The organism is Arachidicoccus rhizosphaerae, from assembly GCF_900107765.1.
Lineage (GTDB): Bacteria > Bacteroidota > Bacteroidia > Chitinophagales > Chitinophagaceae > Arachidicoccus > Arachidicoccus rhizosphaerae.
On the sequence record NZ_FNQY01000005.1, the window covers coordinates 1 to 230,686 of the forward strand.

Sequence of the window (230,686 nt, forward strand, 5' to 3'; positions counted from 1 at the left end):
ACAGTAATTCAGAGTAGAATTTCTTTTTACTGTTGACGGAGCTTCCAGAGAATGACAAAAAATATTTTTCGCACTAATTTAATTATAGTTTCTTTGTAGGGTAGGATTTGTGTTGGCAGCGCAGCAAGCTAAAATCCTGTATTAAAATAAAATACTATATAATGAGCACAGTATCGCCCAGGCGATACCTCAATATTCTCCATAACTTTTTACTTTTATCAACTTCGAGTTGACAGCCCGTTCCTGAGACGGGCTTTTTTTTGCGTTAAGAACTAATACAAATATACAATATATATTAATTATAAACAACTAATATTTAATAAAATAAAAAATATTTTCCGCGATTTAGCCCTTTTTTTGCTTAGGAGAATTTTCAGGATTTCTGTTCTACGGATCTGGTATACCAGCTCGACAAAATACACTCCCATTTTGTTGGTTCACCCAAGCAATTGTTTGGTGATGTAAAAGATAGTCGCATAGAAGGGTGCTGTACTTATAGCCTCCCAAATTTATTGATGCAGTGCGTCTACATGTTTCAGATACACGGTGGTAGTCGTAATAAAATGAATGGTCTGGCATGCTATGGTAAGTATTTTAAAGAGAATTTTGAGCTTCAGTTCCCTGGTTTGACCTGGGCTCATTTTGACACCGTAAACAACGCCATTGGTTCTGTTAGCACCGATGACCTTTCCAATGCTCGCAAGCTCCTTATTAAGCAATTGATCAGGAAGAAAGTGTGTAGGGCCAAGGATGGGTATCACCACATTATCTTTGATGGAACTGGTGTGTGCAGTTATAAGAATGCACCCGTGGACAACGCTTATTATAGAACAAAAAACGACACCACTACTTATTATGCTTATGTGTTGGAGGCCAAACTCCTTACAAACGACAATATGGTATTATCTGTAGCCAGTGAAATGCTCAACAACGATAACAATGAAGAATTTGACAAACAGGACTGTGAGGGCAAAGCCTTTAAGCGGCTGGCGGCCCGCATACATGAGGATTTTCCGCGTCTTCCAATTTGCATTCATTTAGACGGGCTGTATGCCAATGGCCCTGTAATGGACATCTGCGAGCAATATGGCTGGAAGTATATAATTACACGGAAGGATGGTAATTTAAAAAAACTTGATGAGCAGATAATAGACAAGAGTTCTAAGGAAAAGAAGGTTTTTAGCTACCCGGTAGTCGTCAACCCGAAAGGTAAAAATGTTATCTATGGCGACGCTAGTTTTTGCTGGGTAGATGGGCTCACCCATCAGGATCATCAATTTAATTATATGGAAGGCTTAATACCTGTTTATGATCCAAAGCAGGAAGCCACGGAGTTCACTAAGTTTGCCTATATAACAAACCTTGAAATCAAGGACTCTGCTGTAGATAATGATAAGCTGGAAAAAGCTGTCATTGCGAGGGTAGAATGCGGAAGAGTACGCTGGAAAATAGAGAACGAGGGGTTTAATATCCAGAAGAATAATGGCTTTAACATGGAGCATAAGTTTGTCCGAAATAGCATCATTAACCTGCATAAATACTATATCCTGCTTCAGATAGCTCACATTATTACACAGCTGGCTATAAAATCAAAAGTGGTATCTGCATTTTTAGCAAAAGACGGAAGAGCAACGGTTCAGCTGTTGTGGACAATGCTAATGTCCGTAATAACTGTGACGCTTCTGGATGCCGAAAAACTATATGCGGGACGTGCTAAGTGTCAAATCCGGCTGGAATGAGTTTGGGGCAGGAGGATAAGCCGTTAAACCTTACTGAAAAACAATTTATTAACCCCTAACACAAAAACAAAACCAAGCCAATCTGCACCAAAAATTAAGACTCAGCCTACTGAGGTGGCCAAACTATGCCTGATATCGAAAATCCTGTCTTAAACCGGAAAAAGTAAATAATTCACTCTGAATTACTGAAAAATAAGAACCCTTCTGCAAATTCACGAATTCCTTACTATCTTTGCGCCCTATGAGTCAGAATCTTTCAGAACAAGAAATAATCCGGAGAGACAAACTAAAAGCACTGGAAGCGGCAGGCATCCAGGCTTATCCAGCTCCGTTATACCCCGTAACGCATTATTCCGAGGACATCAAGTCCGGTTTTACCGAAGAAAATAAAGACGACTTTGCAGATGTCACCCTGGCAGGAAGAGTCATGAGCATCAATGATAAAGGCAAAGTATTCTTTATAAAAATCCAGGACAGCAAGGGAATCATTCAGTTATATGTCAAAAGAGATGAAATCTGCCCTGAGGAAGATAAAACATTCTGGACCCTTGTCATAAAAGGACTCGACCTGGGTGATTTTCTGGGTGTTAAGGGCTTTGTTTTTATTACAAAGACTGGGGAAACCTCCATTCACGCAAAAGAAATCACTTTACTGGCAAAATCCTTAAAACCCTTGCCAGTAGTTAAAAGAGATGAATCAGGTCATGTTTTTGACGCCGTATCCGACCCAGAGTTCAGATACCGTCAGCGTTATGCGGACCTGGTGATCAACCCGGACGTAAAAGATACTTTTATTAAAAGGACCAAAATCATCAATACCATCCGTGAATACCTAAACGCACAAGGCGCATTAGAGGTCGACACACCGGTATTGCAAGCCATTCCTGGCGGAGCGGCTGCAAGGCCTTTTATCACGCATCACAATGCCCTGGATGTCCCCTTCTATCTGCGTATAGCGAACGAGTTATATCTGAAAAGACTGATTGTAGGAGGTTTTGACTGGGTATATGAGTTTAGCAGAAATTTCAGAAATGAGGGAATGGACCGGACACACAATCCGGAGTTCACAGTATTGGAATGGTATACTGCCTATAAAGACTATATCTGGATGATGGAAATCACTGAACAGCTAATGGAAAAACTCGCCATTGCAGTTCATGGCACCACTGAAGTTCCGTTAGGAGATAAAATAATCAGCTTTAAAGCACCCTTTAAAAGAATTTCCATATTTGATGCCATTAAAGAAAATACCGGCATCGACATCAGTAATATGGATGAAGCGGGTCTAAGAGAAGTATGTAAGGAATTAAAAATCGAAGTAGCTCCAAATATCGGTAAAGGAAAGTTGATTGATGAGATATTTGGTGAAACATCTGAACATACCTACACACAACCGACCTTTATTATCGATTACCCTGTTGAAATGTCGCCACTTACCAAAAAGCATCGTAGCAAGGCAGGTCTGGTGGAAAGATTTGAACTAATGATCAACGGTAAAGAAGTGGCCAATGCTTATAGCGAACTTAACGACCCGGTAGATCAAAGAGAGAGATTTGAAGAGCAGTCTAAACTCATGGAAAGAGGCGATGACGAAGCCATGTTTATAGATCAGGACTTTTTAAGAGCACTGGAATACGGCATGCCGCCAACCAGCGGTATCGGTATCGGTATTGACAGACTGGTTATGATGCTGACCAATCAGGTAAGCATACAGGATGTGCTCCTATTTCCCCAGATGCGTCCGGAAAAACAGGATTAATCAAGGAAAGGAGACACCACCTTAATTTCAAGCCAATTTCATTATTTTCTTAATACTAGAGGCCCCACACGTGTGGGGCCTCTAGTATTAAGAAAATAACATGCAGCTATTGGCAGGCCTTCAACATATGTCCATCTAAAATTATAATTGACTATAGAAAATTAAAAAGACCCATCCCTATTGATTGGTTATAATCAATACGGACGGGTCAAGAATTCAGATATTTTCATTCTATGGATTGTTTACTCCAATCCATTTATAATGTATCCAGAATCACTACATATTTATCCATTAGCCGTCTGATTGCGGCCTTCCTGTCCTTTGGTTCAGCTTTGGTTTGCGCATTTTCCAAATCATCTAATGATTCATAAAGACGCTTGCCATCCACCTTTCCTTTTAACTGAACAAAATCTGCTTTGTCAAGGATCTCATCCCAGTTACCACGTACATCAGCCCAAAAATCAGCCTTATAGCCGCTCCAGAAGGTCTTTGCTGCATCACATTCACCATCTGGGAGTCTTACATAATCATTATAGCCTTTTTCCTCAGCAAGAGTACTATCAGAAGTATTATCTTTTCTGATAATTTTCTTATTGTCCTGTTCATGGATATACCCCTGATCAGAAACCACAAGACGGTTTGTCCTGTTCATTACATTATAGTCCTTTCTGGTTGTATATTCTCTTCTGGGTAAAGGAGCATCCGTTGTATTCAGCCAAAAGGTCTGATCGTTCAAATTAACCCATTTCCCGGCACCCATATAACGAGGTGCGTCAGTCACTTCCCAAACAGATTGCGTCCAGGTATCCTTAACATCTTTGGGAGAGACTTTTACTTTTTTCCAGGTTTGATCTTTTACATACTCCCAGCGAACATTTTTTTCAAAATCCCAGTCTTCACGCCAATGCTTGATAATTGTTCCGCCTGGTACAACAAGAATATGCTGAATCACCACTTTTTTGGGTGTTTTTATTATTGGCAATTCATATTCCGTAACCGGGCGATTATCCCTTGGATGTGATTTGAATGTATTGTTCGTGTCGTTGGTAAAAGTCTCGGCATAGTTAAAGGTTACCGCAAAGCAGCCACATAACTTATCGATAGAAGATTTATCCAGTGCAGACTGAGCATGACCAAGGCTAATCCCCATTGGCACTGCCATTAACAGCGGCAGAATTTTTTTAGAAATTCCCATAATTAAAAATTTATAGATTGATGATTATTGCTTTATTTATTTAAAATTGTACTTCTTATTCAGCTGCTTTTACAAGCGCATATTCAATGTTCGGATAACCTCTGGTTCCGCCATCCTGACTGATAAAGTTGTTGAATCTCAGTTTATAGTAATTGCCGATCGGATCTTTGATAATAAAGAATCTATCTGTATATACTCCAATGGCAGTCCCGGTAGTTGCACGCCAATTTGAACCAATGGCATCTCTTTCTCCACTAAAGCTCAGACCAGTCAGATCCTTGGCAGCGAAGGCGTCATACTTAACATCTGCCGTCTTGACTTCAGCAGCCTGCACACCGTCATAATTATTAATAAACACAAGATCAGAGAATGGATAATAAATGGAACTACTACCGGTGCTGGTATAATAAGAACCTACACCCCATTGAAAATCCCACTTTTTACCGGCCGGCATCACATCCACTAAACTACCATTATCCAGGCTGACATAAGAGAAAGTATGTGAATCATCTTTGGTAATATCAACAGTCTTAAATGTTGCGTCCGCGATTTTTGCATATTGCAACTGGTAACCGCCATCTTTTTGGATAATTCTGATTTTCATCCAGTCTCTGTTTCCGTCAGAATGTGCAGCAGCTTCGCCTCTATTGAGAATATATACTTTATTGGCTGAAGCGTCAGAAGAAATGGCACCAATCACGGTTTTTGATAAATCACCGCTAAAATCATCCACTTTTGCCAAATCACCTGATGTATAAGTACTGGTTAATACGATGCCGGCAGTATCCGCTGCAGTAACCTGGGTTAAATCCGTCTTATTGATCGCCACGGCCATTGCTTCAGGCAGCGTATTATTTAGGATTACTCTAAAGTCATCCCCGCTATAAAAACCCAGATCCCATTTGATGCGGTTAACTGCAGTTTGCTTATTGGCGCTTAAATCTACAAATACCACATTTTCAGCTGCGCTGCCACCTTCACCACCATTGATCTTCATACTGCTTCCCTCTGAAACAATTGCAGAAAATACAACATTCAGGGAATCTGTCATCCCAACAACAACCGAACTACTGACGGAACCGATAACGAAACTCAAAAATTCATCCCCGTCAAGAGTGACTCCTGCTGCCTTGGTAACCTTAAATACGGCTTCCTGTGCACCTTGTTCATAAGGAACTTGCAAAACACCGTTGGAAGCAACCGGATCGGTTTCATATTGAGTGCCGTATGTCACACCATTCTCACCCAATTGAACTTCAATAGTACCTGCTGCATCTGCCGCTCTGGAAAAATTCAGGTGTACTTCCAGCGAAGATTCATCTGCACTGAAACCCACTTTACTTGATTCAAACTGAACCTGGTTGGCTGCCACAGGAGGATCATCCTTTTTGCAGGCAGTTAATGAAAAAGCAACGACACTCACTAACAGCATTATTTGTTTAAATGCTTTAAATTGAAAACGAAAACTCTGCATTTCTATTGATTTAAATAATTAAAATTGTTATTACATATTTTATATAAACCGCATTTACGGCCAGCGCCAATTAATTCCGATAAAATAACTTCTTCCGTAGCTCAGCGGCAGCGGACCTCCGGTACTATGTGCCACTTCCCCGCCCATACTGGTATTATTCAAATTGGTAACATTGAATATATTCTTAACACCGGCACTTAACTTCAATGCTTTAATAACCGGAACACTGGCACTAAAATCCAGCCAGTTAAAAGAGCCTGTTTTTGCTAAAAAGGGGCGCTGCTCCCCATCTATCTCATCTATTTCATATTGAGACAGCGCTCCTGTGAATTTATATTGCAGCCCTAGCTCGAGCTGAGATTTAGTAAACACATAACTAAGATCTGCGCTCAGCTCAGGGGACCAGACAAATTCAGGTAAATTTGAACTGGCATAAGTCTGATCAGCGTAATAGGTATTATATTTAGCCACATAAGCAAATCCTAAACCTGCGTGAAATCCTCCGGACTGCAGCTGGGCATTGAGAGAGGTACCTAATGTCTTATATTTCGCCAGATTTATATAAGAATAGACATTCGTTCCCAAACTGGGATCTAAGGCCATTTCTATCCTGTTTCTATAATCATTATAGAAGAAATTCCAATCCGCACTTGCCTGTAAACCGGAAGCCGGTAAATGCAGCCAGCTAACAGAAGCGCTATAGGCATGCGCATATTCTGCCTTTAAATTTTCATTTCCTTTGATGGAATGGTTGGCATCAAAGAACCAAAAATATAATTCTCTAAGCGCAGGGGCTCTGAAACCGCGTGCATAAGACAGTCTTAACGCGAGGTCATGCCCTAAATTAATTTTTGCGTTTAAGGCCGGAATGACCGGCGGAGCATCATAGATGGAATTTTTGCTAAAGCGAAGACCTGGCCGGACTGCTAACCAGCTGAAAGGCTTATAATCTCCTGACACAAACAAAGAATAATTATCAATGGTCGGTTCGCCTTCAATTCTTGGTCCGCTCCCTTTCTCATGGGTTAGTTCAAGGCCAATTAAGCCTTCCAGCTTTTCATTGAATTTGTGATGGCCTGTGAGTCTTATAAACCCGCTGTTAAAATCCGATTTTTCCTGTAAATCGGGATCCGGAATTAAATTCCTTACTCCAGTTTCAGTATTATAAGTCGTGGTTCTTGTTCTACGGCTATAAAGTTGATAAGAGCCATCCATATTAAAGCGCCAGCTTTTCTCGGGCGTCCAGTTAAGATTCATCTGATGCGTGGATCTGTCCGTCAGATACTCTTTATCAGTAGCCTGCAGGGTATTCGGATTTTCGGCTCCAAGCGACCAGATATCTTCCTGGAGATATTGAAATCTATACCATCCGCTCCATTTCTTATCCTGAAAACCAACCCTGGCTCCTGCCAGCCACTGCTCTTTAGGTAACCAATCCTTGGTTCTGGAACCTTTGTTTTCCTCAGCAGTCCAGCCACCAAAATTATTTCTGGTCAAAGAAGCATCTGCAAATATCTTTCCTTTACGCCAGTTTAATCCAAGATTTCCATTATGTACACCATCCTTATCGAATGGCTGATATTCATTCCCAGCCGTCTGTTCCAGTAAATTGATCTCTGCGCCAAAATGGCCTAATTTCGGCTCTTTTACTTGACTGATGGTAAGGCTTGTTGATTTTGTAATTATATTGATTACACCGGCCAGCGCGTCAGCGCCGTACATGACAGATAACGGTCCCTCTACGATTTCAATCCGTTCAATGCTATGTAAATCTATCTGACTCAAACTGTTTCTGGTAGCTCCTCTATCTAATAATGGAACACCGTCCAGCAATATTTTTATATTCTCCCCGGCCATACCTAGCAACGAAATATCTGTTTCACCCAGGGTCTGATCCGTCGACATCCGTACGCCGGTCATTGTTCTGAGAACATCCAGCAAATCGGTACCATGCCTTCTTTCAATCGCCTTCTTATCAATCACACGAATTCTGTAAAGTGATTTTTGCAAACCTCCCGGCTCAAACATACCTATCACTACAACTTGTTGTAATTCTGATACTTTACTGCTGTCTGTCCCTTTTTCCACATGAAATGTATCCGACTTTCCAATACCTTGGCCTTTAGCAGCAGCAACTGCTGACAATCCATATAAAAAGCCAACTGCAAAAATCCACTTTCCAATTCTCCCCCAGCTCATATAATGTTATTTCGGCTGCAAAGGTCCACTACAGAAGGGGTGTTTATTTATCGAAACGGGAAAATAAGTATCGTAATCAGGAAATTTTCATATAAAATCAATACAAAAGGATTTTTTTGGCGCTTAAACAGAGCATAAAAAAAGACTTTTTGCTGCAGTTTAATTGCACTTCAGCAAAAAGTCTTTTTACATTATTTGATAAAACAGAATTCTTTACTCCAGCTCTTTTCTGATTTCCTCCAGTCGCTTTTGCAACTGTTTTACCTTATTCGGATATTTAGCGGCCAGATTTTCTAACTCAGCTTTATCTTCTGAGATATGGTATAACTGGGGTTTTTCACTATTTCCGGATTCAATATTTACATTACTTAAAACGGCTGGTCCACTATGAGGTTCAATATATTTCCAGCCATCACTAACGATACCTAAAGTCATATTGGCAGCCTGCTCCACCACCTCTGATCTGCCTTTGTCGGTTTTCCCCAGTAAAGTTTCCAGGTTATTTTTGCTATCTGTAAATTCTGAAGCAGGGAGTTTTTCACCCAGCAGAGAAGCAAAGCTGGCCATCAGGTCCATCTGGCTAAACAAAGCATCCGTCTTTACCGCTTTAACTTGCCCCTTCCAGTAAACAATAAAAGGAACACGGGTCCCGCCTTCCAATGCACTATATTTTCCACCCCTGAAAGGACCAGTCGGTTTATAATTTTCAGCATGGGCAGTTTGCTCAGCCTGATCCAGATAACCATCATTTAACACGGGCCCGTTATCGCTGGAAAAAATAATTATTGTATTGTCCAGAATACCTCTTTGTTTTAAAGCCGCTAAAATCACACCTACGCTATGATCCATTTCCAAAATAACATCCCCTCTATACCCTAACTTGCTTTTCCCCTTAAAAACAGTTGCCGGCATTCTGGGAACATGGATATTTTGAATGGCATAATAAAGAAAGAAGGGTTTTCCGTCTTTTAAACTTCGATCAATAAAATCAATTGATTTTGTATTGAAAGTACCTCCCAATTCTTCATCTGTCCATGTCGCCCGCTTGCCTCCTGACATAAAACCAATACGTCCGATACCATTGGTTATATGACCATCATGTCCCTGACGGGGATCACTATGAATTTTGAGCATTTCCGGGTGTTGCTTCCCCGTCAACTCTTCAGGAAATTGTTTTTGATAATCCACCTTAATAGGATCTGCGCTGTCAAGGCCTACAACTTTTTGATTCTCCATAAAAACCGTAGGCGTTCTGTCTGCCGTAGCTGGGAAAATGAAAGAATAGTCAAATCCGACTTCTCTGGGGCCAGGATTAACTTCCTGATTCCAGTCGATCGGAAAATGATCACCCAGGCCCAGATGCCATTTACCCACCACCCCAGTCATATAACCGGCTCTTTGAAAAACTTTTGGCAAGGTCGTAATATCAGTCGGAATAATCAGATTGGCATTCCCGGGTAAAATGTTTGTTCCTTTTTTACGCCAGGCATACCGGCCTGAAAGAATAGAAAACCTGGAGGGTGTACAGGTAGAAGCAGTACAATGCGCATCCGTAAATTGTCTGCCGTTTTGTGCCAGCCAGTCAATATTAGGCGTTGCAATCGCCCTAGCCCCATAACTGCTCAGGTCTCCATACCCTAAATCATCCGTATAAAGAATCAATACGTTGGGTCGTTGCTGCGCAAAACCTTTCAGGGCGAATATCGAAAAAAATGATGCCAACAAAATTGTAGAAAATCTCATATATGAATTGTACTTAATGACTAAGAGAACAATATCCCTTGATTCAAATGTACAAAAAACTGGCAATTCCATGCCTCTTCCCGGCTTATTTCCATTCCTTATCTCAACTTGTATATAAATGCAATATGGCTATACAATTAAATGTACAGCCATATCTTCTTTTTATAAAGTTACTGATTGTAAACTATCTGCCTCTGGTGGCTCTTCTGGAACTGCTGGAAGAAGAATTACTTCTTTGTTGTACTCTTTCTACTCTTTGTTCCGTACGCTGTGCTCTTTGGGCCTGTTGTTGTTGCGCTCTTTGGGTAGCTCGTTGCGCTCTTTGCTGTGCAGCTGCACGCTGCTGAGTGGCTCTTTGCTCTTGAGCACGCTGCTGTGTTGCTCTTTGTTGCTCTGCGCGTTGCTGTTGCTCTGCACGTTGCTGTTGCTGGGCACGCTGCTGCTGTTGTGCCCTCTGCTGTTGTTCAGCTCTTTGTTGCGTAGCCCTTTGTTCAGCAGCGCGTTGCTGAGTGGCTCTTTGTTGCTGCTGACTTCTCTGCTGAGCAGCTCTTTGTTGTTGAACACGCTGCTGAGTGCTGGTTGAAGGCTGCGTCCTTGTCGGCGTTGACCTTTGGGTGTTTGTATTACTGCGCACCGGTGCAGTGGACCTGGTAGCGCCATTTGTTCTGTTTGTATTCGATCTGGATGGCGTGGTACCTCTTTGCGTATTCGTACGGTTATTGCCCTGATTGACACCTGGACTTGTCGTTCTAGAGCCTTCTCTGACAGCCGGCCGGTAAACATGCAGCTCATTATTTCTTAACCCTGCACTTCTGGAGTTATTGGTACTCACCACTCTGGTTGTTCTGACGGCTCTTCCCGTGCTTCTGGATACATCCCTTGCCTGTGGTCCCATTGCATAACGGTCATGTCCGGAACCTCTGTAATTAGAAATAATATTGGAGCGTCTGATAATAGTATTATACCTGCTTCTGGGTATATAATAATTATGAATATTATGATACCCTAAATATCTTCTGGGCATAAAAGTCCAGAAATTAATAGGAATCGATCCAACAGAAAAGCTCAATCCTATACTGGTACCCGGAGCTAACGGTGCCCAGCCATACATATCTGATGTTGAGCTCCAGCCCACCCAGGCTGGTCCCCACTGATAACCAGGAACCCAATACCAGCCATACATATTATTATACCCCCAACGACCATAATGGAATGGCGCCCATCCCCAGTTATAGTTAGACACCCAGGTCCAGCCATAATTAGTATAAGTCCAATACCCGTTAGTAGAATAAGGTTGAAAGCCTTGAACATTAGCAATCCACACACGACCGTAATTCGGATCAGAAACCCAGCGGCCGTAAGGAGCTAATTGTGTATAAAAATCGTTAAAGCTAATTTGTGCGTTGCTGCCATCATTGCTATATTGATCATAGTTGTCGTCATTATAATCATAGCTGTTATCATAACTATTATCATTGCCATTGTTATAGTTATTATCATAGCCATTATCATAATTACCATAATCCTCCTGCGCATAAGCGGTTGTATTGCAACCAAATGCAAATATTCCCGCTGTAAAGAGAATTAATAGTGATGGAAAATACTTTTTCATAATATGATTTTAGGTAATTACTAATAATTGTTATGCAAGTACAATACCAACTTGCATAACTATGACACCGAAATATAACCAATGTTTAATAAAACCTGCAATTTTAACTACCAGGCATTAGCTTTTCATTAATTTCCTGGCTCTTTCCAAATCATCCGGAGTATCAATTTCTACTCCCATTTTTGAAACTTGTACCATTCTGAGGGGTACTCCGTTTTCCAAATATCTTAAACATTCAATTTTCTCCGCAAGTTCCAGAGCAGTCATTTCCCATTTGGTAAATTGAATCAAAGCCTCTTTTCTAAAAGCATATACGCCTTTATGTTCATAGCAGGTGATGGCTATATCAGTATTGCGTGGATAAGGAATTCTGGATCTGCTAAAGAGTAAAGAGTTGTTTTTCTTATCCACTACGACTTTAACGCAATTAGGATTATTCATCTGGTCTTCTTCCTCAAACGGCTGCATTAAAGAGGCTACCTGCACCTGCGGATCTTCAAATGCAGCTACAAGTCTTGCCAGTACTTCCTGATTGATAAAAGGAGTGTCACCCTGGACATTCAGGATTATATCCACTTCCATGTCTTTCGCTATTTCAGCTATCCGGTCACTTCCACTTTCATAATGACTTGCCGTCATTTTAGCTAATCCGCCATGAGAAGTTATCTCATTAAAAATAATATCACTGTCGGTGGCCACCATTACCTGATCAAAGAGTCCGGTTGCCAGGGTTCTTTCATAGGTATGCCTGATGACTGTTTTACCGGCCAGGTCCTGCATCAATTTGCCAGGAAACCGGGAGGCCTTATAGCGAGCGGGGATTAATGCAACTACTTTCATATTGATAGATTAAAGTATTATAGGAAATAAAATTTACTATTTAGATACTGTCAAAGTTTTTATTTTTTCATTATCCTGGATATTGCGCATCTGCCTTAAAATCCAGCCGGCTTTAAAATTTACAAACTTACTTCTAGGCTTTACTGTATATTTTTTCGGATTAGGTAAACAGGCAATTATGGAAGCAGCCTCATTTCTGTTTAGATGGGCTGCATCCTTCTGATAATAACTTTCCGCCGCAGCCTGGATGCCGTAGATTCCTTTACCCATTTCAATGACATTTAAATAGACTTCCAGTATCCGCTTTTTACCCCAAATCCATTCAATTAGTTTGGTATACACAAATTCCGGCGCCTTCCTCAGATACTTTGTCACTCCTGATCCTTGCCACAAAAATACATTTTTAGCAGTCTGCTGACTTATCGTACTGGCAGCGGAACCCCTGGAACGCTTTCCTTTTTCACTTTCCAGACTTTGTTTGAGTGCGGGCCAGTCAAAACCGCCATGTATTGCAAATAACTGATCTTCACCTGCGATGGCAGCAAGTTTTGCATTTCCGCTAATTTTATCATATGAGACATAATCCCTTTTAAGTCCATTGCCACTTACCAGACTTCCGAGTTGTGTCAAAGTAATAGGCGGCATAACCCATTTACACACGACAAGGTATATAATGGACAGGGCAAACAGTTTTAATCCTGTCTTTAAAATCCAGATGCAGACACGTTTAATTTTTCTCACTGGGCAAAGATAATGGCAAATTCCTAAGGCTGCGCCAACGGAATAAAAACAAACATTTATCGGGGCAAAAGTCACCTGCTTTAGCGGAGCAATCTTTTTTATTTCGCTATTTGGAAGGACATAAGTGGCATATTTTTAAAACGGGCGAATAATTCAACCTCTGGCTCCAACCCTTTTAATAATGTTTTGATTTCAGCTGACTTAAGAGTTGTAAAAGGCAGAATTTTGATTTTAAGCCCCGGCACAGGTGCGCTTTTAACCTTACCCGCACTTTTGGCAGCGGTCGTCTTTTCCACTTGCCAGCTGGCCAGTATTTTACCATTTCTTACTACAGCGGGCCTGAACATCCCATTAACGGTTATAATCTGGCGATTAAATTCAGGTGCCAGCATGGCTGACCTGTCTTTATAACTGATCAGATACTCATCAAAGGCAGCCAGTAAATGCAAATTATCCCCCTTCCCGGATGAATTTCCCGGCTTCGAACCTCCACTTTTCGACTTGCCGGCTGACTGTACATCGGACCAATAATATAAATCTGTATTTTTAATGGAACTGTTCTCTGTTTTTTTATTCACTTCCTGCTTTTCCCAATGTACCAACTGATCCCCCAGTTCAACTAATGCCTTTTTAATTTCAGTTATATTGAGTCCCGACCACCAGGCAAAATCTGCTACACTGGCTGGCCCACGAGTGGAAAAATACCGGCTGGCCAACTCTCTGACACCCGCCGCTCCCTGCAGCTCTTTTTTTAAACGCAGGGCCTTTTCCATATTTTTCCCTAACATATTTTCGACCAAGCCATAACTATGCTTTTCATTTTTCACAGCACCACTGCAGATAATCCCTTCCAACTCTGCGTGCATTATATAATGATTGCTGCGATACTCATCCATTGAAAAGCCCCTTTGTTCCAAATGGCTGACCAGTTCCGCCTTTGACAAGTACGGTTCGTCGGATAAGATCCTGTATATGGCTTCATCTGCTTTTGCATATTCCTGTTGTAAAATACCCAGATGTTTATCTCTGCTGAACAGCGCTTTTTTTATAGCAGGTGCCGTTAAATGTAAGATCCAAAGCAAATCTTCACCAGCTAATAACTGCCAGGTTGGTCTGAGGGCATGGGTTCTCACAATATGGCCTTTCTCAAATGCTTTTTGTATTACGGCACCGGTCAGAAATTTTGCCTCAGCACAGTGGCCTAGTCTGTGACAGATTGCCCACTGTACCATATCAAAATGCTGTGCCTGTAATGCACCCATCCTCTGAACAAGGTGAGCTACATCCAGTACCTCATGCACGCTTAAGTGCTGTGCATCTATTCGGGCATCCAATAAATGCTGCTGCCCCTCAGGCAATTTTACTTTGGAGGTTGAAGCCATAGAATTGCAAGTGCTTTTTCAAGATTATTTTCCCGGATACTTTTTTGTGCAAATAAGTGCAGTTCCCTGATACACTCATTCTCACTTAAACCTGATTTAAAGATAGCATTAATTTCGGGTAAACTTAAAAGTTCTGCCAACTGTTTTTCTGTGGGCACCTTTTCCATATTTCCTATTCTGCCCAATTCATTTCCAGTCAATATGTGGGAAAACCGGACATGCTCAGGCAGACTGTCTACGCCAATCCCCATGGTTCTGAGCGGCTTTTCCACTTCAAACAGGTTTTCTGCCGTAACACGGCAATACCAATTGGCGCCAAGCCTTGCCACTAAATCCATTTTAGCCTGATCAATCTGTCCGGCTTCATTTAGCACCTCTTCCCTGACATGAATTTTAATAATCTCTGCAAAAACCAGATTTCCTGCCCCGGGTCCGGTTCCAAGCGGTTTTATTTCCTGAATAAGGCATTCAAGCTGCATAGGTGACTCCAATACTCTGGGAGGGCTAACCAGGTCAGAAGGCTCCATGGTAAAACCTGCCTTCTGAAATTCATTCACGCCTCTTGGATACTCTGTACTGGCAAGAGAGGTCTGCTGAACCATTGAATAGCTGACAATATTGATCACAGCCTCCCCCACTTCCATCACATTTTCCAGACTGTGTTTGATGGTATTATCCCGGACTCTTCTTGCCGGAGAGAAAATACAAACCGGGGGATTAGTGGAAAATAAATTAAAGAAACTAAAGGGACTGAGATTAATCTCTCCCGCTTTGCTGATGGTAGATACAAAACAAATCGGCCGGGGAGCAATTCCATGCTGTAGCCATGACTGCAGTTCAGTAGTGGATAACCGGGCCGGATCCAGACTTCTTATCATTATTAAAAGCGTTTTTCAGCGAATATTGATTATCAAAGAGAGTGACTACATTTTCTTTAAGGCAATTAAAGAAAAATCTCCGCCTTCACTATCGGCTTCCATTACGTTATGCAGTTTACCAAGACCGGTAATTTCCAGTTCCACCTGATCTTTGGGTTGCAGCCACTGAACCGGATAATCACTGTTTTGTAATAACCCTGTTCCGTTGAGTTCCAAAAAACACCCTGTTCCAACCGTCCCTGAACCGATGACATCTCCGGGTAATATGTCCGCTCCATACGCACATCTTTCGATAATTTCAGCAAAGGTCCAGTCCATATCCTTGACATTACCTTCTGAGACCTGGATGCCGTTGACCTTACAAGTCATGGCAAGATCATAGGTCTTTCCGGTATGTCCTTTCCTAGTCGGGGTTAAATAGCTTTCTAATTCATCGGGAGTGACCAGCCAGGGACCGATTGCCGTCGCAAAATCCTTTCCCTTTGCAGGTCCTAAATTCAGCTTCATTTCCTCCATTTGTAAAGTACGGGCGCTCAGGTCATTCATTATGGTAAAACCAGCTATATAATCATCTGCTTCACTGGCAGTAATATTTCGTCCCTTTTTCCCGATGACTGCGGCTATTTCCAGTTCAAAATCAAGTTTCAGAAAATGATCAGGCATTAATCTTACCGCTCCCGGTCCGACAATCGCATTATGATTGGTAAAATAAAAAATCGGATACTGATCAAATTCGGCGATCATGTCAACTTTTCGGTTTCTTCTGGCCGTGACTACATGTTGTCTGAATGCATAACCATCCCTGCAAGAGGTGGGATGCGGGACAGGGGCCATTAATTCATAAAAAACTTCTTCTTTAAAAGATTGTCCTTCCTCCAGTTTTTTTTGTACCTCTTTGGCCCTGTTCATTAAAGGCGCCTCCCCCATTAAAAATGCCGCCATATTATCCGGGATTTGTTTATCGCAGCTATTTAAATTATAAATATGGCCTTTATAATAAATCCCTAAGTGCTCATTGCCTTCTGTTTTATAGGAGACTAATTTCATATGTATCTTTTTATACGTTTAACAGTTGATAATTAATTGAAGCAACTCCTTGTTGCCGACCGTGTACAAAGCGAAGCTAGTAAAAATTACCACAAAAACTAACAAATGTTATAAAAGTTCTTTAAATTCGCTCCCCGAATGCAGCCTGTTTATAAATATGCTGTAACTTAGAGATATGAACAGACATGTATCGGTTATTCTGTCCATTTTTTTAGATGCAATTAGACATACAACATATCATCAAGGCGTTTAGCTCTCTGGAGTTCAGAGCCCTCTTCCAGCATCAGCTGGTTGCAAAACTGGTTTTTGCTCAATACTAATCTAATAGTTGGTCATCCCCTTTCGGTCATTTTTCCTGATTTCCCACAAAATATTTGAACGTTAAATACAGGCATTCACTCAAATGCCAGGTGTTACAACAAATAAGAATTTATCAGCCGTAAAACAGGTACTGATTCATTCAGCTTATTTGAACGTCTGGAAATCAAAAAGTAAAGCAAGGCATTGACCTGTAGAGCTTCGGCATCTATCTTATTCACTTTTACAAGTCCATTAAATTATTAACCATGCCTTATTACCACCAAGCAGGCAAGATTCCGCCAAAAAGACATACCCAGTTCCGCAAACCGGATGGGAGCCTATTTGCGGAAGAGCTCGTTTCAACAGAAGGGTTTTCCAGTGTATATTCCCTGGTTTACCATACCCATCCGCCAACCTTAGTCAAAAAACTGGGAGAAGCCTATGACATTAGTCCTAAAATTGCCAGGGCCCGTCATTTAAAACATACCAGTCTGAAAGGGTTTAATATAAAACCTGAAAAAGACTATATGGACAGCAGAAAGCCGGTTCTGGTCAATGAAGATTTACAGATTATACTGGCAGCTCCTGAAAATTCCATGGAAGACTATTTTTTCAAAAACAGCCAGGCAGATGAACTCATCTTTGTACATCGCGGTACGGGTAAACTTAAAACAGGTTACGGAGATATTTCCTTCGGATACGGCGATTACCTCGTCATACCCAGGGGGACCATTTATCAGATGCATTTTGACACGGCGGATAACCGGCTGTTCATCATAGAAAGCTTCAGCCCCCTTCATATACCGGGCAAATATCTGAACAAAGCAGGGCAATTAATGGAACATGCCCCTTATTGTGAAAGAGATATCCGCATCCCTGAAAATCTGACGACTAATGACCAAACCGGTGACTTTAAAATCCTCATTAAAAAACAAGGTTTGATCTATCCTTATATTTACGGCACACATCCCTTTGATTATATCGGATGGGACGGTTGCCATTATCCCTGGGCCTTTTCCATTCATGACTTTGAGCCTATTACCGGAAGATTACATCAGCCACCACCTGTTCATCAAACCTTTGAAGGCCACAACTTTGTCGTCTGCTCCTTTGTGCCGAGAAAATATGACTATCATCCATTATCCATTCCGGCACCCTACAACCATTCTAACGTAGACAGCGACGAGGTACTCTATTATGTTGACGGAGACTTTATGAGTCGCAAGAGCGTTGAAAAAGGACAAATCACGCTGCATCCGGGGGGTATTCCACATGGACCTCACCCAGGTACCGTGGAAAAATCCATTGGCAAAGAAAGTACCGAAGAACTAGCCGTCATGATTGACCCGTTTCGTCCCTTGCAACTAACCGAATATGCGATTGATATTGAGGACCCGGACTATTATAAAAGCTGGCAGTCCGAATAATCAAATTATAGAAGCTTCTAAAAAATACTGATCACATCTAACTATTAATTATAAAATGACTAGTACAGACACAAAAACAACGAAACCTGAGGCCAAGACCTTTCAGGAGAAAATCGCCCAGGCAGACAACTTTTTGCCCATCAACGGCACTGATTATATTGAGTTTTATGTGGGCAACGCCAAACAGACAGCCCATTATTATCAGACCGCTTTTGGTTTTCAACCCGTGGCTTATAGCGGGCCCGAAACAGGGGTTCGGGAGTATGCTTCTTATGTTTTACAGCAAGGAAAAATCAGGCTGGTGCTGACCACGGCCTTACATTCTGATTCGGAAATAGCTGAGCATGTCAAAAAACATGGTGACGGAGTCAAAATCCTTGCACTGTGGGTAGATGATGCCAGGTCCGCATTTGAACAGACGATAAAACGAGGCGCAAAACCATATTTACCTCCCGAGAAATTAACGGACAAAGAGGGAGAAGTCTGGCGCTCCGGTATTTATACTTATGGCGAAACCGTCCATATGTTTATTGAGCGGAAAAACTATCAGGGTGCCTTTCTGCCCGGATATGTCAAATGGTCGCCGGCTTACAGACCGGAGCCAGTAGGCCTTCTCTATGTAGACCACTGCGTAGGTAATGTCGGCTGGAACCGGATGCTGCCTACCGTAAAATGGTATGAGGATGTCATGGGTTTTGTCAATATCCTTTCTTTTGACGACAAGCAGATCAATACAGAATATTCTGCCCTGATGAGCAAGGTGATGAGTAACGGGAACGGCTATGCTAAATTTCCGATCAACGAGCCTGCAGAAGGACCCAGGAAATCTCAGATCGAAGAATACCTCGAATTTTATGAAGGGGAAGGCGTACAACATATAGCAGTAGCTACACATGATATCGTATCCACCGTCCGTGCCCTGCAGGCCAGGGGCGTGGAGTTTCTACAGGCACCTCCGGCCGCCTATTATGAGGACCTGACTGCAAGAGTGGGTGAAATCCAGGAAGACATCGCTCCTTTACAGCAACTTGGCATACTGGTCGATAGCGATGAAGAAGGTTATCTGCTGCAAATTTTCACCAAACCTGTTGAGGATCGTCCGACTTTGTTTTTTGAAATTATTCAGCGCAGAGGAGCACAGAGTTTTGGTGCAGGTAATTTCAAGGCACTATTTGAGGCCATAGAAAAAGAGCAGGCCAAAAGAGGGAATCTCTAAAAAAACAACCTTAATTGAAAATCCCCAGCTAAAATCAACCAGAAGTTGAATTAGCCGGGGATTTTATCTTCACCTTAAAACCATGCTTATTTTATGTTTGCTGCCGCAGTTTAACTGTTATTCGCGCAAATCCACTTTTATCTTTTTGCGTTTGGCAAGTTTGGCGATCAGCACAAACCATACTGGCACAATAAATATCGCCAGTGAGGTGGCGGCCACCATTCCTCCCATTACGGTCCAGCCTATCGTCTGTCTGGAAACAGATGCCGCACCGGTGGCAAAGGCCAAAGGCATTACCCCGAGTATAAAAGCCAGCGATGTCATCAGAATCGGTCTTAAACGAATCTGCACCGCGTGCAGGGTCGCCTCTACAATATCTCTTCCTTGCTGAACCCCCTCATTCGCAAATTCTACAATCAGGATCGCGTTTTTGGCCGCGAGTCCGATCAGGGTGATCATACCAATCTGAGCATAAATATTATTAGTCAGATTCGGTAAAAAATGCAGGGTCAACATAGAGCCGAATAAACCTACCGGTACGGCAAAGAGTACGGCAAACGGAACGCTCCAGCTTTCATAGAGTGCCGCCAGGAACAGGAATACGAATATAATGGAAGCTGAGAATACAAGAGCCGTACTTTGTCCGGCTTTGATTTCCTCTCTTGACATACCCGAGAATTCGTATCCATAACCTTCAGGCAGTACTTTATCCGCAACTTCTTTCAGTGCATCAATCGCCTGACCACTACTGTAACCTGGTTTTGGTGCCCCTGAAATCTCAATTGAACGATAGATATTGAAGTGGGAGATAACCGCAGGTTGTTCAATTGTCTGTACAGAATCAATTAAAGAACCTAAAGGAATCATATTACCTACTGCATTTCTTACATAATAATCATTCAAGCTGGACGGTGTCGCTCTGAATGAACTGTCAGCCTGGGCCACGACCCTGAAGTTACGGCCATAAAGGTTGAAGTCATTAATATAACTACTACCCAGAAGCGTTGACATCGTGCTATATACATCCGACACCTGAACACCCAATTTTCTGGCTTTATCTCTGTTCACATTGATCTGATAAGCCGGCGTCTTCGTATTAAAGAAGGTATAAGCCATGGCGATTTCCGGACGTTGGAACAGGGCGCCGATGAACTGTTGGGCCACTTTCTCAAATTGCTGGATATTATCTGTGCTACCACGTTGTTGCAGCTCAAATGTGAAACCGGCAGTTGCACCCAGACCTGGGATTGCAGGGGGGCCGATGGCCATTACGCTTGCTTCTTTAAACCCGGCACATTTTTGCTGAATTTCAGCCAACACACCATTTAAGCGATCTCTTTCACTGGTACGTTCATCCCAGGGTTTCAGCCCCACAAACAAGGTACCGGAGTTAGATTTGAAAGAGAAGTTGGCAATATTTAACCCTGCAAGTCCACCGACAACATCAACAGCCGGTACACTCTGAACAGAGTCCATGATCTGTTTAATCATCTCAATACTTCTGGTAGTTGAAGTACCTTCCGGCATCTGATAGGTTACGTATAAACGACCTTCATCTTCCTGTGGAATAAACCCGGTAGGCTTCGTCTTGAACAGGAAAATAAGTGCTACTACCAGAACCACCAATAATCCAATAACCAAAGGTGTTTTCCGAATCCAATTACCGACTGCTCTGGTATAGGCAAGGCTTAGCTTTTCAAACCAGCGGTTAAACGCGGCAAAGAATTTATTAATACCTCTTGGGTTTTCAGATTTTTCCTTGTGCGGACGCAACAGCATTGAACAAAGAGCAGGTGTCAGAGACAGCGCCACAAAGGCAGAGATAATCACTGAAACCGCAATGGTGATCGCGAATTGCTGGTACAGCTGACCGGAGATACCCGGGACAAAGCTAACGGGCACGAATACCGCAGCCAGAATAAGGGCTATCGCCACAACTGGTCCGGAGATATCGTTCATGGCTTTTTTCGTGGCTTCCTTCGGTGATATTTTCTCACTATCTATATAGTGCTGTACCGCTTCCACGACCACAATGGCATCATCCACCACAATCCCGATGGCCAGTACAAAAGCGAAAAGGGTCAGCGTATTAATTGTAAATCCAAGCGGTATAAAGAATATAAAAGTACCAATGAGGGAAACCGGAATCGCCAGCAAAGGAATAATCGTTGCCCTGATGTTTTGCAGGAATAAGAATACCACCAGTACCACCAGAATCAATGCTTCAACAAAGGTGTGCAACACTTCATTAATAGACACTTTTACCACGGTAGCAGTTTCATTAGGTACTGCAAAATCCACATCCTTAGGGAAGGATTTTTTCATGGTTGCCAGTGTCTTCATGATTCCATCATAGGTTTCCAGCACATTCGCGCCGGGGGCCTGATAGATCAGCATAAATGCTGCTTTATGACCATTTACAAACGGGTTCTTACTGTAATCAAAGTGCCCGAGTTCCACATTGGCCACTTCACCCAGTCTTACCAGTGAACCGGTGCTGGGATCCGCTCTCACAATGATATCCTTGAACTGTTCTACCGTATTCAGACGGCTGTTTGTCAGTACAGAATATTCAAATGCCTGATCCTGTGGCTGTGGATTACCGCCTATGGTACCGGCTGCAACCTGCAGATTCTGTCCGCTGATCGCTGCAGTTACATCATCTGGCGTCAGATTCAGTGCAGCCAGTTTATTCGGGTTTAACCAAATACGCATACTAAAGTCATCCCCTACTGCAAACACATCCCCTACCCCGGGTACACGTAAAATCGCATCCTTCAGGTAAATATTGGCATAGTTACCTAAAAACTCCGAATTATGCGACCCTTGTGGTGAATATAGCGCAAGTACCATCATCATATCCGGATTACGCTTTTTGGTCGTAAGTCCGATACGCTTAACGGCATCCGGCAGGGTTGGTTCGGCCACACTCACACGGTTTTGAACGTCAAGAGTGGCAATATCAATATCGGTTCCAATTTCAAAGTTTACTGTTATACTGGCCTGTCCGCTACTGGTACTGTTACTGGTCATATAAGTCATCCCAGGCGTACCATTTACCTGCGTTTCAATGGCCGTTGTGGTCGTCTGCTCAATCGTTTCCGCATCGGCACCGGTAAAGGTTCCGGATATTGACACCGTAGGCGGTGTAATACTTGGATATTGCGCAACAGGTAAGACAAATATCGAAATCAGCCCCACCAGCACGATCACAATGGATATTACAATCGCTGTGACCGGCCTTTTTATAAAAGTATCTGCTATCATTACTAATTTTTTTCTGCTCTAATTAAAATTTGGCTGTTGTATTAAAAGACTAGATACCGGCTATTTTGCTGCAGCCTGACCACCGGCAGCTCCGGCAGCTTTAGGTGCACCAACCTGCACTTTGGCCCCTTCAGACAGTTTTTGTTGCCCTTCTGTAACAATTACCTGACCAGCTGTCAGACCATCGGTAACAATGATATTGTCTCCTATTGGCTGACCCAGCTGAATCTTATTTTGTGTAACGGTACCACTGTCCGTTAAACGGTACACGTAATATTCCCCTAACTGTTCAACAATTGCTTTATGTGGAATCAGTAAAGAAGCTGAACCATTATCGGTTTTGACTTTCACGGCAGTAGTCATCCCGGCTTTCAGCATCCCTTTATCATTATTAAAAGATAAACGAACCTTGACAGTACCTGTCTGTGGATCCACTGCCCTGTCAATCAAATCAATGGTACCATATCCTGGATAGCTGTCTGCTCCGAAGGCTAAAGAAAAAATCTGATTTTTAACAGCAGTTCCCTGATTTTTCATTTTTTCAAAACTGTAAATCTGGTCTTGTGGCACATTAAAGTCTACCGCCATTGGGTTATCCGTGGATATCTGGTTTAAAACCGTATTACCGGCAACCACAGAAGTTCCCACCCGTACGCCGGAGATACCTATGGTCCCGCTAAAGGGAGCATAAATCGTCGTAAATTTAGCATTGGCGCCTACTGCATTCAGGTTGGCTTTAGCGGCCGCCACTTGTTTTTCTGCAGTCGCCAGTGCAGCGTCCGCATAATCGACCTGCTGTTTGGCGATGGCGTCCTGCTCATCTAACTGATGATATCTGGCTGCATCTTTCTGGGCTTTCACCAGTGCGGCTTTCTGAACTTCCAGTTCCGCTTTGGCATTCTGGACATTTGCATTATAAATTTGGGCATCAATGGTATATAATTTCTGTCCCTGAGAGACATGCTGACCGTCTTTAAAATAGATTCCGGTAACATAACCGCTTACCTGTGACAATATGGTCACTTCTTTTAATGCAGTAACGGTACCTGGATATTGTACATAATAAACAGCGGCTCCCGTCTGAACGGTATCCACACCAACGGCTACTGCAGGGGCTGCACCCTGGCCAGCCATAGCGGCTTGTTTATTGGAAGATTTACAGGAAACCGCCAGTGTCAGTATGGCTGTACCGGCAATGATGGAGAGTTTTGTAAAAGACATCTTATGATGGGTTTAATAGTTTTAGAATGGAAATTAATATTTGATCTGACCTAATGCCTGCTCAACATCGAGCTTATCACTTAATAACTGGTATAATGCATTAGAATAATTTACCTGCGCACTACGTAAATCCGTTTCTGCCGTGATAACATCCAGATAGATTTTCACACCTGCTTTATATTGTAATGTAATGGTGTTATATACTTCTTTGGCCAGGTCCACGTTTTCCTTTAATGCCAGATAGGTACTTAAATCGCTTTTATATACAGCCATCGCTGAAGTCAGTTGCGTATTGGCCGAGTTCAGAAAATTCTCCTTATTGAGTTTCACTAAATCAATCTGCAGATTTGCCTGCCGGATATTTTCTTTTCTTTTGCCTCCCTGAAAGATAGGCACCCCTAACTGTAGCCCGAAATATGAATTGGGATAATTGGTATTATACAATTTACCAAAATCCTGATTCATATAACTCAGGTTGTAATTAGCAAAAGCAGAAAGCGTAGGAATAAAGCTCCATTTTTCGTACTTCAGGTTAGCGAATTGTAACTGCTGCTGCGTTTCCAGTTGTTGATACTCTATACGGTTTTTAAAATCTACCGTTTGCGTCGTATCAATCATCGCTAAATTTTCAAGTTCAGCACTGTCGGTATGTAAGCTTAATTGCTGATCGGCCGGATAGCCCATTAATTCCTTTAAGTTAGCATATTTGGCTTTTAAAAGTTCTGAAGAACTTTTGCGTTGAGCAACTGCATTATTTAAAGAAATAGTTGCTCTTTTATAGTCGATATTATCAACAATGCCTCCTTTATACTGATTGGTAGCATCTCTGAGACTGGTTTTCAGACGAATAATATCTTCATCCAGCACCTGGATCTGCTTTTCCGTTAATAATACATCATAAAAGGCCTTGCTTACATTCACGGCTACATCAATTTTAGTAGCTTCAATGTCCTGTTCAGCGCTTTTTTTCACAATGCCCTTTGTTGAGGAAGCTAATAGGGCATCTCTGTTAAAGATATTCTGGGTCAGACCAAACTGAACACCGGAATTGTTTCTCACCCCGGATTTGGTGGCTGAACCATTGAAAAGCGCAGTGGGCAATTGGAAATAATGCTGATACGAGGCATCCATGGAGATCTGAGGGTACCAATCCGCTAATTTACCCCTAATCTGGCTATTTGTAATCTCCTGATTAACATAGGACTGTTTGAGCAGTGGGTAATGTTCCATTGCATATTGAACACAACTTTCCACAGTAGCGCTATCAAGTGTGGCGGGCTGCTGTGCCTTTAGTTGCGTACTGAGCCCTGCCAGCAAACCTAAAAAACAAATGTATTTTCTCATTTATAAAAATTTCTGTTGCAAACACTGTTTATTACCTATCTGTAAAAACCGGAAAACGGATGAAATCCTTAAAATGCAAACCTACCTACATCGACTTACTCAAAATTAAGTTATTTGCACTGGTTTTTACCTCATAAATCCCCTTTGTTTAATGCTTTATCCCAATAAACGTTTAAACAACGTTTTTAGGAAAGGCAAAAGTAGTTTATCCCTCGAAAAAAATCAAACAACTGTTTAATTTTTGAATTACAAAAGCAGATTTTAACATATAATAGGCAAGTTTCAGGCTCCTAAGAAATGAATTTAAACACTTGCATATCAGTATTTTATATTTTTCTTAAATCCCTCTGGCTTCGGTAAATATTTCGGTAAACGGCGAAAGGAAAATGGCCAAAATTCAGAATTCCGCCTTCCGAAAATGACATTTCAGGCAACTTTCAGACAGAATTTCTCGAATTTGCCGAGTAGTATAAACGATAAAGGTCTGCTCTAGGTTAAGCAGACCTTTATCTCAATAATATATTATTTTTCAAGTATTTATAAAATACTTATTTCCGCTGTTAATTATAATCTCGGATCCCGCTGATAATGGATGTTAAATTCTTTGGGCGGCGTCTTTCCCAGCAGATTTTTTACAAAATAATCCCAGCGACGACGCATCATATACGTACTATATTCTCCGTATCCATGCCGGCTGTTAGGGAAAACAATCAGGTCAAAGTCTTTGCCCGCTTTTTCAAGCGCTTCCACCACCAGCAGGGTATTGGAAGGCGGCACATTATCATCTGCCAGACCATGTACCAATAGAAGCTTTCCTTTTAATTGTCCTGCATATAATTCATTGGCCTGGGCGGCATAATCTGAATGTTGTACCAGTCCATTATAGCGTTCTCCCCAATCGGCCTCATAGTTTCTGTTATCGTGGTTGCCAGATTCTGCAATCCCCACCTTAAAGAAATCCGGATACTTAAACATGGCAGCTGCAGTGGCAAATCCTCCGCCGGAGTGGCCCCAGATACCGACTTTATTGGTATCAATATATGGACGTTCTGCCGCAAGCTGCCGGATGGCAGCTATCTGGTCCGGCAATGTATTGGTTGCCATATGACCGTAGCTCATATCATGGAACTGCTTGGTTCTGTTCGGATTGCTGGATCCCTCCAGCTGCAATACTATAAACCCGAGTTCTGCCAGGGATTGATTATCATTTCTGGAAGCGGTAAATGACCAGCCTCCTACACTTCCTCCCTGCGGACCGGGATAGATATAATCAATAATAGGATATTTTTTATTGGGATCCAGATGTGTTGGCAGATACAAAAGACCATACAAATCGGTTTTACCGTCGGCAGCCTTTACTGTTATCGGAGTAATGGGTTTCCAGCCTACCGCTTTTAAGCGTTCCACTCCGGCAGTTTCTAATTTAACTGTCTTTTTCCCGTCCAGAGACCTGAGTAAAGTTACAGGAGGTATATTGGGCTGGGAATAGGCATCTACATAATATTTTTCATCAGGGCTAAAGTAAATAGAATGATTGCCCACTTCCGGCGTTAAAATCTTAAAATCCTTGCCATCCATACCTACCGTACAAAGCTGGGCAAAATATGGATTCTCTTTTTGAAGGCCGACGGCCATAAAATACAGCTTCCGGTTTTTCCTGTCTACCTTTTTCAGATCGGTTACAATGTAGTTACCCGCTGTAATGGTATTTTTCAGCGCACCTGTTTTGGCATCATACAAATACAAATGTCCATAGTTATCTCTTTCGGAAAACCAGATAATTTCACCTGTTCCGCTTAAGTATCGCCAGTTAATCGCATCCCAGCCGGACTCAAACTGGGTAGGGACCGTTTCCTGGAAAATTTCCCGTACCGCTCCCGTGGAGGCATCTGCCATTCTGACCTTTTCGATTTTATGATCTCTGGAAGTGGAGACAAAGGCCAATTTGCTGCCATCTTCACTCCACTCAATATCATTCATCCTGCCATCGTTGCTGATATTATCACTTAAAGTGGATCTTCTGGGGTCGGCCGGAACATCCAGCATCACCACCTTGGGTTGATCTACATACACGACACATCGGTGAATTTTAAAAATAGCCGTATCTCCTGGCAGTTCATACTTCCATGCTTCCAGTTTCGGTGCTCCGACATTTGTGGAAACCAGGTACATATCATGGACATTTCTCTGGTCTTGTTTATAAGTTGCTACTTTTTTAGAATCCGGCGACCAGGTAACGACTGCTCTGTCACTATGGACCCAGCCGGCATTGTCCGTACTATACCCAAAATCTTTGATACCATCTGTGGTCAGCTGCGTTTCTTTACCATCCACCAGGCTTCTGACCCATAGATTATAATCCCTGATAAAAACCTCTTTGGCTTTATCAGGAGAGATAACCCCAGGTTCTTTTTGCAGAGGGCCATGCCTGCGATCTGTTTTTATTCCATCCGCCTGGACACCAGCTGAGAGTGCTTTTTTATTGATATCGTAATTCCACATCTGCCCTTTATAAGCAAATTCGATTGATTTCAGATCATCCGAGAATTGTATGGTCTTAAGCGGCAGCCTGTCCGCATTCATATTATCTCCCGTCTTAGCAGTTAACTGGCTGGCCAGATTCCCGGCATCAAAAGCCGGGCTTCGGCTGCCTTTTTGCGCATCCACGATCACAAATTCGCTTCCTTTATCTGTTAAAATACGGTACCAGAACTGATGGGTTCCTCTTATCCAATTGGGCCGGACATCCGACCGGTCCACATATTGATTAAGATTATATCCCAGAAACTGTTCTGCCCTCTGGTAATCTTCTACAGTCAATACCTGGTTTTCAGCACCGGCTGTTTGTTCATTTACCTGAGCATGCACAACAGAGCCATTGATTGCTACGCCGCTTAAAATCAGCATAGCCAGTATCGGTTTTAGCATATGATAATTGTTATTACTTGATTTAGTGCCGCTAAGTTAGTTAAAAAACATAGCCTTCCAAGTCAAAAACTACTACTCGTTATTATGCATTCGTTTGCGTTAAAATTTCAAATGGACGAACATGGAATGGACCGGTACAAAACCTGTTCATTTAATACATTGAAAATCAAAACTAATAATCACCAGTTTTTTCAGCAATCTGCAATCTGTTCCCTGTCCAAGAAATGCATGTTCAAACTTGGGATTTTCTTGCATAATTTATGACTGCATCTATCCTATCTGACTCCTTATTTCCTTACATTTGAGTTATAGATCTTGCAGCCATTGATTGTCTTGTGGGAGTAGATGTTTAATTAATTTCAATTGTCTGAATTTAAACAATACTAAACAGTCAGGATTGGCCCCGAGACCGAGCGTAAATAATAAATATGAATAAAAAAATAATATTGGGATTGCCTGCGATATTCGGTTTGGGACATTTAATAAAAGAGAATTTACAGTATCTGGGGTTTGAAGTGATCGATATCAGTTTTGATTATCGTCATTTTAAATATAAGAATATATTTGATAGACTTACCAACCTTTTTTACAAAACTATTTTAAAAGATAAATCCTATAAGGATAAGCTTCGTTTTGCAGCTTATCAGCAAACAATAAAGGAAAATTTAGACGCCGTTACAGGCAGGGTTGATTATGCATTTATTATCAGGCCGGATACTTATGCGGAAGAAATCTTACAATTAATCAAAGGCAAAACGGACAAACTTATCGGTTACCAATGGGACGGCATACAACGGTTTCCCTGGATTGAGAATTTCATTCCTCTCTTTGACCGTTTTTTTGTTTTTGATCCTGAGGATACGCAATTTGCGAATTTACAACTGCCTTATCTAGGTAATTTCTACTTTACACTGCCCAGATTGATTCAAAACCCTGCACCTAGCCAAAACCTAGCTTATTTTGTGGGCACCTACAGCAAGGAACGCATTGAAATCCTGTCCCAACTGCATTCCCTTTTAAGTAAAACAAGGTTACAGATCAGCATGCATATGTATTCAAGAAAAAAAAGAACGCTCCCTGCCGATCAGCAATTCATTGATTTAACGACCCGTACCCTTAGCTATGAACAGAATATAGAAACCGTTAAAAATGCCTTCTTATTAATCGACATCACAGTGGACTGCCATAAGGGATTATCTCTTCGTTTTTTTGAAGCGCTCTGCTTTGACAAAAAACTAATCACGAACAACCCTGATGTACAATATTATGAATTCTACCATCCGGATAATATTTTTATTTATGGAAAAGATGAATTAAGCCAGTTCGAATCATTTATTCGTAAGCCTTATCACACCATTGACCATAACATTAAACAAAAGTACAGTTTTGACAACTGGATCCGTTACGCCCTGGATATACATCCGCATATACCTATCGCCCTGCCCCTAATGACAAATGATTAAGGCTGGTCTTGGGTTAATTTGCTGAATACCGGCACATAACCTTGCAACCAGCTCTGTAATGCTGCGGCTTCATCAATCAACCCTTTGTTTTTTATAAATGGTTCCAGATTTAGCACCTTGCTCTGAAGTTTCTTTTTAAACAACTGCTGATAAGGTAAATACTGTAAAGCGTCCAAGCCCCACTTATCCTTCATTGAATCAAATATTTCCTTGCTGTGATGCATTAGAGACGCCTGATCCACCACCATAAACTGCCCTTCAGGGAGGGTCTGGATTAATTTTTTAACCTGCTGATTATATAGCAGCCAGGTCTTCAAAAAATGTTCGGCCCATTTTTTTTGTAACAGGTTCATCCGTCTTTTCTGTTTGAACCGGACCCAGATCCATTTATGGATACCCTTTTTTGCCGCATATTTATTTTCTGTCCGTTTATAAATTCTGGAAATTAAGGAACCGGCAACGGTCATATAATCTCTGATAACAATCAGATACACGGCTCCCGGTAATATTTTCTGATATTCATCTAAAAACAGACAGGTCCTGGGTTCTTTCCACCCCCATAATGCCTGACCGGCATTCTTATGTTTTATAATTTCCAGGATCTGCGCTCTCTCCTTTTCACTAAAGGATTTTGGCATGGAGGTTACCAGGCCATTAAAATGGAGTCCGCCACGGGTGAGTACCTGCTTATGAAAATCCAAAAAGTCCTCATCTTCATAATGACCTTCCTTATTGCCTACGCTTGCGCCCAGCAACCGCGTACCTACATGTAATCCACATTTATGAAGCCATTGGGCCAATAAAGAAGTCCCGGACCGGTGCATGCCGGTAATCACTATTGCCTGGCTTTGATTATTGCCCATTCAATTCTTTTTGTTGTAAGATAAATTCCAATAATTCCTCAGAGGATTCCTTGATGCTGTTTAAATCAGTATGTAAATGCAGATCCGGATTCAGCGGCTTTTCAAACGTGTCACCTACTCCCGTCAGATTAGGTAATTTATCAGGATCTCCGTCCGGCAAAAAAGCTCTTTTATACAATCCTTTTGTATCTCTATGCATTAAAACCTGCAAGGGACAATCCACAAATACGGTTTTAATCCGTCCCGGATATAGTTTTTTTAGTCCCTGACGTACCTCTCTGTAGGGATGAATCGCACTGATAATTGCAACCATTCCCTTTTTTGAACATTCAGCAGCTACTTTGGTAAGGCGACGAAGATTTTCAAAACGATCCTCTTTTGAAAATCCTAAGTCTTTGCAAAGTGTTTTTCGGTATTTATCTCCGTCAATTACTTCTACCGCTATCCCTTTTTTTTCTGCCAAACGCTTAACCGCCAGGGCAAGTGTCGTTTTTCCTGCCCCGGATAATCCGCAAAATTGAATAATCATATAGTTCCCATTTGTTCTTCACTAATATAAATGTATAACAGGTTTAAAACAAATTATATTCCAAAAATATTCAATATTAGTTTTTTATCCCATGACCAGAAGTTTGTCAAGCCAACAGCGCTTCCCAAAAATCATAATTAATATACTGAGGCTCTGTTAATTGTCCTGTCCGGACAAAGCATTTTTGCAGCACTGATAAAGCAATAAGATCTTCTGTTTTTCTGTTTTTAAATTGCTCAATATACTGATGAGCATGCTGGATAATGGCCTCTGCCTCCGTAGGATGATCGATATAATATTGTAAACGCTCCTCTAAATCAGAAAAGTCGCTTTTAATCTCACTATAATGGTAATCAGCTATCAGCCTGCCTTCCATAAACCAGGTTTCATAAGTCGGTCTGGGCATAACGGCTATAGAATTCGTTGACATAGTCCATTTTAGGTTGGTGGCTACGTCATTGCCTTCTATGGCCAGAATAAATTTATATTGTAAGTGTTCATATAAAGAGATTTTGGGTTTTATCCATAACGGCGGGATATCCGCATTTTTTGAAATGGTCCCTGCATCACAGAGTGGAGATCCGAAATACATGCGCATAAAATCATAACGATGCGGCTTACCGGCAATAGCCAATCTAAAAATAGCTTTGTTCATTTTATCTTTAAAAGGAATAGCATCTTTTAAAAATACAAAATGTCGTATTTTATCCAGATTCAGGATGACTGACTGTTGATTGTCTCCTGTAACCGGCCTGCTTTTGACAATGGAAGCTATGACGGGCACCTTCGTTACATCCCCTTGCAGATACCGCCATTTTAATGCTCCTGAGAACCATCTGGTATATTCATAAGTATCAAAAAAGTAGACGGATTTTAAGGCACGCTTAAATCTATGCTCCTTTAACGGCTTTAGTTCCGGCGGCAACCCATCCTCGTTCACAAAAGAAAGTTTATTGTAATAATTCACTCTTTGTAAAATATAATCCGCTTCCGGATGATCTTCCAAAGTAGCCAGCTTTTTTTGCAACTTCTTTTGATGGAAGCTCCCCCCGATATTATAGCGTATGATCCCCTTCAGATAATAAACCAGTCTGCTTGGTTTATTATGCAGGATCCTGTTTAAAAAGTTCATCTCTTTCATTTTGCTTTCTCCAAGTCCATTCGAAAATCGGGGTGCTGAACCTCTCCCGTTGATCCCGCAAAATTAATTTCGACCTGAATAGCAAAATATCCGTTATACGCAATTAACAAAGCAACACAATAGCTTTTTAAATATCTAAACACTCTCCAACCATTGTTTTAAAGGATCTGATTCGCTATCAGGATATAAATCAACCATATCTGTTATTTTTAGCATTTTTCGAAACTTTTAGAATAAGCCCTTATTTAGCAGTAAATTAGCTGATTTTAATATTTTTTTACGCCTTAAACGCCCCCTTCCAATAATTACCCTTTGATATCAAAAAAAACCGTAATTTTACCGTCCTGCTCAAAAAAGCGGGTGAAGGAGATGGCTTTTGCAATCTCCGCTAGTTTGTGGCCAGGTTTTCCATAAAAAAGACAGATCGGGCCATTATTATCTAAAAGCAAGCGCATGATGGATTATAAATTTTTAATTTATACCTCATACAGTTACGGCATCCCCATTGGCCGTCCACTGGAACTTGAAATCCTTAAAAGAGGATATCAGGTGCGCTGGTTTAGCTATATCCCGGAAACCAAATCACATCTGCCAAAAGGCAGCCAGCTTCTAGAAAGCATTCAGGAAGTCGTCAGTTATGACCCGGATATTATTTTATCCATTACCGATTATGTACCTGATTTTCTTTCCGGATTAAAAGTCCAGGTTTTTCATGGGTTTAACCCGGCCAAAAGATCAGAAGATGATCATTTTAATATCCGTGGTTTTTACGACCTCTACTGCACGCAAGGCCCTTCCACCACGCTCAGATTTCAAGAAAAACAAAAAGAAGATCCTCATTTTGAGGTCGTTGAAACCGGCTGGCCTAAAATGGATCCTTTATTTGAGAAAGCAGAAGAAAAGTCGGGTTCTTTGCCCGTCATTTTAATTACGTCCACTTTTAGTCACCGCCTAAGCCTTGCTTTAAGAGAGGATGTACTGGAAGAAGTAAAAAGGTTGTCAGAGACCGGCAAATATCAGTTTATCACAGTACTGCATCCCAAGCTGCCCCAGCAGACCGTTGCAAAATGGCAATCGCTGATGGGGCCTTACTTTACTTATTATGACACCACAGACCTGATTCCATTATTCAAACGAGCAGACATCATGCTCTCTGACACAACCTCCGCCATTCAGGAGTTTATGCTGGCAGATAAGCCCATCGTAACATTCAGACACAGAAGGCCGAACGATTGTGTCCTGAATGTGGAAGAGGTACAGGAGCTGGAAGCCGCACTGGACCTTGCGATCCAGCGTCCCCAGAAGCAGTTGGCCGCCATCCGTAAAGAAGCGGATCTTAATCACCCTTACAGAGACGGGCAAAGCAGCGCGCGTGTAATAGATGCCTGTATCGCCTCCCTGCATAAGGACAAATCCCACCTAAAGAAAAAATCACTCAATATTATCCGAAAATATAAAATCAGGAAATTATTACAGTACTATCCTTTAAAAACTTATCGCAGACCAGCCTATAGACCCAAACAATAGAAATAAGAAATAAGTATTTGATGGAAATAAGCGAGGGATGACAGTGGTCTGTTCTGTATATTTTTTCATTAAAAAATCCGCCTTTTATGGAACTGTCCGTTATAATCAGCAGCAGCAACCAAGACGTCAACTGTTTAAATAGGACTTTAACCGGATATGCTAATCAAAAATTCAGCGATTTTGAACTGATTTTGGCTGGCCTGCCCCCCAATCAAGCGGTCAAAGATTTATTAAAGTCATTCAACCGAGTTTTCCACTCCATTAAAATCCTGGAACCGGCAACAAATATGGCAGCCGTCCTAAATGAGGCTATTCAGCAAAGTGAAGCAGATTACCTGGTATTTACCAAATCCAACTGTATTCCCAGAAATGACTTTCTGGAAATCCACCATCAGCGTAAGGAAGAGACATTTTTTTTATCGGGCGGCCATTTCAGATTACCCCCCTCCATTTACCAAGACCTGCAGCTGGACCATATCAACCAGCAGACCTGTTTTGAGCTCAGATGGCTGAAGCGGCAGGGACTGAAGTTTTCCCTAAAAAATCAGCAATTGTCCAAAAACAAGATCAAGTCTAATATTATCAATGCGTTGCTGCCGGGCAAAGCCGTCTGGAATCCGCATAACGTATCTTGCTGGAAGAAGGACCTGTTGGACATTAACGGCTTTGATGAACAAATCACAATGCAGGCCGATCAGGTAAAGGATCTTTCACAGCGGCTGCAAAACAATGACATTAAGGGCATCAAAGTGCACTTTAACGCCATATGCCTGCATTTGAATCAACAGGATATTCAAAAGCCGGCCGGCCTGAACTCTGCCCAGCCCGCTTTAAAAACAATTCGGACCGGCAAACCCGCCTGGACCAATTATGGCATTTATAAAGGACAACCCGTGAGAGTTCCTTACACGGAGCTGGATCAGGGCTAGGCTTTACAACTGCCGGTTTCTGCCTTTGGCGTTTTTAAGCACAGAGCGCATGGAAGGCATTAGCATTTGTTTTAAATGAATTTTCAGAATTTTGCCCATGGTCCTTGCTTTTACGAACCGAAAATTATGATAATAATTGGCCAGTTCGTATTTGAGTTGTTCAATTTTCTCATCCGAAGAAAGTTCATCCGGCAGCATGGCATCCATTAGTTCACGAACCCTGTACCGTTCAGTGGCAATTCTGTAGGCTGTTCTGGAACGTTCCTCCGCCTGGTATTGTTTTATGGATTCACTGTCCAGGTGTTTTACCACCTCCTTTACAATGGGATAGTTTTCCTTGGCAAATTGGGGCAGGTAGAGCCTTAACCTTCCTTCATAACATTGTTGATCAAAATCAATGGCCCGGATATTATATTGGGTCCCTTCAATATCAGGCGTTATATCTACGACAAAATTATAAGAACGCATATCTCCAAGCAGCCGTATAAAGCAGGACTCATTGAATTTCACAAAGGTCTTCAAAAGCCGGACCTTATTAGTATCCGGGCTTTCCAGATAGTCCCTTATAAATATATCACCCGGTATTCCGGCAATATGCTCCTCAATCAGGGTCTGCCCATAGGTAAAAAAAGTCACCCTGGAAGTGGCCAGCAAATGTTCCCATTCTAATCCATAGATCCGGTTCGCATCCGCTTTTTTTATATAAAAATGGTCATAATTGCCATTATTGACATTAATAATCCGGATCCTGAACGGCTGACTATTACCAAAGCTGCAAAAATCAATTCTTTCGACATTCAGGTTTTCTGCAAAGCTGTAATCCCCCTCAGTCTTCAAAATGGCATAGCATTTTAAAAGCCCGTCTTTTAAAAACTCCCATTCCCGCATATCATAACTGACCTGCTCCCAGGCCGTTTCCTGACCATCTTTATCTATCAGCGGCCGGGCATAAGTAAAATGAATCAAATCCTGATACTCAATGGGCAGGATAATCTCCCTGCCATAGTTTTTCAGATAAACGCGCAGCTTTTCACTGACAGGAAAAATTGGTTTTTTTCTGGAAGGAGGGGCTGCTTTCTGGGGTACTATACGCATACATTGTCTAAAATAAAGTCTGTCCCAATGCAAATATTGTTTCGCATTGAATGGTCTAAAATTACGATTTAATTACGGAAAGCAGTGACCTGCTTACTCCGCTTCATGAATAATGCCATATGAACTATACTTATATACCTTACCTATCATTAATAGCCGGCCAGGCTGTCATCACCCCTGATATCAGCGGCAGCCTGCATGCCTATTTTACCGGGACTGGCCTTACCACCGGCTTTCTGGTCAAATAAAATGATTTCTGTTCTGCCGATGCCGTTTACGGTTTTTAACGCATAGCCCATCTGCACCAGACTATCGGTTACGGCTACAGGCAAACCATCTTCCAGCATGATCTGATCAGGCAGCCACTGATGATGAAACTTTGGTGCCTCCGTAGCCTGTCCGGGTGTTTTACCATAATCAATGATATCCACGATTGTCTGGAAAACTGAGGTAGGGATAGTAGTGCCCCCTGGAGTTCCGACTACCATATAGGGCTGCCCTTTTTTCAGCACCAGCGTCGGACACATGGAGCTCAGCATTCTTTTACCGGGTTCTATCTGATTGGCAACACCGCCCACGGCACCGAACATATTAGGTACACCGGGTTTAGCGCTAAAGTCATCCATCTCATCATTGAGCAGAAACCCAGCTCCTTTCACCACTACCCTGCTGCCAAAATTGCCATTCAGTGTCGTGGTAATCGAAACCAGGTTCCCCTGATTATCGGCCACTGCAATATGCGTCGTCTCATTATGCTCATATACATTGCCCGCATTCACTGCGGAAGACGGAGTGGCTTTTTGCGGATTAAAATCCTTCATTCTGGCGGCTAAATAATGTTGATTCATCAGTTCTTTTTCCGGCACCTGGAAATAATCCGGATCCCCCATATATTTTGCACGGTCCGCATAGGCCCTGCGTTCCGCCTCCACCATGATGTGAATGGCTTTAGCAGATAAAAATCCCATGGTGTCAATATTAAATGGAGCGATCATGCCCATCATCTGAGCCAACAGAAGGCCACCGCTACTGGGTGGCGGGAAACTTATAATCTGATAACCGTGATAATCAAATGAGACAGGGGTTCTGGGTGTTGCCTGATAACCGTCTAAATCCTTTAAACCAATAATGCCACCACTGGCAGTAACGGTCTCAACCAAACTTTGCGCTGTTTCCCCCTGATAAAAACCAGAAGCGCCCTGATCGCGGATTTTTTTCAAAGTCGCTGCCAGCTCCGGCTGGATGAGCAGATCTCCCTGTTGCCAGTCCGTCTTTTTTACAAAAGCAACCGGATAGTCATTATACCGTTCAAAATCTTTTTTAAACCGGTTGAGCAACGCCGCCTCCGCAGCAGTGATCTTAAACCCCTTGGCGGCGAGTTCTATGGCAGGATTTATCAATTTCTCAAAGGGTAATCTGGCATATTTATACATGCCGAAAATACCCGCTACAGCTCCCGGCACCCCAACAGACAAGACTCCGTCCTGGGATTTATGTAAATCAGCCGCTCCGTTACTATCTAAATACATATCCCTGAAAGCTTTCAAGGGTGCTCTTTCTCTGAAATCCAGCGCCTGGATCTGCCCTTTGGCATTTCTGGCCACCATAAATCCGCCACCGCCAATATTACCAGCCTGAGGATATACGACCGCCAGCGCCAGCTGGGTGGCGATGGCTGCATCATAAGCATTTCCTCCCTGTTTTAATATATCCGCACCTATCTGAGCGCCGTAGGCAGAAGCACATACGACCACACCGTTTTCAAAATGGCCGTTTTTTACCGGACCAGGCTGCCCTGCAACATAAGAGCTAATAAAAATTATACTAATCCATACAAGGATGACATTCACGCAATGATGTATTTTCTTGGGCATTAACATGGTCGTATTTATTTAGCTGAAGGGGCACTTAAAAAGTAAAATTAACCAATCCTTTGCAGTTGGCCGTTAATTTTTCCGCTTCCTTTATTAAGCCAGGCGCAAATAAATATTCCGGCAGATTTGCTACCATAATTTTAAAATATTTTTCAAAGGAATTACATTCAAATGCTTTAACTTTCGGCTAGGAATTAGAAATAGAATTATCTATACAGCAAAAATTAGAATCTATGATAGTCGATGAAAAAGAAGCAAAAGAAGGATTTGTAAAATCAGAGGTACATAATCATATATCTACCATTTTATTTTATCACCCCAAGGGCAATGCCCTTCCCTCCAAACTATTAAAAAAGCTAAAAGAAGAAATAGACCATGCCTCTCATGATGACAATGTAAAAGTAGTATTACTCAGATCCGTACAACATGACGTATTCTGTTCAGGTGCATATTTTAATGAATTACTGGAGATTAAGGATCAAAAAGCAGCGCAGACCTTTTTTATGGGATTTGCGGAAGTCATAAAATCCATGCGCAAGTGTGCCAAACTTATTGTAGCAAGAGTACACGGCAAGGTAGTGGGCGGCGGCCTGGGTCTGGTAGCGGCGGCAGATTATGCCATTGCCCTGGAAGGAGCCGATGTCAGACTCAGCGAACTTTCCATTGGCATTGGCCCTTATGTCATTGCGCCGGCTATGGTTCGCAAAATGGGCCTGTCTTCCTTCAGTCAGCTAGCCATTGATGCACATCTATGGCGCAACTCTGACTGGGCGCGCAGAAAAGGATTGTATGCAGAGCTACATCCTAATAAGGCCTCCATGGAAGAATCCATAGAAAGACTCACGACCTCTCTAGCTAAAAATTCTCATGCGGCCAATACGAACCTGAAAAGGATGTTCTGGGAAGATACCGAAGACTGGGACAACCTGATGCAGGACCGTGCCGCCAAAACCGCAGAACTCTTACTGCAGGATCAGGCGCAGCAATTCCTGGCCCAGTTCAATAAAAGCGTAGTATTTTAAGTTTCTGATTAAACAATATAAAAACAAAACCCCGTACAGCAATAAATGTGACGGGGTTTTTTGTTTTCTATTGTTGGTTATTCGCCTCAGGCAAATAGGTTGATTGCTCCGGCTGTCACGAATCTGAAAAAGTCCATGGACCAGGTTAATCGGCCAGTACTGTAATCAGACTTTTGATAATGGCGCCTAATTTTACGGCTTCAAAAATTTTAATCTCCGGTGTGCCTTCAGCCACCAGTTTAGATTCATGCGCATTGACGCAAAGTTCACAACCGTTCACCGCAGAAACGACCAGGCTAACCAGTTCAAAAGCCTCCTTTCCAATGACCGGATTCATCATAATAGACATTTTGATGCCTGCAGGCTGGTTGTTGTAAACGTCTTTACCCGCAAAATGCCTGAAACGGTAGAAAATATTGTTGACATTCATTAAAGAAGTCAAAGCAACAATTTCTGCCAGTTCTTCCTTGGAAGCACCTGCCTCAGCAGCCGCCGCTTTAAAGGCTTTTTTCAACGGAATGAATTTTTCATTAACGGCAACACTATATGCAATCAGATAGGCCTCTTTCTGGGATAAATTCTGTGCATTTTTAAGCGCATTGCTTACGTTGATTTTCAAATCCTTAATATAACGTGCATTCGTATCCAATAACAGTTCAGCTTCTGCTGAAGGGGTATATTCTTCTACCTGTAAAAAATTCAGCAGGTTGTTATATGTTTCGTTTTCAATTGCAATAACTGACATAAATAATCTTTTTATTAGTTGTTAATCACCCGGCCAATCCCGGGTATGCTGCATGTTTTAAAAAAAGGCAGGCGCATAACGCAGCCCGCCCTTCTTTTTTTCTTAGTTGTTACTATTTCAAAACGCTGCAGGAAATTAGTTCAATTCAGCATTTAACTGAGCGGTCAAAGTTTCTTCACCTTTGTTCCAGTTACATGGACAAAGTTCATCTGTCTGTAAACCATCCAGTACACGGATCACTTCCTGTACATTACGGCCTACGTTCAGATCATTAATGCTGACCCAACGAATGACACCTTCCTGATCAATGATAAAAGTCGCGCGGTAGGCTACTTTTTCATTTTCTTCCAAGATGCCCAGTTCTTCCGCCAGGGATTTAGACGTATCAGCCAGCATCGGGAATTTTAAATCTCTTAAATCCTTGTGATCTTTTCTCCAGGCTACGTGTACAAACTCGGAATCAGTGGAAGCACCGATTAAAGTGGCATCACGATCAGTAAACTCGTCATAGTTTCTATTAAATTCAGCGATTTCTGTAGGGCATACAAAAGTGAAATCTTTAGGCCACCAGAATAGCACTGTCCATTTACCTTTCAGGTCCTCGTTACTTAAATCAATAAATTCTTTGCCTTTTTCGGTGGAAACGGCTGCTTTTTTACTAAACTGAGGAAACTGACTTCCGATGGATAAAATTCTATTGCTCATTTTTAATCCTTTTTATTTATATGATTGATAATTAATTATTACGATGCAAAACTAACAAAATTCTTCATAGCTAAAAATTGTTATTAGCTATACTGATATAGATAAAATCTATTAGAAATATCGATTTCGCACCACTATTGCCCTTCAGGTAGCTGTACCGTCAATAATCCCTTAAACTTTCTTACTTTTAGAGCCAAAATTTCTAACTAATGATGCGTATCAAATATTTTATGATCGCCTGCATGGTCTCCGCCTGGAGTCTGTTTCAGGTACAGGCCCAGCCTTATGTAAATAAATACAAATGGTCAAAGGATGGTGACCAGTATTATACAATTGATCAGGGACAGATTGTACAGGTACACCTGCCGGATCAGACGACGACCACCATTTTGTCCAAGGCGGATCTGACCACTCAAAGCATGAATCAACAGGTAAACCCGGAAGATTTCACCATCAGTGAAGACGGCAATAAAATCCTGATTTATACGAATACAGAAAAAGTATGGCGTTATCATACCAAGGGTGATTACTGGGTATATGACAGAGCGACTAAAGCACTCACCCAACTGGGCAAAGGACTACCGGCCAGTTCCCTGATGTTTGCAAAGTTCTCTCCCGACGCCCAGAAAGTGGCTTACAGCAGCGCCCATAATATGTACGTTGAAGAGCTGGCCACCCACAAAATCAAGCAATTGACCAAAGACGGTACGGATAGAATCATCAATGGAACATTCGACTGGGTCTATGAAGAAGAATTTGGCGCCCGGGATGGATTCAGATGGTCTGCAGATAGTAAAAAGATAGCCTTCTGGCATGTGGACGCCAGAAGTATCAAAAATTTCCTGATGATCAACAATACGGATTCCATCTATCCTTATACCATCCCGGTAGAATATCCCGTCGTAGGGCAGGACCCTTCTGCAGTAAAAATCGGTGTTGTCAATATCGATAATGACAAGATCAGCTGGATGCAGATTCCAGGAGATGCCAGGCAGCATTATCTTCCCCGGATGGAATGGGCGGGCAATAATCAGATTATCGCCCAACAGCTGGACCGAAAACAACAAGTCAGTACCTTATACCTGGCGGACGCCTCCAGTGGCACCGCACACAGCATTTACAAAGAATCCAGTGACACCTGGGTCGATATTAAAAGTCGCTGGCATGGGGACAACCCGATTGGCTGGGATTTTATTGAACAGGGTAAAGCCTTTTTATGGGTTACGGAAAAAGACGGCTGGCGTCATATTTACCGTGTAGATTTACAGGGTCATGAAAAGCTGATTACCAAGGGTGACTATGACATCCTGGATTTACTGGCTGTTAATGAAAAAGAGGGCTATGTTTATTTTATGGCTTCTCCTGAAAACGCAACGCAGGATTACCTTTACAGAACCAAACTCGATGGCAGCGGTACGGCAGAACGTGTCTCAGCTGAAAATGAGCAGGGAACACATGCTTATAATATTTCCCCGAACGGCAAATATGCTGAGCATACTTTTTCAAATGCCAACCGTTTTCCGATCAGAGACTGGGTCGAGCTCCCTTCCAATAAAATCATAGGACAGGCGCCCATAGCCAGAACCCTGCCTCCCGGATTCCCGCAGGTAAAATATATCCAGATTAAAACGGATGAAGGGGTAGTCATGGACGCCTCTGTTACCCTTCCGGAAAACTTTGATTCAACTAAAAAATATCCGGTTGTATTTTATGTGTATACAGAACCAGCCAGCTGTACCGTAAAGGACAGCTGGGGCAATGGTCGTAATTTTCTCTATCAGGGCGATATGCAAAAGGATGGCTATATCTATGTCAGTATAGACAGTCGGGGGACGCCAGCCCCCAAAGGAACTGCCTGGAGACACAGTATTTATAAGAAAGTCGGCATCTTAAATATCCATGATCAGTACGAGGCCGCCAAAAAGGTCATTGAATGGCCATATATTGATAAAGACAGAGTGGCCGTATGGGGCTGGAGCGGAGGCGGTTCCACCACCTTAAATCTGATGTTCCAGCATCCGGATGTATATAAAACAGGTATTGCCGTAGCAGCGGTCGCTAATTTCCTGACTTATGACAATGTCTACCAGGAACGTTATATGGGACTGCCGACAGATGCTGATAATACCTACAAAATTGCTTCTCCGATCAGCCATGCTGCCGGCCTTGAGGGCAACCTCCTGGTTATCCATGGTTCAGGCGATGACAATGTGCACTATCAGAATGCAGAAATGCTCATCAATGAATTAATAAAGCACAATAAGATTTTCAGCTTTATGGAGTTCCCCAACCGCACTCATGCCATTTCTGAAGGAGAAGGAACTTCCCGCTTTCTGGGCAATCTGTATACACATTATTTACAGGAGCACTGCCCCCCGGGAGGTAAATAGCAATAAGCAAGGCAATACATAAAGTGCCTGATGCAAAATGGCGATCTATTTTAATTAAATTAAAGTAGATCGCCATTTTACTTGTATATCAAAAAATCACCTAAGGCACATTAATATACTTATGCACCTGTACGCAAAGGCTCCATGTAGACAAAGGATGTGTTTTTACATAGTCAATCATCAAAGGCAACATCTGTTTTTCCTTTGACCACTCCGGTTGCAGATATAATTTGCAATCCGGACTCACCTGGGCTGCATGCTGCTCTGCCCATAAAAAATCAGATTTATTAAAGACCACCACTTTAAGTTCCTGCGCCCGGGAAATCACCTCTGGCAGCGGCGCCTTAAATTTCTTAGGAGAAACGCATACCCAGTCGATCTCTCCAGAGAGCGGATAAGCACCGGAGGTCTCAATATGGACCCTAAAGCCAGCTGCATGTAGGGCCTTCGTTAAAGGACCTAGCTCATACATCAGCGGCTCGCCTCCTGTAACCACAACAATACAACCCCTGATCATATCAGTGCCAGCTGCATCACCCAAGGCCTCCATAGATTCTGCTCCTGACGCAATTTCTGCGGCCTTAATATCTGAAAGAATCTCCTGGATAGCATCCTGGACTATTTGTTCAACTGTTTTAACCGGATGAAGTTCGGCGTCCCAGCTTTCTTTTACATCGCACCAGACGCAGCCAACATCGCAGCCTCCAAGCCTGATAAAATAAGCGGCGCGCCCCTGATAGTTGCCCTCACCCTGTAAAGTATAAAAAGCCTCCATGACCGGCAAAGACTTGCCGGCATCGATCTGTATCTGTAGTTCAGCGCGCTCCATAGCGACCTCTGACATGCGGTCTTTTGTATCCATAATTAATCCTTACTCCCTTAGGCCTGTTGGCGCTTTTCGTAAGCGACCAGTGTGTTTTGCAAGAGCCCTGCTATGGTCATCAGGCCTACTCCACCCGGAACCGGTGTGATAAAGGAAGCCTTAGGTGCTACTGCATCAAAATCAACATCTCCTTTAATCCTGAAACCTTTTTTGGCAGTAGCATCCTCCACCCTTGTGATGCCGACATCAATGATAATGGCACCTTCCTTAACCATCTCAGCTTTTACAAAGCCGGGACGTCCCAGCGCTGCAACAACAATATCTGCCTGAAGACAAATTTCTTCCAGATTAGGTGTATGTGAATGGCAAAGGGTGACCGTGCAGTTACCATAGGGATTATTGGTACTCAGCAAAATACTCATCGGGCGTCCGACAATATTACTTCTGCCTATCACCACTGCATGTTTTCCCTTTGTAGAAATATTATAATGCTCCAGCATTAGCATGATTCCATAAGGGGTCGCCGGGATAAATGTCGGCATACCCAGGGTAAGATTACCGGCGCTCACCGGATGAAACCCGTCCACATCCTTGGCAGGATCAATGGCCGCGATGACCTTTTTTTCATCAATATGCTTTGGCAGGGGTAGCTGTACCAGGATGCCATCCACGCTAACATCATTATTGAGTTTTTGGATCTCACTGAGCAGGTCTGCCTCTGTAATATCTACTTCTCGTCTGATTTCCGTAGACTGATAACCGATTTCCGCACAGGTTTTTACCTTGCTGGCCACATAGGTTTCTGAGGCGCCGTTATTGCCCACCAGGATTACAGCCAGGTGGGGTGGGCGTGCACCGGATGCTATAATTTTATCAACTTTGGCCTTCAGTTGTTCTTTAACCGCCCTGGAGGCGATTTTTCCATCTAATAATTGCATGGCGCAAAGATAATTTTAAAGATTGAAATTCCCTGATTTGACCTTATATTATCTAAATTTATAACATCTTCAACATTTTGCGGGGTATTACTGGAACTTATTTTTGATCAGGACAAAAAGCATTGACCAATTTTTTTAAAAGTGCAATTCATTTTAAATCAATTCATAATAAATTTGTGCCTGCACTATTTTCAAAAATAATTTGTCAGTATTAAAAACAGTATTAATTTTGCTAACGGTGTTAACCTAATAAATCATGGGTATTTCTGAAAGAAAGGCAAGACAAAAGGAGAATGTCCGCTCACAAATCCTGGAAATGGCCTGGCAAATTGTCAAGGACGAGGGCTGGCAGGCATTATCCATACGCAAGATTGCGGATGGGATAGAATACAGTGTACCTGTCATCTATGATCATTTCGCCAATAAAGAAGCCATCTTATTTGAACTCTCCCTGCACGGGTTCGATTTGCTACAGCAGGAGCTGGACAAAAACATGAACATTGAACCTGCCGAAGCGCGTTTAAGAGCTCATGTTGAAAGTTACTGGCATTTTGCCTTTCGCAATAAGGAATACTATCAATTAATGTATGGACTCGGGATGCCTTGCTGTGGTGCCGGCAAGATGAACGCCCAGGTCAATATATTCAGGGACCGGATCCTGGAGGATATTGAAAAGGTCATGCAACAGCGTGGCTCTGATATGAGTCAGCTATGTTTTAAGTCGTATGCATTATGGTCAATTATCCATGGTTTGATTTCCATTATGCAAATGCGCGTCTCTGATATTGACAACACATTAAACAAGCAGGTGCTGACTGATTCAGTAGAAGCCTTTATCAATAATCTATAATCCGGCTCTTTTTTTTACCACTAGCCTAACACCGTTATATTTTATAACACTGTTTAATTCTGAAAATTCCAGAAAATCTTAACGATCATGAACACAAATTCGATTTCTAAAAACAACAATTGGTATCTGGTATTGATTACGGCGCTATCCGTTATAGCAGCACTTGTCCTTGCCAGATGCACCGAACCGACCCAGGCAGCGGTAGGCAGCCAGCCTGCCCCTTCACTGCCGGTGATCCAGGTTCAAAAGGAACCGGTGACTACCTACAGGGATTATACCGCCACTGTAGAAGGTGCCAAGGATATTGAAATCCGCCCGCAGGTCAAAGGCATTCTCAGCCATATTTATGCAGACGAGGGGACCTATGTACAAAAAGGTCAGGTACTTTTTCAGATTGATCCGCGCCCCTATCGCCAGGCATATGAGCAGGCGACTGCACAGCTGGCTTCTGCTAAAGCCTCCAGTCAGGTAGCCCGCATCAATATGGAACGCTTAAAACCGCTCGTTCAAAGAGGTGTTGTCTCTGATGTAGAGCTGCAGACGGCGAGTGCCACTTTTCAACAGGCAGAAGCGGCTGTAGCCGGTGCCAAGGCAGCGCAGCAGTCAGCGGCCATTAACCTGGACTATACCACCATTCATGCACCTGTGGCCGGTTACATCAGCTCTATTCCATACAAAACCGGAAGTCTGGTTACGGATAACGATCCTCAGGCCCTTACCGTACTATCAGAAACCAGGCAGATGCATGTCTATTTTTCCATGAGTGAAAAGGATTTTATGGCCTTTAAAGCGGCCTACCCGGGAGGCAGTATCGAGGAAAAACTTACCAAAGTCCCCCCGGTAGAACTTATCCTGGCCGATGGCAGCGCCTATGAACAAAAAGGCAAGGTCGAACTGGTGGAAGGCGCTTTTGATAAACAAGCCGGTGCCATTAGTTTCAGGGCTTCCTTCCCGAATGAACATGGGTTACTGCGTTCGGGCAATACAGGTAAAATCCGTTTATCTGACCAGCCCATCAGTGGTATTTTAATCCCACAGGGAGCCACCTTTGAGATTCAGGACAAAATCTTTGCCTTTAAACTCATTGACAGTAATAAAGTAAAAACCGTTCCGATTCAGATTGCTGTAAAGAAAGGCAATTACTATGTTTTAAGTGACGGGTTGCAACCGGGCGACAAAATAGTCCTCCAGGGGCTGGACAGATTGAAAAATGATATGCAGATCGCACCAGAAGCTGTATCCATTGACAGTCTGATTAAAGCCAATCCGTATTAATCACTGATAAACCGGCCACCCCATTAAAAATCAATCATTACGGCCCCATTACACACAATCATCTTTCATTAAAAAACCTTCTGAAGTATTATCGTTTCTAAAAGAATATAAGCAACTATATAATCATTAATACGGGCTTTGAAATCAGAAAGCCGGTTGTTCAGAAACACAGATTTTCTGAGTACAGGGATACTTATTGTCCAATTAAAACGGACAAGTATCAAAGAACCGGTAAAGTCTGTTTCTGCCAGTATGGTGAAGGTTACTTTTTCCTGCTAAAACATTATCCATGTTAAAAAAATTCATTGAAAGACCGGTATTATCGACTGTCATATCCATACTACTGGTTCTGGTGGGTCTTATCGCCCTTTTCACACTTCCCATTACGCAGTTCCCGGATATCGCACCGCCAACGGTTCAGGTGACAGCCAGCTATCCGGGCGCTAATGCGGAGGTCGTAGCAAGGTCTGTTGCGACACCTATTGAAGAAGCCGTCAACGGCGTGGAGAACATGACCTATATGACATCTAACTCTTCCAATGACGGTACCATGACCCTGAATGTTTACTTTAAACAGGGCACTGATCCGGATATTGCCGCCGTTAATGTGCAAAACCGTGTATCCAAGGCCAGCAGCCAGGTACCTCAGGAAGTCATCCAGGCCGGCATATCCACTCAGAAACAACAAAACAGTATTATCATGTTCCTGGCGATGGCCAGCAAGGATAGCAGTTATGATGAAGCCTTCCTTCAGAACTACATAAAAATAAATCTGATTCCCCAACTGCAGCGTATTCCAGGGGTGGCCCAGGCGCAGCCTTTCGGATCCAGAGATTATTCCATGCGCATCTGGCTTAAGCCGGACCGCCTGAATGCCTATGGACTATCTCCTGACGATGTTACAAGAGCGATTCAGAATCAGAGCAAGGAAGCCGCTCCGGGCAGACTGGGGCAGAGTTCCGCCCAGGTATTTGAATATGTCTTAAAATACCGGGGCAAGCTGACCGATGTATCAGATTATGAAAACATCGTGGTCAAGACCGGAAGCGACGGGGCACTGATTCGGTTAAAGGATGTTGCACGCGTGGAATTAGGATCCTTTACCTATTCATCCAACAGCGCCTTGAATGGCCACCCGACTTCAGGTATTGCCATTTATCAGACTGCCGGCTCTAACGCCAACGATATCCTCACAGAAATCGAGCGTCAGACCAGGCAGTTCTCCAAAGATTTGCCGGAAGGCATCTCTATTACCACCATGTATAATTCGAAGGAGTTTCTGGACAGTTCCATTCACCAGGTGGTGGAAACGCTGATTGAAGCTTTTATCCTTGTTTTTATCGTTGTCTTTGTTTTCCTGCAGGACTTAAGATCCACACTGATCCCGGCTATTGCAGTACCGGTGGCTATTATCGGCACCTTTTTCTTTATGAAGCTCTTTGGCTTCAGTATAAACCTGTTGACGCTCTTCGCCCTGGTACTGGCCATTGGTATTGTAGTAGATGATGCCATTGTGGTGGTGGAAGCTGTCCATGCCAAGATGGAGACCACCAGTCTTACTGCCAGAAACGCGACCCTGGCCTCCATGCGGGAAATCTCAGGGGCGATTATCTCCATTACCCTGGTGATGGCAGCGGTATTTATACCGGTAGGCTTCATGGAAGGGCCGGCCGGAGTCTTTTACAGGCAGTTCGCCTTTACACTGGCCATTGCGATTCTGATCTCTGCCTTAAACGCCCTGACACTCAGTCCCGCCCTGAGCGCCCTTATTCTGAAAGGTCACGCCGATAAACATCCGGAAGCTATTAATGAAAACGGGGAGGTCGTCCCTGTTGAACAGGGAAGCGCTGCTAAAAGAAAGGGGCTGTCCGGCAGGTTCTTCAGTGCCTTTAATGCGGGATTTGCGGCCCTCACTGAGCGGTACCTGGCTGCCATCAGGCTACTGATTAAAAGAAAATGGCTGGCCATTGGTTTTCTGGTTGCCATTACCGGTGCCACCTGGTGGATGGCGCAGAAGACGCCTTCCGGATTTATTCCGACCGAGGACCAGGGATTTTTACTCTATGCGGTCAATACCCCCCCGGGCAGCTCCCTTTCCACCACCCACAAGGCCATGGAACAAATTGACAGCATCGTGATGCATGAACCTTTCACGGCGAATCATTATACCGTAGAAGGGCTGAACTTTATCTCCAATGCCAACGCCGCACCTTACGGCGCCGGTTTTATTCGGATGAAAAAGGCGGAGGACAGAGGTCCGTTAAAGAGCTTTGACCAGATTGCCGCCATGATGACCCAGAAAGTAGCCAGTGAAGTCAAAGGCGCCAGCGCCTTTTTCTTCACCTTCCCTACTATCCAGGGATTTGGTAATGTCAGCGGTTTTGAATTTATGTTACAGGACAGAGGGTATGGCAGCCTTGGACACCTGGACAGTGTGGCCCACGAATTTATAGGACAGCTGATGCAAAGAAAAGAAATCGCCTATGCCTTTACCACTTATTCTGCCGGAAATCCGCAGTATGAACTGGAAATTGATGACGATAAAGCGTTGCAACTGGGAGTGTCCGTCGGCGATTTACTGAACACCTTGCAGGTTTATTATGGCAGCAGCTTTGTGGATGATTTTAACCGCTTTGGTAAATATTACCGGGTGATTGCACAGGCAGATATTCCGTATAGAACGGATGAGGCTTCCCTGGACGGCATTTTTGTCAAGAGCAATACAGGTAAAATGATTCCGGCCAATCTCCTGGTGCATTTACAAAGGACCTACGGCCCGGAAACCGTTACCCGTAATAATCTATTTAATGCGGTGACCATTAACGGTGTGCCTACACCTGGCTATAGTACGGGAGATGCGATCAATGCCATCAAAGAAACCGCGGTCAGATCATTACCTAATAACTTCCATTATGAATGGACTGGAATGACAAGAGAAGAGATTAACTCAGGCTCTCAGATCGTACTCATTTTTATTATGAGCCTGGTATTTGTGTACTTCCTGCTCTCTGCACAGTACGAAAGTTATATCCTGCCGCTGGCGATTATTCTGACGATTCCTCTGGGCGTATTTGGCGTTATGGCCTTTATTAATCTGTTTGGCATTGATAATAATATTTATGTCCAGGTCTGTCTGATTATGCTTATCGGCTTACTGGCTAAAAATGCGATTCTTATCGTGGAGTATGCGGTTCAGAGAAGAAAAGGAGGAATGCCACTGGTAAAATCAGCCTTACAGGCTGCCAGGCTGCGGTTAAGACCCATCCTTATGACTTCCTTTGCCTTTATTGCAGGGCTGCTGCCGCTGATGCGGGCCACCGGCGCCTCTGCACTGGGTAACCGCTCCATCGGAACGGGTGCTGTAGGCGGTATGTTGTCCGGCGTTCTTTTAGGCATTTTTATTATTCCGGTTCTTTATGTCATTTTCCAGTATTTACAGGAAAAAGTCTCCGGAAGCAATAAACATAAACGCATGAAGGAACCTACCTCCAACGGTCCGCTCCTGGGGCATACCATTGAAACGGCACCCACTCAATATAATTAATATTTATGTTATTAAAGTTTCTATCCATGCAAGATAAACAACCATTTTCTTTACAAAGTTTTATACTTATAAGGCGAAGATCGCCTTATAAGTATATCAGAACGCTGTTAATAATAAGTCTGCTTGTTTTTTGGGCCGCTTGTAAAACTCCGGCCCCGGTTCAATCAGCCAGGCTAAACAATGCAGCTCCCCTGCCGGCAACTTATCATTCAACAGATCAGTCGGCCGCAGCAGCCGGTGAAAACCCGGCCGGTACCACAGCTACAGCCACCATACCCTGGGAAACATTTTTCAAGGATAGCAGCCTAAAAAAACTCATCCGACAGGGCCTGGACTATAATTACGATTTAAGCCTGGCCATTAACCGGATCAGTATCGCGGAAGAGTGTTTAAAACAGGCAAAAAATCTCCAGTTACCCACACTGGGTATCTCTGCCACAGGCAGTACTACCCGGTTTTCCGATAACGGACTGACCGGTCAGAGCATGACGGGTGCGGCTACCCATCATTATGAGGATTATACCCTGCAAGGACAGTTGAGCTGGGAGGCAGACATCTGGGGTAAAATTAAAAACCAGCAAAAATATGAGCTGCAGCAGTTACTAAGCACCAGAGAAGCTGCACAGGCAGTGAGAACCCGCCTGATTGCGGACATTGCTACGGGCTATTATAACCTGCTTATTTTAGAAAAACAGTATCAGGTAGCTTCTTCCAGTCTGATACTGGCTGACAGCACACTGCAGCTGACGGAGCTGCTTAAATTTGCCGGGAAAGCAAATCAGCTCTCTGTTCAGCAGACCTCTGCCCAAAGACAGACAGTCGCTTTACTATTACCGGACCTGGAAGATCAGATATCCAATCAGCAAAATGCACTGCTTGCTTTGACCGGGGCCATGCCAGGCACTATCGGCGATCACAGCGACCTGGATGAGGTAAGCTTACCCGGCAATATCGTAGCCGGGCCGCCCGCTGATTTACTAAGCAACCGGCCCGATGTATTACAGGCGGAATGGCAGTTAAAAATGGCCATCAGTAAAATAGCGGTAGCTAAGGCAAACTTATATCCTTCGCTGCGTATCACGGCCACAGGCGGCGTTGAGTCCCTGAAAGCGAGTAATTGGTTTAACCTGCCCGCTTCTTTATTCGGGATAGTCGCTGGCAGCATCGCCCAGCCCATATTTCAGCAAGGGGCGCTAAAAAAGGACTATCACATAGCGCAACTGGAAAAAGAAAATGCGGTCATCGCTTTTAGATCCACACTCCTGCAGGCGGTAGGGGAAGTCAGCAACGCCCTGACACATTACCAGAAATTACGCACTCAGGCAGAGATGGCGCTTAAACAGGTGGATACACTACAGTCAGGTGAACAAAATGCGGCCTTACTATACAAAAGTGGTCTGGCCAATTATCTGGAAGTCATCAGTGCACAAAACAATACGCTTCAGGCATCCTTAAACCTGGCCGCCATCCATGGTCACCAACTGATGGCTGCCGTGGAGATTTACCGAAGCCTGGGTGGTGGCAGGCAATTACAGGAAAAATAAAACAGGCCGTATAAGGTGCTTTGCTTTTCAGGATCGATTCTCTTTAAGTTGCTTTTAGTTGTTTTAGTTGGAGTTTAATAGTTGTGGTGCCGTTATTGGACGGCACCCTATTAACCCCAGACAGCCTGATCAGCAAATAACCATACCATTTAAACTTTATCACAAAAATTAATACACATGGAAAAAATATTTACGCCATTTAATAAAAATGGCCTCCAGTTAAAAAACCATATTATAATGGCTCCTATGACCAGGGCCCGGGCCATAAATAATATCCCCAATGAACTGATGGCCACTTATTATGGCCAAAGATCTGAAGCGGGTCTTATTGTTACAGAAGCTACAGCCATCAGTGCGGATGCATTGGGTTATACCAGAATCCCCGCCATATACACAGATGCTCAGATTGAAGGCTGGAAGTTAATCACTGACCGGGTACACCAAAACGGATCCAAAATCTTTTTACAGATTGTCCATTCGGGAAGAATCGGTCACACCGATAATTTACCCGTGGGGGCGCGGCTGGTAGGCGTTTCAGACATACAAGCCGCAGGACAGGTCTATACCGACACCCTGGCACTGCAGGATTTCTCTAAGCCTGAAGCACTGACCACCACGGAAATCCAACAGGTGGCTGGCGACTTTGTAAACGCCGCCAGAAATGCGATTCAGGCAGGCTTTGACGGCATTGAGCTTCATGCAGCCAATGGCTATTTAATGGAACAGTTTTTACATCCGCTCATCAATAACCGGACAGACCACTATGGCGGCAGTATAGAGAACCGGAGCCGGTTTATTGTGGAAGTTGCCACCCGCATCAGCGCCGCCATCGGCAAATCCAGGGTAGGGATAAGATTTTCCCCTTATTCCACGTTGAATGATCTTGCTGAATATTCGAAGCAGGAGGTCCATGCAACTTATATCCATCTGGCTGAAAAATTAAATGACATTGGTCTGGGTTATATCCATCTGGCCCTGAACCCGGCAGCAGATCCCGCTACCTATCAGGCCATCCGTGAAATCTATAAAGGCAATATCATTTATTGTAATGGCCTGAACCTGCAATCAGCAGAACAAATTTTACAAGAGCAAAAGGCAGATCTGGTAGGCTTCGGTCGTCATTTTATCGCAAATCCTGATTTAGTGTCCAGATGGCAAAAAAATATACATTTACAGCAGGCAGCGGTGGATTCATATTTCAGTCCGGACTCCAAGGGGTATATAGACTACCCCCTTTTAAACTAGTTTTTTATAATTGTGTTACCCGTTTTTAAGTTCAATCACAAAAAAGAGGTATCTGTTCTGTCTGTCAGAATAGATACCTCTCATTGTTTATTTCTACACTAAAAACTTTTTACGCAGATAAAGCAGGCTTGTGCTTCAAAAAGTGCAGCGGCTTACTTTAATTACGGGTGAATTCATAGTAGACATAGGCGGTCTGCCCATCTACTTCGACCGGACTTACAAGGGTAAAGCCCTGTGCAGTTACATCAGTAATATCCAGTAAATATCCCTGAGTGACTGTTTTGGCCTTCTGGCCATCGATAATTTTCAACTGGAATTTCTTCTGACCGCCCTGATCTGTTCTTACGGACCAGATAATATTTCTTTTACCGGCATAACAGTCCCCATTATCCTGGATGGTGTAAGTGCCATATCCGTTATGAGGAAGCACCCATTGACTGCCAATAAAACAGTTCGGCGTTACGTCATCAAATACAGTTGTTTCGAGTTTGACTTTAGTGAGTATAGTAGCGGAGGTATTACCGGCGTCATTAAATGTTTCCTTATGAGTGGAAGAGGCTGTATTTACACCTTCTACCCGCACATCAGATACCGTATAACTGCCATTCATATTCACCTTATCAATGGTATGAGAGGTGGTGGAACAGGAGGTAATAAACAGTAAGGCAAATACCGCCAAAAGAATTCCAAAATGTTTTTTCATGCTTTTAGTTTTAATATAATTGGATAAAGTTTATTTAAATTCAATAGATTATAAAATCCCTCCCTGGTTTAAATCTTAAAATATGCTTTTTTTATAATGCAATTGAAGTGCCAAAAATGCGATTATTAAAATTCAGGGACCTTAACTCCCTCACTACCAACTAGCCCTGGCGGAAGGGCTTATCTCCAAACCCGTAAATTGCCCGGCCAGATATTTATAGTAACCCGTCATGGCTATCATGCCTGCATTATCGACACAATATTGAAAATCAGGGCGATATGTTTCAACTCCTAACTGTTCTCCTAACTGCACAAGAGCAGCTCTAAGCCCTTTATTGGCACTCACCCCCCCTGCAATGCAGACGTGACGAATACCCGTTTGCTGAATGGCCTTTTTGAGTTTTTTAATTAATACATCAATAATGGTATGTTGAATGGAGGCGGCTAAATCAGGTAAATTCTTTTGAACAAAATCGGGGTCTTCACTCATTTGCTTTTGCAAAAAATACAGAACAGAGGTCTTCACACCGCTGAAACTAAAATCAAGGCCAGGGACCTGAGGTTTTGCAAAACTAAAAGCCAGCGGATTACCTTCACTGGCATATTTATCAATTAACGGGCCTCCGGGATAAGGCAGTCCCAGAATTTTGGCCGTTTTATCAAAGGCCTCCCCTGCCGCATCATCAATGGTTTCTCCGAGAACTTCCATTTGTAGCGGGCTGGTCGCTTTAACGATTTGCGTGTGGCCACCGCTGACCGTCAGACATAAAAACGGAAATTCAGGTTTATGCACTCCGATCAGATTGGCCAGCACATGCGCCTGCATGTGATGTACTGCTATTAAGGGTTTATTTAAGGCAAGAGCCGTTGATTTGGCAAACTGGGTGCCTACCAACAGGCTGCCGATGAGTCCGGGTGCCTGGGTAAAAGCCACTGCGTCAATCTGATTTAAGGTAATTCCGGATTCCTTGATTGCCGTATCTACAACAGGCACTATATTCTGGATATGGGCCCGGCTGGCCAGCTCTGGTACGACGCCGCCATATTTTTCATGGACCTTCTGGGTTGCAATAACATTAGACAGGATTTGGCCATCCTGACAGATGGAAGCACTGGTTTCATCACAGGAACTTTCAATTCCCAGTATGGTAATGGGTGTAGACATATAAAATAAACTCCTTGGAAGGACAAAATTAGCCCAATCACCCGTGGATAACTAAAATAATTCTGAAACTTGAAAATCTTATCAAAGCATTTAGTTACTGCGGATTGCCACCACCGGATTTAATCGCGCGGCTATGGTGGCAGGTATGATCCCGGATAAAACCCCAAGACCGATACAGATGGAGAACGCCAGCAAGATGATACTGCCGGCAATAACAATTGGAAAGGGCAAAATCGAACTTAAAATTATGGACAATACCCAGACCAGAAACAGACCCAGAAGCCCTCCAATGATGCATAAAAAGGCACTTTCTATTAAGAATTCCGTTAGTATGGTTCTGCTTTTAGCACCGATAGCCTTTTTAAGTCCAATCTGACTGCGGCGCTCCCGGACCGTTACAAACATAATGTTGGCAATACCAAAGCCGCCGACCAAAAGAGATAGCCCGGCTATTATCCACCCGCCAATATTTAGGGACATGAAGACCTTATCGATTTGTTCCCGGAATAAGTTAATATCATTTAATGCAAAATTATCGTCCTGTTTGGGGCTTAATCTTCTGACCTGGCGCATCAGTCCTCTAAGTTCATCGATTAAGGCCGAGTTGGGTACACCTTCTTTACCTTTTACAAAGATTTCTGGTCTTAAATGGTCAGCGTTATAAATACTGGCAAAATAATTATAAGGTACAATAATACTCTGATCAAACTGGAAAATATTGATCATCTGCCCCTGTTTTTTTATTACGCCTATTACATTGACCTTCTTGCCATCAACGCTGATTTTTTTACCAATGGCTAAACTGGGCATTTTAAACAACTGAGTGGCAACTTCCTGACCGATAACTGCAACAGCCATCCCTCTTTTAAATTCACTGGGAGTAATATAACGGCCATATTCCACTTCCACGGTCTGAACTGTATTAAATTCTTCCGTTGTTCCATATACATTGCCGCTATAGGTATTATCCTTGTAGCCTAAGGTCGCACTTGTATTATTCAAATAATACATATGTTCAGCCAGATCGGTATTTTTTTTCAAAAATTCGAGCTCACTGTATTTGACCTCCGGTCTGTTTACAAACTTCCACCAGGGATAATCACTGGTATTTAGAAATTCCCATTTGCCCACCTGAACCGTATTGGATCCCAGTTCATTCATATCAGACTGAACCTTTTGCTTGAGGCTGTTTACCAGAGCCAATACCCCAATTATGCAAAAAATCCCAATGGTAATCCCAAACAGAGAAAGAAAGGTTCTCAGTTTGTTGACCTTTAGTTCCTGCAGGGCCATCAGGAAGCTATTCCATAAGATTCTAAACAGTTTTCGCATAATAATAGCATCAAACCTACAGCAAAAAAGCGTCTGAAAGATAAAATCCCCTGATTTTTGGATGGATGGAACATAATCAGGTTATTTGGTCACGTAAAATATTTTTTTCAATATTTTTTTGGATATAAAAATTATTGAATTACTTTTGCATCCCGCTGACGCAATAAAGCAGCAATCGGGGCGTAGCGTAGCCCGGTCATCGCGCCTGGTTTGGGACCAGGAGGTCGCAAGTTCGAATCTTGCCGCCCCGACAAATTAAGAACAAGAGAATCCACCAGAGTAAAATCGGTGGATTTTTCTTTTGCCAAAACCAGACCAGTTTTAACATGATCCACAATAACGGATCAACGGATCAATGCACAAACCAGTATCTTTACTTTTCCCTTCCACACTTTTAATGCTCAGCAGAAATTATTAAATTTGTCGAATTGCATCTACTAATTACGAGCCTGAAAGGCTAAGCAGGTAAAATAAAGGTTTACACCAAAACAATGACTTTATGGCTAAAATTATCTGGTATTTCTTTGCGCTTATAATGCTCTTATGGGAAGGCTCACAAAACGGCAACTTGCTTTCTTGTAACAGGCCATATCAGGCTCCCAAAAAAACAACGCCGGACAGCATTATGTTAAAACCGCTCGTAGATCATTCACCCTATACTAAAGTCTCATTTACGAAAGCAGTATTAAAAGGCGCAGCGATTGTGGAACGCACAAATAGATATGGTGCCATCGGAGAGGATAAAAAATTAGCTGGCATTTATATCCACAGCAATCTTTATATCAAAGAAATCAAATCCTTCTTAGCCGATCCTGCCTATTCTACCGACCAAAAGATCATTGTTATTTGCCTGATACAAAACCTTAGGCTGGATACCTACCTGGACATCCTTAACTATACCGCAGTTCTTTATAAAAATCAAAAAGTGGAAGAGATGGTACTTGAATGGGTCATTGCTCCAAATATCAATAAAAGACAGATCATTGCCCGGAGTTACAAAGACCCCAAAGTAAGACAACTCCTTAATCAAATCCGGCAAATTAACGGACTTTCTTCTACCACACGGCGAATTATCCAACAGATATTAACCGGGGAGGAGACCAAATTTTTATAATTAGAAATGCCGGTAAATAGATAGATGAGCTTAGCAGCACAACCTATCCTCAAACTCATCTAATCATTTTTTTCTCAAAATACAGGTTTGGCAAAACGACCTTATATTCATTTTCTCTTTCCTTGTCCCACCAATGGACAATGAAGTTCACCTCTGCGCGGACCACCTTAAAGCCCTGTGAGGCTTGTTTTTCCACAAATCTTGTAAATTCTTTTGAGAACTGCACCACCCGGATTCCTTTTTGGTTTAAACATCCTCCTTCCACCACTGTCAAGGCGTCACCACTGACCAACTGTCCAATAGAACCTTGCTCCTTGCGGCTATGTCCGAGGTATATTTGCGTCATGTCCAGCGGCACCAAGATTTCTGCAGGGGCCAGATACTGCTGTTGATTTTCTACCCACTGCAACCCCTCAGCCGATATGCCATTTAAATAATCCCCATTCAGATGAATATTTAAATAGTTCTTTGCCCGGGTCATACCTACATAAAGCGCTCTTCTATCCTCATCTGTACGTAGCTGTGCGTCTTCCAATAACATAAATACCTGGTCAAATTCCTTTCCTTTGGCTTTATGAATGGTAGACACATAAATCAATTCCCCTTTTTCCCTATAAAAGTCCTCTAGCCTGGACTCCTCAATAAATAAATTCAAATCAGATTTATACCTGGATTTAGGGCTAATCTGTTCAAAATCCCGAATCAGATTCAGGCATAAATCCAGATTGGCACTTCTTTGAAAACTGGATTTTAAAATTCTGATGGCCTCCTTCCATGTGTCATGATCGATCACCTTTTGATCAGAAGTTGTTCCAAGTAGCTCTACAAAATAACGAAGCTCTGCCAAAGCGGGTAATTTAAAGGCCCGGTTACTCTGAATAAATCTGGCAGGAAGCCCAGCCATCAGTAACTGTCCCATCACCTGTAGCGCCTGGTCGTTTGTTTTAGTAAGGACACAGGTCGTTCCAATAAGGTCCGCCGATTTAACGGCATCCGCTAACGGTACAATCAGATTTTTATTAGCATAATGCACCACTTTCAAGCGCCCCTTATCTTGATCAACGGCTACAATCGGGTTATTTTTTAACCGGTGGAAAATAGTTTTAGCAAATTGATTGGTAAAATCCACCAGATTGGCCTTACTTCTATAATTTTCAATCAAATCATAAGACTTCGCACCAAACTCAGTAATCAGCCGCTCCATATACTCCGCACTAGCACCGCGGAACCCATAAATGTTCTGATCATCATCGCCCACAGCAATCACCCGCATCCCTTCATTTTGCTGCATTAAAGCTTCTACCAGGGCAAACTCATGCTGGTCCATATCCTGTGCTTCATCAATAACCATGACTGTTTTGGTAACCCGGCTGATGTCTACCTCTTTATCTTTAATCTTTTGTACAGTCTTTATAATCACCTCCCTAGACTCATCAACACTACCTATTTTCCCCAGTAAATCAAAAGCATACGCATGAAAAGTCTTGACATCTATATAATAAGCCGCTGCACCCACCAGCTGAATCAGTCTTTTTTTAAGTTCCGTTGCCGCTGCTCTGGAAAAAGTAAGCATCAATAGCTGCTCATGCTTTATGTCCTCCATCAAGAGCAAGGCAGCCATCTTATGCACCAAAATCCTTGTTTTACCGCTACCTGGTCCGGCAGCTACAACAATATACTGACTTTGCTGATCCTGGATAATGGCGTGTTGAGCCGGGGACAGTTCGCCGAAGAGCTGCTGAAATTTCTTATGGGTAATTTTGCGACTTAACTCCTCAGCCTTACTACCCGGGAAATATTTTCTTAGAAAAGCGCCGTAGTTTAGCTTAAAGTAATCCTCTGTAAAATTCAGGGCTGCCGTATAGTCTTCTACCATTTTTTGGGCATACTCCCCTACGATATGGATTTGCTGAACCCTGTTCTCGTAAAACAGATACAGGTTTTGATAATCCTGTTTGGTAAACCTTTTCTTATTATCTTTTTCAAGACGTTCAATAGTTAGTCCGTTATAAGAGACCATAAAACCGCCTTCAATTTTAATGGCTTCTATTCTGGACAAATAATATAAAGCATCTTCTATTTCGGTATTACTGACCGGCTCTTTGTCAAATAAATGGAGTTGCTGCTGATAGGCATTTTTAAGTTCCTGTTCAGAAAATAACACCAGGGATTCAGGGGCATTATTCCCGGCGATCTCCACAACCTTACTTTCCCTCTCCCCTGCCCTTTTAAATAAAAACTGGAGAATAAAACGACTTAGCGCGTGTCGCTTTTCCATTTTCCCCTGTAATACTTCCACTTTTTGCAGACATTCCGCCTCAAAATGATAAGGGCTACCTCCGGCAAATCTCCGCTTTATCCATCCCGAAGTGGACAAATAATTCAGCAAGACCTTTATTTTGCCGGGATTTACACCATCGATGCCTGTAAGCGCTGCCGCTGCATTGAGTTGCTTTAGATGAAAGGGCATGGAACGATCCGAAAACTGCTGCAGCAAAAACTGCTCAAGTTGCCCGTAGGTTCTAAGGATATCCAGTACCCGGCTTTGTTTTTCTCCTTTTTTAATATAAACCGACAAATCCTTATTATCTGCCAATATGCCTTCCTCCCTTAACAGGTTCACAATCCGTATTACTTCTTCTTTTACAATCCCCAGATGATCACTGATATAATCCACCCTGGACTCTGGCACCTCATCTGCTACTTGTTTACGGCTCCTGCTGGAAATCAGTTTTCTTACAATCCTTGCACCGTCTTCTTTTTGTTGCGGGGTAAACCGGTTTGACTGGTTAATTCTACCAACCGCTTCATCCGCATTTTTAACGAGCATACTACTGGCATAGACCCTGGGCATATTTTGGCCCCGCTCTAAAAAGCCCGCATTTTCCAGACTGGCAATAGCGGTATTTACTCTAGTCTCTACATCCTTAATATTATCCTCCCATCCAGCCTTTCTGGCAATCTCAAGTGCAGAATTAGACACTTTTGCCCTAAGTCTCGTTAAATCCTTGATGGCTTTCCAGACCTGTTGGATTTCTTTGATGGTTAATTTGGTCTGATTGAGCAGCAATAGATGCTGACTTAAATCCTCCTCATTATACAACACATAACAGCTGGCCAGAATATCCTCATCTCTGCCAGCTCTACCTGCTTCCTGTACATAGTTTTCCAGAGAATCCGAGATTTCATAGTGGATCACCATGCCGACATCCTTTTTATCCACCCCCATGCCAAAGGCAGAGGTTGCCACCATAACATTTACTGCGCCACTCAAAAAAGCATTTTGATTCTCCGTTTTCTCCTGCACTTCCATCTTGCCATGATAAGGCCTGGCCTCCACGCCATCCTCCACCAGTCTTTGGGCCAGATCATAAGCCTTTTTGGTCCTGGATACATAAACAATAGTCGGGCAATTGCCATCATAAATCAGATTTCTCAGCTTTTGATACCGCTCCGTTTCTGTTTCTATGGGAATCACCGAATAATGGAGATTCGTTCTTGCAGCACTAGCTGTAAATTCCAGCATCTCCAGATTCAGGTGCTGCTTAAAATAGGCCTTGATATCTTCAATCACATTCTTTTTAGCGGTGGCAGAAAAGCAGGAGACCGGTATTGGGTCAGATAGCCCTTTTTGCGCTTGTAGCTCCCTGATAAAAGGTCCGATATAGGTATAGTCAATTCTAAAGTCCTGGCCCCAGGCAGAAAAACAGTGGGCCTCATCAATAACGAAGCGCACAATTTTCCGGCCCAGCAGTAATCGCTGCATGGTTCTGGATCTTAAAGACTCAGGCGAGATATATAATAAAGCGGCACTGCCATTTTCCACCCGCTCAATAGCCTTGGACCTGGCAATCGGATCCAGAAGCCCATTAATCATGACTGCCTCCGTAATATTTTTCCCCTCCAAATTATCCACCTGGTCTTTCATAAGTGATTGCAGGGGAGCAATGACCACCGTCAGTCCTTTTACCGCTTCTCCACTCATGAGGGCCGGCAACTGAAAGGTAATAGATTTGCCACCGCCCGTCGGGAACACGGCTAAAAGCGACTTATCGCCAACCGCAGCCTGGACAGCCTCCTTTTGCAAGTCCCTGCCCTCATAACGTCTAAAAGCAGTAAAGCCGAAGATATCCTTAAGTGCTTTATGGATATCCCATTTCTTATCACAATAGCCACAGCCCTTCAGACAAGGTTTACTTCTTAACAGATACATCAGCTGATCCACCCTAGGAAAATTCTTCACGACCCAGGGCGGTGTTATTGAATAGCGATCATTGACCGCTATCAGTGCTAATGCATAAGCCAGTTCAACAGGCGATTTCTCAATAAAATCATTAAGAGTTGCCTCAGCGCAGATCAAATCCCCGAACTTTAAGCGGATAAGCGCTTCCGGATTTTCATTATTATAATGCAGGGGGCTATTTACACGCAGGTAATTAAAAAAACCCGTAAAACGCGCTTCCTTAGACAGTAAACCCCAGAAGATTGCCTGCATCTGAGCATCCAGCTGATAAAAGCTGTTGATTTCGTCATAAAACAAGTCCCTGGCCTTGATAGCATCATTTAAAGGATTATTCAGCGAATCTGATTGCAGTTTATCATCTTTAACCAGCTTGTGGTAAGGATTTTTGGGGAATAGCAGCGCAGAGAGTAGCAGGGTATCGATATAGTAATCCTGTCCAATACCCGCATTTAATACAGAGTTTCCAACAAAATGAAGGTCATGAGCTAATATATTATGACCACAAACAAATGCGCTTCCTTTAATAAATTCCATAAATCCAGCAACCGAGGGATTATGATAACGACTTCCATCATCTTTTATCCCGCCGATATCCAGCAACTTTTTGCTATCTGGATCTATTTCTGTATCAATAAATGCGATTGCACTCATATAAGTTAAATCTGTTTTCATGGCACTCCCCCGACTAGTCAAAACGGGACTGCGTACTGGATGCATCCCAAAAGCCACGAGAAAGATTATTCAAATATCGTGAAAATCAGTGAAAAAACGGCATGCGTTCAATTAACCTATTGAAACTCAGACAACCCATAAATTTTACCGAGCACACAGCGTCATAACCCTTTTAATCAAAAAATATATCCATGGTTAACTGACTATGGATGACTGAGTGGAAGTGGTTATTCTCTTTTACACCATAAGGGGTAATCATTATCATAAAAATGCCTTTTCTCGTTTTTGTGCTACTGGCAAAAACACCTATTTTATTCCTTAGGTTATCTGCCATTTCTTTATTCACACTAATAAAATTCATCGAGAATTTAAATTCAAATAAATTGATGATCTGGTCCCTCCTGTCAATGACCAGATCAATCTGGGCTTTTCGCTCACCATCACTACCCAACCAGCAAGAAGTATTAGTTTGAATCATATCAATTCTCAATGCCCGCTTAATATCAGTTACATGTGTCAAGCCAATTAGTTCAAAGGCATAACCACTCCAAGCCCTATAACTTGGGTCATCAATTCCGTTTATCCAATTATTGGCATCATCAACACTTGTACCTTCTATAAACTTTAAATAGAAAAGCGAATAAAAATCTACCAATTGATACAAAACGCCATATTTTTTCTTCCCAAATGCATTGTATTTGCGAATAAAATTACTCTGTTCCAGTTCCATCAAAATTTTAGTCAATGAGCCCCCACTGGCTAGCTTTGTCATTTGAGCCAGTTCCTCTCTGGTCAGCCCCATACTTTTTTTGGCCAATGCTTTTACTACGGCAATATGCTGCGCTTCATTTTTAAACAGGGAATTATAGACCCCGTAAAAATCAGTTCTTAACTTCCCATTCTCGCCAAAAGCCATATCATTGATATTCTGAGCAGCGCTTTTCTTTGGATCTATATCTTCCAGATAAAATGGAATACCGCCCATTACCATATAAAACTGCATAATATTATACCTGGTAAATCCATCGCCCTTTTTTAAGATAAACTCCTCCGTTTCTCTGAGTGTAAAGGGCGCTAACTGCATCCGGTGCGTTACCCTGTTATACAAACCACCCCTGCCCATAATCAATTTATTTAACATCCAACTGGCAGCAGAGCCGCACACTATCAGAAAGATGTCATTTCTTGTACTTGCCCATGCATTCCAAAATAGCTCAAGAGCCGAGATAAACTCTGATCTAGAGGTATCCATCCAGGGTAACTCATCCAAAAAAATAATTTTCCGCTTCTCTCCCTTTGATTCTAACAACTTTTGTAATACCCGAAATGCACCAAACCAATCATTAATATCTGCGGTATTTATATTTGAATTGGAATAGTTTTCAATGGCCCCTAAAAAATTAGAGAGCTGTGCTTTAGTGGATTTATTGAACAGTCCAGTGCAATAGAAGTCGAACTTCTCCTGAAAATACGACTTGATAAAATAGGTTTTCCCCACTCTCCTTCGCCCATAAATCGCCAAAAAGGTGGGTCTGTTTAGTTTAACCAGTTTGTCCAATTCGAGTTTCTCCTGCTTACGTCCAACAAAAAAATCCATAAAAGCTAAATTTAATTATTACATATACTTTTTAATAATTCGTATAAAGATAATAATAAATAGATTATATTTTTCTGGCTGATTATACGAACCTTAACTAGCCAAAAATACAATAAATTTCAGTTTTTGGCTAGTTATAGGACACTTAATTAGCCAAATCTTCTTTTTTATACAAAGAACTCGTTTTATAAAAATACTGAACAGCACAAGCAATATGAGTACATATCTTTATTTACATAATATTGTTAATTATATTATTCAATTCATTATATTTTTTTAGCTGATTAGTGTGCCACTAACTAGCCAAAAACGTGTTTTTTTGTCGTTTTTGGCTAGTTATAAAAAATCCTCTGTAAAGCACACTGGTTGTACCTTACAGAGGATTTTCAAAATAAACCCCAGCCAAATTCTATCAAAACGCCCCTTTTAAGCAACGTACTTCACTCCATCTGATTTTAGTCATTGAGTCCCTTGCCCGCCAAAATCTGAGGCTTATATTTCTCTATTCGGCTAAGCACCGTTTTCTCCTGCTTGGGTTGGGCAAAATACAATAGATAAGCCCTTTGTCTACCCGGCGTAAGGCCATTAAACGCCTTTTTAAAGGCAGGTTCTTTTTTAAAGGCTGCCTGTAAGAGCGCTGGAACCGGATAATCCGTTAATTTTTTCATAGGTACGGCAATACCTGCCTCTTCTACCGCAATGGCCTCATAGATATAGGCCTTGATATCTGCTTTCTGGGCTTTAATTGTTTTTATATCTGTAAAGCGCATCTGTCTGGCGGCCTGCACCTGCGCTGTCTGCTGAATCAATAACCCTTTTGGGTTCTGCAATAAAGCGCCCTTAAAAAAGAGCAAGGCGCAATATTCTTTAAAATGGTGAATCAATACAATATTACGCTTACCCTGCATATAACAGGGCTGGCCCCATTTTAAAGTCTCTTCCAGTCCGGTAGATAGGACAATCTCCCTTAAGAGCTTCACCTGATCCTGAAAAGGAGTCTCCAACTCAAAATAAAACGCTACTTTAGGTTCCATGGCTTAATTATTTATGGGTAAGTTACCATAAATTTTCTGTTTAGTGGTAAACAAACTAAAGACACTACCGTCAATATAAATATTAATAAAGCGGGTAGTATACTTGTCACAGCACCACCCACAGCCAGATGCGAGTAGACCGCGCCAATAACAAGAAAACCAATACCGGCATAAGCCCATTGTTTTACGAGTGCTAGTCCAGGAATCAATAGCACAACGGCGCCCATCATTTTAAGTACTCCTAAAAGTGTCATTAAATATAAGGGATAGCCCAGGCTTTTCATCATTTCAGCGCCGCCTACTCCTTCAGCTGTACCTAGCAGCTGAACCAACCCAGTGGAAACCAGTCCGAGTGCCAGCCATATGGTGGCTACCCAATAAATTATCTTTCTAAGTTTTTGATGTTTCATAAGACGATTTAAAATAAAGATGTATTAAATAAGAAAGCGACAGGCTCTTAAAGCACTCGTATCTATCACGCACCTTCACGCATTAAAGCCTCCAGCCGGTCATGTGCTTTACTGATACCACTGGCAAAGGGCAGTTTCAGCATTTGATCCCGAATCTCTTTTGAGCGGTAGATTACCTGCATTTCAAGTACGCTTTGGTTATCGCTGTCACCAAGGGCTTTAAAATTTAAAAACTCCAGCTGAGCACCAAACGGGGCATTTGCCATCTCAAAAGTGCGGACAATCAGTTTATCCTGCTCTATACTATGAATGGTACCGCTCGCTTCAAATACCACGTTACCACTAGGATCCTTTGTCTCAAAATGGTATTTACCCAAGGGCTTGTTTTCTAAGATTGTCACCTGGGTCCCCATCCAATTACCCAGTAGTTCAGCACTGTCAAAAGCTTTGAACAGCAGCGCTACCGGCAGATCAAAATTCCTTGTAATGAGTAACTGTTGTTCACCCGGCTCTGCTTTAATTTTCGTTTTTAGTTCCATTTTCGTTTATTTAAAGTCATTAAATACAGGTTACTGGTCTGATTAAACGCATATATGCTGCCACCATGTAAAGCCTCGGCTTACTTACCGCTTCCTGCTTTTCCCTTTCCCCTAAAATCCGTTTACGATTTCCCCCCTTTATCCTGGTCCTGCTGCGCTGTATAATTTTTCATTACCGCTTCCAGTTTATCAAAGCGCGCTTCCCACATCTTACGAAAAGGCGTTAGAAAATCATCTACCTCTTTCATCTTGGCCGCATTGACATCATAATAAATTTCCCGTCCATCCTTATGGCTAACAACGAGCGCACACTCCGTCAAAATGGACAGGTGCTTGGATATAGTCGGCCTGGCCGCATCAAAACCCTGGGCGATGGCCCCGGCAGTCATGGACTGGGTGGCTACCATAAGCAGTATCGCTCTTCTGGTTGGATCAGCTAAGGCCTGGAATACATCTCTTCTTAATTTCATATCCTCTTCTCCTGCTTTTAAAAGCTAAAAAACATTTAGCCATTTGACTACAAATATAAGAGTAGCCATATAACTACACAAATATTTTTTAAAAAATCTGTCATTTCTAACAGATTCTTTAAAACAACATATTTTAATTAATTATCGTCAATCAGTTACAATCCATCCAAATCAATAACGGCTCTTACTCCGCTGGGTAGTTTTGCCTCCCACAGCTCCGCTAACTGCGACACACCGTAGTCTTTCGTCTCAATTTGAAGTTGACCTGCTGCAGCCAGATCAAAGAATTCCGGCAATATTTCTTTAATATGCTTTCCGACCTCCTCCTTTGTCCAGGATCCGAGGCCTGATCCCATCAGCACAATAGGGGTACTGCGTAAAATACTGGAAGACAAACTAATTAAGTCGCCTGTCATGCCACCAATCGATACAAACCTAACCCCGTGAGCAAAGCCACCTTTACCTTTAATGCCATTCAGGATGGCCTCTGCAGAGGCCCCCCACAGATAATCCAGCACAATATCTATAGCATACTGCTGATGCAGCCCCGCCAGCTCAGATGTTAATAAGGCCTGATCCTCACTAAGCGTTAGCCACTGATCGGCACCCAAAGCCTCAAGTTCCGCAAAGGCCGCTTTATTTCTGCCAGTCACAATCACCTTAGCCGCTCCATAATGTTTTGCTACCTGAATGGCCATCCTGCCAGTTACACCGGTAGCGCCATTAATCAATACTGTTTCTCCAGGACGCAATTTTGCTCTAAACAGTAAAGCCATGGCAGATCCCATAACAGCATTTGGGATGGCAGCCGCACGGCTGTCATCTAACCCATCTGGAATAGGCACCGCAAAAGCCTTATCAATCAGGCTATATTCAGCCAGTATTCCGGTTTGACTAAAACCGTAATATCTTTTCCCATCCTTTGTAATACCCACGCCGTCAGTGCCCACGACCTGCCCTTCGGGCCGAAGCTCACTGGAATAATGCTTGCCGCTGGCTCTCATTTTATCCAGGTTTTTAATAGCCGCAGCCCGCATTTTAATGAACAGCTGCTGGTCACTATTTTCGATCGGTACCTCTCTTTCTCCTATTTCGGGGGCAGCGCCACCCGGATACATTACAATTGCTTTCATTGTTTTTACATTTATGGAGCAAAATTATAAAGCACTTTTACTGATGACGATAACATATGTTATCAAATCTTACCTGCCAGCCAGTTTTGCCTTGATTCTGCTAAGATGTACGGCGCTGATTCCCAGATAAGAGGCAATATAATGCTGCGCGACCCTTTGCGGGATAAAACTACGTTCTCTAATCAGATTTTCATAGCGCTGAAGCGGACTATCCCGCAAAAAAGAGACAAATTCCTGCATATAGTGAATTTGGCGGTCACTGAATATGTAGAGGAGGATATCCATATATTCCGGGGAAGATCTCAGCTGACTGAGTAAATCCATCACTTTTTCTCTGGGAATCCTTATGACGACCGTAGGCTCTAAAGTTTCGAGCGTAAAGGCGCTGGGGACCTCCCGCATAAAGCTCTCAAAAGAGCTTAATCCATCACCCTCAAAGAAAAACTGAACGGTCTTATCCTCACCACTGGCCGAAATCAGAAATGCCCTTACGGCCCCTTTTTCAACGGCGTAATAATATCTGGCATGACTGCCTTCTTTCAACAACAGCTGCTTAGCGGATAATTCAAGCCGCTCCTGAAAGCAGCTGTACTCGTCCCACAGCGTAGCTAATCCGGGAAATTTATCCTTGTAGCGTATAAACATAGCGGCAATTTTAAAATGAGCCAGGTATAAGTACCCGCAAAATTTATGCAACAGATAACACCTGATAAAAAGCAGCTATTTGGCAGTCTATCTAAAATCATTCAAATTCAGCTACTTACGCGCTCATAAGCCACTACCCCTTTGCTTCTTATAGCGACTCAGCGCCTCTTTTGTATTCAGCTCATCACGCCCCAGCGCTGCTTTTAGTGGTTCCAGTCCGTCAAATTTAAGCTCATCACGCAGTCTTTCAATAAATAATACACTAAGGTGCTGGCCGTAGATATCTTGGTTAAAATCAAAAATATTGACCTCAATGGTCATAGGGCTCTCTCCAATGGTAGGCCGTATTCCAATGCTCAGCATACCATCCAACACGTCCCCCGATTCCATCCTAACCTGGACGGCATAAATACCAAAAGCCGGCAGCAACTTATCAGGTTCTGGTTCATGGATATTAGCCGTCGGATAACCAATGGTTCGCCCCAGCTGATTGCCCTTTTCTACATGCCCGGATAATGCATACGGATGTCCCATGAGCGACAAGGCGGTTTTCACCTCACCTGCTTTCACAGCAGCCCTGATAGCTGTAGAGCTGACGGTTACTTCATTAAGCACCTTTTCAGGGATTTCAATAACAGAAAAGCCATGGAGTTTGCCATAATGCTCCAGCGTGGTATAGTCCCCTTTGCGGTCTTTACCAAACTTATGGTCATAGCCGATGATCACTACTCTCGGATGCAGTTTAGAGACCAGAAAATCTTCTACATAAGAAGCCGCCGTCTGTTCTGCAAAGCCTTCATTAAATGGGACTACCACCACATGATCTATACCATATGATTCCAGCAAATGGAGTTTTTCTGATAAAGTCGTGAGCAGCATTAAAGGAGCCTGTTCCTTATGTACAATCTTACGCGGGTGAGGGTAGAAGGTCACAATCACCGTCTGGCCACCGATGCGTTGAGCCTCTTTTTTTAATTGATCTATAATTTTCTGATGCCCCAAATGTACACCATCAAAAGTACCTATCGTAATGACGGCGTTTTCTATGAAAGGAAGATTTTGAATATCACGATATACGTGCATTTTACTCGATTTGATAAAACCGCATGAGCTGGTTTCAGAATACTTGATTTCTTATTGCGAAAATACAAAAAACCAGTGCTTTTAAGAAATCTTCTAAAAGCACTGGTTAAAAAATTATTGTATAAGCAAAGACGATTACAGCCTTTACTCAACGCTACTATAACTATTTTGGCCTATTTAATCTTAAAGGCTTTTTTGATCTTATTTACGTAATCCAGTTTTTCCCAGGTAAACAGTTCCACTTTATGCTTAACTTTTTTGCCATCCGGGGAAATAAACTCTTTAGTGACTATTTCATTTTTACGGCCCATATGACCATAAGCTGCTGTTTCACTGTAAATTGGATTTCTGAGCTTTAATCGGGACTCAATAAAATAAGGACGCATATCAAAGATACCTTCAACAATCTTTGAGATTTCCCCATCGGTCAATTCAACATTGGCCGTGCCGTTGGTATTGACATAAACACCCATAGGTTTTGCTACACCAATCGCATAGGATACCTGAACCAGAACCTCATCAGCGACGCCGGCTGCAACCAGATTTTTAGCGATATGCCGGGTGGCATAAGCCGCAGAACGATCCACTTTGCTGGGATCCTTTCCACTGAAGGCTCCGCCTCCGTGGGCACCTTTTCCGCCATAGGTATCTACAATGATTTTACGGCCGGTAAGCCCCGTATCTCCATGAGGGCCACCAATCACAAACTTGCCGGTTGGATTCACGTGAAACTTGATATTACCGCTGAAAAAATGCTTATAAGCCGGATACTTTTTAATCACTCTTGGGATTAAAATAGATTTAATATCCTTTTCTATCTTGGCGAGCATTTTTTCTTCCGTATCAAAATCATCATGCTGGGTAGAGATTACAATGGCATCGATCCTGGTAGGCTTATTATTATCATCATATTCCAGGGTCACCTGACTTTTTGCATCTGGACGCAGATATTTAATCGCCTTATTTTCTCTGCGTAACTCAGCCAGTTCAATAAGTAACGTATGTGCTAAATCCAGTGCCAAGGGCATATAATTCTCTGTTTCGTTGGTAGCATAACCAAACATCATTCCCTGATCTCCTGCACCCTGGTCTTCTTTTTTCTTTCTGACAACCCCTTGGTTAATATCAGCAGACTGCTCGTGAATGGCAGAAAGCACACCGCAGCTGTTGGCTTCAAACATATAATCACTCTTTGTATAGCCAATTTTACGGATTACGCCGCGGGCGATTTCCTGTACATCCAGATAAGCATTTGATTTCACCTCTCCGGCTAACACCACCTGACCGGTAGTTACCAGTGTTTCACAGGCAACTTTACTGTTAGGGTCAAAGGCCAGAAAGTTATCGATGAGGGCATCAGAAATCTGATCCGCTACTTTATCAGGATGTCCTTCTGACACACTCTCAGAAGTGAATAAATAAGGCATCTTCTATACTGTTTTTAGGTCAATAAATATTTAAACTACTCTTTAACCTGCGAATATACAATATGCAATTGTAATTTGCGCGTAGAATTTGCGGGGCCTTTCACCCGGACATGACCTATGGATGGATAATTGAGTGGCAATAATGAACCACTGGAAGTAGAAGTACCTATACTGATATATTGCCCTAGATTTGGTGCATAAAGGCTGTCACCGGTACCAGGACTATAAATATCCAGAGGTTTATTGACCGTTTTGCCCAAAATAATATTTTGAACATAATGGGTAATATTTAACTGGTAGCGGTAAACAGAGTCTACGATTTTATCAGGATCTGCCACTTTATAAGGGTAACTTCCCAGCGTGCTGATGGAAGATGCATCTGTCGCATAATAATAACTCAGTCCCGAACTAAGCGTGGTTGCTGTTACATCACCGGTTAACATCTCCCTGCGCTTGTTCGCGGAATCATAGGCAGCCACAAACAGATTCGGCGGATCAATCAGATTGCCTTTGGTATCTGCCGGGTCATTATCGCTATGAACAATTAACTCGGCCTTATAAATTAAAGATTTAGGGAAGCTGGCCAAATCAGGCAGTTTCACCCGGGAATAAACCCCTGGGGAAGCTTCAAAATACAGATAAGGATCACTTTGAGTGGTATCTCCCGTTGGAAATACTGCATCCAACTGAGATCCAGTCCGGTCTTTTTTAATATAATTGGAACTGGCCGAATTGGAAGTAGGCCTGAAATAGGCAACTGCCGTATCCCTTCCGGCCGTATCTTTTTTAAGATAAGAATAGTAAATGGCCAATTTGGTATTCGTTCCGCTTAGTACGATGGGCAAAAGTGCGTTACCGGTATTTTCAGGTACGATCTGAAAGCCCTTAAAAGCAAGCAAAAATGTGCTATCCGTCTGATATTCATGGTTAAACGTATATTCTTTTAATAAACGATTACCAAAATCATCCTTTAATCGGATTCTGAGTTGATTGGTGGTAGTATCCTTATATACTTTTACGGAATCATTGGTCGTTGTAGGTAATATGCTTTTTGCCGCGTCATTATAGGTCAACTCTGCTGCGCGGGGAAAAGCAGTGGTAGTGCGGTAAGGATAATTATTATCTACACCAAATTCAGCACTCTGATCGATTTCATATACTCTAAATGCCAGGGATTGGGTAGAGTCTCCATAAACACCCCCTCCTGTAGCCAATACCAATACGACAGAATCCAGTGTCAGGCTATCACTGGAAACAGGGAAGCTGAAAGAATCAATGGCTGGCTGCATTTGAACATTAATAGAGGCATTTGTTTGACCGAAAACTGAACTGTTTGTATTGCCTAATACATTCAGGGAAGTAATGGGTACAGAAGCACTGTCATCTCCCCAGGTTTTACCAAAAACATCTATTAAAGTGTCTTTGACATGAACCCCGTCAATGGGCGGAATAAAGTCTTTTCCAAGCGTAGTTGTAATTTCTTTGGTACATGCGGCCAGAACACCTAGTGTCAGGGCAGCAATAATCCAGATTTTTTTTTGATTCACTGATTATCTGCGGTTTATTAGATAATATTTAAAGGCTTTACCGACATACATGATGCCCCATAATAGTTACAATATAAATCTATTGACTACCAAAGAGATGTGGCTCTGGAGTACAACCTGATATTATAAAGAAAAACAACATAATGCTGCTTTCTCCTATATTGGATCCAACCTGAAGAGATGTAGCCTCAGGTTACATTCTATCTGTATGCAGAGGCGGGAGAGATGTAACCCCCGCTCCTACTTAAAGCGCAATAAACGATTAAGGCGCAATCTCGTTATACAATTCTAAATACTCTGTTAAATCAGTCTCCCACCCTTTAAATGGAAGGATTTTTTTACCTTTTGCTTTAGAAAACTCAGTAATTAATTGCTTGTCTACACTGTCAGAAGCAAAAATAATTCCATCAGCATAGGTAGCACCACCACGATTCATTCCTAAATTATCTGCCGTTTTAAAGACCTCCAGGTCCTTACTTTTGACATTATTATTGATGGTCGCCTGTTTAATAAAATCTTTATCGAAATTTTCTTCAAAGGTCTGTCCACCAACGGAATAGAGTACTTTACTATTGGTAAAGACAGGGTCTTTCTTATAGGCTGTCTTAATATAAAGAGGTATAAGTGCACTCATCCATCCACTACAATGGATGATGTCCGGAGGCCAGCCGAATTTTTTTACAGTTTCCAGCGCTCCCTTACAAAAGAAAATAGATCTTAATCCGTTGTCATCAAACCAGTTCTCATTTTCATCGTGAAAAACGAACTTTCTTTTAAAGAATTCGTCATTATCCAGAAAATAAACCTGTAATCTGGCATTGGGCAGTGATGCAACTTTTATCTGCAGTGGAAAATCATCATTATCTATGGCTACATTGATACCGGACAATCGAACGACCTCATGTAAGCGGTGGCGTCTTTCATTGATTACACCAAACCTGGGCATAATACAACGGACTTCCAATCCTGAATCATTACTTTTAATCGCTAATTTGTTAATAATTTCTGCGTATTCTGTCAGCTCTAGATAGGGAGACATTTCTGTAGAAATAAATAAAATTCTTTTTTTATTAGACATTCTTATACCAATTTTGTCCTCAATAGGTTTGCAAAGGTAAGAAAAATAACTCAAATGATTACTTTGCGGCCTTCCATATATTGATAATAATGATTATATTAAAAAAAGTAGCCGATTTAAATAAAGTAGTTGCCAGTATTCATAAGACTGGAAAATCAACAGGGTTTGTTCCTACAATGGGAGCCCTCCACGAGGGACACTTATCCCTGATAGAACAGTCCCGGAAAATAGCCGACGTTACCATTTGCAGCATTTTTGTCAACCCGACACAGTTTAATGACCCTGAAGATCTAAAAAAATATCCAATTACAACGGATCAGGATATTACGCTGCTCGAATCTGCAAAAGTCGACTACCTTTTTCTGCCCACGGTTGAAGAAATCTACCCTAAGGATTCACCTAAAAAACACTATGATTTAGGTCAAATTGAAACAGTTCTGGAAGGGGCTCACAGACCAGGACATTTCCAGGGAGTGGCGGAAGTCATAGACCGCCTGTTGACGCTGATCAAACCGAGCTATATCATTATGGGCCAAAAGGATTTTCAGCAAGTAAAAGTGGTGACTAAATTGATAGAACTCATTGGAAGTCAAACAAAACTCGTTACCAGCCCTACTCACAGAGAGCAAACTGGACTCGCGCTCAGCAGTCGCAATGCCAGGCTCAGCCAGCAGGAATTACAGCAAGCCACTGCTATTTCAAAGGCCTTACTCTATGGCAGACAACACATTAAGGATACCGATCCCAGAACCCTGGAACAAGAAATGAGCAGCCAATTAATGGCTGCAGGCTTTGGTCCCATTGACTATGTAGCCATTTGTCATCCTAATAATCTGAGTCCGATTCAGCAGTATCAGACCGGCATGGATGTGGTGATTTTAGTTGCAGCATTTTTGGGACAGGTTCGCCTTATTGATAACATGCTCATCTAAATAGCGCAATTTATTGGCATTTTTTGACAGGTCCTTTGCAAACCAAAGTTCGTTATTATAAGGCAAGTTAATTATCAGAAGCATTGATAATCAAACTTTTTTTAGCGATCTGCCTTTCGTACCTTTGCAGGAGTCCGCTTTTTGGACCCACTTAAAAAACTTTTTACCCTGCCAGGGACAATATGCAAAACAAAATAGCCAATAGTATCCGTAAATACCTGAAAGACCAAAAGGCATTAACGCATAAAAATTATCGGCTGTTTTTAGTAGGGCAAAGTTTTTCTTTAATAGGCACATGGATCCAAAGGCTGGCCATGATCTGGTTATCCTATCAATTAACCGGATCTGCCTTCTTGCTTGGCTTGGTAGGCTTTTGCGAACAAATCCCCATATTTGTACTTGCCCCCTTTGCAGGCGTATATGCAGATAAGTGGGATAAACATAAAGCCTTATGTCGGATTGAAGCGCTGGCTATGATTCAGGCACTCATTCTGGGCATTCTGACGCTTACCGGCTCAGTCAATATTTACCATATTATAATTCTGAGTCTTTGTCTGGGTTGTATTAATGCATTTGAAGTCCCTATTCGTCAATCATTTGTAGTGGATATGGTAGACAGAGAAAAAGATGTCCTGCCCAATGCCATTGCGACTAATTCTATGGTTTTCAATCTTTCCAGGTTAATTGGCCCTTCCGTGGCCGGCATCCTGATTAGTTCTGTAGGGGAAGGATGGTGTTTTATGGCGAATGCCTTTAGTTATGCAATAGTGACGGCGTCCTTATTATTCATGCACATACAAAAGTTCCCCGCTGCTGTAGAGTCTTCTCAAAAGATACTCCAGAGGCTGGCTGAAGGAATAAAATATATTAAGAGTAAGCATATTATGCGTACGCTGCTGATTCTGCTGGCCATCGTCAGCTTCAGCAATGCTTCGCTTAAAACCCTGGCTCCGATTTTTGCTCAGGATGTGCTGCACGGAGATGCCAAGACTTTAGGGTTACTCATGAGCGCTTCCGGCGTTGGAGCGATAATGGGTGCCATATTCCTGACAAACTCCAAAACAACTCCTCTGCTTTCAAGGATTGTATCCTTTACAGGTTTGTTATTGGGTATTGGGATGATCTTTTTTGCCATCTCAAAATCGGTTATTTTATCCCTGTTTTTTCTGGCGATCACAGGCCTCGCACAAATGATGCACACAGCCTGCACCAATACATTATTACAACTTCATGTCTCTGATGATAAAAGAGGCAGGGTAATGAGTTTTTATACGGTATGCCTGCAAGGAACGACACCATTCGGGTCTCTGGTGGCAGGAGCCATTGCCGGAGGACTAGGTGGTCCGTGGGCCATGGCCATAATGGGCATCATCTGTATCGCGGCAACACTTATCTTCCGGCACGATAAACATCCAGGAGACAAGGACCAAAAAGCAACACTTAAGGACCTGAGGGACGAGGAGGATACCACTCAACAACAAGAGGCAGCAGCGGTATAAGGTATTAACCAGCTATTGCCTCCTAATATCTATCTGAAAATCTGTCTAAAAATCTAAATTTCTCCCTGCATCCCCCGTTGCTTACTCATCCAGATCAATCATGACCCTGATTTTCTGCAACCTGTTTTTGCTGATTTCTTCTACGGAGAAATTAAAGTCTCCGCAATTGATAACTGCACCCAGACTCGGAATCTCCCCGGCAAGTTCCAGGACAAGTCCCGCCAGAGAATCGCTATCACCTTTGACCACATCGAATGTATTGGAAGGAATCCCCATGGCCCTGCAGACATCATTTATCATGGTGCGACCTTCAAAGATATAATTGTAGTCATCGATCTTCTTATAGGTCGTATCCATATTATCATGTTCATCTTTGATTTCTCCGATAATTTCTTCCTGAATATCCTGAACGGTCACAATTCCGCTGGTGCCACCAAACTCATCCACCACCACAGCCAGACGTAAATGTTTTTGCTGAAACTCTTCCAAAAGTTCACCTGCCAGCTTCTGCTCAAATACAAAATAAAGATTAATGATAAGAGAATGCCAGTCAAAATCATCCTTTTTATCCAGATGAGGCAATACGTCCTTTATATGTAGCATACCTACCATCTGGTCCAGGCTACCTTTGTATACGGGTAATCTGGAGAATTTCACTTCCTGGATCCTTTTAATGACCTGGCCAAAATTCAATTCATAATCCAGACCGCAGATATCAAGCCTGGCCTTCATTACCTGCTTTACGGTAACCTTGTTAAACTTAAGGACTCCTTGCAAGATTCTTTTTTCTTCTTCTGAGGCGTCTCTATGGGTTAAGCTGATTGCATTATCCAGTTCTACATTATAATAGGAGCTGGCATCTCTTTTGAAAATAACAGCTTCCAGCTTATTGGATGAATACAACATCCAGGTACCGATTCTTCTGAAAAAGTAATAAACAATCTCTGTCAATACCCCGAAATCCTTTGCAAACCTAATACTTTCCTGGGCTGCATAGGATTTAGGAAGACATTCTCCTAATAAGAATATCAGAATAAATATGATGGCTGTTTTAATAAGGAAAATACCCGCAAATCCAATACTGGTAACAATTAAATGGTCAATCAGGTAACTGGAGGTAAAGATAATCGCCAGGTATATAAACCAACTGGCAATCTGCAGTGCATAAAGTAATTCCTGAGGATGTTCCAACAAATCCAGGATCCTTTTATAGGATGCCTGCGGCTTGGTCTTAATCAGATTAATATCTTTTATCCCAAAGGAAAAAAAGGCCACCTGCGAACCTGAGACCGCAAAGGCAAAAATAAACAGCACTACCAGCAAGGCCCCAAAGATGGTAATCATCTGTGAATCTGCCGCATCCATGTGCACTGTTTGTATGAGCGTATTGATCAATGTGGAGTTAATCACAGTTCAAGGGTTGTTTAATATTTAAAAATCGGGATCAGACATACCTAACAATCCAAATCTGGGCCAAAGAAAACACTGTCAGATTAAGGGTAAACAGTGGTCACCTTGAACACCAAATAAATCTTACGTATGAAATTAAAGAAAATTCTGGACAAAAAAGGAATTTCTGCCCTGGCATTTTTCAGGTAAATACGCAAAATCCACTGCAATATTAAGACTTTTTCTTTTATAGAAGCACATTATAAAGAGCTGTTTTATAGACAGATGAGACTTAAGCAGACAAAAAAATGCCCCTTCTGATAATGTGGAAGAGGCATTCAATTCATTAAATATACGTACTATTTGACGTTTGCTACAACCCTGGCCCCAGCTTTTTTAGCGGCCTGCATAATTTTAAATACATCTCCATAATAAGACACTGTATCGGCATTTATGACAACCGAGGGCGTATCAACAGTCTCATGCAGCTTATTTACCGCCGCAATTAATAAGGTATCTAATTGACTATAATCTGCTACAGGATTCTGTCCCAGGAATATATGCTGATCTTTATCAATAGATACAACAATATTTTGTTTCACCTTGGTGTCTTTTTGCCCTTTTGGATTATTCACCTTGATTACATTGGGGTTGGCCAGGGTGGAGACTATCAAAAAGAATAATAACAGGATGAAAAGTATATCATTTAAGGAACCGGTATATACTTCCGGCCGCTCTTTAAACCTTCTTCTTATATTCATTATCAATGATTTATACGAACAGCAGCTACCTTATCTGGTAGGTTCCTGTAAAATGTCAATGAATTCTGTACTGGCAATTTCCATCTTATTGGCAGTCTTGTCTACCTGAGTTGCCAGGTAATTATGCATGATATATGCAATTAGACCAATTACCAGACCGGTACCCGAAGTAATCATTTTTACATAGATACCGCCAGCGATGACGCTTAATTCAAAATTCCCCGTACTATTAATTTCAAAAAACAATTGAATCATACCAACAATTGTCCCTAAAAAGCCAAACATCGGAGCAATGCCTGCAATCAGTGAAAGGATGTTGAGGTTCTTTTCCATATTATAGAGCTCAAGGCGCCCAACGCTTTCCATACTTTTTTCAATCACGTCAATGGGCTTCCCGACCCGCCTGAGGCCTTTTTCAATGATCCTAGCTACAGGGCTGTCTGTTGTTCTGGCAAGATTCCTGGCCGCCTGAACATTCCCCGAAAGAATATTCTCCCGGATGACATGCATGAAATTTGAATCAATTCTGGAAGCCTTGCGGATTGCCAGAAAACGTTCAAAGAACATAAAAATAGCCAGTATCAACAGCAAATACAGGGGGTACATCAATACACCGCCCTTACCGAGCAGGCCCCATACAGAAACCTTTGCCATTGCATCCTGGCCAGTCTGAACGGCCTGGACGGTTGTATCTGCTACAATCTGCAATAAAACACTCATATTTATTATTATTAATATTTTCGCTAAAATAACAAGACCCGTACAAGAATTTTGTTAATGTTGATAAGTTTTAGGCCATTTTGAGCACTTCATGGCTAAAAAGTTTAATCTGCCTTCTAAAATTGAACAATTAAAGACCCATTTTACCAAAAAGGCTCCAATCATCAGCGATGATCGGAGCCAGTACTTTCAATTAATCATTAAGGTTACAAGCCGTAAATTTCTCTTTCAAATTTAACCAGCCAATCCTGCCCCTGTAATCCCCATGAACTTTCAGGTTCAACCTTTAACCAATAAAACATATTGGCCACAATGTCTTCAGTTACGGGAACCACAGAAGTACCTATTGAAGCATCTGGTACCATGGAGACAGGTACATCGGATCCCATCGCCTCCCAAACAAAGTTACCCATTAGCATCATATCATACCCACCAGGGGCTTGGTTGGTCACCAGTCCGCCACCTCCTTCGTCAATTGGCCAGAAACCAATCAGGTTATCATAGTAAGGATGGTCTTTGATATTTTTCAGGCTGATATTAGCCGCAATGGTTTGTGCATCAAGAGCGACATTAAAAATTTCAAAATCCGCTGCATGGAAGCTTGGGTAGGCGCCGCCCCAGCAATATCCTACCTTTAATGGCGCATCAACATTTATATTTTTAACCCCGGTGATATCTTTAGAAGTCACAAAAACACCGTCCGTATAGCAGTAAGCAGTGCGTACCCCATTTTCGGTTTTCACGCTAACGGTAATAGTGTGCCAATTTCCTCCAGTAATGCTTGTTGGAACAGAAATCTGGTTTTTGCCGCTTCCTCCATTTGCTTTACCTGAAAATTCCACATTATAATGATCTCCTTCCTGCATAAGAAACCAGCCAGTAAAATTATTATCCGTCCCCCCGTCAGTTTTCCCTAAGAAACCGGGATATGAGTTATTGCCGGGCACGCTAACCTGTACCTGGAATGTAAAATCTTTGTCAGCTCCAAAGTTATACAGCCCCTTATCATCCGGAACGTAAGCAATGGCAGCCTGATTACCGCTGCCCGTAAAGTCTACTGTATTAAATCCCACCTTCTTCAGTTCCTCTTTTTTTAGTTTGGGATTGGAAGCTATCACAAATCCTTGTGAGGATTGCTCAGGGCTGCCGCCTCTGGGAGAGGTCACCATTATCAGCCAATCTTCTGCATCATAATTCTCTCTAGCTTTTAGCGCTTCTACAATATCTCCAACATAACCATCAATTTTATCTACTGCACTTTTAAATCCGGCATCAGTGATGTCATATTTTCCGGCATTACCAGCCAGCTCTGCGCCATTGAAGTCAACAAACATAACGCCCATAGTATTCACCTTTAGTAACGAAACTGCCGAATCTTTGACCGCAGCATCATTAGTCACTGCATAAGGGTAATCTGCCTCTACAGCATATTTTACAAGGTTTTGCCAGGGAGACACGAGCGCCGTTTTATAACCCGGTTTTGTCTGTTGTATATAGCTAATAACATTGGGCACGAATGGGATCGATTCATCTTCTCCATCACTAACATCTCCAGATGGAACATATAAAAAACTGCTATCATATATCTGATGTTTCCCGTAACCCGTACCGGTTAAAAGTGTTACCCAGCCGGCAGCATCCGAACTATTTACATTTTTCAATTGAGCATAGGAATACTTTCCAGTTTCTATCAATTTTTGCAAATTAGTCATGTTTGCGTTTTCAAGCTGTTCACCACTTAAGCCATCTATGGTTATGATAAGAACCTTACGCTGCGTGCTAACACTATCTTCACCATACTCCTCAAAATATGGCGGTGGATCTGCATATTTTTTACAGGATGCCAAAAAGATAAAGCAACTTAATATAATCAGCAAACTCCTATTATTAAAATACTTCGTTTTCATCAAAAATTATTTATTGTAGATTAAACTTTCTCAAACTCTTCTCAAGTGGTGCTAATACAATCCGATTTCAGCCATTGCTATATATTGAGAGCCATCCCAGCCATCATCAAATTCCACTTTGAAATACCGGAAGTTTTTCACACCCCCAAAACTGAACTCTTGTCTATTAGAATTTTTCGCCAACTCAAATGTGGGATCAGTCACTAATTCCATATCGTCCGGATCGTTACCCACCCATATTTTAAGTGTTTTAGCATTTCTAGATCCGGCAGCTCTTTGTATGAAATAGATCCCGTTAGCGGTCTGTACCTCAGACAAATCAAACAACAAGACATGTGGCAGGCCTGTCGCCGCACTTGACCACCTTGAGTGCCAATATGTACTATTATTGCCGTCTAACAGTTCTGAGAATTTACCATTACCTGATCCTTCGCCAGTGGTTTCCTCATCATCATTTTGGGTGTCACTCGGACTAAGTGAGCTGACAATCCAGTCAGTTCGTTTAACAGTATAGTCTATTACGTTGTTACCGCCTTGCCTGGTCAGAGGGTTATAATTCCAGATATCGGTCTGCAGTTTATTAACATACTGATTTGACATCTCATTTCTGGCTTGCGAGGAGACTTGAATGCCCCATGCCTGGAAAAATTTAAAAAAGTCCAAATGAGTGTATTCACATACTGCTTCATAAAAGAAATCATGCATGGCTAAATCATTCAGAGAATAACGTTGCGCATGTCTTGCTCTCCAGTAGAGGTAAGACATTAGACCATACCCATCCGCTTTACCATCCCAGCGCTCAATCCTGTCAAATAACTGCATAAATGGAATCATACGAGTGAACGGACTATTAACCAGCGCATCTTTATCAAAATCTTTTCCAGCATCATCCTGACTGGTATATTTAAGACCATCTTCAGCTGCACCGGGTAGCGCCGGATGCAGCGCTGCAACATTTTTAATGCCAATTCTGTGTGCACGCTTTATTGAAAACAGGTTATTTGTCGTTTCACCCAGTGTACTCCAGCTCCAGTAAGAACCTTGTTGATTATTATGCCCGATTTCATGAAGAGTCCCCCAGATGGAAACAGTATCAGTTGCAATCATTGAGGCACTAAACCATTCATTATCGTCCTGTGCAACCACTGGGAATCCATTGTGTCCATATCCAACTGACGGATCTATATCCAATACCACTCTCCATGCTAGATTGATAGGTTTGTCAATATCATCGGAAGCGGTATCAGATAACCCCTCCCATTCATTATAATCCTTTTCTATTATCTGATCCCATGCCTGCAATTGGGTAACAGGATCTACATCCGGATGTTTTTGCAGCCAATCCACCATTTTAGAGGTTGGCAGCGTAAAATCTATATGACCTGAATAGAATTCAAACCAAGGCACCTTGCTGGCTGCAATTTCAGCCTTCCAGGTAGCAGGATCGGTCTTGCCCAATTCAAAATCCGGACTTTTACAGGCTCCGGTAAAACTAAGTTTAACAGGCTGCTCTATCGGGAAAGAGGTAACAATATAAATATTCCCTCCAAACAAGTTTCTAACGTGGTTTACACCTGGGAACAACATTTTTCTGTCATAAATTATGGGCTCCCTACGTCTTGGTGTTTTAGAGGTCAGATTATCAGTCCACATTCCAATCTGACAGATAAGCCCCTTAACACCTTCAGGAACCACAATAGTCACAGGTTCACCAGGCCCAGCATACATGCCTGTATTAAACACGGGCTCAGGTATCACACTAATTCTTAGACGGTTATATGCCTCATTATGATAATTCAAGTTTAAGGTAACCTCATAATTATCTAATCTTGGCTCGGAAGCGTCAACCAATCCGGGGAAAATTCTTGCTTTAGCCAGCATACTATAGTCAGGACGACTATCCGTTGTATCAACTGTAATGTTTTGTTGCAATGTGTCGGTGCCGTAACCATCTGCTATATCGAATCCATACTTTTTACAACTACCCAGAGATAGCGCAGTCAGAATCGAGAGAAAGCATGTTATATAATGTAATTTTTTCATCCGAAAATATTTTATTTTTTGATAACCAGTTGATTTCATTAAAGCACCGGCTACATCCAAATTCTTGATATTTTATTAATAATTATCTGGTACTTGTACATCACTATAGCCATTTGACCAATATTGCCCTTCCAGATTCCAGGAAGGATTAATAATAACGCCAAGCCACTGATAAATCTGCATTGGAATGTCCAGTCCGTTAGGCGTCGCTTTGTAAAAATTCTGATCCGGAGCCGGACATACATTATTGCTGACTTCATTAAAAGTATACCACTGCGCAATTCCACTCGGATCCACGACCTCACCATCCTGATGATTCACGGAATTATCTTTTATTACCGTTGAACCATTACCGTCATTTATTCTGTAATCGGCTGCCAGATATGGATAGTAAGGGCTTGAAGTCGGTATCTCATTCTTACAGTCATATTGGGTAATAATGGAATAAGGCAGTAAGGTTTTCCAGTATCTAAAATCAGAGACGTAAAAATCTGTATAATTCCCTACACTAGTCCCCTGTGGCATGTGTCCGATTACCAGTGGTTTACCAGATGTCAAATCCGCATTTAACTCAACTGTCTTGTCACTAACTTCGATTAATCCATCCAAATATAAATTGATATGAGCCTTATTTGTTCCTTTGGGCCACGCGATGGAGGCAGCAAGTGTATGCCAGTTATTATCATTGACCTGAGAAGAATAACCAATATTATAATATTTACCTGTATTATCAGAAATATAAAAAATGAATCCATTTCCACTGCGCCAGAAAGACCATGCATTACCATTGGAATAAAATCCGGTGGCCATTCCCACAATATTCATGAAATACTCCGTTCCCGTTACCCCTGATTTTAAATATTTAAATTTAAATTCGATTGTTGCACTGTCACCATTTTTCAGATCATAAACTCTTTTATCGTCTGGTACCTTAATACTTACCCCGGAGGATCCTGTTCCTGTTAATAACACCGTAGAATCATTATATGCAGACAATCCTTTAGTAGAAGGTGTTCCATCACGTCCAATATTTTCCGTAACAAACCGTGGATTATTAAAAATTACAAAGCTGTTTCTTCTCGTATCATTATAAGCAGAGGTACTGTCTCCATTATTATTTTTATCAACCACCCCATTTTCATTTGAGGCTATGACTAATAACCAGTTTTCATTGGCATAGTTAGGTCTTGCCTTTAACGCCTGGACGATTTCACCTATATAACCATCAACAGTTGAAACTGCTTTAGCATATTCAGGAATATTATACCGGTAACCATACTGATCCCCTGCTTCAGCAATAGAATGAAACTGCCCCACAATTAACCCGGCAGAATCCTTTTCTAGACTGCTGATAACATTCGCTGCAACTGCCGCATCATCACCTTCCGTTAGGAGCTTTGCTGAAGCATCAGTTAATAAATACTGATCAAAAAGCTTTGATGATGAGTAACCAACAGTCCTTATGTCCGGAGCCACATCACGTAAGCGGGTCATAAGGGAAGGATAATCTTTAAGATTTGCAGTATCAAACCCAGTCTGAACCTTCGTAAGATCTGAATTATAACCGGTCATCATAGAAGCCCACGCACCCGGTAAGACCGTATCCTTATTATTTGCTCCGCTCATGCCTATCCAGCTATAAACCGAGGTCTTAAGTAAGGCACTGATGTTCTGGGGTGCCAGCGTATCAATCTGTTTTCCCTCGGCACCATCAAGAATCAGATAAAGAACTTTTCTATTCTGACTTTGAACACCATTACCATCTGCAGGATATGAAGTCGGCAAATCGTCCACCACTGTTTTATTACAGGCAAAAGTCGCCATAATACAGGTAGCTAACAGTATCTTTCCACATTTACCCTTCATCTGTTTTATATTTTTCAGTAATATCATGACTGTTTACCCTATTTATATTATTAATCAAAAGCAATTTTTACGATGTTTCCCACTTTAACATTATCAAACAACGTTATCAATCCATAAATGACAACACTATGGCTACTTATTTCAACTAGCCCATTTATCTGACCAGTAAACGCCCCTGTGTTATTATACCCTTCAGCCAGACTTCCATCCGCATTAAGAATCATAAACCCTTGACGCACTACATTATCATACGTACTAAATGAACCGGAAATCAAAATCATTCCATTATTGAGCTGGCCAGCGAAATTGGCCGTGCCTCCGGTCATTGCTTTTATGGAGAAACTAGCATCATAGCTACCATCTGTATTCAACATTGCCACCCCATTAGCAACATGACCATCAAAATGAGTAAAATCACCAGTAATAAGTATTTTACCTGTGGTCTCATTATATGTTATTCGGTAAATATCGCCATCTGCTCCTGAACCGATTGCCCCAGCAAAGGACGCATCAAGTCCTCCATCATCAGTTAACGCTCCGATCTTCGGCGCACTTATACCATTAAATTTGGTAAAAGAACCCACAAAGATAATTTTGCCACTTGGTAGCTGTATACCATCAGAAATATACCCATTTAAGCTTCTGACGCCGTATCCCAGCGTCTTATCAAAGTTAAAGGAAGAATCCAGCACCCCGTTCTCATCAGTTTTAATGAAATTATACATGGCAGTTCGGTCCGTATAAAAATTTCCTTTCTGGGATCCTTCGTAATAGTAACTATAAAACTGAGTCATATTCCCGATTGAAATAAGATTATGATCAGCATCTTCAAATACCCTCACTACGTTTCCACTCATATAAGCATTCCAAGTAGGCACTGTATCCACACTATTTTCCGGATGCAACTCTTCATCACCATTCACCAAATCTACAGTAGTGGTATCTAAGGAGCAATCGTCATTTATCCTGGTCAATCCGTCAACTGTATGAACGCCATAAGTCGATATAATACCACCTATATAATATTTACCCCCAGTTGCCAAAATGGAACTAACAATCCCACCATAAGCTCCTTTACCAGCATCATATGATACATATGTACCATCAGAAGAAATCTTTGCAAGCCCGTTAATATCCTGGGTTGAACTTTTACTGTTAAAATCAGTAAAACCACCTGCTAACACAAATAAACCATTTCCTGCTCCATTATAATAAACATCGTAAATAGCGCCATTGGTACCGCTTCCGACTTTAAAGGTATTGTCGGCAGAAACTTTACCGTCTATTTTTAACACAGGTCCGTAAAAGTACTGACCATCAGAAGTTAATACAGATGCAGGACCGGAGGACGTCCCATTAGGAATAATCACCGTAACTAAACTATCAGTAACACTGACAATTTCAGCTTCCACCTGATTTATATAAAATTTATAATCCGTTAGCTTATCCAGTCCGGTAACCTGGAAAGCAATTTTATCGCCTGCTTTACCATCTACCGGATTTGGCTTTTTGCCAAAGAATTGTACTGCAGTAACCGGCGCATCAAAATACGGGCCGGATCCCAGGTTGGTTTCCTTATTACAACTCAAACTGTATAATCCGGTTATAACACAGATCAACAGAAAGAAATATTTAAAAGCAATTTTATTCATTATTAATTTCATTTAACTAGTTTGATTCCTTGATACATTTCTATTCGCCATAATCTATCCCCGCAGCAAGCGCATCCTGGACAAATTGATAAGGCTCAAATCCAAAATAAACCGGTAAAAGTGTGGTCAATGCATCATCTGAATCACTGCTGTAATAAATAACTTTTTGTGTATATTGTAAGACGTGCACAATACCATTATATGGATTAATGTCAGAGGAAGCTACCGGTATTAAATAAGGGAGAAAATCAGGAGGGGTTTCACCGGCAAAATAACCTAACATCAACTGGCGATACCCTGCATATTTAACCCCGTTAACATCATTAAAATACACTCCTATATTCATAACTTTCCCGCCATATGATGAATAGTACTGACCACCATAAACCTGCATAGCCAGCGGATCAATCTGAGGATAATCCTTTAAGCGGTGCACTCCTTGAAATAGGTACAAGGATAGTTCCTTTTTCCAAAAGCTTGCAGGAAGTTGCGCTAAACTGGTAACTGTATCTTTTCCTTTCAACAGTAGCTGCTGATTTAAATACTCAACGCTAGACTTTATACAGGTATCAGCTGGTGCAAAAAAGGTAATAGAATCATTTGTAAAAATATCCTCCATACCAGCCAGACGGATTACCTTACACAAGGAATCAAATAAATGATACTGATTGTTTTCAAGGTAATCCATTACCGTCCCTTCATATTTTGCATTGTGCAAACCGGTATCTATATAATAGTCATCCTTATGACAGGCACTGAACCCTGCTGCTGCAATTACAACTAAACAAAGCCAGCCAAAAAATTTCTTAATGCACATTTTACTTTCTTTTATAGTGAATCGAATGCAATTCATTTTTTTAATTTCATTAATTATCTCCAGTAATCATTTAAGCGCATATTGGGATTTTTCTCCAGCGCCTTGGTACTAATAGGCCATGTCCAGGCTCCGTTCGCAAATGCTTCTGCTGAAAGAGGATGCGGACAAACCTTACCATCCAAGATCCGTTTAGTCCTTACCATATCAAAGAAATAATAGCCCTCTCCTAACAATTCCTTCCACCTCTCATAGAAAATGGCATCAGAAAGATCTTCATTCGGAGTTTCTCCCGGAACATAGTCTGTTGCACCTGCCCTGTCTCTAACCATGTCTAATAAGCGGATAGCTTCATCATCTTTACCTAGATTGTTACATGCTTCCGCTCTTAATAAAATTGCATCCGGCAGACGGAAAATAATCTGATTATCATCCGGGTTCACGTCTTCCCCTTCTTCCGCATAAATATTACTGAATTTGAGATATTCCAGGTCATAATTGCTGTTTGTTCCTGTAAATAGTAACTTCCAACGTAAATCAGGCTTATCAGCAGGAAATAACTTGGTTAAATATTTATCAAGAATCATCAAATAACTTTTGGTGCTCCCATTTTGTTTGTGAGGATAATGCAGCATATTATCCGTAAAGGTTGCGAATAGCCCAAACACCTCCCCTTTATTTAAACTTTGCGCAATTTCAAACAGTCCTTCTTTGGAACTCCCTTCAAAAACTTCATGAAATCTATCCATGGGAAGCAGCTCATAGGCACCACCATTATCCGTCAACAAAACATTACCCAACGAGTCGGTCTGTTGCCAATATTTGGATTGGTTATCAGCATCGAATCCAGCGCACCACATATTAATATTCATCATTAAATCCAAAGCTGAACCCTTCATAGCCCTGACGCCTCTTTTTGAAGGATCATCATAAGTCCAGGGCAAATCATTCACTGATGTTTTTAAATCTTCAAGACATTTTTTAAGTACCGTAACCATATCTTCCCTGCTAGAAGGGTCAATCATATAAGGTTCCGTATAATAAGGAATATCGCCATATAATCTGGCCATAAAAAAGTAGCAAAGATTTCTCATAAAAATAGCCTCCCCTTTATATTGTCCTGCCTGGCTAGCAGACAAAATGCCATCCTGTTTACCAATTTCATCAACAAGAATATTGCAGGAAGATATAATCTGGAAAAAACGGCTCCAATCTGTGATTTTTTCATAGGTACCCACCCAGTTTGAAGTAGAATTAATTGCCCCCAATAAATCATTAGATGCAAATTGATTAATGTAGTTACGGTTAGTGGTATTAACACCCACAAAAGGTGCACATCTAAAATCACCAACAGCTGGAAAAAATTGGGTATAAGAGCCATCGTAATCCTCCATGGTCATGGTCCGGAACTGATTGTAAATACCTGCCATGTAATTATCGAAGTCGCTCTGGGTCTTCCAGAAATTATTGCCCGAAAGTGCACTGATTGGATCCACATTCAGGAATTTTTTACAGCCTGTACCCAAAATGAGCCCTGTTGAAATTAATGCGATCCAGGTTAGTTTATTAAAACGTTTCATAAAATTTTCTTTTTGCTGCGGAAATATTTAATTTAACAAACAATGTCTAAAACTGAACACTCAGTCCGATAACATAGTTCTTTGCATTTGGATATCCATTTGCATTATCGAATCCTAAATCTGTTACATTTTCAGGGCTACTACCGGAATATGGAGAGATAATTAAAAGGTTCGCACCGGTAAAGAAAAATCGGGCAGAACTTATCCCAAAGCGTTGACTCCATTTTCTATCCACCGTATAGGAAAGCGTCACATTATTCAACTTCCAATAAGATCCATCCTCAAAAAACAAAGTCTGATTATAGCGATAAGGATTGACGGCAGAATTCAGATAGTCATAAGGATTAGGATATGTCGCAACATCGCCATCCGTTTTCCAGTAATCATATTGATCTATCGGGACCAAAACTCCATTATTAGACAAGCTGCTGTTGCTTCCGGTAAACAATGGATCTTTGAAATGTTCAAACTTTCCGGCAAGAGCAGTATTAATAACATCCCTGAACAAAGTGGCTGATACATTCGTATTTAAAGACCATTGCTTATATTTCAAATAAATCGTAAAGCCACCTGTAACCTTAGGCATCGGATTACCTAGCACTAACAAATCATTTTCGTCAATAATATAGTCTCCATTCAAATCCGTCCATCTTGGATCACCTGCTCCAAGAAATACATTGGACCCGACACCCACTTGTATAGGCCTTCCGGTTAAAGGATCAACAGCTACTGAAGAGTTAGTCGGATAAACTCCTACAGTATTATATACCATTGTTTGTAAAGGGTTATTACCTACTCTGTAAAGTACAGGGAAATATCCGGTAGAGGCATCATTTTTAATAATTTGTCTCACGTTGTCCGGTAAGTGTGTCAGAATATTTTTGTTAAGCGCAGCATTGGCAGAAATATTCCAACTGAATTTATTTTCATCATTACTTGGTTTGGACCTCAAAGAAACTGTAAACTCATTACCATAACTTACCAGAGATACATCATTGGTCGTAATCTGGGCGTATCCAGTCGTATTTGCCAGTGAATTAGCATAAGTCTGGTTGTCTTTAGAAATGTAATAAAAATCATACATCACGCTCAGGCGATTATTAAAGAATGTCCCTTCATATCCAAGGTCAAATGAAGTATTTGTATATGATTTGAAATTTACATTCGGAGCATTAGAGAAATCAGATACAATCGTCTGCTGACCATTATAATTCGTTCCCGGATTGAATTTACCATACACATCGAATATAGTACCGGTTGGAATCAAAGTAGTTCCGTAGCTGAAACGGAAAGAACTTTCGTTCATCCATTTCCAGCTTTTGGTCCATTTTTCATTTTGCATATTCCATCTGGCGCTGATATTTGGACTCTTTTTTGATCCAATATTTGGACCATTAGTAGAGGTCGCATCTACACGGTACTGGAAGTCCAAAACATATCTCAGTTTATAGTTATAACTGAAAGCTCCACCATAGGCTACGTTCCTGGTTTCAGTGGCGTCATCAAACGTACCAGCAACACTTGCATACCAGTTATATCCATTAGGACCTGTTAAATAATCATTGGCGGAACCACTTAATTTCGACTGATCAGCTCTATAAGTATTTTCCTGAATTTCATTAAAAGCAAAGACAGTAAAATTATGAACGCCTTCACCATCTTTCTCAATACTCTTTATATAGTTAATTGAGTTCCTATTATAAAGAGAGTTGGTTCGGCTATGAAAAGAAGTAGTCAAGCCATTACCATCATTAATCAGAGACGGTTTGAAATTGTCACTAATTCCCGTATTGAAATTATAGTTCGCTTCAGTTTGAAACTGTAAACCCTGTACAGGAGTCCATTGTATATTGATACTAGGCTGAACCTGAATTGTCTTATTATCATCTCTGACAGAAATGCTAGCCAGCGCGTCATTATTAGCTGAATACTGAGAAGGAGCAGGTAATAAGGAGGAAGCATTTGTTCCTGATGCTACCCCATCCTGAATCAAACTATTACCACTACCGTTTCTTTTTTGGGCCAACCCGGAGTTAATAGCAGCAGTCAGAATAAACTTTTCTGATGGCTGATATCTGGTATTCATATTCAGGCTATATCTTGTCAGGCCGGTATTTTCAACAATCCCGCTTTGGTCATAGATGCCCATATTAACTTTATAATTAAACTTCTGACTACCTCCGCTTATATTAAAATTATGAGAATAGTTATAAGTTGGTTTATAAAATACTGCCTGCCAGTTTGTAGAATTATTATAATAAGCATTTAAACTATCAGACAAATAAGGACTGGAGTTGATCTTCTGTAAGGCGTCTGCATAAGATGTGTCATAAGCTAATAACTGTCTGATACGCAGCATTCGTTCTTCTTTACCGCCTATCACATCGCGAAGTCTTGGAATATCGCTATAATAAAACTGCCCTTGATAAGATACGATTGGCACTTCTGATTTACCTCTCTTAGTAGTCACAAGAATCACACCATAGGCCCCTCTAGATCCCCAAAGTGCAGTTGCAGCTGCGTCTTTAAGGACTTCTACCTTTTCAATATCTTCTACAGGAATTAAAGATAATGGACTAATACCAGGACCACCCTGATTAAAGCCATATTGATATTCCGTATTCATATCTACTGGAACACCATCAATTACGAATAGCGGCGATGTTGGCGTTAAGTAGCCATTTGCTCCGGAGCCAGTAACAGAGATATTAGAGAGACCGCGAAGGAAAATTGAGCCTCTGGCTCCTGGTGACCCATTGTTATTTTGAATGTTCAAGCCCGCTACTTTACCTTGTAACAAATCAGCCACACTCGCCGCTGGAACATCTTGAAGATCTTTACCAGATATAATAACGGAAGAACCGGTGTTCGCCTCCCTTGAAACCTTTCTAAAACCAACAACAGCGACATCTTTCAGATCACCATCATCTTTTAAATTCATACTAATTTCCATAAAGTCTGCAGATGCATCAGCTAGTGAATTAGCATAATTGACATAGGAAAATAACAATTTAGTCCCTTCCGGAACCTCAATCGTATATTTACCATTATCGTCAGTCTTTCCAACGACTTTATGAGTTTTCTGTATAATGATCGAAACACCCACCATTGGCGCATTAGTTACCTTATCAATAACTACACCTGAGCAATTTATTTTAGTCTGCGCATAGGAAACCGAAACTCCAATGCACATAATAAAAGTTAATAAAATAGCAAACACATGCCTCATAGCTAAACTTTTGTATATTAAAAAAGTAATATAATATTATAGACCGCCAGTTAATTAAAACAATTACTCATCCTCAAATTTCGGGTTGTCATCTTGGAATAAGAATTTAACTTCCCACTGTCCAGGCTCATAAATTGCAAAATCCAATTGAAGGTCGGCGACCACGCGCCTGTCACCAAATCCCATTCTGTCATAACTAAAGGCAACATGAGCTTTTAAGCCGTCAGTAGTTGTATATCGGGTTTTAACATTTGTCAAAGGAATAGGAAATGCGACCTGGTAGGTAACTCCGGTATCTGTCATCTTCATATCAAATCCATGCACCAGATGTTCCCAATCTGTCAGATTAAACTTCTTTGGATTAATAGGATTCTGTAAGGTATCATAGAATTGAAAGGTGAGAGAATTTCCTTCATCACTCACTTTATGAAAAACAACCCCTATATCATATATTAATTGTCCTGAACGTTCGCCAAATATATTGCTCCAGCTGGAAGGACCTGTACCAAGATAGGTAGACTGTCCGGTCACAGGATCTTGGGTCGTTGGTTCTACAGGTACTTCCCTATATGGTTTAAGCCTCATGTTTCTAAAATACCGTCTTCCTCCAGAATTAGACATTTCAACATCGAAGACATATCCGGAATCAGGCTGAGCATGTACGAAAGTGGATTTAGCTTCTGGCCACATAATAAATTGCCCGGAATGTTCTCTGATCTCGAACAAGTGATGGTTTTCCGTGCCTCTTTTATTATTAATTTCCTCCAAAGAAGTTTCATCACCGGTATAAGCTTCTTTCCAAACAGTGACAGGGAAAACATCAGTTAGCTCAGGGGCCGCTTCTCCGGTATAAGTTCTAGGGTTAATAATCTCAAAGGTTAAAGGTTGTGTAGAATTACCAACATTGAAAGTATTATACAGCGTAGCCCGACCTAAAATTGGCGTATAAACATCCTGTGTAAAACTTGAGTTAGTCGCAACAGACTCTCTCTCGTCTGGCAATAACTTATCACAAGCGGAAAATAATAAAGCACTAAAGACAATAAGTGCTAAAGGTAATTTGAATCTTTTTATCATTAGATTAGATTTATGAAATGAACCTTTCAATCTATTTAAAATGCTCTTGGTAACTATTTGTTCATTCTTCCGGAAAATTCACCGAAGCCAAACTCATGCCCCCCCGATAATAAATGCACCAGGCCATTATTGGTATAAATATTTACGGAAGTAGTGTATGTTGTCACCCAATATCTTTCAAAAATTGAATTTTTCGGATCACTAAATTCTATTTCCTGTGGACCGCCATTCTGGTAACCATTAGCATCCTGACGATGATATCTTAAATGCATGGCATAGTCATAACGCAGGCTTTGTACAGAAATACCATCCGAAAACTCTATCAACGAATCAGTGACAAATTTGCCGGCAAGTACGTACCTGCAAAGCAAAGTATCTAACTCCATGAGGTCCAGATCACGCAGATAAAGCGGCGTTTTATGTTGCGTTGAACGCAATTCATTCAAATTCTTTAAAGCATTCGTAAAGCACTGATTATTGGGTGCAAATAATGTAATGTTATAATTCTCTATTGTGTCTTTCAAGTTGGGCACTCTGTCAATCACATACAGCAATGAATCAAAAAGGCCGTCCTGAGCCTGCAAAAATGCATAGGTACTTCCATTATAAACAGCATTCTGATTCTCGTAATTATAATATGGCCCTTCATGGCTTTTAGAGCAACTACTTGCAATAGCTGACAACGCAAATAAGAAAACAATTCCCCAGCATTTATTTAATATTCTTTCTCTTATACTTTTCATCTTAACCATTAATTTATGAGCAATAAGATTTTATTATTTATTAATCCAATAAGGATTTTGTTGAATATTCGTATTTGCAGAAAGTACGGATGACGCAATTGGCCAGTAGATTCCACCTTCCTGAATAAGCTTCACGAAATCGGGGTCTTTATTTGTAATTTTTTGATATCGAACCTGATCATACCATCTCCAGCCTTCACCCATCAATTCACGTCTTCTTTCTGCAAATATGGCGTCTATCAAATCCCCATCTACCTCTTTATCATAAGAAGATTCACCTCTTTTGTTCCTTATCAAATTTAAATTAGCAATAGCCCCATCGACACCGTTTAATTTATTTAATACAGCATCTGCTTCCGCTTTCAGCAAAGTGATCTCTTCAAGTCTGGAAAAGATAATTGCTGAACTATAAATGGCAAATTCACCATCTGTTCCACCATCTCCTAAAACTTTTATTTTTGAGAAAATAGGAATCTCTGCATTATAATTAGTGAAATAAGCTGTTCTAGGTAAGCCGTTTAAAGTATCAATACCAAAGCGTTGATCCATTCTGTCAGTAAAAACTGTATTAATAGTCTCTACCGGTACATAAATATCCGGTTTAGGTTTAGTAATTAATGGAGAAGCCAATGTCCATGATTCCAAATGCCCCTCTCCGCTTGTACCCGTCTCTCCATGACCATAGACAAAATTAAACCCGAGCAATTGATTATAATCCCCTCTAGCATAGAATACCCCAGATGGATCGGTCAGCTCATCAGTAGTTAAATAATACATATTGGAGTTCGAATAGTTATCCAGTACATATTGGGCATATACATCTACGTCTGCATAATGACCCTGCCATGCAGCAATATGTGCCAAAAGAGCATAAGCAGCATTTCTTGAAATCAGCGTATTTTCAAAGCGAGTAAGACCGTAAGTATAATAAAGGCCCGGCAGCAATGGATCGTCTAGCACACCATACTCGAATGGCAATATATCAGCAGCTGCCACCAGCTCCTTCTCACAAAATGAAAGAACAATAGATTGATCCGATTTCCCAATAGCGGGGAATTGTCCATCATAAGAATTGGTAATAAAAGGTACATCTCCCCATATACGCACCATCATAAAATATGCCCATGCTCTAAGAGCTCTTACCTGAGCTACATCAACATCATGATTAAGCGTAGTATAGCGAGGGTCAACGAGTGCCTCTGATGACCGTTCTATAAAAAGGTTGGCAGCGTTGATGATGGCATAAAAACGCCTCCAGCTTTTCATCTCATCCAAAGTTGAATAAGAGGCATTAAGATCTCCATCAATAACTGCTTTCAAATCAGCTCTTGTCGTGGAAACAAAATCTCCATTTCTCAGCTCCCCCCACATCCAGTAATCATTATTGGTGGCAAGCGCAGCTCTAAATAAAGCATATACGCCTATCAGATTACTTCTGGTATCATCAAGCGTCTTCCATTCTGTACTCTCATTAGCCATCGAATTCGTATCAACATCCAGCTTCTTATTACAAGATGCTGCAACTAAAAGGAACAAACAGGTGGATAATAATATTTTTATAGATCTCATTGTATAAATATTAACTCGATTTCAAATTATTTACAGGTCCATTCGTAAGCCAATGGTATAGGTCTTAGGCAACATTTGGTTATATCCTCTATAGTAACCCTGGTAATCTACCAGCTCTGGATCTCCATGTTTAAATGGACTGACCGTGAAAAGATTGGTAGCAGATAAATAGACTTCTGCACTACGGAAGGCCTTCTTTCGTCTTTCATTTTTACCTGAGGTTAAATCGTAACCTATAGTAAGGGAACGTAGTTTAACAAAAGATGCATCTTCAAGGAATAAATCTTGATCCACCTGATATGGGACTACGTTGCTCCATGGGTTATACATCGGGTATTCATTGGCATCAAATATTTTTTGCCAATAAGTTATCTCTTTGACAGTGTTTAGGTCACGGCTCCCTTCGGTATTGATAAAATTCAATCTATTTGAAATCTGTTGGTTCAGCAATTTTTGTCCCAGAGCAAAATAGAACTGAAAACTCAGGTTAAATCCTTTGTAAGAAAAGTCATTCCCAAAACCACCAGTTACTGTGGGCATATAGTGGCCAGTCAGAACCTTATCATTTTCATTAATATCATTGTCGCCATTTAAGTCCGCCCAATTCGGATCGCCTGCATTTAGTAATAAGCCATTGAACGACTGACGAACACCGGTCTGATTGCTTACAGGAATTTGCGCAATATCCGTATATATCCCTTGGTTTTTATACACCCAAAATGCATCTGCAGATTGCCCAACTTCCAATTTCTGATCTCCAATCACAACTGATTGCAATCCATCAGGAAGAGCTGTAATTTTATTCTTATTTAAGCCAAGGTTAAAGTTCGTAGTCCATGCAAATTGATCCTGATTGCCAGCAGCAAAGATTTGTCCTCTCACACTCAGATCGACGCCTTTATTATTGACAGTCATTCCACTTTTATAAGCTGCAGTATAGCCCAACTCCTGAGGTACCGGAACCGGTAATAAGCGGTTCTTATTATTTTCATTATAAAGATCCACAGAAACCTGTATCCTGTTTTCCATAAATCCAAGATCAGCCCCTAAATTCATTTTTTCTGATTTCTGCCATCCAATTCCATAACCCGCCCAACCACTGGTATAAGGTCTGGAAGAAGCCGCGATTCCTACATAAGAACCAATTGCAGGGTCTGCAGGCCAGGAAGCATCAGTCACATATCTCGGACCTTTACTATAAATATCTGTATTATACAAAGAGCCGAAAGTCCCATAAGATGCACGTAGTTCAAAATTGCTTAATGCTTTTGATTCATGTAAAATACTTTTCAATACATCCCAAGAAAGATTTACAATCGGAGAAGTTATCCATCTTTGATCCTGTTGCACGTTTGAAGAACCATCTCTTCTAAGTACGCCGCTCAATTTTAAATAATCTTTATAGCTGTAATTAACCTGGCCATAAAAGGAAGCTAAGCGTTGGTTCAGTTTACCAAAGAACGGGAAGTACTGCATATCAAAAATGCCCACATAATCGCCAGCGTCGTTTATTTTTGTAGTTCTAAATTTGATAAAGTTATTAGGTGTATTATAACCAAAGGCATAATCATACTTATTAATATCTGCCTGATAGGATTGTCCTGCTTCAAGATCAATTTTGTTTGCGTCATCCAGCTTAATTTCATAAGACGCAGTATTGGACACCATGAACCTTTGATTGTAACCAAAATAATAAGAAACAAAGTTGTTGCCACTCAATAATTCCGTTGGCCAAAAAGCATCTCTGAGCGCTTCATTGTAGTCGACAGATATTTTAGACAGAAAGCTGAAACCGGAAAGCTTTGCTCCCACTGAAAAATATCCTTGAATACTATTGACTTTATTATCATCTATCGCCTCATCAAACTCATGAATATATTGACTGTAAACATGATAACTAGGAGGTAATGGATTACTCAAATCTGGTGTGTACCGAACCTCAGCGAGCCTATCTCTGATATTTCTATTTCTGTCTCGGTCCAATCTGTTTGCATTAATCATACTAGAAACAGTCAACCACGTGAGTGGAGACATATTAATAAAAAATGCAAGTCCATAACGATCAAGCGCAGCTCCGTCCTGACCTGAAACGCTTCTGGTATTATTCACCTGAAAACGAAAGTTAGCTCTTTCTGACCCTCCGGAAAGGCTCATATTGACAGCATAGAAAGGTTTGTTTTTAAAGTACAGATCCGTCCAGTCAGCGGTACCATAATATTCCTGATCTGTGGAATCTTTCAGATAAATCGGATAATTGATTAAGTCAGCTGCGGTTGCATACTTTTCATAAAAAGGCTGTCTGAATGCATTTTCGTACGCCGCATTCACCGGCGTTACTTTGGGGGATTGTGTCATTCCGAAATGTCCATCAATGGAAATTTGCTTTTCCCCGGATTTCGCACTTTTAGTCTGTACCCAAATTGCGCCGTTGGCTGCAATTGGCCCCAGTTTAGCAAGCGTCGCAGGATCTTTTAAAACCTCAATGCTTTCTATATCATTGGGATTTAATGTGGCCAGCAAATTGGTAGCAGGTCCAACCATATTAAAATCAGTACTCTGGATTTCAAGTGGCATTGTGCTATTTTGTATAAGCGGCACTCCATTTAAAAAGACTACAGGTTGTTGGGCATATAAATCTTTTTTAGAAAGCATTGGCCCCTTTAATCCATGAATGAACATATATTGTTCAGAACCCGGCTCTCCATTTGGCTCAGCCACATAGATACCAGCAGCATTTCCTTTAACCATTTGCTGAATAGACACATAATCCAGTCGATTAATGATGTTGGTGTCCACTTTCGCTCTGTATGGATTTGATCCGGCAAGCTCGTTGATAATTTTAGATTGGTTCGTTAGATTCATCAAAGAATCAACATTACCTGAAGCAGAATCCTTAGAGTCATTGAACAAGTCTAGCGCTTTAGATCGCCCAGTGGAATCCTGGCCAAAAAGTTGTGTCTGACAAACAAGTGCAATAAGCACAATTAGCAGCTTAAGGTTTCTCGTGTTCATTATAAATGTATACGTTTTTTTTACCATCTGTTCAAAACTTTGAATAATGAAAATTCTCAGAATTTTATATATGATTTTTCAGCATCAGCCTTCCGGTTTGCATATGGCTTAACGATATGCTTTCGGTCATTTATTAGAAAAGTTTCTCTTTTTTTGGTCAATTTAAGCAAAATTCAAACGTTAATATATGTCTATTGCTTCGCCTAATAAATGTTAAACAAAGAAAGTAGTTTATTTTTGAAAAAAAAAGATACTCTAAGTATTCAATACTTTATATCATTGATTTACAATAACATCAAACGTTTGCGCAACTTTTATTTAGTGATAGCAAAAAGTTAAACCAATCAATGTTTAGTGTTAGTTTTTTACATTTTATTGATAATGATTACTTGAATGTTAATATTGATTACTTATCAATATGCAATACATAATATCGACAAATTTTGCATAATCAATTGTCATGAAATTTTCAATGGCGGCAAAAAATTAATAGAAAATGTGTATTTAAAAAATAAAATACTACTCAAAAACTAATTTTTTTACATAATCAATTATATTAATACTAAGTATAATTCAGCTTAAAATATTTGATTCAATTCACTTACAAGCATATAGGAGGCGGTTATTGGGTTTGCTTCCCAAAAACGACTTGCAACGTTTATGACCAACATGGATGAGAGGCTACGCTATATTAATTTGTGCAATTTTTCCATTAGGGATTTGATTTACCTGTAGGACCAATTTAAAAATCGATTCCTATCCGCAAACGTTCAGATTATATGCATACACCTTGCAACAAGCATATTCAAAGGGCAAATCAAACAAAATATAAGAACCAGTATAATTCTTTACATGGCAAGCCAGCTTTGACTTTCAGACAGCAGTTGTTTAAAAGCATCCAGGGCCTGCACCACCACATACAGGTTAAGTTATAAAGCTAAGTACTGAAAAAAACAAGGGAACATCCTTAAATATGGCAACAGTAGTCCCATCTTGAATATTATGGCATAAAAAAAACAGATAATCTAATCAATTAAAGATCAGATTATCTGTTCATTATTTTTTAAGGAGAGATAATTTCCAAAAAGGAGATATTATCCTGACTACCTATTTAAACTGAGGCGCTAAACCTTTCACAATTTCAACCATTTTCTGAATACCGTCTTCAGGTAAGTTACCTTTCTTGAATTCAGCCAGAACATTTGGCAATTTATTTTCCATTTCCAGGAAGAACTGCGCTTCAAATGCTTTTACATTTTTAACCGCAACGTCGCGAAGTAAGCCCTGAGAACCCAGGTAAATAATAGCAACTTGTTTATCCACGGAATATGGAGAGAACTGAGGTTGTTTTAAGATTTCTACGTTACGGGCACCTTTATCAAGTACCAGCTTGGTAGCCGCATCCAGGTCACCGCCAAATTTAGAGAAAGCTTCCATTTCACGGTAAAGTGCCTGATCCAGTTTCAAGGTACCAGATACCTTTTTCATGGATTTAATCTGTGCACTACCACCTACACGGCTAACGGAAATACCTACGTTAATGGCCGGACGGATACCAGCGTTGAACAGGTTACCTTCCAGGAAAATCTGACCATCAGTGATGGAGATTACGTTGGTAGGGATATAAGCAGATACGTCACCCGCCTGTGTTTCAATGATAGGTAATGCAGTAAGAGAACCACCACCTTTCACTAAATGTTTGATAGATTCAGGTAAATCATTCATGTTTTTAACAACGTCCTGATTACCGATAACTTTTGCAGCTCTTTCCAGCAGACGGCTGTGCAGATAGAATACGTCACCTGGATAAGCTTCACGTCCTGGAGGACGACGCAGCAGCAATGACACCTCACGATAAGCTACGGCCTGTTTAGATAGATCATCATAAACAATCAGCGCCGGGCGACCTGTATCACGGAAGTACTCCCCAATGGCAGCACCTGCAAATGGAGCGTAGAACTGCTGAGGAGCCGGATCAGATGCAGAAGCAGCAACAATGGTAGTATAAGCCATTGCACCATTATCTTCCAGTGTTTTCATGACACCGGCAATGGTAGAAGCCTTCTGACCGATGGCTACGTATATACAATAAACAGGTTTACCTGCTTCAAAAAATTCTTTCTGGTTAATAATGGTATCGATACAGATGGCAGTTTTACCAGTCTGACGGTCACCAATTACTAATTCACGCTGGCCACGTCCAATAGGAATCATAGCATCGATTGCTTTGATACCAGTCTGCAGTGGTTCTTTTACCGGCTCGCGGAATATTACGCCTGGAGCCTTTCTTTCCAGTGGCATTTCATACAAATCACCTGTGATGGGACCTTTACCATCAATAGGTTCACCGAGCATGTTGATAACACGTCCGACAAGACCTTCACCTGCTTTGATAGAGGCAATGCTACCTGTGCGACGTACTTTTGCACCCTCTTTGATACCAGTGCTTTTACCCATAAGTACCACACCAACATTATCTTCTTCCAGGTTAAGTGCGATGGCCTTGGTGCCAGTCTCGAATTCGACTAGTTCACCTGAACGGACATTATTAAGACCATAAACACGTGCAATACCGTCACCTACTTCCAGTACGGTACCCACTTCTTCCAATTCAGCAGCACTGTTGAAGTTGCTTAATTGCTGTCTTAATATCGCCGATATTTCATCTGGTTTAATCTCTGCCATATTATTTAGAATTTGTCTTTCGCTTGAAAACGAAAAAGGATTTGTGATTTTTAGTTTTAAAAAGATTGCTTATCGAATATCCTGAATAAAGTCGTTACGCTGAAATTGTCTTTTGACATCCTGCAGGTCGCGAAGGATACTAGCATCGATCAGATTATTATTGTATTCCAAAATAAATCCACCGATAATATCCTCATCCACAACTGTCTCCATTTTTACATGCTCAAAACCGGCATCTTTTTTCAGTTTTTCTTCGATACCTTTTCTAAGTGGTTCACTTAATGGTTCAGCGGTGGTTACTTTCACCAGATGGATAGAATTACGTTCATTATAAAGACGGATAAAAGCTCCTGCGATTTCAGGCAGATAACCTTCACGGCCTTTTTTAATGAGCAGCGTATTAAAAGCAGCTGTCAGATCACTAATGTTTCCCTTAGTAATAGCTGATAGAACACTTTGCTTTTTGTCAGCATATACAACCGGACTTTTGAGTAAAAGTACCAGGTCACGACTTGCTGCACAAATAGCCTTAAGATATTCCATATCATTATAAACCTGTTCAAACTGGTCCTTTTCTTCGGCCAAATCTGCCAGGCTTTTTGCGTAAACAGCGGCTAAACGTGGATTTTGCATCTTATTGTTATATTATAAATATCAGGAAAATAAATTAAACGTAAATAAAATCGGCTTAATTTAATTTCACATTATCAACCAGGTCCTTAATCAAGGCTTCCTGTTCTCCTTTATTAGATAACTGTTTGCGTAATACTTTTTCAGCAACCTCAATGACCAGATTACCTACCTGGTTTTTAACATCAGTAAGTGCGGCCTGTTTTTGCTGAGAAATAGCAGCCTGTGCGTCTGCTACGATTCTTTCATATTCGGATTTAGCCTTGGCCGTGGCATCAGAAATCAGCTTTTCAGCATTATCTTTAGCTTCTTTCAGCATCAGACTGCGCTCTTCACGTGCTTTCTGTAATAAAGTTTCATTTTCACTTTTCAGGCTGGCCATTTCCTTTCTCGCCTGTTCAGCTGTAGCCAGGCTTTTAGTGATTGAATCCTCACGCTCAGAAAGAGAATTTAAAATCGGCTTCCATGCAAATTTACCTAATACAAATAATACCAGTAAAAAAGCGATCAGCGTCCAAAAGAATAATCCGAAATCCGGGGTAAGAAGTCCCATCTTGTAGTGAATTTATTTTCAGTTATAAAAGTTCTTAAAAAGGAACCGCATTTTAGCCCTGTGCGTCCAATGCGGTTCAGGTACTTTTTTAATTATTGCTAATTAAAGTACGATTGCAAGGATACCGGCAATTACACCCAGGAAGGCAACACCTTCAACCAGGGCAGCTGCTAAGATCATGTTCGCACGGATATCACCAGAAGCTTCTGGTTGACGAGCGATTGCTTCTACAGCACCTTTACCGATTTGTCCGATACCAACCCCTGCACCAAGGGCGGCAACGCCTGCACCAATAGCTCCGAGGCCTTTTGCCATTCCAGCGGCTTCTGCCATTACAGTGTTTAATACTGACATTGTATTTGGGTTTTAAAATGAAAAAACAAAGTTTATAATAAGGTCCAAAAATTCAGAATTATGATATTCAACAGATTACAGAGATAATTCTCTTTCAGTATCTGTATGATCAAACCCTTCTTCGCCTGCATGATGACTGTGATCTTCAATCATCTGGCCGATAAAAATAGCGGTCAGGTTCGCAAAGATATAAGCCTGGATAGCGGTTACCAGTAGCTCGATCAGCATAGAGAACACAGAAAGGCCGACGGAGATAACCGAGAAACCACCTCCAATCCATACATTCAGATTGGCGAAAATAAAGATCAACAGTACAAAACAGGCAATAACGATGTGTCCGGCCAGCATATTGGCAAAAAGACGAATCATTAAGGCAATTGGTTTGATGATCAGGGAAATAAGTTCAATAGGAACCAGGATAAATTTAACCGCGGTAGGCATGCCGGGCGGATTAAACAGGTGACCCCAAAAATGCTTCTTACTGGTAAACAACATGACAACGAAGGCGATGATCGCCAGGCAGCAGGTTACCGCGATATTGCCTGTTAAGTTAGCACCTCCAGGAATCAGCCCCAGCATATTGGCAATCCAGATAAAGAAGAAGATGGTCAGAATCAAAGGCATAAATCTTTTATAGTCTTTGCCCAGATTTGGAACGGCTACCTCATCTCTGATAAAAACCACGCAGGCTTCAACCGCATTTTGTAAACCGGATGGTGCTTTTGAAGCACCGTTCTTTTGATATTTCTTGGAAACGTTCAAAAAGATGATAAAGATTAAAATCACCGCCAGGAACATAGCGACTACATTCTTAGTTAAAGAGATATCATAAATTTTTGAACCATCTAACGCTTCAACTTTTCCTTCGCTATTCAGCTGATAACCATTATAAGCTTCATGACCATGCTCAAATTTGGAGGACATGAAAACAGACAAGCCGTTTGTAGGGCTATAAATGATTACTGGCAGGGGTATGGTTACCGGATTTTCATTGATGGAGAATAAATGCCAGTCATGTGCATCCTGAATATGGGAGAAGATTTCATGAGAAATATCCAGCTTACCCGCTTCATGTGCTGGTTCAGCGCCTGCCTCCACTGCCGGTGCGGCAGCAGAATCGGCTGCTGGTTCAGCAGCTCTTCCCTGCATAGAAAACAGGGTCAAAATAACGCTGAAAGAGAGTGCCCACAATAGTTTCAAAGATTTAGATGCCATACCTATGCTAAATTTTCGGCAAAGATAACACGTTGCAACCATATAACAGGCGTTTGAGCGCAAAAAATTTAATGGAATTTTGATTATATACGTATTTTGTATAATACAATCTTTCCGCAACGCTGCTCAATGTTTCAACATCTAAGTTTATCCGCCAAATCCGGTTAAAATACTAATGGTAATAATAAAAAGCACGAGTATGGTAATGGTAACATACATGCGGTCCTTTTCCTTATAAAAGGCCCACAGCGAAAAAATCACCCGGGTCAAGGGCGTGGCTATCAGCAGCAAGATCCCTAATTCAATGATAGACAAGCCGTCCCCTTTTAGGACTCCATGAACCGTTAATTTAATAAGCGTCCATAAATTTTCGTCATTTTCTATAAAGACACTATGCTGCATACTGGTCTGTCCATGCTGATTGATCAAATAGATCAGCCCACCAATGGAGGTAACCGTAAGCGCCAGGTAAACACCCCAGCGTAGTATCTTGCCGATAATCAATGAAATATCCTTATCCTCTATCGTCTTTGCACTCACTTTCCAATCTTTTAAACTTAAACTTATCAATGACAATAAGTTATAATTATTTACTCTAAATCTGTCCTGTCCAGCCCTTGTAAATCATGTCCAGGGCCACCAATAATATAAATATGGAAAATCCAAAACGCAGTTTAGCCGTATTGGACTGTAACAGGATTTTGGACCCCGCAATGGCGCCTAATAAAACACCAATCATAACCGGCATACAGAGTGCCGGATGGATATACCCATTTTGAAGATAAATAAATGCACCGGCAGTGGCCGTCACTCCTATCATAAAATTACTGGTGGTAGTGGATACTTTAAAAGGAACCCGCATAATATTATCCATGGCAATCACTTTCATCGCACCGGCACCAATCCCTAAAAGTCCCGAGATAACGCCAGCCAGCATCATCATAAAAAAGCCACCGATCACATTTTTAACACCGTACTTGATGTGCGTTCCGTCTGAGGCCGGATAGGTACCGGTTAACTTAAATTTTTTCCCCATCTTAGAACAGACATGTTCTTCTATTGGTGCTTTTTTACGCCAGGAGTTTACTGCGGATAATATGAGAATAATCCCAAATAATATCGCCACCACAGCAGTAGGTATGAGTCTGGAAGCCACCAATAGCGCTCCGAAGACTGCACCAATGGTCGTGGCTATTTCTAAAAACATCCCCATTCTTAAATTAGTCACCCCCTCTTTCACATAGGCTGCCGCCGAACCGGAGGAAGTGGCGATAACGGCCACCAGGGCCGTGCCAATCGCATAGTGAAAATCTACACCTAGATACGTTAAAAGCGGCACGATAATTACGCCGCCTCCCAGTCCGGTAAGAGACCCCAGTAAACCGGCCAAAATAGATCCTATAAATAAAACAATAGTAAATGTAAGTGTGGTCATAAACATTCATCTCCAGGATTAGACCCGGAGTCTAACTCAATAGCACAAAATTAAAGACCAGTAGTAAACTAATTTTCCATAGTGAAGCGCTAGCTCTGCTCATAATCATAGATCTTATGTATAATTGTGCTTTTTTTAAGCAGAAAAACCGAAGTTTGCCAGATTATTATACTCAGAAGATTCTATTAAATTGAATGTGATGGCAAAAAAGATACTTTGTTTTGATTTTGGCAACAGCCGCCTGAAATGCGCGCTCATGTCTGGAGCCAGCGTCCAGGAAGAACATTTTTTGGATGGGACTCCAGAACAGGTCGCTGCATTACTGGATCAGTTAAAACCGGACCGTACTATTTTATCCTCCGTGACCAATTATGATCCTGCCATTGACAGCCAGTTAGAAGCCTATGGACATTTTTGTAAAATAGGGCCGGATACAAAGTTTCCTATTCATGTACCTTCCGGACAGGAAAAGACCGTGGGGGCAGACAGATGGGCCATGCTCATGGCAGCCAGGGCACAGTTTGCTGGCCAGCATAACCTGATTATCGGCCTGGGTTCCTGTATTACGTTTAATTTTCTGGATAAGTTCGATAATTTTCTGGGGGGCTCCATCAGCCCGGGGCTGATGATGCGCCTTAAATCTTTAAAAGACTATACCGCCGGATTACCGCTCATTAAACCAGACTGGAACTTTCCTTTGATTGGTTATGATACCAGAACCAATATTCTGAGCGGGGTGATTCTGGGAATGGCTGCAGAAATTGATGGCATCATTGACCTGTATAAAGCAAAATACAGCAAGCTGAATATTATCATAACGGGCGGGGATATTCATTTTTTTGTACCGCATCTTAAAAACACCCTGATTTCAGATCCGCACCTGATATACAAAGGCCTCTATCAGATCAGCCAGTCTGTTTGCTGAAACAAGTAACAAAAATAAATAATACATCTGCCGGTTTATATTTTTTATGGCTGTAAAAGCCCCCGACAAGCTGCATGAGAAAGGTTTTATGTATCCCTCCGGCTCCATAGAAACCAGCAAGTTTAACGTACTTTTAACCGCGTGGGTTGGTGCTATTTTTGTCCCCCACCTTAAAAAATAGATATTTGCAGACCCCTATCTACATCATAGGGGGTATTATATCTTATTCAATTAGAAAATGCTTAGAACAAACAAGTATCTATTACTATTGTTATTGGTATGCTTTATATATAAGGCTCAAGCCCAGATTAATTCCCCTTTTTCCCGTTACGGAGTCGGAGTGGATCATTCCAGCCTGAACCCTCGCTATATAGGGATTGGTGGGATGTCCGCCGCCTTCAGTGATCAGCAGGCGCTCAATACCGGCAATCCGGCTAGTTATGGAGATCTCCATACCATTGGTCCCGCAGGCGGACTGGCCACATTTGATTTGGGATTTGATATAAGCAGTCATAATCTGAAAAGTGCAGATCCCCTAGGCTCCTATAAATCCAATGATTTCAGACCCTCTTACTTTACCTTGGGTATGCCCATTGCCAAAAGCGGACTTGGAATGGTACTGGGACTCAGATCTCTGACAGATATCAATTATAATATTAAAGAACAAGGCTCTTTGCCTGTTCAGGGTTATCCGGATTCAACCAGAATGTTTAATACGCTTTATCAGGGATCCGGCGGTCTCAATCAGGTCTTCCTTGGACTCGGTAAAAGAATCCATCATTTATCGTTGGGTGTTAATCTGGGCTACGACTTCGGCAAAAGAAGCATTTCGACTCAGACCGCTTTTGACTCCTCCTCGGCAACAGACCCCACCACTGCGGCCACGCAGGGCTCCATATATAATGACCGCAAGGCATTTGGCGGTTTTGTCTGGGAAGCCGGCTTACAATATGAGCTGCCGCTGACTGACAGAACAGACCCGGATACCAAAATCAGAACAACTTCCAGTCTGACATTGGGTGCCACTTTATCCACCAGTCAGAAAATCACCAGCAAAACGAATACTTCATTTTATAAGTACTATGCCAGCGACCCTGATAATCCGATCAGCCAGGACACCGTTTATACCACAGGAGAGGTAAAAGGAAAGGTAACCCTGCCCAATACTTATAAACTAGGGCTTATGTATAATAATTACCAGGATAATATTGACCGGTGGGGTGTCGGAGCAGAATACAACAGCACCAGCTGGAGCCAGTATAAAGAGGATGACCAGTCCCAGCCATATTATAAGGACAGTTATATGGTAAGAGGGGGTGTTTATTTCAGGCCTAACCCTATCCGGGGCAAATCCATGTTCTCCAGAGCCAGGTACAGTGTCGGATTTTTCACAGGAAAAGATAAATTGGTCTTTGATAATAGCCAATATAAAATACAAGCCTTAACTTTGGGCATGGATTTTATGCTCCGCAACTATGTGCGTACGTCTAGACAATACAGTCAGATTAATACCGCACTGGAAATCGGACGCAGAGGTTCTAACCAGAATAATGTCACAGAGAGCTACCTTAAGTTCTCCGTTGGCTTCTCACTCAGTGATTTCTGGTTTACCAAGAGAAGATATTAAATACAGTAAGATCATACAGATGTTGTCTTTCACGTTACAGAATTTACGTAAAAGCTGCTGCCTGCTCTTAGCAGGCAGTTTGCTTCTTGGTGGTTGCGAGAACGACATCAATGAAGTCAAGGCGCTGAGCAACCACAACTATAATACGGAGGAAGCAACCGGCGTCACCAGTTATCTGAGTATCGGAGGCAAGGTCAAGGCCAAGCTGACAGCACCGGTTATGGTATCCACTGAAAAGGACACCACCAGTATGATTTTCCCAAAATCATTATTCGTTGTTTTTTATGATGACTCTACTAGCCTGCCCACGAGTTTTGTACAGGCGCAGTATGGGATATACTATAAAAGACTCAATAAAGTCAAACTCAGGGATTCGGTTATTGCCTACACTATTGCAGGAGATACGCTGACCACCAGCGAGTTGTGGTGGGATCAGAATAAAGAACTCATTTATAGCGACAGCCCGACCGTGCTTAAACAAACGGCCTCCTACGGGTACTTGCCGGGGAAAAACGGCTTCCATGCCAAACAGGACTTTAGTGAATTTGTCATGCTCAACACCAATAATGGTATCATGTCTTATGATGAAACCATGGGCAGCGGTACAGCAGCTCCTGCGGGCAGCACAGCGCCGGATAGCCTTGGCGCTCCTACAGCTGCCAGTAAAGACAGCAGCCAACCTGCAGCCGCTGCCGTACCTGCGCCCGTGAAACCTGCCTCCAAACAAAAGCCGGCCACTTAGCGATCTTAGGATAACCTAAAAATAACAGCGCCGGAGCCGGTCGCAATATCCTGATTGCAATCCACTGATTAGCAAATATTTACTATTTTGGACAAAAAATGACCCGGGAACTTTTCTGCTTCAGATGATTTCCATAATTTAGCTTATTCAAATTTTTTACCTTAATTTCAACCCTATGAGTCAGTTAAGTGCACTAATAGGCATATTGATCACGCTTATATTGATCCTGTTTTTTGCGGGTATGGAAGCAGCCTTCCTTACCGCAAACCGGTTGAATATTGAGCTGAAAAAAAAGCAGGGGTCCAGTGAAGGGCTGCTGTCTTCCCGCTTTGCCGATAACCCCACGACCTTTATAGGGACCAGTATTTTCGGGGGCCTGCTTTGTCTGGTGATTTATGGACTTTTCTTCAATGAATTCTTTAATCAGCTGTTCTGGGCCAAGACGAGTTTTCATAATGAAAACCTGCAAATGGTTTTAAATACCATTATCTCTACTATATTTGTGGCGTTTTTTGGCCGCTTTCTGGCCCGGTTGTTCTTTAACCGTAATGACAAATTATTCCACTCGCTGCTCTCCTTTTTCAGCATTTTCTATTCTCTGTTTAATAATATCATCAAAGTATTCATCAGTTTTTCGGGCGGAATATTAAAATACCTGTTTAACGTCCGGTTGAAACCAGAAAAACAGCCCTTTGGCCGCATGCAGGTGGAGCATCTTTTCCAGCAGGCCAAGGATTCAGATGAAATGGGCAGCCAGGACCTGAATACTTATCTTTTTGAAAATGCACTGACCTTACCTAATATCAAAATCCGTCAATGCCTGGTACCCCGCACCGAGATTATCGGGGTGGAACTCCATACCTCTATTGATGATCTGCGCCAGTCCTTTATCAAGCATATTATGAGCAAACTGGTGGTCTATGAAGGCTCTATTGATAATATTATCGGTTATGTTACCCAGCAAGGGCTGTTTAAACGTCCGGGCAGCATCGAACAGATTTTACTACCCACCTTTACCGTACCCGAAAGCATGAGTATTATTGACTTATTGACCCGGTTTTCCAAAGAACGTAAGAGTCTGGCCTGGGTGGTGGATGAGTTCGGCGGAACGGCAGGAATTATCACAGTCGAAAATATTCTTTCTGAGCTCTTTGGAGAAATGCAGCATGAATCCGATAAGGAAGCCTTTGTAGAACAGAAAGTAGCCGAAAATGAATATATATTCTCCGGCAGACTGGAACTGGAATATCTGAATGAAAAATACGACTTCGAGTTTCCGGAAAATAATTCAGAGACGCTCTCCGGTTATATCATCAAAGAAAACAAGGATATCCCCAAACAAAAAGAACGCATTATTGTGGACAATTATGAATTCGATATTATCAGCGTGACCGATACCCGTATTGGCATGGTAAAAATGAGAATTCTCAGATAATTGACACGACAAATAAAATATAAAGCCCTGAAGATGAAAATGGCCTTCTTAATCAGAAGGCCATTTTCATCTTCAGGGCTTTATGCTTTTTAAACACGGAGTCCAAAGCAATCCGTGAGGCGCGTTTTACTAAAACAACGTCTTTAGTTTTCTGGACAGCGCTTCCATGGTCAGATTCTTGGCAATGATTTTACCGGTACGGTCTACCAGTACATTTTGAGGTAATACAACGACGCCATACTGTTTGCCTACTTTGGAATTCCAGAACCGAAGATCAGAGACCTGAGGCCAGCTTAAATGATCCTCACTGATTGCATCCGTCCAGTCCTGCTTCTCCCCCGGTTTATCTAAAGAGACACCGATTATTTCCAGCCCCTGACCTTTGTATTCATTGTAGAGCTTTACCAGCGTACTGTTTTGCGCCCGGCAAGGTCCGCACCAGCTGGCCCAAAAATTCACCAGCACGTATTTACCTTTATAATCCGATAAGGCAATAGCCTGCCCGTTGGGATCACTTTCCGCAAAATCCGGCGCTTGACTGCCCACCGGCGTCTGTTTGGCAAACTGGATTAAAGTCTCCATACGCCGGCCGTCGGGAGATTGTCTGAGCCCCTGCGGCAATAAATTAAACAGCTGCTGTGTTTTATCAGGCTGTTCTATCAGCGCTCCGGAAAACTGCTGCAAGGCAAAAAACGCAATAGGCGAATTGGGATTATTTCTGATATAATCCGCATAAACATCTTCCTTTAATTTAGCCTGCAAATCATCTATTTGTTGCTGGGTTTGTTCAAGCGCCGCGGTATTACCGGCTTTTTCCTCTGCAGCTGCTGTTTTTAAAAGACCGGAGGCTCTGGACTCAAATGGTTTTGCCGCCGTTCTGAGTTTATCAAATTCAATATTGGATTTGGAGCCGGTCACCGTGGCATTAGAAAACGAATCCAGGCTCCTGATTTCCATATCCGCGGGATCCGCAAAAAAGGTGATGATATCGCGGCTCATCGAAGGTTTTTCTTTCGCCTGTGCACTATAGCCGGCCCTTAGATCAATGCGCGTAGGCTGGTGAATCGTTCCTTCAAACTGATATTTATTACCTGCTACAATCGTACTGTCAATTATGTTATGTCCTCCTGAGGCATAAGAGATGTATACTTTCTCCACTTTAGGGGAAACCCCTCTTAAATTACCCTGAATGGTAAAATTATCCTGGGCCAGCGTGAACAGCGGGGTAGCCAGTAGCAATACCAGGCCCATATTTTTAATGGTTGTCATTAATCTGAATTTTAATTATTTATGATCTATACCCAGATCCTTACTAACAAAAATAAGGACTTATACAAAAAACGTAAAATATATCCTCTAGGACAGGTGACTGCCACCATAAGTTTACACCTGTTTTCTTAAAATTTTGGCGCTCCTTTAAGAGAATACCCGGATATTGAAACAACAAATACAAGATTTACAGCCATTTAGTCCCCTGAGTAAGTAAAGTAAAAATCAAAGGATTACCTAAATGCCGTCATATTGTGTGAAAATTGCCCGCCTTGTTGTAATTTGTCACCCGAATATTAGCTGCGCTGGCAGATGCGTACTGCTATCAGGCATTTTACAAACAAGAACATTTACTTAAAACATTTTCAGCGCTACTACGGATGAAACCCCAGTTACTTAAAATTTCCAGTAATCCTGCCTTTTCCTTCCAGGTCCGTCATGACAGGGTACCCTATTTTTACGATAAATGGCATTATCACCCCGAAGTGGAGCTGGTCTATATTATTAAAGGCAGCGGTACGCAGTTTATCGGAAACGACATCGACCGGTTTCAGCCGGGTGATATGATAATGGTAGGCGCAAATCTGCCGCATCTGTGGCGCTGTGACCAGCCCTATTATGAGGGTAAAGCCGGGAGACTCGCTGAATCCTCCGTACTCCATTTTGCCCCCCAGGCGCTAGGTGAACAGTTCTGGCAGATGCCCGAGAATAAAGCCTTTAATGAACTGCTGGAAAGAGCAAAGTTAGGTATCGTTATTAATGGGAATGCTAAAAAAGCCATTATCCGGCATATGCGGCAATTGCAGACAGCAACCGGACAAAGCAGGACTATTTTGTTGCTGCAGATTTTGCAGGCTGCCAGCTGCCGCCAGGACACGACCACCATCCTGTCTCCCACCTCCCATCAACTGGAATTTCATGACAGATCCGAATCAGAAAGAATGAACCGGATCTATCAGTATATCTTTAATAACTTTCAACAAAAGATCTCACTGGAAGATATTGCAGCGATTGCCCATATCAGCCCTCACTCCTTTTGCCGTTTTTTTAAATCCAAGACGAAAAAAAGTTTTTCCACCTTTTTGACGGAGGTCAGGATCCATCATGCGTGTAAACTGCTGGCGGAAACTGATCATCCGGTCTCTGACATCTGTTATGAAAGCGGATTTAATAATTTCTCCAATTTTAACCGCCACTTCAAGCTGCTGAAAAATAAATCTCCTCTTCAGCACCGCCAGCAATACCAGCAGCCCAAAAAGGAGATTTAATGTAAGTAAGTTTCGCTTACTAATATCAGTCAGGCTTATTTACAGCTTAAGGTAAAATTTGTCAGCGCAACAAACTGAGCAGCTCTTTGCTGTATTTCCTGGTCTGTCAGCGTTTTTAATCTTTCCGTACCCAGTTTCTCACAGCAGAAACTGGCGGTAACACTACCCATGACGACTGCTGTTTTCATATTCTCAAAGGATAGATTACCCGTGCTGGCCAGATAACCGACAAAACCGCCTGCAAATGCATCGCCTGCGCCTGTCGGATCAAAAACGTCTTCTAATGGCAGCGCAGGTGCACAGAATATTTCCTGTCCGTTAAATAACAGCGCACCATGCTCTCCTTTTTTAACAATCAGAAATTTAGGTCCCATGGCCAGTATTTTATGAGCAGCCTTTACAAGGGAATATTCTTCTGCAAGCTGTCTGGCCTCACTGTCGTTTACCACCAGCACGTCCACCATTTTCAGTACCTCTTTCAGATCTTCCATGGCGGTCTCCATCCAGAAATTCATGGTATCCAGTACAATGAGCTTCGGTCTGGCTTTCAGTTGATTAATAACAGAACGTTGTACGGCAGGCACCAGATTACCCAATAAAAGATACTCTGTATTTAAGTAACTTTCAGGAAGCGTCGGATTAAAATCTGCCAGTACATTTAAATCCGTTACCAGGGTTTCTCTGGTATTCATATCCAGATGGTATTTACCACTCCAGAAAAATGACTTTTTATCCTGAACAATTTCCACCCCTTCGGTATTAACCCCACGGCCGTTCAGATCTTTAATGACGTCATCAGGAAAATCGCCACCTACAATAGAAACCTGGTTAACACTATGCATAAAATTAGTGGCTGCGTAGGCACAGTAGGTGCCGGATCCGCCAATTGTTTTCTCTGATTTGGCAAATGGTGTTTCGATGGCATCGAAAGCCATCGTACCAATAATGGTTAAGGCCATGAATAGCTGCTTTTTGTTTTAAAGATTTTTTATTTTCAACCTGCAAACCTATTACATTTTAATTATATTTCAATTACATAATCCTGTATATATGACAACGGCCTTTAAATTTTCACAAAAAAACCGATAAAACAGCCCCGATAAGAAAAGAATAGATCATTTTAAATTCCATTAGCAATATTTGCCATACCCTTAACGCAAGGGCCATCGATTGATAATTCTTTTTAATGTAACTTAGAGCCATTATTCAAATTATAAAATGTTACGTCGATGAAAAAATACTGGGTAGCGCTTTCTGCGCTCTGCCTTTTAGCCGTCGCCTGTGGTTCCAATGGCAATAGTGATAATACCAAACCAGAAACGACAGCACCAGCAGCCGAGAGCCACGAATCCGCTGCAAATGATATCAACAAGAATCCGGATTATACCAAAGGCCTGAAACTGGTCGCACAAAATGACTGTCTCACCTGCCACAAGGTAAGCGGAGAGTCCACTGGCCCGGCTTATAATAAAGTAGCCGAAAAATATGCCGGAGCAGATGCCACCACTATTAAAATGCTGGCAGAACATATTATCAATGGCGGAAGCGGCCACTGGGGGACAGTTCCGATGACACCGCACCCAACGCTCAGTGAGGCAGATGCACAGCAAATGGTTAAATACGTATTATTATTAAAAGATCAGGAGTAATCCTTCCTGATAATTTTTCATAACTGGTCCACTATTCCATGCAAAACCTACCGGTAATCTCCAGTGAAACAGAGCGATGAGTATTATATGCAACAAGCCCTGCGGGAAGCAGAGAAGGCATTTGAAAAAGGAGAAGTCCCTATCGGTGCCGTCCTTGTCATGCAGGACCGGATCATTGTCCGTACACATAATCAGGTTGAATTACTAAAGGACCCGACGGCGCATGCCGAAGTGCTGGCCATCACGGCAGCCTGTGATCAGATGGGGGCTAAATACCTGCCGGAGGCCACCCTTTATATCACCTTAGAGCCATGCCTGATGTGTAGCGGAGCACTCTACTGGAGTAAAATCGGCCGTATTGTATTTGGAGCGACAGACCCAAAAAACGGATATGGCAATAAGGTAAGCAGCTCTCCTTTTCACCCGAAGACTGAGCTTCAGGGGGGACTTCTGGCTCAGGAGGCACTTAACCTTATGCAACAGTTCTTTAAAAACAGACGCTGAATCATTGGCTTATTTATGGCAATTATTTTTCGGGCTTCTCGATAAGCCGAAAAAAAGGACATTTTTCAGTATCTTTGTTAGGTTATGTTAAGCTTTGTTATTCATTATTAAACGGGGACACAAAACAACACATAGAAACATTTCATTATTCAACAATTTAAAATTAAATAGTATGGCATTTACACTTCCGCAGCTCCCATACGCCTATGATGCACTGGAGCCGCATATTGACGCAAAAACAATGGAAATTCACTACACCAAACACCATCAGGCGTATGTGAACAATCTAAATAAAGCCATTGAAGGCACTGAACATGCAGATAAAAGCCTGGAAGAGCTGGTAAAAAACGCTGGTAGTATTTCCCCTGCAGTTCGCAACAATGGTGGTGGCCATTGGAACCACTCCTTTTTCTGGACGATCCTGAGCCCCAAAGGCGGTCAGCCTACCGGTGACCTGGCAGCAGCGATTGACAGCGCTTTCGGATCTCTGGATACTTTAAAAGAAAAATTCAATGCCGCTGGCGGCGCCCGCTTCGGTAGTGGCTGGGCCTGGGTTATCGTAAAAGACGGTAATCTTGAAGTGACTTCCACTCCCAATCAGGACAATCCGTTAATGGATGTTGCAGAAGTCAAAGGTACGCCGATACTGGGTGTGGACGTCTGGGAACATGCCTATTACCTGAACTACCAGAACCGTCGTCCTGATTATCTGGCCGCATTCTGGAACCTGGTTAACTGGGACAAAGTAGGTGAACTGTATAACGCAGCCAAATAATCATGGCCGTCGTCAAACAATAGCACATTTATAAAGGTGCAAAGCATAATCCATTGTTTTGCACCTTTTTTCTGTTTCCCTCTGTTAAGTTTTCTTTTTTCCTTCATATTAAAAATCAATTTCTATGAAAAAACTCTTATGGGCATTATTACCTCTGGCGGTTTTAGCCTCCTGCGGTAAATCCAGTGAACGAAAAATTCTGATTGTGGCCAATGGCGATATCGCAGCGACCGGCCCAGATGTAAAAGTCACCAATATTACCGATGGGGCCAGTGAAAAATTGCTGGATCTTAAAAATGGGGATCAGACCTCCTTTAATGTAGACAATGGTGGTAAGTCCAGCACCGTTCAATTGCCCCAGGAAGACGGATTTTATATCCTGAACCTGATGAAAGACACCGTATATGGCAGCGAGCTCATTGATGGCCGTGACTATAATGTATCCGAGGCCTTGGGTCTGGATAAGCAAAAAGAGATGATTGACAGTTTAAAACTGGTTTTTCAAGGCAAAAACATTTCCGCCGCTAATAAAAATTATCTGATTGTTCCAGGTCAGTTAAGTAAAATCTCCGACGATCTGGCACATGCACGTGTATTTGGTCCTTTCCATCAGATGAACAGCAATATTGACGCTCCTGCCGATGGTAAACCTCCTGTACTCTTTAAATTCTACTCATCCGATGAGCTGCAAACGCGTCTGCAGACCATAGAAGAATCTTATAATGCAACGGAGTAATATCTGAGCATCATTTGCGGCAGTATTCTCACTTGCGCAAAAACTAAAAAGCCACGCTGTGTTTATGTATAACACTTCGTGGCTTTTAATTTTTTTTATAGTTAAGCAGATAAGCCTGCCTGTTTTATTCAGGCTTCGCCTTTGGCTTTTTCAGAATGGCAAATACCTCAATTCCAAAGCCCAGCAAAATAACAATGGGAGCCAGGGTAATTCTTCTGAAGCTATAGACTTCCGTCTTATCAAACACACTGGCGTTGGTGCTGGCGCCACCACTCATCAGCATCATTCCTACAGCAATCACCACTGCCCCGATAATCATCCACATAAAATTATCCCGGGTAAACTGCAGTCCGCCACTTTGTTTAGGCTGTTTGTTTTCCTGTACCGTTTTATTTGTTTCCATTGTAATATTTTCAATAATGATGGCCTTTATAAAGGCTTCTTTTAAATTTTCTGACTCAAATGTAGGAGTATTTACTTATAAAACAACGCCCCTGCTGTCCGGGAGCGCCATTTTTAGTTAATACAAATCGTCCAGCCTGGTTTTCAGGTATTTTTTAACACTGCGACTGGTACTGAACCAGGAAATCAGGACAGAGAATACGATCATACAACCAAATAGTAAAATATTCAGTTTGGTATCCTCCAGACTGCGGATTTCCGGAAAACGCTCCTTAGCCCAGCTGGTTAGCAGCAGCATAATGATAATGGCGATGGCGGCGCTGATCAGTCCGTTGACAATAGCCCTTACATTCATGGGACGGGCAATAAAGCTGCGCGTGGCCCCTACCATCTGCATCGTCTTGATCAGAAATCTGTTAGAGTACATGGTCAGCTTAATGGTATTGTCAATACTCACCACTACCAAAATCCCCAGAATAATACTGATGGCCAAAAAGACCAGCCCCATTTTATTCACCTTGTCATTCATGGAGGTAATCAGAGTCTGCGGGTAGTCCAGACCGGAGAGCTGGGAACCAAATTTCTGGGTCAGTTCACCGGCTATTTTTTTAAGACTGTCCTGATTGACATAATCCGCCTTGGCATAAAAATTAATGCTTTCCGGTAAAGGGTTATAATCCAGTATCTTATCCCAGTCTTCATTATTATCCTTATTCCAGATATCCTTGGCCTTTTCCTTATCGATATACTGCACATCCTTGGCATAGGGCTGCGCTGCAATATAATCCTGAATCTGCTTAATGGTATCCTTTCCCGACACATTCAGGTAAGCGGATACTTCTACCTGTTCCTTTAGGTTATTGCCCATAGTCTTCAGGTTCAGAAAGAACCAGCCCATAATCCCCATGATTAATAGTACCAGGGAGATCCCGACAATACTAAAGACGGAATTGGATCTTTTCTTGTGTTTGGGGACGCTTTGAATTTCTGACATATTGTCCTTAAAAATAATTCGTTTGAGTGAATAACCAATAAGGGCAAATTTAATGTTTACATAGTAATCACGTACATTTGCAGGCAATTATTTTAATTTGTTTAAAGGTTTGGACCCTTTTGCGGCCTATTTGGGCAAAAAGCGCTTCCAACCACCAAATCATCATATGGATTATAATTTCAGGGATATTGAGAAAAAATGGCAGCGGCATTGGGAAGCGTCTGGGGCCTATACGGTATCAAACGACAGCACTAAACCTAAATACTATGTACTGGATATGTTCCCCTACCCCAGCGGAGCCGGACTGCATGTCGGTCACCCTTTAGGATATATTGCCAGTGATATATTTGCCCGCTATAAAAGATTACAGGGATACAACGTATTACACCCCATGGGCTATGATGCCTTCGGACTTCCTGCCGAACAGTATGCCATTGAACACGGCATACATCCGGCAGATTCCACCCGCCAAAATATTGCCACTTTTGAAAAGCAGCTCAATAATATCGGCTTCTGCTTTGACTGGTCCAGAAGAGTCAATACCAGTGATCCTGGCTATTATAAATGGACCCAGTGGATCTTCTTACAGTTATTCGGCAGCTTTTATGACCGGCCATTAAAAAAGGCCAGAAAAATTGAAGAGCTGGTTGCTATATTTACGCACGAGGGCAATCAGGATTATCCCTGCCCGGGCGATGACAGCATCCGGTTTACAGCTGAAGACTGGGCCGGATACGACCAAAAGCAACAACAGGACATCTTAATGCATTACCGCCTGGCTTATTGCGGATACGGAGAGGTCAACTGGTGTGAAGCATTGGGCACCGTCCTTGCCAACGACGAAGTAGTCAACGGCGTCAGTGAAAGAGGCGGACATCCGGTAGAGAAGAAAACACTCAGACAATGGTACCTGCGTATTACAGAATATGCCGACCGTCTTTTAGAAGGTCTTGACAGCGTAGAATTCAGTGATGCCATGAAAGAGATGCAGACCAACTGGATCGGTAAGAGCTCTGGTGCAGAAATCAGCTTTCAGATTGAAAGCGAACTGGGCACCGTGCCATCCTTTACCGCATACACCACGCGCCCCGATACGATTATGGGGGTTGATTTCTGCGTACTGGCGCCTGAGCTGGACTGGATAATTCAAATAGCTTCCGTAGAACAAAGACCGGAAGTAGAAAAATATATCGCCTATGTAAAAAGCAGAAGCGAGCGGGAGAGAATGGCGGAGAAAAGGATTACCGGCTGCTTTACCGGCGCCTATGCCATCAACCCGTTTGATACGGATAAAAAAATACCTATATATATCTCCGAATATGTACTGGCCGGATACGGCACCGGAGCCATTATGGCTGTTCCCTGCGGAGATGAAAGGGATTATAAATTTGCCAGAAACTTCCAGATCCCCATCACCAATATTCTGGGTGATCTCTTTGACGGTGAAACCGCCAATCCAACCAAGGATGCCAAACTGGTCAACAGCGGTTTTTTAAACGGTCTTCCGATGCGGGAAGCCATGGAAGTCGTCATTGATAAACTAACCGGGGCAGGGATAGGCAAAAGAAAAATAAATTACCGTATGCGTGATGCGGCCTTCAGCCGGCAGCGTTACTGGGGCGAACCCTTCCCGATTACCTGGAAGGACGGCGTAGCCATCCCGCTGAATGAAAAAGAGCTGCCGCTATTACTCCCACAGGTCGAAAAATACGGTCCCGGCCCGGGTGGTGCAGGCCCGCTGGCTACCATTGAAGAGTGGACGGGTAAAGGCCTTGAAACCAATACGATGCCCGGATATGCCGGCAGTTCCTGGTATTTTTTAAGATATATGGATCCCCATAATACAGAAGCATTCTGTGATCCTGCTGCCAGCTCTTATTGGAATCAGGTGGATCTGTATATCGGCGGTACCGAGCATGCCGTAGGACACTTGTTATACAGTCGTCTTTGGACCAAGATCTTATATGACCTGGGCTTTATCAGCTTCCAGGAACCCTTTAAAAAGCTCCTCAACCAGGGAATGATTCAGGGCAGCTCGCGGTTCGTTTACCGCCTCCACGGCACACAGGAGTTCATATCACACGGCCTGATCGCTGGTCAGCAGGTGGATAAAATCCACGTGGATGTCAATATTGTGGACGGGGTGGAACTGGACACGGAAGCCTTTAAAAAGTGGAAAAACCAGGAATTTGCAAATGCGACTTTTATTCTGGAAGATGGAAAATACATCTGCGGTGTAGAAGTCGAAAAAATGTCTAAAAGTAAATTCAATACCGTTAATCCTGACGTGCTGGTAGAGAAGTTCGGCGCGGACACCTTCCGTATGTATGAGATGTTCCTGGGACCGGTTGAACAATCCAAGCCATGGGATACCAAGGGTATTGAAGGGGTGCACCGTTTTTTGAAAAAACTCTGGCGCTTGTTCTTTGAAGAAGAAAAAGGAGCGGTCTTTACAGAGGATGCGCCAACGGCTGCTGAACTGAAAGTCCTGCACAAAACCATTCAGAAAGTCCAGTCAGACACAGAAAGATACTCGTTTAATACCGTGGTCTCTGCCTTTATGGTCTGTGTCAATGAGCTAACTGAGCTGAAATGCCATAAAAAGCAGATTCTGGCCCCGGTTCTTATTATGCTGACGCCTTATGCGCCGCATATCGCGGCAGAGCTCTGGCAGGCCTTAGGAGAAGACGGCGAAGTACTGGACGCTCAGTTTCCAGCCTTTAATCCCGCGCTGGTTAGAGAATCCGCTAAAAACTACCCGGTCAGCATCAACGGGAAAATGCGCACCAATATGGAATTTCCCCTGGATATGGATAAACAGAGCCTTGAAGCGGCCGTACTCGGCAATGAGGTCGTACAAAAATGGATTGAAGGCAAAACCATTAAAAAGTTCATTTTCGTGCCGGGCAAGATGATTAATATCGTTATCTAAGCCATCTGTCGGATCAGCGTTCTGCGACATCATAAAGCCTTGTTCTACCCCAGAACAGGGCTTTATGATGTCCGGCAGCCACTAGTACAACGTTTGCGTAAAATCGGTGAAACAGCCTTTTGTTTAATGTTATTTAACCATCTTTGATTACAGGAATCTGAAAGGGAGTTGGTAGCCCAGCATAAAACGGGCAACGAATGCCCCGGACGTCTATTTAACCGCTGCTGAGCTTACTGTTTCAGGAAATCATTTTTTTAACGATCCACAAAAGTTATGTACAAAAAAAGAAACTTATTGAGCAAAAAGGTGATGGGGGCTCTTATGCTGAGTGCCTGTTCCCTAACGCTTGGGCTGCTACTGCCTGCAGGGCCTGCAGTGGCTCAGCAGCCGACATCCTCCAGGACTTTCACCATCCCGGCCAACAAGGCCTATGTCGTGCCTTTGACGAATAGGGAAGACAGACGGCCTCCTGTTAAAGGCCGGGATGCAGCGCAAAAAGGCAAACGCGGTGCCTCAAAAGGAGGCTTTAACCCGCAGGGAGTATCTGTGCCGGTAGGCTACCCTCAAACCATCCTTCCGGTCTCTCACTGGACAGATTCGGCCAAATCCGTAGTCTGGTATCTGTACCAGCAGCAGGGCCATTATAATTTTAGTCTGGACGCAATGCTTAGCAAATCAACAGATCTTCCTTTTGAGATTTCCATCACGGACGCCGATCCCAACACAGGGTTTAAGGCCATCAATAAAGTATTTACCATGCATGGCAGTGGCAGTAAAGACACCACTGCCGTATGCAGCGTGGATATCCCAAAAACAGGGTATTACAGATATGCGCTCAAACCTAAGGCCGATCCCAGGGATGCCATCACATTATACTCCTTGCTTTTCAGTACGAATGGCAGTGAAAAGAGCGAAGTTCATCAGACCGATTACCAGTCCTCCCCTTCTGTTCACTTAAGCTTCAGTTCAACGGCTCCCACTACAAAATCCTATGACTGGATTTACGCAGAGATACTCGTACCGGAAGGCGGCGACCCACTGGCAACTTATTATGAGAGCCTGGGATTTTACAGAGGCTACATGGGCATCCAGACCAATGGCCTCCATGAACGCCGCGTACTTTTTTCTGTCTGGGACAGCAAAGACGCTGAAAAAGACAAAAGCATTGAAAAATCAGACTATGTTACACTGGTAGCCAAGGGCCCCCAAACGGTGACCAACAGTTTTGGCGGGGAAGGCACCGGCGGACAGTCCTATAACCCAGGTGCGAACTGGCAAACCGGAAAACCCGTTCATTTTCTGATGAACCTGCTGCCAGACACAAACGGATCCGTCGTCATTTCTGCCTGGTACCAAATCGATACCCAACCCTGGGTCTATGTTGCCAGCTGGCGGGCACCTAAAGAAAACCGCTATTTTGACGGGTTTTACTCCTTTATTGAAAACTACGGATACGCCAACGGCTGGATGCGCCGCATGGCCTATTATTATAACGCCTGGGGCAAACAAAGCGGTGGCGGAAGCTGGGTCAGCTTAAATAAAGTGAAATTTTCCCATACAGACGGCAAACCCGGACAGCGCATCGATTATGAACAGGGCGTTTCAGATAAATACCCTGATAGATTTTATATGGCTTCTGGCGGTTATACCCCCACCAGACAAACGGCCAGTCAGGTGCCACTGGGCAAAATAATCCCCATCAAGGATTTATCCCCTTTTGAAAAGGAGGTACAAAATGCACTCAATAAGTCGGCAGCCCGGCCTGAATAGCGCAATCATTTATTACAAAAGAGCAGACTTTTAGCTGCCATTCCATCTAAAAAGCGATGATCCGCAATAACAAATCCTGTTATTGCGGATCATCGCTTTTAGCTTTTCAGTGCCCCCTTTAATACGAAAGGGCCTGTTCTCAGGCAGAAAGGCTCCTTTAGGTGGCATCAGACGGCCTTCGTCTTTCCTCAAAACGGTTATTCAGCCTTCAGAGAGTTTACGGGATTCGTCTTTGCCGCTTTTATGGCTTTAAGGCTGATCGTTAACCCCGCAATCAAAAAGGTAATCAGCGCGGCCAGTACAAATATCCACCAGCTTAACTTTGTCTGAAAGGCAAAATTCTGCAGCCAGGTATGCATGGCCATATATCCCAGCGGGATGGCTATTAAGGCTGCAATGACAACAGGTTTCAGCAAATCCCTTGAAAGTAAAATAACGACCTGCCTTACGGAGGACCCCAGAATCTTTCTGATCCCGACTTCCTTTATCCTTTTATTGGCTGTAAAGGTAGCCAGTCCAAATAACCCGAGTGAGGCAATGATTATAGCCAGCATTGCAAAAGAAGTCAATAACCGCTGTTGCTTTATATCCTTGCGATACATCGATTCAAACTGCTGGTCCATAAAGCTGTATTCAAAAGGATAACCCGGGGCAGCGGTCATATAGGCCTTCTGCAGTCCGGATATGGCCTGATCAATCTGTCCTGCCTTCAGCCGGATATACACCAGTCGGTTGTCATCTCCGGGCGTAATCACAAGCGGCGTAACATTTTGTTTAAGGCTTTCAAAACTAAAATCCGCGACTACGCCTATGATCCTTCTTCTGACGGGATCATTTTTGGTATTCTGAATCCATTTACCGACAGCCTGCTCCGGGGTCCAGCCCAGGCTTGCCGCAGCAGTCTGGTTGATCAGAACCGCCTGGCCGGAATCTGTCGGATACGACGCTGAAAAATCACGGCCGCTCAATATTTTTAAACCGAGCGCTTTCACATATTGAAAGTCCGCATACTCCGTATGCGCACTCCATTTTTCCCCTCTGCCTTCCACATTGAAAAAGTAAGTATCAAAAAAGCCGCCCGGTTCCCCGGACATCATGGACACCGCTTCCACTGCCTTACCGCTGAGGGCTTCCTGTTTAAAAAGCAGTCTGTTTTTATAGAGATCTTCATTGTCAATACGAACAATCAAAGACTGGGACTGATCATATCCCAGCTGTTTATTTTTGACAAAATGGAGCTGCTTGGAAATAACTATGGTTCCGATAATCAGAAAGACGGAGATCATAAACTGAATAACGACTAGTACCTGCCGAAACCGGACACCCCCGGCACCGAGTTTTAATTTTCCTTTGATGGCCTCCACCGGCGAAAAACCGGACAGAAATAACGCCGGATACATCCCGGACAACAGGCCGATGACCAAAATCACGCCCGCCATAAATAAATAGACCGGCGGATGGCTCCAGTCTACCGTTAACCGGTAACCCAGCAGGTGATTGTAAAAGGGTAAAAACAAATAAAGGAATACCAGTGCCAGACAACAGGCCACCGCCGTAATCATAAAAGACTCACCCAAAAACTGCCATACCAGCTGTTTTCTGTGAGCCCCCAGCACCTTGCGCAGACCGATTTCCTTAGACCTTTCAACCGCTCTGATGGTAGACAGGTTCATAAAATTAATACAGGCGATCAACAAAATAAGCATGGCAATCGAGATGAAAATATAGATCACCGATTTGTCGCCATGACGCTGATCTCCGAACATATTGCCGGTAAGGTATACTTCTTTTAAAGGAAGTAAGCCCAGGGAAAAATGGAAGCCGTATTCTGCCATTTCTTTGCCCAGATATTTGTCCACAAAGGCCGGCAACCTGTTTTGCAGATGAGCTGCCTCGGCTCCGGGAGCCATCTGTATAAACGTATACATACTATTGTTGATCCATTGGGAAAAATAGGGAGCATCCTTATAATTATCTATGGGCACCAAAATATCAAAATCCAGGGTTGAATTGACCGGTACATCCTGCATAACTCCGGTAACTTTAAGGGCCAGGGTTTTATCCAGTTCAAGGGTTTTACCCATGGCGGCAGCTGTACTTCCAAAATATTTTTTGGCCATGCTTTCTGTCAGTACAATACTGCCCGGATCATTTAATGCTGTTTGATGATTACCCTGGAGCATCTTAAAGGAAAACATCTGTAAAAATGCCGGGTCGACGGCGTAGATTTTCTTCTCATTAAAAGCCTGATCATGACCCGCTGACACGAGGCTGTTGCTTGGAAGTACCCTCACGACCTGATCAATGGCGTCCGGAAAATCCGTTTTCAGCGCAGGTCCGTAAAGTCCTGACAGATAGGCAACGCTGTTCTGTTTTCCATCCAGATTCGCGTAACGGACGACCTGATAAATATCCTTTTCATGCTCATGAAAACCATCTGCGGTGAACTCGTTATTGACAAATAAAAATATCAATAAACAAACGGCCACTCCAAGTGCCAGCCCTAAAATATTGATGGAGGAAAATATTTTATTTTTCATCAGGCTGCGCCAGACGGTGATGAAATAATGTTTAACCATTGAAGTATTTTTTAAATGTAAGGACCCCCGTTAAAACTATTTTGAAAAAATAGCCAGTTAGGTGCCATACTTCAATTGCATCGCTACAATAGATTTACATATATTAAGATCTTTAAAATTGTCCGTTTTTGATACAGCACCCCTCTAAAAACGAACACTGGGCGCCAAGGATCGCCACCCGTTATTTTTCGATCAGATAGCACCAGCGCTTTAATTTGCCTTCAAAATCAAATGGCGTGGTTCTTTTGGTAATATCCGTAATTTTCGAGGCCGCAATATTTTTTTCATCCAGCACAAACCGGGTAAAATTCGTACTAAAATAAAGCTGTCCGCCAGCCGTCAATGCGTTTAAGACATCAGATATTAATTCCACATGATCCCTTTGGATATCCAATATATCTTTCATCTTTTTAGAATTACTGAAAGTAGGCGGATCCATAATTACCAGATCAAAAGAGTCCGGTTTCAAGGTCTTGAGATAGGCCTTTACATCTGCCGCCACAAAACGGTATTTATGTTTTGTCAGGGGCGTCAGTAAGCGGTTAAACCTGAAATTCTCTTCCGCCCAGTTCAGATAGGTATTGGACAGATCCACGCTGGTAACGCTTGAAGCGCCAGCCGCCGCACCGTACACGGAAAATGATCCGGTATAGCAAAAAAGGTTCAGCAGGTTTTTATCCCGGGCCACTTCTCTGACCATCTGACGGGTGATCCGGTGATCCAGGTACAACCCTGTATCCAGATAATCCGTCAGGTTCACCCGGAACTTTAAACCCGATTCTTCTACTGTAAAAAAATGGCCTTCCTCATCTACTTTTTCATACTGCTGACCGGCGGTCCGGTGACTCATTTTGCTGCGCTGTTTCAGATAGATATCACTAAGCGCCACACCGGTTACCTGACTGATGATGTCAAAGCAACCATTTAATTTGTCCTCCGGCCACGGATCCATTTCAGGGTCTTCCGATTTTTTGGCATACAGGCTGACGTAGGCCTTTTCCCCATATATATCTATGCTGATTGGAAACTCCGTCAGATCCCGGTCATAAATCCGGTAACAGTGTACCTGCTGCCTGCGGGCCAGTTTACTTCTGTGCTTATACACCTTTGTTAAACGATTGCTGAACATCTGTAATAGGGCTTCCATCTGTCAAATATTTATCCGGGAAATGATTTTAGTGAAACAGGCCTGCAAAATACATCGAATTAAGCGCAATTTGGGTAAATCCGCCAATTGCTTATTCCCGTTCATACAGCTTCCCAGCGCTGCGCCGAAAGATTGCCGGAAGAATAATTTTCAACATTGCACCTCAAATTAAGGGAACTATGCTTATTTTTGAATTTACAGTAGCGCATTGAAATATGTAATCAATTAAATTACAACTTATTACACTTTACAATCAGCTAAAAACCGGCGCTACTCGAACAAAAACAGACATAGATGACAACGTATAAAGAAATAGAAATAACCGGCCTTAAGGAAGGGCAGCTGGACCTTTTGGTCGGTCTGCTATCTGAGGCGGGTTACAGCGGTTTTGAAGAACTGGAAGAGGGACATATCTTAAAAGCATTTATTGACGATAGTGATTTTGATCAGGCCCTGCTCCAAGATCTGCTGGAACCCTACGGGACGCATTTTACCACAAGAGATCTGGAAGAACAGAACTGGAATGCCCTCTGGGAGTCCAATTTTGAACCGGTGGTGGTGGATGATTTTGTAGCCATCCGCGCCGATTTTCACAAGCAGGCGTTTAATACGGAATTTGAGATTCTGATAACCCCGAAAATGAGTTTTGGGACTGGGCATCATGCGACTACCTATATGATGGTGTCCCAGATGCGTCATTTAGAATGGGCGGGGAAAAAAGTGCTGGATTTTGGCACCGGAACCGGTATTCTGGCTATTTTGGCCAACAAACTCGGAGCAAAAGAAATTCTGGCCCTGGATAATGACGACTGGTCCATAGAAAACGCCACTGAAAATATCCTCAGCAACAACTGTCATCATATCAAGGTTAAAAAGGCACATACAGCGGCTACCGACGGCCATTACGAAATAATACTGGCCAATATCAACAGGAACGTCATAATCGCCAATGCAGAAATCCTGACACAATCTCTGGCCACGGGAGGAGATTTACTGATCAGCGGATTATTGCAGCAGGACGAAGCAGATATTAAAAACCTGTTTATACAGCTGGGGCTTACTTATCTGACCACGGTCTATAAAGCGCAGTGGATTGCCATGCATTTTAAAGCCGCCAAATAGGTCCGACGCCTGACAGTTTTATCGCAAAAGTCTGACATATAAGGAGTCTGGCCCCGCTTTCCGAGGCCAGCTGAAGCGGGGCGCCATTTTGTTAAATTATCTTAAAACACTCCACTGTCCTCGTGCATATATGCCAATTTTTAATCGATATTGTCTATAATTGACAATTAGCTGTTATATTTGTAACTCAAAATTTCTGACGAAAAGCTATTAATGCAAGAGATATTACTTTTACTGGTAGCCTACATGCTTGGCTCTATTCCTACATCTGTATGGGTGAGCAAACACTTTTTTGGTATCGATATCCGTGAATACGGAAGCGGAAATGCCGGCGCCACCAATACCTTCCGCGTGCTGGGTCCTAAGTGGGGTTCCATTGTCATGTTAGTGGATGTCTCTAAAGGTGCGGCAGCCGCATTACTGGTTTTTACCCTGCACAAATATGCCCTGCACGATTCCATGCAGCGCACCAATCTGATGATCGGGCTCGGCCTGGCTGCTGTGGTCGGTCATATCTTTCCCTTATGGGCCGGCTTTAAAGGCGGCAAAGGCGTAGCCACCCTGTTCGGGATGATTTTAGCCATTCAGCCGGCAGTGGCGGGTCTTTGCGTCGGCGTTTTTATCCTGGTATTATATCTGACCCGTTTCGTTTCTCTTAGTTCTATCTTATCAGGTGTGGCCTTTGCCATTCTGATTCTGTTTATTTTCAATGACGATTCTACTTTTTACCGCATATTTTCCATTGCAGTCGCCCTGATGCTGGTACTCACCCACCAGAAAAATATTAACCGGATATTAAAAGGCACGGAAAGTAAAGTGCCCATTTTAAAATTCCGCGACCGCAGAAAAAGCCGCCGCCGGGAAAATAAAGACCAGCAGGACAGCGACAACGCGGGATAACCAAGCGCTCTCATTCATTTCTCCGGGATTTATCCTTTAAAATCCCTGAACACCGGACTTTCCCCTGTTCTTTGGTATAGATATTGTTTTAATATTAACCATCTGTATATCGCATGAGGCAGCCAAAATTGCATAGCTCATAGATATACAACCTGGTACACTTATTGTATTTATAATATATAATAGGTTTACTCCTCAATTACATCTATTTTATTGTTTTTTTAAACTGTAAAGCCCATGTTACTCAAAAAACTATCTCTCAGCGCTTTAGGGGTTATCTTGTTATTTGGTTGTACCCGTAATGCCATATCCGGACGCAGTCAGCTGATGCTCACCTCAGAGAGTTCTCTGCAGTCCCAGGCACTCACGGAATACAAGGATTTTCTATCCAAAAATAAAGTAGTCAGTCAATCCACGGATCCCAAAGATTATGCGGTCGTCCAGAAGGTAGGCAAGAACATAGCCGCCGCTATTACAAAATATTATGCACAAAAGGGTTTGTCCAGTGAGCTGAGCGGATACAAATGGGAGTTCAACCTGGTACAATCCTCCGATGTCAATGCATGGTGTATGCCAGGAGGTAAAGTAGTGGTTTACACAGGATTATTACCGGTTGCGCAAAATGAGGCAGGTCTTGCCATCGTCATGGGTCATGAAATTGCACACGCCGTTTTGCATCACGGACAGGAAAGAGTCAGCCAGCAGCAAGCGGCCTCCATTGGCGGCACCCTGGTTAGCGCAGCGCTGTCCAATGGTAAAAACCAGATGGCATCCAATGTGTTTAATGCTGTTTATGCGCCCACAGCCCAGATGGGGGTAATTTTACCTAATTCCAGAAAACAGGAGTCCGAAGCAGACCACTACGGGTTGATTTTTGCCGCAATGGCCGGCTATAATCCGCAGGAAGCGGTCGCTTTCTGGGAAAGAATGGAAAAAATGGGCGGCGCGGACAACACACCAACGCTACTTCGCTCTCACCCTACCAATGCGACCAGAATCGCCGATATTAAGAGATTACTCCCTGAGGCTGAGCAGTATTATAAAGCCCGTTAAGATAAAACTTATCCGCGGATTACCGGGACCAAAAAGTTAAAATGTTGTTCAACTTTGGCCGTTCGGGTGTATTATACCGATTTTTTGTCTTAAATGGTGTAATTTTGCATGTATTTGTTTTTTTAACCTTAAACCACAGTTAAGGCATGTCCCATCTAGATTTGTACGAGCAATTTCAACTAACTAACGAAAAGAATATTCTTATACAAGGCTTACCTTCTTCAATAGAAAAACAATTTGCAAAGGTTTCTTTCAGTAAAAATGTAACCCCTTTATTAAAGAATAAGAAAATTGATTTTGCGCTGGTTTTTGCCATTAATCATCAACAGCTTTGTACGATTCTTAAAGATGTATTCCCGGCCCTGCATGGCAGCAGTAAAGTCTGGATTGCTTATCCCAAATCCTCCAGCAAGATTGTCAGTGATCTGAACCGTGTGGATTGCTGGGAGATCCTTTCCAATAACAGTTACGAAAAAACAGAAGACGAGATTGAACTCGATAACGTCTGGGGCGCAGTAAAATTTAATAAAGTAACCGTGGAGGAAACAGTGGAAACTGCTTCTATTGCAACGAAGACGCCCAGAGCGAAAGGATTTGATAAAAAATTATCCATTATCCCGGCTGAACTGGACGCTTTATTTGTTAAACACAACCAGGCCAAAGAATTTTTCAGCTCTCTGCCCTCTGCCAATCAAAAAGAATATGTCACTTGGATTGAAGGGGCCAAACGCAGCGATACCAAACAAAAAAGACTGGCTTCTACTTTGGAAAAGCTGTTAGCCGGTAAGAAAAATCCTATAGAGAAATAATTTTACTGCGTCCCGTGTGACCAGTAGATCATTGAAATAAAACTCCCGGTAATTGTGTTACACAGATTACCGGGAGTTTCTTCTTTGTGTTTGCCCTTTATTCAACCATACTTTATACACTGCACCTGATTACCTTTTTTTAGTAGTCGTATTCTTTAGTCTGGAGAGCGTCTGTTCGATCATACCCAACCGGTTTTTAATTTTTTCAGCAGAAGCGTCCAGGGTATAGCCTTCATCCAGCAGTTCTTTTACAAGCAACATCTTTTTGATGTTCTTATAATCATATCGCCTGTTTTTGCCCCCTTCCTCGGTCAGACTGCTAATAATCCCTTTATCCTCCCAATAACGGATCTGCCGGGTCGGAATGCCAGTGATCTGTGATACTTCCCCGATTCCGACAATCAGTTTGTCCAGGAAATCAAAGTCAAAAGACAGGTCTTCATTTGTCATAGATGTACCCATTTTGTAAATTATTTATAATTATTGTTACAAATATAAAATAAAAATCTTTATTTTGTAATTGTAAATAATCTACAATAATTGATAATAAAAATCAAATAATGAAATTATTGAGCAACAAAAATGCAGTCATCACTGGCGGAAGTGACGGGATCGGACTCGGTATTGCCCGGTCTTTCGCACAGAACGGCGCTAATCTTATTTTAGTGGGTCGCGACAGAGATAAACTGGAAATAGCAAAAGAATCGCTCTCCCATTATACAACAGAAGTGCAAACGCTTACCGCAGACCTGTCTGACATCGCGCAGATTAAGCCTTTGGCTGAGCAACTACTCCATATCTATTCAAATATCGACATACTCGTCAACAATGCTGGCATCGGCAAATTTCTGCCTTTTTCAAAAACGGATATATCGATATTAGACCTGCACCTGAATCTAAACGTGAAGGCCCCCTATCTGCTCATCCAGGAACTACTGCCGGCTATCATGCGATGCAAAGGGAATATCATTAATATTTCCTCCTATTTTTCGGACCGCATGTTACAGGGCAGAACTACAACGGCCTATTCCTTGACCAAAGGAGCGATCAACTCTCTAACCAAGTCCCTGGCGTTTGAAATCGGCCATACAGGCGTCCGCGTCAACGCCATTGCACCGGGAAGCGTTGAAACGCCTCAGTTCAACAGGAATCTGCAAAGTCTTTCCGGTGAGGAGCAGTCCGCCTTTCAGAACATGGTGAATGCGATCTATCCTTTAGGTAAAATAGGTAATGCCGAAGACATTGGCAAAGCAGCGACCTTCCTGGCCTCTGAACAGGCCAGTTGGATCACAGGTACGATACTCGCTGTCGATGGCGGGCTGACGACCAGTTAAGCAAAGAAAAACAAGTTTTTTTCTGCAATGCCGTGTCCAAATTACTGATTTCTATTTCTTTTTTACTTTTTTGGAGGCGGTTTTCAGCTGCGGCTTTGCTTTTTTTGTTTTACCGGCTTTTTGGAGGGTGTTGTCTTCTTCCAGGACGACATCCGCCTTACCGGAAGATTTCCTGACAGGAGTTGTCTTTAACTCTTCCTCCAAAAATTTGGCGGTAAAACTTTCTTTACAGTGAACCATCTGTTCCGGTGTGCCTTCAAACAGGATGCGGCCGCCGCCCTTTCCCCCTTCCGGACCCAGGTCAATGACGTGATCAGCGACCTTAATGACGTCCAGGTTATGCTCAATGATCAATACCGTATTGCCCCGGTCGCTGAGTTTTTCCATGACATGCATCAGCTGGCGGATATCGCTGAAATGAAGCCCCGTGGTAGGCTCATCCAGGATATAGAAAGTCTTGCCGGTGTCTTTTTTGGCCAGCTCCGTGGCCAGCTTAACGCGCTGCGCCTCTCCACCACTGAGGGTAACCGCAGATTGACCGAGGCTGATATATCCGAGCCCCACATCCTGTAAGGTTTTTATTTTTCTAAACAAGGAAGGGACTGCCTGGAAAAATTCCACCGCTTCGTCCACCGTCATGTCCAGTACATCGCTAATGGACTTGCCTTTGTAGCGGATTTCCAGGGTTTCCCTGTTATAACGCTTGCCGCCGCATTTTTCGCAGGGCACATACACATCGGGTAAAAAGTTCATTTCAATGACCCGCATACCGCCTCCTTCGCACACATCACAGCGCCCCCCTTTTACATTAAAGGAGAACCTGCCAGGCGCATAGCCCCTGATCTTGGCTTCCGGCACAGCGGCATACAGCTGACGGATATCAGTAAAAAAGCCGCAGTAGGTAGCCGGATTACTTCTGGGGGTCCGGCCAATGGGCGACTGATCAATCTCAATGACTTTATCAATATTTTCGAGGCCCTGAACAGACTTATAAGGCAGCGGCGTCATCTTGGAATGATAACAATGCCTGGAAAGTATAGGATATAAAGTCTCATTTATTAAGGTTGATTTACCGCTGCCGCTGACGCCTGTTACCACTATTAGTTTTCCCAGGGGCAATTTCAGATTCACCTTTTTCAGGTTATTGCCGGTTGCGCCCTTTAATTCTATAAACAATCCGTTGCCCGGCCTTCTGGCATAAGGCAGTTCAATGGCTTTCTCACCACTTAGAAACTTGGCCGTTTCCGTATGCGCCTTAAGCGCCTCATGCGGGGTACCGGCAAAGACAATCTCTCCCCCGTGCAGTCCAGCCCTTGGACCGATGTCCACCAGGTAGTCTGAGGCCAGCATAATATCCTTGTCATGCTCTACGACCAGTACACTGTTGCCAATATCTCTTAAGTGTTGCAGGGCGGTGATTAAGCGGTGATTATCCCTTTGATGCAGCCCGATGGAAGGCTCATCCAGTACATAGGTGATACCCTGTAATTGAGAGCCTATCTGGGTGGCCAGACGGATGCGCTGACTCTCCCCTCCGCTCAGGCTGCGGCTCGGGCGGTTAAGTGTCAGATACGTGAGTCCCACATCCAGTAAAAACCGGACCCTTTCCCTTATCTCCTTTAAAATATCTTTAGCGATGATATTTTGCTTTTTGGAAAGCCGCTTCTCCAGCCCTGTAAACCAGCCATTGAGCTCTTCCAGATCCATCTCTCCTAACTGCGCAATATTATGCTGATCGATTAAAAACCAGAGACTCTCTTTTTTAAGCCGCTGTCCTTCGCATTGGCTACAGGGACGCAGTTCCATAAAGCCTGTCACCCAATCTCTTAAATGATCGGTACTGCCTGCCGACGAAAACCACCTTTTGAGCATCGGGATCATGCCTTCGTAGCTGCCGGTATATACCTGCGGAATGCTGTCATCCTGGCCGTCCACGTCAAAGGTTCTGAGTGCATCCCCGTCACCGAACAACAACAGATCCAGGGCTTTTTCAGAAAGGTCGTCCAAGGGTTTATCCAGCGGAATTTTATGCTTTTTACAAAACTGCACGACTTGTTGGTAGACGCTGGCGCTGCGCTCTTCTCCCAGCGGTGCCAGGCCTCCTTTTTTGATACTGAGCCTTTTATCGGGCAGCACCAGTTCCCGGCTGACCGCGTAGATTTCACCCAGTCCCTTACACTGCGGACAAGCGCCATAGGGAGAGTTAAAAGAAAAGGAATTAGGGGAGGGTTCTTCATAACTGATACCGGTATCGGCGCAGACCAGCTGCTTGGAATACTGGGCCAGTACTTCATCCTCTCCTACCAACACAAAAACCAGGTCTTTACCCAGTTTTAGCGCCTGCTGAATACTGCTGGAAAGCCTGGGTTGCATATCCTCGATAATTTTTAACCGGTCAATGACAATCTCTATATCATGGATCTTATAGCGGTCCACCTGCATCTCCGGTTTCAGATCCAGGATTTTACCGTCCACCCTGACCTTGACAAAGCCTTTTTTGCGAATCTCCTCGAAGAGCTCCCGGTAATGGCCCTTTCTGCCGCGCACAACCGGAGCCAGAATAACTGCTTTCTGTCCTTTTTGCCGCAGGTATATATCAGCGATGATTTCTTCTTCGCTGAACTTCACCATTTTTTTTCCGGTATTGTAACTATAGGCCTCGGCGACCCTGGCATAAAATAACCTTAAAAAATCATAGACCTCTGTTACCGTACCGACCGTGCTTCTTGGATTTTTATTGGTGGTTTTCTGTTCAATGGAAATTACCGGGCTGAGACCGGTGATCTTATCGACATCCGGTCTTTCCATATCACCCATAAACTGACGGGCATAAGCGCTGAAACTCTCCATATAGCGCCGCTGTCCTTCATTATAGATGGTATCAAAGGCCAGCGAAGATTTTCCGCTGCCGGAGACGCCAGTAAAGACCACCATTTTATTTTTAGGAATCTGAATATCCAGATCCTTCAGATTATGCTCCCGTGCTCCGAATACATCCAGCGTCTGAGGACCGTCCGGCACGACCATGGCGGAATGCGCCTGATTATTTTCTATATTTTTATGGGCAACGGACCTGCCAGCTGCCTTTTTTTGTTTTATCTGTGTCATGAGTCACCAAAATTAATGGAAAAAATCTGCATTCTCTACTAAAATATTTATAAGAAATATACCTGCCCTGTTCCGGGTAAAAAAGAAGGCCAGATTCCCTTAGAACCTGACCTCCCAACAAACCTAAATCGACTCTCTTTTATTCTATAATAAATTTCAGTGTCAGATTTTATGGCCTATATTCATTTAATCCGGATACATTGATGCATACCTTCTGACTACTGTCCTTCCTTGGCTTTTTTATTGTCTTTATGTTTACCGATGCCATAACCGGCACCTCCGCCTACTGCGGCACCAATAACGGCACCTAATCCGCGGTTTTTCTTAGCCACAACAGCTCCTACAACGGCTCCGGAACCGGCACCTATCAGCGCACCTTTGGCAGCACTGCTGAATTTTTTCTTCTTGGCAGTGGTGGCTTCCGAGCTGGAACTGCCAGCCTCACTCTGATCTGCTGAGGCGACGGAACCCGCACTATTATCATCGCTGTAATTACCGCTGTTATCATCATTGATGGATTTTACAGCGCCTGAACCTTCGTCATTGCCATTATTGCCGTTGTCCGTTACGGTTGAGGTATAAGACTGACGGCTTTCACCCGAATTGTTATGGGCAGCGGAGGACTGCTGCTCCTCTAAGGCGGCAGCGGAGTCCGCTGCTTTCTGGGCATTAAATGCCGCCAGACCGGCGGTATCGGCCGCATTTACGGCTTCTGAACTATTGCCATTTCCTTTACAGGAAGCTAGTAAAATAACGGCACTTATCAGGCATACCAGCCAGAATATCCATTTATACTTAACTCCGGTATTCCACTGGGATTTATCTGTGGTTACGACTCCAACCCGGGCCGGCTGTTGACGCTGCCCCAGCGGTGTATTACGATTTGTATGATTTTCTAATAAATTCATAAACTGTTTTTTAGATAATAAGATCCGTTTGTTTGCCTTACACATTGAATCAGGTAAGCTAAAATCCAAAAAACATACCAAGAGCGTTGAAAAAAGGAGCAGGCGGGGCCTGCTCCTCAAAAGAGATTAAAAATCAACCAGATATAGCATATGGACAATTTTACTGCTTTGTTAAAACCGTCAAAACCTGGTATTGAGGGCAAACGCCCCTCAGGCCACTTCAGGTTTTATCTCCTGCTCAAATTTCTTGTCAATATATCTGGAATGCATAATTCTTAAAATCCCCATATAATCCATTTTAAATTCTATCAGATCGCCTGTTTTGATCCCCTGTTCATTTTGCCCCAGGTCAATGACCGTCATATCGGAGCTTGAACCGACAATCTGCATATCCTTTCTAACCGGCTCAAAATGCTCCTTTTCTATATCCAGCAGGCCAACATCCACAATGGCTCTGTGCGCACTTTGCTGGGCGCTATGCTGATCAAACGCTAATACGTCTCCCGTCAGATTGTGCCCCAGTTCCCCCATGGGCACCATAGGCTTTTCATTGACTTCTATGACTTCTGCATACAGTTTAAATACGTCATTATGCATCTGGTCAAAAGTAGTGTTATGATACACATCGGTTCCCAGATACAAAGTCTCTCCCACCCTGAAATGATTCACCCCTGCCGGCAAAAGGCCGTTTTCTATCAACGGAATGGTAACCGAAGCGCCGCCAGAGACATAGGGTATCTTCCTGTTGAATTTGGTTTCAATCAGCTGTTTATAAATACAAAGCTGAATCAGTTTGTCATGATTGGGCAGTACCCCGTACATACAGGTAAGGTTCGTGCCGATCCCGATTACTTCAATGCCCGGCAATTTAAAGATGTCGCTGTAAAAGTCAACCAGATGCTCCCGCATCACTCCTTCTCTTAACTCGCCGAGCTCGATCATGATAACGACCTTATGAATCTTACCTCTTTGAACGGCTGCATCCGAGAGCAGCCGTATCGTCTCCAGCTCGGTATTAAAACTGATATCGGCAAAATCCACCACACCGCTTATGGAGCGTTTTGCCGGGGGCTTGATAAAGACCGTCTCTATCGCAGGGTTAATGGCCTTGATAGCTTTTAGATTCGACACCCTGGAGTCGCATATCTGGGTCACCCCCAGTTCAATGACGGCTTCCAGATATTTTTTATTCCCACATAGCAGTTTGCTGACCACTGCCCAGTCTATATGTCTGCTCTTAAATAATGCATCCAGCTTCTGATAGTTCTCTTTTAGTTTCTTCTTATTGAGTGTTATAAAAGCCATGATTATTTTTTAATTAAACGCATTTCTAAATACTTGTTGGAAAAGCCGAATTTCTCGTAGAGTTTTTTTGCCGGATTATCCGGTTCAACATGCAGGGCTATATCGCCCTTTACCAGCTGCGTCATCTGTTCCATTAACTGACTACCCAGTCCCTGTCCTCTTCTGTCTTTATGGGTAGCCAGATAAACCAGGATATTTTCCGGTATATAATCCCGCATACCCGTTTTATTAATGACGGCCACTGAGATCAGCTCCTGCTGGTCTAAAAGTTCCAGGATATAGCCGCCAGGGGTATCATGGCCATTGGCGTACAAAATCGCTTTTTGTATGGCAGACGGCTCATCACCATACTGCTCCAGATGATCGAATAAAAATGAGGTTAACTTAGCAATCTCCTGTTCAGAGAGTACCGTTTCCGGCGTAATTACACGTAAATCTTTCATGATATTTTGGACGGCTCAAAGCAATGCATCATAATAGGATAACCTATTATTTACATCATTTAATTAAAGCTGCCACTTGTTAAAACACGCTACCTATAGATAAAAGCAAAATACCTGAATAGCAATACCAGCTATATAATGTTTACAGGCATCAAACTATGCGGATGCTGGGAGGATAAAGAAATAAGGTGCGTGACACTTAAAAAAATAGAATAAACCGAAGCCCAGCCTGAAGGCTTATCCAAAATCAAAATGCAATTCAATAAAGCGGCATTTTTAATTGTCATTAACAGAACACCGGCCCCGATTGCTCCGCAAAGGTACAACAATTAAATTTAACGCTGAAATACGCGCAAATACTACCTGCTGACAAGCAGTTAAAGGTAAGCCTGTCAGGCGTTTCAGCTAAAATACATTTTAAGGGAGCCCTGATAATAAAATCAATTATTCAAGGTTTTTAGTTTACTCCAGCGTTCTGAATACCTGGATACCATGTGCAGGCAGCGTAATAGTGCCCAATTTGTCCAGACGGCCCATATCCTGATGACGCCAAAGGTCACGCAGTTTTTCATCCCCTTTCAGTCCTATTAAATTGGGTTCAAGATGATAGCGCACTGCTGAATCCGACCTGTTCATAATGGCAATCGCCCATTGTTTTGATTTTTTACCCAGCGGTTTTACAAAGACATCGACGCAGCCCAGGTCCTGATGGATGAGTCTTTTCGCTTGCCGGAAGCCCGGATCCTGATCAATGGCAATCAGTTCCTGATTGGTCAGAATCTCTTTAGACGCCGCACTTATATTAGCCACATCACAGCTAATCATTAAGGGCGAGGTCAGCATACACCACATGGAGAAATGCGTTTTATCTTCCTCGTCAGTCAGCCCACGCCCTACCTGCAGCATATCCATATCATTATAATGGCCGGGACTTACGTATTGCCATAAATTGGCATTCAGATCAATAATATGCTGAATCTCTTTAAAATTATTATGAATGTCCGCAGACATGCGCCAGCTATCTGCCGCTTTAATGGCCCAGATACCCGGGAATTGCCACCGGCAAAGATTAAACACCACATCCGGTTTTACCATTCTCATGGTGTCGATAATGTTTAAATAAGTCGTTTTCTCATCCAGCTTTAATACCTTACCACCACACCAGTCTACTTTGATATAGTCAAAGCCCCAGTTTTTAAAAAACAAAGTGGCGTCCTGCAGGACATGGCCATATAAACCAACGCCTATCCCCTTTTTGTCATTGTTCCAGATAGAGCCGCAGGTATTACAGCCGCCATCAGAATAAATACCGGCCTTCATCCCCAGACTATGTATAAAGTCAACGGTGGCTTTCATCCCCAGTGGAAACTTTGCCCTATCTTCCATCAGCTGGCCGCCCGGGGCACGGCCTTCAAAATAACCGTCATCGATATTAATATAGTTATAACCTGCCGCCAGTAATCCGGAGCTTTTCATGGCTGCCGCCTGCTTCCTGATAGCGGTATCACTGATATGTACATCATACTGGTACCAACTGCACCAACCCATGGTTGGCGGTTTTATTTTCTGAGCCTGACTGTTTACAGCAAAACAGCAAACCAATAATAAAGTGCAGGATAAAAAAGACAGCCTTTGCATTTAAATTTCAGGTTGATGTAACCCGAAAATACACCATACTCACCAAATAAACAATGGAAGATGCCAATAAAGTTGCGTAATTGCAATGAACCGGAACAGTTGATGGCTTTATGCATGAACAGAAAGTTCCGCTGGCAGAACTCGGCAGATTCACCATATATTCCCGGCAAATATACACTAATACTAAAGAGAGAAGATTCTAGGCTTTAAACAGGCTCTTGATTTTGGAACAGAACGCAGAAGCAATCATCTGTTCTGCCTGGATAATCATATTACTAAAGGCCTTGTCATTGCTGATACCATGACCAATGATAACAGGTTTATCAATGCCCAGTATGGGTGTACCCCCGTAATTTTCATAATGGAAACGGCTTAAGAAACTGTCGTTTTCCAATTGTCTTTCAGCAGCAATCTCGTAAATGGATTCCGCCATTTTCAGTACAATATTACCGGTAAAGCCGTCGCAGACAATAACGTCCGCTTTATCTTTAAACAAATCCCTGCTTTCAATATTACCGACAAAGTTAATAGCGGTATTTTCCTTCAATAAAGGATAAGTAGCCTGGCAAAGCAAATTACCCTTTTCCGCTTCCTCGCCGACATTCAGCAAGGCAACTTTAGGATTGTCAATCTGCAGCACATTACTGGCATAGGCGCTGCCAAGAATCGCAAACTGATTGAGTTGTTCAGGCTTGCAGTCCGCGTTCAGTCCTACGTCTACCAACAGACCGTTAGCGCCGTTTAACTTAGGCACCAGGCTTGGGATGGTAGGCCTGAGGACTCCTTCAATGGATTTAATGGTATACATGGCCCCTACCAGCATGGCGCCGGTATTACCTGCACTGATAAAAGCATGGATTTTTCCTGTGGCCAGCAAATGAAACCCGACCGCTATGGAAGATTCAGGTTTTTCCTTTAAGGCCTTGGTGGGATGTTCATTATACCCGATGGTCTGGGCCGCATGAACCACCTTAATACGCGGATCGGCGGCAATACCGCAACTATCCAGCAGGGGCTGGATTTCTGCTTCATTACCGATGCAATAGATCAGACATGTTTTGGAGTCATCGTTAAGATACAGCGCAACGCCTTTTACAGCTTCAGAGGGTGCATAATCGCCACCCATCATATCTATTCCAATGTTGATGTCAGACACGTTTCAGGTTTTTGTTGAAATGTAAATAACCATGGTATTTGCCTACCATCGTTATTAAGCGAGAGTGGCAGCCCCTGATTCAACAGTAATGCATCAGATCATACTGCCTTAAACGGAGTGCCAATCCCCTCCCTGCGAATTTACAAAATTGCTTAAACTCACCAAATTATTTCCCCTTACAACCCACCCGCTTGACCGGCAAGGGAATGTAAGGGGCTAATATAATTGTTGTTCCAGCCAAAACATCTCTCAAAAGGCGTCTGTCTTACAGGAAAGCCTTAAAAGGAATATTTCCTTTCAAGCGCTTCCATCGTCGCATCATCCACTTAACACGCCAATGAGAAGATTCCTAAAAGAGCACGCTGCCACTGCAGCCTGCCGCTGATAGTATCCAGCCTTAGAACCCGGTAAGTATTTGCGTTTTGCAGGGCTTTACCCTATTTGCTTAGGCTTTCAGGGGAGCTTTTTCAGCAACCAGTTTGCCTTTGTAATACAATTTGCCTTCGCTAACGTGTGCACGATGACGTACATGCGTTTCACCAGTGGTGGCGTCTTTGCTTAAAGTCACTTCTTCAGCAACATAATGAGTTCTTCTTTTTGCGCTGCGTTGTTGAGAGTGTCTGCGTTTAGGATTTGGCATGACTATTCTGTTTTTTTAATTGTTATACTTCTTTTTATATACTTCGGAGTGTAGCGCTTAATTAGGCGAATTACCCTCCAGTCCTTTTAATTTATCCAGATCTTTCCAGAGATCAGAAGAGTCATTTTGCAGGGCTCTTTGCTTCATCTGGGCCAGTCTTTCAATTACTTCCTGGTTACATTTTGAATTATCCTCCGGATCTTCCGAACAGAACCGCTGTATCGGGATACTCAGATTGACAAATTCATAAATCCAGTCTGCCAGATGCAGGTGACTTTCCTGATATCCTATATAGAATATATCCGGATCTTCTTCCTGTTCATTCATCTGATCCGGCTCATCTACCATTTTAACGACGACATTAAACTCATCCCAGAGCTCTTTGGTAATCGTATTGGCGCATCTGTCGCATTGAACATCTACCGTTCCGGATATATCAAACTTTAATAAGATCAAAGAGGATGTTTTTTCCAGCTTAACCTTGATTTCCGCATGACAATTTTCAAAATCCTGCGGTCCGTAATGCTCAAAAAACTGGTCATCCACCTTATATTCAAAATCATGAACTCCCGGTTTAAGGCCTACAAAGGCTATTTCGTATGCACGTCGGTAATTCATTCTCTCAAATTTAGGCGCACAAAGGTAAAAATTTATATCTGAATACACAAATTAGTTTTTACCCCCGGTTGATTGCAGGCTGAATTACAGCGGATTTTCTTTAAAATTCGCCTGTTTTGACAAAGTCATTGCCACCAGATGCGGCTCCCCTATGCGTTAAACGGAGAAAATTAACAAATACCCGTCCCGCCCCCGCCAAGCTTAAAAGAACCGGTACACATCAGAGGATATCCCTTTTTTCCAGGTATTTTCCCGGCGTATGCGCAGCAGCCAGTAAAATAGCTCCGCCCAAAAGCCCGATATCTTTAACCAGCATCATCGGATCCCCGGTTTTATGAATCGCCCCCGGAATCTGGATACTGATCAGGATAATCAGTAAATAAAGGGCTAATAACAAGGCTGCCAGCCGGACCTGGATATTCAGGACAAAGGCCAGCGCTGCCAGCAGCTGTGCGATCCCTGTAAAATAGACCCAGAAAGTGGCTGGCGGAAAAGGCACCATCGGCGCCATGGCACTTCCGGCCATGAGGTGACTGATTCCAAAATAGGCAAAGGGGACGGCAATCAGGATCTGGGCAATCCTCAGTAATACTTGTTTGGACATAAACTGGTCTTTTAAAGTGAATACATTAATTAGGAAACCTTCAGTTGACCCCGTAATCCTGTAATTAAACACAGCGCCTATAATCTGTCATATCCGGCGCCTGTTACAAGGCTCGTGATGCTGAAGCCTGCTCACAAAAACCAATAATAACACCCGTAAGTTACAAAGATTTTACCACAAAAAAATAATTCGAATAAATTATAGGGGTTTTCCCCCCGGCTCAGCGCTCTACTCTTCTCCTTCCGGATAAATCCGCTTTAAATGCAGACTGCGGGTCGGAGAGACAATGAGCGGAAATTTCTCGACCTGGACATAGCTGGAGTCCAGTCCGAAGCCTTTTTCTTCTCCCAGCGATATCTTTTTAAGCCAGAAATAATAGCGCATGATGAGTTTTTCAAAGAAAGGCAGTTCATTGTCATTGGACAAGAATTTCTCAAGTACAACAAACTGAAAATCACCACTTATATTATTTCTTTCCAGACTCTCATACCGGCTGGTGATATTCACTTCCTTATTGGCATACAGCTCTTCCACCACCCTTTTCATCATCAGCTGGATTTTTTGTTCCACCCGGAAACCGAGCCTAAATTCCACCCGGATAATATCATTAGGGATGATATGTTCTACGATAAACTCCGTCGTATATGGATCATCCACAATATCTACGTGTACAAACCAATATATATCCGCTCTTTTGGGTTTGCGGTTCAGTATGGAGTAAATAATCTTATGTTCAATCTCCTTAGGATTATTGGCGCTGGTCATGTACACCAGATGCGTGGAATACATGGGAATCGTCTTATCATTACTCAGTTCCTGAATCATGGGCACATAATGCTCCAGCCGGACAAACTCCACATAACGGTTTTTAATCTTACGGCTTCTGAACCAGACATACATAACGCCGAATAAAATCCCACCGACAATAATGGCCACATAACCGCCATGAGGGAATTTATTCAGATTGGCGCCCAGAAAGGATAATTCAATCACCAGATACACCAGCAGATAAAGCGCTACCCATACCTTTTTAATCCTTTTGCCGATCAAATAATTGGCAAATAAAATAGAGGTGCTGATCATACAAAGGGTGATGGCAAGACCGTAGGCGGCTTCCATCTTGGAGGACTCCTGAAAATGCAGCACGATGGCCAGACACCCGATCCAGAGCAAAGTATTAATTCCCGGAATATACACCTGTCCTTTTTCTTCCGAAGGATATTTAATCTTCATTTTAGGCCAGAGGTTCAGCCGGAGGGCTTCGGATATCAGGGTAAAGGACCCGGATATCAGTGCCTGCGAAGCAATGACCGCTGCCGCTGTGGCTATTAATATCCCTACCAGCCTGAAACTGTCGGGCATTACCGCAAAAAAAGGATTGCGGCCCAGATCCAGCTGTCCTTCTTTATACTGTGCCAGCAACCAGGACCCCTGTCCTAAATAATTCATTATCAGGCATATTTTAACGAACACCCAGGTTACATAGATGTTCTTTCTGCCGCAGTGCCCCAAGTCCGAGTAAAGCGCTTCCGCCCCGGTGGTACACAAAAATACGGCGCCCAGTAACCAGAAACCGCCCGGATAATCAATTAATAGCCGGATCGCGTAATAAGGATTAAATGCCTTCAGTACACCCAGATTATCCATTAAATGGCTGCCGCCTAACAGGGCCATCATGACAAACCAGGCCAGCATAATGGGCCCGAACATCTTCCCGATATTATAGGTCCCGAACTGCTGCATGAAAAACAACACGCAAATAATCGACATCACGATTAATACGATCATTTCCCGGGTGATGCCGGCAAAAGCGGGTATCAGCTCCAGCCCTTCAATAGCGGAAGTAACGGTTACCGGCGGCGTAATGATGCCATCGGCTAATAGTGCGGCGCCTCCGATCATGGCAGGTACGACCAGCCATTTCTTTTGTCGTCTTACCAGTGCATATAAACTAAAAATGCCGCCTTCACCTCTGTTGTCAGCACGTAAAGTCAGCACTACATATTTAATGGTTGTCTGAAGGGTCAGTGTCCAGATAATACAGGAAATGCCCCCTATAATCAGTTCAGGAAATCTTCCCGAAGGTATCAGATCATGGTTTAGAATGGCCTTTAATACATACAACGGAGAAGTTCCGATATCTCCATAGATGATCCCCAGGGCTATCACAAGGCCAGCTAAAGAAACCTTGTTGATATTATTTTTACTCATGTGGTTATACCTTACTGAATAATTTATTTGCCGTCAGCAAAATATGCTGACAAACGGCAAAAATACAAAACCGTTTTCAATTATCGGCCAATTTGATACTCACAACCGTTTGTTTTAGACAAGATAATTTATTGTCCCTGAACGGGTGAGTTGGGTTGCATAAGCTATATTTGCCCTTAAAAGAATGAATAACTGTGGTTAGCCTCTTTAAAGAAAAAACCAGTATCGGCGTATTTAGATTAATGCTGCTCAGTGTAGTGGTGCATGCAAAATTTTTCATCCACTCCCCCCAGGTAGTGGTATCGACAGATAACATGCTGCTGGCACCGCTTTTGAAATATATCATAGACTGGCCGACATTAGTGCTGGCCATGATTTACCATGCGCTGATAGTCATTCAGGCACTCCGGCTCAATTATATACTGGGCAATCATAAGCTCTTTGCCCATACTAATTTTACGGTAGCCATGTGTTATATATTATTCACTGGCTTACTTCCACAGTGGTGTGTCATCAGTGAAGCCCTGGTCATTAATATTTTAATCATCTGGCTAATTCATTTACTCTGCCAGCTTTACCATACGGCAAAAGCGGGAGCCGTCGTATTTAATATCGGACTGGTAACCGGTATTGCCATCTTACTTTATCCACCGGCCTATCCGCTGATTCTAATCATGCTGATCGGCATCATGATTATTCGTCCCTTCAAATTTACCCAGTTAATCACTTATATCATCGGAACCGCACTCCCGCTTTATTTTCTGGGCGCCTATTTATATTTTTTTGACCAGTTCAGTCATGTACAGCTCTATCTGCCAAGGCTCGGTCTGTATAAACTGGACCTCAGTCAAAAAGGCACTTTAATCGGCTGTTTTTCCCTGATACTGATCTGTGTGATCGGCGGTTTCTCTTATCTGCAGGCTAACATGCATAAGTTATTGATCCTGGCTAGAAAATGCTGGATTATTCTGTTTTTAATGGTGCTGTTTTTTATCCCCGCCCCCTTTACCCTGGCGGGTGCCGGCTGGGCGGCAGCCCTGCTGCTGATGCCGGCTGCAGCCGCTATCGCCGGCAATTTATTTTATTATAACCAGCAAAAAGTCATCTTAGCGGTTCTTTTCTGGCTGCTGATATTTTCCGCATGGTTTTACTCCTTTAACGGCTGGGCCTTATTACCTAAAACATAATTTTTATATTTACCCCGCTAATAAGAAGCAGCGCACTCGGTAAATACCCTGAAATCTTTTAACTTTGCACGCGAGCATCAGCGGAGCTGCTGACCCGAGTTAAACCCAAGGTTGTTTAAGGCAGCCGAAGACCGCACCTCGTCCGGCAAACAGCGTCCTGATAACTCAATCATTACGTTTAAACTTAAAAATTCTACAATGAAATTTGGAGTAGTAGTATTCCCCGGATCTAACTGTGATCACGATATGCTGGATGCCTTGCAAAATGACCTGAATAAAGAAGTCAGGGCACTCTGGCACAAGGATAAATCCCTGGACGGGTTTACTACAGAGGACTGCATTGTACTACCCGGAGGCTTTTCCTTTGGTGACTATCTGCGTTGCGGTGCCATCGCCCGCTTCAGCCCTATGATGCAAAGCGTGATAGAATTTGCCGCAAAAGGCGGTAAAGTCCTGGGCGTTTGTAACGGATTCCAGATTCTTTGTGAGAGCCACCTGCTGCCAGGTGTACTGACCATGAATGCGCATCGTCAGTTTGTCTGCAAGAACAATTACCTGAAAACCCCGGGCGGAGAACCGCTGCTGATCCCGGTGGCACATGGCGACGGCCGTTTCCAGGCAGATGAAAAGACGCTGGATGAGCTGGAAGCCAATAATCAGGTATTATTCTATTATTGTGATGAGCAGGGTAATGTGGTAGAATCCGCCAACCCGAACGGCGCTGTCAGAAATATTGCCGGTATCAGAAATAAAGAAGGAAATGTATTTGGGATGATGCCCCACCCGGAAAGAGCAGTTTCTGCTACCCTGGGCAATGAAGACGGAAAAAAAGTATTTGAACTGCTCGGCTTGCTTTAAAGGAAAATGAGCGGCAGCATCTGCAAAAGCTGCCGTCCCCTGATAAATGGACAGGAAAGTCTATAAATGATTTAGATGAGACGGGACAAAGACGGTTCCGTTAATGATAGCCCGCCATAAGCGGGCTATCATTATTTACAAATACGGTAATTTTCAGATACTTATATCAGAATAAGTAAAAATTAGGATTTTACTTAACGTCAGCCGGACCTTCCTATTAAACAAGTTTGACTATCTTTGGTCTATAATTTATCTACGCCTGCATGGCAGGAATTTACCCATTGGCAAATTCCTGCATATGAATGGATTAGATGATAAGACAATGTAATTTTTTAAAACGAAACAATGATGAAAAAATTAACAGCAACACTTGTACTGGCTTTTATGGCTGTCCTTAGCTTCGCCCAGCAGTCCCCTGTAAAATGGACTTCTTCAGCCGAGAAAGTAGACGCAGGTCAGTATAAAGTGACGATTACTGCCTCCGTTCCTGCCCCCTGGCATATTTATTCCCAAAACATAGGCGATGGCGGGCCCGTGCCGACAAGTTTCTCCTTTACTAAAAACCCACTGGTAACCCTGGTAGGCAAAACAAAGGAATCTGGTAAAATGCAGACGGTTCATGACAAGAACTTCGACATGGACGTAAAATATTATGCCGATAAAGTGAGTTTTACTCAGATTGTAAAGGTCAAAGGCGGTGTTAAGACCAACCTTGCCGGAGAAGTAAATTATATGGTATGTAATGACCATGAATGTCTGCCTCCCAGCAGTTCCAAATTCTCCGTCGCGCTTAAATAATAGCCAAACCACTTAGTATCTCCCAGGAAACCCGAGATACCCTTTAAATTATAATTTTAAGGTTTGTTCGTAAGCTATACGGACAAACCTTTTTAATTTTGTGGCATAATCAATAAGCAAGCACTGGCACAAGTGTGATGAATTATCATAAATTATTCAGACCTTGCCAACTGTACAAGGTAAACAGACTTCATATTATATAGATCTTACAATTTATGCGTACATACATTTTATTTTTCCTGCTGCTGTTAAGCGTCGGTCTAAGCGGTGCAGTATTGGCCCAGAACTCCGGTCAGCAGCCCGTTGCGTTTTCCACATCGGTCCTCAGAAACAGCGATTCAACTGCCATTTTACAGATAAAAGCTGTCATCAGCAAAGGCAATATGCTGATGAGCACCCGTAAATTTTCCACAGAGGATGCCTTTATATCTACCCTGACGCTGGACAGTTCTCTCAAAGCATTCCTTAATACGGCAGATACGGTGACGGAAAAAGGCAATCTGCAATCTGTAGACGCCCCGGATTTAGGCAGTACACTACATTATTATACAGACAGCGCCGTTTTTGAACTTCCCCTGCATATCGCTTCCACCCAGGAAGCCACTTTTACCGGCAACTTTACCTGGCTCGCAAAAAATAAAGATGAATTCCCCAGCGGGGAATATGCTTTTGTAGCCCCTTTAAAAAAAGGCGGTGCCATTCAGAAGGCCAACCAGGGAACGCAGCAGCCTCAGGTAGCCGCCGCTGCTAGTAGTGACATCAACCCGGAAGGATCTTTGCTGAAGATATTCTGGGTCGGACTAATAGCAGGGCTGATTGCGGTATTCACTCCTTGCGTATTCCCGTTGATCCCGGTGACGGTCAGCTTCTTTTTAAAACGCAGCAGCAGTAAATCTGAAGGCATCCGCAATGCGCTTATCTATTCTGTCTCTATTATATTAATTTATACCGTTCCCACTTTTATACTGACAAAAGTATTCGGGGATGATATTATGTATACCATCGCTACGAGCGCTATCGCCAATCTTTTGTTTTTTGCCATTTTTGTCATCTTCGCCATCTCCTTTTTTGGCGGGTTTGAACTGACGCTACCCAGTAGCTGGGCTACTAAGGCGGACAAAAAAGCCAGTGGCGGCGGTATGATTGGCATATTCTTTATGGCGCTCACCCTGGTCATCGTTTCTTTTTCCTGCACAGGTCCCTTTGTCGGCAGCCTGCTGGCACAGGTAAGTACAGCCAGCTCCGCCCACGCCGGCTCTGCGGCCGTCATCGGCATGCTGGGACTAAGCGCCGGACTGGCGATTCCCTTTTCTTTATTTGCCTTTTTCCCGACGCTGCTGCATGTGCTGCCCAAAAGCGGCGGTTGGCTGAACAGTGTGAAAGTCGTTTTTGGCTTTATCGAACTGGCCTTGGCGATGAAGTTTTTATCCATGGTTGATCAGATCTACGGATGGCACCTGCTGGATCGAGAAATCTTCCTGGCCATCTGGATCGTGCTTTCGCTGTTGACCGGTTTTTATCTGCTGGGAAAACTCAAGTTCTCCCACGACAGCGAGCTTAAATTTATCAGCATTCCCAGACTGTTTTTCGCTATTATCTTTCTTACTTTCGGGATGTATCTTATACCCGGCATGTGGGGCGCTCCACTTAAGGCCATGAGCGGCCTGCTGCCTCCGGTAACTACGCAGGATTTTGACCTGAACGCCCTGCAGTATAAAATTGATGGTGCCTCAACCAGTGCAGGCGCCTCCGGCAGCTCGGATACCGCTCATTTTAACAGTGCCCGTCCGGCGGCGCCAAAACTTTACACCGATAAGCTGCACGTACCTTTCGGACTGAGTGCCTATTATGATCTCAATGAAGGACTGGCCGCGGCCAAAATCCTTCATAAACCTGTCATGCTGGACTTTACGGGGCATTCCTGTACCAACTGCCGTAAAATGGAAAACGAAGTCTGGAGTGATCCAAAAGTGCTGAGCCGGATTAAAAATGATTTTGTCCTGGTCAGCCTCTTTGTGGATGAGCCTTCCAGCCTGCCGGTAGATCAGCAGTATACGGATAAAAACGGTAAATACATCTCAACCGTGGGCGATAAGAATAAAGACTATGAGATTTCTACCTTTGGCGTTCTGGTACAACCGCTTTACATGTTCCTGGATGAAAATGGCAAACCCTTATCCATGGAGCATTACGGATATGACGCCAATATTGATAAATTCATCAAGCATTTGGATGAAATGAAAGCTGCCTTTGCCGCGGGCAAGTAAGCCTTTCAAAAGTTTGTATTGATCCTGGAAGCCTTCGGTACTCAGCCACTTCATAAGCGTGGCTGAGTACCGATTTTTTGTTGCCTTACAGATTTCCTGCGGCCTGCAGCATAACAGCTCTGACGGTATAACCCGCATGACGTAACTGTTCAATCAACCCTGTTTGGAGTTTCAGGTGATCAAGGCCTACTGCAATCAGACATTTTTGCGTTCTTAGTAAAGCCGGGAGCTTCTGTATCCAGTTTTGATTCCTCAACAACACGCCTCCATAATCACCTCCTGTGGCTGTCTGCTGGTCCAGATAATAATAAATCAGGGGCTGCAGATACGCATCCGCCGGATATAAAGCAAGGTGCGTATCCTGATCCTTTTTCACGGGCATACGCTGTATGCTGTCTGGCTCCCGGATTTTAGCAGCCATCCATTTAATAGCCTTTTGATCAGAAATACCCTTGCGTATCACCTCAGAGGCTTCGGCAGGGCTTTCAAGCCCCATATATTTTTTGTTTCGCTTTCTGGCCTCCTGGAGTAGGCCCTCATCCATTGATACCTGATTATTTTCAGACTGGTTTATCGCTGCATCCAGCATGGGTAGCGCCAGCACCAAGAGCTGTGGCCTCATTTTAATCAGGTTATCCACCACTGTTGTATTGCCATCTGATTTTGAAAGAATATACTTTTTGAGTTGATTAAACAACTGACCGGTCATAAGAGATCCGACGGTACTGTCTGTTCCCTGAAAAGTCAGCACTTGGTCGTCCACGCCACCGGAACTGCCTTCAGGCGAAGCATGTTCTTCAACCAACAACTCCACCATTGACAAGATTGAATCTATCTGAGGAAACCTGGAAATCAACGTATCGTAACTGATATTATGTGCAGTACCCAGTAAATAAGAGCTCCCTTGCAATCCACCCCCTTTGATTTCCCATAAAATCGCATGGGTAGCCTGCTGAACCTGCAAGCCAGGCAAGGAATCCTCCTGTTGTACCTGGTCAGCCTGAGCGTAACCATACGTGTACAGGGTGAGCATAAGTAGTAAAAGCCGGGCTTTTTTTAGCATAGGATAAATATAATAAAATCCGACAAAAAAAAGACCTACCCCTACATAACAATAAGAGCGGCTGACTGTAATTATACAGCTGGCCGCTCTTATTGTGCTTTTTTTATACTTTATAGCCGGATGCTATCTACTATTTATTTGTGCTTAGTTTTCAAAAGAACTATAATAATAGGGGGTTTTAGCTTCAAACTCTGCGCTACAGGTATCTACCATTTTATAGACACGGGTAATACCGGCGGCCTTACGTTTGTCATACACCTGATCATCGGTGCAGTCGCCATGCACAATCTTAGCGATCTGCGCATCGCTGAACCCATGCTTTTTGGCATCTTTTAATAAATCCAGCGGTAAGTTATCTATGGAGTATTTAGCGATTTCTTTTTCTACATTGCAAAGCAGCTGAATCTGGTAGATAAACCAGCGGTCAATCTTTGTGGCCTGTACAATGGTTTTAACGGTTACACCCAGCATCAAAGCATCTTTGATTCTGAAGATCCGGTCCCATTTTGGAATCTTAATATATTCAACCAGTTCATCAGCCTTCATCTGGTTTTTACCATAATATCCTAAACCTAACGCATCGTTTTCCAGACTCTGACAGGCTTTCTGAATAGCTTCGGTAAAACTACGGCCGATACCCATCACTTCACCTACGCTTTTCATCTGCAGGCCAAGGGTATCGTCAGCTCCTTTGAATTTATCAAAGTTCCATCTTGGTATCTTAACGATCACATAGTCCAGGGCCGGTTCAAAATAGGCAGAAGTGGTCTTGGTAATCTGATTTTTCAATTCATCCAGCGTATAACCCAGCGCCAGCTTGGCAGCGATCTTCGCGATCGGATAACCGGTTGCTTTGGAAGCCAATGCAGAAGAACGGCTTACACGGGGATTGATTTCAATAGCGATAATTTCTTCTGTTTCCGGATTTAATGAGAACTGAACATTACAGCCGCCCGCAAAATTGCCCAGATCGCGCATCATGTCAATAGCGGTATTACGCATCAGCTGGAAGGCGGTATCGCTAAGCGTCATGGCAGGAGCCACGGTAATACTGTCTCCTGTATGTACCCCCATCGGGTCAAAGTTTTCCACGGTACAGATAATGGCTACATTATCCGCACTGTCACGCAAGAGTTCCAGCTCAAATTCCTTCCATCCCAGTACGGCTTTTTCTACCAGTACTTCATGAATCGGTGATGCTTCCAGACCGCGGTTTAAGGCTTCATCCAGATCATCTTTCGTATGTACAAATCCGCCGCCGGTACCTCCCAGTGTGAAGGACGGACGAATAACCAGCGGGAATCCGATTTCCTGTGCAAATTCTTTACCTTCCAAAAAGCTGTTGGCCGTTTTGGCAGGGGCCACCTGGATGCCCATTTTGATCATCCACTGGCGGAAAAGTTCTCTGTCCTCTGCCTTATCGATGGCTTTGATATCCACCCCGATCAGCCGGACATTATATTTTTCCCAGATACCCAGATCCGCTACCTCCTTACAGAGATTCAGCGCGGTCTGTCCACCCATGGTCGGCAAAACAGCGTCAATATCATTTTCCTGCAGGATCTTCTCGATACTTTCTACTTCCAGCGGTAACAGATACACCTTGTCGGCCATCATGGGGTCAGTCATGATTGTTGCGGGGTTACTGTTAATCAGTGTGACTTTGATTCCTTCTTCACTGATACTGCGTGCAGCCTGGCTGCCGGAATAATCGAACTCACAGGCCTGACCGATAACAATGGGTCCAGAGCCTATAATAAGTACCGATTTTATTGAATTGTCTTTTGGCATCTTTTTAAAAATATAAATTGCGCAAAACTACAAGTTTATGGCCAAACTAAAAAGACAATTTACAGCTTTGCGCAAAGTAAAGCGGGGTAAACCGCTGAGGATTAATAAAGTAAAGCTAAAAACAATCTTTTACAGCATCAGACTGGTAATCAGGTAATCCAGGGTGAGTATGATGACACAGTTTAAAGTAACGGATCTGGTGGAAGTACGGCTGAGTTCCACCGTGCCACCTCTAAAATAAAAGCCCAGGTAGAAGGCCACGCTGGAAATCACAAAAGAGTACGTGATGGTTTTAACCCCGGCTACTGCCACCTCATAAGGATTGAATTCAGAGGTTAAGCCCGTCAGATAATAGGCAGTAGGGATATTATCTGAAAATAATGCCACCAGATAGCCTCCAAACATACTGAGTGTCAGAGAAAAGATAATCAGACAGGGGATGGTCAGCATGGCTGCCAGAATTCTTGGAAAAAGCATGTAATTCAACGTCTGTACCCCCATGATTTCCATGGCGTCCAGTTGCTCATACAGCCGCATATACCCTACTTCGGAGGTGATTTTAAATCCAACGACGCCAGCCAGGATACAGCAAATGCCTGTAGGGGCGATTTCCAGTAACATGGAGTCCCGGACAACGGTCGCAATGACAGAACGCGGGACAATCGGATTGGTCAGCATATAGGCCACCTGCAGGGTCATTACCATCCCCAGGAAGATAGAGATAATGCAAATGACCGGCAAGGCTTCCAGCCCGATAAACTTACACTGATCAAAAAACTGCTTTCTGAACATCCTGAAATTATCCGGCACCGTAAACATGTTTTTAAGCATGATTACGTACCGGCCAAGTTCGGTGAGTATGTCCGCAATTTTTTTCAGATAAGTGATTTTAAAAGGCTAAACTATTGTATTTCAATGATTATTCCAAATCTCCGCAGATTTTAAATTCTGCGCCTTCCAGGTTTTCATCTACCCTGAGTTGACAGGCCAGCCGGCTGCTCTCATCAGCGTCGGGCAGGGTGTCCAGCATATCCCATTCGGCATCATTTTTATCGGGCAGCTGCTCCTGTCCGCGGCTGAATTTTACATGGCAGGTAGCACAAAGCGCCATCCCGCCACAGGTAGCCATAATATTATATTCGAAGGCTTTTAAGGTTTCCATCAGACTTAGTCCCATATCCGTAGGCGCTTCCAGCTCCTGTTTGGACCCGTCTCTGTCTTCAACTGTAAATTTTACCATGCTCATAATGCAGCAAAGATAATCCGTTCCCTGAATATCTGAACATTACCCCTAGATTGAACTGATAAATCAAAGCTAATAAAGTAGTTGCAACAATTCGGCATTGGAAGGTTCAGGGCACAAAAAAAGCGCCCCAGAGGCCTGGTGCGCTTTTGAATAAAGTCGCTTTTCTTTAAAACTCATGCACACCGTTCACGGTAGTGTATTTGAAACTTAAGTGTTTATCAGGGAAAACATATTTAAAGGCACTTTGCATCATAATCGCTCCTTCATGGAAGCCGCAAAGAATCAGCTTAAGCTTTCCTGTATAAGTATTAATATCACCGATGGCATAAATACCCGGAACATTGGTTGAATAATCGGTGGTATCTACTTTAATCTGGGCTTTTTCAATATCCAGTCCCCATTCTGCAATAGGTCCCAGTTTAGGGCTCAGACCAAATAAAGGAATCAGATAATCCGCCTTGATGGTCTGTTCATTTTTATCGGCATCCTCATAGAAAACAGATTTCAAGGAACCATTGCCGTCTATTTTTTTCAGGTTTGCCTTTAAAATCAGATCGATCTTTCCTTCTTTAGCCAGATTGAATACCTTCTCCGCAGAGTCAGGTGCTCCCCTGAAAGTTTCTCCACGGTGGACCAGGGTTACTCTTTTGGATATATTGGATAAATAAATGGTCCAGTCCAGTGCTGAGTCACCACCACCGGCCAAAACAATTTCTTTATCTCTGAACAGTTCAGGATTTTTCACCATATAAGCGACTCCCTTACCATGTTCGAACTCTTCCAGTCTTTCAATAGCCGGTTTTCTGGGTTCAAAACTACCCAGTCCCGCTGCAATGACAATTACTTTACAGGCGATCGTAGTCCCTTCGTTGGTACCAACGACAAAAGACTGATCTTCCTGACGTTCAATGGTCTCCACTCTTTCTCCCAGGGTAAATGTCGGATGGAAAGGTGCAATCTGCTCCATTAAATTATCCACCAGTTCCTGTGCGTTTACCGATGGAAATCCGGGAATATCGTATATAGGTTTATGCGGGTAAATTTCTGATAATTGACCGCCTACCTGGGGCAGTGCATCAACTAAATGGCAGCGCATCTTCAGAAGTCCGGCCTCAAATACGGCAAAAAGACCAACAGGCCCCGCGCCTACTATACATATATCAGTGGTTATCATATCTTAAAATTAGAAGCTCTTTTGAAATTTGCTGCAAAATTAATCCATCTGGCCAAGTTATTAAAGGTTTTCATCAAACATTTTGAATATTGACACTATAATGACAAAAAGCACTCCAGTTTGGCAGTAATTAATGGGCAATGCTGTCATTATTTCCGTTTTGTCAGTTCGGCAAATAATTTGAACTGTCAAGAGTTAACCGTCAAGAAAATAGTGAAAATATGAGTATAAATGGCAAACACCATCATGAAAATGATGAGCAATTCCAGGAAAACGAACAGTATAATACTGATAATCAGGAAAATGAAACAACTCCGTCAGGTACGGAACCGGAGGAGTCTGCTAAGGACGCTGTCAATCAGGAGCAGCAGTTAGCCGACGCTTTGGCAGAACAGAAGGATAAATACATCCGCCTGATGGCCGAATTTGAAAATTACAAGAGAAGAACCGCCAAAGAGCGCATTGAACTGACCCAGACAGCCGGCAAGGACGTTATCGTCAGTATGCTGGACGTGCTGGATGATTGCGACCGTGCGGAAAAACAAATGACAATCGATACCGACATCCATCATGTCAGAGAAGGCAGTCTGCTGGTATTTAATAAATTCAGGAAAATATTAGAATCCAAAGGCGTAAAAGCCATGGACAGCATCGGACAGGATTTTGATGTGGAAAGTCAGGAAGCGATCGCAGAGGTTCCCGCAAGTCCCGAGCAAAGCGGCAAGGTGATAGATGTCATCCAGAAAGGCTATTTATTAAATGATAAACTGATTCGATTTGCGAAGGTAGTTGTAGGCAAGTAAGTTAAAAATGCAACTATCCGGAGCATCTGACTAAATAGCCTCCACTTTTAAGCAATCAGTCCAGGCGCTCCAAAATCATAGAGAACCCGAATACAATGAAAAGAGATTATTACGAAATTTTAAGTGTCACTAAAACGGCCACCGGCGATGAGATTAAAAAAGCTTACCGTAAGGTGGCCATGCAGTTTCATCCGGACCGTAATCCAGGAGATAAAGAGGCGGAAGACAAGTTCAAGGAAGCAGCTGAAGCCTACGAGGTATTAAGCGACGCCGATAAAAGAGCAAAGTATGACCGCTACGGTCACCAGGCCTTTGGCCCCGGCATGGGCGGCGGTAATCCTTTTGGCGGCGGCGGTATGGACATGAATGATATCTTCAGCCAGTTTGGTGATATTTTCGGGGGCGGGGGCTTTTCCGACTTCTTCGGAGGCGGTTCCGGCAGGTCCGGTCAGAGCAGCGGTGCCCGTGGCAGCAACCTGCGTGTCAAGATTCGTTTAAACTACGAAGAAATGGCTGCGGGTGTCACTAAAAACATCAAAATAAAAAAATATGTCACCTGCGCACACTGTCATGGCAACGGAGCCAAGGATGCCAGCAGCATTGAGACCTGTAAGACCTGTCATGGTACCGGTCAGGTCAGAAAAGTACAGTCTACTTTTCTGGGACAGATGCAGACCGTAGTGGCCTGCCCGACCTGTCAGGGACAGGGCTCCACCATTACCGCTAAATGCGGTCATTGTAAAGGTGACGGCAGGGTCTATGACGAAGAAACCGTAGCGATTAATATCCCGGCCGGTGTTTACGAAGGCCTGCAGCTCTCCATGAGCGGCAAAGGCAATGCCGGACTCAGAGGCGGCCCTGCAGGAGATTTACTCATCGCCATCGAAGAAGAAGCCCATAAAGAGCTCCAGCGCGATGGCATCAATGTCGGCTATGATCTATTTATCTCCTTCCATGACGCCGTATTCGGGGCCCAGGTAGAAGTACCGACCATTGGCGGAAGGGCTAAGATTAAAATACCGGCAGGAACCCAAAGCGGTAAGATTTTCCGCCTTAAGGGTAAAGGCTTCCCGGATATTAATGGTTACAATAAAGGCGACCAGCTGATTAATGTCAATGTCTGGACACCTCAACATTTAAGTCCGGAGGAAAAAGCGGCCCTAGAATCCATCAGAGAATCGGAGAATTTCAAACCGCAGCCTAATAAAAACGAGAAGAGTTTCTTTGATAAGATCAAGGAAGTATTTTCTTAACAGGACCTGAGATGGTCGGCGCTTAAGGCTGATCACAAAGACTTAAATGTAAGATGACTTCCATGAAAGGCACTGAAGGCATTTCTCCAAATATTATACAATCAAAAAGCGGTCGTTAAAAGACCGCTTTTTGATTGTATAATATCGCTGAACCGTCCATAAGCACTAAGCCATGGCGGGATCCGTAATACTCTGCTGTCCGGTCTCCACACGCCCTGCATAGACCTGCCGGAACGATTCCGCCCCTTTTACATTCAGGGTAAAATCGTACCATCCTCTGGAGCTTTGCAAATCCACTTTCAGTTCTTTTTTACCGGGAGGCACAAGGATTTCAAGACTTGGTTTTCCATATTGATTGTCTTTGACCTGCAGGGTAAACTGACTGGAGGCGTGTTTATTCGTACAGCTTAACAGCACATTACCTGTTGGTTTGCCTGTCAGTTTACTGAGTTCATATTGCAACTCCACATATAGTTCAGGATCGCCGCCGTCTCCTTGAAAGTATCTGTAAAAACCGTTGGGCGCATGTACGGCCAGGGCATAGGAGTGCCTGTCAAAGGATTTTAAGGCAAAATCATAACCGAGCTGACCGGCAGGTTTACAGGCAAAAAACCAGTTTTTACCAGGTGCCTCCTGATTAAATTTCGTCCCAGCCACCACTCTGAATGGTGCGCCTACGCTACGGCTGCCAAAAAAACGGGTGCCGGCTGAAAATTCCAGCTGAAAATTTTCTTTTTTTTCATCCAGCTTGCCATGTACATACAGTTCATAAGGCAAGGCCACAGCGTCCTTGGTACCCCGTTCCTGTCGGGGCAGAAAATCACAGTCGGCAGGCCGGGCAGTCGCTCTGGCAATCTGCTGATCGGATAACCGGATATAGCCTGCCGGTACCTGCTGGAATTTTGCATTATAGATACGTTCCAGCATTTTGTCTTTCTGAAGAAAAGGAAGTTTTTCCGCCGTCACGTCAAAGGGGCTGAAAGCTGCCGTCAGATTTCCGCTGATGGCTCTTCTCCAGGCACTGATATTTTCAAAGCTGATTTGCTTTTTGAATTTCTCATTCACAAAAGATTCCAGAAACTGCAAAGTGGAGGTATGTTCAAAAAGCTGGGAACAGACCTTACCGCCGCGGGTCCAGGGAGAGGCGATAACCATCGGCACTCTGAACCCAAGGCCTACCGGGGCTTCTCTGGCCTCACTTTTAGGGATCCCTTGTGCGAGCTCATTTTCCAGGCGTACATATTCAATCTCCGTATCAATACCCGGGGACACTTTTCCGGTCTCAGGCCGCTTGCTGTCCGGTATAAAATAGGGAGGTACATGATCGTAATAGCCGTCATTCTCATCATAGGTCAGAATAAAAATCGTCTTTTTCCATACCTCCGGATTCTGGGTCAGGATATCCAGTATTTCTGAAACATACCAGGCTCCGTACCAGGGAGCGCTGGGATGATCGGAATAATTCTGGGGGCCGGCAAGCCACGAGACGGTCGGTAATTTACCTTCATTAACATCTGATCTGAACTGATGCAGCAGATCACCGGCAGGCACTTTCAAAGTCCGCTGTTTGCCATTTTCCGTAAAGCTTAGTTCAGAAAGTGTCCGGTAATCAGGATCTGCACTATTGGTCACAAATGCATTTCTATAGAGTGTTTTCTGGTGTTCTGACAAGGCGTTAAAATGGCTATCCGTCCATTCACTGATAGCCTGTGTGGTTTGCTGGAGTACTTCCTCTTTTTTGGCAATCGCTGCCTGTATTTTCGCTGCATGGGCCGTGTCTTTGGGCCTGGTAGCACGAAGTTTACTGATCTGTTCCGGCAACTCGCTGGCCAGCTCTTGTAACCGGCTGCGATACTTTTGATTGAATTTGACATGATAGGCCTCAAAGAATTCCAGATTGTTACATCCGAAATTAGCCAGCCAGGAACGTTCCTCTCCTTTAAACCCGCCGGCAGCGCTGAGCTCGTTTTGATAAAACTTCCAGTTTATCCCTTGTTCAGTGAGCACCTCGGGAAAAGTCTTCCATTTTTTACCGCCAAAGGTATAATTCGGGTTACGGATATTGGCCCTGGCCCTTCCCTGGGTTTCATCCATAATATTACCGCTCCAGAAAAAAGCCCTGTTGGGCGTAGTGCTGGTCATCGCAGAACAAAAATTCTGATCACAGATCGTAAATGCATCTGCCAGCGCATAGTTAAAAGGCAGATCTTCCCGGTTGTAATAACCGAGTGTCAGCGGCATTTCCGCAAAGCTTTTATGACCGGACCTTTTCGCCTCCAGCCAGCCGTCATGTTTTCCGTTATTAAAGGCATCCACCTGACTGCCCCGGCTATGCGGCAAAGATCCCATCCAGGTAATCTTTGTCTTCTGAATATCCAGTCTGAAAGGAGCATAGGTCTCCCCTTTTTTATTGGCCTGCAGCCAGACGGGCGTGCCGCCGGGATATGGAGTAGCCCTGGGATCATTAAAGCCGCGCACTCCTTTGAGAGTCCCAAAACAGTGATCAAAGGAACGGTTCTCCTGCATCAGGATAACGATATGTTCGGCATCCAGATAAGTACTGCCGTGTCTGGGATCAATGGCCAGTGCCTTTTGGATGGAAGCAGGCATGATATGCGCCATCCCGGCCGCAGCCGAAAACATCATTGATTTTTTGATAAAGTCTCTTCTGGTATCCATTACTGATTAATTTACCGGTTGAAAAAAAATGCTGCAGGCTTTAGTAGCCTACTGGCTGATAATTTGTGTGGCCCCTTCTCCCTCAATGAGTGATACGGGGGATGTTTTTTCCAGCAGCAGATTGTTTTGTGCCCGGGCTGTTGTCCATCTGCCCAGTTTCAGATTGTATACGCCACCCAGCATATTGAAATAGCCCAGATCTGCCGTATTGTAGGAAAACCACAAGGTATTGGTTCCCTGATGAAAAAATGGCTGATCTTCCAGCGTAATCGGATTTTTTATATCGTAAAAATCATTATTGGTAATCCGGTATCCTGAGGTGCTGTTATACAGGCTTCCTCCTCCGGATATATAGATAACATCGGCAGGTACGGAGGCTGCGGTAACAGCTGAATCCGCAAACAGCGCAATACCAAAAGCGTTACCACTATTGGCCATCAGGCCGCCTTTGGCATCCCCGAAACCTTCTCCATTCAGCACGGTATAGTCGTATGCCCTGATCCACTTAGACGTCGCCATACTGGTGGAGCCGGAGCCGTTAATGGTCTTACCGGTCCCGCCGACATAAAAGAAATCACCGGATTTGACCGTCCCTGTAAACATATTGATTTTATAAGTTCTCAGGCCGCCGGTGGCCCAGCCTTTGGAAGGTACGCCGGTCGGAGTCGAAGCGTTTGCATTATTGGACACCACCACAGAAAAAGGTGTCTGACTAAAATCTATATCCTGTAGCGCCCGGAACTGTACATATTCATAATTACCGTCTCCACCTTTCACATCACTCATAAAACCGGTAATAATGACCGGAGGAATGGTGATTTCAGAACTCAGCACAGCAAGATCATTTTCATTTCTTAGCCGAAAGGAAGGGATCAGGGAATCGCCCTGCTCCTGATTGAAGACAATACCATAATAATTGGCCAGCACTGGCGCCTCATGACCGGCAAAAGCAGCGCTTCGTTCCGTCACCAGACTAATCGTACCAAAACCGTCATTGAGATTTTTGGTTCCTTCCAGCGTGGCTCCTTTTTCCGGCAACGGATCAAAACCGCCTTTAATAATAACAGAGTAAACGCTTTCGTAATCACCGGGACTTGCCTGTATCTGGGCAACAGTAGCCCGGTTCAGCGGCAATGCGCCTCCTGTTGAGACTTTTTGAACGGCAGCAGCGTCAAGCCCCGTGATCTGAAGCAGGCCGTCTTTTCTTTCCAGCGTTCCGCCCTCTATGGAGATAATCAGGGAATCTCCCGGCTGATAACCGGTAGCAGCTGATCCAAGGTCAATGGCTATCCCTCTTAATTTGCTCAGTCTCCTGCTATCCTGAACGGTAATGATTCCGCTAGGTAAATTACCTCCGCTCTGGTCAGAGCTGACCATACCGGTTAATGCTGTCGCGCCGTACATATTTTCTTTTGTCAGCTTAACAGGACTCTGTTTATACAAATCCCTTATATCAAAAATGGAAATATAAGGACTGGGCGTTGCACCCGGATAACTATCTTTTTTACAGCTGCCGATAAGACAGATCAGTAAAGTCAGCAGGGATAATAATTTATAAAATCGCATAATTTAAATTGCTTCAGTAAAATGGATAAGTATACTTAAGGTTTTTGCCACCAGACCTGGGTGGAGATTTCGTCGGGGCCCTGCTCTGCAATGGCCGCTTTATAGTTAGTCGGGTTGGTAGCCTGGACATAAATCGGATATTTCATCCGGGCAGGCATTACACCCCCGTTTTTAAGCCCCGGCCCTTTGGGCAGTACCGGATGACCGGTTCTGCGGTATTCAAACCACTGCTCCAGATCCGCCCATAACATTACATAATATTTTTGTAGCCCGATTTGTTCTAGCTGTTCATCTTCAGTTCCTGTTGCATTAAACTGTATGTCACCATCAGCCAGATACTGCTCAACAGACTGATCATAGTCGGGCAGCCAGTATTTTATTCCGCTTTCCACACCACTATTGTAAAGCGTAGCCGGATCCTGATCTATCCAGCCTTTTACCGCACATTCAGCCAGAATAAACTGCAGCTCCGCATAATTCATGATCAGACCGGTCATGGGATCCGTCTGCATGGTTATGGCCGGCGGCGTTAATGAGTTAACGGTCTGGTCTGTGGCGTAGAAATAAGATCCTTTGTCCTCTCCTCCGCCGGATACATAACCGCTGGCAACGCCCACATAATTTCCTGATACCGGAGCAATTCCCAGGCGGTTGACCCCACTGGCACCATATTGCGGAATATTAATCCTCGGATCATTCCAGGCCACTAAATGATCAATAAAGAAACTACATATAGAAGGAGACCTGAAATCCTGTGCCCTGGTGGCTACAAATGGCGAAATAAAAGCCCCCTGCCCCGTCCACCTGAGAACGGCGTCGTCGGCCACACTGGACATTAACGGATAAGTGGAAGGATCGCTGATGATGTCCTGAATTTTAGCGACCACCTTATCATGCACCTCTGCCTTACCGGAAATTCTCAGCAGCAGTCGCAGATACAGTGAATTACCGAATTTCCGCCATTTAGTAACATCTCCGTTATAAACCGGATCGCTGGCCGCCGTTATACCGGTTCCTTTTTTAAGTAAAGTATCTGCTGATTCCAGATAGACAAACAGACTGTCGTAGATATCTTTTTGCTTGTCAAATTTGGGTTCCAGAATATTCTCCGTTTTGCCCTTGTTGGATTCGGAAAAGGGAATATCCCCATAGGTATCTGTCAGCATGGAATAAATCCAGGCCTGACAGACCAGCGAAATACCCATATAAGAGGCATTATAAGTTAGTTCTTCGCTGGCGATGCTGTACAGATCTTTAAAATTGGTCAGCTCACTATACCAGCCATTATACAGGTAATCCGAATAACTGTCCTTAAAATCATAACGAAATACCGTTGCATCCGCATCACTCTGATTGACTGTTATCTGCATCAGTTCATTATTGAAACCCCGGTTACGCACCATATTATAGGTCATAGTTGAAACCAGGGCCGGTGCCAAGAGCTGATCGGGCAAGGCATTGGGAATATTATTGGGATCCGTATTAATGGAGGTAAAATCCTTGGTACATCCGCTGAGCCAGGTTGCTGCCATAAGGCAAGGCAGGACCAACAGGTACATATATTTTTTTAGCATATTCATATTTATTGCCGTTTTAGAAGTCGATTAAAAACTAATATTTAGATTGGCACCGAAAGACCGGCTGGAAGGGAACTGTCCGATCTCAAAACCCTTGATAATATCCGTGCCACTGAGTGTCCCGAATTCCGGATCAAATTCTGGCCATGGAGACCATATAAACAGATCCCTGCCGTAAATGCCTATGGAAAGTTTCTGCAGTCCCAGCTTTTTAGCGAACCTTGGGTTTAAGGTATAGCTGATTGTAGCCTCTCTGAATTTGATAAAATCTGTTGAAAAAGTTGCCCCTTCTCCATTGTCCGCCCCATACATGGATCTGTAGTATTCATCTATATCCGTAGCAATTACATCGTTTTTGCGGTAACTGCCATCTTCATTTTGAATCACCCCGTTACCAATAATACCATTATATCTACCAGGCAGCGTGTTCGTCGTTTTCCCCTGTTCTGCCAGTTTATAGGCTGTCAGCGAATAGGCCTTGGCCCCGTACTGCGCATCAAAGAGCAGATTCAGGCTCCAGCGTTTGTAATTAACTTTGTTACCCCAGCTGACGCGCCCTTTAGGTGTCGTGTTGCCCAGATAAATCACATCAGAAGTCAGTTTGGCAAATCCGGTTGTTGCATCATATACAACCTGTCCGTCGGGAGCCCGCTCAAAACCAATCCCATATAAGTCCCCCATGCTTCCACCGGGTTTGGCGATAATCTCAGTTCCGCCCTGCGGTCCTTTGTAAAGGACAATATTGCTGTCCGGCAGATTGACAATCTTGTTTTTATTGCTGGAATAAATAATGGTGGTGGTCCATTTAAAATCAGCAGTTTGAACGGGCGTCGCGTTCAGTGTAAATTCTATTCCTTTATTATTAATCTGACCGGCATTGATGACGGCCGTGGTATAACCGGAGGCCCGGTCAATAATGCGCGACAGGATCTGATTGCGCGTATTACCCGTATACAGGGTCAGATCCATGGTCAGACGGTCCTTGAACATAGACAGGTTAAGACCTGTTTCATATGTAATCGTCTTTAGCGGTTTCAGATCCGCATTAGGCAGTGTGCTTGGGTTCTGCAGTCCGCCTTCATAGGCTGTTCCGGCAGAAGTATAATTATAAGCCGTCAGATAAGGGGTTGTACCGCCGCTGCCCACGCCTGCGGCAGACAATCTCAGTTTTGCATAGTTGATAAAGGCGGGTAGCTTAACGGCATCTGACAGGATAAAGCTCATGCTGGCAGAAGGATAGAAAAATCCGGCATTGGTTGTTCTGACCGGTGTGGCCAGGGTACTGTTCCAATCCTCTCTGGCCGTCAGATCCAGATAAAGCAGATCCTTGTAATGGGTGCTTAAGAGTCCGTACAGACTGTTGATAGCGAACGCTGAACGGTAAGGCAGGGAGTATAGTACACCGGCTGCATTGGAAAAACTATATAAACCGGGATACTTCAAGGAGTCAGCCCTTGTCTGATCGCGCGTGTAATTATCTCTTAGGATGGATCCGCCGAGCATCAGATTAATACCGTACCTGTCATTAAAATCCTTTTTATAATTGGCGGACACATCCGCGCTTTTTTCCATCGTGAAAATATTCTGCTCCCGGTAACTACCTTTTGGCATTTTGGTGCCGGCATCCCAGGGACGTTCCTGCGCCCTTTGCTCATAAGCAAGATCCAGGGAAGTACGTGCCTGCAGACTGAAGGCCGGAGAAAAGTTATAGACCGCCTTTACATTGCCTGTTACGGCATTACGCTGCATCCGGTTGATATATTCATAGGCGATGGCATATGGATTTTCGGGATAAGAGCTGTATGGATATTTAATCTCCTTTCCTTCCTGACCATTCACCCAGTAGTTTTTAAGCCAGTTTAAATCCGCGTTGGGTTGCCAGAATATAAACCAATACATCAGAGACTGGTTACCGTAACCTGCACCCGGCAGATTATCACTGGATTTATTATTATAGGTAACCTGAGTCGTGATGCTCAGCTTGTCATTAAAATCCGTATTGAAAGCGAGTGACACATTATTCAGGTTATACCCGGTATTTGGAATAATCCATTTATTATGTGTATTGGTATAAGAGAATCTTGAGGTTGTTTTACCATTCCCGCCATTGACACTGATGCTATTGGTAATGGTATTGCCATCCTGAAAAAAGTTGCGAATCTGATTTGTATAAGGCTTCCAGAGTGTGGCTACCGAATCTCTGCCCTGCAATACAGGACTATATTGATAAAAATACTGACCGTCAAATTTGGGTCCGTAGGCAGAAGAGGTACTGCTGGTGCTGGCCCGGCCGTCGGGCATTTTGCCATAACTATAATAATCCGCGCCATCCAGGCCCTGTCCATATTCATATTGCAGATCCGGCCATCTGTTGATTTGCTGGATATTGACATTAGAGCGGAACTGGATACTCATTCGTCTATTCTTGCCGCTTTTAGTGGTGATAATAATGGCACCATTGGCACCTCTTTGTCCATAGAGCGCTGCTGCCGCAGGGCCATCCAGCACATTCACTGATTCAAAATCCGCGGGATTCAGGTCCGCCAGATTACTGCCATAATCGGCTGGCATATTATCACTACCTGTACCATATACACTCTCACCGCTGTTGGTCCCGGAACGTTTTGCCGTATTGAGCACCACTCCATCCAGTACGATTAAAGCTTCGTTGTCTCCTGTCAGATTATTTTCCCCCCTGAGGATGATCTTATTGGAACCACCCGGGCCGCTGTTGGAGCGAACCAGATCCAGCCCTGCCACCTTACCTACAAGCGCATCTGTCCAGTTGCCGGATTGCGCATCCGTCAGCTGTTCAGAAGTAATGGTCTGGGTAGAGTAACCCAGTTCTCTTTTATCACGAACAATACCAAGTGCCGTTACGACCTGCACATCTTCCAGGTCTTTGGTCTCAGGTTTTAATGAAATATTTAAATCTTTCTGATGATTATAAAGAACGATTTTTTCACTATATCCAATCGCAGTTACAACCAGGACATCTCCTGTTTTAGCCTTAATTTCAAACTGGCCTTCCTGTCCTGAAAGCGTTCCTTTTTTAGTTCCCTTAATGGTGATACTCGCACCTGTTACCGGTTTGCGACTATCGGCATCCAGCACATAACCCTTTAAGTCCACCTGGGACTGAGACTGTGCTTTTATGGCAAAAAACAACATTAGCACTAACAGCGCCCCTAAAGTTTTGCAGCTGCTTTTTAACGTGCAAACCATGCGTTTTGGCCTTTCCCTTTGGCAATGCTCCATAGAATTTTCATACATTGGATTACCCGGATAAAATACTTTCATTGAGTACCTGATTATGATTGATGATTGCTGCACCCGAATACTGGCAGCGGATTTATTGTACGTCATTCATTTTCTGAACGCTGCGCGAATGTAGAGTCCCCAGGTAAACAAATCGTTAAGGGGACTTTATCCAAACGTTAACTTAAAATAAGAGGGGTATGGCAGCGGGAAAACCTTGAAAAATTCAGGACAATACACAATCTGTATTGTCTGTACTCATCTAACAGGCAAAAAGAGGCTGCCCCGATATGAGACAGCCTCTTTTATATAGCGTAAGTCTTTTATAGGTGCAGCTTACAAGCTAAGCCACTGCAGCGGCCTTCTGCTCTGCTTCACCATTAGTTGCAACCGGTTCATCATCGGCCAGATCCAGTTCTATTTTTAGATTGTCAATGATAAACTCCTGCCTTTGCGGTGTATTTTTTCCCATAAAATAATCCAGCAGACTATAGATATGCGCACCCTGATCGAGCAATACAGGCTGTACCCGCATATCTTCTCCGATAAACCGGCCAAATTCCTCCGGAGAAATCTCTCCCAGACCTTTAAAGCGGGTGATTTCCGGTTTAGCGCCTAATTTTTTAATGGCGGCCTGTTTTTCCGTTTCATCATAGCAATAAATGGTTTCTTTTTTATTGCGCACCCTGAAAAGCGGTGTTTCCAGGATATAAACATGCTTTTGTTTGACCAGGTCGGGGAAGAACTGCAAAAAGAAAGTCATCAGCAGCAGCCGAATATGCATACCGTCTACGTCGGCATCGGTAGCGATGACGATATTTTTATAGCGGAGACCATCCAGTCCGTCTTCAATATTTAAAGCATGTTGCAGTAAATTGAATTCTTCATTTTCATAGACGACTTTTTTAGACAGTCCGAAGCTGTTTAAAGGCTTACCACGAAGGCTGAACACCGCCTGCGTGTCTACATTCCGACTTTTAGTGATACTTCCGCTGGCACTATCCCCTTCCGTAATAAAAATGGTGGATTGCTGCTGTTTTTCCAGCACTTCTTCTTTGTTTTTACCGGAAGGCTCTTCATTATAATGAATCTTACAGTCCCTGAGTTTTTTATTATGCAGGTTGGCCTTCTTAGCCCGTTCGTTGGCCAGTTTTTTAATGCCGGAAAGCTCCTTGCGTTCTCTTTCACTTTGCTCAATACGCTTTTTGAGGATATCGGCGACCGCCGGGTTTTTATGCAGGTAATTATCCAGTTCCCTGCTCATAAATTCCAGCACAAAGCTTTTCATGCTCTGGCCGCCTTCAGACACGTATTGTGACCCCAGCTTGGTTTTTGTCTGGCTTTCAAATACCGGCTCCTGCACTCTCACGGCTAAGGCAGCCACAATGCTTTGTCTGATATCTGAGGCATCATAATCCTTTTTATAAAAGTCACGAACCGTCTTTACAAAAGCTTCTCTGAAAGCCTGCTGGTGTGTACCGCCCTGGGTCGTATACTGTCCGTTGACAAATGAATACAGATCTTCCCCATAATCATTGCCATGAGAGAAGGCCACTTCAATATCGTACCCCTTTAAAGAGACAATCGGATAGCGCAGCTCATCTTCGTTGGCTTTTCTTCTGAGCAGATCCACCAGGCCGTTCTTGCTGACATATTTTTTACCGTTAAAGTAAATGGTCAGTCCTGCGTTCAGATAACAATAGTTCCAGAGCAGGTCATCCAGATAGTCCGGTTTAAAATGGAAATTTTTAAACACGGTCTCATCAGGAACAAAATGCACAAAAGTACCGTTCGGCTCAGCGGTCTTTGTCTCTTTGGTAGCGTCCAGCAGCACGCCTTTTTCAAAATCAGCGCTGCGCATTTTTCCTTCCCGGTAACTTTCTATTTTAAAATAGTTACTCAGGGCATTCACGGCTTTAATACCCACCCCGTTCAGCCCCACACTTTTCTGGAAGGCCTTACTGTCATACTTCGCCCCGGTATTAATCTTACTGGCGACATCTACCAGTTTGCCTAATGGAACGCCACGCCCATAGTCTCTGGCAGATACACTTCTATCTTCAATTGTAATTTCTATTTTACTACCAAATCCCATCATGTGTTCATCGATACAGTTATCCAGTACCTCTTTGACCAGTACGTAGATCCCGTCATCAGGAGCGTTGCCGTCTCCTAATTTACCGATATACATCCCAGGCCTGAGCCGGATATGCTCCCGCCAGTCCAGGCTCCGGATACTCCCCTCATCATAATTTGATGCTGTCATACGCCTAACTTATTTAGTTCAAATTTCGTCAAATATAATCAAATTCTGTGCAAAAGGCTCAAAATAACTTTAGCCATTTTTGCACAACTGCCCAAAAGTAAGGATTTCAGGCAAACAAAGCCCATCCGGTGCATAAAATGCCCGGTAGAGCAACTGTTTCGTGGACTGCCTGGGGGTTCAATACCACCAGGTTTGGGACTTCACCGGTTCATTTGCAGTATGGAAGAATCTTAAAAACCGCCATCTCTGTTACTAAGAGCGTCCCACCCTACAATTCCTTGCTCCTCTTTCCCGGTATTTATAGCGGCATTGCCAACCCTTTGCCGGACATGACTACAAGGACAAGTCCGCTAGCAGTCATAAGGCAGGCCTTCTCTGAACGGCAATACTTTTCCTACTGCCTATGTTTGCAACTGAACCGGTGATCGGTCGGATCATGATCTCCGATTTATTTTGTAGATTTTTGAAGCAGCTTTACCGGTGACACAACGGGTATTACTGCATTATGAATTCCGCAGGAATTTAGTTTTTCAAATAATATCCCCCTGGATGTTGATAAGGATATACCCAATAATGTTACAACTAAAGAGGCAAAGAACACTGGAATGTGTTTGTCATTTATTTCATAGAGGTTGTTGATATCGTCAATCTGGTAGTGATAATCGGTCTGCAAAAAAAGCACTTCTTTGTTTTTACTATCTGTAAGGGATAGGATCAATTCTAATTTTAACCGTTGCTCTTTCAGGTTATGCAACAATTGATGTGCTACACCAAGTTGGCGTATTTTTGTATTTCTGAATGCTTCTGCCAGCAAACGAAATTGCGTATTTTCAATGGATAGCAGATGTATTTGTTCTGCAATAATTTGGGGTTCTTTTTTCATCATTTTACATGGCAATTTTGAACACTTCACTGGCTAATCCTTGTTCATATTCTGTTGCCTTGACATTGTTTTGTTCATCGTTTTTAATGGATCCGAAATAGATATATTCATATTCTTTTATGGGCTCCGTATAAATCAAACATACACCTAAAGCCTGTTCCATCTTTACCAGACTTTTTAGGGTAAAATTGTGCATACCGGAAAGCCATTTTGAAACTTCTGAAGGAGATTTGTCCAGAGCTATTGCTAAATCCATTGCTTTCCAGCCTTTTGTTTCCATCGCAATGCGTACTTTTTCGGTAATGGCAAAGTTCTTTTCAATAAAGCTCTCAATTTCCGGATTATAATTTCCCTTTAGCCAAGTAGAAATATTATGTTTAGTTTTTTTCATATTGTCTTTATTTTATGAATCCCATTCTAGTAAAAAATCATCATCTACCTCTATCTCTGAATAACTATTTGTCCAACGGATCTCCCCGGACCCAAAGGATTCAGTTAATAATTTAGTCAATTTATTTGCCAATTTAAAATGAGACTTTACATTTGAACATTCTTGCGCTTTTACGGCTGTTTTAACATCGCCGTTAAATAGGAATACAACCCTCTCGTTAGCTTTCATACAATATAATCTAAGGTTATTCGCAACAGTTTCATATTCCCCATTTTCGTCAATTTCAACATATACGGGCGGCTTTTCTTGACCCCTTGGTGGTAATGCACGGGCATCCGCCGTTTCTGCTTCGTTTCTAAAATACTGATCTATTGCTCCTGTTTTTTCCCCAATTTTTTTAATTCATGCCAGTATATGATAAAGCTTTTCCTTGTTTTCCACACTGTGCTTTTCTATAAAAGAATCAAACAGCGTCGGATTCCCGTTGATGGAAATTGAGTAAAAAGTCACTTTCTTAAATTGTTCAATATAAACTATTTCTGCAAAATTATTCATTTATAAGTTAATTTACAAGTTAAAATTCACTTTTAAGTTAAAAAAAGTAATATCTTGCCAGCAAGGGCTATTTTTTATACCCAGACCGCAATTAATTGCGGTCTTCCTTCTCCTATACAGCCATGTCACTTGCGGGCCGGGTGTCCTTGCGACTGTAGGCCGTTGCAAGTATATAACATTTTATAAATACTGCCTGATTTGTCCGTCGTAAAGAAAAAAAGGGAAAATGACCGTATGGAACCATTCCAACTGATTAAAAATTCTGAAGCCCGGTGAGCATATACGGGCCACTTCAACTTTTTTTTGCTTCGGTCGCGAATCAATTATTCTCTGAACAGTATGCTTTCAAATCACAGGTGCGGCAGACAGCAGCCAAAAGAAAATCCCGAAATAACAGGGTCACCGGAACCGGTACTTAACAGCTAAAAATTTACTCGTCAGAAATTATTAAGATATTGTATTTTTGCGCTCGAATTAAATCAGTTCGCCTCCTTAGCTCAGCTGGTAGAGCACTCGCTTCGTAAGTGATAGGTCGTAGGTTCAAGTCCTATAGGAGGCTCTCTCTTAGTAAAAACCCCTGATAAGAAATTATTATCAGGGGTTTTATTTTAGCATTTTATCCTTTTCTCCAGGCTTCTTTTTATCTCTAATTTGCGTAAATCCTGGCATCCCTGTTCCCCCCAAAAAAATAGAAAAGCTGGTGCAAAGGTTTATTTGCACCAGCTTTTCTATTTTGAATATTATTTTTAAAATGCAACGATCTTCTAGAGCCCAAATCGCCAGCCTGCCTTAAAGGCGACCCAACCATTGGATCCCGATGGATCCCCGTCTTTCTTGCCTAATAACTCATAATCAATCTGCGCTTCAATAGGACCCAGTTTTCCGCCCACCCCAAAAGAACCGGTAAAGCGTGCGCCGCTGGTCAGATCGTTTTTGACGCTGGCAGACCCCACATCTGCGTGTAAAAATAGTAGATTCAGGGGCAGGAAATTCTGCCGGAGCCCGAAACGGACGGGCACATAGGACATCCTGCCGGGTCTGGGACTGGCAGACTTATCCTGCCCGAAAGAACTATAACCCAGTGTCCCGGTCGCATAGGTTTTATGGAATAATTTAATACCAGCTCCCGCTTCTCCGCCGATACCATACTTATAATTTTGCATCATCCCACTGCCTCCCGGATTCTCATAGGCCAGATGACCGAAAATAAAAAACAGTTTCTGAGCATGTGCAGACTGAATACCAAGTCCTGCAATTATAGCCAGTGTTAGGCCTGCTGCGAGGAGCATTTTTCTTGTAGCCGACATTAATTGTTGCATAAATATGTATTTTTAAAAAGGAGCATGAAAGATAAACCGTTGTAACTATAACGCTTATATATCCAAAGTTAAGCAATGTTTCCTATTTGTAGCGCTTCAGCTCAACTTTTTGCTGCCGGATTTTTAATTACAAATACCTTGCCCATAGCCGTACCCGGCTTCAATGGCGGACAAAATAAAACAGGAAAAGTGTTCCTTAGAATACTTTTCCTGTTTAAATGCTTATATAATTCAGCCTTGAGGTTCCTTAAAAGGAAGCAGACCTTATTTTTTCTTAGCATCTTTATCCGCAGCAGCTTCTTCCTGGCGCAGTTGACGCGTCATAACGATAGAAGCGATGGGGATACGTTTGGAGTTCATGATTTCAAGTGCTGGTTCCTGTACGTCCTCAACACGAATATTTTCGTTGAGTTTCAGGTTAGTGATATCTAGACTGATGAATTCTTTCAGATCTTTAGGTAAACATTTTACCTTAAGAGATTTCAGTTTAGTCACCAGTTTACCACCGGCTTTCACACCTTCTGCGTTACCTGCCATTTTAACTGGAATAGTAGCGATCAGTTTTTTACCTTCAACCAGTTCCAACAGATCAATGTGGATCAGTTTGTCAGATACTCTGTCAAATTGCAGATCTTTGATGATGGTAGTGTATTTTTTACCATCGATTTCTACTTCTGCCTTCTGAAACTCACTAGTGTAAACCAGGGGTTTTAATTCTTTAGCAGAAGCATGGAAATTAATTTCCTTTTCACCGCCGTAAATTACACCTGGCACGTTCTCCTGAGAGCGAATTTGGCGGGTGGCACTCTTTCCGCTTTCGGTCCTCAGTTGTCCTTTGATTGTAATTGTTTTCATGTTTTATATTTAATGAATAAAAAACTTTTTTGTGATAAGATCTTAAGATCTGTGTCCCCTGCTTCTTTCTCTCTCTCTTAATTGAGAATGAAAAAACAGGCTGGAGATACTTTTATTTTCATGTGCATTCTTAATCGCGATCGCGAATAAATCTGCCACTGAAAGTACTTTGATCTTATCAGACTTACCTTTTAAAGGAATGGTATCGCAAACCACCAGTTCATCCAAAACACTGTTTTCAATGGTCTGGTAAGCGTTACCACTTAAAATCGGGTGTGTGCATAGGGCACGGACACTTTTGGCTCCTTTTTCCATCAGCAAACCTGCTGCCTTGGTTAAAGTCCCTGCCGTATCGCAGATATCGTCTACCAAAACGATATCCTTACCTTCCACCTCTCCGATAACCACCATGCTGGCGATCTCGTTAGCCCTCTTTCTGTGCTTATCACAGATGACCATTTCAGCGTTGAAATAGTTGGCTACTTCCCTTACCCTGTTGGTACTTCCCACATCAGGGGCCGCAAAGGTAAGATTTTTTAATTTTAATTGCTCAATATAAGGGATAAAAATTGCGGAACTATCCAAATGGTCTACCGGAATATCGAAAAACCCTTGAATCTGAGCCGCATGCAGGTCCATGGTGATAACCCTGTCTGCACCCGCAGATTCCAATAAAGTGGCAACCAGTTTGGCGCCGATGGCTACCCTGGGGCGATCTTTACGATCCTGACGGGCAAATCCGTAATAAGGTATAACGGCAACAATCCTGCTGGCACTGGCCCTTTTAGCCGCATCAATCATCAACAGCAGCTCCATTAGGTTATCCGTAGGCGCAAAGGTACTTTGTACCAGAAAAACATAGTCCCCACGAATACTTTCTAAGAAAACCGGTTGAATTTCACCGTCACTGAACTTTTGAACATTGATTTTACCAAGAGGAGCACCAAATCTTTGGGCGATTTTCTCAGCCAGCGCCTGGGAGCCGGTTCCTGAAAAAATCTTGACAGATGGATTCATAACTAAAAAGTAATATTAGGTGCGAAAATATAAAACTTCACCAAAACCGCAATTTATTTTCCCAATTACTGTGTTATTGTTTTCGTTTTTTTCCACAAAAAATTGTGCACAACCTGCTGACAACCTGATCATTTTGACGTTTTACAGCCTCCGGGCCATTTTTAAAAACTAACGACTATATTTGTGGGGCATGGTATAATACATTTCTAATTCGTCAATTTAAATCTTTTAAAAATGGATAATTGTGAAGTGCATTATTATGTGCAGGCAAACCGGTTACAATATGTAGATCAGCTGCAATCTTTCAAGCGGCATGGCAGAACTTCGAACCGGATGACGCTTTTTACCTATCTCCCTGGGCAGGGCTGCCCTGAAACGGTTAATCTTTTCATTTTCAAGGAATTATTTAATAGCCTGGCATTTCATTTCTGATTACTCACAGTGCATTTACAGGATTTGCAGGCCTGGTGGCACAAAACGCAGTCCTGCCCGCAATTTTTAATGAATTTGAGCTCTAAAGGCCCGGATCAAATTTAAACAACTGAATATCAACACGTGTTATCCTATTTAACAGGAGCATTAAGCGAATATGAAACAAAAAACGATTAAAGAGTGGGCCGCCGATGACCGGCCCAGGGAGAAGCTCATAGAAAAGGGCGCCACAGCGCTGAGCAATGCCGAATTGCTGGCCATTTTAATCAATACAGGCAGCGCCAAAGGGTCTGCCCTGGATATCGCTAAGACTTTACTGGATCTTCATGGCAACAAACTTCATTTAATTTCCCGGTTAACGGTCACTGAGATCATGAATTATAAAATTCCAGGTCTGGGTATGGCTAAAGCCGTTGCTATTCATGCGGCCTTATCTTTATCTGCCAGAAAGGAACTGGAAGATAAATCCAGAAACCAGATCACCAGCTCCAATGATATGGCAGCCTTTTTAATCCCGCACATGGCGCATCTGCAATACGAAGTCTTTATGGCCGTCTATTTGAACAATGCCAACCATATTATTCACCATAGGATCATATCTTCAGGAGGCCTCTCCGGCACCATAGTCGATATCAGGGTCATATTAAAAGGCGCCATTCAATGCAATGCAGTGGCAATGGTAGTAGCTCATAATCATCCAAGTGGTTCATTAAGACCAAGTGATCTGGACAAAAAGCTAACGGCCAAAATTCGATCGGCCGCCAGGACCATGGAAATAATACTCCTCGATCATATTATTGTTTCCGATAATGGGTTTTATAGTTTTTTAGATAATAATTTGTTGGAATAAGTCCTGAAAAAACTTCCCCGGTTGTAGCCGGGCCAATCTCAAATAAATTCCTAATGCAAAAAGAAGCGATATATTAACTGATAATCAATGAATAGCAATGGACAATCGCGGTAATATTCTGACAAAAAAAATATTGCGCACTGTCAAAACAGCGGCGATAAGTTTAGAATTTATCCGTAAAATTCTCTTTGTACTTTCAACTTTTGTTTATTATTGCAAAATTGTACAGTCATATTAGAGAAGATTTCGTATTAAAAAAGAAGATAATCTAGATAGAAGAATGGCAAAAAACTTATTAATAGTAGAGTCTCCTGCAAAAGCCAAGACCATTGAAAAGTTCCTCGGAAAGGACTTTGAGGTGGTGAGCAGCTATGGTCACATCAGGGATCTTGCAAAAGGAGACAACGGAATAGATATTGAAAAGGGCTTTAAGCCCGCTTATATAGTACCCGACGAAAAACTTAAAGTCGTCAGCTCTTTAAAATCCAAGGCCCAGAAAGCTGAGGAAGTCTGGTTAGCCTCGGATGAGGACCGGGAAGGGGAAAGTATCAGCTGGCACCTGGCCGAGGTGTTAAAATTAGACCCGGCCACGACCAAGCGTATTGTTTTCCATGAAATCACTAAACCTGCCATCCAAAAAGCCATCCAGACACCGCGCACTATTGACTTAAACCTGGTGAATGCGCAACAGGCCAGACGTGTTTTGGACCGCCTGGTGGGTTTTGAGCTAAGCCCGGTGCTGTGGCGCAAAATCGGTATGACCGGAGGATTAAGCGCAGGCCGGGTACAAAGTGTGGCCGTTCGTCTGATTGTGGAAAGGGAAAGAGAAATCATTGGCTTTACGGCTGAAAACAGTTTTAAAATAGATGGCTATTTTAAGGCAACGGATATCAGTGGCAAACCGGTTACTTTCAAAGCAGAAGGCCCTGCCAAACTTCCCAACAGCAGCTCTGCTGAAAATTTCCTGAATTCCTGTAAAGGTGCCACTTATAAAGTAGCAGATATTCAGGTTAAACCAGCTAAAAGAACGCCTTCGGCCCCTTTCACTACTTCTACCCTCCAGCAGGAAGCCAGCCGCAAACTGGGTTTCGGGGTCAGTAAAACAATGCGGATTGCACAGACCCTTTATGAAAACGGGCATATCACTTATATGCGTACTGACAGCATCAATTTAAGTGATACGGCGATGGCAGATATCAGCCAGGAAATTAAAACTGCTTACGGAAATCAGTATTACCAGCCCCGTAAGTTTAAAAATAAAAATGAAAGTGCACAGGAAGCGCATGAGGCCATCCGTCCCACTTACATCAGTCAGCATAGTGTGGAAGGATATGATGAGCGCAGGCTCTATGACCTGATCTGGAAAAGAACCATCGCTTCCCAGATGAGTGATGCTGCCTTTGAAAAGACCATTGCAAAGGTTGATATCTCCACAAATAAAGAACAACTCACTGCCTCCGGGGAAGTCCTTAAATTTGACGGCTTTTTGAAAGTATATCTGGAAGGAAAGGATGATGAGGACGAAGAAGAACAGGAAGGCGTGTTACCTCCATTAACCGTCGGGCAGCAATTAGCATTTAAGGAAATGCTGGCCACTGAAAAATTCACCCGTCCGGCCCCTCGCTATACGGAAGCCTCTTTGGTAAAGAAGCTGGAAGAACTGGGTATCGGACGACCATCCACCTACGCCCCTACCATTACCACTATTATGAAGCGTAATTACGTGGAGAAAAGGGAAAAGGAAGGAACTCCAAGGGTGATTCATTTTATCAAACTGGACGAAAAACAACAGATTGCCAAATCTGAGAAAACAGAAATTACGGGTGCGGATAAAGGGAAACTGGTCCCCACAGACCTTGGTATGGTTGTAACAGACTTCTTAACAGAGCATTTTAAGAATGTCATGGACTACAACTTTACTGCACGTGTGGAAGCTGAATTTGACGAAATTGCAGAAGGTAAACTGGTCTGGAATAAGATGATTCACGCCTTTTATGGTCCATTTCATTTAAGTATTGAAGACACACTGGAAAATGCAGGCCGTGCTACCGGGGAAAGAGAGCTAGGAGTTGACCCCGTCAGTGGAAAAAAAGTATATGCAAGAATGGGACGCTTTGGGCCTATGGTTCAGATCGGAGAGCAGGAAGACGCTGAAAACAGAAAATTTGCCTCACTCAGAAAAGAGCAAAGCATTGAGACCATCAGCTTCGAAGAAGCAATGGACCTGTTTAAACTACCTATGACGCTGGGTCAGTACAAAGGCCAGGAAGTACTCGCCAATGTTGGCCGGTTCGGTCCCTACGTTAAATGGGGTGAGAGCTTTATTTCACTTCCAAAAGGCAGTGATCCGCTGGAAACAACCATGGAACAGGCAATTGGTCTGATTGATGCTAAAATTCAGGCTGAGGCTCCTATCGGCTATTATCAGGAAAAACCTGTCACCAAAGGCACCGGCCGGTTCGGTCCCTATATAAAATGGGAAGACTATTTTATCAATGTGCCTAAGGCATACGATTTTGATAACCTGAATCAGACCGATATTGATGAGCTAGTCTCCAAAAAAATAGACAAAGAAGCCAACCGTTATATTCACAACTGGCCGGCTGAGAAAATCGCCATCGAAAATGGCAGATGGGGGCCTTTTATTCGCTATGGCAAAATCTCCGTCAAACTTGGTAAAAGAAAGGACGGCGAACGCTTTACGGCTGAAGATTTGCAGGACATCACACTAGAAGAAGTCAAAAAGCTGATTGAAAAAGAATTGCCTGGCGCTTTTGATAAAAAAGCAAAAAAGGCAGCGCCTAAAAAGGCGGCCAAGAAAGCTGCACCCAAAAAAGCAGTGAAAAAGGCCGCACCTAAGAAAACTGCTAAAAAAGCAGCGCCTAAGAAAACGGCTAAATAAACAATAATTTCCACTTAGGTAAGCAACTTATCAAAGAGGTCGGTACGTTTAGATGCGTACCGACCTCTTTTGTATTCATTATCGCTGATTACCGGTCTTGCCCATGCAGACGGGCCTTGGGGCCGGTTTATCATACAACAAGACAACTAAAATATCTTTCGGATTTAAAAAAGGTAAAATAAAAAATAGTCGCAATATGTATGAGTACTACCGTTCCCAAAAAGATTCTGAAAGGCAGTCCCAGATAATCAAAATAAAAAAAACATATCCCCAGAATCAAGGCTACGATGTAAAATATATCGGCTACAAAGGGTTTAATTATTATCATTTGGGAAGTACCGGTTATCAGCACCTTATTACTTTTATACCACCCCTGCAATTGCAGTTTTACTACTGACTCGCCCTCAGGCAAATAGATCTGTTGTTTTTTGCCTCCGGTCAACAGGTAGTGCTGACCGGAAATTTCTACCTTCATTTTCTCAAAGGGGAGATATCCTTTTCTGACAATTTCCAACTGTGGCATGATTGCTCTTTTTCATTTATTGAACCATAAAAATATGTTTTTTTCTCCTTTGGCCTAAAATAACCCGTTAAACCAACACACATTAGTACGATTCATATTATCTTTGATGTGCAAAAGGAAATGGTGTCTTCCTACTTAACCGCTCCGGGGTAAATCTACCTTCACAGCTGATGGCGCCTACAAATAAACGTAAAACGTAATTAGGTCACACCGACCTCTAATTTATTATTTGTAGGAAGCATGAAAAAAATCATTACTTCATTTGAACATGTAGCCATTTTAAAACATTTATTAAAATGGACGTTAATAACTATTCCTGTAGCGCTGTTTGCAGGATCAGTGATTGCTTTATTTTTATGGCTATTGGAAAAAGTTACAGTGATCAGGTGGCACCATCCATGGTTACTGTTTTTGTTACCCGTGGCCGGTATCCTGATTTACCTGTCGTATTATTTTGGCGGCAAAAAAGCGGAGGCAGGCAATAACCTGATTGTGGATGAAATACATAAACCGGGTGGCGGTGTTCCATTCAGGATGGCCCCTCTGGTTCTAATCACAACAGTTGTGACACATTTATTTGGCGGATCTGCCGGCCGCGAAGGCACGGCTGTCCAGATTGGAGGAAGTATCGCCAGCTGGATCGGCAAAAAATTAAAACTTGACAAGGCAGATACAAAAATCCTGCTGATGACAGGGGTCGCTGCAGGCTTTGGGGCAGTATTTGGAACACCACTTACCGGAGCCATTTTTGCGCTGGAAGTTATTACGGTAGGAAAGATTAACCACAAAGCACTTTTGCCCTGTTTCATCGCAAGTATACTGGCAGATATTGTCTGTAAGCAATGGGGCATTCACCATACGCAATATACCATTGCTTTCAAAAATATTCTGACAGACACAAACGGCATGTTTCATATGAACTGGGTATTGCTAGCCAGTGTTATTTTGGGAGGTGTTTTATTTGGGCTGGCCAGTTATCTATTCAGCGAACTTTCTCACACCATTAAAAACTATAGTCAACGCTTCATTGCTAAAAAGTGGCTCATCCCTTTTATCGGAGGTTTAATTATTATTGGCCTAACCTACCTGGTGGGGACGGACAGTTATTTAGGTTTAGGAGTGGACAACCCGGATCCTAATGCAGTGAGTATACTCTCTTGTTTTAAAGCGGGTGGTGCAGGATATTTTAGCTGGTTTTGGAAACTGTTATTTACGGCTATTACGCTAAGTATGGGTTTCAAAGGTGGCGAAGTCACGCCTTTATTTTTCATCGGAGCCGCACTAGGCAACGCTGTAGCGATGCTTACCGGGGCGCCGGTGGACCTGATGGCAGGCCTGGGATTTATCGGCGTCTTTGCGGGGGCAACCAATACCCCGATTGCCTGTACGCTAATGGGAGTCGAGTTATTTGGAGGAGAAAATGCCATTTATTTTGCCATTGCCTGTTTTACCGCTTATTATTTCAGTGGCCATACGGGAATTTATTCGGCACAACGATTGGGCTTTTCAAAACTCACAGCGGAACATACCAGAGACAAGGAACTAACCTTGCAAAAAATCAGAAAAGAACGATTGAAAAACAAAAAGCATTTCAAATTTTAATCATTCATCGACCAAACCGAATCTGGAAATATTCCATGCCCTAATCAGATTCATGGTGCCGGTAAAGAATCCTTAAGATGCAATGATCAGACTATAAAAAAGGCACCTTAAATGATACTAAGGCGCCTTTTTTAATTATAATGACTGACTTCTATAGTTTGAAAGCGACTGTCATACTGTAACTTACCGGTGGTTGTGGATTTACAGACCAGTATCCAATATAGTATTCCTTATTGAGCAGATTATTGCCATTCAGAGAGACCCGGACATGTTTAGCATTATAAAACAAGGTAGCATTTAACAGTGTATAAGAAGGCAATTCAAATACTCCTGTCTCGCTGTTGTCTATCACTTTATAAACACCTGCATAATTACCGCCAAGGCCAAATCCGAAATTACTCAATTTACCTTTTTGAATCGTATAAGTTCCCCAGAAATTCGCCAGATCCTGCGGCCCCTGACCACCTGGCGCACGACCTTTCTCCGTATAAAAATCAGTTTTATTAGAACTTATATTTTCGATTTTATTGTGTGTATAACCGGCAATTAAACTCAGACCAAGGATGGGATCAGATTTTATGTCGATATCAAATCCCCGGCTTCTGACCTTGCCCCTTTGATCAAAGTCATTCATATTGTCTTCAAGCGGTGTTACTCTGTTTTCTACCTTTATATCATAATAGGATGCTGTAACGGCCAGTTTATTTTGGATAATATTAGTTTTAATGCCGGCTTCCCATTGATTGGCATGCTCGGGAGAGAAGGTTTTAAATTGCGGATTTTTTCCCTCTTTATCCGTAACCGTTTGAGGTGCTACATTCATAAAAGAGTTCTGATAGTTCCCGAATATAGAGACTTTATCTAAGACCGGTTGATAGACCAACCCGAATTTCGGGCTTAATGCGAACTGATCAAAATCATCGTCTTTATCACTCTTTTCTCCTTTGTTATCAAAATAATCAGCTCTAAGGCTTAATAAAACCGATAATTTCGGAGTAAAATTAATCACATCAGATACATATGCCGCGTAGGTCTGTTTACTGGTATTACTCAAAGAATTGCCCGCACTTGCCAGAAGACTATCTATGGAAGCGGTAGTAAGATATACGGGATGGGCTTCATCCAATTGAATAACCTCTCCCTCCGGGGTAACTAAACGAGCAACAGCATAACCCGCCCCATTATTGGTGATTTGTTGAGAAAAATAATCCAGCCCCAGTAATAACCGGTTACGGACCGACCCGATCTTAAAATCAGCATTAAAATTCTGCTGTGCATCAAAAACTCTGTTATTTTGATTTTCCTTTGTGAAATACTGTACAAACTGATTACTTCCCAGGTCATTACCATATATATACCCATAATATCCGTCCGCCCATGAAATACTTCTGGAAATGGCTGTCTGCGAACTCCATACACCAGAAATCTTATAGTTCATCTGCGCCTGAATATTAAACCTAGGATTCTTGATCGATAAATCATTGGAAGTAAAAGACAAATCAGGATTGAGTTTCAGTTCTGCAATATTTTTAAATGATAAGGCATCTGACCGATTGGTGTTAAAAAATACAGGAGCCACTGCCCTTTGTTCCTGATAAATCTCCGCCATAAAATCAAAACTTAAACGATCACTGGCCTTATAAGTAAATGAAGGGGCTAACAGAAAAGATTTTTTGAATCCCGCATCCTGAAAACTATTCTCAGTATGATAATCTGCAACCATTCTAAAGGCCATACTGTCATTAAGCGGCGTGTTATAATCTGCTGTTATCTGGCTTAAGCCAAAGCTACCGCCCGTATAGCTCAGCATCCCTCCTTTTTCAAAATATGGTTTTTTGGTAATTACATTAATAACTCCTCCGTAACCCACAAAATTAGCTCCATATAAAGTCCCGGAAGGGCCTTTAAGTACCTGAATCTCCTCGATATTAGCTGGATCCAGATCCCCGGCCGTAAAACCTGGCAGGCCGTTATACAGGGATGGTTGCGCTTCAAATCCTCTGAGCGCAAAATAACTGGCACCATCTCCGGCTCTGCCGGTAGAAGCCCAGGTTCTGGAAATTCCAGGCACATTACGCAATGCATCATCAAAATTCGTAATCCCTTGTTGTTGTATTAGATCCGTCCCTACACTGCTATATACCTGTGGGTTCTCCAGATTTTTAAGTGGCATCTTTTGAACGCCATAAGTTACCTTATTGCCCAATTGATTCTGATTAGCCAGAACGATTACATCGGCCAGTTCTGCATAGCTTAAATTAATAATAAAATCTTCCTTTAAACGCGCGCCATTTTGAATTTCAATACTTTTTGTCTGCGTCTCAATACCAAGTCCGCTCACTTGTAAAACATAACTTCCTCCTGCAGGTATATCAATATGGTAATTTCCGTTAACGTCACTGATATCGCCCCAATTCCTTCCTTCGATGCGGACTGCCAGCTGGCTGGCAGCCTTCCCGTCTGTTGTTGAAATATGCCCGCTGATGACTGCTTTTTGTGCCATCAGAAGCAACGGGCAGCCCAGCATTAAACACAAATTGAATAAAATCTTTAAAGGTTTCATACTATGATTGGATTTAGAAAATAATTTTACTAGCCCGACTAACTAATGAGATGCTTTGCATTGAGCAGAAAACGGGGAGAGATACACATTCTCTATTTATTCCGGCAAATACAATCGAGCAGCTTTACATAAATCTGCTGTAGCTTTCCGGACAGATCAACTTTGTCTGCTTAATACGGCGCAAAAATAATTCATACAGGGCCATTGGATTTACGACATCGGGAATAAATTCAATAGGATGGCCACTTTAAAATAGGGCATTAAGCCATAAGGGGGCGAGCCTGTGTAGACGGGCCGCCCCCTTTAATATTGCAGTCCAGGTATCTGAAATTGTAATGAGCGTTTTTAACCCTTCTGTTGCATCAGATCAAGCTCCATATGAATATCAGCCCTTTTATAGGGAGAATGTCCGCCTGGTATTTTCTTAAATCCCAATTTATAGTACAGATTAATGGCAGGCTTAAGAAGAGTATTGCTTTCCAGGTAAAGTTTTTTCGCGCCTGCTTTTTTCGCAGTCTCTATGATGGCAGTCCCTAATAACCGACCGATTCTTCTGCCCCGGGCCTCTGGCAGGACAGCCATCTTAGCCATCTCAAAATCATAGTTGGGATCATCCATTCTTATGAGCGCACATACACCCACTACCTGCCCCTGATATAAGGCCACCAAAATTTTCCCTCCTTTATTAATAATATAAGACTCCGGATTATCCAGCGCTTTATAATCAGCAGCTTCCATTTCAAAGTACTGACTTATCCACTGAACATTTAACTCCTTGAAAGCCTGTTTAAATTTTGGTTCAAACGGCACAATTACAACGTCCTTACTTTCTCTCAGTTTTTTTTGTTCAATAACGCGGGTCAGTAAAGATTTTTGACCCAGTAATACTTCCCACTCTTTAATGGCTTCCCATAAAGGAAAACTTGATTGATTTTCTATCTGTTCTACAGCAGCTTCTACATCCTGATATTGCAGTTTAATTTTCTCTGCCAGTTGTTTACCTTTAGAGGTGAGCCCGACCAGGTTCCTTCTTTTATCACTTGATTTAAGACCGGCTCTGACCAGCCCACCTTTGGTCATTTCCTTGACGATTTTTGTTACAGAAGGTTGCGTGTGACCTATTTGCAGGGCAATTTCCGTAATGGGCAAAGCTGCGCCCTCCGACAATACAAAAAAGACCGGAAACCATTTTGGCACCAGCTCAAAATCATACAGCTTATACAGTTCTGCCGAATCATCCGTTACTTTCCCCGTGAGCAGTCTGAGCCGGCTGCCAATGGCCATTTTTCCAGTTTTATCAAAAAAATCCATAAATACATATTTAATTATATAATCAGTTATGCAAAATTAAGAATTATTAGATATTCAACAATTTTTTTAGGCCCTGTTATTTATTGGCAGTTTTAAAAATTACGCCCGCCTCCTGAAAGTTAACCTTTGCTTTAGACTGGTTTCCAACATCGGTGGTAAAGAAAATTATGGTTATATGACCGATTGGACTTAACTTAGGAAAGTAAACCCATTCAAACTGGGTTTATGGCCACTTGCCGGTATAGAGCTTTACATATCAATATATTAGATATATAGGAAAGCTAAAAATCAGGATAAGTGAAACGTTTGGAGTCGACACCTGGCCAGTTTAGAACAACTTAATTTATTCTATATATGAGCAAGGGTTCTTTTTTAAAACGGGGATTACCAGTCTCTATATCGCTTAGTCCTACACTGGATGCTGAGCACATGCAACCCAAAATTCCGCAGAGCAAAAAAAGGCTGATTACCATCTCCCTTATGGCAATTATTGTGGCTATTTTGATCAGTTTTATTGCTAAGTTTTTAATGTTCATCATTGGATTTATTACCCAGCTCTCCTTTTTCGGGCAATTATCCATGACAACAGAAGCCAATCCTTCCTTAAATCACCTGGGCATCTGGGTTATATTTATTCCGGCCATTGGCGGACTGATTGTGGGACTCATGGCACTTTACGGCTCACAGGCCATCAGAGGTCATGGTATTCCGGAAGCCATGGAGCAGATCCTGACCAATAAAAGTAAAATAAAGCCAACGATTGTTTACTTAAAACCGATTTCTTCCGCCATAGCCATTGGCACCGGAGGTCCTTTTGGCGCGGAAGGTCCGATTATTGCCACAGGAGGTGCGCTGGGCTCCACGCTGGGGCAGATTCTTAAAATATCCAATAATGAACGTAAGATATTGCTCGCCGCTGGCGCCGCCGCCGGTATGGCAACCATCTTTGGCAGCCCCGTATCTTCCATTTTCCTTGCCATAGAGCTTTTATTGTTTGAGTTCTCACCCAGATCAATTATTCCGGTAGCGCTGGCTTGTATCACCGGCGCTGCAGGTCATCATCTTTTTTTCGGGCAGGGCCCCGTTTTCCCGATGGGCACTCAGGTTGCCATGCCCGGCAATACAGCGCTGTTATGGTATAGTATTATGGGCCTCGTCCTGGGGTTTCTTTCTATACTGGCAACCAAAAGCGTTTTTTGGATAGAGGACTTATTTGCTAAAATACCCATTAACTGGTTCTGGTATCCGGCCATTGGTGGCTTAATAGCCGGTGTTATCGGTTATTTTGCTCCCAGAACCCTGGGAGTGGGCTATTTTAATATTACAGATATTCTGACAGGTAGTCTGCCGATAACTTTACTGTTATCCCTGTCCATCCTGAAATTCCTTTCCTGGACCATCGCACTGGGCAGCGGCACCTCAGGGGGAACCCTGGCTCCTCTATTAACCATTGGTGGCGCTACCGGATTATTATTCGGGATGGCGATCCAGCATTATTTTCCGAACAGCGGCATCAATCTTCCGCTGGCAGCGCTTATTGGCATGTCGGCTCTGTTCGCAGGTGCGAGTCGCGCATTATTAACCTCCATTATTTTCGCTATTGAGAGCACTGGTCAATCCAACGCGCTGTTGCCATTACTTGCTGCTTGTTCCGGGGCCTATTTCGTGTCTTTTTTCTTTATGAAATATACCATCATGACCGAGAAAATAGCACGCAAAGGTGTCAAAATTCCGGAGTCATATGAACCCGACGTCCTGGAGAAAATAAGAGTCTCCCAGGTTACTAAGTCTAATACAATGGTAACACATTCTTCCGACTCCATCAACACCGTCAAAGAGTTAATTTTAAAGGACAACCAACATATTAATTATTTTATGGTTCGCTCTGATGACGGAACTTATATCGGTTATTTAAGTGTGATGGATTTATTTGGTAATCATCCGGAGCAACAAACAATCGGTAGTCTGATTACCGATAAAAATGAAGTATTTATCAGCGATTCGGAAAATTTGCTGTTCGCATTAAAATTGCTTATCAAAAAGGACAAAGAAGCACTGCCTGTCAAAAATGATCAGGGAAATTATATTGGCCTATTGACCTATAAGGACATCCTGAGCGCCTATCAGATTAATCAGGGAGAATTCATAAAGACCAATCCTGCCATTTCTCTTAAAAGACAAGGACTTAAGATTCTTGCCAGGGGAAGCCATATCATGGGTGACAGGCGTCAACGCCATCCCAGACATTAAACATTACACTCCTTTGAAAAATATAAATTATTTTTTCCGTACTGTTCACAATTGCCTAAATTCGTATATACAAAAGACTTTGAGACAATTTGAAACAAACAACAACAGAAAAGGAATTAGTCAGGTATAGCCTGAATGAGGAGCAGGAGAAAAGGGAAATCCTGCGCAGGTACCGTGCTTTATTAAGAACGCTCAGACCGAAATTTAAAAAAGGAGACAAAGAAATTGTCCGGCACGCCTTTTATATGGCTGCCGAGGCACATAAAACCATGCGCCGCAAAAGCGGGGAACCCTATATTTTTCATCCGATCTCAGTAGCCATGATTTGTGTGGAAGAGATCGGTCTGGGCGTGCGCAGTACCATCTGTGCCCTTTTGCACGACACTGTAGAAGATACCGACATTTCCATAGAGGACATTACCCGGGAATTCGGGAATGAAATCGCCCGTATTGTGGATGGGCTCACTAAAATCTCCACCGTTGTAGATGCCTCCACCACACAACAGACCGAGAATTTTAAGAAAATATTACTGACACTTACAGATGACCCAAGGGTTATCCTGATTAAACTGGCTGACCGGTTACACAATATGCGCACCCTGGACTGGATGAAACCAGAAAAGCAACTTAAAATCGCCAGTGAAACCGTCTGGGTGTATGCACCGCTCGCCCACCGCATGGGTCTTTATAATATCAAGACCGAGCTGGAAGATCTTTCCATGAAATACCTGGAAAAGGAAAAATATAAAGAGATTGCCCGCAAGCTTGCAGAAACCAGAAGAGAACGTACGCGCTTCATTAATGAGTTCATAAAACCTATTAAGGACAAATTACTGAGTGCCGGCTTTAATTTCGAAATTTACGGTCGTCCTAAAAGCATCCATTCCATCTGGAATAAAATGAAAAAGAAGGGCGTTACTTTTGAAGAGGTATACGATCTTTTTGCCATCAGAGTCATCCTGGATTCTGAACCGGAAAAAGAAAAGGAGGAGTGCTGGAAAGTGTATTCCATCGTCACTGACTCTTATGCACCTGCCCCCGAAAGACTCCGTGACTGGCTGAGTAATCCTAAAAGTAACGGTTATGAAGCCCTGCATACTACCGTTATGGGGCCTAAGGGCAAGTGGGTAGAAGTCCAGATTCGTACAAAACGAATGAATGAAATCGCGGAAAAAGGTCTGGCTGCCCACTGGAAATACAAGGAAGGCACCAGCACCGAAGACCGTTTTGATAAATGGTTTGGGCAAATCAGAGAAATGATCAGTTCTCAAGGAACTGACAGTATCGACTTCCTGGAGGACTTCAAAACAAGTTTTCTAGCCGAAGAAATTTACGCTTATACGCCTAAAGGAGACATTAAGATGTTACCTAAAGGTTCTACAGCGCTGGATTTTGCCTTTAGCATCCACTCCGCAGTAGGTCAAAAATGTATTGGCGCCAAAGTCAACCATAAACTGGTTCCCATCAGCCATATCCTGCGTAGTGGGGATCAGGTCGAGATTATTACCAGTAACAAGCAAAAACCCAGCGAAGACTGGTTAAACCTGGTGGTTACCGCAAAAGCGAAAAATAGAATTAAAGATGCTTTAAAAGAGGAAAAAAGAGCCATTGGAGAAGATGGGAAATATACCCTTAAAAGAAAATTAGAGAATCTGGGAGTACCTGTCTCGACTTATAACGTTGATGAACTGGTAAGCTTCTATGGCTTAACCTCTCACCTGGACCTGTATTATTCCATCGCCATTAAAAAAATTGACTTAAAAGAACTGAAGACATTTTCTGTCAATGGGGACAGGTTAGAACCTCCAAAAATTGAAGTAAAATCGGATAAACCAGTTTATAATCCGGATGCGAAGACGCTTAATAAAAAAGATTCAGAGCTAATTATTTTTGGAGAAAGCAGTGACAAAATCATGTACACCCTGGCCAATTGCTGCCACCCTATTCCGGGTGATGATGTATTTGGCTTTGTGAGCGTGGGTAAAGGCTTAATCATACACAGAACCAATTGCCCGAATGCGGCACAGTTAATGGCCAATCAGGGACACCGTATTGTTAAAACAAAATGGGCGAAAAATAAAGAAATCTCCTTTCTTACAGGCATTGAAATTATCGGCGTAGATGACGTAGGCGTCATCAACAAAATCACCAATGTTATCAGTGGAGAATTAAAAATTAATATCTCCGCACTTAGCATTGAATCCAGGGAAGGGTTGTTTAATGGCCGGCTTAAAATATTCGTTCATGACAAGGAAGAACTTGATACCTTGGTGGACCATTTAAAAAAATTAGACGGGATTCAGGGAGTTGAACGCTTTGATGCTGAAGACCTCCAATAAACCTTCAAGTAATCAAGAATTGATTAAGGACAATGCCACAGCTTCTAATTGGCATTGTCCATTTTTTTGAACTTCACCAGCAAGGCCTGACATACGGACTTAATTATCGAATAAACAGTGGAGAAAGGAAACTCGCATTTTTTGTATTTACAGCTCTCTCTATTGTACGAAACCTTGCGGTAGCCCTCCGAAGTAACAGCATTTTATGCTGCGTCAATTTCAGGAAGACAGCCGCGTTGTTCTTCAGGCTTCATAGACTCGCCTAACGGCGACGCCTCCACCTGTTTTTGTTTTTAGTCCGACTACGCACCACAACCAGACTGTATTTTTATGCCTTCATTCAGTATGTTTATCGCAGCATTAATGTCCCTGTCATGGTTTGTTAAACATGTAGGACAGGTCCAGCTGCGGTCTTTAAGCAGAAGGTCTTCTTTCTTAAAGCCGCAAGAGGAACAGCGCTTACTGGAGGCAAAGAACCGGCCTACTTCTATGTAATCACGGTTATGCCATTCACTCTTGTATTTAAGACGGGTCAGGATTGCACCCATGGATACATCCTGGAGAGATTTTGCCAATTTGTGGTTTTTCAGCATGTTCGTTACAGCAAGATCTTCAACTGCGAGCAAGTCGTGGTTTTTGACTATTTCGGTGGTCATCTTGTCGTTATGGTCATGCCTGATATTTTTGATGCTTTCATGTAACCGTGCAACACGTCTGCGGAGCCGTTGCCTGGATTTACCTCCTTTTTGTTTTTTTGATAGTTGTCTTTGCGTATAAGCCAGCTTTTTCTCAATTGATTTGAGTGCCTTTTTATTATCGTATTGAGTGCCATCCGATAGGGTGGCCGCTTCTTTAATACCCATATCAATGCCCACCTGCTTACCCGTTTTTTCAAATACGGCGTATTCGCCCGCACAGGTAAAGGATGCATAGTATTTACCGGTGGTAGTCTTGGAGATATGGACATACAGGATCTTACCGGTAATCTCACGGCTTAGATTCACCTTGATCAGGCTGTCCAGCTTGGGTATCTTTAACAGGCCATTACTTAGTTTAGCATTCTGTGGTATTTTGAAGCATTGCCGGTCATTACGGCTCTTGAACCGGGGGAAGGCACTTGTTTTATTAAAAAAGCGCTTAAAAGCCGTGTCAAGGTCTTGTACAGCCATTTGCAGTGGCTGGGCGATAACTTCCCCCAGCCACTTGGTAGCCTCCTGCTTTTTTAATACCGGCAGTTGGGCATTCATCTCTTTTTTGGACAGACACCGGTGTTCTTCTTTGTAGACCCTGTTATGAAGATCAAGACAGTAATTATATACATAGCGGCAACACCCCAACTGTTTAGCGAGGAATATTTCCTGCTTTTTGGTCGGATAAATCCTGAATTTATATGCTTTTATGTATGCCTTTTTCACTGGTCTGTCTTTTAATTAGAGGACATTTCAATAGTTATAGTGGCCCATAGCCTTAATATACAATTCCGTTAGCAAGGGGACTACCCACCTGCTATTTTCTTATTTTATATCCCTGTTTTCTAAATTGCTTGCTCGGCAAAGCGGTACAATAATCGATTATATGAATCAGGTATCACTCGATGCGTTTATTCACGCGCCCGGTGTTAAATCATAGATATCGGTAGGTTACCTGTTTCATGGTAGCAAAGATAGAATAAAAATATGAATTGCCAAACATTTTGGCAGAAAATGTAAAAAATAATAAATATTATGTTTTTAGTGCTAATAAATTTTTAATCTCATTTGATCTGCAGCTATTGTATGAAATCTTCGATAGCTAAGCGAGTATTAACATAATGTGGATATTGCCAATTGTGTAAAGCATTCCATAAAATACGGAGTGCTTTTTTTGCTTTTTTAAAACTCAAACTTTAATAGGTCAGACTTAAAAAAAAGTTAGTGATTAATGGCCGGTCGGAAAGTACATATGGAAATTATGTTCGGCATCTGGCCCATATCGCTTTACATTTTAATAAAACCACTCCGCCTTTCATCGGAGCAAGTGCCCGATTATTTGTTCTTAAAGAAAAAGTCCGAGGATGTTTCCAAAACATTTTTTATTCTGACTGTTCATGCCCTGCGCGCTGCATGCCGGATTTATGACCTTCCTTACGAGCAGTTCAAACTTTCGAAGCTACCCAGTGAGAAAAAATCACCGGTCGTTCTTAATATATCAGAAGCTAGATCTCTACTTACTTTGGCAAGGGCGTTCTTAGCAGGCTAAAGACGCATCTTGATTACTGGAATCCCACAAAGTTTGTATTTGAGAGCTTACCAAGTTCCGGTAGTCCAATTTCCATTGCAAGTATTAATCATGTACTAAAAGAGTCAGTAAAGATTACTGGCATCACCAAAAGGATGTCGGCGCATAGTCTTCGCCATAGTTATGCAACGCCACTCGTTGAGAGTCATGTCCCTTTATCCAATTCCACTATAAATGACGAAAAACCAAGAAAGAACCATTGGTGTTTTAAGTCAGATATCCCATTGACAAGCTGCCAGATAAAATAATTAGAAATTTTGGAGAACGGATGGAAGGCAAATCTTAAAAAAGCTCATCTATTTTTAGTCTGTTTGCACATCCAGGATTAAATACCCGATTAGTTCCGATAAAATTGCAGGTTTTATGCAGAGGCAGGGGCATAAAAAACCGTATCGGACCTGCATGGTTAATGCCAGGTCCGATACGGTAAAATACATTATATGGACTTTATCCTTAGAGGCCTTAGACTTCACGATCCGGGAAAATTAAAATTCTCCCGAGGATTGTAAGTAAGTTTCTGTGCAGAAGTATTCTTAATGATACATAAGGTGTAATAAAAGTACTCCCTTACCTTTTCTGCATCAGCAAATTAATTTCGTCCCGCTGATCAAACAGCAGGAATAAATTATTTTGCTAAAAATTCCTTGATATTGTCTTTATGTACGATCGCTTCTTTAAAAGTGTAAGCGCCGGTTTTAGGGCTGCGTACAGTTTTAATCACTTTAGTCCAGTTTTTAGCGTCTGCTGCTGCTTTCTGGTCTTTAGTTTTAATCGCGGTTTTAGCTGCTTTTGCCATAATTCGTTATTTATAAGTTCCACCGGTTACTACCGGGGGAGGATTATTTAATTTCTTTGTGTACAGTTACTTTTTTCAAAATAGGATTATACTTTTTAAGCTCTAAACGCTCAGCAGTATTTTTCTTATTTTTCTGTGTAATGTAACGGCTGGTTCCTGGAAGACCACTAGCTTTGTGTTCTGTGCATTCCAAAATTACCTGAACCCTGTTTCCTTTCTTTGCCATTGCTATAATACTTTAATTGTTGTCGACTTTTGATTAGATTTTTACGCCATCTGCTCTTAATTGCTTAACGACTGTATCCAGACCATTTTTATTGATGGTACGGATTGCATCCGCAGATACTTTCAATGTAATCCAGCGGTCTTCCTCTGCATAAAAGAAACGTTTCGTTTGTAAATTTGGTAAGAAACGACGCTTGGATTTAATGTTAGAGTGTGAAACATTGTTTCCCACCATTGGTTTTTTTCCTGTAACCTGACATACTCTTGCCATAACTGTATTTTTTATCGGACGGCAAAGGTATAACAACCCGCCCGTAATTCCAAATTGTTTTTATTTTCCTTGATTCCCAGCACCCAACAAGAAGTGATATCTGGTTTAGGGCTGCAAAGGTAATAAAAAAGCAGTGTGATTACACTGCTTTTTTAAAAAATATTATGGCAATTGAACCTCAGTCAGATAGCCTCTATAATGTCCGAAACCTGCTTAAAAGGATGAATTAAGAAGATATTGCCCAACTTGGATTCACCTGTTCTCCCTCCTGATCTTCTGGGTAAATTCGTTCAGCCTCAAAATCAGCCACAGACTGCCCCTCAGCATCCTGATTATTCATCAGGTTCTCACCGGGTTTATTGTCTTCATCTCTATACTGAAAGTTTTCATTTTGATGATAATCCGTCTGACTTCTAGGTGCGCGAAGTTTGGGAGCTTCTCTTTCGTCTTCATGGTTATAATGGTCAAAATCGAAATCCGGCATCAGTTCTGTTTTTACATGCTGGATGGCCTGGGCCAACACATCTGTAAATTTGTTAAAATCTTCCTTATAAATAAAGATTTTCTGCCTTTCAAACCCCTCTGCGTTAAATTTTTTACGAGTTTCTGTGACAGTTACATAAAAATCATTCCCTCTGGTTTCACGCACATCGAAGAAATAGGTTCTCCTCTTTCCTGCCTTAAGTTTTCTGCTGTAAACGCTTCGTTGCTTCCGGTCGTTGTTATCGTAATCCAAAATTCAAATTTTTTGGTGAACTTTAAATGTTATATTATTTAACCTTTACAAATATAATATTGTTTTCATTTTAGCAAAAAATTTTGAATGTTTTTTTTGGGGTACGCTACTTAAATACCGTTTTTTTTAAAGATTATTCAATAATTCTGTCACTTTTTCTCGTTGCAGGATTAAATATCCCAAACGGTCATTACTGATTCCTTCTCTTAACTGGTAACTAAATATCAGATTATCATCAATTACTTCCGTTTCAAAATATCTAAACTGTATATTCTGATATTTACGCAGTGGCTCTCCTATTTCATATAAATGTGTTGAAAGGATAAATATTGAACTATCCACCTTACGCAGACCTTCCACTACCGTCGTTGAACATTTCATGGCATCCACAATATTCGTACCTTTAAATAGTTCATCAATGAGAATCAGCCATTTAGACCCTTCCTGTATTTTTTCAACAATTGTTTTTACCCTTTGAACTTCATTAAAAAAATAGCTCTCGCCGTTTAAGGTATTGTCTGTTACTTCAATATTGCTCAGCAGGCCGTCAAAGGTTGAGCACTTCATATAACTCGCGGGGACTCCCATTCCGAGGGCTGCTAAATATAACCCGATGCCCACAGCCCTGATAAAGGTACTTTTACCCGCCATATTCGCTCCCGTCAAAAAAAGGAAATTTTCCTTTTTTTCTAATGCTATATCATAGGCGACAGCAGTCTCCAATAAAGGATGATATAATCCTGTAGCCTGTAATAAGGGTTCCTGACTCTCAATTAATTCAGGAAAAGTCAGCTGATGTTCTCTAACCGCTCTTGCCATACTGGACCAGGCATCTATTTTTAAAAACGCCTCTTCCAGGTATTTCATGCCATTCTTTTCAGTGTACTGATACAGCTGATGACCATATTTTATAACTTCTATTCCAGTTAATTTCCCCCCTTTATCTACACGGGCGCCTATTTTACCAAGTTTTTGAAAGAAGTTGCTTTCCAATATCTCTCCTACCTTTTCCAACAGTTCCTTTAACTCGCCATCCGGACATTCAGGCGCATAAATCGTGTGCAGAATATTCATACCATGGACAAATTTTGCCAGATGTCCTATACTGTAACGTACCTGAACATAATCAGGCCTGCTCAGCCACCTGTATAAAACCGCATCAAATCCGGAAGGCGATGTGGGAATATTGGTTATGGGTGAATAATAATACTTATCCATTACCATCATCGTTCCATTAGAAATAATGGCGGGCATCACTTTATCCGTCATATGCCTCAGTAAACGCTGCCGGTCTTTAATGTCATCCAGCCGGCTCATAGGTTTGGTTATAAAATAACGCAGCCAATCCTTACCCCCAGAGGTAACGGTAAAATCCACATAATGTAAAATGGAGTGCTGTTCATAGCGGCTGATAACACCTAAATCATATAAGGTTTTGTCATCTACATGCATACCTGTTTAGTTTTTAATTTAAAGAGGGCTGCCTGCTTAAATAGCATACACAGCAATCCTCCTACCTTTATAAACTCAAGGGGTCTATAAATCTATTAACGACATAATAACCAATAAGATAACTTTAAAAACGTTCCAATCACAGATTAAAAAAACACCTAAAGCGTTTATTTAAATATACCTGTTGATTCCACCAATTTGTATAAGCAAGGCTGATTTAGCGGTTAAAAGAAAGCCTCTGCCCTTTAATAGATTCATCAAAGCCCTGATTTCCATAAACTAAATGCCCATTTACAAAAGTTTTTTCTATGGTTACTCCCATCGTTTCACCTTCAAAGGGGGACCAACCGCATTTACTATATAAGCTTTCTGGCGTAACAGAGGTCGGATTATCCATATTAACCAGTACTAAATCCGCAAAATAACCTTCTTTAATAAAGCCTCTGTCTTTTATCTGGAAACAGCGCGCCACTGCATGGCTCATTTTTTCCACCACCTTCTCTATGGTAATTTTACCTTCTTTTACATAACCTAACATGAGCGCAAGACTATGTTGGACGAGTGGCAAACCCGCATGGGAATTTTCATAGGTTGCTGTATCAGAAGGGACAAGTTTTCCTTTTTCATTGCGCAGATATCCTTTTTCACTCAGTAAATGAGGCGCATGATCGGTAGCAATTACATCCAGTCGATCATCCAAAAGTGCCTTCCAGAGCGCGTCCTTATTAAATCCTTCCTTAATGGCGGGATTACATTTAATCAGGTAACCTTTGGTGGCATAATCCTCCGCTGTAAAGATTAAATGATGAACACAAACCTCACAGGTAATACGTTTTTGTTCCAACGGCAACATATTAGAGAATAATTGTAACTCTTTTTCCGTAGTAATGTGCAGTATATGTAATCTGCTATTATGCTTCTGCGCAAATTGAATGGCCTTAAAGCTACTCTCAAAACAATTTTCCGCATTACGGATAACGGGATGGTCCGCCGGTTCCAGAATACCTTTTTCAGCCTTGAGTTTCTCGTAATTAGCCCTGATGATACTTTCTTCCTCACAGTGCGTAGCAATTAAAACCTCACTGGTAGCAAAGACGTTGTCCAGTACAATAGGGTCGTTCACTAGGAGATTCCCTGTTGAGGAGCCCATAAATATTTTTAAACCGCAAATTTCATTTTTACGCTCATTGAGCTTCTTAATTTCCTCCAGGTTATCGTTTGATGTCCCCAGATAAAAAGAATAATTAGCGAGTGAGACTTCGCGGGCCCGGTCATATTTTTTTTCTAGTAATTCGAGGGTAAAAGCGGGTGGCACGGTATTTGGCATTTCCATAAAACTGGTAACGCCTCCAGCCACTGCGGCCCTGGCTTCTGTGTAGATTTCAGCTTTATGTGTAAGACCCGGTTCCCGGAAATGAACCTGGTCGTCAATAACCCCAGGCAGGAGATACAAACCAGTTGCATCAATCTCTTGAACTTTAAAATTAACCTGCAAGGATGGAGCGATTTTTTCAATTCGTTGATTACGAATGAGTACATCACTGATAAATGTCTTACCTTCGCTTACAATTTGGGCGTTTTTTATTAAATAGTCACTCATTTATATATAGTATAAAAATTTTGTATGAAAATTAGGTACGCACTTCTGCTGGGAACCTGTCTGGCTTTTACCGCGCTTAAAGTTAAGGCGCAAACCGATAACATTGAGCTTAGCGACAAACAAAATCTGTTAATCAAGCGTCTGGACATTAAATTAAGAGGTGATTCCGTGATGCGCTTTACGACTGTGAAGCCTTTTGACCGCAAAAGAATCACGGAGAGAATGGAAAGGATTGATTCTCTCGATAAAATAGGCGCTCTGGGCGAAACCCTTACCGATATAGACAGATATAACCTAAGAAGCCTTTTAATGAATAACTCAGACTGGACACGTAACTATACGGACTCCTTTGGGGTAAAAAAACCTATTTTCAATACCTTTTTCAAAACACCGGCTCATTTATACGAAGTCGCCAAGCCTGAATACAGTATCATTGTGGATCCGCTACTGAATCTTCAGTTTGGTCATTCCAGCGACGGAACCAGCACTTATGTTAACCAAAGAGGAATCCGTGTACGTGGGCAGGTTGACCAAAGACTGGGTTATTACCTGTTCTTCTCTGAAAACCAGGAAAGAGATCCGCTGTATGTCCGCCAGTACACAGATGCTCATTATTCACTCCCCGGCAAAGGTTATTACAAGCATTATGGCAAAAACGGCTATGATTATTTTGATGTCCGTGGTGGCGTCACCTTTCATGCGGGTAAAAACATTGATTTTCAATTAGGATACGACCGTTTCTTTATTGGTGACGGCTACCGCAGTCTATTCTTAAGTGATAATTCCGCTCCGTTTTACTTCTTAAAATTTGGCGTACAGGCTGGCAATATAAAATATACTGCCGTCGGCGCGCAGACCATTGCCTCCTTTATTCCTAATTCCGACTCTACCCGTCCCAGAAACTATATGATGTTTCATTATCTGACCTGGCAGGCCACCGATTGGCTGAAAATAGGTCTTTATGAAAACACCATGTACAACTCCAAAATCAATGGCGGGCTGCAGGTCAGCTATCTGAATCCGGCCATCTTCAACCGTTCCATGTCACAGAATACCGGTAATAGTGCTAAATCCAGCATCGGCCTGGACTTCAAAGCCAATTTTGCCAAGTATTTTGAAGTATACGGACAGTGGCTGATCAATGAATTCCATATCGATAAGGCCTTTAAATTCGGAGATGGTAACTGGGTCAACAAATTCGGTTACCAGTTAGGAGCCAAATACGTAGATGCCTTTACCCTCAAAAACCTGGATTTACAGGTGGAAGGCAACCTGGTTCGTCCATTTACCTATATGGATAAATGGGCCCAGAACAACTTCCTCCACTATAATCAACCGCTGGCACACCCGCTAGGCGCCAATTTCAAGGAATTGATAGGTATTGCTAATTATCAGCCTATTCCCAGGTTGAACATCGAAATCATGGGGACACTTTATACAAAAGGTTTGGATACCGCGGCAGCCTATGTAACCTCTATTGATCAGCCCAATAACGGCGGTGACCTTTTCAGGAACTATAAAGACAACCGTTTGAGTGACAATGGTTATTCTACCGGAGGCGGGGTTAAATTAAATGGCCTGCTAGGATCACTTACCGCCTCTTATGAAATCCTGCAGAACTTGTATTTTGACGCAAATTTCACCTATCGCCGTCATGATATAGAAACCATTCCAAAAGATCACGTAAAAATGTTCATGTTTGGTCTGAGATGGAACATGTCCAGGAGAACTTTTAACTTTTAAAGCTAATTTTTTAAATATTTAAAGGTGCGCAGTTTTTCTGCGCGCCTTTTTCGTTTTAAATTTGTCCTCATGAAGACCTACCAGCATCTATTTTTTGATTTGGATCATACTATATGGGATTTTGAGGCCAATGCAAAGGATGCCCTCAAGGAAAGCTATTTGCATCATGAGCTGGCTCTTAGAGGCATTGAACCATTTGAAAGCTTTTATGAAAAGTATACCTATCACAATAAAAAGCTGTGGGACCGTTACACCAAAGGGCTGATTATACAAAGAGAGCTTAAATGGAAAAGGATGTTTCTTACATTGCTTGACTTTAAAATCGGCGATGAGCCGCTGGCCAGAAGCTTAAGTCAGGACTTTTTAGACCGGTTACCCATCCGCACTAAGGTCTTCCCCTATACCTTTGAAATTCTGGACTATCTTAAAAAGAAAAAGTACAATCTTCACCTGATAACCAATGGGTTTAACCGTATACAGGAGCAAAAACTGGTCAATGCCGGACTCCAGGACTATTTTGAAATCATGATTACTTCGGAGCAAAGTGGTTGCCTTAAACCCAATGCGGGCATTTTCGAATATGCAATGGATGTTACAGGGGCAACACCAAAAAACAGTATTATGATTGGCGATAACCTAATTGCTGACATACAGGGTGCGGCCAATTTTGGGATGGACAGTGTTTTCACCAACCACATTGAGGATGACACTAAACACCTGGCCACTTATGAAATCCGTCATTTAAAAGAATTGGAAGATATATTCTAAAATCTCCTCTTCAGTGTCCCTCAAAAAAACGGTGCCCCTGTCACAAAAGAAAAAACCACTGGTAAAATATCGCTTTTTAATCTGGATATTTTACTAGTGGTTTTTTAATGGGAGTATTAAAAGAAATCCTTTTAGATCTCCAACCGGAAGCGACTAGCGATGGGTAGCATTTAGTAATTGAATGCTATATATATAGGTTCCCGGCACCTGTATCCTTAAGGGGATGCGCAGGGAGTAATCATACAGACCGTCTTTAAACTCTCCTAAGTAATGACTATCTGTCTTTCCCTGATAAAACACACCGGATACATTAGAGCTCCAGGTAGAAGTACTATCCATATGCACATATTTAGTAGGTAAAATATAGTACATATTATATCCATTCCCTAAAGAACTAATCGGGAAGGGAGTTATCGGATATTTCAGGAACATGGCAGTGTCTAATGCCTGGTAAGTGTCGGGAGCATAATCCTGCAGATTCTGTAAATATGGAGGATTTGGATTTAATCCGGAATTAGGCCTTTTGGCGATCTCACCATTTTTAGGAGAAAAGGGCACTCCGTTTCTATCGGTTACTTTTACAATCATGACATTTCCCGTATCAGATACCTTGGTTACACTATACCTGACAAAAGGATTATAATTCCCGTTAAAAAATACACTGGTAACGCCATCCTTTGTGGAAGCGCCTGTTGGGGTATTCGCATTCAGCCTGGACAGACTAAACGATCCTACTCCGTCATCATCGACCGTCTGAACCGGTGAAGCTGTTATGATTTTAATGGTAATCGCCTTGGGGAGCTCAATGGTACCGGCAGAGTTGGTCACTTCCAGATCCAGCGTATATGATCCTAAGGGGACATATTGAGTGGCTTTATTAGTCGTAATCACGCCACTGGTTTCGTTCACAGTAAAGGGAGTAAGGCTGTCAGATGTAATTTTAGCTCTGACCAATGCATAAGTCGTATCCGTTTTAGAATCATAGGAAGCACTCCACACATCCACCAGGTACTTCTTAGAAAAAATCGCGTCTACATTCTCTCCTGTCGAATCATAGATGTGTGTCCAGCGCACTTTCAATGGCAAATTGGAACCATCGGCTACCAGTGAATTAGACGCAGCATATTGCCCTTGCGGAACTTCAAACAATTTAGTGGAATATTGCATGGTAGGACTTAAATACCCATCTGCGATCTTCGTACAACTGACCACCCACAGTATTGCAGCTATACTCATTAACCCTATATAAATTCTTTTATGCATAATATGAAAATTAACTATTAAGTATTATTGAATCAATCCCCGCTTTTTGTTTTTAATCTTCCACTTTGGTGCCATAGAAAAATAAGGTGGACCCGGGAGATAAAACATGCACCACTCCGTTTTGTGTATTCATAAAAGAAGTGGTGACCAGGGTATGAACACCGGTTTTTGCGGGAATATCGGCCGCTGTACTATCCTGATCATCTAACTGATAGGGCTTCCAGAGATGGGTATAATAAACCAGCCTGGGCGGAGTGGATACCAGGTCGGAATATCCCATATTTTCATCATAGGTATATTCATAGGATACAATGGCAGAATCACCGCTCAGCCCCGTTTTATAAAAAGATCCGGTGGAGCTCAATTTGGCATCAACATTTAATACACTGGGGATGATATACATTTTTAAAGAATCCGCAATCCCGTCTATATTCTTTTCCAGATGATATTTTAGGGAATCCAGGGTAAACTTGGCATACTGATCAACTGTTGCCTGAATATCAATGGTCCTTTCATTCAGATAATTATATACAGAAGCGTCACTAGGTGCAAAGAAGGTGGATTGAGCTTTATTGATTTCGTCCTTAAGACCAGCGGCATCAATCACCTGCACTAGCGTATCAAACTGGGACATTGAGCTTAATGCATCATAAGTACTTAATGAACTATACTTATTAATATCCTCTATCTTACCGCCTGTGATATATTTTTTCTGACATCCCAAAATGGAAAGGGACGCAGTTATCAGCAAAATGGCTATTTTATAATTTTTCATAGAATATTTCTTTGTAGTCAATTTTTAGAAATTAAACTTGTTATCTGCCTGCATTATTCTGCCAATAAGGATTCTGAACCAACTGATTATCATAAGGGAATAAGGTTTCCATATCAATTGGCCAGTAATAACCTTTATTGGTGGCACTTACCCTGGTGGATGGATACCCGATTTTCTGCAACCAGCCTTGGGTATAATTTGTTCTGATTAAATCATAGTACCACTCTCCTTCCCCAATAAATTCACGACCACGTTCCTTGATAATTTCATCTATCATATTATCCTTGGACGTTATCGATGCATAATTATTAATTCCTGCTCTGTCTTCCGTCATTTTCAGATCAGCTGCAGCTCCGCTCAGATCCCCTTTATAGGCAAGCGCTTCAGCATCCAATAAATACATATCAGATAATCTTAACAGCACTAAATTATTATTGATATAAGGATATTCCTTGGTATCCGGAGACTGGAAAGCAAAATTGGTATATTTTAAAAGCATATACCCCGCAGGATCTCCGCCTGAGGCCTGTTGATAGGATAAAATACTTTTAGCTCTCAGATCTTTAGAAGTATCAAACAGTTCCTGATCAATCAATCCTTCCGCAGGAGCTATCCAGCAGCTGGATCTTTGTTCGCTGACAATGGAACCTTTCAAAAAGAGCCCGAACATATTAAAGTTGGCTTCAGCATAGTCACCACCACCTTTAAAATTAGGATCTTTATCATTGTAGGTCATGGAGATCTCAAATATACTTTCATTAGATTTCTGCCCCTGCCAGATATTGGTATAGGTGGCCATTGGCTCCAAAGAATATCCTCCTTCAGTGATGACCTTCTGGCAATAATAATGCGTACTGTCATAATCATGCTTCCAGGCAAAAATATGCGCCATCAGCGCCTCTGCACTCCCCTTATTCGGAGATAAGCTTTCAGAAGCATCACCTCCGGCATAATCCAGACTGGCCTCTGCAGTGTGCAGATCCTTTAAACAGCTGTCCAGCACATCCTTTTCAGGACTACGTGGCAATGCCTCAATATGTCCATAATCAGCGTCATTATATGTTCTGGCAACATAAACCGGATCTCCCCATACGCGGGTCATATAAAAATAAGTGTAAGCCCTGATAAATAAAGCTCTGGCTATATACTGACTCCGTACTTTTTCGCTGGAGAAAAGACTTGCATCCATCGATTGGACATTCTCAGAAATCAAATTAGCCAAGGCAATAACTTTATAAAATCTGGACCAGTCCAGTAAATTTCCCCAGTAAGGAACATAGGAAAAGTTCCACGGAATGGAGCCATCAGGCGTCAGGCCATATTGCAAAAAGGTGTCTCCGCTCGCATATCTGAACAAATTACTGACCAGATCGCCGTATACAAAAAAACATGGTTCATTCTGATCAACACCGCTTCCCGAAGATACCCTTAACGAGGCCCTCAGCTGTGTCATCATCGCAGCCTCTGCCTGTGAAACAGCAGTCTGGGAGGTCCAGAATTCACTACCGTAGGTGGAACTTATGGGTGCATTATTGATCTGTTTATTACAGGATATATTCATGGATACCCCAATAACAATAAACAGATATAAGATAATTTTTTTAGAAGATGAATAATTTTTCATGATTTCTATTTTAATCATTGATAAAAGGGTATTAGAATTCTATATTAAGACCAACCGTGAATGTTTTTGCCTGCGGGTATAATCCACCGGTATAAATCCCCAACTGATCTACCGCCTCAGGATCAGGCATCGTGTTTTTCTTATTTTTCAGTATTAATACATTATACATCATTGCATAAGCATTAATATGATTCACTTTCAGGCGCTCCGTGAATTTCTGTGGTAACAGGTAATTCAGCACCACCTGTTTGATTTTAAAATAGCTCCCATCGACATTAAACATGTCAGAGAAAGGAAAAAACTGATAGAAATAAGCGTTATATGGGCTGATGGAGGGGAAAGAAGCTTTATAATTGGGATCTTCCGCTTTTGCAGGGGTCCAGTAATTCACTTCACTTAGATCAGGCAACCTGTTCTTTGCAAAGTTTTTAAGATTTCCACCCATTGCGTCCATCTGCTGTTGCCAGAAAGTATTCACCACAGTTCTTTTAAAGGTAAATACGCTGGCAATGGTCAAGGTAAAATTCTTATAGGTAAAATCGTTGGTGAATCCGCCGAAGAATTTAGGATTTGGATCTCCTGTCGGTACTCTATCACCGTATTGATCCCCATTGTCTTCTCCGGTCCACACATCCCCGTCTCCATTGGCGTCCCGCCATTTAGGATAGCCTACTTGTACAGGATAATACCCTTTAAAATAAGTAATAACATTACCTGTCAGTGGATTATATGGAATCTCATCCTGATGATTATATACACCCTGATAATCCATCTGATACATTTCATAAATAGGCTGACCTACTGCGTAGATTCTTGAAACGCCAGATGCGTAATCATCGATAACAAAGGTTCTGTTGTTGTTGGGCAATTTGGCGATCCGGTTTTTCTGGAAAGTCAGTACTAACTGGCTGTTCCACTGTAATTCACTGGAAGGCGCGAGGTTATGCGTATTGATAGTAATATCCACTCCTCTGTTATCCACCCATAAATCGCTGGCATTTATATTAATGGATTCAAATCCTGTATAAAAGGGCAAATTGAAGGTAAAGAACTGATTCTTATCCAATTTGTCATAAAAATCTGTATTAATCTGAACCCTGTTTTTAAACAAATACAAATCAAAGCCCAGGTCTTTTTGCTCGGATTTAGCCCAGGTCAAATCGCTTTTGGTAAGTCCATTGGTATAACTTGGCTGAATAGCCGTAGTACCATTATACGTCCCACTGATCTGATATTGATTATATGGCGCATAAAAATCACTGGCATTCTTACCGGCAATACCCCAGCTGAATCTGAATTTCAAAAAGTCAATCACACCTTTGGCTCCTTTCATGAAATTCTCATCAGATACAATCCACGCGGCACCCGCTGCGGGAAAATATCCCCATTTATTATTCTTTCCAAATCTGGAAGACGCGTCACCTCTGTAAGAACCGTATAACAGATATTTTCCGTTATAGTTATATTGCAGCTGGCTGACCAAAGACAATAATGCATCCTTATTATAATAAGAATAGCCAGACAGGTCAGATTGCGGAATCCCGGTAACAGTCTGAATATCATTAGTAGGCGTATTATATCCGGAAACTGAATTTCCGCTACTGATAATCGTATTATACTGTTGAGATAGGGTCAGATTAAACTGATGCTTATTCCCTTTTGCGGTTTTAAAATCTTTATCAAGATTAAGACTATTGGTAAACAGGTAGGTCGCATAGGTTCCTCTTGAAGATTCCGCATAAGATTGTTGTGTCGCGTCCGAACCGGTTTCAGCCGCTACCGCATCAATATTGGAAGGCATAAAATAATCTTTTGACTGAACATAGGAGTTAGCCCCTCCTTGTAATGTATAACGGATTCCTTTGGCTATATCATAATTTAAAGTCATGGATGCCGTATAATTGTCATTACCGTTTAAATTTCTGAGTTTAGTAGACTCTCCCAAATAACTGTTTTGATCAAATTCATTGATATAGTAGAATGAGGTAGGTTGGGAAGAACCGCTAAAGGGCGTATTGTCATCAGAATTCTGGTATTTTCTACCTGCCTGTCTCGCCTCCTTTACTAATCCAACTACTAACTGGCTATTAAGCTTAGGGCTGATTTTAAAATTAAAATTACCCCTGACTGAATAGCGCTGATACCCCGTATTGCGGATAATCCCCTCTGTATTATAATACCCCAGTGAGATTCTGTAATTTACATTTTCGGCAGCCTGACTCATTGTTGCATCCACATTGTATACATTGGAAGACGTATAGAACATTTTCTGCCAGTCCGTTGCATTATTAAATGAAGGATTGAGACTATCTGTTAATAACTGCGGCAGACTCTTCAGCTGATCATCCGTAGCATATTCTTTAAGAATGTCAATCTTAGCCGTCCTTTCTGCAGATCCCGTAAGTGTCGGAATCAATTGCGGCTTACTGTTTCTTCCGTAATAAGCATTCACCCCAAAGACCGGCGTTTTAGAAGTAGCCTTTCTGGTCGTGATATAAATGACCCCATTCGCGCCTCTTGAACCCCAGGCAGCAGTGGCAGCTGCATCCTTTTGAACAACAACAGATTCTATATCGTTTATATTCAGACCTGCCAGAAAGTTCGTTCCTGTAGCGCCCGCATTATTAGAAATATCTGCTGGATCGATTGGTATTCCATCAATTACATATAGTGGACCGCTCATAGCCTGCGCCTGCTGTACATTCGGATCATCTCCAATATCCGTTCTGACCGTAGAATTCCCTCTTACAACGACCGTTGGAGCCACACCCGGCTCCCCGCTGGAAACCTGAACATTCATGCCCGCAATTTTACCTTGCAGTAACTGGTCCACACTGGTCACTGGACGGTTATTAATATCTTTACCAACAATCCCGGAAACAGCAGAAACTGTATTTCTTATGGATTGTTGCTGCATACCGATGACGACGACATCGGACAAATCATTATCACTGCTTGATGTCATCATACATTGAATGGAATCCTGTCCGTTCAATTTTAAATTAAGGGTTACATAGCCCACATGACTTACAGATATTTCAGATTGCAGGCTGGAAACCTGTAGTCTAAAACGCCCGCTTAAATCTGATACCGTACCTCTTTTTCCAGCCTTAATCGTGGCTTCGGAAATAGGTACTCCTGCCGTATCAGTAACTTGTCCATTTATTACAACCGGACTTTGAGCGGCTAAAGTCATACACAAGCATGAAAAGAAACAAAGAAAGAGTGTCTTCATAAATCTTGGATGTTAGGAATTAATTGTCTAAATACCCAACAATATTATTATAAAAATTGATCAAACCTTAACGCAATCGTTTGAGTGATTTTTTATTTTAAAAATTTTCAAGGACCAAATCAAACGCTTTATTTGTCATACTAACAATTATAAATTGTGAATTATTTTCACCGTTATATTATGTCTGAAAATATGCATGCCAGATTTCATATATATTAATATCAATTATACAATTAACGTCATTTTTGTTATTACCATTAACATAACAGAATTTAAATCCTGATGAACTACTTCTTTTTGATGATGAATTATATTTTAATACCGCCAATATTTGGCAGAGCAAATTTTATTTAAAGAAAACTTTAACGAGGAATCGTAATCATTGTTTAAACAAAAAATGATTTATTAAATTAATATATACAAGAATCCCGACCCTAAAAAACTTCCGAAAAAAGCAATAAAAGTTAATCCTGAAATTAAAAAATCATGATTTTTTTCAATTTTGTTTCCTGTTAGCATATTGTTATGCTGGCTATATTTTTCCGTCAAATTTCTAAATGGTTTTCACATTGAGCAATGGTGGCAAAGCGGACTTCTGTAAATCCTTAACACCGATAGATTTGCTGCTATATAAACTGAGTGAATGTAAGCATCGGTAAACCAGGCTGACGCCTACCGAAATCGACTGGCAATTATAAATGCTTGTAATTGATTAATTATCAAGATAGATTTGAGAAAAACAGCATCCTGAGCGTGGGTAAGAAGAAAAATTGTAATGGCAAGATGATGATACTTTAATAAAATAATGCCTAGCTTTTAAGCGAAAAGTGCTTCGTTGCCGCTTTTCTGGCCGGCACCCAGGCAGCTAACAAGGCCACCAAAAAGACCGTAAGTCCTACTAACAAAAAGTCTAACACATGCATTTTTACAGGATAATAGTCAACGACAAAGGACCCTCCCTCCAATTTCAGCAGATGAAATTTTTGTTGAAGCAGACAGACAATGAAAGCGATAAACATACCCATCAGGCCGCCGAGTCCGGCTAAAAGAAACCCTTCTGTCAGAAATATGCGCTGAATTACCTTTTTACTTGCCCCCAGTGCTTTTAAAATAGCAATATCTTTTCTTTTTTCCAGCACCAGCATGGTCAGCGCTCCGACCATATTGAAAGCGGCAATAATTAATATGATTGATAAAATGATATAAATAATCCATTTTTCCATTTGCATAACGGTAAACAGACTCTGATTTTGTTCAAAACGGGTCTCCACCACATATTTATTACCTAATTGCCTCTGAATCTTCTTTTTAACGCTATATAAATCCGTTTCAGCTTTGATCGCAATGGCTACTTCTGTATAATAATCCTTGGGTAATTCCACCATATACCGCAGAAAATTCAGGTTGGTAAAGGCATATTTATTATCAAAGCCTTCCTGAATGCGGAAAATACCCACCTCCTTAATTTCATAGGAGTTCATAGCAGATTGCAAATCCGTGCGAAGTGAGCTATTGCGATTGGGTAAATATACGACCAAAGGTACCGTAGAATTAGCGTCTGCGCCAATACTGCTGGCAATGCCCCCTCCCAATACCAACAGCGGGGCCCGTTCCACCCCAAGGCCATAATGGCCATTTTGTTCAATATGCCTGGACAGATGTACGACATGATCATAATTGCTATCAACACCTTTTAGAACAGCAATTGACTGGTATTCGCCATTGGTCAGCAGCGCCTTCTCTCCAATGACCAGACTCAGGTCTTTTATTTCATGAATCTGATGAAGTTTGGCAATCTGTCCGGAATCCAGGGTCATATACTTACCCGTTCTGGCCATGACCCTGAGATCAGGGTAAAAATCGCCATACATTGATTTTACCAGACTCTGAAATCCGTTAAATACACTCAGTACCATAATCAAAGCGGCCGCCCCTACTGCGATAGCAATCACACTAATCCAACTAATGATATTGATAGCATTGGTGGATTTTTTTGATTTAAAATATCGCCAGGCGAAAAGAAAATTCATGTGCTTGAAAAGGTTACTTGGGCTGTTTTAGCCTATCGCTTAAAAAAGCCGGTGTGCCCAAAATATTATTTTTAATCGTTATCTTTATCTGAATTCTGATTAATCTTGGCTAAAAGTTCTTCGATATGGAAAACATGATCCAGCGTATCATCCAAAAAGTAATGAATGACCGGGATACGTCTTAAGGTCTTACCCAGTGCCTGACTTAGCAATTTCTTGATTTCCCAGGCCTTTTGCTCAATACGCAATATAGCAGCCTGAGTATCAGCAACCTGGAAAAAACTTAAATAAATTCTTGCTTCCAATAAATCGGGCGTTACCTTAACATCTGCAATGGAAACCATTCCGCCATGGGTCATACTCAGGTCCAGATGCCTGAAAATGGCACTCATTTCTTCTTTGATGACACTGGCCACTTGTTTTTGCCTTTTTCCTTCTTGCATAATCTTTACACGTTTATTGGCTGTAAATTTAGTTACTTTTGCACTCTACCAGGGATAAACAATGAAGAAATTTAAAAGAATATTCAAGTATCTGAGTTATTATAAAGCAAAACTGGCCACCTATAGTATACTGACAATACTAGGGACCGTTTTCGGGGTATTTTCCCTGGGCATGCTGGCCCCTTTCATATCGTTGATTGTCTCTGACGGGGAAAACGGCACCAATGATTTGATTAAATCCAAAGCAGTAGGACAAAGTGTGTCCAATATCCTCAATGATATGATGGCAGACCATGGTAAGGTCTATACCCTTGGTGCCGTCTGTATCTTAATCATTATCCTTACTTTTTTAAAAAATATCTGCATTTACGGTTCCAATGTTATGAGCGCCCCTATCCGCAGCTCCATTGTGCGCCATTTGCGAAGTGATCTGTACCTGAAAACCCTGGTACTACCCATTGGCTTTTTTACGGAACAGAAAAAAGGAGATATAATCTCCAGAATGACCAATGACGTAGCGGAGGTGGATGCCTCGGTGGTCTCCACACTGGAGGGCCTGATAAAAGACCCTTTGACGATACTGGGTTATCTGATTGCCATGATTGTAATCAGTCCTTTACTATCTATCGGCCTTTTTATATTACTGCCCCTGACCGCCGTTTTGATTGGCCGGGTCAGCCGGTTACTAAAAAGGCAGTCAAAGGAAATGTCTGAACAGTTAAGCGTTGCCTTATCACTGATTGATGAAACCTTGTCCGGTATGCGCGTGGTTAAGGCATTTTTAGCGGAGAAATTACTGGGACAAAAATTTGAGACAGTAAACGACCGCATGTTTAATGTGCGTAATAAAATGGCCCGCAGAAGGGATCTGGCTTCCCCGATGACAGAAGTGTTGGGTGTTATCGTACTGGCGGCCATACTGTTTTGTGGCGGCTTGCTGGCCGTCAAATACAAGACCCTTTCCGGTGGCGATCTTTTAAGCTATATCGCCATGTTTGCCATTATTATAAACCCGGCCAAATCCCTTTCCACTGCCTTTTTCAATATGCAACGCGGCGGAGCCGCCCTGGACAGGATTGAGCAGCTGCTTAATACGCCACTGGTTATTGAAGATAATGGTCGCCAGGAACTGGATTTTAAACACCAGATTGAATTTAAAAATGTCAGTTTTGGTTACGACGCAGAACACCTGATCCTTAAAAACATAAATCTCACTATTCCAAAGGGTAAAACGGTAGCCCTGGTCGGAAGCAGCGGTGCCGGCAAGAGTACACTAGCAGATTTAGTCCCCAGATTTCATGATGTTAGTCAGGGCGAGCTGCTTATTGACGGGGTAAATATTAAGGATTATTCATTGCAGTCTCTTAGAAGCCATATCAGTATTGTCACCCAGGAACCTATCTTGTTTAATGACAGCATAAAGGGCAATATAGCGCTTGGTAAAACCGACGCCAGTGATCAGGAGATTCAACAGGCCGCCAGAATAGCCAATGCCTACCAGTTTATTGAAAAAAAGGAAGAAGGATTTGATGCCAATATTGGCGACAGAGGCGGTAAACTCAGTGGTGGAGAAAAGCAAAGATTAACCATTGCCAGAGCCGTGGTCAAAAACCCACCGATACTAATTTTAGATGAAGCGACCTCTTCGCTGGATACCGAAAGTGAAAGACTGGTACAGGATGCCATCAATAAAATGATGAGCAACCGCACTTCCCTGGTCATCGCACACAGACTCAGCACTATCCGCAACGCAGATGAAATTATTGTCCTGCAGGGAGGTCAAATTGCAGAAAGAGGCAACCATGAAGATTTAATGGCCATTCCGGAAGGCATCTATCAGCGGTTAGTAAAAATACAGGCGGTTAAGTAAACAACAGAAGCTCAGTGCTCGACAAACTCACGTCCGATTCTGATTTATCTTTTCCAATGGATCTAGATATTGGAGAATGTAGTACATTTACTCCCATTGAAAATCAGCCGCCGGACAGCGCACTTAAATTGGCCACATATTTGTGTATAAAATTCACCAAATGAAGCCTTTAAACGGTTTTGGCGCATTAACTATCATATTAAGCAACAGATGAACGATATCCAACAATATTTTGAAAACAATACGGGCCGACTCATCCATAAGTGGCACCATTATTTTGATATTTATGACCGGCACTTCTCAAAATACCGGGATAAGGAAATCGTTATCCTGGAAATTGGTGTTTACCAGGGTGGCAGTCTGAAAATGTGGCAGAATTATTTTGGCCCGAAGGCTAAATTATATGCCATAGATATCGATCCCAACTGTAAACAGTTTGAAGACGATCAGACGAAAATATTTATTGGAAGTCAGTCAGACAGAGAATTCCTGAAAAAAACAATGGCTCAACTGCCGCCCATTGATATTTTTATTGACGATGGCGGACATACCATGAAACAACAGATAGTCTCCTTTGAGGAGATATTCTCGCACATAAAATCAGATGGCGTTTACCTCTGTGAAGACCTCCACACTTCTTACTGGCCCATTTACGGAGGAGGTTATAAAAGGAAAAGCTCATTCATTGAATACAGCAAGAACTGGATAGATCAGATAAATGCCTATCACAGCCAAAGCCCGAGGCTTAAGGTCAGCGATTTTACCCGTTCGGTAAAGGGAATTCATTTTTATGATAGTATTGTTGTGCTGGAAAAGGCAGTAGTGCCTCCCCCTAAGGATTCAATGAACGGTAATGCCTCCATACCTACGCCCGTTGCTATCCGCCCTAAAAATTTCTTTGAGCGTAATTTTAACAGGGTCATGGGGATATTGAACCTGCCGTATTATATCGACTAGTTTTAAGCAAATACCTGATTGATCCGATCCGATAAAAAGACAAATGGTCACTACGAACTGTAGTGACCATTTGTCTTTTGTATTATTTGCATCCCCAAAGGACGCGTGATGTTCTGAGATGGATTAACGGTCAATGGCCGTTCTGTCTACCGGTAACTGTTCACTGGAAGAAGAATTAGTATCTAACAGATTATTAAAGCATTCCTGTAATATCTGGTCCTTCTTTTTCATAAACTGGTCTGTTTTACCGTCCGGCAAATGCAGGTCGTAAAACTGTCCGTCTGAAAGTGCCTTATCGAAATTAGGATTAATCTTATCAAAATCCTTCACATTGATATTCAAGACCTTGCAAATTGCTTCTTTCTTATAGATACCCTTGATTCTAACCACGTTGGTGTTTCCAACCAGCTCAATAACTTCATTTCCGTTTTCATTAGCGGCCAGCTCCTCTTTTAATTTCTTGGTTTCCTTGGCGCTCATTGTCGTTATTCCACCACTACCTTCGAAGAAGTAATGGGTGCTGATGAATTTCTTGACATGGTTGCGGGTTTCCTGTGGTAAATAATACTGTACCTTCCAGAAATCCTTACTACCACCGGCAGCCTTAATGGCCTTATTTACACCGCCTACACCGGCATTATATGCTGCAATTGTAAGCAGCCAGTCATTATACTTATCATGTAAGGAAGTCAGCAATTTTGCTGCAGCTTCCGTACTCCTGGTTAAATCAGTTCTGTAATCATGTCCATTTTTAACCAGGCCATATCTCACTGCTTCATCAGGCATCAGTTGCCAGTATCCTAAAGCACCGGAACGCATTCTAAGATGTGCATGTAAGCTGCTTTCGATAACTGCCAGATATTTTAACTGGGTAGGGAGATGATTTTCTTCCAGAATTCTGTCCATGGTCGCAAACATACCTTTGGCGGAAGACTTCATTCTGGTTAAATCCGTATATTCTCTACGTATATAACTATCTGCAAAATCTTCAACCTTGTTGTTTAAATCGACTTTAACATCGGATAAATCTATGGCAGCAGGTTTAACACCTTCTGTGGTAGGATCCAAGGTAACCGGTTTGGTCTTGGGCAGAAGGCTTACAAAACCTTTAGGGCCTTTTGCTTTTAATTTTGTGTCTTTACCCGGTGCAGGAAGCAAATCACCAGTATAACTATTGGTGAATGACATCATTGACAGTGCAAAGCCCCCCATCAGCACGAGGCCAATAAGATACTTAATACCTGTCAAGGTCAAAAAATTCTCCTTTATCCGGGAAACTAAACTCCGCTTCATTCATTTTTTTTTCGTTACAAAACCTCCCCTGGTTCAGCATTTGACTGAACTTCGGGCTTAACTTAGAAAAAATGCGTCTGCATTAATCCTGAACGGTATTACCTCATAATCAAGGTAAACCGGATGCAAAGAAGCTGTTTGATGAGGACTGTTCGTATATAATTCTTAATGTTTGCCTTCTGATTGCATCAATTGATCTGAAAGAGCTAGCAAAGATAACTCTTTTAATTGATCTGACATCACCTGTATACCAAAAGGTATGCCATCATTTGTGCGAAAAAGCGGCAACGAAATTCCCGGGATTCCCACTAAATTGGCAAAAACGGTATAAATATCAGCCAGATACATCTCGGTAGCATCTCCCTGCTTTTCCCCTAATTTAAACGCTACACAGGGGGCATTGGGAGAAATCAATGCGTCGTAATTGTTAAAAATTTCCTGAGATTTCTGAGACAGTAATCTTCTAATTTGCTGGGCTTTAGCAAAGTACGCATCAAAATAAAACGCACTAAGAACAAAAGTTCCTAACATAATTCTTTTTTTCACTTCCCGACCAAAGCCTTCACTCCGGTTCTTCTTATAAAACGCTGTTAAATCTTCGGTTTTTTCGGCTGTCTGGTGCCCGAATTTCACTCCGTCATAACGCGATAAGTTGGTAGAGGCTTCAGCCGTCGTCAGGACATAATAGGTAGGCACCACATAATCAAGCAGTTCAAAATCTATGGCGGTAACACTGTGTCCTGCTGCCGTTAAACGGTCGATTAAACCCGTAATGGCTGATTTAATTTCAGGGTCCAGGCTCGGATGCTCCAGCGCCTGTCTGAAATAAGCCAGTTTATATTTTTTACCTGCGTTTCGCTCTTCAGACAGCAGGCTACTATAAGCTACTACCGGCTCCTGACTAACTGTACTATCCATGTCGTCTGCGCCGGCTATGACTTCCAGTATCAGTGCTGCATCAGGAATATTAATAGAGAAAATACCAATCTGGTCAAAAGTAGAGGCGTAGGCAATCAATCCATACCTGGAAATACGGCCATACGAAGGTTTTAAGCCTACCACGCCGCAAAAATCAGCAGGCTGTCTCACAGAGCCGCCTGTATCGCTGCCCAGACTAACCATGCAAAGTCCTGCCTGTACAGCCACAGCTGAACCTCCGGAAGAGCCGCCCGGGACTCTTGTATTATCCGCATCATTTAATACCGGGCCGTATGCAGAATGCTCATTACTGGATCCCATGGCAAACTCATCACAATTTTGCCTGCCAATAATAATCGCTCCTTCTGCCAATAAACGATCTACCACCGTTGCATTATAAACAGCGGTATATCCGGACAGCATTTTAGAGCTGGCGGTAAGATCGTGACCTTTATAACTAATCACATCTTTTAAACCTACAACAACTCCGTGAAGCCTGCCTAAAGGAGCGCCACTCTGGCGCTGCTCATCCAGCTGACGGGCGCGGTCGAGCGCCTCGGATTCAAATACTTCCAGAAAAGCATGCAGATGCTGTTTTTCGGCTATGCGACATAAAAAATGATTTACAGCCTCCTCGCAACTGGTGCGTTGGTGCTGTAAATCATCTAAATAACTTTCAATAGATGTAAAACTAAACAGAACGGCAAATATTTATAGCTCCGCCCTTAAGGACAGTGCATGTATGAATAATAACATCATTGCTGACCCAAAAGAACTGTCTGTTAATCTATTAAGCAGCAATTGTACAATCTCAATCTATCGAAGGTGCAGGAGCGCTGAATTAGGTGTTTCCTAATGGATGCTCCTGAGAACCTTACACCTTTATTTATCCGTAACAGTATCTACCGGTTCAATGGTTTCAACTGCTTTGGTAGTGGTTGTTTTAGGTTGATCCTTGTCCTTCATCCCTTCTTCCAACTCTTTACGAACGCTGTCTTTAGCATCATTGAATTCACGTACGCCTTTACCCAGACCACGCATAAATTCAGGAATTTTACGGCTTCCGAAAAGAACCAGGATGACTACTGCAATTAATAATATTTCTGAAAATCCAATATCTCCCATGATTTGATTTTTATAATTATGTGAACTACAAAGATAGTTTTTTTATTGAACTGAAAAACTTTGACTTTATTTTTTAACAGCGGTCCGTGCCATGCCGGTTTACGCCGGTCATTAAGCGATTTGACCCATATGTTTCAAAAAGCTGACATGCGATATAAAGGCCTGATACATACGTTTATATTCAATATATGTAACGTTATATTCCTTACAGGCCTGCTTGACAATTTTATTGATAGCCGGGTAATGTACGTGGGAGATTTTGGGAAACAGATGATGTTCCACCTGGAAATTCAGTCCGCCGACATACCAGGAGATAATTTTACTGTTGGTAGCAAAATTAGCGGTAGTTTTTAACTGATGAACAGCCCACTCGTCCTGCAGTTTACCTGTGGCCACATCCGGCATCGGGAATTCCGTATCTTCAACAGTATGTGCTAATTGGAAAACCACACTTAAGATAAGGCCGGCTGTCAAAGAAAAGATCAGATATCCGATGATCCATTTTTCAAAGCCAAGTCTGACAATAGGGATAACAATGAATAAGGTATAATATACTACCTTAAAACCCCAGAATAAAATATGATCCACAGGCTTCATTTTTTTGAGGGGCATTTCTCCGATTTTGCGACTAAAATATTTTTTATAATCGCTGAGCAGCGTCCAGTATATGTGTAAAATGGAATAAAACATCCAAAAATACAAATGCTGAAACTTATGCATTTTATATTTTTTCTGAGTGGAAGCCATCCTTAAGAAAGGCTTGGCATCAATATCATCATCCACCCCATCAATATTGGTAAAAGCATGATGAATAATATTATGTTTCATATTCCACATAAACTGGCTGGCACCTACGATTTCAGCAGAGTAGGCAGCAATTTTATTAACCGCAGGCGATTTACTGAAGCTGCCATGGCCTCCATCGTGCATCACATTAAATCCAACACCCGAAATCAGGGCGCCGATGGCCACGCACAGAAGGATATCCAGCCAGATATTAGCTGGTGTAAAGAATACAGCCTGAATATAACAATAAATCAAGGCGGCATATAAAATAATCGCCTTGCTATAAATACGAGCCCCACCCGTTACGCTTTGTCCGGTGGTGGCAAAATAGTCATTGATACGGTTTTTGAGTTCTACATGAAAAGAATTGCCGCTCTTGGGAAATTTAGGTACTGCCATTTTTATAAGAATCCGTTGATTGTTGAAGTGAAAAGTTTAAAGAATGAATCGATCAAAACTGCTGATACCCAGGGCTCTGGTTTTAATATACCCTTCCCCAAACTCAGCGCCGATTCTTTTGCCGAATAATCTGGCCCTTGCTTCCACACCTTGCATAAATTGTGGTTTAGAGATATAGGTCTGTACCCCGTCTCCCGCTACGACATTAAACTGTGTGGTATAACTCAGAATCGATTCCTGCCTCTGTTCAAATGTATCTGTAATATCAAATATAAAATCCGGTTCGATATAATCATCCTGAATGTAATGATATAAATGCTTGGGCCTCCAGGCCGCTTGCGGCTGACCTTCCAGGCTTGTTTCTATACGGATTAATCCGGACAGAAATGCCGCTTCTTTCACCAGTTGAGAGCTGCGACCATGATCCGGATGACGATCATGGGGCGCATTGCAAATCAACACTTCCGGCTGATATTTGCGGATAGCCGTTATCACCTTCAGGGTATTTTCCTGATTAATCTGGAAAAATCCATCGGCCATGCCCAGATTTTCTCTGGCAGATAACCCTAAAATCCTGCTGGCCGCTTCCGCCTCAGCTTTTCTGGTCTCCGGTGTTCCTCTGGAACCCAGCTCCCCTTTTGTAAGATCTACTACCGCTACCTTCTTGCCCTCTTTTACAGAGGCTATTAATGCTCCGCCACAGCCTAATTCTACATCATCTGGATGAACACCAACGGCTAATATATCTACTTTCATTAATATTTATTATTCTGATACGCACAAAACTGGTCAAAGATACCGCATTTTGTCAAAAAGGAGACTTAAAGTTAGGATTAATAACCATAATAAGCAGCAGCCTGTTGGGCCAGAATCTCTATGGAACGGTCATCGCGTGCACCGTCATAGGTCTGTTTTAGTGAGGACCCAAAGATTTTGGCCACGCCCTGGTAAACGACAGCAGAAAAATCACCTTTATATTCATCGATGATTTCATAACAGCTGTTACCGGTTTCTCTGTTGATGAGTTTCATGAGGACTTTACCCTGATAGACGGATAAGTTTTTCAGTTTACTGGAGAATTTATCTTTCAGCTCCTTTTCATGAGCCTTAATTATTTTTTTACGTTTATGCTTATTGGTCACACCAACCAGCTCCTGATTAATCTGATTAATGACCGATCCCGCCGCTTTGGCATAAGGATAGGTAACATAGACGGCATTTTTAAGGCGTCCCCAGGCCTGATAATATTTGCGCCATTTGGCGGTCATTTGGGCAAACAGATAGAGCGGTTCCAGATCGCTGGTCGGAACGGGAATCCCTGTCTCTGTAAAAGTTAATTCTACCCGAATGGTGTCATAGGGTCCTATCTGCAGTGAGGATGAAAGCTGCTGGGCACCACTGTTCTTACCGATAAGTAGGATACTTATCAGGATAAGTGGGTGCATTATTTTGCTAACTGCTTTCATTTGAGATACGTCTATAAAAGTAATAGAATTCTTTAATCTGCAAAAATAAACGCTAATTATTTTGCGAACATCCCTCATTTCGTTAAAACCCGTCCCAATAAAACGTTATTTAATTTACATTTGCGACATGGCCCTGGAAAAAATTATCAGTGATTGGCAAAAAGGAAGTTTTAAACCTATCTACCTGTTAGAAGGAGATGAATCCTATTATATTGACCAAATCGTCAATTACGCAGAGAAAAAGCTGCTGACCGAGTCAGAAGCAGGCTTTAATCTGACCATTTTTTATGGTCGGGACGCCTCCTGGACCGATGTGGCCAATGCCTGTAAGCGGTTTCCTATGTTTGCAGAAAGACAGGTTGTACTGCTCAAAGAGGCGCAATCCATGCGGGATATCGCCAAACTGGAGTCTTATTGCGAGAAACCTCAGCCAAGTACCATACTGATTATCAGTCATAAAGAGAAAAAACTGGATTCCAGAACCAGGCTCAGCAAGCTCATAAAGAAAAATGGGGAAATCGCCACTTTCAAAAAGATCCCGGATTATAAATTACCAGAATGGATTACCGGTCGTATCAGGGAACTCGGCTATGAGGCTACTCCTAAAACCATCATGTTGCTGGCCGACCATATAGGCACGGATCTTTCCAGGATAGATAATGAACTTAATAAACTGGCTATCAATCTAAAAGACCGAAAAACCATTACCGAGGACGATATTGAGACCTATATCGGCATCAGTAAAGACTATAATGTATTTGAACTTCAACGAGCGGTAGCCAGTAAGAATTTACCCCGGGCCATCAGCATTCTTCAATTTTTTGCCAAAAACCCTAAGGCAACCCCTGTTCAGGTTATTTTACCTACGCTATATGGATTCTTCGCCAAGACATCCATGGTTTTTAATGCAGGTAATAGTGAGGCCGCTGTGGCCAGCGCCCTGGGTGTAGCTCCTTTTTTCGCAAAAGATTATCTGGCGGCAGCCAGACTATACGGGTCAGGAGGCGTTGACAAAAGCATTCTGTTGCTTCACAACTTCAACTTGAAAGGGGTGGGTGTCAATAATGGCGGCGCTTCGGAAAGCGACCTGTTGAAAGAATTAGTCACAAAAATCATTTTGTAATGCCGGCCGGACCCGGCCCTGCCATTACCGCAGATAATCTGCCTGCGCCTTGCAATTATCGCAGATGCCGCAGGGTTCCTCCAAGGACTGGCCAAAATAAGCGGCCAGCATACCGGCGCGGCATTTTTGCCGCTGCCCCACATAACGCAGCAACATATCCAGGCGCCAAACATACCATTTTTTACGCTGCGCATAATGCCCATGATTGAATGACAGGTATTTAGCCGGTGCCCTGCCTGTCAAAAAATGCACCTGAGGCAGACTCCGGGCTGGCAGATACTGAATAAAGCCGGCTTGATTTAATGCGAACATGATTTTCCTAAGCCTGGACTCATCCAAATATAATTGCCAGGCCATCTGGCCTTCCCTTATGGTTACCGGTTCAATAAATATATTTTCATAATGTCGCATCAGGTAATCCAGCACTTCCCCCGGCTCTTTAACACCCTGACAATAGGAATCTATTTCTGCGCGGGAAGCCGTCATTTTTATTTTAGAAGGCAAATAGACCTGTTCTAAATATGATATTAATCCGGACTGCTCCAGTGACCTTAAAATACTATGGACCTGGAGCGGATTCCATTTAAATTTCAAAGAAAAATCTGCTATCTGAAAACTATAAAATCTGTCCTCGCCTACACCAACCGGCAATTGCAGATAATCCGCTAAATCCTGATAAAACTGCTGAATCACTTCAAAATCCGGATAAATCAATTCCGGCATTTTTTCAAGCTGCGCCTGATCGGCCCCTGTATATAATAAAACCGCTTTAGCGGCCAAACCATCTCTGCCCCCACGGCCTGCCTGCTGGTAATAAGACTCCAGATTATCTGTAAGTCCGTAATGCACAACCAGCCGGACATCGGGCTTATCAATCCCCATCCCAAAAGCGCTGGTACAAACCATAATAGAAGGATTATTTTCCACCCAGCCCAACCAGCGTTTTTCTTTTATTTGACTTTCCAGACCTGCATGGTAAAATGCTGCAGGATAACCTAAGGATATTAAATGGGCGGCTAACTGTTCTGTCAGCTTTCTGCTTCTGGCATAAATCAGGACACTTTGCCCGTTATACTGTCTTAACAAATCAAACAACATTTCCTGCCGATGCTCCTCGTCCAGACATTCTGTAACATTGTAGCTAAGCTCCGGCCTTGAAAAACCCTGTGTTAAAACCACGGGGGCTTTCAGCATTAACTGCTCAACAATGTCTTTTTGTACCGCCGGTGTTGCGCTGGCTGTAAGCGCCAGACAGGGCACTCCTGGAAGTCCTCTGCGCAGGCTGCCTATTTTTAAATAGGCTGGCCTGAAATCATACCCCCATTCGGCAATACAATGCGCCTCGTCTACGACTAATAGCTGAATCTTTACTTCGCTGAGCATCTCCAGTAAATCCCGGGTCTCCAGCCTTTCTGCAGACACATACAAAAAACGGTAAAGCCCCTGCTCTACATCATCATAAATCCGGTTCAAGTCTTTTCTGCTTAAGCCACTATGTATAGCGGCAGCGGCTATCCCAATGCGGTTTAACCTTTCCACCTGATCCTGCATCAGGGCGATCAGCGGCGAGACGACCAGACAAATGCCTTCCTGCATCAGGGCAGGCAACTGAAAACAAATCGATTTGCCTCCCCCAGTGGGCATGATGGCCAGCACATCGCGCCCGGCCAGCACGGCCTCAATGACAGCGGATTGAATACCTCTCAGGCCGTCATAGCCCCAGTATTGTTTTAATATGCTTTCAATCCGGTTTGGGTTCATCTGATTATTTTAAACAAAAGGCATCACCTGAGAAAAAATCAAGGTATGCAGGCTGTCTCAGCCTGTCATACAAAATAAAGCATTATTCAGTAAACTCACTTCAGCAAAATGCTCCTCCCTGAAAAACAGTCATGCACATCCGGACAGTAGCCCAAAGGAAAGTACCGATGTCCTTCCATCAACAGCAATTGTATTACCTTTACGGCTAGATCCCATGGCAAAATTGGTACTGCATATCAAAAATATGGTTTGTCCCCGCTGTGTACAGGCTGTAGAAGTTCTGGCAAAACAGTTAGGCTGGGACAATGCCCAGGTGGACCTGGGCACTATTACATGGAAAGAAGATACATCCGGCAGCTCCATCAGTCCCGACAAAGCGCAGCTCGCTGTTTTTTCCAAAGAACTTCAGGCTCTGGGTTTTGAACTTATAGACACGCAAAAAGGCCGCCTCATAGAGCAAATAAAAAAGATTGTCATCAGCCTGGTCAGAAATGCAGACGGAGAAAAGCCCAAAGAAAATCTCTCTCAGATACTCTCCGGCAAACTTCACTATGATTACAACCACCTGAGCGCCATTTTCTCAGCTGCCGAAGGACAGACTATCGAAAAATATTATATCGCACAGCGCATAGAATTTGTCAAGGAATTGCTGGTATACGATGAACTCACCCTAAACCAGATTGCCTTTAATCTCGGATACAGCAGCACAGCCCATCTGAGTGCCCAGTTTAAAAAAGTAACAGGGCTTACTGCGAGCCATTTTAAGCAGATTAAGGACAAAAAAAGGAAATTCCTGACAGACTTATAACAAAAAAACATCTGCTGCCTGCCTGGTCCTTCCCGGCATTTTGCGCCTTAACTGCCATTTTCCGGATTTCCGGGAAAAACTGTAAGATTTCCCTATAAATCTATAATAGCAACCTTACCATAAGAAAGGAACTTTGTGTTTCTTAATATTCAGTTATAATAGCAGTACTCGACATGCAAAGCACCGTAAAAGAAATACAAGATTCATCTCTGGTAAAAACAGCGTCCGCCCGCAAAGGCAGTATTTATCCCCAAAACGACGATAACCGCTCAGCGGCCCATATCCGTCAACATAATTTTCCGGTACTGGGTCTTTCCTGCGCCTCCTGTGCTGGGAGTGTGGAGTCTACCGTTAAACACCTTAAAGGAATCCTGCGGGTTTCGGTAAATTTTGCCACTCAAAGCGCTGTCATTGACTTTGATTCCAAACAAATAAATGAACAGGAGATTCAGGCTGCGGTCAGATCTGTGGGATATGACCTGCTGCTGGAGCCAAGTGATACAGCAGCAGATATTATAGAACAAAAAAATGAAGCCGCCTTTCGGTCCGTAAAAAGGTCAGCGGTTTTTGCCACTATCTTCAGTATTCCGTTAATCATTATCTCCATGTGGGGTATGCACTGGCCCTTTGCCGACTGGGGTATGCTGATACTGGCGACCTTGGTCATCTTTTTATTCGGCGGCCGGTTTTTCGTCAGCGCCTACAGGCAAATGCTTCATGGAAAGGCTGGTATGGACACCCTGGTCGCCCTATCTACCAGCATCGCTTACCTATATTCGCTCAGCGTTATTGCGGTGCCCGGATTCTGGGCTGCAAAAGGTCTTCCAGGCCATCTGTACTTTGAATCAGCAGCCGTTGTCATCTGTTTTATATTACTGGGCAAGGCATTAGAGATGAAGGCTAAAGGGCGTACTACAGCGGATATTAAAAAACTAATGAGTAGTCAGCCTGCATATGCGACGCTGATTGAAGCAGGTCAAAACAGACAAGTTCCTGTCGGTGATATTCAACCGGGCAATGAACTACTTGTCCGACCGGGAGAGTCCATTGCCGTTGACGGCACCCTGCTCTCCGGCCAGCCCTTTATCAATGAGAGCATGATTACCGGAGAACCGGTTGCGGTTGAAAAATCCGTTTCCGACAAGTTATACGCCGGCACCATCAATACCCATTCCAGCTTTACCATGACCGCCACACAGGTCGGCAGTGCTACTACGTTATCTGCTATTATCCGCCTGGTAAAGGAAGCCCAGGGCAGTAAAGCGCCCATACAGCGACTCGTCGATAAAATTGCCGCCCGCTTTGTAATTGTGGTTTTAATTATTGCAGTATTTACATTTTTAAGCTGGTGGCTGATCGGCGGATCTGCCCAGATCTCCAGGGCTATACTGGCCATGGTCAGTGTACTGGTTATCGCCTGCCCCTGCGCGCTGGGGCTAGCAACGCCGGCTGCCATCATGGTAGGGATTGGCAGGGGAGCTTCCATGGGCATACTTATTAAAGATGCCGCCCATCTTCAAAAGCTGGCGGCAGTCACAGACATTGTATTAGATAAAACAGGTACCATCACGACCGGCAAGCCTACCGTACAAGCTACCCTATGGCTAAACCAGCATACCCTGTACAAATCACTTCTTTGCGCCATTGAGCAAAGAGCGCAGCATCCTTTATCGGAGGCCGTTGTCAATCACTTAGAGGGGATGCAAAAGGATGCAATGGGCAACCAAAACACAGCTCATGAAAAGACACCTTCTCCTTCACTTGAAACAACTTTTTTACCAGGTTTAGGACTCCATGCGGTCATTCATGATCCGTTAGAAAACGCCTTAATAAAGAAAACAAATCCCCCGATCCATACCGACTACACTTCCGCCGAAATAAACGGGGCACTACCATTGAATGACTACTATGTGGGCAACGAAAAACTGATGCAGCAATATAATATTGCTTATAAAGATAAAGTTGTTTCAGATTTTGAAGCATTACATCAGGGGGATACGATCATTTATTTCGGTACCAGACCCGTTAAAGACAATACAGATGTAAGTACGAAACATGCATCTGCACAAAAAGGCACTCTTCTTGGAGTACTTGCCATCGCAGACACCTTGAAACAAGACGCAACAGACACCATTAAAAAACTGCATCAGTGGCATATCCAGACCCATTTATTGTCAGGAGATACGCAGCAGGCCGTAGCCAGGGTGGCCACTAAAACAAATATCCAGCATGCATTTGGCGGGTTATTGCCGCAGGATAAGCTGGATTATATTCAGCAGTTAAAGTCAGCAGGAAAAACCGTAGCGATGGTAGGAGACGGCATCAACGACAGTGCCGCCCTGGCAGGAGCCGATATCAGTATAGCACTTTCAGCAGGCAGCGCAATAGCTATGGAAGTTGCAGGGATGACCCTTGTGGGTCATCAGTTATCTAAGATCCCTCAAGGTATAATCCTATCCAAAATGACCAATAAAACAATTAAAGGAAACCTGTTCTGGGCATTTATTTATAATCTGATAGGCATACCTGTTGCTGCAGGCATCCTGTATCCGGTAACTCATTTCATGCTGGATCCGATGATAGCCGGAGGTGCCATGGCGCTGAGCAGCATCTCTGTGCTGATGTCCAGCCTAAGACTCAGATACAGAAAACTATAATCACGAAAATCTGGAACGAATCCTATTTAAATAAAATAAATATACATCTGATGACAACTTATCAATTTAAAACAAATATCAATTGCAGCGGATGCATTGAAAAAGTAACCCCGTTTATGCAACAAATCCCGCAGCTCCTAAGCTGGCAGGTAGACACCAAAAACCCGCAGAAGATACTCACTGTAACAGCTCCGGATCAGCTAAAGATTAACGAACTGGTAACAGCAAAAGTAAGAGAGGCCGGTTTCACGATTATAGCGCTGACAGAGAATTGATAATCTTTTAATTATAAGTCGTTTAGGGGGTACGCCAAAGCGGCTTGTCCAAACAGGCAAACCCCTTTTTTGAAACCTTATTACAAAGATAAATCCACCCTGTGGCCCTGGTTTTACTAGTTTTGTATTGATAAACAATGCTTCAGTTTAATGATACATTCAACTATGGAACCGAAGACTGACAACTCTTCTCAGGACCAGATAAATCCCGGGCAGCAGAGCAGCCTTACTCACCAGCACGCAGACAGTAAGGATCATCATGGACATGCCCATGGTCATTCTCATAGCCATATGCCAGGCCTTGAGAAGATTAATACTGCTTTTATTGTGGGAATAGGTCTTAATACCGCTTTTCTGATCATTGAATTTATCGTAGGTTACCTGCAGGATTCTTTATCTCTAATTAGTGATGCAGGGCATAATGCCACCGATGTATTCAGCCTTTTAATCTCTTTATTTGCCTTTAAAATGATGCAGGCCAAGGCCTCCAGAAAATACACCTATGGCTATAAAAAAGGCACGATTCTGGCCTCTTTGTTGAATGCATTGCTTTTATTTGTTACCGTATTTTTTATTTTCTATGAGGCAATTGCCAGAATAGGAAAGCCTGTAGCCATTCATGGCAACGTGGTTTCTCTGGTGGCTTTGGTAGGCGTATTGATTAATGGGTTCTCTGCTTATCTGTTTTTTAAAGACCAAAAGCAGGATATTAATATCAAAGGAGCTTATCTGCATATGGTAGGCGATGCCATCGTTTCGGTGGGCGTGGTCATAGGCGGATTATTAATGAACTATACGGGATGGTACTGGATCGACACGGTACTTAGTATTATAATTGGCCTGATCATCCTAAAAGCCACCTGGGGACTGTTTAGCCAGAGTATACATCTGGCACTGGACGGAATGCCGGAAGATATTGATGTGGATCAGGTTAAAGCCATTATTTTAACATATCCCGACATAAAGAGTGTCCACCACATCCACATCTGGCCCTTAAGCAGTAATGAGAATGCCTTAACAGCTCATTTAGTTTTATCCGGCACTGATCTTATCCGTTACGAATCCATTAAACAGGAGTTACGGCATGACCTGCTGCATGCCAATATTCATCATGTCACTTTTGAATTAGAAAGTACCAGTTGTGGCGAAACTGTTTGCGCGGATGAAAAACCGCATACCCATGACTAAAACCTCAATAGGTTAACCAATATAAAGCCGGATCCCTTCGGTAAAATACACCATAGCGTATTTTACCGAAGGGATCCGGCTTATGTTTTTAAAAACTTGCCTGCTTTTATTTTTTCACTCCCTGTTTTGCCTGGTTGGCACCGTCCTGAACAAATGTACTTGTCAAATGATAACGGCCTGAACCCAGTTCCAGTTTAACGAACTGGCCGGAAGTCCCCTGAGCTGGCAAAACCTCAGCCTTCTGGCCACCCTGGCCATTCAGAGATTTACCATCCAGGGCCACCGACGCAGGATTGGTTGTAGGGACAAAGACGGTAGAGGTCGTATTGACCGGTATCTCTATATCCATCGATAGATTTGACCCGGATAATTGCCAGCTATTGGACAAAGTGCCAAAATACGTCTTCAGGCTAGCCCTGGCCGAGGTAAACCCACCTCCAATATAAGGCTGAATCTTATTATGTTTATACCCAGGTGCGTCTTCATAGGTATCCAGACCCACCATTTTGCGATACATCCAGTCCCCTATGGCTCCATAGGCATAGTGATTAAAGGAATTCATCCCTGCATTTTCAAAATCCCCATTCTGTTTAATCCCGTCCCAACGCTCCCAGATGGTGGTGGCACCCATTTTTACCGGATACAGCCAGGAAGGATAGGTTTTCTGTAAAAGTAGTTGATAGGCTACATCGCTATACCCAAATCTGGTTAATACAGCACTGATAAACGGGGTACCCAGAAAGCCTGTGGTAATATGATCTCCATAACTATGAATATTCTCCACCAGTCTTTTTGCGGCCTGCGCCCTTAAGTTTTCTGGTAACATATCAAAATTGAGGGCCAGCACATATGCCGTTTGGGTACTGGACACCAGACGACCTGATGGCGTAACATATTCTTTCAAAAATGCCGCCTTGATATCCTTTAATAAGGCAGAATAACTGGTTACATCGCTGCTGCGCCCCAATACACTGGCTGCATTAATCAGTAATTGGGTGGAATGCGCGTAGAAGCATTGAGCGATCAGGTATTTGTCCGTAACCGCTGCACGGCCATCGTTATCATCATCGGGATGATAGAATAACCAGTCCCCGAAATGATAACCCGTATTCCAAAGATTATCCTTACTAACGCTTTTAATATAATCCACCCAGGCCTTCATGCTGGCATATTGCTTCTCCAGGATTTGTTTATCGCCATAGGCGAGATACATATTCCAAGGAATAATCGTTGCAACATCAGCCCAGCCGGCAGCACCACTAGAACCCTCTCCCAGTACATTGGGCACTACGTGTGCCACCCGTCCGTCAGGCAACTGATCTGCCGCTACATCCTGCATCCATTTATCAAAGAAACTATTCACATTGCGGATAAAGGAAGCTGTTCTTGAAAACACTTCTGCATCTCCGGTCCATCCAAGTCTTTCATCTCTTTGCGGGCAATCCGTGGGTACATCCAGAAAATTCCCTCTTAAGCCCCATTCAATGTTATGTTGCAGTTGATTGATTAAAGAATCAGAGCTACTGAACTGACCGGTCTGAGGCATAGCTGAATAAAGGGTAACTGCCGTAAAGTCATCCGGATTCAGGGGTCCGTCCACACCTTCTACGCGTATATATCTGAACCCATGCCAGGTAAAATGAGGATGAAAGGACTCTTCACCTTTGCCACTTAAAATATACTGATCTTCTGCCTTGGCCATGCGTAAATTTGTGGTGTAAAAATTACCCGCTTTATCCAATACTTCAGCATGGAATATTTTGACAGTATCACCGGCTTTGCCTTTTAACTTTACGTCCACCCATCCTACCAGGTTCTGTCCAAAGTCCAGCACTTTCTCTCCGCTTGGAGTCGTGATCACTTTAATCGGCTTAAAACTTTCATGTTGCTGCACCAATTCATTTTGGGTCGTAACCAGATTATCGTAGCCGTCATCAACCACCTTCACGGGAGTCCAGTCATTATCTTTAAATCCGGGAGCCGTCCAGCCGGTTTTAGTTTGCCTGTGATCAATGGTTTCACCGTTATAAATTTCAGCATAACGAATTTCCCCGGTAGCCGATTTCCAGGAGCCGTCCGACAAAACGGTTGCAGTAGTGCCATCTGTATAGGTAATCTCCAGTTGAAAAAGAACGCCTAAAGTCTTTCCGTATAAATTATGATTGCCGCCCCAGGCCAGTGTCCCTCTATACCAGCCACTGCCCAGCATCACCCCGACCGCATTGTCACCGGCTTTGACCAGATCAGTTACATCATAAGTCTGGTATTGAAGTCTTTTATTATAGCTTGTCCAACCGGGTGTCAGAAACGCATTCCCTACTTTCTTCCCATTTATAAAAGCTTCATATAATCCGTGGGCCGTAATTATAACCCTTGCACTTTGAATATTTTTATTCAATTTAAATTCTTTGCGCAGCAAAGGGCTAGGCCTAAGAATCGAATCTTCCTTATACCCAGGTTCAATCCATGTAGCCTTCCAGTCCTGTTTTTCCATCATGCCCGTTGTGAAATCCGCGGGTTCACTCCACTTTGACTCATTTTTCTGGTTATCCCAAACTTTAACCTGCCAGAAATATTTTTGAGCAGATTTAAGCGGTGCCCCCTGGTATACCACATGAAGGGATTGATCAGTATTCACCTTTCCTGAATTCCAAATGAGCTTTTTATCCTTTTGCAGATCAGTAACTGAAGTGGCCACCCGAATTTCATAAGCAGTCTGTACAACATTTTTGCCTGTGGAGTTACTGGCAAAAGAAAATCTTGGCTGGGCTACAGCCACCCCCATGGGGTTTATTTTATTTTCTACCCAGCCTTGCTCTACCTCAATTTGCGCCCGCATTGCACTGGAAGTACAAAGAAGCAGACAACAAAAAATCCACTTGTAACCAAGGCTTTTTCCCGCCCGTCCATTTAAAGAAAAATAACTCCTTCGTAGCAATTTTGTTTCTTTCATAAATACAATAGTTTTTATTTTTTTACCGTTAAAAAACAACCCTTTAATTTATATCGACATTTAAATTGCGAAAATTGACAGTATGACACTTCAATTTAAGCTATTTTCTCAAATAAATCACCATCCTTCATTCTGTTCAATTCCATTTAGCTGAATTTCGGTCAGTGGGATGGGGAACAATAGTTTATAATCCTGAAGATCATAAGAGGAAGCAGGCAGCCAGCTCTGATAAGTCTTTTGCTGTTGACCATTTGCGGTCATGACTTCTTTAGCCTTCCCTGTTCTTAACAACTGAAACCATCTGTGATTCTCAAAGGCATCTTCCATGCGCTGCTCATGGTAAACGGCTGTACGGAATTTTTCCTGGTTTAACACAGAACTTAATTCCTTTAATCCGGCCCGCTTACGCACCTGGTTGATGGCCGTATAAGCACTGCTTATCGGACCTGAAAGTTCATTAATGGCCTCAGCTTTCCAGAGCAGCACCTGAGCATAGCGGTAAACATAAAAATCATTATCCTGTTTGCCTGAAACTGTTGGCTTGGCTGCGTATTTATTGATATAAGGCACCGAATCATGCTGCGCCTCCACATATCCTTTATCAACATTTAACGGATCTACAAACCATGCAATGGAAGCTGTCTTTCTTAAATCTCCTGATTCATAATCACCTAATAAATCACGGGTCGGTATATTTCTGCCTGAGCCACTATTGGGATCAAAAGACCCGATTGTTTTAAATCCGGAATATAAGGGTGCAAAATGATACAGATAATTGCTGGCTTCTCCCTCAATGGCATTACTGAATTGTATTTCAAATATTGATTCCGTATTATTTTTATTGGCCGGCAGATATAAAGCACTATAGGACGCCATCAAGGAATAACCGGTGACCTTATCAAAGGCATCAATAGCCTTCTGATATTGCTTTCTTGTTAAATATACTTCCCCTAATAGAGTATTGGCCGCTCCCTTTGTTGCCCTTCCCAAGTCGGCAGATGGCCAATTATCCGGCAAGAAACCGGTAGCCGAAACGGCATCCTGTATAATTTGTGCGTACAAAGAATCAACTGTAGCTTTTTTATGGTACGCATCGGAAGGATCGTCCACAACGTCCAACACCAACGGCACACTGCCCCATAGCCGGACTAAATGAAAATATAATAAGCTTCTTAGAAAAAGTGCCTGCCCATAAATCTGGTTTTTAACGGTGTCGCTATCATAAGTCACATCGTCAATATGAGAAATCACCCCATTACACTGTGCAATCGTATTATAAATGGAAGACCAGATGGATTCCAGATAATTGTTATCTGTTGTTACCTGAAAATAGTCTACATTTTCTAATTGCAGCGAGCCTCTGTCCTCATTATTATATTCAAACGTTGTGTTGTCAGATCTCATTTCTGTAAGCGCCCAGAAATTACCCCCCGCTGCATATAAGGATTGCAATCCTCCATAAGCGCCATTGAGTACTTCCTTCACCTGCGTGGCATTCTGGTAAAAAGTTGTTGAGGATGCAAAATCCTGAGGCTGCTGATCCAAAAACTTATTACACCCTAAATTCATGCAAAAAATCAACCCGATTATTATACAACTATTAATTTTCATGATTTTCTTTTTTTAAATTAAAATGTAAGGGTAAACCCCAAAAACAAATCCGGTTAATAACTCAGCTTTATTCCAAATACAAAAGTTCTGGGTACTGGATAATTGGTATAATCAATTCCTGGGGTTAATGCACTACCATATCCATTGGCACCCGTATAGTTTGAAACAGCCGGATTCCCAGGATAACTGGTCAGAATAAATGCATTCTGCACGCTACCATAAACCTGGATGCTGTTAAAGAAACCGCTGCCTATTTTTTCAGGTAAATTATAAGAAAGAGAGATATTTCGACACCATAAATAAGAAGCCTTATAAACTGCCCAGGAATTCACATCTCTGAACATCACCCTCCCCAGGCTGGACCCGGCAGTGGTGGGCACCCTGCCGTCACCAGGATCATCTTCTGAACGCCACCTGTTGATGACATCTGTTGTCACATTAAAGATTCCGTCAATGTTATGCAGGGATGCGAAATTAGCCTTTAAGCGGTCCGCTCCATAAGACCCGGAAAACACCAGGTTCAGACTGAACCTTTTATAAGTCAGATTATTCGTAAACCCGTAATTAAATTTGGGATAAGGGTTCCCTATAATCGTAAAATCAGAAACCGGTGTTATCTGGCCGTCGCCGTCTACATCCTGCATTTTCAGATTTCCGGGTATGGCATCTGCAAAAGCAGGGCTGTTTTGCACATCCTCCGCATTCTGATATAAACCCAGGACCTTATAACCGAATAACATTCCTACAGGAAGCCCGATTCTGGTAATATTTGTCGGATGTCCTTCCATATTACTGGCACTCTGAATTTCTGTTTGCCCAGGCCCCAGCTCAAGTGTCTTATTTCTGTTCAGGGTAAAATTGAAACCTGAGGTCCAGTTAAAGTCACGGTTAGAAACATTTATTGTATTTAACGACAATTCAAATCCTCTGTTTTGGACCTGGCCAACATTGGCAATTGAGGAAGAGAATCCGGAGGAGGAAGGAATATCCAGATTTAGCAGCAGACTTTTTGTTCTTGATTGATAAAAATCAGCTGAGAAGGTAAGCTTATTGTTCAAAAACCCAAGATCCACCCCTAAATTCACTTCGGCGGTTCGCTCCCAGGCCAGGTTAGGATTGCTGATGGAATTTATTTTTCGGCCACTGGCCAAAGAATTGCCAAAAACATAATTTCCTGTCACAAGCTGACTCATATAGGTAAAGTTCCCTATTTGATCATTTCCGGTGATACCATAGGACGCTCTGAGTTTTAACTGGCTCAGTTTGGACCCTTCCTTTAGAATCCAGGGTTCTTTAGCCAGGTCCCACCCTAATGCAACAGATGGAAAAGTCCCCCATCTGTTATTTTCCCCAAACCTGGAAGAACCGTCTCTTCTTATGGTTGCAGTTAATAAATATTTATCCTGATAACTATAATTAACCCTGCCTAAATAAGAGGCTAAAGCCCAGCTGTCGGCATACGTACCGCCAGTAATTAAGGCTGCTGCATTAAGCGTCTGAATGGCATCATCAGGATATTCCGTTCCATTAAATGAGGCAGAATTATTGGTTTGTTTCTGTTCAGAAAATACGCCTAATAACGTAAGCGAATGGCCGCCTTCAAATTGCTTTTTAAAAGTCAGGCTATTTTCATTCGCCCAGTTTAAATACTTGGATTGTCCAAATGAACCTGAAGGAATATGTGGTGGCGGATTATTGGTGCTACCTAAGGTTGATGGTGAAAAATTGGTCTGATCTTCATTATCCAGATCAACATTAAAAGTTGATTTAAAAGTTAAAGATGGAATAATTTCATAATTAATGTATGCGCTGCTCAGTAAATGAGTCTGTGTATGTTTATGAACCGTTTGTTTTAAGACCATTACAGGATTCGGCTGATTCCAGGTTCCATCCGTTCCTATCATGGCATTATAAGAACCATCATCATTATAAATAGCCGGAATGGGATTAGCTACTTCCCATGCGCCAAAAGCATCATTTCTTTCATTACCACCGGTTACTCCATTATGCCCGTAGGAATAGGTAGGAGACAAGTTCAGCCCCATGCTGATCTTTTTGCTGATCTGACCAGAGAGGTTTACTCTGAGAAAAAATTTACTATAGTCTGTCGCCAAAACGACACCTTCCTGATTCATGTATCCTCCTGATGCATAAATCTTAAAATATTTGGAGCCTCCGCTCAGATTGAAATTCGCGCTAGTCATAGGGGCAGTTCTTGTAATGGCATCAAACCAATTAATCCCCTCTCCCAACGCTTCAGGATTCTGATAGATATCAGGAATCGCATTATTTTGCCCGGTATAGGCATTGTTATCTTCAATTATTTCCTTTTGAAATTCTGCAAACTGCGTGGCGTTCATCATACTTGGCACTTCCCTGCCGGGTATCTTCTGTATGCCCGTATAGGCATCCAGATTAAATTTCAACTTTCCTTCTGTTCCCTGTTTAGTTGTGATAATAACGACACCATTAGCACCTCTGGATCCATATATGGCAGTTGCAGAGGCGTCCTTTAATACAGAGATAGAGGCTATATCGCTGGCGGGAATATCATTCAATGGATTGGAAATCTGAACGGTCCCAGCTCCATCAGAAGACAAGGGGAAACCATCTACCACATATAATGGGGTGCTTCCGGCTCCTATGGCACCGACCCCTCTTATCTGCACCTGTGGTCCTCCACCGGGGATACCATTGGTAAAGCTAACCTGGACACCTGGCATTTGTCCGGCTAGTGCTTCATTGGCTCCCACAATAGGTTGCTTTGCCACTGTACCCATATCAACAATACCTACAGCTCCCGTTACATCCTGTTTTCGTTGTGATCCATACCCAACGACCACTACCTGATCCAGAGCTGCTTTGCCAGTTGAAGGTTCCAGAAAGATTTGCATGGACGAGGATTCGCCTGAAACCTCCGTTTGTTCATAACCAACACTGGAAATGATCAGAATCGCCTCCTTAATAGCATTGATGGTAAATTCTCCTTTTGCATTTGTCATGGTTCCTTGGGTAGTTCCTTTTATTCGTACGCTCGCACTAGGAAGAGGTGTACTATCAATACTTGACAAGACTCTTCCCTGAAGGATCTCAAGATTTTGTGCAGTTGATAAAAATCCACAAAAGATCAGCATACTGGAAAGAAAAAAAACACGCAGCCTTTTAAGACCCAAAACTTGTCTTTTCATCATAACAAAACTATTTTGAAGGTTTTTAAATATGTACAAAGAGACCCATCTGACACTTTCACGAAAAAAGTCAGCTGAAGAGCAAGCGCTCTTCCTTTAAAAATCAAAATGATATAATTTATTTACTGCCTTTAGAAACTACTAGGCAACCGTCCCAAATCCAACATATAATATTATAATTTATAATTATTTATTAAGCGTTTTATCGTTTGTAACTGG

At 42.6% G+C, this 230,686-nt stretch carries 174 protein-coding genes, 2 tRNA genes and 1 riboswitch; of the genes, 56 read left to right on the forward strand and 120 right to left on the reverse strand.

Going from position 1 to position 230,686, the window contains the following annotated elements:
* Positions 1 to 530 precede the first annotated feature (530 nt).
* Positions 531 to 1,739 carry a hypothetical protein gene (locus BLU80_RS05620; protein ID WP_091394804.1) on the forward strand — a complete coding sequence of 403 codons (1,209 nt, stop codon included), beginning with the start codon at positions 531 to 533 and terminating at the stop codon, positions 1,737 to 1,739.
* 241 nt (positions 1,740 to 1,980) lie between these two features.
* Positions 1,981 to 3,498: a lysine--tRNA ligase gene (lysS, locus tag BLU80_RS05625; RefSeq protein ID WP_091394807.1), complete on the forward strand. Its 1,518-nt coding sequence runs from the start codon at positions 1,981 to 1,983 to the stop codon at positions 3,496 to 3,498.
* A gap of 256 nt (positions 3,499 to 3,754) precedes the next feature.
* Here the strand turns inward: lysS and BLU80_RS05630 are convergent, their stop codons facing one another.
* The 10 genes from BLU80_RS05630 to BLU80_RS05675 form a co-directional block, all read right to left on the reverse strand.
* The gene (locus BLU80_RS05630) at positions 3,755 to 4,693 is read right to left on the reverse strand and encodes a DUF6607 family protein (RefSeq protein ID WP_091394809.1); all 939 of its coding nucleotides are present in this window, start codon (positions 4,691 to 4,693) and stop codon (positions 3,755 to 3,757) included.
* A gap of 55 nt (positions 4,694 to 4,748) precedes the next feature.
* Positions 4,749 to 6,167 (reverse strand): HmuY family protein, encoded by a 1,419-nt coding sequence (locus BLU80_RS05635; RefSeq protein ID WP_211481763.1) that lies wholly within the window; start codon positions 6,165 to 6,167, stop codon positions 4,749 to 4,751.
* 54 nt (positions 6,168 to 6,221) lie between these two features.
* A complete protein-coding gene (locus BLU80_RS05640; RefSeq protein WP_091394812.1) occupies positions 6,222 to 8,366 on the reverse strand; it encodes a TonB-dependent receptor plug domain-containing protein in 2,145 nt (714 codons plus the stop codon).
* Positions 8,367 to 8,579: 213 nt separating this feature from the next.
* Positions 8,580 to 10,109 carry a sulfatase family protein gene (locus BLU80_RS05645; RefSeq protein ID WP_091394814.1) on the reverse strand — a complete coding sequence of 510 codons (1,530 nt, stop codon included), beginning with the start codon at positions 10,107 to 10,109 and terminating at the stop codon, positions 8,580 to 8,582.
* 184 nt (positions 10,110 to 10,293) lie between these two features.
* Positions 10,294 to 11,721 carry a DUF6600 domain-containing protein gene (locus BLU80_RS05650; protein WP_091394817.1) on the reverse strand — a complete coding sequence of 476 codons (1,428 nt, stop codon included), beginning with the start codon at positions 11,719 to 11,721 and terminating at the stop codon, positions 10,294 to 10,296.
* A gap of 117 nt (positions 11,722 to 11,838) precedes the next feature.
* Positions 11,839 to 12,561: a 3-deoxy-manno-octulosonate cytidylyltransferase gene (gene kdsB, locus BLU80_RS05655; protein ID WP_091394818.1), complete on the reverse strand. Its 723-nt coding sequence runs from the start codon at positions 12,559 to 12,561 to the stop codon at positions 11,839 to 11,841.
* Between the two features lie 36 nt (positions 12,562 to 12,597).
* On the reverse strand, positions 12,598 to 13,302 hold the full coding sequence (gene mtgA / locus BLU80_RS05660; protein WP_091395360.1) for a monofunctional biosynthetic peptidoglycan transglycosylase: 705 nt from the start codon (positions 13,300 to 13,302) through the stop codon (positions 12,598 to 12,600).
* Positions 13,303 to 13,400: 98 nt separating this feature from the next.
* A complete protein-coding gene (locus BLU80_RS05665; RefSeq protein WP_091394821.1) occupies positions 13,401 to 14,684 on the reverse strand; it encodes a winged helix DNA-binding domain-containing protein in 1,284 nt (427 codons plus the stop codon).
* Positions 14,663 to 15,562, reverse strand: a complete 900-nt coding sequence (locus tag BLU80_RS05670) for a flavin reductase family protein (RefSeq protein ID WP_091394822.1) — start codon at positions 15,560 to 15,562, stop codon at positions 14,663 to 14,665. Before BLU80_RS05670 ends, BLU80_RS05665 begins: the two co-directional genes overlap by 22 nt.
* Positions 15,563 to 15,607: 45 nt before the next feature.
* Entirely contained in the window at positions 15,608 to 16,609 is a 1,002-nt protein-coding gene (locus BLU80_RS05675; RefSeq protein WP_091394825.1) for a fumarylacetoacetate hydrolase family protein, read from the reverse strand.
* Between the two features lie 566 nt (positions 16,610 to 17,175).
* Between BLU80_RS05675 and BLU80_RS05680 the strand changes: the two genes are divergently transcribed.
* The gene (locus tag BLU80_RS05680; protein ID WP_091394829.1) at positions 17,176 to 18,336 is read left to right on the forward strand and encodes a homogentisate 1,2-dioxygenase; all 1,161 of its coding nucleotides are present in this window, start codon (positions 17,176 to 17,178) and stop codon (positions 18,334 to 18,336) included.
* Positions 18,337 to 18,391: 55 nt separating this feature from the next.
* Entirely contained in the window at positions 18,392 to 19,552 is a 1,161-nt protein-coding gene (gene hppD / locus BLU80_RS05685) for a 4-hydroxyphenylpyruvate dioxygenase (RefSeq protein WP_091394832.1), read from the forward strand.
* Between the two features lie 117 nt (positions 19,553 to 19,669).
* Here the strand turns inward: hppD and BLU80_RS05690 are convergent, their stop codons facing one another.
* The 4 genes from BLU80_RS05690 to BLU80_RS05705 form a co-directional block, all read right to left on the reverse strand.
* The gene (locus BLU80_RS05690) at positions 19,670 to 22,819 is read right to left on the reverse strand and encodes an efflux RND transporter permease subunit (RefSeq protein WP_091394834.1); all 3,150 of its coding nucleotides are present in this window, start codon (positions 22,817 to 22,819) and stop codon (positions 19,670 to 19,672) included.
* 60 nt (positions 22,820 to 22,879) lie between these two features.
* Positions 22,880 to 24,040, reverse strand: coding sequence for an efflux RND transporter periplasmic adaptor subunit (locus BLU80_RS05695; protein ID WP_091394837.1), 1,161 nt, complete (start codon positions 24,038 to 24,040; stop codon positions 22,880 to 22,882).
* 33 nt (positions 24,041 to 24,073) lie between these two features.
* Entirely contained in the window at positions 24,074 to 25,384 is a 1,311-nt protein-coding gene (locus BLU80_RS05700) for a TolC family protein (protein ID WP_091394840.1), read from the reverse strand.
* A gap of 564 nt (positions 25,385 to 25,948) precedes the next feature.
* Positions 25,949 to 28,312 carry a S9 family peptidase gene (locus tag BLU80_RS05705; RefSeq protein ID WP_244518758.1) on the reverse strand — a complete coding sequence of 788 codons (2,364 nt, stop codon included), beginning with the start codon at positions 28,310 to 28,312 and terminating at the stop codon, positions 25,949 to 25,951.
* Positions 28,313 to 28,740: 428 nt separating this feature from the next.
* Here BLU80_RS05705 and BLU80_RS05710 point away from each other — a divergent pair, with 428 nt between their 5' ends.
* Positions 28,741 to 29,775 carry a WaaS/CpsH family glycosyltransferase gene (locus tag BLU80_RS05710; RefSeq protein ID WP_091394843.1) on the forward strand — a complete coding sequence of 345 codons (1,035 nt, stop codon included), beginning with the start codon at positions 28,741 to 28,743 and terminating at the stop codon, positions 29,773 to 29,775.
* Here BLU80_RS05710 and BLU80_RS05715 read toward each other — a convergent pair.
* The 4 genes from BLU80_RS05715 to BLU80_RS19505 all read right to left on the reverse strand — a co-directional run bounded on the left by BLU80_RS05715 (position 29,772) and on the right by BLU80_RS19505 (position 32,763).
* Positions 29,772 to 30,638, reverse strand: coding sequence for a sulfotransferase (locus tag BLU80_RS05715; protein WP_091394846.1), 867 nt, complete (start codon positions 30,636 to 30,638; stop codon positions 29,772 to 29,774). The two genes, BLU80_RS05710 and BLU80_RS05715, sit on opposite strands and share 4 nt — an antisense overlap.
* Positions 30,628 to 31,167: an adenylyl-sulfate kinase gene (gene cysC / locus BLU80_RS05720; RefSeq protein ID WP_091394848.1), complete on the reverse strand. Its 540-nt coding sequence runs from the start codon at positions 31,165 to 31,167 to the stop codon at positions 30,628 to 30,630. The genes BLU80_RS05715 and cysC overlap by 11 nt, the downstream gene beginning before the upstream one ends.
* A gap of 106 nt (positions 31,168 to 31,273) precedes the next feature.
* Complete coding sequence (locus tag BLU80_RS05725) at positions 31,274 to 32,299, reverse strand: glycosyl transferase family 90 (protein WP_091395366.1); 1,026 nt, start codon at positions 32,297 to 32,299, stop codon at positions 31,274 to 31,276.
* Between the two features lie 314 nt (positions 32,300 to 32,613).
* Positions 32,614 to 32,763, reverse strand: a complete 150-nt coding sequence (locus tag BLU80_RS19505) for a hypothetical protein (RefSeq protein WP_170831154.1) — start codon at positions 32,761 to 32,763, stop codon at positions 32,614 to 32,616.
* Between BLU80_RS19505 and BLU80_RS05730 the strand changes: the two genes are divergently transcribed.
* Both BLU80_RS05730 and BLU80_RS05735 read left to right on the forward strand, forming a co-directional pair.
* A complete protein-coding gene (locus tag BLU80_RS05730) occupies positions 32,762 to 33,835 on the forward strand; it encodes a CDP-glycerol glycerophosphotransferase family protein (RefSeq protein ID WP_211481765.1) in 1,074 nt (357 codons plus the stop codon). The two genes, BLU80_RS19505 and BLU80_RS05730, sit on opposite strands and share 2 nt — an antisense overlap.
* Before the next feature lie 86 nt (positions 33,836 to 33,921).
* A complete protein-coding gene (locus BLU80_RS05735; protein WP_091394851.1) occupies positions 33,922 to 34,764 on the forward strand; it encodes a glycosyltransferase family protein in 843 nt (280 codons plus the stop codon).
* Positions 34,765 to 34,767: 3 nt separating this feature from the next.
* Here the strand turns inward: BLU80_RS05735 and BLU80_RS05740 are convergent, their stop codons facing one another.
* Positions 34,768 to 35,859 carry a hypothetical protein gene (locus BLU80_RS05740; protein WP_091394854.1) on the reverse strand — a complete coding sequence of 364 codons (1,092 nt, stop codon included), beginning with the start codon at positions 35,857 to 35,859 and terminating at the stop codon, positions 34,768 to 34,770.
* A 149-nt stretch (positions 35,860 to 36,008) separates the two neighbouring features.
* On the reverse strand, positions 36,009 to 37,733 hold the full coding sequence (gene ggt, locus BLU80_RS05745) for a gamma-glutamyltransferase (protein WP_244518760.1): 1,725 nt from the start codon (positions 37,731 to 37,733) through the stop codon (positions 36,009 to 36,011).
* Positions 37,734 to 37,966: 233 nt separating this feature from the next.
* Between ggt and BLU80_RS05750 the strand changes: the two genes are divergently transcribed.
* Positions 37,967 to 38,755: an enoyl-CoA hydratase/isomerase family protein gene (locus BLU80_RS05750; RefSeq protein WP_091394859.1), complete on the forward strand. Its 789-nt coding sequence runs from the start codon at positions 37,967 to 37,969 to the stop codon at positions 38,753 to 38,755.
* A 145-nt stretch (positions 38,756 to 38,900) separates the two neighbouring features.
* Here BLU80_RS05750 and BLU80_RS05755 read toward each other — a convergent pair whose 3' ends face one another.
* Positions 38,901 to 39,500: a carboxymuconolactone decarboxylase family protein gene (locus BLU80_RS05755; RefSeq protein ID WP_091394862.1), complete on the reverse strand. Its 600-nt coding sequence runs from the start codon at positions 39,498 to 39,500 to the stop codon at positions 38,901 to 38,903.
* A 135-nt stretch (positions 39,501 to 39,635) separates the two neighbouring features.
* A complete protein-coding gene (locus tag BLU80_RS05760; protein WP_091394864.1) occupies positions 39,636 to 40,205 on the reverse strand; it encodes a peroxiredoxin in 570 nt (189 codons plus the stop codon).
* A 209-nt stretch (positions 40,206 to 40,414) separates the two neighbouring features.
* Here BLU80_RS05760 and BLU80_RS05765 point away from each other — a divergent pair, with 209 nt between their 5' ends.
* Positions 40,415 to 42,595, forward strand: coding sequence for a S9 family peptidase (locus BLU80_RS05765; RefSeq protein WP_091394869.1), 2,181 nt, complete (start codon positions 40,415 to 40,417; stop codon positions 42,593 to 42,595).
* 100 nt (positions 42,596 to 42,695) lie between these two features.
* Here BLU80_RS05765 and BLU80_RS05770 read toward each other — a convergent pair whose 3' ends face one another.
* Positions 42,696 to 43,457: a 7-carboxy-7-deazaguanine synthase QueE gene (locus BLU80_RS05770; protein WP_244518762.1), complete on the reverse strand. Its 762-nt coding sequence runs from the start codon at positions 43,455 to 43,457 to the stop codon at positions 42,696 to 42,698.
* Between the two features lie 17 nt (positions 43,458 to 43,474).
* Positions 43,475 to 44,356: a bifunctional 5,10-methylenetetrahydrofolate dehydrogenase/5,10-methenyltetrahydrofolate cyclohydrolase gene (locus tag BLU80_RS05775; RefSeq protein ID WP_091394872.1), complete on the reverse strand. Its 882-nt coding sequence runs from the start codon at positions 44,354 to 44,356 to the stop codon at positions 43,475 to 43,477.
* Between the two features lie 256 nt (positions 44,357 to 44,612).
* Between BLU80_RS05775 and BLU80_RS05780 the strand changes: the two genes are divergently transcribed.
* The 5 genes from BLU80_RS05780 (at position 44,613) to BLU80_RS05800 (ending at position 52,814) form a co-directional block, all read left to right on the forward strand.
* Entirely contained in the window at positions 44,613 to 45,206 is a 594-nt protein-coding gene (locus BLU80_RS05780) for a TetR/AcrR family transcriptional regulator (RefSeq protein WP_091394876.1), read from the forward strand.
* Positions 45,207 to 45,293: 87 nt separating this feature from the next.
* Positions 45,294 to 46,481 carry an efflux RND transporter periplasmic adaptor subunit gene (locus BLU80_RS05785; protein WP_091394878.1) on the forward strand — a complete coding sequence of 396 codons (1,188 nt, stop codon included), beginning with the start codon at positions 45,294 to 45,296 and terminating at the stop codon, positions 46,479 to 46,481.
* A 289-nt stretch (positions 46,482 to 46,770) separates the two neighbouring features.
* Positions 46,771 to 50,025: an efflux RND transporter permease subunit gene (locus BLU80_RS05790; RefSeq protein WP_091394880.1), complete on the forward strand. Its 3,255-nt coding sequence runs from the start codon at positions 46,771 to 46,773 to the stop codon at positions 50,023 to 50,025.
* A 26-nt stretch (positions 50,026 to 50,051) separates the two neighbouring features.
* Entirely contained in the window at positions 50,052 to 51,569 is a 1,518-nt protein-coding gene (locus BLU80_RS05795) for an efflux transporter outer membrane subunit (RefSeq protein ID WP_170831155.1), read from the forward strand.
* A gap of 177 nt (positions 51,570 to 51,746) precedes the next feature.
* Complete coding sequence (locus BLU80_RS05800) at positions 51,747 to 52,814, forward strand: alkene reductase (protein WP_091394886.1); 1,068 nt, start codon at positions 51,747 to 51,749, stop codon at positions 52,812 to 52,814.
* 157 nt (positions 52,815 to 52,971) lie between these two features.
* Here BLU80_RS05800 and BLU80_RS05805 read toward each other — a convergent pair whose 3' ends face one another.
* The 3 genes from BLU80_RS05805 to BLU80_RS05815 form a co-directional block, all read right to left on the reverse strand.
* Positions 52,972 to 53,517, reverse strand: a complete 546-nt coding sequence (locus BLU80_RS05805) for a hypothetical protein (protein WP_091394890.1) — start codon at positions 53,515 to 53,517, stop codon at positions 52,972 to 52,974.
* Positions 53,518 to 53,670: 153 nt separating this feature from the next.
* On the reverse strand, positions 53,671 to 54,681 hold the full coding sequence (tsaD, locus tag BLU80_RS05810) for a tRNA (adenosine(37)-N6)-threonylcarbamoyltransferase complex transferase subunit TsaD (protein ID WP_091394893.1): 1,011 nt from the start codon (positions 54,679 to 54,681) through the stop codon (positions 53,671 to 53,673).
* 90 nt (positions 54,682 to 54,771) lie between these two features.
* Entirely contained in the window at positions 54,772 to 56,013 is a 1,242-nt protein-coding gene (locus tag BLU80_RS05815; protein WP_244518764.1) for an ABC transporter permease, read from the reverse strand.
* Between the two features lie 176 nt (positions 56,014 to 56,189).
* Here BLU80_RS05815 and BLU80_RS05820 point away from each other — a divergent pair.
* Positions 56,190 to 56,264: transfer RNA gene (locus BLU80_RS05820), tRNA-Pro, on the forward strand.
* Positions 56,265 to 56,512: 248 nt separating this feature from the next.
* A complete protein-coding gene (locus BLU80_RS05825; protein WP_091394901.1) occupies positions 56,513 to 57,127 on the forward strand; it encodes a hypothetical protein in 615 nt (204 codons plus the stop codon).
* Between the two features lie 55 nt (positions 57,128 to 57,182).
* Here BLU80_RS05825 and BLU80_RS05830 read toward each other — a convergent pair whose 3' ends face one another.
* The 12 genes from BLU80_RS05830 to BLU80_RS05885 all read right to left on the reverse strand — a co-directional run bounded on the left by BLU80_RS05830 (position 57,183) and on the right by BLU80_RS05885 (position 73,005).
* Positions 57,183 to 62,021 (reverse strand): RecQ family ATP-dependent DNA helicase, encoded by a 4,839-nt coding sequence (locus BLU80_RS05830; protein WP_091394904.1) that lies wholly within the window; start codon positions 62,019 to 62,021, stop codon positions 57,183 to 57,185.
* Positions 62,022 to 62,214: 193 nt separating this feature from the next.
* Positions 62,215 to 63,639 carry an AAA family ATPase gene (locus BLU80_RS05835; protein ID WP_091394907.1) on the reverse strand — a complete coding sequence of 475 codons (1,425 nt, stop codon included), beginning with the start codon at positions 63,637 to 63,639 and terminating at the stop codon, positions 62,215 to 62,217.
* A gap of 455 nt (positions 63,640 to 64,094) precedes the next feature.
* On the reverse strand, positions 64,095 to 64,673 hold the full coding sequence (locus tag BLU80_RS05840) for a YdeI/OmpD-associated family protein (protein ID WP_091394911.1): 579 nt from the start codon (positions 64,671 to 64,673) through the stop codon (positions 64,095 to 64,097).
* Positions 64,674 to 64,684: 11 nt separating this feature from the next.
* Positions 64,685 to 65,083, reverse strand: a complete 399-nt coding sequence (locus BLU80_RS05845) for a DoxX family protein (protein ID WP_091394914.1) — start codon at positions 65,081 to 65,083, stop codon at positions 64,685 to 64,687.
* A gap of 65 nt (positions 65,084 to 65,148) precedes the next feature.
* Positions 65,149 to 65,622 carry an SRPBCC domain-containing protein gene (locus BLU80_RS05850; RefSeq protein ID WP_091394917.1) on the reverse strand — a complete coding sequence of 158 codons (474 nt, stop codon included), beginning with the start codon at positions 65,620 to 65,622 and terminating at the stop codon, positions 65,149 to 65,151.
* 122 nt (positions 65,623 to 65,744) lie between these two features.
* Complete coding sequence (locus tag BLU80_RS05855) at positions 65,745 to 66,092, reverse strand: metalloregulator ArsR/SmtB family transcription factor (protein ID WP_091394920.1); 348 nt, start codon at positions 66,090 to 66,092, stop codon at positions 65,745 to 65,747.
* 155 nt (positions 66,093 to 66,247) lie between these two features.
* Positions 66,248 to 67,225 carry a quinone oxidoreductase family protein gene (locus BLU80_RS05860; RefSeq protein ID WP_091394924.1) on the reverse strand — a complete coding sequence of 326 codons (978 nt, stop codon included), beginning with the start codon at positions 67,223 to 67,225 and terminating at the stop codon, positions 66,248 to 66,250.
* A 69-nt stretch (positions 67,226 to 67,294) separates the two neighbouring features.
* Positions 67,295 to 67,870, reverse strand: a complete 576-nt coding sequence (locus BLU80_RS05865; RefSeq protein ID WP_091394927.1) for a Crp/Fnr family transcriptional regulator — start codon at positions 67,868 to 67,870, stop codon at positions 67,295 to 67,297.
* Between the two features lie 123 nt (positions 67,871 to 67,993).
* On the reverse strand, positions 67,994 to 68,953 hold the full coding sequence (locus tag BLU80_RS05870) for a bifunctional riboflavin kinase/FAD synthetase (RefSeq protein WP_091394930.1): 960 nt from the start codon (positions 68,951 to 68,953) through the stop codon (positions 67,994 to 67,996).
* Between the two features lie 173 nt (positions 68,954 to 69,126).
* A complete protein-coding gene (metK, locus tag BLU80_RS05875; RefSeq protein ID WP_091394935.1) occupies positions 69,127 to 70,380 on the reverse strand; it encodes a methionine adenosyltransferase in 1,254 nt (417 codons plus the stop codon).
* Positions 70,381 to 70,415: 35 nt separating this feature from the next.
* Positions 70,416 to 71,927: a DUF4270 family protein gene (locus BLU80_RS05880; RefSeq protein ID WP_091394938.1), complete on the reverse strand. Its 1,512-nt coding sequence runs from the start codon at positions 71,925 to 71,927 to the stop codon at positions 70,416 to 70,418.
* A gap of 262 nt (positions 71,928 to 72,189) precedes the next feature.
* Positions 72,190 to 73,005: a glycogen/starch synthase gene (locus BLU80_RS05885; RefSeq protein ID WP_091394941.1), complete on the reverse strand. Its 816-nt coding sequence runs from the start codon at positions 73,003 to 73,005 to the stop codon at positions 72,190 to 72,192.
* An 89-nt stretch (positions 73,006 to 73,094) separates the two neighbouring features.
* Between BLU80_RS05885 and panC the strand changes: the two genes are divergently transcribed.
* Positions 73,095 to 73,937: a pantoate--beta-alanine ligase gene (panC, locus tag BLU80_RS05890; RefSeq protein ID WP_091394944.1), complete on the forward strand. Its 843-nt coding sequence runs from the start codon at positions 73,095 to 73,097 to the stop codon at positions 73,935 to 73,937.
* 182 nt (positions 73,938 to 74,119) lie between these two features.
* A complete protein-coding gene (locus tag BLU80_RS05895) occupies positions 74,120 to 75,436 on the forward strand; it encodes an MFS transporter (protein ID WP_091394947.1) in 1,317 nt (438 codons plus the stop codon).
* 81 nt (positions 75,437 to 75,517) lie between these two features.
* Here BLU80_RS05895 and gldE read toward each other — a convergent pair whose 3' ends face one another.
* From gldE to BLU80_RS06000, 21 genes are all read right to left on the reverse strand, one after another.
* Positions 75,518 to 76,846 carry a gliding motility-associated protein GldE gene (gldE, locus tag BLU80_RS05900; RefSeq protein WP_244518766.1) on the reverse strand — a complete coding sequence of 443 codons (1,329 nt, stop codon included), beginning with the start codon at positions 76,844 to 76,846 and terminating at the stop codon, positions 75,518 to 75,520.
* Between the two features lie 338 nt (positions 76,847 to 77,184).
* Positions 77,185 to 77,586: an ExbD/TolR family protein gene (locus BLU80_RS05905; RefSeq protein ID WP_091394954.1), complete on the reverse strand. Its 402-nt coding sequence runs from the start codon at positions 77,584 to 77,586 to the stop codon at positions 77,185 to 77,187.
* A gap of 30 nt (positions 77,587 to 77,616) precedes the next feature.
* Positions 77,617 to 78,306 (reverse strand): MotA/TolQ/ExbB proton channel family protein, encoded by a 690-nt coding sequence (locus BLU80_RS05910; protein ID WP_091394957.1) that lies wholly within the window; start codon positions 78,304 to 78,306, stop codon positions 77,617 to 77,619.
* A gap of 206 nt (positions 78,307 to 78,512) precedes the next feature.
* Positions 78,513 to 80,213, reverse strand: coding sequence for an alkaline phosphatase family protein (locus tag BLU80_RS05915; protein WP_091394960.1), 1,701 nt, complete (start codon positions 80,211 to 80,213; stop codon positions 78,513 to 78,515).
* A 51-nt stretch (positions 80,214 to 80,264) separates the two neighbouring features.
* On the reverse strand, positions 80,265 to 82,256 hold the full coding sequence (locus BLU80_RS05920) for a M60 family metallopeptidase (protein WP_170831156.1): 1,992 nt from the start codon (positions 82,254 to 82,256) through the stop codon (positions 80,265 to 80,267).
* Between the two features lie 75 nt (positions 82,257 to 82,331).
* Positions 82,332 to 84,122: a LamG-like jellyroll fold domain-containing protein gene (locus BLU80_RS05925; protein WP_170831157.1), complete on the reverse strand. Its 1,791-nt coding sequence runs from the start codon at positions 84,120 to 84,122 to the stop codon at positions 82,332 to 82,334.
* Positions 84,123 to 84,172: 50 nt separating this feature from the next.
* Positions 84,173 to 85,774: a DUF5008 domain-containing protein gene (locus BLU80_RS05930; RefSeq protein WP_170831158.1), complete on the reverse strand. Its 1,602-nt coding sequence runs from the start codon at positions 85,772 to 85,774 to the stop codon at positions 84,173 to 84,175.
* Positions 85,775 to 85,814: 40 nt separating this feature from the next.
* Positions 85,815 to 86,591 carry a hypothetical protein gene (locus BLU80_RS05935; protein WP_091395026.1) on the reverse strand — a complete coding sequence of 259 codons (777 nt, stop codon included), beginning with the start codon at positions 86,589 to 86,591 and terminating at the stop codon, positions 85,815 to 85,817.
* Positions 86,592 to 86,644: 53 nt separating this feature from the next.
* Entirely contained in the window at positions 86,645 to 88,168 is a 1,524-nt protein-coding gene (locus tag BLU80_RS05940) for a RagB/SusD family nutrient uptake outer membrane protein (RefSeq protein ID WP_091395029.1), read from the reverse strand.
* Between the two features lie 46 nt (positions 88,169 to 88,214).
* Positions 88,215 to 91,361 carry a SusC/RagA family TonB-linked outer membrane protein gene (locus tag BLU80_RS05945; RefSeq protein ID WP_170831159.1) on the reverse strand — a complete coding sequence of 1,049 codons (3,147 nt, stop codon included), beginning with the start codon at positions 91,359 to 91,361 and terminating at the stop codon, positions 88,215 to 88,217.
* A 99-nt stretch (positions 91,362 to 91,460) separates the two neighbouring features.
* Positions 91,461 to 92,474, reverse strand: coding sequence for a DUF5007 domain-containing protein (locus BLU80_RS05950; protein WP_091395035.1), 1,014 nt, complete (start codon positions 92,472 to 92,474; stop codon positions 91,461 to 91,463).
* Positions 92,475 to 92,527: 53 nt separating this feature from the next.
* Positions 92,528 to 93,217, reverse strand: a complete 690-nt coding sequence (locus BLU80_RS05955) for a fasciclin domain-containing protein (RefSeq protein ID WP_170831160.1) — start codon at positions 93,215 to 93,217, stop codon at positions 92,528 to 92,530.
* Between the two features lie 33 nt (positions 93,218 to 93,250).
* Entirely contained in the window at positions 93,251 to 94,786 is a 1,536-nt protein-coding gene (locus BLU80_RS05960; protein ID WP_091395042.1) for a RagB/SusD family nutrient uptake outer membrane protein, read from the reverse strand.
* A 30-nt stretch (positions 94,787 to 94,816) separates the two neighbouring features.
* Positions 94,817 to 97,798: a SusC/RagA family TonB-linked outer membrane protein gene (locus tag BLU80_RS05965; protein ID WP_170831161.1), complete on the reverse strand. Its 2,982-nt coding sequence runs from the start codon at positions 97,796 to 97,798 to the stop codon at positions 94,817 to 94,819.
* A gap of 1,107 nt (positions 97,799 to 98,905) precedes the next feature.
* On the reverse strand, positions 98,906 to 100,483 hold the full coding sequence (gene atpA, locus BLU80_RS05970) for a F0F1 ATP synthase subunit alpha (protein WP_091395051.1): 1,578 nt from the start codon (positions 100,481 to 100,483) through the stop codon (positions 98,906 to 98,908).
* 69 nt (positions 100,484 to 100,552) lie between these two features.
* Positions 100,553 to 101,116 carry an ATP synthase F1 subunit delta gene (gene atpH, locus BLU80_RS05975; RefSeq protein ID WP_091395055.1) on the reverse strand — a complete coding sequence of 188 codons (564 nt, stop codon included), beginning with the start codon at positions 101,114 to 101,116 and terminating at the stop codon, positions 100,553 to 100,555.
* Positions 101,117 to 101,171: 55 nt separating this feature from the next.
* On the reverse strand, positions 101,172 to 101,666 hold the full coding sequence (locus tag BLU80_RS05980) for a F0F1 ATP synthase subunit B (protein ID WP_091395059.1): 495 nt from the start codon (positions 101,664 to 101,666) through the stop codon (positions 101,172 to 101,174).
* Between the two features lie 102 nt (positions 101,667 to 101,768).
* Positions 101,769 to 102,020: an ATP synthase F0 subunit C gene (gene atpE, locus BLU80_RS05985; protein ID WP_091395062.1), complete on the reverse strand. Its 252-nt coding sequence runs from the start codon at positions 102,018 to 102,020 to the stop codon at positions 101,769 to 101,771.
* Between the two features lie 75 nt (positions 102,021 to 102,095).
* Positions 102,096 to 103,235, reverse strand: coding sequence for a F0F1 ATP synthase subunit A (gene atpB, locus BLU80_RS05990; RefSeq protein WP_170831162.1), 1,140 nt, complete (start codon positions 103,233 to 103,235; stop codon positions 102,096 to 102,098).
* Between the two features lie 147 nt (positions 103,236 to 103,382).
* Complete coding sequence (locus BLU80_RS05995) at positions 103,383 to 103,775, reverse strand: DUF1634 domain-containing protein (protein WP_091395071.1); 393 nt, start codon at positions 103,773 to 103,775, stop codon at positions 103,383 to 103,385.
* A gap of 55 nt (positions 103,776 to 103,830) precedes the next feature.
* Positions 103,831 to 104,670 (reverse strand): sulfite exporter TauE/SafE family protein, encoded by an 840-nt coding sequence (locus BLU80_RS06000; RefSeq protein ID WP_091395375.1) that lies wholly within the window; start codon positions 104,668 to 104,670, stop codon positions 103,831 to 103,833.
* Positions 104,671 to 104,869: 199 nt separating this feature from the next.
* Between BLU80_RS06000 and BLU80_RS06005 the strand changes: the two genes are divergently transcribed.
* The 4 genes from BLU80_RS06005 (at position 104,870) to BLU80_RS06015 (ending at position 109,399) form a co-directional block, all read left to right on the forward strand.
* Positions 104,870 to 105,595, forward strand: coding sequence for a type III pantothenate kinase (locus BLU80_RS06005; RefSeq protein ID WP_091395074.1), 726 nt, complete (start codon positions 104,870 to 104,872; stop codon positions 105,593 to 105,595).
* Positions 105,596 to 105,833: 238 nt separating this feature from the next.
* On the forward strand, positions 105,834 to 107,222 hold the full coding sequence (locus BLU80_RS19510; RefSeq protein ID WP_170831163.1) for a hypothetical protein: 1,389 nt from the start codon (positions 105,834 to 105,836) through the stop codon (positions 107,220 to 107,222).
* A gap of 19 nt (positions 107,223 to 107,241) precedes the next feature.
* Positions 107,242 to 107,964 carry an LPS export ABC transporter periplasmic protein LptC gene (lptC, locus tag BLU80_RS06010; protein ID WP_170831164.1) on the forward strand — a complete coding sequence of 241 codons (723 nt, stop codon included), beginning with the start codon at positions 107,242 to 107,244 and terminating at the stop codon, positions 107,962 to 107,964.
* A 175-nt stretch (positions 107,965 to 108,139) separates the two neighbouring features.
* Positions 108,140 to 109,399, forward strand: a complete 1,260-nt coding sequence (locus BLU80_RS06015; protein WP_091395080.1) for a hemolysin family protein — start codon at positions 108,140 to 108,142, stop codon at positions 109,397 to 109,399.
* Positions 109,400 to 109,528: 129 nt separating this feature from the next.
* On the opposite strand, the gene BLU80_RS06020 is transcribed toward BLU80_RS06015, so the two are convergent.
* Positions 109,529 to 110,668, reverse strand: a complete 1,140-nt coding sequence (locus BLU80_RS06020; RefSeq protein ID WP_091395083.1) for a TlpA disulfide reductase family protein — start codon at positions 110,666 to 110,668, stop codon at positions 109,529 to 109,531.
* Between the two features lie 380 nt (positions 110,669 to 111,048).
* On the opposite strand from BLU80_RS06020, the gene BLU80_RS06025 reads away from it, so the two are divergent.
* The gene (locus BLU80_RS06025; protein WP_091395086.1) at positions 111,049 to 111,936 is read left to right on the forward strand and encodes an AraC family transcriptional regulator; all 888 of its coding nucleotides are present in this window, start codon (positions 111,049 to 111,051) and stop codon (positions 111,934 to 111,936) included.
* Positions 111,937 to 111,971: 35 nt separating this feature from the next.
* Here the strand turns inward: BLU80_RS06025 and BLU80_RS06030 are convergent, their stop codons facing one another.
* A complete protein-coding gene (locus tag BLU80_RS06030; RefSeq protein WP_091395090.1) occupies positions 111,972 to 112,895 on the reverse strand; it encodes a PfkB family carbohydrate kinase in 924 nt (307 codons plus the stop codon).
* 270 nt (positions 112,896 to 113,165) lie between these two features.
* Here BLU80_RS06030 and BLU80_RS06035 point away from each other — a divergent pair, with 270 nt between their 5' ends.
* From BLU80_RS06035 to BLU80_RS06050, 4 genes are all read left to right on the forward strand, one after another.
* Positions 113,166 to 113,585, forward strand: a complete 420-nt coding sequence (locus BLU80_RS06035) for a c-type cytochrome (RefSeq protein ID WP_091395093.1) — start codon at positions 113,166 to 113,168, stop codon at positions 113,583 to 113,585.
* A 63-nt stretch (positions 113,586 to 113,648) separates the two neighbouring features.
* On the forward strand, positions 113,649 to 114,089 hold the full coding sequence (locus BLU80_RS06040; protein WP_262482917.1) for a nucleoside deaminase: 441 nt from the start codon (positions 113,649 to 113,651) through the stop codon (positions 114,087 to 114,089).
* Between the two features lie 172 nt (positions 114,090 to 114,261).
* Complete coding sequence (locus tag BLU80_RS06045) at positions 114,262 to 114,864, forward strand: superoxide dismutase (protein ID WP_091395096.1); 603 nt, start codon at positions 114,262 to 114,264, stop codon at positions 114,862 to 114,864.
* Between the two features lie 124 nt (positions 114,865 to 114,988).
* Positions 114,989 to 115,600, forward strand: coding sequence for a hypothetical protein (locus BLU80_RS06050; protein ID WP_091395099.1), 612 nt, complete (start codon positions 114,989 to 114,991; stop codon positions 115,598 to 115,600).
* A gap of 124 nt (positions 115,601 to 115,724) precedes the next feature.
* Here BLU80_RS06050 and BLU80_RS06055 read toward each other — a convergent pair whose 3' ends face one another.
* Positions 115,725 to 116,003, reverse strand: a complete 279-nt coding sequence (locus tag BLU80_RS06055) for a DUF3098 domain-containing protein (protein ID WP_091395103.1) — start codon at positions 116,001 to 116,003, stop codon at positions 115,725 to 115,727.
* A 117-nt stretch (positions 116,004 to 116,120) separates the two neighbouring features.
* Positions 116,121 to 116,996 (reverse strand): cell division protein FtsX, encoded by an 876-nt coding sequence (locus BLU80_RS06060; protein ID WP_139188095.1) that lies wholly within the window; start codon positions 116,994 to 116,996, stop codon positions 116,121 to 116,123.
* Positions 116,997 to 117,162: 166 nt separating this feature from the next.
* Here BLU80_RS06060 and leuS point away from each other — a divergent pair, with 166 nt between their 5' ends.
* Together leuS and BLU80_RS06070 are read left to right on the forward strand one after the other, a co-directional pair.
* A complete protein-coding gene (gene leuS, locus BLU80_RS06065) occupies positions 117,163 to 119,928 on the forward strand; it encodes a leucine--tRNA ligase (RefSeq protein WP_091395381.1) in 2,766 nt (921 codons plus the stop codon).
* A gap of 273 nt (positions 119,929 to 120,201) precedes the next feature.
* Positions 120,202 to 121,698 carry a DUF3472 domain-containing protein gene (locus tag BLU80_RS06070; protein WP_091395110.1) on the forward strand — a complete coding sequence of 499 codons (1,497 nt, stop codon included), beginning with the start codon at positions 120,202 to 120,204 and terminating at the stop codon, positions 121,696 to 121,698.
* A gap of 197 nt (positions 121,699 to 121,895) precedes the next feature.
* On the opposite strand, the gene BLU80_RS06075 is transcribed toward BLU80_RS06070, so the two are convergent.
* Positions 121,896 to 124,277 (reverse strand): ABC transporter permease, encoded by a 2,382-nt coding sequence (locus tag BLU80_RS06075; protein ID WP_091395113.1) that lies wholly within the window; start codon positions 124,275 to 124,277, stop codon positions 121,896 to 121,898.
* 181 nt (positions 124,278 to 124,458) lie between these two features.
* Positions 124,459 to 125,424 carry a class I SAM-dependent methyltransferase gene (locus tag BLU80_RS06080; RefSeq protein WP_244518768.1) on the reverse strand — a complete coding sequence of 322 codons (966 nt, stop codon included), beginning with the start codon at positions 125,422 to 125,424 and terminating at the stop codon, positions 124,459 to 124,461.
* A 294-nt stretch (positions 125,425 to 125,718) separates the two neighbouring features.
* Here BLU80_RS06080 and prmA point away from each other — a divergent pair, with 294 nt between their 5' ends.
* The 4 genes from prmA (at position 125,719) to BLU80_RS06100 (ending at position 129,308) form a co-directional block, all read left to right on the forward strand.
* Complete coding sequence (gene prmA, locus BLU80_RS06085) at positions 125,719 to 126,546, forward strand: 50S ribosomal protein L11 methyltransferase (RefSeq protein WP_091395116.1); 828 nt, start codon at positions 125,719 to 125,721, stop codon at positions 126,544 to 126,546.
* Positions 126,547 to 126,759: 213 nt separating this feature from the next.
* Positions 126,760 to 127,446, forward strand: a complete 687-nt coding sequence (plsY, locus tag BLU80_RS06090) for a glycerol-3-phosphate 1-O-acyltransferase PlsY (RefSeq protein ID WP_091395119.1) — start codon at positions 126,760 to 126,762, stop codon at positions 127,444 to 127,446.
* A gap of 237 nt (positions 127,447 to 127,683) precedes the next feature.
* Positions 127,684 to 128,499, forward strand: coding sequence for a M48 family metallopeptidase (locus BLU80_RS06095; protein WP_091395121.1), 816 nt, complete (start codon positions 127,684 to 127,686; stop codon positions 128,497 to 128,499).
* A 146-nt stretch (positions 128,500 to 128,645) separates the two neighbouring features.
* Complete coding sequence (locus tag BLU80_RS06100) at positions 128,646 to 129,308, forward strand: YdeI/OmpD-associated family protein (RefSeq protein WP_091395124.1); 663 nt, start codon at positions 128,646 to 128,648, stop codon at positions 129,306 to 129,308.
* A gap of 129 nt (positions 129,309 to 129,437) precedes the next feature.
* On the opposite strand, the gene BLU80_RS06105 is transcribed toward BLU80_RS06100, so the two are convergent.
* On the reverse strand, positions 129,438 to 129,770 hold the full coding sequence (locus BLU80_RS06105; RefSeq protein ID WP_091395127.1) for a MerR family transcriptional regulator: 333 nt from the start codon (positions 129,768 to 129,770) through the stop codon (positions 129,438 to 129,440).
* 98 nt (positions 129,771 to 129,868) lie between these two features.
* Between BLU80_RS06105 and BLU80_RS06110 the strand changes: the two genes are divergently transcribed.
* Complete coding sequence (locus BLU80_RS06110; protein WP_091395129.1) at positions 129,869 to 130,642, forward strand: SDR family NAD(P)-dependent oxidoreductase; 774 nt, start codon at positions 129,869 to 129,871, stop codon at positions 130,640 to 130,642.
* A 51-nt stretch (positions 130,643 to 130,693) separates the two neighbouring features.
* Here BLU80_RS06110 and uvrA read toward each other — a convergent pair whose 3' ends face one another.
* The 10 genes from uvrA to BLU80_RS06165 form a co-directional block, all read right to left on the reverse strand.
* Positions 130,694 to 133,669 carry an excinuclease ABC subunit UvrA gene (gene uvrA / locus BLU80_RS06115; RefSeq protein WP_091395388.1) on the reverse strand — a complete coding sequence of 992 codons (2,976 nt, stop codon included), beginning with the start codon at positions 133,667 to 133,669 and terminating at the stop codon, positions 130,694 to 130,696.
* 299 nt (positions 133,670 to 133,968) lie between these two features.
* Positions 133,969 to 134,658: a YMGG-like glycine zipper-containing protein gene (locus tag BLU80_RS06120; RefSeq protein WP_091395132.1), complete on the reverse strand. Its 690-nt coding sequence runs from the start codon at positions 134,656 to 134,658 to the stop codon at positions 133,969 to 133,971.
* Between the two features lie 210 nt (positions 134,659 to 134,868).
* Complete coding sequence (locus BLU80_RS06125) at positions 134,869 to 135,963, reverse strand: alanine racemase (RefSeq protein WP_091395136.1); 1,095 nt, start codon at positions 135,961 to 135,963, stop codon at positions 134,869 to 134,871.
* A gap of 2 nt (positions 135,964 to 135,965) precedes the next feature.
* A complete protein-coding gene (locus BLU80_RS06130) occupies positions 135,966 to 136,406 on the reverse strand; it encodes a GNAT family N-acetyltransferase (protein WP_091395139.1) in 441 nt (146 codons plus the stop codon).
* A gap of 462 nt (positions 136,407 to 136,868) precedes the next feature.
* Positions 136,869 to 137,954 carry a glycoside hydrolase family 27 protein gene (locus BLU80_RS06140; RefSeq protein ID WP_211481766.1) on the reverse strand — a complete coding sequence of 362 codons (1,086 nt, stop codon included), beginning with the start codon at positions 137,952 to 137,954 and terminating at the stop codon, positions 136,869 to 136,871.
* Between the two features lie 289 nt (positions 137,955 to 138,243).
* Positions 138,244 to 139,200 carry a phosphate acyltransferase PlsX gene (gene plsX / locus BLU80_RS06145; protein WP_244518772.1) on the reverse strand — a complete coding sequence of 319 codons (957 nt, stop codon included), beginning with the start codon at positions 139,198 to 139,200 and terminating at the stop codon, positions 138,244 to 138,246.
* Between the two features lie 445 nt (positions 139,201 to 139,645).
* On the reverse strand, positions 139,646 to 139,840 hold the full coding sequence (gene rpmF, locus BLU80_RS06150) for a 50S ribosomal protein L32 (RefSeq protein ID WP_091395148.1): 195 nt from the start codon (positions 139,838 to 139,840) through the stop codon (positions 139,646 to 139,648).
* Positions 139,841 to 139,897: 57 nt separating this feature from the next.
* Positions 139,898 to 140,458 carry a YceD family protein gene (locus BLU80_RS06155; RefSeq protein ID WP_091395151.1) on the reverse strand — a complete coding sequence of 187 codons (561 nt, stop codon included), beginning with the start codon at positions 140,456 to 140,458 and terminating at the stop codon, positions 139,898 to 139,900.
* Between the two features lie 220 nt (positions 140,459 to 140,678).
* Positions 140,679 to 141,062, reverse strand: coding sequence for a DoxX family membrane protein (locus BLU80_RS06160; protein WP_091395154.1), 384 nt, complete (start codon positions 141,060 to 141,062; stop codon positions 140,679 to 140,681).
* Positions 141,063 to 141,290: 228 nt separating this feature from the next.
* A complete protein-coding gene (locus BLU80_RS06165) occupies positions 141,291 to 143,273 on the reverse strand; it encodes a KUP/HAK/KT family potassium transporter (protein ID WP_091395157.1) in 1,983 nt (660 codons plus the stop codon).
* A gap of 194 nt (positions 143,274 to 143,467) precedes the next feature.
* Between BLU80_RS06165 and BLU80_RS06170 the strand changes: the two genes are divergently transcribed.
* From BLU80_RS06170 to BLU80_RS06185, 4 genes are all read left to right on the forward strand, one after another.
* Positions 143,468 to 144,460 carry a hypothetical protein gene (locus tag BLU80_RS06170; protein WP_091395161.1) on the forward strand — a complete coding sequence of 331 codons (993 nt, stop codon included), beginning with the start codon at positions 143,468 to 143,470 and terminating at the stop codon, positions 144,458 to 144,460.
* 198 nt (positions 144,461 to 144,658) lie between these two features.
* Positions 144,659 to 145,318, forward strand: coding sequence for a phosphoribosylformylglycinamidine synthase subunit PurQ (purQ, locus tag BLU80_RS06175; protein ID WP_091395164.1), 660 nt, complete (start codon positions 144,659 to 144,661; stop codon positions 145,316 to 145,318).
* Positions 145,319 to 145,663: 345 nt separating this feature from the next.
* Entirely contained in the window at positions 145,664 to 146,116 is a 453-nt protein-coding gene (locus BLU80_RS06180) for a protein-disulfide reductase DsbD domain-containing protein (RefSeq protein WP_091395166.1), read from the forward strand.
* A gap of 215 nt (positions 146,117 to 146,331) precedes the next feature.
* A complete protein-coding gene (locus BLU80_RS06185) occupies positions 146,332 to 148,383 on the forward strand; it encodes a protein-disulfide reductase DsbD family protein (protein ID WP_091395170.1) in 2,052 nt (683 codons plus the stop codon).
* Between the two features lie 85 nt (positions 148,384 to 148,468).
* Here the strand turns inward: BLU80_RS06185 and BLU80_RS06190 are convergent, their stop codons facing one another.
* The 5 genes from BLU80_RS06190 to BLU80_RS06210 all read right to left on the reverse strand — a co-directional run bounded on the left by BLU80_RS06190 (position 148,469) and on the right by BLU80_RS06210 (position 153,657).
* Positions 148,469 to 149,446 carry a TraB/GumN family protein gene (locus BLU80_RS06190; protein WP_091395173.1) on the reverse strand — a complete coding sequence of 326 codons (978 nt, stop codon included), beginning with the start codon at positions 149,444 to 149,446 and terminating at the stop codon, positions 148,469 to 148,471.
* Positions 149,447 to 149,590: 144 nt separating this feature from the next.
* The gene (gene carB, locus BLU80_RS06195) at positions 149,591 to 151,237 is read right to left on the reverse strand and encodes a carbamoyl-phosphate synthase large subunit (RefSeq protein ID WP_091395177.1); all 1,647 of its coding nucleotides are present in this window, start codon (positions 151,235 to 151,237) and stop codon (positions 149,591 to 149,593) included.
* A 129-nt stretch (positions 151,238 to 151,366) separates the two neighbouring features.
* Positions 151,367 to 152,068 (reverse strand): MlaE family ABC transporter permease, encoded by a 702-nt coding sequence (locus BLU80_RS06200; RefSeq protein WP_091395180.1) that lies wholly within the window; start codon positions 152,066 to 152,068, stop codon positions 151,367 to 151,369.
* An 88-nt stretch (positions 152,069 to 152,156) separates the two neighbouring features.
* Entirely contained in the window at positions 152,157 to 152,483 is a 327-nt protein-coding gene (locus tag BLU80_RS06205; RefSeq protein ID WP_211481767.1) for a 2Fe-2S iron-sulfur cluster-binding protein, read from the reverse strand.
* A gap of 166 nt (positions 152,484 to 152,649) precedes the next feature.
* The gene (locus BLU80_RS06210; protein ID WP_091395185.1) at positions 152,650 to 153,657 is read right to left on the reverse strand and encodes an NAD(P)/FAD-dependent oxidoreductase; all 1,008 of its coding nucleotides are present in this window, start codon (positions 153,655 to 153,657) and stop codon (positions 152,650 to 152,652) included.
* Positions 153,658 to 153,878: 221 nt separating this feature from the next.
* Here BLU80_RS06210 and BLU80_RS06215 point away from each other — a divergent pair, with 221 nt between their 5' ends.
* Together BLU80_RS06215 and dnaJ are read left to right on the forward strand one after the other, a co-directional pair.
* Entirely contained in the window at positions 153,879 to 154,460 is a 582-nt protein-coding gene (locus tag BLU80_RS06215; RefSeq protein ID WP_091395188.1) for a nucleotide exchange factor GrpE, read from the forward strand.
* A gap of 95 nt (positions 154,461 to 154,555) precedes the next feature.
* On the forward strand, positions 154,556 to 155,713 hold the full coding sequence (dnaJ, locus tag BLU80_RS06220) for a molecular chaperone DnaJ (protein WP_091395191.1): 1,158 nt from the start codon (positions 154,556 to 154,558) through the stop codon (positions 155,711 to 155,713).
* 165 nt (positions 155,714 to 155,878) lie between these two features.
* Here the strand turns inward: dnaJ and BLU80_RS06225 are convergent, their stop codons facing one another.
* The 9 genes from BLU80_RS06225 to BLU80_RS19515 all read right to left on the reverse strand — a co-directional run bounded on the left by BLU80_RS06225 (position 155,879) and on the right by BLU80_RS19515 (position 168,888).
* Positions 155,879 to 158,392 carry a phosphocholine-specific phospholipase C gene (locus BLU80_RS06225; RefSeq protein WP_091395194.1) on the reverse strand — a complete coding sequence of 838 codons (2,514 nt, stop codon included), beginning with the start codon at positions 158,390 to 158,392 and terminating at the stop codon, positions 155,879 to 155,881.
* A 48-nt stretch (positions 158,393 to 158,440) separates the two neighbouring features.
* Positions 158,441 to 159,958 (reverse strand): DUF5689 domain-containing protein, encoded by a 1,518-nt coding sequence (locus BLU80_RS06230; RefSeq protein WP_091395198.1) that lies wholly within the window; start codon positions 159,956 to 159,958, stop codon positions 158,441 to 158,443.
* A gap of 35 nt (positions 159,959 to 159,993) precedes the next feature.
* The gene (locus BLU80_RS06235) at positions 159,994 to 161,538 is read right to left on the reverse strand and encodes a SusD/RagB family nutrient-binding outer membrane lipoprotein (RefSeq protein WP_244518774.1); all 1,545 of its coding nucleotides are present in this window, start codon (positions 161,536 to 161,538) and stop codon (positions 159,994 to 159,996) included.
* A gap of 24 nt (positions 161,539 to 161,562) precedes the next feature.
* Positions 161,563 to 164,835 carry a SusC/RagA family TonB-linked outer membrane protein gene (locus BLU80_RS06240; protein ID WP_244518776.1) on the reverse strand — a complete coding sequence of 1,091 codons (3,273 nt, stop codon included), beginning with the start codon at positions 164,833 to 164,835 and terminating at the stop codon, positions 161,563 to 161,565.
* Positions 164,836 to 165,136: 301 nt separating this feature from the next.
* Positions 165,137 to 167,059 (reverse strand): DNA topoisomerase IV subunit B, encoded by a 1,923-nt coding sequence (locus tag BLU80_RS06245; protein WP_244518778.1) that lies wholly within the window; start codon positions 167,057 to 167,059, stop codon positions 165,137 to 165,139.
* A gap of 448 nt (positions 167,060 to 167,507) precedes the next feature.
* Positions 167,508 to 167,945, reverse strand: coding sequence for a hypothetical protein (locus tag BLU80_RS06250; RefSeq protein WP_091395201.1), 438 nt, complete (start codon positions 167,943 to 167,945; stop codon positions 167,508 to 167,510).
* Between the two features lies 1 nt (position 167,946).
* The gene (locus BLU80_RS06255) at positions 167,947 to 168,333 is read right to left on the reverse strand and encodes a helix-turn-helix domain-containing protein (RefSeq protein WP_091395204.1); all 387 of its coding nucleotides are present in this window, start codon (positions 168,331 to 168,333) and stop codon (positions 167,947 to 167,949) included.
* 12 nt (positions 168,334 to 168,345) lie between these two features.
* Positions 168,346 to 168,561, reverse strand: a complete 216-nt coding sequence (locus BLU80_RS19695) for a hypothetical protein (protein ID WP_091395206.1) — start codon at positions 168,559 to 168,561, stop codon at positions 168,346 to 168,348.
* Positions 168,562 to 168,735: 174 nt separating this feature from the next.
* Entirely contained in the window at positions 168,736 to 168,888 is a 153-nt protein-coding gene (locus BLU80_RS19515) for a hypothetical protein (RefSeq protein WP_170831165.1), read from the reverse strand.
* 486 nt (positions 168,889 to 169,374) lie between these two features.
* Here BLU80_RS19515 and BLU80_RS06265 point away from each other — a divergent pair.
* Positions 169,375 to 169,447 (forward strand) — tRNA-Thr (locus tag BLU80_RS06265).
* Between the two features lie 205 nt (positions 169,448 to 169,652).
* On the opposite strand, the gene BLU80_RS06270 is transcribed toward BLU80_RS06265, so the two are convergent.
* The 3 genes from BLU80_RS06270 to BLU80_RS06285 all read right to left on the reverse strand — a co-directional run bounded on the left by BLU80_RS06270 (position 169,653) and on the right by BLU80_RS06285 (position 172,079).
* Positions 169,653 to 170,207: a hypothetical protein gene (locus tag BLU80_RS06270; protein WP_091395209.1), complete on the reverse strand. Its 555-nt coding sequence runs from the start codon at positions 170,205 to 170,207 to the stop codon at positions 169,653 to 169,655.
* A gap of 264 nt (positions 170,208 to 170,471) precedes the next feature.
* A complete protein-coding gene (locus tag BLU80_RS06280) occupies positions 170,472 to 171,062 on the reverse strand; it encodes a 50S ribosomal protein L25 (protein WP_091395214.1) in 591 nt (196 codons plus the stop codon).
* Positions 171,063 to 171,104: 42 nt separating this feature from the next.
* Entirely contained in the window at positions 171,105 to 172,079 is a 975-nt protein-coding gene (locus BLU80_RS06285; protein ID WP_091395217.1) for a ribose-phosphate pyrophosphokinase, read from the reverse strand.
* Positions 172,080 to 172,668: 589 nt separating this feature from the next.
* Here BLU80_RS06285 and radC point away from each other — a divergent pair.
* Together radC and topA are read left to right on the forward strand one after the other, a co-directional pair.
* Positions 172,669 to 173,361, forward strand: coding sequence for a RadC family protein (gene radC / locus BLU80_RS06295; protein ID WP_091395222.1), 693 nt, complete (start codon positions 172,669 to 172,671; stop codon positions 173,359 to 173,361).
* Positions 173,362 to 173,641: 280 nt separating this feature from the next.
* Positions 173,642 to 176,263 carry a type I DNA topoisomerase gene (topA, locus tag BLU80_RS06300; RefSeq protein ID WP_091395225.1) on the forward strand — a complete coding sequence of 874 codons (2,622 nt, stop codon included), beginning with the start codon at positions 173,642 to 173,644 and terminating at the stop codon, positions 176,261 to 176,263.
* 130 nt (positions 176,264 to 176,393) lie between these two features.
* Here the strand turns inward: topA and BLU80_RS06305 are convergent, their stop codons facing one another.
* Entirely contained in the window at positions 176,394 to 176,786 is a 393-nt protein-coding gene (locus BLU80_RS06305) for a hypothetical protein (RefSeq protein ID WP_091395228.1), read from the reverse strand.
* Between the two features lie 107 nt (positions 176,787 to 176,893).
* Positions 176,894 to 176,973, forward strand: a riboswitch (Fluoride riboswitch).
* 53 nt (positions 176,974 to 177,026) lie between these two features.
* Here BLU80_RS06305 and BLU80_RS06310 point away from each other — a divergent pair.
* Positions 177,027 to 178,388 (forward strand): voltage-gated chloride channel family protein, encoded by a 1,362-nt coding sequence (locus BLU80_RS06310; protein ID WP_091395229.1) that lies wholly within the window; start codon positions 177,027 to 177,029, stop codon positions 178,386 to 178,388.
* 151 nt (positions 178,389 to 178,539) lie between these two features.
* Here BLU80_RS06310 and BLU80_RS06315 read toward each other — a convergent pair whose 3' ends face one another.
* Entirely contained in the window at positions 178,540 to 180,951 is a 2,412-nt protein-coding gene (locus tag BLU80_RS06315) for a TonB-dependent receptor (protein ID WP_091395232.1), read from the reverse strand.
* A 345-nt stretch (positions 180,952 to 181,296) separates the two neighbouring features.
* Positions 181,297 to 182,262, reverse strand: a complete 966-nt coding sequence (locus BLU80_RS06320) for a bifunctional helix-turn-helix transcriptional regulator/GNAT family N-acetyltransferase (RefSeq protein ID WP_091395234.1) — start codon at positions 182,260 to 182,262, stop codon at positions 181,297 to 181,299.
* Positions 182,263 to 182,616: 354 nt separating this feature from the next.
* On the opposite strand from BLU80_RS06320, the gene BLU80_RS06325 reads away from it, so the two are divergent.
* Positions 182,617 to 184,512 carry a chloride channel protein gene (locus BLU80_RS06325; protein ID WP_091395237.1) on the forward strand — a complete coding sequence of 632 codons (1,896 nt, stop codon included), beginning with the start codon at positions 182,617 to 182,619 and terminating at the stop codon, positions 184,510 to 184,512.
* Between the two features lie 89 nt (positions 184,513 to 184,601).
* Positions 184,602 to 186,851, forward strand: coding sequence for a RelA/SpoT family protein (locus BLU80_RS06330; protein ID WP_091395240.1), 2,250 nt, complete (start codon positions 184,602 to 184,604; stop codon positions 186,849 to 186,851).
* Positions 186,852 to 187,153: 302 nt separating this feature from the next.
* On the opposite strand, the gene BLU80_RS06335 is transcribed toward BLU80_RS06330, so the two are convergent.
* On the reverse strand, positions 187,154 to 188,266 hold the full coding sequence (locus tag BLU80_RS06335; protein ID WP_091395243.1) for an RNA-guided endonuclease TnpB family protein: 1,113 nt from the start codon (positions 188,264 to 188,266) through the stop codon (positions 187,154 to 187,156).
* 783 nt (positions 188,267 to 189,049) lie between these two features.
* On the opposite strand from BLU80_RS06335, the gene BLU80_RS20060 reads away from it, so the two are divergent.
* Entirely contained in the window at positions 189,050 to 189,376 is a 327-nt protein-coding gene (locus BLU80_RS20060) for a tyrosine-type recombinase/integrase (protein WP_091395249.1), read from the forward strand.
* A gap of 377 nt (positions 189,377 to 189,753) precedes the next feature.
* Here the strand turns inward: BLU80_RS20060 and BLU80_RS06350 are convergent, their stop codons facing one another.
* The 6 genes from BLU80_RS06350 to BLU80_RS06375 form a co-directional block, all read right to left on the reverse strand.
* Positions 189,754 to 189,924 carry a DUF4295 family protein gene (locus tag BLU80_RS06350; RefSeq protein ID WP_091395252.1) on the reverse strand — a complete coding sequence of 57 codons (171 nt, stop codon included), beginning with the start codon at positions 189,922 to 189,924 and terminating at the stop codon, positions 189,754 to 189,756.
* A 43-nt stretch (positions 189,925 to 189,967) separates the two neighbouring features.
* Positions 189,968 to 190,150: a 50S ribosomal protein L33 gene (rpmG, locus tag BLU80_RS06355; RefSeq protein ID WP_091395254.1), complete on the reverse strand. Its 183-nt coding sequence runs from the start codon at positions 190,148 to 190,150 to the stop codon at positions 189,968 to 189,970.
* A gap of 33 nt (positions 190,151 to 190,183) precedes the next feature.
* Entirely contained in the window at positions 190,184 to 190,420 is a 237-nt protein-coding gene (gene rpmB / locus BLU80_RS06360) for a 50S ribosomal protein L28 (protein WP_091395257.1), read from the reverse strand.
* Between the two features lie 226 nt (positions 190,421 to 190,646).
* Positions 190,647 to 191,156 carry a DUF3276 family protein gene (locus BLU80_RS06365; RefSeq protein ID WP_091395260.1) on the reverse strand — a complete coding sequence of 170 codons (510 nt, stop codon included), beginning with the start codon at positions 191,154 to 191,156 and terminating at the stop codon, positions 190,647 to 190,649.
* A gap of 126 nt (positions 191,157 to 191,282) precedes the next feature.
* Positions 191,283 to 192,608: a MutS-related protein gene (locus tag BLU80_RS06370; RefSeq protein ID WP_091395263.1), complete on the reverse strand. Its 1,326-nt coding sequence runs from the start codon at positions 192,606 to 192,608 to the stop codon at positions 191,283 to 191,285.
* A gap of 217 nt (positions 192,609 to 192,825) precedes the next feature.
* On the reverse strand, positions 192,826 to 194,208 hold the full coding sequence (locus tag BLU80_RS06375; RefSeq protein WP_091395266.1) for a dihydroorotase: 1,383 nt from the start codon (positions 194,206 to 194,208) through the stop codon (positions 192,826 to 192,828).
* A 24-nt stretch (positions 194,209 to 194,232) separates the two neighbouring features.
* Between BLU80_RS06375 and BLU80_RS06380 the strand changes: the two genes are divergently transcribed.
* Together BLU80_RS06380 and BLU80_RS06385 are read left to right on the forward strand one after the other, a co-directional pair.
* Positions 194,233 to 195,951 (forward strand): capsule assembly Wzi family protein, encoded by a 1,719-nt coding sequence (locus BLU80_RS06380; RefSeq protein WP_244518780.1) that lies wholly within the window; start codon positions 194,233 to 194,235, stop codon positions 195,949 to 195,951.
* Positions 195,952 to 196,020: 69 nt separating this feature from the next.
* Positions 196,021 to 196,719 (forward strand): YjjG family noncanonical pyrimidine nucleotidase, encoded by a 699-nt coding sequence (locus BLU80_RS06385; protein WP_091395269.1) that lies wholly within the window; start codon positions 196,021 to 196,023, stop codon positions 196,717 to 196,719.
* A 153-nt stretch (positions 196,720 to 196,872) separates the two neighbouring features.
* Here the strand turns inward: BLU80_RS06385 and BLU80_RS06390 are convergent, their stop codons facing one another.
* The 6 genes from BLU80_RS06390 to BLU80_RS06415 all read right to left on the reverse strand — a co-directional run bounded on the left by BLU80_RS06390 (position 196,873) and on the right by BLU80_RS06415 (position 206,089).
* Entirely contained in the window at positions 196,873 to 197,982 is a 1,110-nt protein-coding gene (locus BLU80_RS06390; RefSeq protein WP_139188096.1) for a hypothetical protein, read from the reverse strand.
* 52 nt (positions 197,983 to 198,034) lie between these two features.
* Complete coding sequence (locus tag BLU80_RS06395) at positions 198,035 to 198,757, reverse strand: fasciclin domain-containing protein (protein WP_091395274.1); 723 nt, start codon at positions 198,755 to 198,757, stop codon at positions 198,035 to 198,037.
* A gap of 40 nt (positions 198,758 to 198,797) precedes the next feature.
* Positions 198,798 to 200,381, reverse strand: a complete 1,584-nt coding sequence (locus BLU80_RS06400; RefSeq protein WP_170831166.1) for a RagB/SusD family nutrient uptake outer membrane protein — start codon at positions 200,379 to 200,381, stop codon at positions 198,798 to 198,800.
* Positions 200,382 to 200,412: 31 nt separating this feature from the next.
* On the reverse strand, positions 200,413 to 203,577 hold the full coding sequence (locus BLU80_RS06405; protein ID WP_170831167.1) for a SusC/RagA family TonB-linked outer membrane protein: 3,165 nt from the start codon (positions 203,575 to 203,577) through the stop codon (positions 200,413 to 200,415).
* Between the two features lie 848 nt (positions 203,578 to 204,425).
* On the reverse strand, positions 204,426 to 205,646 hold the full coding sequence (locus tag BLU80_RS06410; protein ID WP_091395284.1) for an FtsX-like permease family protein: 1,221 nt from the start codon (positions 205,644 to 205,646) through the stop codon (positions 204,426 to 204,428).
* A 71-nt stretch (positions 205,647 to 205,717) separates the two neighbouring features.
* Complete coding sequence (locus BLU80_RS06415; protein WP_091395287.1) at positions 205,718 to 206,089, reverse strand: ribosome-binding factor A; 372 nt, start codon at positions 206,087 to 206,089, stop codon at positions 205,718 to 205,720.
* Positions 206,090 to 206,150: 61 nt separating this feature from the next.
* Between BLU80_RS06415 and BLU80_RS06420 the strand changes: the two genes are divergently transcribed.
* Together BLU80_RS06420 and BLU80_RS06425 are read left to right on the forward strand one after the other, a co-directional pair.
* Positions 206,151 to 207,959, forward strand: a complete 1,809-nt coding sequence (locus tag BLU80_RS06420; protein ID WP_091395290.1) for an ABC transporter ATP-binding protein — start codon at positions 206,151 to 206,153, stop codon at positions 207,957 to 207,959.
* Positions 207,960 to 208,169: 210 nt separating this feature from the next.
* Positions 208,170 to 208,916, forward strand: a complete 747-nt coding sequence (locus BLU80_RS06425) for a class I SAM-dependent methyltransferase (RefSeq protein ID WP_091395294.1) — start codon at positions 208,170 to 208,172, stop codon at positions 208,914 to 208,916.
* Between the two features lie 123 nt (positions 208,917 to 209,039).
* Here the strand turns inward: BLU80_RS06425 and BLU80_RS06430 are convergent, their stop codons facing one another.
* From BLU80_RS06430 to BLU80_RS06455, 6 genes are all read right to left on the reverse strand, one after another.
* Positions 209,040 to 210,209 carry a lytic transglycosylase domain-containing protein gene (locus BLU80_RS06430; protein ID WP_091395297.1) on the reverse strand — a complete coding sequence of 390 codons (1,170 nt, stop codon included), beginning with the start codon at positions 210,207 to 210,209 and terminating at the stop codon, positions 209,040 to 209,042.
* A 165-nt stretch (positions 210,210 to 210,374) separates the two neighbouring features.
* Positions 210,375 to 211,838, reverse strand: coding sequence for an Asp-tRNA(Asn)/Glu-tRNA(Gln) amidotransferase subunit GatA (gatA, locus tag BLU80_RS06435; RefSeq protein WP_317042138.1), 1,464 nt, complete (start codon positions 211,836 to 211,838; stop codon positions 210,375 to 210,377).
* A gap of 171 nt (positions 211,839 to 212,009) precedes the next feature.
* Positions 212,010 to 212,252, reverse strand: coding sequence for a Sec-independent protein translocase subunit TatA/TatB (locus tag BLU80_RS06440; RefSeq protein WP_091395304.1), 243 nt, complete (start codon positions 212,250 to 212,252; stop codon positions 212,010 to 212,012).
* 111 nt (positions 212,253 to 212,363) lie between these two features.
* Positions 212,364 to 213,437: a fatty acid desaturase family protein gene (locus BLU80_RS06445; protein ID WP_091395307.1), complete on the reverse strand. Its 1,074-nt coding sequence runs from the start codon at positions 213,435 to 213,437 to the stop codon at positions 212,364 to 212,366.
* A gap of 36 nt (positions 213,438 to 213,473) precedes the next feature.
* On the reverse strand, positions 213,474 to 214,193 hold the full coding sequence (bshB1, locus tag BLU80_RS06450; RefSeq protein WP_091395310.1) for a bacillithiol biosynthesis deacetylase BshB1: 720 nt from the start codon (positions 214,191 to 214,193) through the stop codon (positions 213,474 to 213,476).
* A 77-nt stretch (positions 214,194 to 214,270) separates the two neighbouring features.
* Positions 214,271 to 214,882, reverse strand: coding sequence for a DUF4294 domain-containing protein (locus BLU80_RS06455; RefSeq protein ID WP_244518782.1), 612 nt, complete (start codon positions 214,880 to 214,882; stop codon positions 214,271 to 214,273).
* A gap of 148 nt (positions 214,883 to 215,030) precedes the next feature.
* Here BLU80_RS06455 and holA point away from each other — a divergent pair, with 148 nt between their 5' ends.
* Entirely contained in the window at positions 215,031 to 216,026 is a 996-nt protein-coding gene (gene holA, locus BLU80_RS06460; RefSeq protein WP_091395316.1) for a DNA polymerase III subunit delta, read from the forward strand.
* A gap of 24 nt (positions 216,027 to 216,050) precedes the next feature.
* On the opposite strand, the gene BLU80_RS06465 is transcribed toward holA, so the two are convergent.
* Positions 216,051 to 217,787: a RecQ family ATP-dependent DNA helicase gene (locus tag BLU80_RS06465; RefSeq protein ID WP_091395318.1), complete on the reverse strand. Its 1,737-nt coding sequence runs from the start codon at positions 217,785 to 217,787 to the stop codon at positions 216,051 to 216,053.
* Positions 217,788 to 218,001: 214 nt separating this feature from the next.
* On the opposite strand from BLU80_RS06465, the gene BLU80_RS06470 reads away from it, so the two are divergent.
* From BLU80_RS06470 to BLU80_RS06485, 4 genes are all read left to right on the forward strand, one after another.
* Positions 218,002 to 218,595 (forward strand): AraC family transcriptional regulator, encoded by a 594-nt coding sequence (locus tag BLU80_RS06470; RefSeq protein WP_091395321.1) that lies wholly within the window; start codon positions 218,002 to 218,004, stop codon positions 218,593 to 218,595.
* A 173-nt stretch (positions 218,596 to 218,768) separates the two neighbouring features.
* Positions 218,769 to 221,252 (forward strand): heavy metal translocating P-type ATPase, encoded by a 2,484-nt coding sequence (locus BLU80_RS06475; RefSeq protein ID WP_091395324.1) that lies wholly within the window; start codon positions 218,769 to 218,771, stop codon positions 221,250 to 221,252.
* A gap of 50 nt (positions 221,253 to 221,302) precedes the next feature.
* A complete protein-coding gene (locus BLU80_RS06480) occupies positions 221,303 to 221,527 on the forward strand; it encodes a heavy-metal-associated domain-containing protein (protein ID WP_091395327.1) in 225 nt (74 codons plus the stop codon).
* A gap of 165 nt (positions 221,528 to 221,692) precedes the next feature.
* Complete coding sequence (locus BLU80_RS06485) at positions 221,693 to 222,715, forward strand: cation diffusion facilitator family transporter (protein WP_091395330.1); 1,023 nt, start codon at positions 221,693 to 221,695, stop codon at positions 222,713 to 222,715.
* A gap of 106 nt (positions 222,716 to 222,821) precedes the next feature.
* Here the strand turns inward: BLU80_RS06485 and BLU80_RS06490 are convergent, their stop codons facing one another.
* From BLU80_RS06490 to BLU80_RS06500, 3 genes are all read right to left on the reverse strand, one after another.
* Entirely contained in the window at positions 222,822 to 225,668 is a 2,847-nt protein-coding gene (locus BLU80_RS06490; protein ID WP_244518784.1) for an alpha-L-rhamnosidase, read from the reverse strand.
* A gap of 117 nt (positions 225,669 to 225,785) precedes the next feature.
* Entirely contained in the window at positions 225,786 to 227,279 is a 1,494-nt protein-coding gene (locus tag BLU80_RS06495) for a RagB/SusD family nutrient uptake outer membrane protein (RefSeq protein ID WP_091395334.1), read from the reverse strand.
* A 53-nt stretch (positions 227,280 to 227,332) separates the two neighbouring features.
* The gene (locus BLU80_RS06500; RefSeq protein WP_091395338.1) at positions 227,333 to 230,470 is read right to left on the reverse strand and encodes a SusC/RagA family TonB-linked outer membrane protein; all 3,138 of its coding nucleotides are present in this window, start codon (positions 230,468 to 230,470) and stop codon (positions 227,333 to 227,335) included.
* Positions 230,471 to 230,686: the final 216 nt, after the last annotated feature.

What these genes read in the sequence shown, in the direction of transcription:
- BLU80_RS05620 (WP_091394804.1), top strand. Translation starts at nt 531, where the DNA reads ATGTTTCAGATACACGGTGGTAGTCGTAATAAAATGAATGGTCTGGCA.
- lysS (WP_091394807.1), top strand. Translation starts at nt 1,981, where the DNA reads ATGAGTCAGAATCTTTCAGAACAAGAAATAATCCGGAGAGACAAACTA.
- BLU80_RS05630 (WP_091394809.1), bottom strand. Translation starts at nt 4,693, where the DNA reads ATGGGAATTTCTAAAAAAATTCTGCCGCTGTTAATGGCAGTGCCAATG.
- BLU80_RS05635 (WP_211481763.1), bottom strand. Translation starts at nt 6,167, where the DNA reads ATGCAGAGTTTTCGTTTTCAATTTAAAGCATTTAAACAAATAATGCTG.
- BLU80_RS05640 (WP_091394812.1), bottom strand. Translation starts at nt 8,366, where the DNA reads ATGAGCTGGGGGAGAATTGGAAAGTGGATTTTTGCAGTTGGCTTTTTA.
- BLU80_RS05645 (WP_091394814.1), bottom strand. Translation starts at nt 10,109, where the DNA reads ATGAGATTTTCTACAATTTTGTTGGCATCATTTTTTTCGATATTCGCC.
- BLU80_RS05650 (WP_091394817.1), bottom strand. Translation starts at nt 11,721, where the DNA reads ATGAAAAAGTATTTTCCATCACTATTAATTCTCTTTACAGCGGGAATA.
- kdsB (WP_091394818.1), bottom strand. Translation starts at nt 12,561, where the DNA reads ATGAAAGTAGTTGCATTAATCCCCGCTCGCTATAAGGCCTCCCGGTTT.
- BLU80_RS05665 (WP_091394821.1), bottom strand. Translation starts at nt 14,684, where the DNA reads ATGGCTTCAACCTCCAAAGTAAAATTGCCTGAGGGGCAGCAGCATTTA.
- BLU80_RS05670 (WP_091394822.1), bottom strand. Translation starts at nt 15,562, where the DNA reads ATGATAAGAAGTCTGGATCCGGCCCGGTTATCCACTACTGAACTGCAG.
- BLU80_RS05675 (WP_091394825.1), bottom strand. Translation starts at nt 16,609, where the DNA reads ATGAAATTAGTCTCCTATAAAACAGAAGGCAATGAGCACTTAGGGATT.
- BLU80_RS05680 (WP_091394829.1), top strand. Translation starts at nt 17,176, where the DNA reads ATGCCTTATTACCACCAAGCAGGCAAGATTCCGCCAAAAAGACATACC.
- hppD (WP_091394832.1), top strand. Translation starts at nt 18,392, where the DNA reads ATGACTAGTACAGACACAAAAACAACGAAACCTGAGGCCAAGACCTTT.
- BLU80_RS05690 (WP_091394834.1), bottom strand. Translation starts at nt 22,819, where the DNA reads ATGATAGCAGATACTTTTATAAAAAGGCCGGTCACAGCGATTGTAATA.
- BLU80_RS05695 (WP_091394837.1), bottom strand. Translation starts at nt 24,040, where the DNA reads ATGTCTTTTACAAAACTCTCCATCATTGCCGGTACAGCCATACTGACA.
- BLU80_RS05700 (WP_091394840.1), bottom strand. Translation starts at nt 25,384, where the DNA reads ATGAGAAAATACATTTGTTTTTTAGGTTTGCTGGCAGGGCTCAGTACG.
- BLU80_RS05705 (WP_244518758.1), bottom strand. Translation starts at nt 28,312, where the DNA reads ATGCTAAAACCGATACTGGCTATGCTGATTTTAAGCGGCGTAGCAATC.
- BLU80_RS05710 (WP_091394843.1), top strand. Translation starts at nt 28,741, where the DNA reads ATGAATAAAAAAATAATATTGGGATTGCCTGCGATATTCGGTTTGGGA.
- BLU80_RS05715 (WP_091394846.1), bottom strand. Translation starts at nt 30,638, where the DNA reads ATGGGCAATAATCAAAGCCAGGCAATAGTGATTACCGGCATGCACCGG.
- cysC (WP_091394848.1), bottom strand. Translation starts at nt 31,167, where the DNA reads ATGATTATTCAATTTTGCGGATTATCCGGGGCAGGAAAAACGACACTT.
- BLU80_RS05725 (WP_091395366.1), bottom strand. Translation starts at nt 32,299, where the DNA reads ATGAACTTTTTAAACAGGATCCTGCATAATAAACCAAGCAGACTGGTT.
- BLU80_RS05730 (WP_211481765.1), top strand. Translation starts at nt 32,762, where the DNA reads ATGATGGATTATAAATTTTTAATTTATACCTCATACAGTTACGGCATC.
- BLU80_RS19505 (WP_170831154.1), bottom strand. Translation starts at nt 32,763, where the DNA reads ATGCGCTTGCTTTTAGATAATAATGGCCCGATCTGTCTTTTTTATGGA.
- BLU80_RS05735 (WP_091394851.1), top strand. Translation starts at nt 33,922, where the DNA reads ATGGAACTGTCCGTTATAATCAGCAGCAGCAACCAAGACGTCAACTGT.
- BLU80_RS05740 (WP_091394854.1), bottom strand. Translation starts at nt 35,859, where the DNA reads ATGCGTATAGTACCCCAGAAAGCAGCCCCTCCTTCCAGAAAAAAACCA.
- ggt (WP_244518760.1), bottom strand. Translation starts at nt 37,733, where the DNA reads ATGCCCAAGAAAATACATCATTGCGTGAATGTCATCCTTGTATGGATT.
- BLU80_RS05750 (WP_091394859.1), top strand. Translation starts at nt 37,967, where the DNA reads ATGATAGTCGATGAAAAAGAAGCAAAAGAAGGATTTGTAAAATCAGAG.
- BLU80_RS05755 (WP_091394862.1), bottom strand. Translation starts at nt 39,500, where the DNA reads ATGTCAGTTATTGCAATTGAAAACGAAACATATAACAACCTGCTGAAT.
- BLU80_RS05760 (WP_091394864.1), bottom strand. Translation starts at nt 40,205, where the DNA reads ATGAGCAATAGAATTTTATCCATCGGAAGTCAGTTTCCTCAGTTTAGT.
- BLU80_RS05765 (WP_091394869.1), top strand. Translation starts at nt 40,415, where the DNA reads ATGATGCGTATCAAATATTTTATGATCGCCTGCATGGTCTCCGCCTGG.
- BLU80_RS05770 (WP_244518762.1), bottom strand. Translation starts at nt 43,457, where the DNA reads ATGGATACAAAAGACCGCATGTCAGAGGTCGCTATGGAGCGCGCTGAA.
- BLU80_RS05775 (WP_091394872.1), bottom strand. Translation starts at nt 44,356, where the DNA reads ATGCAATTATTAGATGGAAAAATCGCCTCCAGGGCGGTTAAAGAACAA.
- BLU80_RS05780 (WP_091394876.1), top strand. Translation starts at nt 44,613, where the DNA reads ATGGGTATTTCTGAAAGAAAGGCAAGACAAAAGGAGAATGTCCGCTCA.
- BLU80_RS05785 (WP_091394878.1), top strand. Translation starts at nt 45,294, where the DNA reads ATGAACACAAATTCGATTTCTAAAAACAACAATTGGTATCTGGTATTG.
- BLU80_RS05790 (WP_091394880.1), top strand. Translation starts at nt 46,771, where the DNA reads ATGTTAAAAAAATTCATTGAAAGACCGGTATTATCGACTGTCATATCC.
- BLU80_RS05795 (WP_170831155.1), top strand. Translation starts at nt 50,052, where the DNA reads ATGCAAGATAAACAACCATTTTCTTTACAAAGTTTTATACTTATAAGG.
- BLU80_RS05800 (WP_091394886.1), top strand. Translation starts at nt 51,747, where the DNA reads ATGGAAAAAATATTTACGCCATTTAATAAAAATGGCCTCCAGTTAAAA.
- BLU80_RS05805 (WP_091394890.1), bottom strand. Translation starts at nt 53,517, where the DNA reads ATGAAAAAACATTTTGGAATTCTTTTGGCGGTATTTGCCTTACTGTTT.
- tsaD (WP_091394893.1), bottom strand. Translation starts at nt 54,681, where the DNA reads ATGTCTACACCCATTACCATACTGGGAATTGAAAGTTCCTGTGATGAA.
- BLU80_RS05815 (WP_244518764.1), bottom strand. Translation starts at nt 56,013, where the DNA reads ATGCGAAAACTGTTTAGAATCTTATGGAATAGCTTCCTGATGGCCCTG.
- BLU80_RS05825 (WP_091394901.1), top strand. Translation starts at nt 56,513, where the DNA reads ATGGCTAAAATTATCTGGTATTTCTTTGCGCTTATAATGCTCTTATGG.
- BLU80_RS05830 (WP_091394904.1), bottom strand. Translation starts at nt 62,021, where the DNA reads ATGAGTGCAATCGCATTTATTGATACAGAAATAGATCCAGATAGCAAA.
- BLU80_RS05835 (WP_091394907.1), bottom strand. Translation starts at nt 63,639, where the DNA reads ATGGATTTTTTTGTTGGACGTAAGCAGGAGAAACTCGAATTGGACAAA.
- BLU80_RS05840 (WP_091394911.1), bottom strand. Translation starts at nt 64,673, where the DNA reads ATGGAACCTAAAGTAGCGTTTTATTTTGAGTTGGAGACTCCTTTTCAG.
- BLU80_RS05845 (WP_091394914.1), bottom strand. Translation starts at nt 65,083, where the DNA reads ATGAAACATCAAAAACTTAGAAAGATAATTTATTGGGTAGCCACCATA.
- BLU80_RS05850 (WP_091394917.1), bottom strand. Translation starts at nt 65,622, where the DNA reads ATGGAACTAAAAACGAAAATTAAAGCAGAGCCGGGTGAACAACAGTTA.
- BLU80_RS05855 (WP_091394920.1), bottom strand. Translation starts at nt 66,092, where the DNA reads ATGAAATTAAGAAGAGATGTATTCCAGGCCTTAGCTGATCCAACCAGA.
- BLU80_RS05860 (WP_091394924.1), bottom strand. Translation starts at nt 67,225, where the DNA reads ATGAAAGCAATTGTAATGTATCCGGGTGGCGCTGCCCCCGAAATAGGA.
- BLU80_RS05865 (WP_091394927.1), bottom strand. Translation starts at nt 67,870, where the DNA reads ATGTTTATACGCTACAAGGATAAATTTCCCGGATTAGCTACGCTGTGG.
- BLU80_RS05870 (WP_091394930.1), bottom strand. Translation starts at nt 68,953, where the DNA reads ATGCACGTATATCGTGATATTCAAAATCTTCCTTTCATAGAAAACGCC.
- metK (WP_091394935.1), bottom strand. Translation starts at nt 70,380, where the DNA reads ATGCCTTATTTATTCACTTCTGAGAGTGTGTCAGAAGGACATCCTGAT.
- BLU80_RS05885 (WP_091394941.1), bottom strand. Translation starts at nt 73,005, where the DNA reads ATGTCTAATAAAAAAAGAATTTTATTTATTTCTACAGAAATGTCTCCC.
- panC (WP_091394944.1), top strand. Translation starts at nt 73,095, where the DNA reads ATGATTATATTAAAAAAAGTAGCCGATTTAAATAAAGTAGTTGCCAGT.
- BLU80_RS05895 (WP_091394947.1), top strand. Translation starts at nt 74,120, where the DNA reads ATGCAAAACAAAATAGCCAATAGTATCCGTAAATACCTGAAAGACCAA.
- BLU80_RS05905 (WP_091394954.1), bottom strand. Translation starts at nt 77,586, where the DNA reads ATGAATATAAGAAGAAGGTTTAAAGAGCGGCCGGAAGTATATACCGGT.
- BLU80_RS05910 (WP_091394957.1), bottom strand. Translation starts at nt 78,306, where the DNA reads ATGAGTGTTTTATTGCAGATTGTAGCAGATACAACCGTCCAGGCCGTT.
- BLU80_RS05915 (WP_091394960.1), bottom strand. Translation starts at nt 80,213, where the DNA reads ATGAAAACGAAGTATTTTAATAATAGGAGTTTGCTGATTATATTAAGT.
- BLU80_RS05920 (WP_170831156.1), bottom strand. Translation starts at nt 82,256, where the DNA reads ATGAAAAAATTACATTATATAACATGCTTTCTCTCGATTCTGACTGCG.
- BLU80_RS05925 (WP_170831157.1), bottom strand. Translation starts at nt 84,122, where the DNA reads ATGAAGGGTAAATGTGGAAAGATACTGTTAGCTACCTGTATTATGGCG.
- BLU80_RS05930 (WP_170831158.1), bottom strand. Translation starts at nt 85,774, where the DNA reads ATGAATAAAATTGCTTTTAAATATTTCTTTCTGTTGATCTGTGTTATA.
- BLU80_RS05935 (WP_091395026.1), bottom strand. Translation starts at nt 86,591, where the DNA reads ATGTGCATTAAGAAATTTTTTGGCTGGCTTTGTTTAGTTGTAATTGCA.
- BLU80_RS05940 (WP_091395029.1), bottom strand. Translation starts at nt 88,168, where the DNA reads ATGAAACGTTTTAATAAACTAACCTGGATCGCATTAATTTCAACAGGG.
- BLU80_RS05945 (WP_170831159.1), bottom strand. Translation starts at nt 91,361, where the DNA reads ATGTGCATTGGAGTTTCGGTTTCCTATGCGCAGACTAAAATAAATTGC.
- BLU80_RS05950 (WP_091395035.1), bottom strand. Translation starts at nt 92,474, where the DNA reads ATGATAAAAAGATTCAAATTACCTTTAGCACTTATTGTCTTTAGTGCT.
- BLU80_RS05955 (WP_170831160.1), bottom strand. Translation starts at nt 93,217, where the DNA reads ATGAAAAGTATAAGAGAAAGAATATTAAATAAATGCTGGGGAATTGTT.
- BLU80_RS05960 (WP_091395042.1), bottom strand. Translation starts at nt 94,786, where the DNA reads ATGAGATCTATAAAAATATTATTATCCACCTGTTTGTTCCTTTTAGTT.
- BLU80_RS05965 (WP_170831161.1), bottom strand. Translation starts at nt 97,798, where the DNA reads ATGAACACGAGAAACCTTAAGCTGCTAATTGTGCTTATTGCACTTGTT.
- atpA (WP_091395051.1), bottom strand. Translation starts at nt 100,483, where the DNA reads ATGGCAGAGATTAAACCAGATGAAATATCGGCGATATTAAGACAGCAA.
- atpH (WP_091395055.1), bottom strand. Translation starts at nt 101,116, where the DNA reads ATGCAAAATCCACGTTTAGCCGCTGTTTACGCAAAAAGCCTGGCAGAT.
- BLU80_RS05980 (WP_091395059.1), bottom strand. Translation starts at nt 101,666, where the DNA reads ATGGGACTTCTTACCCCGGATTTCGGATTATTCTTTTGGACGCTGATC.
- atpE (WP_091395062.1), bottom strand. Translation starts at nt 102,020, where the DNA reads ATGTCAGTATTAAACACTGTAATGGCAGAAGCCGCTGGAATGGCAAAA.
- atpB (WP_170831162.1), bottom strand. Translation starts at nt 103,235, where the DNA reads ATGGCATCTAAATCTTTGAAACTATTGTGGGCACTCTCTTTCAGCGTT.
- BLU80_RS06000 (WP_091395375.1), bottom strand. Translation starts at nt 104,670, where the DNA reads ATGACCACACTTACATTTACTATTGTTTTATTTATAGGATCTATTTTG.
- BLU80_RS06005 (WP_091395074.1), top strand. Translation starts at nt 104,870, where the DNA reads ATGGCAAAAAAGATACTTTGTTTTGATTTTGGCAACAGCCGCCTGAAA.
- BLU80_RS19510 (WP_170831163.1), top strand. Translation starts at nt 105,834, where the DNA reads ATGCTTAGAACAAACAAGTATCTATTACTATTGTTATTGGTATGCTTT.
- lptC (WP_170831164.1), top strand. Translation starts at nt 107,242, where the DNA reads ATGTTGTCTTTCACGTTACAGAATTTACGTAAAAGCTGCTGCCTGCTC.
- BLU80_RS06015 (WP_091395080.1), top strand. Translation starts at nt 108,140, where the DNA reads ATGAGTCAGTTAAGTGCACTAATAGGCATATTGATCACGCTTATATTG.
- BLU80_RS06020 (WP_091395083.1), bottom strand. Translation starts at nt 110,668, where the DNA reads ATGACAACCATTAAAAATATGGGCCTGGTATTGCTACTGGCTACCCCG.
- BLU80_RS06025 (WP_091395086.1), top strand. Translation starts at nt 111,049, where the DNA reads ATGAAACCCCAGTTACTTAAAATTTCCAGTAATCCTGCCTTTTCCTTC.
- BLU80_RS06030 (WP_091395090.1), bottom strand. Translation starts at nt 112,895, where the DNA reads ATGGCCTTAACCATTATTGGTACGATGGCTTTCGATGCCATCGAAACA.
- BLU80_RS06035 (WP_091395093.1), top strand. Translation starts at nt 113,166, where the DNA reads ATGAAAAAATACTGGGTAGCGCTTTCTGCGCTCTGCCTTTTAGCCGTC.
- BLU80_RS06045 (WP_091395096.1), top strand. Translation starts at nt 114,262, where the DNA reads ATGGCATTTACACTTCCGCAGCTCCCATACGCCTATGATGCACTGGAG.
- BLU80_RS06050 (WP_091395099.1), top strand. Translation starts at nt 114,989, where the DNA reads ATGAAAAAACTCTTATGGGCATTATTACCTCTGGCGGTTTTAGCCTCC.
- BLU80_RS06055 (WP_091395103.1), bottom strand. Translation starts at nt 116,003, where the DNA reads ATGGAAACAAATAAAACGGTACAGGAAAACAAACAGCCTAAACAAAGT.
- BLU80_RS06060 (WP_139188095.1), bottom strand. Translation starts at nt 116,996, where the DNA reads ATGTCAGAAATTCAAAGCGTCCCCAAACACAAGAAAAGATCCAATTCC.
- leuS (WP_091395381.1), top strand. Translation starts at nt 117,163, where the DNA reads ATGGATTATAATTTCAGGGATATTGAGAAAAAATGGCAGCGGCATTGG.
- BLU80_RS06070 (WP_091395110.1), top strand. Translation starts at nt 120,202, where the DNA reads ATGTACAAAAAAAGAAACTTATTGAGCAAAAAGGTGATGGGGGCTCTT.
- BLU80_RS06075 (WP_091395113.1), bottom strand. Translation starts at nt 124,277, where the DNA reads ATGGTTAAACATTATTTCATCACCGTCTGGCGCAGCCTGATGAAAAAT.
- BLU80_RS06080 (WP_244518768.1), bottom strand. Translation starts at nt 125,424, where the DNA reads ATGGAAGCCCTATTACAGATGTTCAGCAATCGTTTAACAAAGGTGTAT.
- prmA (WP_091395116.1), top strand. Translation starts at nt 125,719, where the DNA reads ATGACAACGTATAAAGAAATAGAAATAACCGGCCTTAAGGAAGGGCAG.
- plsY (WP_091395119.1), top strand. Translation starts at nt 126,760, where the DNA reads ATGCAAGAGATATTACTTTTACTGGTAGCCTACATGCTTGGCTCTATT.
- BLU80_RS06095 (WP_091395121.1), top strand. Translation starts at nt 127,684, where the DNA reads ATGTTACTCAAAAAACTATCTCTCAGCGCTTTAGGGGTTATCTTGTTA.
- BLU80_RS06100 (WP_091395124.1), top strand. Translation starts at nt 128,646, where the DNA reads ATGTCCCATCTAGATTTGTACGAGCAATTTCAACTAACTAACGAAAAG.
- BLU80_RS06105 (WP_091395127.1), bottom strand. Translation starts at nt 129,770, where the DNA reads ATGGGTACATCTATGACAAATGAAGACCTGTCTTTTGACTTTGATTTC.
- BLU80_RS06110 (WP_091395129.1), top strand. Translation starts at nt 129,869, where the DNA reads ATGAAATTATTGAGCAACAAAAATGCAGTCATCACTGGCGGAAGTGAC.
- uvrA (WP_091395388.1), bottom strand. Translation starts at nt 133,669, where the DNA reads ATGGTCGTGCCGGACGGTCCTCAGACGCTGGATGTATTCGGAGCACGG.
- BLU80_RS06120 (WP_091395132.1), bottom strand. Translation starts at nt 134,658, where the DNA reads ATGAATTTATTAGAAAATCATACAAATCGTAATACACCGCTGGGGCAG.
- BLU80_RS06125 (WP_091395136.1), bottom strand. Translation starts at nt 135,963, where the DNA reads ATGGCTTTTATAACACTCAATAAGAAGAAACTAAAAGAGAACTATCAG.
- BLU80_RS06130 (WP_091395139.1), bottom strand. Translation starts at nt 136,406, where the DNA reads ATGAAAGATTTACGTGTAATTACGCCGGAAACGGTACTCTCTGAACAG.
- BLU80_RS06140 (WP_211481766.1), bottom strand. Translation starts at nt 137,954, where the DNA reads ATGGGTTGGTGCAGTTGGTACCAGTATGATGTACATATCAGTGATACC.
- rpmF (WP_091395148.1), bottom strand. Translation starts at nt 139,840, where the DNA reads ATGCCAAATCCTAAACGCAGACACTCTCAACAACGCAGCGCAAAAAGA.
- BLU80_RS06155 (WP_091395151.1), bottom strand. Translation starts at nt 140,458, where the DNA reads ATGAATTACCGACGTGCATACGAAATAGCCTTTGTAGGCCTTAAACCG.
- BLU80_RS06160 (WP_091395154.1), bottom strand. Translation starts at nt 141,062, where the DNA reads ATGTCCAAACAAGTATTACTGAGGATTGCCCAGATCCTGATTGCCGTC.
- BLU80_RS06165 (WP_091395157.1), bottom strand. Translation starts at nt 143,273, where the DNA reads ATGAGTAAAAATAATATCAACAAGGTTTCTTTAGCTGGCCTTGTGATA.
- purQ (WP_091395164.1), top strand. Translation starts at nt 144,659, where the DNA reads ATGAAATTTGGAGTAGTAGTATTCCCCGGATCTAACTGTGATCACGAT.
- BLU80_RS06180 (WP_091395166.1), top strand. Translation starts at nt 145,664, where the DNA reads ATGATGAAAAAATTAACAGCAACACTTGTACTGGCTTTTATGGCTGTC.
- BLU80_RS06185 (WP_091395170.1), top strand. Translation starts at nt 146,332, where the DNA reads ATGCGTACATACATTTTATTTTTCCTGCTGCTGTTAAGCGTCGGTCTA.
- BLU80_RS06190 (WP_091395173.1), bottom strand. Translation starts at nt 149,446, where the DNA reads ATGCTAAAAAAAGCCCGGCTTTTACTACTTATGCTCACCCTGTACACG.
- carB (WP_091395177.1), bottom strand. Translation starts at nt 151,237, where the DNA reads ATGCCAAAAGACAATTCAATAAAATCGGTACTTATTATAGGCTCTGGA.
- BLU80_RS06200 (WP_091395180.1), bottom strand. Translation starts at nt 152,068, where the DNA reads ATGCTTAAAAACATGTTTACGGTGCCGGATAATTTCAGGATGTTCAGA.
- BLU80_RS06205 (WP_211481767.1), bottom strand. Translation starts at nt 152,483, where the DNA reads ATGAGCATGGTAAAATTTACAGTTGAAGACAGAGACGGGTCCAAACAG.
- BLU80_RS06210 (WP_091395185.1), bottom strand. Translation starts at nt 153,657, where the DNA reads ATGATAACCACTGATATATGTATAGTAGGCGCGGGGCCTGTTGGTCTT.
- BLU80_RS06215 (WP_091395188.1), top strand. Translation starts at nt 153,879, where the DNA reads ATGAGTATAAATGGCAAACACCATCATGAAAATGATGAGCAATTCCAG.
- dnaJ (WP_091395191.1), top strand. Translation starts at nt 154,556, where the DNA reads ATGAAAAGAGATTATTACGAAATTTTAAGTGTCACTAAAACGGCCACC.
- BLU80_RS06225 (WP_091395194.1), bottom strand. Translation starts at nt 158,392, where the DNA reads ATGGATACCAGAAGAGACTTTATCAAAAAATCAATGATGTTTTCGGCT.
- BLU80_RS06230 (WP_091395198.1), bottom strand. Translation starts at nt 159,958, where the DNA reads ATGCGATTTTATAAATTATTATCCCTGCTGACTTTACTGATCTGTCTT.
- BLU80_RS06235 (WP_244518774.1), bottom strand. Translation starts at nt 161,538, where the DNA reads ATGAATATGCTAAAAAAATATATGTACCTGTTGGTCCTGCCTTGCCTT.
- BLU80_RS06240 (WP_244518776.1), bottom strand. Translation starts at nt 164,835, where the DNA reads ATGAAAGTATTTTATCCGGGTAATCCAATGTATGAAAATTCTATGGAG.
- BLU80_RS06245 (WP_244518778.1), bottom strand. Translation starts at nt 167,059, where the DNA reads ATGACAGCATCAAATTATGATGAGGGGAGTATCCGGAGCCTGGACTGG.
- BLU80_RS06250 (WP_091395201.1), bottom strand. Translation starts at nt 167,945, where the DNA reads ATGATGAAAAAAGAACCCCAAATTATTGCAGAACAAATACATCTGCTA.
- BLU80_RS06255 (WP_091395204.1), bottom strand. Translation starts at nt 168,333, where the DNA reads ATGAAAAAAACTAAACATAATATTTCTACTTGGCTAAAGGGAAATTAT.
- BLU80_RS19695 (WP_091395206.1), bottom strand. Translation starts at nt 168,561, where the DNA reads ATGAAAGCTAACGAGAGGGTTGTATTCCTATTTAACGGCGATGTTAAA.
- BLU80_RS19515 (WP_170831165.1), bottom strand. Translation starts at nt 168,888, where the DNA reads ATGAATAATTTTGCAGAAATAGTTTATATTGAACAATTTAAGAAAGTG.
- BLU80_RS06270 (WP_091395209.1), bottom strand. Translation starts at nt 170,207, where the DNA reads ATGCAACAATTAATGTCGGCTACAAGAAAAATGCTCCTCGCAGCAGGC.
- BLU80_RS06280 (WP_091395214.1), bottom strand. Translation starts at nt 171,062, where the DNA reads ATGAAAACAATTACAATCAAAGGACAACTGAGGACCGAAAGCGGAAAG.
- BLU80_RS06285 (WP_091395217.1), bottom strand. Translation starts at nt 172,079, where the DNA reads ATGAATCCATCTGTCAAGATTTTTTCAGGAACCGGCTCCCAGGCGCTG.
- radC (WP_091395222.1), top strand. Translation starts at nt 172,669, where the DNA reads ATGAAACAAAAAACGATTAAAGAGTGGGCCGCCGATGACCGGCCCAGG.
- topA (WP_091395225.1), top strand. Translation starts at nt 173,642, where the DNA reads ATGGCAAAAAACTTATTAATAGTAGAGTCTCCTGCAAAAGCCAAGACC.
- BLU80_RS06305 (WP_091395228.1), bottom strand. Translation starts at nt 176,786, where the DNA reads ATGCCACAGTTGGAAATTGTCAGAAAAGGATATCTCCCCTTTGAGAAA.
- BLU80_RS06310 (WP_091395229.1), top strand. Translation starts at nt 177,027, where the DNA reads ATGAAAAAAATCATTACTTCATTTGAACATGTAGCCATTTTAAAACAT.
- BLU80_RS06315 (WP_091395232.1), bottom strand. Translation starts at nt 180,951, where the DNA reads ATGAAACCTTTAAAGATTTTATTCAATTTGTGTTTAATGCTGGGCTGC.
- BLU80_RS06320 (WP_091395234.1), bottom strand. Translation starts at nt 182,262, where the DNA reads ATGGATTTTTTTGATAAAACTGGAAAAATGGCCATTGGCAGCCGGCTC.
- BLU80_RS06325 (WP_091395237.1), top strand. Translation starts at nt 182,617, where the DNA reads ATGAGCAAGGGTTCTTTTTTAAAACGGGGATTACCAGTCTCTATATCG.
- BLU80_RS06350 (WP_091395252.1), bottom strand. Translation starts at nt 189,924, where the DNA reads ATGGCAAAAGCAGCTAAAACCGCGATTAAAACTAAAGACCAGAAAGCA.
- rpmG (WP_091395254.1), bottom strand. Translation starts at nt 190,150, where the DNA reads ATGGCAAAGAAAGGAAACAGGGTTCAGGTAATTTTGGAATGCACAGAA.
- rpmB (WP_091395257.1), bottom strand. Translation starts at nt 190,420, where the DNA reads ATGGCAAGAGTATGTCAGGTTACAGGAAAAAAACCAATGGTGGGAAAC.
- BLU80_RS06370 (WP_091395263.1), bottom strand. Translation starts at nt 192,608, where the DNA reads ATGCATGTAGATGACAAAACCTTATATGATTTAGGTGTTATCAGCCGC.
- BLU80_RS06375 (WP_091395266.1), bottom strand. Translation starts at nt 194,208, where the DNA reads ATGAGTGACTATTTAATAAAAAACGCCCAAATTGTAAGCGAAGGTAAG.
- BLU80_RS06380 (WP_244518780.1), top strand. Translation starts at nt 194,233, where the DNA reads ATGAAAATTAGGTACGCACTTCTGCTGGGAACCTGTCTGGCTTTTACC.
- BLU80_RS06385 (WP_091395269.1), top strand. Translation starts at nt 196,021, where the DNA reads ATGAAGACCTACCAGCATCTATTTTTTGATTTGGATCATACTATATGG.
- BLU80_RS06390 (WP_139188096.1), bottom strand. Translation starts at nt 197,982, where the DNA reads ATGCATAAAAGAATTTATATAGGGTTAATGAGTATAGCTGCAATACTG.
- BLU80_RS06395 (WP_091395274.1), bottom strand. Translation starts at nt 198,757, where the DNA reads ATGAAAAATTATAAAATAGCCATTTTGCTGATAACTGCGTCCCTTTCC.
- BLU80_RS06400 (WP_170831166.1), bottom strand. Translation starts at nt 200,381, where the DNA reads ATGAAAAATTATTCATCTTCTAAAAAAATTATCTTATATCTGTTTATT.
- BLU80_RS06405 (WP_170831167.1), bottom strand. Translation starts at nt 203,577, where the DNA reads ATGACTTTAGCCGCTCAAAGTCCGGTTGTAATAAATGGACAAGTTACT.
- BLU80_RS06410 (WP_091395284.1), bottom strand. Translation starts at nt 205,646, where the DNA reads ATGAATTTTCTTTTCGCCTGGCGATATTTTAAATCAAAAAAATCCACC.
- BLU80_RS06415 (WP_091395287.1), bottom strand. Translation starts at nt 206,089, where the DNA reads ATGCAAGAAGGAAAAAGGCAAAAACAAGTGGCCAGTGTCATCAAAGAA.
- BLU80_RS06420 (WP_091395290.1), top strand. Translation starts at nt 206,151, where the DNA reads ATGAAGAAATTTAAAAGAATATTCAAGTATCTGAGTTATTATAAAGCA.
- BLU80_RS06425 (WP_091395294.1), top strand. Translation starts at nt 208,170, where the DNA reads ATGAACGATATCCAACAATATTTTGAAAACAATACGGGCCGACTCATC.
- BLU80_RS06430 (WP_091395297.1), bottom strand. Translation starts at nt 210,209, where the DNA reads ATGAAGCGGAGTTTAGTTTCCCGGATAAAGGAGAATTTTTTGACCTTG.
- BLU80_RS06440 (WP_091395304.1), bottom strand. Translation starts at nt 212,252, where the DNA reads ATGGGAGATATTGGATTTTCAGAAATATTATTAATTGCAGTAGTCATC.
- BLU80_RS06445 (WP_091395307.1), bottom strand. Translation starts at nt 213,437, where the DNA reads ATGGCAGTACCTAAATTTCCCAAGAGCGGCAATTCTTTTCATGTAGAA.
- bshB1 (WP_091395310.1), bottom strand. Translation starts at nt 214,193, where the DNA reads ATGAAAGTAGATATATTAGCCGTTGGTGTTCATCCAGATGATGTAGAA.
- BLU80_RS06455 (WP_244518782.1), bottom strand. Translation starts at nt 214,882, where the DNA reads ATGCACCCACTTATCCTGATAAGTATCCTACTTATCGGTAAGAACAGT.
- holA (WP_091395316.1), top strand. Translation starts at nt 215,031, where the DNA reads ATGGCCCTGGAAAAAATTATCAGTGATTGGCAAAAAGGAAGTTTTAAA.
- BLU80_RS06465 (WP_091395318.1), bottom strand. Translation starts at nt 217,787, where the DNA reads ATGAACCCAAACCGGATTGAAAGCATATTAAAACAATACTGGGGCTAT.
- BLU80_RS06470 (WP_091395321.1), top strand. Translation starts at nt 218,002, where the DNA reads ATGGCAAAATTGGTACTGCATATCAAAAATATGGTTTGTCCCCGCTGT.
- BLU80_RS06475 (WP_091395324.1), top strand. Translation starts at nt 218,769, where the DNA reads ATGCAAAGCACCGTAAAAGAAATACAAGATTCATCTCTGGTAAAAACA.
- BLU80_RS06480 (WP_091395327.1), top strand. Translation starts at nt 221,303, where the DNA reads ATGACAACTTATCAATTTAAAACAAATATCAATTGCAGCGGATGCATT.
- BLU80_RS06485 (WP_091395330.1), top strand. Translation starts at nt 221,693, where the DNA reads ATGGAACCGAAGACTGACAACTCTTCTCAGGACCAGATAAATCCCGGG.
- BLU80_RS06490 (WP_244518784.1), bottom strand. Translation starts at nt 225,668, where the DNA reads ATGAAAGAAACAAAATTGCTACGAAGGAGTTATTTTTCTTTAAATGGA.
- BLU80_RS06495 (WP_091395334.1), bottom strand. Translation starts at nt 227,279, where the DNA reads ATGAAAATTAATAGTTGTATAATAATCGGGTTGATTTTTTGCATGAAT.
- BLU80_RS06500 (WP_091395338.1), bottom strand. Translation starts at nt 230,470, where the DNA reads ATGATGAAAAGACAAGTTTTGGGTCTTAAAAGGCTGCGTGTTTTTTTT.